Annotated in this window: 148 protein-coding genes and 1 pseudogene (1 of these 149 only partly in view); 95 read left to right on the top strand and 54 right to left on the bottom strand. The window is 63.8% G+C overall.

Annotated elements, in window-relative coordinates:
• Window positions 1-90: 90 nt before the first annotated feature.
• Together Q8O96_RS21535 and Q8O96_RS21530 are read right to left on the bottom strand one after the other, a co-directional pair.
• Window positions 91-1,584 (bottom strand): CoA-acylating methylmalonate-semialdehyde dehydrogenase, encoded by a 1,494-nt coding sequence (locus tag Q8O96_RS21535; RefSeq protein ID WP_102863050.1) that lies wholly within the window; start codon window positions 1,582-1,584, stop codon window positions 91-93.
• Between the two features lie 74 nt (window positions 1,585-1,658).
• A complete protein-coding gene (locus tag Q8O96_RS21530) occupies window positions 1,659-3,008 on the bottom strand; it encodes an aspartate aminotransferase family protein (RefSeq protein ID WP_207167025.1) in 1,350 nt (449 codons plus the stop codon).
• Window positions 3,009-3,132: 124 nt separating this feature from the next.
• On the opposite strand from Q8O96_RS21530, the gene Q8O96_RS21525 reads away from it, so the two are divergent.
• From Q8O96_RS21525 to Q8O96_RS21500, 6 genes are all read left to right on the top strand, one after another.
• Window positions 3,133-4,053 (top strand): LysR family transcriptional regulator, encoded by a 921-nt coding sequence (locus tag Q8O96_RS21525; protein WP_102863048.1) that lies wholly within the window; start codon window positions 3,133-3,135, stop codon window positions 4,051-4,053.
• A gap of 377 nt (window positions 4,054-4,430) precedes the next feature.
• Window positions 4,431-5,099: a TetR/AcrR family transcriptional regulator gene (locus Q8O96_RS21520; RefSeq protein ID WP_102863047.1), complete on the top strand. Its 669-nt coding sequence runs from the start codon at window positions 4,431-4,433 to the stop codon at window positions 5,097-5,099.
• Between the two features lie 5 nt (window positions 5,100-5,104).
• The gene (locus tag Q8O96_RS21515) at window positions 5,105-5,686 is read left to right on the top strand and encodes a YigZ family protein (RefSeq protein WP_102863046.1); all 582 of its coding nucleotides are present in this window, start codon (window positions 5,105-5,107) and stop codon (window positions 5,684-5,686) included.
• 531 nt (window positions 5,687-6,217) lie between these two features.
• Entirely contained in the window at window positions 6,218-7,783 is a 1,566-nt protein-coding gene (locus tag Q8O96_RS21510; protein WP_305949358.1) for an ABC transporter ATP-binding protein, read from the top strand.
• 11 nt (window positions 7,784-7,794) lie between these two features.
• Complete coding sequence (locus Q8O96_RS21505; RefSeq protein WP_305949357.1) at window positions 7,795-8,901, top strand: ABC transporter permease; 1,107 nt, start codon at window positions 7,795-7,797, stop codon at window positions 8,899-8,901.
• Window positions 8,901-9,827: an ABC transporter permease gene (locus Q8O96_RS21500; protein ID WP_207167023.1), complete on the top strand. Its 927-nt coding sequence runs from the start codon at window positions 8,901-8,903 to the stop codon at window positions 9,825-9,827. The genes Q8O96_RS21505 and Q8O96_RS21500 overlap by 1 nt, the downstream gene beginning before the upstream one ends.
• Here Q8O96_RS21500 and Q8O96_RS21495 read toward each other — a convergent pair.
• Complete coding sequence (locus Q8O96_RS21495) at window positions 9,824-10,261, bottom strand: hypothetical protein (protein ID WP_305949356.1); 438 nt, start codon at window positions 10,259-10,261, stop codon at window positions 9,824-9,826. The genes Q8O96_RS21500 and Q8O96_RS21495 overlap by 4 nt on opposite strands.
• 185 nt (window positions 10,262-10,446) lie before the next feature.
• Here Q8O96_RS21495 and Q8O96_RS21490 point away from each other — a divergent pair, with 185 nt between their 5' ends.
• The 3 genes from Q8O96_RS21490 (at window position 10,447) to Q8O96_RS21480 (ending at window position 13,812) form a co-directional block, all read left to right on the top strand.
• Entirely contained in the window at window positions 10,447-11,130 is a 684-nt protein-coding gene (locus tag Q8O96_RS21490; protein ID WP_102863041.1) for an SDR family oxidoreductase, read from the top strand.
• A gap of 204 nt (window positions 11,131-11,334) precedes the next feature.
• Window positions 11,335-12,693 (top strand): 8-oxoguanine deaminase, encoded by a 1,359-nt coding sequence (locus Q8O96_RS21485; protein WP_207167022.1) that lies wholly within the window; start codon window positions 11,335-11,337, stop codon window positions 12,691-12,693.
• A gap of 111 nt (window positions 12,694-12,804) precedes the next feature.
• Window positions 12,805-13,812 carry an SUMF1/EgtB/PvdO family nonheme iron enzyme gene (locus Q8O96_RS21480; protein WP_305949355.1) on the top strand — a complete coding sequence of 336 codons (1,008 nt, stop codon included), beginning with the start codon at window positions 12,805-12,807 and terminating at the stop codon, window positions 13,810-13,812.
• Here Q8O96_RS21480 and Q8O96_RS21475 read toward each other — a convergent pair.
• Entirely contained in the window at window positions 13,809-14,897 is a 1,089-nt protein-coding gene (locus Q8O96_RS21475; protein ID WP_102863038.1) for a calcium:proton antiporter, read from the bottom strand. The genes Q8O96_RS21480 and Q8O96_RS21475 overlap by 4 nt on opposite strands.
• A gap of 326 nt (window positions 14,898-15,223) precedes the next feature.
• Between Q8O96_RS21475 and Q8O96_RS21470 the strand changes: the two genes are divergently transcribed.
• The 3 genes from Q8O96_RS21470 to Q8O96_RS21460 all read left to right on the top strand — a co-directional run bounded on the left by Q8O96_RS21470 (window position 15,224) and on the right by Q8O96_RS21460 (window position 18,469).
• Entirely contained in the window at window positions 15,224-16,306 is a 1,083-nt protein-coding gene (locus Q8O96_RS21470; protein WP_305949354.1) for a BMP family ABC transporter substrate-binding protein, read from the top strand.
• Between the two features lie 65 nt (window positions 16,307-16,371).
• Complete coding sequence (locus Q8O96_RS21465) at window positions 16,372-17,337, top strand: 2-oxoglutarate and iron-dependent oxygenase domain-containing protein (protein WP_305949353.1); 966 nt, start codon at window positions 16,372-16,374, stop codon at window positions 17,335-17,337.
• Between the two features lie 178 nt (window positions 17,338-17,515).
• Window positions 17,516-18,469 (top strand): adenosine deaminase, encoded by a 954-nt coding sequence (locus Q8O96_RS21460; RefSeq protein WP_016966700.1) that lies wholly within the window; start codon window positions 17,516-17,518, stop codon window positions 18,467-18,469.
• A gap of 61 nt (window positions 18,470-18,530) precedes the next feature.
• Here the strand turns inward: Q8O96_RS21460 and Q8O96_RS21455 are convergent, their stop codons facing one another.
• Window positions 18,531-19,907, bottom strand: coding sequence for an MFS transporter (locus Q8O96_RS21455; RefSeq protein ID WP_305949352.1), 1,377 nt, complete (start codon window positions 19,905-19,907; stop codon window positions 18,531-18,533).
• A gap of 136 nt (window positions 19,908-20,043) precedes the next feature.
• Window positions 20,044-20,952, bottom strand: a complete 909-nt coding sequence (locus Q8O96_RS21450) for a LysR family transcriptional regulator (RefSeq protein WP_102863034.1) — start codon at window positions 20,950-20,952, stop codon at window positions 20,044-20,046.
• A 118-nt stretch (window positions 20,953-21,070) separates the two neighbouring features.
• Here Q8O96_RS21450 and Q8O96_RS21445 point away from each other — a divergent pair, with 118 nt between their 5' ends.
• The 3 genes from Q8O96_RS21445 (at window position 21,071) to Q8O96_RS21435 (ending at window position 22,729) form a co-directional block, all read left to right on the top strand.
• Window positions 21,071-21,364, top strand: a complete 294-nt coding sequence (locus tag Q8O96_RS21445) for a putative quinol monooxygenase (RefSeq protein ID WP_102863033.1) — start codon at window positions 21,071-21,073, stop codon at window positions 21,362-21,364.
• A gap of 30 nt (window positions 21,365-21,394) precedes the next feature.
• Entirely contained in the window at window positions 21,395-22,408 is a 1,014-nt protein-coding gene (locus Q8O96_RS21440; RefSeq protein WP_102863032.1) for a zinc-binding alcohol dehydrogenase family protein, read from the top strand.
• Window positions 22,409-22,552: 144 nt separating this feature from the next.
• Window positions 22,553-22,729 (top strand): hypothetical protein, encoded by a 177-nt coding sequence (locus tag Q8O96_RS21435; RefSeq protein ID WP_162884107.1) that lies wholly within the window; start codon window positions 22,553-22,555, stop codon window positions 22,727-22,729.
• A gap of 1 nt (window position 22,730) precedes the next feature.
• On the opposite strand, the gene Q8O96_RS21430 is transcribed toward Q8O96_RS21435, so the two are convergent.
• Both Q8O96_RS21430 and Q8O96_RS21425 read right to left on the bottom strand, forming a co-directional pair.
• Window positions 22,731-23,927: a multidrug effflux MFS transporter gene (locus Q8O96_RS21430; protein ID WP_305949351.1), complete on the bottom strand. Its 1,197-nt coding sequence runs from the start codon at window positions 23,925-23,927 to the stop codon at window positions 22,731-22,733.
• 92 nt (window positions 23,928-24,019) lie between these two features.
• A complete protein-coding gene (locus Q8O96_RS21425; RefSeq protein ID WP_102863030.1) occupies window positions 24,020-24,217 on the bottom strand; it encodes a heavy-metal-associated domain-containing protein in 198 nt (65 codons plus the stop codon).
• Window positions 24,218-24,362: 145 nt separating this feature from the next.
• On the opposite strand from Q8O96_RS21425, the gene Q8O96_RS21420 reads away from it, so the two are divergent.
• The 3 genes from Q8O96_RS21420 (at window position 24,363) to cueR (ending at window position 27,695) form a co-directional block, all read left to right on the top strand.
• Window positions 24,363-24,746: a hypothetical protein gene (locus Q8O96_RS21420; RefSeq protein ID WP_102863029.1), complete on the top strand. Its 384-nt coding sequence runs from the start codon at window positions 24,363-24,365 to the stop codon at window positions 24,744-24,746.
• A gap of 151 nt (window positions 24,747-24,897) precedes the next feature.
• Window positions 24,898-27,294 carry a heavy metal translocating P-type ATPase gene (locus tag Q8O96_RS21415; protein WP_305949350.1) on the top strand — a complete coding sequence of 799 codons (2,397 nt, stop codon included), beginning with the start codon at window positions 24,898-24,900 and terminating at the stop codon, window positions 27,292-27,294.
• A complete protein-coding gene (gene cueR, locus Q8O96_RS21410; protein ID WP_060837378.1) occupies window positions 27,291-27,695 on the top strand; it encodes a Cu(I)-responsive transcriptional regulator in 405 nt (134 codons plus the stop codon). Before Q8O96_RS21415 ends, cueR begins: the two co-directional genes overlap by 4 nt.
• Before the next feature lie 239 nt (window positions 27,696-27,934).
• Here the strand turns inward: cueR and Q8O96_RS21405 are convergent, their stop codons facing one another.
• The gene (locus Q8O96_RS21405) at window positions 27,935-28,831 is read right to left on the bottom strand and encodes a PA4780 family RIO1-like protein kinase (protein WP_102863027.1); all 897 of its coding nucleotides are present in this window, start codon (window positions 28,829-28,831) and stop codon (window positions 27,935-27,937) included.
• 456 nt (window positions 28,832-29,287) lie between these two features.
• Here Q8O96_RS21405 and Q8O96_RS31345 point away from each other — a divergent pair.
• Both Q8O96_RS31345 and Q8O96_RS31340 read left to right on the top strand, forming a co-directional pair.
• A pseudogene (locus Q8O96_RS31345) lies at window positions 29,288-30,376 on the top strand (sensor histidine kinase); the annotation flags it as partial.
• Window positions 30,377-30,466: 90 nt separating this feature from the next.
• The gene (locus Q8O96_RS31340; RefSeq protein ID WP_371826197.1) at window positions 30,467-31,234 is read left to right on the top strand and encodes a methyl-accepting chemotaxis protein; all 768 of its coding nucleotides are present in this window, start codon (window positions 30,467-30,469) and stop codon (window positions 31,232-31,234) included.
• Window positions 31,235-31,318: 84 nt separating this feature from the next.
• Here Q8O96_RS31340 and Q8O96_RS21395 read toward each other — a convergent pair whose 3' ends face one another.
• The gene (locus Q8O96_RS21395; protein ID WP_305949349.1) at window positions 31,319-32,596 is read right to left on the bottom strand and encodes an acetyl-CoA C-acetyltransferase; all 1,278 of its coding nucleotides are present in this window, start codon (window positions 32,594-32,596) and stop codon (window positions 31,319-31,321) included.
• A 133-nt stretch (window positions 32,597-32,729) separates the two neighbouring features.
• Between Q8O96_RS21395 and Q8O96_RS21390 the strand changes: the two genes are divergently transcribed.
• Both Q8O96_RS21390 and Q8O96_RS21385 read left to right on the top strand, forming a co-directional pair.
• On the top strand, window positions 32,730-34,082 hold the full coding sequence (locus Q8O96_RS21390) for a 3-oxoacyl-ACP reductase (protein WP_305949348.1): 1,353 nt from the start codon (window positions 32,730-32,732) through the stop codon (window positions 34,080-34,082).
• Between the two features lie 2 nt (window positions 34,083-34,084).
• On the top strand, window positions 34,085-34,939 hold the full coding sequence (locus Q8O96_RS21385) for a MaoC family dehydratase (RefSeq protein ID WP_102863023.1): 855 nt from the start codon (window positions 34,085-34,087) through the stop codon (window positions 34,937-34,939).
• Window positions 34,940-34,946: 7 nt separating this feature from the next.
• On the opposite strand, the gene Q8O96_RS21380 is transcribed toward Q8O96_RS21385, so the two are convergent.
• Entirely contained in the window at window positions 34,947-35,396 is a 450-nt protein-coding gene (locus tag Q8O96_RS21380; protein ID WP_102863022.1) for a DMT family transporter, read from the bottom strand.
• Between the two features lie 420 nt (window positions 35,397-35,816).
• Between Q8O96_RS21380 and Q8O96_RS21375 the strand changes: the two genes are divergently transcribed.
• Window positions 35,817-37,316: a collagen-like triple helix repeat-containing protein gene (locus tag Q8O96_RS21375; protein WP_305949347.1), complete on the top strand. Its 1,500-nt coding sequence runs from the start codon at window positions 35,817-35,819 to the stop codon at window positions 37,314-37,316.
• A 192-nt stretch (window positions 37,317-37,508) separates the two neighbouring features.
• Window positions 37,509-39,185 carry a ShlB/FhaC/HecB family hemolysin secretion/activation protein gene (locus tag Q8O96_RS21370; RefSeq protein ID WP_102863020.1) on the top strand — a complete coding sequence of 559 codons (1,677 nt, stop codon included), beginning with the start codon at window positions 37,509-37,511 and terminating at the stop codon, window positions 39,183-39,185.
• A gap of 75 nt (window positions 39,186-39,260) precedes the next feature.
• On the opposite strand, the gene Q8O96_RS21365 is transcribed toward Q8O96_RS21370, so the two are convergent.
• Both Q8O96_RS21365 and Q8O96_RS21360 read right to left on the bottom strand, forming a co-directional pair.
• Window positions 39,261-39,674, bottom strand: a complete 414-nt coding sequence (locus Q8O96_RS21365; RefSeq protein ID WP_102863019.1) for a response regulator — start codon at window positions 39,672-39,674, stop codon at window positions 39,261-39,263.
• A gap of 187 nt (window positions 39,675-39,861) precedes the next feature.
• Window positions 39,862-40,068 carry a Flp family type IVb pilin gene (locus tag Q8O96_RS21360; RefSeq protein WP_102863018.1) on the bottom strand — a complete coding sequence of 69 codons (207 nt, stop codon included), beginning with the start codon at window positions 40,066-40,068 and terminating at the stop codon, window positions 39,862-39,864.
• A gap of 329 nt (window positions 40,069-40,397) precedes the next feature.
• On the opposite strand from Q8O96_RS21360, the gene cpaB reads away from it, so the two are divergent.
• From cpaB to Q8O96_RS21320, 8 genes are read left to right on the top strand one after another with little or no spacing between them, the layout of a single operon-like run.
• Window positions 40,398-41,333, top strand: a complete 936-nt coding sequence (gene cpaB / locus Q8O96_RS21355; RefSeq protein WP_305949346.1) for a Flp pilus assembly protein CpaB — start codon at window positions 40,398-40,400, stop codon at window positions 41,331-41,333.
• Between the two features lie 19 nt (window positions 41,334-41,352).
• Window positions 41,353-42,606: a type II and III secretion system protein family protein gene (locus Q8O96_RS21350; RefSeq protein ID WP_102863016.1), complete on the top strand. Its 1,254-nt coding sequence runs from the start codon at window positions 41,353-41,355 to the stop codon at window positions 42,604-42,606.
• Window positions 42,603-43,790 carry a pilus assembly protein gene (locus tag Q8O96_RS21345; protein ID WP_102863015.1) on the top strand — a complete coding sequence of 396 codons (1,188 nt, stop codon included), beginning with the start codon at window positions 42,603-42,605 and terminating at the stop codon, window positions 43,788-43,790. Before Q8O96_RS21350 ends, Q8O96_RS21345 begins: the two co-directional genes overlap by 4 nt.
• A complete protein-coding gene (locus Q8O96_RS21340; protein ID WP_102863014.1) occupies window positions 43,787-45,067 on the top strand; it encodes a CpaF family protein in 1,281 nt (426 codons plus the stop codon). Before Q8O96_RS21345 ends, Q8O96_RS21340 begins: the two co-directional genes overlap by 4 nt.
• 16 nt (window positions 45,068-45,083) lie before the next feature.
• Window positions 45,084-45,965 carry a type II secretion system F family protein gene (locus Q8O96_RS21335; protein ID WP_102863013.1) on the top strand — a complete coding sequence of 294 codons (882 nt, stop codon included), beginning with the start codon at window positions 45,084-45,086 and terminating at the stop codon, window positions 45,963-45,965.
• 1 nt (window position 45,966) lies between these two features.
• Window positions 45,967-46,851, top strand: coding sequence for a type II secretion system F family protein (locus Q8O96_RS21330; protein ID WP_305949345.1), 885 nt, complete (start codon window positions 45,967-45,969; stop codon window positions 46,849-46,851).
• Window positions 46,852-46,861: 10 nt separating this feature from the next.
• Entirely contained in the window at window positions 46,862-47,596 is a 735-nt protein-coding gene (locus Q8O96_RS21325) for a tetratricopeptide repeat protein (RefSeq protein ID WP_102863011.1), read from the top strand.
• 1 nt (window position 47,597) lies between these two features.
• On the top strand, window positions 47,598-47,864 hold the full coding sequence (locus Q8O96_RS21320; RefSeq protein ID WP_102881936.1) for a DUF3613 domain-containing protein: 267 nt from the start codon (window positions 47,598-47,600) through the stop codon (window positions 47,862-47,864).
• A 56-nt stretch (window positions 47,865-47,920) separates the two neighbouring features.
• Here Q8O96_RS21320 and Q8O96_RS21315 read toward each other — a convergent pair whose 3' ends face one another.
• Together Q8O96_RS21315 and Q8O96_RS21310 are read right to left on the bottom strand one after the other, a co-directional pair.
• Complete coding sequence (locus Q8O96_RS21315; RefSeq protein ID WP_102863009.1) at window positions 47,921-48,709, bottom strand: response regulator transcription factor; 789 nt, start codon at window positions 48,707-48,709, stop codon at window positions 47,921-47,923.
• 126 nt (window positions 48,710-48,835) lie between these two features.
• Window positions 48,836-49,306 (bottom strand): prepilin peptidase, encoded by a 471-nt coding sequence (locus Q8O96_RS21310; RefSeq protein ID WP_102863008.1) that lies wholly within the window; start codon window positions 49,304-49,306, stop codon window positions 48,836-48,838.
• A 74-nt stretch (window positions 49,307-49,380) separates the two neighbouring features.
• Here Q8O96_RS21310 and Q8O96_RS21305 point away from each other — a divergent pair, with 74 nt between their 5' ends.
• Window positions 49,381-49,818, top strand: a complete 438-nt coding sequence (locus Q8O96_RS21305) for a TadE/TadG family type IV pilus assembly protein (protein WP_115581522.1) — start codon at window positions 49,381-49,383, stop codon at window positions 49,816-49,818.
• Window positions 49,815-52,577, top strand: a complete 2,763-nt coding sequence (locus Q8O96_RS21300; protein WP_305949344.1) for an ATP-binding protein — start codon at window positions 49,815-49,817, stop codon at window positions 52,575-52,577. Before Q8O96_RS21305 ends, Q8O96_RS21300 begins: the two co-directional genes overlap by 4 nt.
• Here the strand turns inward: Q8O96_RS21300 and Q8O96_RS21295 are convergent.
• The 5 genes from Q8O96_RS21295 to Q8O96_RS21275 all read right to left on the bottom strand — a co-directional run bounded on the left by Q8O96_RS21295 (window position 52,562) and on the right by Q8O96_RS21275 (window position 57,028).
• Entirely contained in the window at window positions 52,562-54,580 is a 2,019-nt protein-coding gene (locus Q8O96_RS21295; RefSeq protein ID WP_305949343.1) for a pilus assembly protein TadG-related protein, read from the bottom strand. The genes Q8O96_RS21300 and Q8O96_RS21295 overlap by 16 nt on opposite strands.
• Before the next feature lie 177 nt (window positions 54,581-54,757).
• Window positions 54,758-55,315 (bottom strand): DUF4136 domain-containing protein, encoded by a 558-nt coding sequence (locus Q8O96_RS21290; protein ID WP_102881942.1) that lies wholly within the window; start codon window positions 55,313-55,315, stop codon window positions 54,758-54,760.
• Window positions 55,316-55,356: 41 nt separating this feature from the next.
• A complete protein-coding gene (locus Q8O96_RS21285) occupies window positions 55,357-55,965 on the bottom strand; it encodes a DUF4136 domain-containing protein (RefSeq protein WP_305949342.1) in 609 nt (202 codons plus the stop codon).
• A gap of 11 nt (window positions 55,966-55,976) precedes the next feature.
• Window positions 55,977-56,726: a methyltransferase gene (locus Q8O96_RS21280; RefSeq protein ID WP_305949341.1), complete on the bottom strand. Its 750-nt coding sequence runs from the start codon at window positions 56,724-56,726 to the stop codon at window positions 55,977-55,979.
• Window positions 56,723-57,028, bottom strand: a complete 306-nt coding sequence (locus tag Q8O96_RS21275; RefSeq protein WP_102863001.1) for a MazG-like family protein — start codon at window positions 57,026-57,028, stop codon at window positions 56,723-56,725. The genes Q8O96_RS21280 and Q8O96_RS21275 overlap by 4 nt, the downstream gene beginning before the upstream one ends.
• 189 nt (window positions 57,029-57,217) lie before the next feature.
• Between Q8O96_RS21275 and Q8O96_RS21270 the strand changes: the two genes are divergently transcribed.
• Window positions 57,218-57,511 carry a hypothetical protein gene (locus Q8O96_RS21270; protein WP_102863000.1) on the top strand — a complete coding sequence of 98 codons (294 nt, stop codon included), beginning with the start codon at window positions 57,218-57,220 and terminating at the stop codon, window positions 57,509-57,511.
• Between the two features lie 67 nt (window positions 57,512-57,578).
• Window positions 57,579-58,925: an MATE family efflux transporter gene (locus tag Q8O96_RS21265; protein WP_305949340.1), complete on the top strand. Its 1,347-nt coding sequence runs from the start codon at window positions 57,579-57,581 to the stop codon at window positions 58,923-58,925.
• On the opposite strand, the gene Q8O96_RS21260 is transcribed toward Q8O96_RS21265, so the two are convergent.
• From Q8O96_RS21260 to Q8O96_RS21240, 5 genes are all read right to left on the bottom strand, one after another.
• A complete protein-coding gene (locus tag Q8O96_RS21260) occupies window positions 58,919-59,794 on the bottom strand; it encodes an alpha/beta hydrolase (RefSeq protein ID WP_102862998.1) in 876 nt (291 codons plus the stop codon). The genes Q8O96_RS21265 and Q8O96_RS21260 overlap by 7 nt on opposite strands.
• A 174-nt stretch (window positions 59,795-59,968) precedes the next feature.
• Window positions 59,969-61,882, bottom strand: coding sequence for an arginine decarboxylase (speA, locus tag Q8O96_RS21255; RefSeq protein WP_305949339.1), 1,914 nt, complete (start codon window positions 61,880-61,882; stop codon window positions 59,969-59,971).
• A 222-nt stretch (window positions 61,883-62,104) separates the two neighbouring features.
• Entirely contained in the window at window positions 62,105-62,476 is a 372-nt protein-coding gene (locus tag Q8O96_RS21250; protein WP_015634001.1) for a translation initiation factor Sui1, read from the bottom strand.
• A 201-nt stretch (window positions 62,477-62,677) separates the two neighbouring features.
• On the bottom strand, window positions 62,678-63,214 hold the full coding sequence (locus Q8O96_RS21245) for an NUDIX hydrolase (RefSeq protein ID WP_092319250.1): 537 nt from the start codon (window positions 63,212-63,214) through the stop codon (window positions 62,678-62,680).
• A gap of 3 nt (window positions 63,215-63,217) precedes the next feature.
• On the bottom strand, window positions 63,218-64,285 hold the full coding sequence (locus Q8O96_RS21240; RefSeq protein ID WP_102862996.1) for a DUF2333 family protein: 1,068 nt from the start codon (window positions 64,283-64,285) through the stop codon (window positions 63,218-63,220).
• A gap of 288 nt (window positions 64,286-64,573) precedes the next feature.
• On the opposite strand from Q8O96_RS21240, the gene Q8O96_RS21235 reads away from it, so the two are divergent.
• From Q8O96_RS21235 to Q8O96_RS21160, 16 genes are all read left to right on the top strand, one after another.
• Entirely contained in the window at window positions 64,574-66,244 is a 1,671-nt protein-coding gene (locus Q8O96_RS21235; protein ID WP_115581517.1) for a PleD family two-component system response regulator, read from the top strand.
• Between the two features lie 53 nt (window positions 66,245-66,297).
• A complete protein-coding gene (locus Q8O96_RS21230; RefSeq protein WP_207167012.1) occupies window positions 66,298-68,259 on the top strand; it encodes a methyl-accepting chemotaxis protein in 1,962 nt (653 codons plus the stop codon).
• A gap of 235 nt (window positions 68,260-68,494) precedes the next feature.
• The gene (gene aroQ / locus Q8O96_RS21225) at window positions 68,495-68,950 is read left to right on the top strand and encodes a type II 3-dehydroquinate dehydratase (protein ID WP_025130565.1); all 456 of its coding nucleotides are present in this window, start codon (window positions 68,495-68,497) and stop codon (window positions 68,948-68,950) included.
• 24 nt (window positions 68,951-68,974) lie between these two features.
• On the top strand, window positions 68,975-69,436 hold the full coding sequence (accB, locus tag Q8O96_RS21220; RefSeq protein ID WP_015633997.1) for an acetyl-CoA carboxylase biotin carboxyl carrier protein: 462 nt from the start codon (window positions 68,975-68,977) through the stop codon (window positions 69,434-69,436).
• 17 nt (window positions 69,437-69,453) lie between these two features.
• A complete protein-coding gene (gene accC, locus Q8O96_RS21215; protein ID WP_015633996.1) occupies window positions 69,454-70,815 on the top strand; it encodes an acetyl-CoA carboxylase biotin carboxylase subunit in 1,362 nt (453 codons plus the stop codon).
• Window positions 70,816-71,053: 238 nt separating this feature from the next.
• Window positions 71,054-71,932 carry a 50S ribosomal protein L11 methyltransferase gene (prmA, locus tag Q8O96_RS21210; RefSeq protein ID WP_102862993.1) on the top strand — a complete coding sequence of 293 codons (879 nt, stop codon included), beginning with the start codon at window positions 71,054-71,056 and terminating at the stop codon, window positions 71,930-71,932.
• A 30-nt stretch (window positions 71,933-71,962) separates the two neighbouring features.
• Window positions 71,963-73,261, top strand: a complete 1,299-nt coding sequence (locus tag Q8O96_RS21205; RefSeq protein WP_305949338.1) for a DUF3426 domain-containing protein — start codon at window positions 71,963-71,965, stop codon at window positions 73,259-73,261.
• A gap of 196 nt (window positions 73,262-73,457) precedes the next feature.
• Window positions 73,458-74,471 (top strand): tRNA dihydrouridine synthase DusB, encoded by a 1,014-nt coding sequence (gene dusB / locus Q8O96_RS21200; RefSeq protein ID WP_016968220.1) that lies wholly within the window; start codon window positions 73,458-73,460, stop codon window positions 74,469-74,471.
• Window positions 74,468-74,788 carry a DNA-binding transcriptional regulator Fis gene (fis, locus tag Q8O96_RS21195; RefSeq protein WP_007921650.1) on the top strand — a complete coding sequence of 107 codons (321 nt, stop codon included), beginning with the start codon at window positions 74,468-74,470 and terminating at the stop codon, window positions 74,786-74,788. The genes dusB and fis overlap by 4 nt, the downstream gene beginning before the upstream one ends.
• Before the next feature lie 82 nt (window positions 74,789-74,870).
• The gene (gene purH / locus Q8O96_RS21190) at window positions 74,871-76,478 is read left to right on the top strand and encodes a bifunctional phosphoribosylaminoimidazolecarboxamide formyltransferase/IMP cyclohydrolase (RefSeq protein ID WP_102862991.1); all 1,608 of its coding nucleotides are present in this window, start codon (window positions 74,871-74,873) and stop codon (window positions 76,476-76,478) included.
• Between the two features lie 189 nt (window positions 76,479-76,667).
• The gene (purD, locus tag Q8O96_RS21185; RefSeq protein WP_102862990.1) at window positions 76,668-77,957 is read left to right on the top strand and encodes a phosphoribosylamine--glycine ligase; all 1,290 of its coding nucleotides are present in this window, start codon (window positions 76,668-76,670) and stop codon (window positions 77,955-77,957) included.
• 100 nt (window positions 77,958-78,057) lie between these two features.
• A complete protein-coding gene (locus tag Q8O96_RS21180) occupies window positions 78,058-80,844 on the top strand; it encodes a hybrid sensor histidine kinase/response regulator (RefSeq protein WP_102862989.1) in 2,787 nt (928 codons plus the stop codon).
• Window positions 80,845-80,907: 63 nt separating this feature from the next.
• Window positions 80,908-81,504: a MarC family protein gene (locus tag Q8O96_RS21175; RefSeq protein WP_102862988.1), complete on the top strand. Its 597-nt coding sequence runs from the start codon at window positions 80,908-80,910 to the stop codon at window positions 81,502-81,504.
• Window positions 81,505-81,537: 33 nt separating this feature from the next.
• The gene (locus Q8O96_RS21170) at window positions 81,538-81,990 is read left to right on the top strand and encodes a hypothetical protein (RefSeq protein ID WP_305949337.1); all 453 of its coding nucleotides are present in this window, start codon (window positions 81,538-81,540) and stop codon (window positions 81,988-81,990) included.
• On the top strand, window positions 81,987-82,559 hold the full coding sequence (locus tag Q8O96_RS21165) for a CPCC family cysteine-rich protein (RefSeq protein ID WP_305949336.1): 573 nt from the start codon (window positions 81,987-81,989) through the stop codon (window positions 82,557-82,559). Before Q8O96_RS21170 ends, Q8O96_RS21165 begins: the two co-directional genes overlap by 4 nt.
• Window positions 82,556-83,008, top strand: coding sequence for an SMI1/KNR4 family protein (locus Q8O96_RS21160; protein WP_305949335.1), 453 nt, complete (start codon window positions 82,556-82,558; stop codon window positions 83,006-83,008). The genes Q8O96_RS21165 and Q8O96_RS21160 overlap by 4 nt, the downstream gene beginning before the upstream one ends.
• 67 nt (window positions 83,009-83,075) lie before the next feature.
• Here the strand turns inward: Q8O96_RS21160 and cobJ are convergent, their stop codons facing one another.
• From cobJ to cobG, 4 genes are read right to left on the bottom strand one after another with little or no spacing between them, the layout of a single operon-like run.
• On the bottom strand, window positions 83,076-84,797 hold the full coding sequence (gene cobJ / locus Q8O96_RS21155; protein ID WP_207167007.1) for a precorrin-3B C(17)-methyltransferase: 1,722 nt from the start codon (window positions 84,795-84,797) through the stop codon (window positions 83,076-83,078).
• Window positions 84,797-85,528: a precorrin-2 C(20)-methyltransferase gene (locus Q8O96_RS21150; RefSeq protein WP_305949362.1), complete on the bottom strand. Its 732-nt coding sequence runs from the start codon at window positions 85,526-85,528 to the stop codon at window positions 84,797-84,799. Before Q8O96_RS21150 ends, cobJ begins: the two co-directional genes overlap by 1 nt.
• The gene (locus Q8O96_RS21145; protein WP_102862983.1) at window positions 85,528-86,154 is read right to left on the bottom strand and encodes a precorrin-8X methylmutase; all 627 of its coding nucleotides are present in this window, start codon (window positions 86,152-86,154) and stop codon (window positions 85,528-85,530) included. The genes Q8O96_RS21150 and Q8O96_RS21145 overlap by 1 nt, the downstream gene beginning before the upstream one ends.
• Complete coding sequence (gene cobG / locus Q8O96_RS21140) at window positions 86,147-87,460, bottom strand: precorrin-3B synthase (RefSeq protein WP_102862982.1); 1,314 nt, start codon at window positions 87,458-87,460, stop codon at window positions 86,147-86,149. Before cobG ends, Q8O96_RS21145 begins: the two co-directional genes overlap by 8 nt.
• Before the next feature lie 131 nt (window positions 87,461-87,591).
• Here cobG and cbiE point away from each other — a divergent pair, with 131 nt between their 5' ends.
• The 27 genes from cbiE to Q8O96_RS21005 all read left to right on the top strand — a co-directional run bounded on the left by cbiE (window position 87,592) and on the right by Q8O96_RS21005 (window position 113,872).
• Window positions 87,592-88,806 carry a precorrin-6y C5,15-methyltransferase (decarboxylating) subunit CbiE gene (gene cbiE, locus Q8O96_RS21135; RefSeq protein WP_115581508.1) on the top strand — a complete coding sequence of 405 codons (1,215 nt, stop codon included), beginning with the start codon at window positions 87,592-87,594 and terminating at the stop codon, window positions 88,804-88,806.
• Between the two features lie 93 nt (window positions 88,807-88,899).
• Window positions 88,900-89,997 (top strand): cobalt-precorrin-5B (C(1))-methyltransferase, encoded by a 1,098-nt coding sequence (locus tag Q8O96_RS21130; protein ID WP_305949334.1) that lies wholly within the window; start codon window positions 88,900-88,902, stop codon window positions 89,995-89,997.
• The gene (locus tag Q8O96_RS21125) at window positions 89,994-90,722 is read left to right on the top strand and encodes a cobalt-precorrin-6A reductase (RefSeq protein ID WP_102862979.1); all 729 of its coding nucleotides are present in this window, start codon (window positions 89,994-89,996) and stop codon (window positions 90,720-90,722) included. The genes Q8O96_RS21130 and Q8O96_RS21125 overlap by 4 nt, the downstream gene beginning before the upstream one ends.
• Before the next feature lie 173 nt (window positions 90,723-90,895).
• Window positions 90,896-91,198: a type II toxin-antitoxin system RelE/ParE family toxin gene (locus Q8O96_RS21120; protein ID WP_060837327.1), complete on the top strand. Its 303-nt coding sequence runs from the start codon at window positions 90,896-90,898 to the stop codon at window positions 91,196-91,198.
• A 3-nt stretch (window positions 91,199-91,201) separates the two neighbouring features.
• Window positions 91,202-91,492 (top strand): addiction module antidote protein, encoded by a 291-nt coding sequence (locus Q8O96_RS21115; protein ID WP_060842360.1) that lies wholly within the window; start codon window positions 91,202-91,204, stop codon window positions 91,490-91,492.
• Window positions 91,493-91,591: 99 nt separating this feature from the next.
• A complete protein-coding gene (locus Q8O96_RS21110) occupies window positions 91,592-91,990 on the top strand; it encodes a DUF2946 domain-containing protein (protein WP_305949333.1) in 399 nt (132 codons plus the stop codon).
• Between the two features lie 49 nt (window positions 91,991-92,039).
• Window positions 92,040-92,534 carry a copper chaperone PCu(A)C gene (locus tag Q8O96_RS21105; protein ID WP_371826191.1) on the top strand — a complete coding sequence of 165 codons (495 nt, stop codon included), beginning with the start codon at window positions 92,040-92,042 and terminating at the stop codon, window positions 92,532-92,534.
• Between the two features lie 78 nt (window positions 92,535-92,612).
• Complete coding sequence (locus Q8O96_RS21100) at window positions 92,613-92,999, top strand: DUF2946 domain-containing protein (RefSeq protein WP_305949332.1); 387 nt, start codon at window positions 92,613-92,615, stop codon at window positions 92,997-92,999.
• An 88-nt stretch (window positions 93,000-93,087) separates the two neighbouring features.
• Window positions 93,088-95,220, top strand: coding sequence for a TonB-dependent copper receptor (locus Q8O96_RS21095; protein ID WP_305949331.1), 2,133 nt, complete (start codon window positions 93,088-93,090; stop codon window positions 95,218-95,220).
• Between the two features lie 99 nt (window positions 95,221-95,319).
• Window positions 95,320-96,702, top strand: coding sequence for a PepSY domain-containing protein (locus Q8O96_RS21090; protein WP_305949330.1), 1,383 nt, complete (start codon window positions 95,320-95,322; stop codon window positions 96,700-96,702).
• Between the two features lie 154 nt (window positions 96,703-96,856).
• Complete coding sequence (locus tag Q8O96_RS21085; protein WP_305949329.1) at window positions 96,857-98,992, top strand: TonB-dependent siderophore receptor; 2,136 nt, start codon at window positions 96,857-96,859, stop codon at window positions 98,990-98,992.
• A 41-nt stretch (window positions 98,993-99,033) separates the two neighbouring features.
• A complete protein-coding gene (locus Q8O96_RS21080) occupies window positions 99,034-99,822 on the top strand; it encodes an ABC transporter ATP-binding protein (RefSeq protein WP_102862971.1) in 789 nt (262 codons plus the stop codon).
• Window positions 99,819-100,778 carry an ABC transporter substrate-binding protein gene (locus Q8O96_RS21075; RefSeq protein ID WP_207166999.1) on the top strand — a complete coding sequence of 320 codons (960 nt, stop codon included), beginning with the start codon at window positions 99,819-99,821 and terminating at the stop codon, window positions 100,776-100,778. Before Q8O96_RS21080 ends, Q8O96_RS21075 begins: the two co-directional genes overlap by 4 nt.
• Complete coding sequence (locus Q8O96_RS21070; protein ID WP_305949328.1) at window positions 100,775-101,803, top strand: iron ABC transporter permease; 1,029 nt, start codon at window positions 100,775-100,777, stop codon at window positions 101,801-101,803. The genes Q8O96_RS21075 and Q8O96_RS21070 overlap by 4 nt, the downstream gene beginning before the upstream one ends.
• A gap of 152 nt (window positions 101,804-101,955) precedes the next feature.
• Window positions 101,956-102,255, top strand: coding sequence for a hypothetical protein (locus Q8O96_RS21065; protein WP_102862968.1), 300 nt, complete (start codon window positions 101,956-101,958; stop codon window positions 102,253-102,255).
• A gap of 268 nt (window positions 102,256-102,523) precedes the next feature.
• Window positions 102,524-103,789 carry an urea ABC transporter substrate-binding protein gene (gene urtA / locus Q8O96_RS21060; RefSeq protein ID WP_102862967.1) on the top strand — a complete coding sequence of 422 codons (1,266 nt, stop codon included), beginning with the start codon at window positions 102,524-102,526 and terminating at the stop codon, window positions 103,787-103,789.
• Window positions 103,790-103,959: 170 nt separating this feature from the next.
• Window positions 103,960-105,462 (top strand): urea ABC transporter permease subunit UrtB, encoded by a 1,503-nt coding sequence (gene urtB / locus Q8O96_RS21055; RefSeq protein WP_207166998.1) that lies wholly within the window; start codon window positions 103,960-103,962, stop codon window positions 105,460-105,462.
• Window positions 105,462-106,541 carry an urea ABC transporter permease subunit UrtC gene (gene urtC, locus Q8O96_RS21050; protein ID WP_102862965.1) on the top strand — a complete coding sequence of 360 codons (1,080 nt, stop codon included), beginning with the start codon at window positions 105,462-105,464 and terminating at the stop codon, window positions 106,539-106,541. Before urtB ends, urtC begins: the two co-directional genes overlap by 1 nt.
• Entirely contained in the window at window positions 106,538-107,398 is an 861-nt protein-coding gene (gene urtD, locus Q8O96_RS21045) for an urea ABC transporter ATP-binding protein UrtD (protein WP_102881972.1), read from the top strand. Before urtC ends, urtD begins: the two co-directional genes overlap by 4 nt.
• A 138-nt stretch (window positions 107,399-107,536) precedes the next feature.
• The gene (gene urtE, locus Q8O96_RS21040; protein WP_207166996.1) at window positions 107,537-108,235 is read left to right on the top strand and encodes an urea ABC transporter ATP-binding subunit UrtE; all 699 of its coding nucleotides are present in this window, start codon (window positions 107,537-107,539) and stop codon (window positions 108,233-108,235) included.
• 30 nt (window positions 108,236-108,265) lie between these two features.
• Window positions 108,266-109,105 (top strand): urease accessory protein UreD, encoded by an 840-nt coding sequence (locus Q8O96_RS21035; RefSeq protein WP_305949327.1) that lies wholly within the window; start codon window positions 108,266-108,268, stop codon window positions 109,103-109,105.
• A 43-nt stretch (window positions 109,106-109,148) separates the two neighbouring features.
• The gene (locus tag Q8O96_RS21030) at window positions 109,149-109,451 is read left to right on the top strand and encodes an urease subunit gamma (RefSeq protein ID WP_060837311.1); all 303 of its coding nucleotides are present in this window, start codon (window positions 109,149-109,151) and stop codon (window positions 109,449-109,451) included.
• Window positions 109,452-109,460: 9 nt separating this feature from the next.
• Window positions 109,461-109,994, top strand: a complete 534-nt coding sequence (locus Q8O96_RS21025) for a GNAT family N-acetyltransferase (RefSeq protein ID WP_115581497.1) — start codon at window positions 109,461-109,463, stop codon at window positions 109,992-109,994.
• A gap of 7 nt (window positions 109,995-110,001) precedes the next feature.
• Entirely contained in the window at window positions 110,002-110,535 is a 534-nt protein-coding gene (locus Q8O96_RS21020) for a GNAT family N-acetyltransferase (RefSeq protein ID WP_102862960.1), read from the top strand.
• Complete coding sequence (locus Q8O96_RS21015; RefSeq protein ID WP_102862959.1) at window positions 110,532-110,837, top strand: urease subunit beta; 306 nt, start codon at window positions 110,532-110,534, stop codon at window positions 110,835-110,837. The genes Q8O96_RS21020 and Q8O96_RS21015 overlap by 4 nt, the downstream gene beginning before the upstream one ends.
• Before the next feature lie 107 nt (window positions 110,838-110,944).
• The gene (ureC, locus tag Q8O96_RS21010) at window positions 110,945-112,645 is read left to right on the top strand and encodes an urease subunit alpha (RefSeq protein ID WP_102862958.1); all 1,701 of its coding nucleotides are present in this window, start codon (window positions 110,945-110,947) and stop codon (window positions 112,643-112,645) included.
• Window positions 112,646-112,744: 99 nt separating this feature from the next.
• Complete coding sequence (locus Q8O96_RS21005; protein WP_102862957.1) at window positions 112,745-113,872, top strand: sensor histidine kinase KdpD; 1,128 nt, start codon at window positions 112,745-112,747, stop codon at window positions 113,870-113,872.
• Between the two features lie 220 nt (window positions 113,873-114,092).
• On the opposite strand, the gene Q8O96_RS21000 is transcribed toward Q8O96_RS21005, so the two are convergent.
• Complete coding sequence (locus tag Q8O96_RS21000; protein WP_102862956.1) at window positions 114,093-114,395, bottom strand: chaperone modulator CbpM; 303 nt, start codon at window positions 114,393-114,395, stop codon at window positions 114,093-114,095.
• A gap of 23 nt (window positions 114,396-114,418) precedes the next feature.
• Entirely contained in the window at window positions 114,419-115,357 is a 939-nt protein-coding gene (locus Q8O96_RS20995) for a DnaJ C-terminal domain-containing protein (protein WP_102863062.1), read from the bottom strand.
• Between the two features lie 297 nt (window positions 115,358-115,654).
• Between Q8O96_RS20995 and Q8O96_RS20990 the strand changes: the two genes are divergently transcribed.
• Window positions 115,655-116,920: an Hsp70 family protein gene (locus Q8O96_RS20990; RefSeq protein ID WP_102862955.1), complete on the top strand. Its 1,266-nt coding sequence runs from the start codon at window positions 115,655-115,657 to the stop codon at window positions 116,918-116,920.
• A 66-nt stretch (window positions 116,921-116,986) separates the two neighbouring features.
• Here Q8O96_RS20990 and Q8O96_RS20985 read toward each other — a convergent pair whose 3' ends face one another.
• The 6 genes from Q8O96_RS20985 to Q8O96_RS20960 all read right to left on the bottom strand — a co-directional run bounded on the left by Q8O96_RS20985 (window position 116,987) and on the right by Q8O96_RS20960 (window position 131,737).
• The gene (locus Q8O96_RS20985) at window positions 116,987-117,997 is read right to left on the bottom strand and encodes an AI-2E family transporter (protein WP_102862954.1); all 1,011 of its coding nucleotides are present in this window, start codon (window positions 117,995-117,997) and stop codon (window positions 116,987-116,989) included.
• Between the two features lie 125 nt (window positions 117,998-118,122).
• On the bottom strand, window positions 118,123-118,974 hold the full coding sequence (locus Q8O96_RS20980) for a hypothetical protein (protein ID WP_305949326.1): 852 nt from the start codon (window positions 118,972-118,974) through the stop codon (window positions 118,123-118,125).
• Entirely contained in the window at window positions 118,971-128,594 is a 9,624-nt protein-coding gene (locus Q8O96_RS20975; RefSeq protein ID WP_305949325.1) for a hemagglutinin repeat-containing protein, read from the bottom strand. Before Q8O96_RS20975 ends, Q8O96_RS20980 begins: the two co-directional genes overlap by 4 nt.
• A 35-nt stretch (window positions 128,595-128,629) precedes the next feature.
• The gene (locus tag Q8O96_RS20970) at window positions 128,630-130,333 is read right to left on the bottom strand and encodes a ShlB/FhaC/HecB family hemolysin secretion/activation protein (RefSeq protein ID WP_102862951.1); all 1,704 of its coding nucleotides are present in this window, start codon (window positions 130,331-130,333) and stop codon (window positions 128,630-128,632) included.
• A 244-nt stretch (window positions 130,334-130,577) separates the two neighbouring features.
• On the bottom strand, window positions 130,578-130,877 hold the full coding sequence (locus tag Q8O96_RS20965; protein ID WP_102862950.1) for a PsiF family protein: 300 nt from the start codon (window positions 130,875-130,877) through the stop codon (window positions 130,578-130,580).
• Between the two features lie 71 nt (window positions 130,878-130,948).
• Window positions 130,949-131,737, bottom strand: coding sequence for a helix-turn-helix transcriptional regulator (locus Q8O96_RS20960; RefSeq protein ID WP_102862949.1), 789 nt, complete (start codon window positions 131,735-131,737; stop codon window positions 130,949-130,951).
• A 96-nt stretch (window positions 131,738-131,833) separates the two neighbouring features.
• On the opposite strand from Q8O96_RS20960, the gene Q8O96_RS20955 reads away from it, so the two are divergent.
• The gene (locus Q8O96_RS20955; protein WP_102862948.1) at window positions 131,834-132,739 is read left to right on the top strand and encodes a DMT family transporter; all 906 of its coding nucleotides are present in this window, start codon (window positions 131,834-131,836) and stop codon (window positions 132,737-132,739) included.
• Window positions 132,740-132,742: 3 nt separating this feature from the next.
• On the opposite strand, the gene Q8O96_RS20950 is transcribed toward Q8O96_RS20955, so the two are convergent.
• The 3 genes from Q8O96_RS20950 to Q8O96_RS20940 form a co-directional block, all read right to left on the bottom strand.
• Window positions 132,743-133,633 (bottom strand): triacylglycerol lipase, encoded by an 891-nt coding sequence (locus Q8O96_RS20950; RefSeq protein WP_102862947.1) that lies wholly within the window; start codon window positions 133,631-133,633, stop codon window positions 132,743-132,745.
• Window positions 133,634-133,751: 118 nt separating this feature from the next.
• Window positions 133,752-134,057 (bottom strand): multidrug efflux SMR transporter, encoded by a 306-nt coding sequence (locus tag Q8O96_RS20945; protein ID WP_102862946.1) that lies wholly within the window; start codon window positions 134,055-134,057, stop codon window positions 133,752-133,754.
• 12 nt (window positions 134,058-134,069) lie between these two features.
• Entirely contained in the window at window positions 134,070-134,708 is a 639-nt protein-coding gene (locus Q8O96_RS20940; RefSeq protein ID WP_115581491.1) for an FMN-dependent NADH-azoreductase, read from the bottom strand.
• Between the two features lie 125 nt (window positions 134,709-134,833).
• Here Q8O96_RS20940 and Q8O96_RS20935 point away from each other — a divergent pair, with 125 nt between their 5' ends.
• Together Q8O96_RS20935 and Q8O96_RS20930 are read left to right on the top strand one after the other, a co-directional pair.
• Window positions 134,834-135,826 (top strand): LysR substrate-binding domain-containing protein, encoded by a 993-nt coding sequence (locus Q8O96_RS20935; protein WP_305949360.1) that lies wholly within the window; start codon window positions 134,834-134,836, stop codon window positions 135,824-135,826.
• Between the two features lie 52 nt (window positions 135,827-135,878).
• Window positions 135,879-136,409 (top strand): bacterioferritin, encoded by a 531-nt coding sequence (locus Q8O96_RS20930; protein ID WP_102881989.1) that lies wholly within the window; start codon window positions 135,879-135,881, stop codon window positions 136,407-136,409.
• 66 nt (window positions 136,410-136,475) lie between these two features.
• Here Q8O96_RS20930 and Q8O96_RS20925 read toward each other — a convergent pair whose 3' ends face one another.
• On the bottom strand, window positions 136,476-138,551 hold the full coding sequence (locus Q8O96_RS20925; RefSeq protein WP_305949324.1) for an AsmA family protein: 2,076 nt from the start codon (window positions 138,549-138,551) through the stop codon (window positions 136,476-136,478).
• 384 nt (window positions 138,552-138,935) lie between these two features.
• Between Q8O96_RS20925 and Q8O96_RS20920 the strand changes: the two genes are divergently transcribed.
• The 7 genes from Q8O96_RS20920 to Q8O96_RS20890 all read left to right on the top strand — a co-directional run bounded on the left by Q8O96_RS20920 (window position 138,936) and on the right by Q8O96_RS20890 (window position 144,120).
• The gene (locus Q8O96_RS20920) at window positions 138,936-139,361 is read left to right on the top strand and encodes a hypothetical protein (RefSeq protein WP_102862941.1); all 426 of its coding nucleotides are present in this window, start codon (window positions 138,936-138,938) and stop codon (window positions 139,359-139,361) included.
• A gap of 168 nt (window positions 139,362-139,529) precedes the next feature.
• Window positions 139,530-140,162, top strand: a complete 633-nt coding sequence (locus Q8O96_RS20915; protein ID WP_102862940.1) for a TetR family transcriptional regulator — start codon at window positions 139,530-139,532, stop codon at window positions 140,160-140,162.
• A gap of 282 nt (window positions 140,163-140,444) precedes the next feature.
• Window positions 140,445-140,945, top strand: coding sequence for an urease accessory protein UreE (ureE, locus tag Q8O96_RS20910; protein WP_102862939.1), 501 nt, complete (start codon window positions 140,445-140,447; stop codon window positions 140,943-140,945).
• Window positions 140,942-141,616: an urease accessory protein UreF gene (locus Q8O96_RS20905; protein ID WP_305949323.1), complete on the top strand. Its 675-nt coding sequence runs from the start codon at window positions 140,942-140,944 to the stop codon at window positions 141,614-141,616. The genes ureE and Q8O96_RS20905 overlap by 4 nt, the downstream gene beginning before the upstream one ends.
• Before the next feature lie 9 nt (window positions 141,617-141,625).
• A complete protein-coding gene (gene ureG, locus Q8O96_RS20900; protein ID WP_047301379.1) occupies window positions 141,626-142,240 on the top strand; it encodes an urease accessory protein UreG in 615 nt (204 codons plus the stop codon).
• 37 nt (window positions 142,241-142,277) lie between these two features.
• Window positions 142,278-142,850, top strand: a complete 573-nt coding sequence (locus tag Q8O96_RS20895) for a HupE/UreJ family protein (RefSeq protein ID WP_305949322.1) — start codon at window positions 142,278-142,280, stop codon at window positions 142,848-142,850.
• A gap of 130 nt (window positions 142,851-142,980) precedes the next feature.
• Window positions 142,981-144,120, top strand: coding sequence for an AGE family epimerase/isomerase (locus Q8O96_RS20890; RefSeq protein ID WP_305949321.1), 1,140 nt, complete (start codon window positions 142,981-142,983; stop codon window positions 144,118-144,120).
• Window positions 144,121-144,193: 73 nt separating this feature from the next.
• On the opposite strand, the gene Q8O96_RS20885 is transcribed toward Q8O96_RS20890, so the two are convergent.
• From Q8O96_RS20885 to Q8O96_RS20845, 9 genes are all read right to left on the bottom strand, one after another.
• Window positions 144,194-145,099 (bottom strand): cation diffusion facilitator family transporter, encoded by a 906-nt coding sequence (locus Q8O96_RS20885; protein ID WP_102862935.1) that lies wholly within the window; start codon window positions 145,097-145,099, stop codon window positions 144,194-144,196.
• Between the two features lie 234 nt (window positions 145,100-145,333).
• Window positions 145,334-146,095, bottom strand: a complete 762-nt coding sequence (locus Q8O96_RS20880) for an SDR family oxidoreductase (RefSeq protein ID WP_102881995.1) — start codon at window positions 146,093-146,095, stop codon at window positions 145,334-145,336.
• 895 nt (window positions 146,096-146,990) lie between these two features.
• On the bottom strand, window positions 146,991-147,707 hold the full coding sequence (locus tag Q8O96_RS20875) for an ABC transporter ATP-binding protein (protein WP_016967871.1): 717 nt from the start codon (window positions 147,705-147,707) through the stop codon (window positions 146,991-146,993).
• Complete coding sequence (locus Q8O96_RS20870) at window positions 147,704-148,576, bottom strand: ATP-binding cassette domain-containing protein (protein WP_102862933.1); 873 nt, start codon at window positions 148,574-148,576, stop codon at window positions 147,704-147,706. Before Q8O96_RS20870 ends, Q8O96_RS20875 begins: the two co-directional genes overlap by 4 nt.
• Window positions 148,573-149,868 (bottom strand): high-affinity branched-chain amino acid ABC transporter permease LivM, encoded by a 1,296-nt coding sequence (gene livM / locus Q8O96_RS20865; protein ID WP_305949320.1) that lies wholly within the window; start codon window positions 149,866-149,868, stop codon window positions 148,573-148,575. The genes Q8O96_RS20870 and livM overlap by 4 nt, the downstream gene beginning before the upstream one ends.
• Before the next feature lie 2 nt (window positions 149,869-149,870).
• Window positions 149,871-150,785 (bottom strand): branched-chain amino acid ABC transporter permease LivH, encoded by a 915-nt coding sequence (locus Q8O96_RS20860; protein ID WP_102862931.1) that lies wholly within the window; start codon window positions 150,783-150,785, stop codon window positions 149,871-149,873.
• Between the two features lie 161 nt (window positions 150,786-150,946).
• The gene (locus Q8O96_RS20855; RefSeq protein ID WP_102881998.1) at window positions 150,947-152,083 is read right to left on the bottom strand and encodes a branched-chain amino acid ABC transporter substrate-binding protein; all 1,137 of its coding nucleotides are present in this window, start codon (window positions 152,081-152,083) and stop codon (window positions 150,947-150,949) included.
• A 364-nt stretch (window positions 152,084-152,447) separates the two neighbouring features.
• A complete protein-coding gene (locus Q8O96_RS20850; protein ID WP_115581485.1) occupies window positions 152,448-153,731 on the bottom strand; it encodes an FAD-binding oxidoreductase in 1,284 nt (427 codons plus the stop codon).
• A 114-nt stretch (window positions 153,732-153,845) separates the two neighbouring features.
• Complete coding sequence (locus Q8O96_RS20845; protein WP_305949319.1) at window positions 153,846-155,336, bottom strand: aldehyde dehydrogenase family protein; 1,491 nt, start codon at window positions 155,334-155,336, stop codon at window positions 153,846-153,848.
• Between the two features lie 172 nt (window positions 155,337-155,508).
• On the opposite strand from Q8O96_RS20845, the gene Q8O96_RS20840 reads away from it, so the two are divergent.
• The 3 genes from Q8O96_RS20840 to nadE all read left to right on the top strand — a co-directional run bounded on the left by Q8O96_RS20840 (window position 155,509) and on the right by nadE (window position 158,650).
• Window positions 155,509-156,411, top strand: coding sequence for a LysR family transcriptional regulator (locus tag Q8O96_RS20840; protein ID WP_102862927.1), 903 nt, complete (start codon window positions 155,509-155,511; stop codon window positions 156,409-156,411).
• A 193-nt stretch (window positions 156,412-156,604) separates the two neighbouring features.
• Window positions 156,605-157,819, top strand: a complete 1,215-nt coding sequence (pncB, locus tag Q8O96_RS20835) for a nicotinate phosphoribosyltransferase (protein WP_102862926.1) — start codon at window positions 156,605-156,607, stop codon at window positions 157,817-157,819.
• Window positions 157,820-157,822: 3 nt separating this feature from the next.
• Window positions 157,823-158,650, top strand: coding sequence for an ammonia-dependent NAD(+) synthetase (gene nadE, locus Q8O96_RS20830; protein WP_102862925.1), 828 nt, complete (start codon window positions 157,823-157,825; stop codon window positions 158,648-158,650).
• Window positions 158,651-158,816: 166 nt separating this feature from the next.
• On the opposite strand, the gene azu is transcribed toward nadE, so the two are convergent.
• Window positions 158,817-159,263: an azurin gene (gene azu, locus Q8O96_RS20825; protein WP_102862924.1), complete on the bottom strand. Its 447-nt coding sequence runs from the start codon at window positions 159,261-159,263 to the stop codon at window positions 158,817-158,819.
• A gap of 352 nt (window positions 159,264-159,615) precedes the next feature.
• Between azu and Q8O96_RS20820 the strand changes: the two genes are divergently transcribed.
• A complete protein-coding gene (locus Q8O96_RS20820) occupies window positions 159,616-160,203 on the top strand; it encodes a TIGR00730 family Rossman fold protein (protein ID WP_102862923.1) in 588 nt (195 codons plus the stop codon).
• A gap of 68 nt (window positions 160,204-160,271) precedes the next feature.
• Window positions 160,272-160,448, top strand: a complete 177-nt coding sequence (locus Q8O96_RS20815; protein ID WP_162884106.1) for a hypothetical protein — start codon at window positions 160,272-160,274, stop codon at window positions 160,446-160,448.
• Between the two features lie 101 nt (window positions 160,449-160,549).
• Here the strand turns inward: Q8O96_RS20815 and Q8O96_RS20810 are convergent, their stop codons facing one another.
• From Q8O96_RS20810 to Q8O96_RS20800, 3 genes are all read right to left on the bottom strand, one after another.
• A complete protein-coding gene (locus tag Q8O96_RS20810; RefSeq protein ID WP_102862922.1) occupies window positions 160,550-161,440 on the bottom strand; it encodes a transglutaminase family protein in 891 nt (296 codons plus the stop codon).
• The gene (locus Q8O96_RS20805) at window positions 161,440-163,926 is read right to left on the bottom strand and encodes a circularly permuted type 2 ATP-grasp protein (protein ID WP_102862921.1); all 2,487 of its coding nucleotides are present in this window, start codon (window positions 163,924-163,926) and stop codon (window positions 161,440-161,442) included. The genes Q8O96_RS20810 and Q8O96_RS20805 overlap by 1 nt, the downstream gene beginning before the upstream one ends.
• An 87-nt stretch (window positions 163,927-164,013) precedes the next feature.
• Window positions 164,014-164,836: the 3' end of a DUF2126 domain-containing protein gene (locus tag Q8O96_RS20800; RefSeq protein ID WP_305949318.1), read on the bottom strand. 2,453 nt of this gene lie beyond the right edge of the window; the window shows 823 of its 3,276 coding nt (coding positions 2,454-3,276); the start codon falls outside the window, past its right edge; its stop codon occupies window positions 164,014-164,016.

The raw sequence follows: 164,836 nt of genomic DNA, 5'->3' as shown, positions 1-164,836 counted from the left end.
TTTTCATAAATCTGTCATATCGATCAGAAAAGCCCATAAAAGCAAAAGCCGGCCCATCAGGGCCGGCCTTTGTTGTCTCGCTCCTTACACTTACAAGCTAGGGAAGGCGAACTGCGACGCTTCATGGCTGGCACGTTGCGGCCAACGCTGGGTAATAGCCTTGCGGCGGGTATAGAAACGCACGCCATCAGGACCATAAGCATGCAGGTCGCCGAACAGCGAACGCTTCCAGCCACCAAAGCTGTGATAAGCCACTGGCACTGGCAGCGGTACGTTGACGCCCACCATGCCCACTTCAATCTCGTCACAGAACAGACGCGCCGCTTCACCGTCACGGGTAAAGATGCAGGTACCGTTGCCATACTCATGATCGTTGATCAGTTGCATAGCCTCTTCCAGGCTATTGACCCGAACGATGCACAGCACCGGACCAAAGATCTCTTCTTTATAGATGCGCATCTCAGGTGTGACGCGATCGAACAGGCAGCCACCCAGGAAGAAGCCCTCTTCATGACCGGCAACGCTCAGGCCACGGCCGTCCACCACCAGTTGCGCACCGGCAGCGACGCCCTCCTCTACATAACCACTGACCTTATCGCGAGCCTGGGCAGTCACCAGCGGCCCCATGTCCAGGCCACAGGAAGTGCCGGCACCAATCTTCAGCGCCTTGATCTGCGGAACCAACTTGGTCACAAGAGCATCCGCCACTTGATCACCCACGCACACAGCTACCGAAATCGCCATGCAACGCTCGCCACAGGAACCATAGGCTGCGCCCATCAAAGCACTGACGGCATTATCCAGATCGGCATCAGGCATCAGCACCGCATGGTTCTTCGCCCCGCCCAATGCCTGAACCCGCTTGCCGCGCTTGGTGCCTTCGGCATAGATGTACTCGGCAATGGGAGTCGACCCTACAAAACTCAGCGCCTTGACTTCCGGCGCCTCGATCAGCGCATCCACCGCAGCCTTGTCACCATGCACCACGTTCAGCACGCCCTTGGGCAGACCGGCCTCATGCAGCAGCTCGGCAATCAACAGGGTGGAGCTTGGATCGCGCTCGGACGGCTTGAGGATAAAGCAGTTACCGCAAACGATCGCCAGCGGGTACATCCACAGCGGAACCATGGCCGGGAAGTTGAACGGGGTGATACCGGCCACCACGCCCAACGGCTGGAAGTCGGACCAGGCATCGATGTTCGGGCCGACATTACGACTGTATTCGCCCTTGAGGATTTCCGGCGCGGCACAGGCATATTCGACGTTCTCGATACCGCGCTTCAATTCACCAGCCGCGTCCTCCAGCGTCTTGCCGTGTTCTTCACTGATCAGCTGGGCAATGCGTGCCTCGTTCTGCTCCAGCAGTTGTTTGAAGCGAAACATAACCTGGGCGCGCTTGGCCGGTGGCGTATTACGCCAGGCCGGGAACGCGGATTTGGCAGAGTCAATGGCTTGCTGGATGGTTTCACGGCTGGCCAACGGCACTTTATGAATCGCCTTGCCAGTGGAAGGGTTGAATACGTCGCTGCTACGACCGTTGTCGCTGACCAGTTCGCCGTGGATCAGGTGTTGAATCAAACTCATGCGGGGACTCCTGAAAAGGGGGAAGGCGCAGGCACGAAACGCTTCATGCCTGCCTCTATATAAGAAGGATCGAATCAGTCGAGCTTGTTCAGCACTTCGCCAACCGCATCGAACAGACGATCGAGGTCTTGCGGCTTGCTATTGAAGGTTGGGCCGAACTGCAGGGTGTCGCCGCCGAAGCGCACATAGAAGCCAGCTTTCCACAGGGCCATGCCGGCCTCGAACGGACGCACAATCGCATCACCATCACGGGCCGCGATCTGGATCGCACCGGCCAGGCCGAAGTTACGGATGTCGATCACGTTCTTCGCGCCCTTGATGCCGTGCAGCGCATTCTCAAAATGCGGAGCAACTTCAGCCACGCTCTGCACCAGGTTTTCCTTCTGCAGCAGATCCAGTGCCGCCAGACCCGCAGCGCACGCCACCGGGTGCGCCGAATAGGTGTAGCCGTGGGGGAATTCCACGGCGTACTCGGGCGTCGCCTGGTTCATGAAGGTCTGATAGATCTCGGAGCTGGCAATCACCGCGCCCATGGGAATGGCGCCGTTGGTGACCTGCTTGGCCACACACATCAGATCCGGGGTTACGCCGAAGCTGTCGGCGCCGAACATCGCCCCCGTACGACCGAAGCCTGTGATCACTTCGTCGAACACCAGCAGGATGTTGTGCTGATCACAGATTTCTCGCAGACGCTTGAGATAACCCTGTGGCGGCACCAGTACGCCAGCCGAGCCAGCCATCGGCTCGACGAAGACCGCAGCGATATTGGAAGCATCGTGCAGTTCGATCAGCTTCAGCAGCTCATCGGCCAGGGCAATACCGCCCTGCTCCGGCATGCCACGGGAAAACGCGTTACTGGCCAGCAGAGTGTGCGGCAGGTGGTCCACATCCATCATTGCCTGGCCGAACAGTTTACGGTTGCCGTTGACCCCGCCCAGACTGGTGCCGGCGATGTTCACACCGTGATAGCCACGGGCACGGCCAATCATCTTGGTCTTGGTCGACTGGCCTTTCAGGCGCCAGTAGGCACGCACCATCTTCACTGCGGTATCAGCGCACTCGGAGCCGGAGTCGGTGAAGAACACATGGTTCAGGTTGCCCGGAGTCAGGTCGGTGATTTTTTCCGCCAGTTGAAACGACAGCGGGTGACCGTATTGGAAGCCTGGGGAGTAATCCAGGGTGCCCAGTTGCTTGGATACCGCTTCCTGGATCTCTTTGCGCGAGTGACCGGCGCCGCAGGTCCACAGACCGGACAGCGAGTCATAGACCTTGCGGCCCTTGTCATCCACCAGCCAGCTGCCTTCGGCGCCGACGATCAGGCGCGGGTCGCGTTGGAAGTTGCGATTGGCGGTGTAGGGCATCCAGTGAGCGTCAAGCTTGAGCTGACTGGCCAAAGATGGAATCGCGGTTTCCGGCATGTTCATGAGCAAAACCTCGCAAGGCAATGAAGCGGCGTAGGAATAAAAGCGTTGTTGCGACTAAGTTGCCACGGCTATAAAGTCGGTGAAATCCAACTTTAATAACCTTCAGTCTGGCATCCACTAAACTATGAGCAGCCGTCGCGCCGACCCGCTGGCGCAAGTCAGCGATTTTGATATCCGCCTGCTGCGGATCTTTCGCAGTGTTGTGGAATGCGGTGGTTTCTCCGCCGCAGAGACCGTGCTCGGCATTGGCCGCTCGGCCATCAGCCAACAGATGAGTGATCTGGAGCAACGGGTCGGCCTGCGCCTGTGCCAACGTGGACGCGCCGGCTTTTCCCTCACAGAAGAAGGCCGCGAGGTCTATCAGTCGAGCCTGCAACTGCTCAGCGCCCTGGAGAGTTTCCGCACCGAGGTCAACGGCCTGCACCGCCACCTGCGGGGCGAGTTGATCATCGGCCTCACCGACAACCTGGTGACCCTGCCCCACATGCGCATCACCCACGCCCTGGCGCAATTGAAGGAGCGCGGCCCGGACGTGCAGATCCAGATCCGCATGATCGCCCCCAACGAAGTCGAGCAAGGGGTACTCGACGGTCGCCTGCACGTCGGCGTGGTGCCCCAGGCCAGTGCCCTGTCTGGATTGGAGTATCAGCCGCTGTATGACGAACGTTCGTTGCTGTACTGCGCGGTGGGCCATCCCCTGTTCTACGTGGACGACAAGCAACTGGACGATCAGCGTCTCAATGACCAGGACGCCATTGCCCCGACCTTCCGCCTGCCCGCGGAAATCCAGGCCCACTATCAAGCATTGAACTGCACCGCCAGCGCATCCGACCGCGAAGGCATGGCCTTCCTGATCCTCACCGGACGCTATATCGGCTACCTCCCTGACCACTACGCCACCCTCTGGGTGCAGCAAGGCCGGTTGCGCGCGCTCAAGCCCAAGTCGCGCTTCTATGACCTGAGCCTGGCATCGGTCACACGCAAGGGCCGGCGCCCCCACCTGGTGCTGGAAAGCTTCCTGGAGAGCCTGGCGGCGACCCGCTGAAAACCGGCAAAGCCCGCGCAAAGCCCCGTACTCGCAAGGCCGCATCGACAACCAGAGAAAATGGCCTGAGCACCTGGACAGCTTTTTTGCAAAGACCTCGGCACCTAGCACCTTCAGCCCGAGCTCCACGCCCTTCAGCCAGATGCTTCCCGCTGCAGTGAACTGATCCACGGACTCAACGACCGCCGCAACCCCTGGCAGCCCTGCTGATGCGCCTGCTGCCGGACGGTAAAAGCCTGCCAAACGACATAAATCCGGCGCCGGAAAATCACTGCCTGAAGGCCCGCTGAAGCTTTTGTCGCGCCAAGGCTTGTCTGATCAACCTGGGTGCGCTATCAACGCACAGGTTGCACCCACAGACTTGCTCGGAAACCTCCATGACCTTTGAAGTCCCCGCCCACAGCACTCCTCACCCAGGCAAACCCGCCAGCCGCATTCGGCAGAAGAATGAAGAGGCCATCATCCAGGCCGCCGAGGACGAGTTCGCCCGTCACGGCTTCAAAGGCACCAGCATGAACACCATCGCGCAGAAGGCCGGCCTGCCCAAAGCCAACCTGCACTACTACTTCACCAACAAACTGGGGCTGTACATCGCGGTGCTGAGCAACATCCTCGAACTCTGGGACAGCACCTTCAACACCCTCACCGCCGAGGATGACCCGGCCGAGGCCCTGACCCGCTACATCCGCGCCAAGATGGAATTTTCCCGTCGCCAGCCACAGGCCTCGCGGATCTTCGCCATGGAAATCATCAGTGGCGGCGAATGCCTGAGCGAATACTTCAGCCAGGACTACCGCGCCTGGTTCCAAGGCCGGGCCAATGTGTTCCAGGCCTGGATCGACGCCGGCAAGATGGACCCGGTTGACCCAGTGCACCTGATCTTCCTGCTCTGGGGCAGCACCCAGCACTACGCCGACTTCGCCACCCAGATCTGCCGCGTCACCGGCCGCAGCCGCCTGACCAAGCAGGATTTCGAAGAGGCCGGCACCAACCTGATCCGCATCATCCTCAAAGGCTGTGGCCTGACTCCCGCCCAGAAAGACTGACGCTCATGCCCTTTACCCTGGCCGGCCTTTGCGAGTACCGCGAAGAGATTCGCAAAAGCCGCTTCATCACCTTTGCCGCGCCCATCACCAGCGCGGTCGAAGCCCAAGCCTTCATCCAGCAATACAGTGACCTCAACGCCTCCCACAATTGCTGGGCGTGGAAGCTGGCCGATCAGTACCGCAGCAACGACGACGGCGAACCCGGCGGCACCGCCGGACGGCCGATCCTCGCGGCCATCGAGGCCCAGGATTGCGATCAGGTAGCCGTGCTGGTGATCCGCTGGTACGGCGGCATCCAGCTGGGCACTGGTGGCCTGGCCCGGGCCTACGGCGGCGGTGCCAACAAATGCCTGCAAGGCGCCGAACGCATCGCCCTGGTCAACCGCGTACCGCTGCGCTGCGCCTGCAGTTTCAGCGAGCTGGCCCTGGTCAAGTTGCGGATCGCCGAACTGGGCGGGTTGCTGGTAGAGGAAGACTTCACCGCCAATGGCGTGGAGTTGCAACTGGCCCTGGGCGAAGAGCAGATCGATACCCTGCAACAGCAGTTGGCCGACCTCAGCCGCGGACGCATCCTCTTGCAGCGCTGAGCGCACCAACCCGGCCCGAGTACCTTGTGCATAACCCGGCAGAGCCTCCCGCAGTTGCCCACATCTGCTGTGCACCCGACTGTGGATAACCTGAGCACATAACGCTGTAACCCTTCTGTAACGTGGCTTTGCGGGCTTTGTTCATTTTTTGCCCAAAGTTCCTCCAGTGGACTTTTTTGCAACGTAAAACAGTAAGTTAGAGTGGTTTATCGCGGTTGGAAGGCAAGGCTGCCGGGCTTATGCCCAAGTTCCAGGCTTGCACACAAATACTGTGGAGCAAGCTGTGGATAACCCGTGCAAGGCTGCTCCAGCCGCTGACTGCACAGGGCCTGCAGGCCACTGGTCATTTTTTGCTCAGTTTGCCGCGGACAAAAACAGAGCCCTTTCAAACACTTTGCCCCGAAGTGGTGCCCGGTATCCGCCTCCTCCAACAGTTCAAGGGGCACTCCAGGGCGGCGCCTGAGCTTTCCTGACCTACTGGCCAGGAAATTGCTTTATCCACAGCAACAACTCCAATCCCCCGAGCCCGTCATGCCAAATTCCGCTGTGCCCATCGCACAAACTCCGCGCCTGCAACTGCGCCAGATCAGCAAGCGCTATCCCGGTTGCCTGGCCAACGACGCCATCGACCTGAGCATCGCTCCAGGTGAAATCCAGGCCCTGCTCGGCGAGAACGGCGCCGGCAAAAGCACCTTGATGAAGATCATCTACGGGGTGATCCAGGCCGACTCGGGGGAGTTGATCTGGCAAGGCCGGCGTCAGCTCATCAGCAGCCCGGCCCAGGCTCGCGGCCTGGGAATCGGCATGGTGTTCCAGCATTTCTCATTGTTCGAAACCCTCAGCGTCGCGCAAAACATTGCCCTGGCCATGGGCGCGGCGGCCGGCACGCCGGGCCAGCTGGAAGGCAAGATCCGCGAAGTGTCCCAGCGTTATGGCATGCCCCTGGAACCCCAGCGCCTGGTGCACAGCCTGTCCATCGGCGAGCGTCAACGAGTGGAGATCGTGCGCTGCCTGATGCAGGACATCCGCCTGTTGATCCTCGACGAACCCACCTCAGTGCTGACCCCGCAAGAGGCCGAAGAGCTGTTCATCACCCTGCGCCGGCTGGCCGCCGAGGGCTGCAGCATCCTGTTCATCAGCCACAAGCTCGCCGAAGTCCGCGCGCTGTGCCACAGCGCCACAGTACTGCGGGGCGGCCGGGTGGCCGGTCACTGTCGGCCGGCCGAATGCTCGAACCAGGAACTGGCGCGACTGATGGTGGGTGACACGGCGGCCCTGCTCGCCGACTACCCCAAGGTCAGCGGCGCTACCGAATTCCTGCACATCCGCGAGTTGAGCTGGCACAACCCCGATCCCTTCGGCTGCTCCCTCAAGGCCATCGACCTGAGCCTGCGCAGTGGCGAAATCATCGGTATCGCCGGGGTCGCCGGCAATGGCCAGGACGAACTGCTGGCCCTGCTCAGCGGCGAGCAACGCCTGGCTCCCGGTGAGGCCCAACGCATCTGCCTGGCCGGCCAGGCCGTCGGCCATCTCTACCCCGATGCAAGACGCCGAAAGGGGCTGGCCTTCGTCCCCGCCGAACGCCTGGGGCAAGGTGCAGTACCGGAACTGAGCCTGGAAGACAACGCGCTGCTCAGCGCCTTTCAACAGGGACTGGTCCGCAATGGCCTGATTCAAAGAGCCAAGGTCCGCGCCCTGGCCGAGACAATCATCCAGCGCTTCGGGGTCAAGACCGGTGATGCCCAGAGCCCGGCCCGCAGCCTGTCCGGCGGCAATCTGCAGAAATTCATCCTCGGCCGCGAGATCCTCCAGCAACCGCGCTTGCTGATCGCCGCGCACCCGACCTGGGGCGTCGACGTGGGTGCCGCTGCCACCATTCACCGGGCACTGATCGCCCTGCGCGATGCCGGCGCGGCGATCCTGGTGATCTCCGAAGACCTGGATGAACTGCTGCAGATCAGCGATCGCATTGCCGCCCTGTGCGGTGGTCGTCTCTCGACGCCCAAAGCCTGCGCCGACACCTCATTGGTCGAAGTCGGCGCCTGGATGGCCGGCCACTTCGAAGCCGTCCCCTACACCCCCGCCCCGGCGGTTTAACGGAGTCGTCCATGCTGCTTTCACTCGAACCTCGCGGCCGCCAGTCGCGCCTGATGCTCTGGTGTTCCCCTCTTCTGGCCGCGCTGCTGACCCTGAGCTGTGGTGCCCTGCTGTTCATGGCCCTGGGGCATGAACCGCTGCTGACCCTGCACACCCTGCTGATCGCCCCGGTCAGCGACCTGTACGGCGTCTCGGAACTGCTGGTCAAGGCGCTGCCGATCCTGCTCTGCGCCCTGGGTCTGGCAGTGGCCTACCGGGCCCGCATCTGGAACATCGGCGCTGAAGGCCAACTGCTGCTCGGGGCCCTGGCCGGCAGTGCCCTGGCGGTCAACCTCATCGAATTGCAAAGTCGCTGGGCGCTGGTACTGATCCTGCTCACCGGCACCCTCGCCGGCGCCGCCTGGGCCGGGCTCACCGCCTGGTTGCGCACACGCTTCAACGCCAATGAAATCCTCACCAGCATCATGCTCAATTACATCGCCCTGAACCTGTTGCTGTATTGCGTACACGGCCCATTGAAGGACCCCGCCGGGTTCAATTTCCCCGAGTCGGCGATGTTCGGCGACGCCAGCCGCTTGCCACAGTTGATGGAAGACGGTCGGGTCCACGCCGGGGTGTATTTCGCCCTGCTGGCCCTGGTGGCAGTCTGGGTACTGCTGCAAAAAAGCTTCGTCGGTTTCCAGATCAAGGTCCTCGGGCTGGACCGGCGCGCCGCGGGTTTCGTCGGCTTTCGCCAGCAGCGCCTGATCTGGCTGGCGCTATTGATCAGCGGCGCCCTGGCTGGGTTGGCCGGGGTCTGTGAAGTCACCGGGCCCATCGGCCAACTGGTGCCGCAGGTCTCCCCCGGCTACGGCTATGCGGCGATCACCGTGGCCTTTCTCGGGCGCCTGAACCCCATTGGCATCCTGTTCTCCAGCCTGCTCATGGCCCTGCTGTACATCGGTGGCGAAAGCGCGCAGATGAGCCTCAACCTGCCCCAGGCCATTACCCAGTTGTTCCAGGGCATGATGCTGTTCTTCCTCCTGGCCTGTGACGTACTGATTCTCTATCGGCCGCGCCTGAACCTGCGCTGGGCACGCCGCGACACGCCCCTCAGCGCAACCGCCGGAGCCCTGTAATGGATATCGATCTGCTGAGCAATATTCTCTACGCCATGGTGCGCTGCGGCACGCCCTTGCTGCTGGTGGCCCTGGGGGAACTGATCTGTGAAAAGAGCGGCGTCCTCAACCTCGGCCAGGAAGGCATGATGCTGTTCGGCGCGGTGATAGGTTTTATCGTCGCCCTCAACAGCGGCCATTTGTGGCTTGGCGTGCTGCTGGCAATGGCGGCGGGAATGCTGCTCTCGGCGCTGTTTGCCCTGGTGGCCCTGGCGTTCAATGCCAATCAGGTGGCTACCGGGCTGGCGTTGACTATCTTCGGGGTCGGCTTGTCGAGCTTTGTCGGCGCGGCCTGGGTCGGCAAGCCACTGGCCGGGTTCGAACCGCTGGCACTGCCATTGCTCAGCGACATCCCGCTGATCGGCCGCATGCTGTTTGCCCAGGATCTGCTGGTGTACTTGTCCTTCGCGCTGTTCGCCTTGGTGGCCTGGGTGCTCCTCAAGAGCCGGGTTGGCCTGATCATCCAGGCCGTCGGCGAAAACCCCGACGCCGCCAGTGCCATGGGCCTGCCGGTGCTGCGGGTGCGCACGCTCGCGGTGCTGTTCGGCGGTGCCATGGCCGGGTTGGCCGGGGCCTACCTGTCCCTGGCCTACACCCCGATGTGGGCCGAGAACATGAGCGCCGGCCGCGGCTGGATTGCCCTGGCCCTGGTGGTGTTCGCCAGTTGGCGCGTGTGGCGACTGTTGCTCGGCGCCTACCTGTTCGGCCTGGCGAGCATCCTGCATCTGGTGGCCCAGGGCCTGGGGCTGGCGATACCCTCCAACCTGCTGGCGATGCTGCCCTATGCCGCCACCATCCTGGTGCTGGTGCTGCTATCGCGCGACGCCTTGCGCACCCGTTTGTACGCACCGGTTTCCCTGGGGCAGCCGTGGCAGGCGGGGCATTAAATGACCGGCGCACGCCCGGCTGGAGCCAGCTTGCCAACGTCGCCTTTGACCGGCAGCAACTGCGCCACGCACCAGGCCAGTTCGAAAACCAGGAACACCGCGATCAATGCGGTGGCGCCGTGCATCAGGGCGTACCCCTGCCAAGTGGCAAACAGGAGGCGCCCCACCGCGTCATAACGGCCAAACGCCTGCTGCGGATCACGAATCCGCAGCACCGACCATACGCAGACAATCGACCCCATGAGGTTGGCCATCAGCAGGTGCATCGGCTCGAACGGAGGCAGGCTACCGGGCAGATTGAAGGCCTGGACCGCGCCCTGCAGCAACTCGTGCAAGGCCATGAAACTCCAGGGGGTGACAAAGGCCAGCGTCACCAGCAAGTCGTACCAGCCGCTGGCGCGGACCAATTTTCGGTAGTGTTCGGTCGTCCACATAGGAAGTGCTCCATCAACTCAAGGAGCGCGCAGGCTAAAGCCTGGAGTATGCTCCAGGGTCAAGCCCTTTCGAGCCCCATGCATGTGCATCGGAGAACTGGGCCAGTTGCGCCACGAGCTGCAACTGCGGCTGGGACAAGCCTGTCCATTGAATCCGTGATCCTCATTTATCAAGGAACCTCATCATGTCCACGGCAAAAACCGCACTGATCATCGGCGCCTCCCGGGGCCTGGGCCTCGGCCTGGTACAACGCCTGCTGGAAGACGGCTGGCAAGTCACCGCCACCGTGCGCAACCCGCACAAGGCCGAAGCCCTGCAGGCACTGGGCAAGGTGCAGATCGAACAACTGGACATGGACGATCAGCAAGCGGTGATCGCCCTGAGCCAGAAACTCAAGGACCAGGTGTTCGACCTACTGTTCGTCAACGCCGGGGTCAAGGGCCCGGACAACCAGTTGCCGGGCCACGCGACCCTGGCCGAAGTCGGCCAGCTGTTCTTCACCAACGCCGTGGCGCCGATCAACCTGGCCCAGCGCTTTGTCGGGCAGATCCGCAAGGACAGCGGCGTGCTGGCGTTCATGAGTTCGGTGCTGGGCAGCGTGACCATGCCGGATGCTCCGGAACTGGCGCTGTACAAGGCCAGCAAGGCGGCGCTGAACTCCATGACCAACAGCTTCGTCACCCAGCTGCAACAGAAGCTGACCGTGCTCTCGCTGCACCCGGGCTGGGTGAAGACCGACATGGGCGGCGAAGGCGCCGACATCGACGTGCAAACCAGCACCCGTGGGCTGATCGCCCAGATCAACGCCTACACCGGCAAGGGCGGCCATCACTTCGTCAACTACAAGGGCGAAACCATCCCCTGGTAAGCCCGCAATCTCTGTAACCGATGCCCCTGGCAGCGCTTGCACAGCGCTGCCAAGGCTCTGCAACGGGGGGCAAACCGCAAGTTTTGTCCCCCGGCACATCTTTCGCTAGACTGCGCACCTCGCCCCTTGCGGCGACCCTGGATCAGCAGACAGGGCAACACTGAGCTGGCTAACCTGAACCCACTTTCAGAGGAGCCGGCCACCATGCCTGCGACCCGTACCTGGTTAAAAAATCCCCTGGCCATCTTCACCGGCAATGCCCTCGACGCCCGTGGCGGCCTGGTCGTGCAAGACGGTCTGATCGTTGAAGTCCTGGGCCTGGGCCAACAGCCTGCGAGCCCTTGCCAACAGGTCTTCGATGCCCGCGAGCACGTGTTGCTGCCGGGCCTGATCAACACCCACCATCACTTCTACCAAACCCTGACCCGAGCCTGGGCGCCGGTGGTCAACCAGCCGCTGTTCCCCTGGCTCAAGACCCTGTATCCGGTCTGGGCCCGGCTGACCCCGGAAAAACTCGCCCTGGCCACCAAAGTGGCGCTGGCCGAGCTGCTGCTCTCCGGTTGCACCACCGCCGCCGACCATCACTACCTGTTTCCCGACGGCCTGGAAAACGCCATCGACGTGCAAGTCGAAAGCGTGCGTGAACTGGGCATGCGCGCCATGCTCACCCGCGGTTCCATGAGCCTGGGCGAAAAGGACGGCGGCCTGCCACCGCAACAGACCGTGCAGGAAGGCCAGGTGATTCTCGACGACAGTCAGCGCCTGATTCGCCAATACCACGAGCGTGGCGACGGCGCGCAGATCCAGATCGCCCTGGCGCCGTGCTCGCCGTTCTCGGTAACCCCGGAAATCATGTCGGCCAGCGCCGAACTGGCCAACGGACTCGATGTGCGTCTGCACACTCACCTCGCCGAAACCCTCGACGAAGAAGACTTCTGCCTGCAGCGCTTCGGCCTGCGCACCGTGGATTACCTGGACAGCGTCGGCTGGCTCGGTCCGCGTACCTGGCTGGCCCACGGCATCCACTTCAACCCGGATGAAATCGCCCGCCTGGGCGCTGCCGGCACCGGCATCTGCCATTGCCCGAGTTCGAACATGCGCCTGGCCTCCGGCATCTGCCCCAGTATCGAACTGACCGACGCTGGCGCGCCCCTGGGCTTGGGCGTGGACGGTTCGGCGTCCAACGATGCGTCGAACATGATTCTCGAAGCGCGGCAGGCGCTGTACATCCAGCGCCTGCGCTACGGCGCCGAGAAGATCACCCCGGAGCGCGTATTGGGCTGGGCGACCCAGGGTTCGGCAAGCCTGTTGGGCCGCACCGACATCGGCGAGCTGGCGGTGGGCAAGCAGGCGGACCTGGCGTTGTTCAAGCTCGATGAGCTGCGTTTCTCGGGCAGCCATGATCCGGTTTCGGCGCTGCTGTTGTGCGGCGCGGATCGAGCGGACCGGGTCATGATTGGTGGCCAGTGGCGGGTGATTGATGGCCAGGTCGAAGGGCTGGACCTGAAAAACCTGATCGCCGATCACAGCCAGGCGGCCCGGCAACTGATCGCCGGTAGCTGATCGTTGAGTCCAACGGCGAGGGACCCGATCCCTCGCCTGCGCCTTAAGCGGAATCGGATTGAGGAAACATGTTAGTTTCCGCCCTCGAACGAACCGCTATAGGGACATTACGTGAAACAAAAGTACGGACTGGCGCTCTGCGTCGCGCTGCTGATTGCAGGCTGCGAGAAACCGGAGGTTGCTGGCCCGCCCAGCAAAGCGCTGTCAGCTGAAAAAGTGGCAGAAATTGCTTCGACCATCAGCCGCAAATACCCAGATCTGTCCCCACAAAACCGCGAGGCCGTACTCAACACAGTGATCCGCTCCCTGGACAACATGGTGTTGATCGAAGGGGGCGAATTCCAGATGGGCGATTTCGGTTGGCCCCATGGCTTCGACCCACTTGCCTTGTGCCAATGGCCCTGCGGCGTGGACCCGGCAAAAATGGAGCGGATCAGTCTCGACGTCGATGACGATTTCGTTCACCCGGTCAAATTGAGCAGCTATTACCTGTCCTCGCTGCAAACCACCCTGGGCGATTTTGATCTGTTCTTCCTGGCCCAAGGCAAGCCGCCATTCGACGCTGAACTTCGTAAACGCGAAGACATGAAGCAACTCTACCTTGAAAACCTGCCCGCCCCGGCCTCTCGATCATGGCAAGAGGCCAAGGATTACTGTGGCTGGCTGGCAGACCTCAGCGGCTATCGCGTCGATCTGCCGACCGAGGCGCAATGGGAATATGCGGCGCGCAACCGCGGCCAGCCGGTGATGTTCGCCACCGACAACGGCAATCTGGATTACGGCCGCAACTTCCCGGCCCCTGACGACAACGAAACCTTCGCCGTGGACAGGTTTGTGCCCAATCCGCTAGGCCTCTACAACCTCACCGGCAACGCCAGTGAATGGGTCAACGATTGGTACGATAAACACTACTATCGCGAGTCTCCCGTGGAGAACCCGCAAGGGCCTGAAACAGGCATCTATCGGGCACAACGCGGCGCCAACAACAAGTTTGCCAACGACCCGACCTTTTCTCCTTCGGCCAGCACCGTGCGCCGTTGGCGTTGGGGGGCACTGGCGGCCTGGAATGCCCCCGGTGTCAGCTTTCGCTGCGCCATCCAATCAGCCCAGCCGCTTTAAAGGCCCAGCAGCGACAGCATGATGAAGGTGGCAAACAGCACGAAGTGAGTCATGCCTTCTATGGCATTGGTTTCACCGTCGTTGAGGTTGATCGCGCTGACGATCAGGGTGATGAACACCATCACTGTCTGCACAGGAGTCATGGCCATCTGGAACGGCTGGCCGGTGTACAGGGCCATGGCCTCCATCACCGGCACCGTGAGGATCACCGTCGACAGGGAGGCGCCCAGGGCCACGTTGACCACCGACTGCATGCGGTTGGCCAGGGCCGCGCGCAGGGCGGTGAGAATCTCCGGCGCCGCGGAAATCGCCGCCACCAGGATCGCCGTGATCACCGGCGGCGCGCCCGTGCCTTCCAGGCCCAGGTCCAGGGTCTTGGACATCACCTCGGCCAGGGCGCCGATCACCACCACGCCGAACACCAGGATGCCGATGCTCCAGGCCAGGTTGACGGCATGGGGCTGTTCCTGGGCCTCTTTAGCACGGCGCTTTTCCGGGTAGCTATAGCTGAAGAAGTAACTGTGCGGCCCGACCTGCATGCGCAGGAACAGGGTATAGAGCACCACCATCGCGCCAATGGTGAAGGCCGAATACACCTTCCAGTCGGCCTCGGGGATGAACTCCGGCACCACCATCGACACGCCCATGGCGGTGAGGATCATCACGCTGTAGGTGCGCGCCGAATCGTCGTTATAAGGCTGCTCGCCATGCTTGATGCCGCCCATCAGCGCGGCCAGGCCGAGGATGCCGTTGATGTCCAGCATCACCGCCGAATAGATGGTGTCGCGCACCAGGGTCGGCGAGGCTTCGTTGCTCATCATGATGGCCAGGATCACCACCTCCACCAGCACCGCGGCCAGGGTCAGGATCATGGTGCCGTAGGGGTCGCCGACCTTTTCCGCCAGCCGTTCGGCGTGGTGGGCAACACGCATCGAGGCGATGACGATAAAGCCGATCAGCACCAGCCCGGCCATCAGGGCAATGCCTTGGCCACTATTGAGCAACAGGTGTTCCAGGGGATAGGCGGCCACGGCCGCCAGCAGCGCAAGCAGCAAAAACTGTTCTTGCTTGAGGGAAGTGAACATTGCAGTCCTTTGACGGAAATAAAAACGAGTACAGGAGATGAGTAAAAGACTGCTTCGGGTCACTAACGTTTCGTTACATGTTAGTGCACCAGCCTCAGGCACCGCGCACCGGGTTGGATCTTGAAAGCCCTTCGCCGGCAAGCCGGCTCCTAGATTCCAGCCCCGTAGGAGCTGGCTTGCCAGCGAAAAGTGCGCCCCACAGCCCACGTAGAAACCGCCTCGCCGGCGCAACCGCCATCTTTGTTGTCCTGTTGGTCAGCTATTTGCATTGCCCTTAAGCGCTTGCCGACCCAGTCCTCCCCCACAACAAGATGGAGCTCCAATTCATGCATACACGCCCGTTGCACAAGCTGCTCTGCGCCCTGGCCGCTGCCGTCGGCCTGAGTGCCAGTCTCGCCGCCAGCGCTGCCGATCCGCTGAAGGTCGGCTTCGTCTACATCGGTCCCATCGGTGACCACGGCTGGACCTATCAGCATGAACAAGGACGCAAGGCACTGGCGGAAAAGTTCGGCGAGCAGATCAAGACCAACTACGTCGAGAACGTGGCCGAAGGCGCCGATGCCGAGCGGGTGATCCGCAACATGGCCAAGGACAACTACGACCTGATCTTCACCACCTCCTTCGGCTACATGAACCCCACCCTGAAAGTCGCCAAGCAGTTCCCCAAGGTGACCTTCGAACACGCCACCGGCTACAAGCAGGACAAGAACCTTGGCACCTACCTGGCGCGCACCTACGAGGGACGCTACGTCGGCGGCTTTCTCGCGGCGAAGATGACCAAGAGCAAGAAGATCGGCTACGTCGCCTCGTTCCCGATCCCGGAGGTGATCCGCGACATCAACGCCATCCAGCTGGCCCTGAACAAGTACAACCCGGGCACCGAGATCAAGGTGGTGTGGGTCAACTCCTGGTTCGACCCGGGCAAGGAAGCCGACGCCGCCAACGCCCTGATCGACCAGGGCGCCGACGTGATCTTCCAGCACACCGACAGCCCGGCGCCGATCCAGGCCGCAGAACGCCGCGGCGTGTATGCGGTGGGCTACGCCTCGGACATGGCCCACTTCGGCCCCAAGGCGGTGCTGACCTCCATCGTCAACAACTGGGCCCCGCACTACATCCAGGCCACCCAAGGGGTGCTGAACCACAGCTGGACATCCCAGGACTACTGGGGCGGTCTGAAAGAGGGTACGGTTGAGCTGCCCCTCAGCGACCTGCTGCCGGCCCCGGTGAAAACCGAGGCCGAGCAGATCATCGCCAGCATCAAGAGCGGCGAGTTCCACCCGTTCACCGGCCCGATCAAGGACCAGGCCGGGGTCGAGAAAATCGCCGCGGGGGTCAGCGCCAGCAATGCCGAACTGGCCTCGATGAACTACTACGTCGAGGGCCTGAAGGCAGACCTCCCCAAATAAGCTGGTCGTCGCTGCCGGAGCACCCGCCAGCGACGACGGACCGCCAACCGGATGGGAGCCTTTTCATGCATCAACTGCCGATCATCGATATCAGCCCGCTGTATCAGGAGGCCCAGCCAGGCTGGGACAGTGTCGCCAGACAGATCGACCGCGCCTGTCGCGAATGGGGCTTCTTCTATATCAAGGGCCACCCGATCAGTGCACAACGCATCGAGCAATTGCTGGCCACGGCCAAGCACTTCTTCGCCCTGCCCAGCGCCGAGAAACTCAAGATCGACATCACCCAGAGCCGCCACCATCGCGGCTACGGCGCCATCGCCACCGAGCAACTGGACCCGAGCAAGCCCAGCGACCTCAAGGAAACCTTCGACATGGGCCTGCACCTGCCGGCCGAGCATCCCGAAGTGCTGGCGGACAAGCCCCTGCGCGGCCCCAACCGCCACCCGGACCTGCCCGGCTGGAAAGACCTGATGGAGCAGCACTACCAGGACATGCAAGCCCTGGCCCAGACCCTGCTGCGGGCCATGACCCTGGCCCTGGGCATCGAACGCGACTTCTTCGACCGCCGCTTCCAGGACCCGGTCAGCGTGCTGCGGCTGATCCACTACCCCCCGCGACACACCGCCAGCAGCACCGAGCAGCAAGGCGCGGGAGCCCATACCGACTATGGCTGCATCACCCTGCTCTACCAGGACTCCGCCGGTGGCTTGCAAGTGCGCAACGTCCAGGGGCAGTGGATCGATGCGCCGCCCATCGAAGGCAGCTTCGTGGTCAACCTCGGCGACATGATGGCGCGCTGGAGCAACGACCGTTACCTGTCGACTCCGCACCGGGTCATCAGCCCGCTGGGGGTGGACCGCTACTCGATGCCGTTCTTCGCCGAACCGCACCCGGACACCCGCATCGAATGCCTGCCCGGCTGCCAGGACGCGGAGCACCCGGCCAAGTACCCGGTGACCACCTGCGCCGAATTCCTGCTCTCGCGTTTTGCCGATACCTACGCCTATCGCCGGGAGCTGGAGCAGGCCTGATCGCCCATTCGGTCAGGTTTTACCGAACAATCGCGCCGCCAGATGTAGAATGGCGGCTTTTTCGGGCCCGGTGAAAACCTGGCGATAGCCGCAACCGCCGCCAGTTCCCCAGAGAAGGGCACGGCCCCGGCAGCGCATCACTCTCGCAGCGCCCGCCTGCACCTGATGAGACAACACCATGTATGACTGGCTGAACGCCTTGCCCAAGGCCGAGTTGCACCTGCACCTGGAAGGTTCCCTGGAACCGGAACTGCTGTTCGCCCTGGCCGAACGCAACAAGATCGCCCTGCCCTGGAGCGACGTCGAAACCCTGCGCAAGGCCTACGCCTTCAACAACCTGCAGGAGTTCCTCGACCTGTATTACCAGGGCGCCGATGTGCTGCGCACCTCCCAGGATTTCTACGACCTGACCTGGGCCTACCTGCTGCGCTGCAAAGAGCAGAACGTGATCCACACCGAGCCGTTCTTCGATCCGCAGACCCACACCGACCGCGGCATCCCGTTCGAAGTGGTGCTCAACGGCATCGCCGCCGCACTCAAGGACGGCGAGCAGCAACTGGGCATCACCAGCGGCCTGATCCTCAGCTTCCTGCGCCACTTGAGCGAAGAAGAAGCACAGAAAACCCTCGACCAGGCGCTGCCGTTCCGCGATGCCTTCGTTGCCGTGGGCCTGGACAGTTCGGAAATGGGTCACCCGCCAAGCAAGTTCCAGCGGGTCTTCGACCGCGCCCGCAGCGAAGGCTTCCTGACCGTCGCCCACGCCGGCGAGGAAGGCCCGCCCGAGTACATCTGGGAAGCCCTGGACCTGTTGAAGATCCAGCGCATCGACCACGGCGTGCGCGCTTTCGAGGACGAGCGGCTGATGCAGCGCATCATCGACGAACAGATCCCGCTGACCGTGTGCCCGCTGTCCAACACCAAGCTCTGCGTGTTCGACCACATGTCCCAGCACAACATCCTGCAAATGCTCGAGCGCGGGGTGAAGGTCACGGTCAACTCCGATGACCCGGCGTACTTCGGCGGCTACGTCACCGAGAACTTCCACGCCTTGTACACCGACCTGGGCATGACCCAGGACCAGGCCCGGCGCCTGGCGCAGAACAGCCTGGATGCGCGGCTGGTCAAGCCGTAACGGTCTTCGCCGGCCAGCCGGCTCCTACAGGTTCGTGTAGGAGCCGGCTGGCCGGCGAAACTCAAGCGCCCGCCTCGCTCAACGCCTCCAGCGTCTTGCCCCGGGTCTCCATCCCGAACCGCCAGACCACTCCCGCCGCCACCACAAAGCACGCCGCCCCCAGGGCAAACACCCCGCCCTGCCCAGTGATGGGAAACACCAGTCCGGTCACCAAAGGCCCCAGCAACGAACCGATCCGGCCAACGGCCGAAGCGAAGCCCGAACCCGTGGCCCGGGCAGACGTCGGGTACAGCTCGGGCGTGTAGGTGTAGAGCACCGCCCACATGCCGAACAGGAAAAACTGCATCAGCAGGCCGGTGCCGATCAACAGGCTGACGTTGCCGCCAAACACCGCGCTCTGGCCGTAGAAGAAGGCCATGATCCCGCCGCCGAGCAAGGTGACGATGCACACCGGCTTGCGCCCCCAGCGCTCCACCAGCCAGGCGGCCATGAGGAACCCGGGAATCCCGCCCAGGGAAATCAGCACCGTGTAGTACACCGACTGGGTCACGGCAAAACCGGACTGTTGCAGCAAGGCGCTGAGCCAGGACGTCAGCCCGTAGAACCCCAGCAATGCGAAGAACCACAGGCTCCAGATCATCATCGTGCGTTGCCGATACAGGGGCGACCAGATCTGTTTCAGCGCAGAAAAGAAGTACCCCGGCGCCTGCTCGACTCGCGGCAGGCGCACCGGTTCCGGCAACGGGGCGCCACCCAGGGCAGCCCGCACCTTGTCCTCGATGCCCAACAGCACCCGGTCGGCCTCGGCATGGCGCCCAGCCTGCTCCAGCCAGCGCGGCGACTCGGGAATGAAGAAGCGGATCACCAGCACGAACACTGCCGGAATCGCCAGCACCAGGAAGATGTCGCGCCAGCCGATCAGCGGCAGGAGGAAGTACGACAGCGCACCGGCCGCCACAAAACCCAAGGGCCAGAAGCCGTCCATCAAGGCGATGTAGCGCCCGCGTCGTTGCGCCGGAATCATCTCCGAGAGCATCGATTGGGCGATGGGAAACTCCATGCCCATGCCGATGCCCAGGAGCACCCGGAACAGGGTCAGGCTGTCCACGCTCTGGGCGGTGGAACACAGGTAACTGGCCACGCCCCAGAGCACGATGCTCCATTGGAACACCGGCTTGCGCCCGAAGCGGTCGGCGAGCATGCCCGACAGCGAGGCGCCGAGCACCATGCCGAAGAAGCTGGAGCTGGCCAGCAGGCCGGCCTGGGCCGAGCTCAGGCCGAACTCGGTTTTGATCGACCCCAGCAGGAAGGTCATCATCGCCAAATCCATGGAGTCGAAGAAAAACGCCAGGGCAATGATGATGAAGATCACCCGGTGATAACCGCTGATAGGTAAGCGCTCCAGGCGCTCTGCGGCGCTGTATCCCTGTATGCCCATGCCCTGTTCCCCCGATTGAATGCACGACCCGTCGAGTGTGCGGGATCGAAGCGGGGGGTGATGGCTGAGGGCGACCTGTTCGCGTCCGGCAGCGACGCCGAGGGCGCGGCACCTGGGTTCGCCGGCACCCCGGCTCTTACGGGCGGCGGGCGCTGATCTGGGCGCAGCGCTCCTGGAGCATGTCCCGCAACAGCTTGACCGGTTTGCTCAAGTGCGCGCGATGGGTGCACAGCAGGTTCAGCGACGCGCCTTCGCAACGCAACTCCGGCAACAGCACCTGCAAGCGGCCGGCCAGCACGTCGGCGGCCACATCCAGCCAGGACTTGTAGGCAATCCCTTCGCCGGCCACCGCCCAGCGCCGCACTACATCGGCATCGTCACTCAGGCGGTCGCCGCTGACGGTCAGGCTCACCTCGCGCTTGCCGTCATAAAAACTCCAAAGGTCGTGGGCCCGGCTGTCGAGCATGTACAGCAGGCAGTTGTGCTGGGCCAGTTGCTCCAGCTGGCGCGGCTCGCCGTGCCGGGCCAGGTAGCTGGGGGCCGCACACAGGACCCGGAGATTGTCCGGGGCTATCGGCAGCGCCACCAGGCTGGAGTCTTCCGGCTCGCCGTAGCGCAGGGCAATGTCCACCGGCTGGCGGAACAGATCGGCAATCCGGTCCCCCAGCAGCAGGCGCACGCTGAGCTTGGGATGCTCGCGCTGGAACTCGTCGAGCCAGGGCAGCAGCAGGTTGCGACCAAAGTCAGAGGGCGCGGAAAGCTGCAACACGCCGCTGACCTGATCCTGTCCACTAGCCAGCAAGCGCCGCCCTTCATCCAGGTTGCTCAAGGCGGCGCGAGCGTATTCAAGAAAGCCCTCGCCCTCGGCCGTCAGACGCAGGCTGCGGGTGGAACGGGCCAGCAAACGCGCCCCCAAGTGTTCTTCGATGCGCTTGAGGGCGGCGCTGGCCACCGCCGGCGACAGGTCCATGACCCGGGCCGCCGCCGACAGGCTGCCCAGGTCCGCGGCCCGCACGAACAGTTGCAGGTCATCGAATCGCAGCATGGATCTACCCCTGGATTATCAAAGAAATATTGAAAGAGACTGCTCTTTTAGCCGGTTTTATCTTCGGGAGAAATAGCCAATTATCTGCCCATCACCTGACAGCCCAAAGGTAAACACCATGTCCCAAGCCTTTACCGCCATCGCGACCCTGATCGCCAAGCCTGACCAGCACAACGTCCTCAAGCACGAACTCAGTGCCCTGGTACACCCCAGCCGTGCCGAGACCGGCTGCCAGTATTACCAATTGCATCAGGACGCCGAACAGCCGGGCACCTTCTACGTTCTGGAACGCTGGGACGATGAGGCCGCCCTGGAGTTTCACAACAACACCCCGCACTTCCAGCATTTCCTCGACCAGACCCGCGAGGCGATCGAGCACTTCGAACTCAAGCGCCTGCAACTGATCGTCTGATCCTCACTCTGCACTCAACAGGAATTCACCATGAAAGCCATCGCCTACTACGCATCCCTACCAATCGACGACCCCAAGTCCCTGCAAGACATCGAACTGCCCGAGCCGGTCGCCGGCCCTCGCGACCTGCTGGTGGAGGTCAAGGCCATCTCGGTCAACCCGGTGGACACCAAGGTCCGCCAGAACGTCCAGCCCGAAGGCGGCGCCGCCAAGGTGCTGGGTTGGGACGTGGCCGGCGTGGTCAAGGCCGTGGGCAGCGAGGTCAGCCTGTTCAAGGTTGGCGACCGGGTGTTCTACGCCGGCTCCATCGCCCGGGCCGGAGGCAACAGCGAGCTGCACACCGTGGATGAACGGATCGTCGGCCACATGCCCAAGAGCCTGGGTTTTGCCGAAGCCGCGGCCCTGCCGCTGACCGCGATCACGGCCTGGGAACTGCTGTTCGAACGCCTGCAAATCAGCCAGGACCGCAGCGACCAGGGCCAGAGCCTGCTGATTGTCGGCGCCGCCGGCGGGGTCGGTTCGATCCTCACCCAACTGGCCCGGCAACTAACCGGCCTCAAGGTGATCGGCAGCGCCTCCCGGGAGCAGACCCAAGCCTGGGTCCGCGAGCTGGGCGCGCACGGCGTGGTGGATCACCGTCAGCCACTGAGCGCAGAGCTCAAGCGCATCGGCATCAATCAGGTGACCCACGTCGCCAGCCTGACCCAGACCGACACCCACCTTGATGAGTTGGTGGAAGCCCTGGTGCCCCAGGGCAAACTGGCCCTGATCGACGATCCGAAAAGCCTCGACGTGACCAAGCTCAAGCGCAAGAGCCTGTCCCTGCACTGGGAGTTCATGTACACCCGCTCGCTGTTCGAGACCACCGACATGCAGGAACAGCACGTGCTGCTCAACAAGGTCGCCGAGCTGATCGACGCCGGCACCTTGAAGACCACAGTGGGCGAGCATTTCGGCCAGATCAACGCGGCCAACCTGCGCCGCGCCCACGCCTTGCTGGAGAGCGGCACGGCCAAGGGCAAGATCGTCCTGGAAGGTTTCTAAGGGCTGAACGCACGGCGGCCATCGCGCACAAAAGCCCGATGGCCGCCGTCAGTCCGAGAGTTGATTTCGGTCATATTTGTGACCGTATTCGGGTCTACACTGGCAGCCCTTGCATCGCACTCTTTTACCGTTAGGAGGTCAGCAATGAAGATCCTGATAAAAGAATTGGCAAACCCTCAAGGCTCCCAATGGCAGGTCCGTCTCGACCAGCACGCGGTGACTTTCCGCAGTGAAGCCGAGGCCCGGGCTTTCACCCAGACCCTGCAAGCACGCCTGCAAGCCCCCCACCCGATTCCCCAGAGTCAGCGCGCCGTCGGCTGACTCAGAGCTCGGCGGTTTTCAAGGCCCGGGCATTCTGCAAACGCCGGGTCATGACCGCCATGCTCACCGCCAGAACACCACACAGGCTGATGACCATGGCCATCGGCATGGCACTGCCATCGTGCAACACACCCACCAGATAGGCAGCGCCCGCAGCGACGCTGAACTGCAGGCAACCGAGCATGGCCGAGGCGCTGCCGGCCCGCGCGCCCTGGCCGTTCATGGCGCAGGCCGCCGCGTTGGGAATGATGCAGCCCAGGCTGGCGATGCACACGAACAAGGGCAGCAACAGCGGCCAGAGCTCACTCGTATGCAGGGCGCTGACTGCCAGCAAGGTCAACCCGGCCGCCAGGTAGATCCACACGGTACGGGCCAGCAGGAAAGCCGGACCGCGCTTGGCCAACAGCCGCGCATTGATCTGCGCCACCAGGATGAAACCGCCGGCATTGATCCCGAAGAACCAGCCGAAATGCTCCGCCGGCACGCCGTAGAGCTTGATAAAGACAAAGGGCGAGCCGGCGATATAGGAAAACATCCCGGCGATGGCGATGCCGCCGGTCAGGGCGTGACCGAGAAAGACCCGGTCCGCCAGCAACAGGCCGTACTGGCGCAACGCGCCGGACAACGGTAGGCGCGGGCGCGTGGCCGGCATGCTTTCCGGCAGGCCCAGGGCCACCGCCAATCCCGACAGGGCGCTGAACACCGTGAGCATGATGAAGATCGATTGCCAACCGTAGAGATTGACCAGCAGGCCGCCGAGCATCGGCGCCAGGATCGGCGCCAGGCCCATCACCAGCATCAACTGGGAGAACACCTTGGCCGAACCCACGGCATCGCACTTGTCGCTGACCACCGCGCGGGATATCACCATCCCGGCGCAACCGCCCAGGGCCTGGACGAAACGCGCGCCAATCAGCCACTCCAGGTTGGGCGCATAGGCGCAGGCCAGTGAGGCAAGGGTGAACAGCCCCACTCCCACCAGCAACGGCAGGCGCCGACCAAAACGGTCGGCCACAGGACCATAGGCCAGCTGCCCAATGGACAATCCAAGGAAATAGGCGGCCAGGGTCAGTTGGACGTGTTTTTCATCGGTGCCGAAAGCCAGGGCCATCGAGGGAAAGGCCGGCAGATAAAAGTCGATGGCCAAAGGGCCAAAAGCGCTCAAGGCGCCGAGAATCAGGATTGTGCGCAGGTTCATGGCATCCAAGCGAGCGTTGGTCAGCGGTCGCACAGTCTAGCTGCGCTTGGACGCCTTGAACATTCCGATAGGTCGCTAACGATTAAAAAGACTCAAGCAACCTGGACGGCGTAGCCTTCCTCGCTGATCAGATTGATCACCTCTTCGCTGGACAGGCGACTCTCGACCCCCACTTCCTTGGCCGCCAGATCCACCCGCACGGTGGCCGCCGGGTCCTTGCTCTGCAGCGCCTGAGTGATGGCCCGCACGCAGTGGCCGCAGGACATGCCTTGAACATTGAATACTTGCATCGCGCTTCTCCTGTATTGGGATGCACGCAGTCTTGTCCTTGCCACCGTGGCAAGGTCAAGTTCCGGATTGAACTGCCGGGCTGGAAATCGGCGCCGCGCTCCGCCAAGCTGCACGTCTTATGACATCACAGCAGGAGATTCAGCCATGCGCTGGTCAACTTTCAGCCTCGTCGGCCTCCTTGGTCTGTTGGCGGCAACGCCACCGGCACTGGCCGCCGGAGAAGACTACGGCGTACTGATCATTTCCCGGGAGCGGCTGGAAGTCGCCACCTCCTGCGAGATCGGCCTGTACATCCAGGACCAGCTCGCCGGTCGGCTGTTCCAGGAACAGAGCGCCTCCTTCAACCTGCCGCCGGGCAAAGTGTCCCTGCGCCTGAAACTGCTGCCGGGCCAGGCGCCGGGCTGCAACCCTGGCCTGCTCGCCCCGGGTTCCCAGGACATCAGCGTGCGGGCCGGCGACGTGCTGAAGTTCCGCATCGCCAGCAACGCCTCGGGCATGTACCTCAAGCCCACCGCCCTGGACTACTGACGCTCCGCCCTCCACACGCCTTGCGTCCTGCAGCGCAAGGCGTGCTCCTGCTCCCCCCTGGGACAAAATGAAGCACCCTGGCAATGCCCGCTTGACCTTGCCTGCATGGCAAGGTTGATCCTGTGGGCAACATTTACAGGGAGTGTCAGCCATGCCTGAATCAACCACCTTCGACCTGCCGATTGCCGGCATGACCTGCGCCAGTTGCGCCGGTCGTGTGGAGCGTGCCTTGGCCAAGGTCGCCGGTATACGCGCGGTCAGCGTCAACCTCGCCACGGAACAGGCCCGGGTCGAAGCCCCCGGGGACAGTCTGCCGGCCCTGCTGGAAGCCGTGGAAAATGCCGGTTACAGCGTACCGGTGCAGTCCATTGAATTGACCATCGGCGGCATGACCTGCGCCACCTGTGCCGGACGTGTAGAACGCGCCTTGAACAAGGTTCAAGGCGTGCGCAGCGCCAGCGTCAACCTGGCCACGGAACGGGCTCACCTCGAGCTGCTGGGCCAGGTCGACCCGGCGCAACTGATCAACGCCGTGACCCAGGCCGGCTACTCAGCCAGCCTGTGGCAGGCTGAGCAGAAGCAAGGCAACGACCAGCAGCAGAACCTGCGCCGCGAACGCTGGAGCCTGGTCCTGGCGATCCTCCTGGCCCTGCCCCTGGTGCTGCCGATGCTGGTGCAACCCTTTGGCCTGCACTGGATGCTCCCGGCCTGGGCCCAGTTCGCCCTGGCCACTCCGGTGCAGTTCATCTTCGGCGCACGCTTTTATGTCGCCGCCTGGAAAGCCGTGCGCGCCGGCAGCGGCAACATGGACCTGCTGGTGGCCCTGGGCACCAGCGCCGGCTATGGCCTGAGCCTGTATGAATGGGCCACGGCCGCCGCCGGCAGCATGCCGCACCTGTACTTCGAAGCCTCGGCGGTGGTGATCGCCCTGGTGCTGCTGGGCAAGTACCTGGAAAGCCGCGCCAAGCGCCAGACCGCCAGCGCCATCCGCGCCCTGGAAGCCCTGCGCCCCGAGCGGGCAATCCAGGTCATCGATGGGCGCGAGCAGGAAGTCGCCATCAGCGCCCTGCGCCTGAACGACCTGGTGCTGGTCAAACCCGGCGAGCGCTTTCCGGTGGACGGCGAAGTCATCGAAGGCCAGAGCCATGCCGACGAAGCGCTGATCAGCGGTGAAAGCCTGCCGGTGCCCAAGCAGCCTGGGGATAAAGTCACCGGCGGCGCCATCAACGGCGAAGGCCGCCTGCTGGTACGCACCCTGGCCCTCGGCGCGGAAACCGTGCTGGCACGGATCATTCGCCTGGTGGAAGACGCCCAGGCCGGCAAGGCACCGATCCAGAAGCTGGTGGACAAGGTCAGCCAGGTGTTCGTACCCACCGTGCTGGTGCTGGCGCTGATCACCCTGGTGGGCTGGTGGCTGTATGGCGCGCCCCTGGAAACCGCAGTGATCAACGCCGTCGCCGTGCTGGTGATCGCCTGCCCTTGCGCCCTGGGCCTGGCCACCCCCACCGCGATCATGGCCGGCACCGGCGTGGCCGCCCGCCACGGCATCCTGATCAAGGACGCCGAAGCCCTGGAACGAGCCCACGAAGTCAGCTCGGTGGTTTTCGACAAGACCGGCACCCTGACTTCCGGTACGCCACGCATCGCCCATATGCAGGCCCTGGAAGGCGACGACAATAGCGTGCTGCAACTGGCCGGTGCCCTGCAGCGCGGCAGTGAGCATCCCCTGGCCAAAGCGGTGCTGGACCTGTGCCAGGAACGCCAACTGCCGGTGGCCGATGTCAGCGCCAGCCAGTCCCTGACCGGGCGCGGCATCGCCGGCACCCTGGACGGCCGCCAACTGGCCCTGGGCAACCGCCGCCTGCTGGAAGAAAGCGGCCTGACCCCGGGCAGCCTGGCCCAGGCAGCCAAAGACTGGGAACACGAGGGCCGGACCCTGTCCTGGCTGATCGAGCAGAGCCCGCAATCCCGGGTGCTGGGCCTGTTCGCCTTTGGCGACACCCTCAAGCCCGGCGCCTTGCAGGCGGTGCAGCAACTGCGCGCGCGGCATATCAGCAGCCACCTGCTGACCGGCGACAACCGTGGCAGCGCCAAGGTCGTGGCCGATGCCCTGGGCATCGACGATGTGCACGCCGAAGTACTGCCGGCGGACAAGGCCGCCACGGTGACGGCACTGAAAAAGACCGGCGTGGTGGCCATGGTCGGCGACGGCATCAACGACGCCCCGGCCCTGGCGGCGGCAGACATCGGCATTGCCATGGGCGGCGGCACCGACGTGGCCATGCACGCGGCGGGCATCACCCTGATGCGCGGCGATCCACGACTGATACCCGCGGCCCTGGAGATCAGCCGCAAGACCTACGCGAAAATCCGCCAGAACCTGTTCTGGGCCTTCGTCTACAACCTGATCGGCATCCCGCTGGCGGCCTTCGGCCTGCTTAACCCGGTGCTGGCCGGGGCGGCCATGGCCCTGTCCAGCGTCAGCGTGGTGAGCAATGCGCTACTGTTGAAAACCTGGAAACCCAAAGACCTGGAGAACGCCGAATGAACATCGGCCAAGCGGCGCGCAAGAGCGGCCTGAGCGCCAAGATGATCCGTTACTACGAGTCCATCGGCCTGCTCAAGCCGGCCCATCGCAGCGACAGCGGCTATCGCCTGTACGGCGACGAAGACCTGCACAGCCTGGCCTTCATCAAGCGCTCTCGCGATCTGGGCTTTTCCCTGGAAGAAGTGGGCAAGCTGCTGACCCTGTGGCAGGACCGGCAGCGAGCCAGCGCCGATGTAAAGGCCCTGGCGCGCCAGCACATCGATGAACTCAACCAGAAGATCCGCGAACTGGCCGGGCTGCGCGACACCCTGCAGGACCTGGTGGAGCACTGCCACGGCGACCATCGCCCGGACTGCCCGATCCTCAAGGAACTGGCTTCGGGCAGTTGTTGCGGGTCCTGAGCATTTGCAAGAAGCGCTCTCTGTAGCCGCTGCCGAGCCCTGGCGAGGCTGCGAAAAGGTCCGCAGGGCCTTGCTTGGCGATCCCTTGCAAAACCTCAGCGCCCTCAAGATCCTCGCGTCCCTTCGGGCCGTGCGCAGCCTGCGGCAGCGGCTACAAGGTGCCAAGGTGCCAAGGTGCCAAGGTGCCAGGTAGTTTGCAGGAATAAAAAATCCGGCCAAGGCCGGATTTTTTTTATCCATCACTGCATCCAGGGCGGAGGCGGTGGTTCTTCGGATTTGCCTGGCGGCGCATCGTCCGCCGCCCGCACGGCCTGCCGGCGTTCCTCGTCGAGACGTGCCGCTTCGATCTCGCGGATCACGCTGCCAACATCCGCCAGTTCTTCGGGGTCGTCGAACTCGCCGGTCAGCACACTGCCCGGATGCAAGGTGCCAGCCTCGTACAAGGCCCACATTTCCTTGGCATAACGGGTGTGCTTGAGCTCCGGGGCAAAACGCCCGAAGTAGGACGCCATGTTGCCCACGTCCCGCTCCAGCATGCTGAACGCATGGTTGTTGCCTGCGGCATCCACCGCCTGGGGCAGGTCGATGATCACCGGACCGTCCGGCGTCAGCAGCACGTTGAACTCGGACAGGTCACCGTGCACCAGACCGGTACACAGCATCAGGACAATCTGGGAAATCAGGAAGGCGTGATACTCACGGGCCTGATCCGGTTCCAGCACCACATCGTTGAGACGCGGCGCCGCGTCGCCGTACTCGTCGGCCACCAGCTCCATCAGCAACACGCCCTCGAGAAAGTCGAATGGCTTGGGCACCCGCACCCCGGCATTGGCCAGACGGAACAAGGCCGCCACTTCGGCGTTCTGCCAGGCGTCCTCGGTTTCCTTGCGACCGAACTTGGAGCCCTTGGCCATGGCCCGCGCCTGTCGGCTGTTGCGAACCTTGCGCCCCTCCTGATATTCCGCCGCCTGACGGAAACTGCGTTTGTTCGCCTCCTTGTAGACCTTGGCGCAACGTAGCTCGTTGCCGCAGCGCACCACATACACAGCTGCCTCTTTACCACTCATGAGTGGGCGCAGCACCTCGTCTACCAGACCGTCTTCGATCAGGGGTTCAATGCGTTTTGGAGTCTTCATCAGCTTTTATTGTGGGTCCCTTGTTACCAAACACGCGAAAGTCACTCGTTATACGGCAATCCTCCCACCACGGGAAAGGGCTGCCGAGCGCCGGACGACAGCAATGCACTCAATGTGCCAGATCCCTGAAGCGCTGCCGCCGAGGATCATAGCCGAGTGGCCAGCGAACAACGTCCGCCATGGCGTGAGAGATTGCCGCCATCCGTCGCACGCCCTTGGCGTCTTCAAGGAGGTTTTTTCTCTGCGCGACTCAATTTTCCGCCGTCCCAGCCGAAGTCATCAGAGACAAAGGGATTTTGTCCGACAATCCAATAAAGACGTCAGCCGCCGGCCAAGGTTCGATCGCTGCCTGCTCGACTTCTGCCTCAGGGACTGCAATCAGCGCCATCTTTCAAGCTGCCAATAATCCGCGAGTCGCCTGCACTTCGTGGTCATACAAGAAAATCTGGAGCGCGGATGAATATCAAACAGAAACTCACCTGGGCCTTCGCCGCCATTGCCTGCCTGCCCGTGGTGCTGGTGGCCACGCTGGTGGTGATCAACCTGCGCAGCGAAGCGCAAAACACCTTTGTCGACGGCAGCGGCCGCGAGATCCGCCAAGTGGCCAATGCCATGCAGCTGTTCTTCGAAGGCATCAGCCAGAACATCGACTACCTGGCAGCCCAACCCTTGCTGACCCAGGCCGGCGGCGACCTCAAGACCTGGATGAGCGCCGATGCCGCCAAGGTTCCGGAAGGCGAGCAGGACAAACGCATCTTCGAACTGTTCGCCGCCATGGCCGCCAGCCACCCCGCCTATGCCTATGTGTCCTATGGCGTGAGCAACGGCGGTTACGTCTCCTGGCCCGCCGACCTGAAGCTGGCCAACTACGATCCCCGCGTGCGCCCCTGGTACAAGGCCGCGCTGGCCAGCCCGGGCAAGACCCTGCGCACCGATGCGTACTACTGGGCCCCGGACGATGCGGTGCTGGTCAGCACCGTGCGCTCCCTGGCCAACCAGCTAGGGCCCCAGGGCGGCGTGGTCGCGGTCGACGTGTCGCTCAAGCAGCTCACCGAAATCGTCAAGCAGATCAAGCTGGGCGAGTCCGGCTACCTGATGCTGATGGAAAACAACGGCACGGTGCTGGTGGACCCCAAGCAGCCGGAGCATAACTTCAAGGCCCTGGACAGCCTCGGCGAGGGTTACGCGCAACTGGCCAAGACCGGCAAGGGCCTGGTGCAAGTGGAACTGGGCGGCGAGCACTACATGGCCAACGTCTGGCCTTCCGAACAACTGGGCTGGACCTTCATCGGCCTGATCAAGCAGAACGAAGTCATGGGCTCGGCCACCCAGCTGACCTGGATCATCGCCGTGATCGCCGGGGTCCTGGCCGTGTTGTTCGCGGTATTCGGAGCCAGCTTCGCCAGCCTCATCGTGCGGCCGATCCGCAGTGTCGCCAGTGGCCTGGAAGGCATCGCCCAGGGTGAAGGCGACCTGACCCGCAACCTGAATATCCGTGGCAGCGATGAAACCGCGCAACTGGCCAACTGGTTCAACCAGTTCCTCGCGGCGATCCGCAGCCTGATCCAGCACATCGGCCAGGCGGCACAGAAGATTCTCGCCACCTCCCATTCCTCGACCCAGGTTTCCAACGACATGGCCGAAGCCGCCGGACGCCAGCGCGAAGCGGTGGACATGGTGTCCACGGCCTTCCACGAAATGGTGGCCACGGCCAACGAAGTGGCTCGCTCCTGCAGCCAGGCCGCCGAATCGGCAGACAGTGGCCAGCGTCAGGCCCAGGAAGGCCAGCAGCAGATCGACGACGCGGTGCACAGCGTCGACCGCCTGAGCCAGGAGATCGAGCAATCGGCGCAATCGATGCAGCAACTGGAACGCGACAGCAACGACATCCAGTCGATCCTCGGCACCATCCGCTCCATCGCCGAACAGACCAACCTGCTGGCCCTCAACGCCGCCATTGAGGCTGCCCGGGCCGGAGAGCAGGGACGCGGTTTTGCCGTGGTGGCCGACGAAGTCCGCGCCCTGGCCAAGCGCACCGCCGACTCCACCGCCGAGATCGACGGGCTGCTGGGCAACCTGGCCAAGCGCACCAGCGCCGTGACCCAGCAGATGCACGCCAGCCTGGAAGTATCCCAACAGTCGGTGAACCGCATCGGCCTGGCGCGCAACAGCTTCGGACAGATCCGCGAGTCGGTGGACGTGATCCGCGACATGAACACTCAGATCGCCACCGCCGCCGAGGAGCAGCATCAAGTGGCGGAAGACATCAACCGGCACATCAGCCAGATCCATGGCGATGCGCAACGGGTGGCGGAACTGGCCAACGCGGCACGCCTGGACTCCCAGAACTTGGCGGGGCTGTCCAATGAGCTGGACAGCCTGGTGCGGCGCTTCAAGACTTGAGGCCCTTTTCACCGGCAAGCCGGCTCCTACGGATTTGGAGGCACTTCTCTGTAGGAACCGGCTTGCCGGCGAGCGCCACGAACCTCAGCGTTCGATGATCGCCGTCACACCCTGTCCGCCCGCCGCACAGATCGAAATCAGCCCACGCCCCTGCCCCGCCACACTCAGCAACTTCGCCAGGTTGGCGACAATGCGCCCGCCGGTGGCGGCAAACGGGTGCCCCGCCGCCAGGGAGCTGCCTTTGACGTTAAGCCGGGCGCGATCGATGCGGCCCAGAGGCGCGTCGAGGCCCAGGCGGGTCTTGCAGTAATCCGCGTCCTCCCAGGCCTTGAGGGTGCACAACACCTGGGCGGCAAAGGCTTCGTGGATCTCGTAATAATCAAAGTCCTGCAGGCTCAGCCCGTTGCGCGCCAGCAAGCGCGGCACGGCATACACCGGGGCCATCAGCAGACCTTCGGTGCCTTTGACGAAGTCCACCGCGCCAGCCTCGCCATCGCGCAGGTAGGCGAGGATCGGCAGGCCGCGCTCCTGGGCCCATTGTTCACTGCCCAGCAACACCAGGGAGGCGCCATCGGTCAGCGGCGTGGAATTGCCGGCGGTGAGGGTGCCCGCGGCACTGCGATCGAAGGCCGGCTTGAGGCTGGCGAGCTTTTCCAGAGTCAGGTCCGGGCGCAGGTTGTTGTCCCGGGTCAGGCCGAGGAAGGGGGTGAGCAGGTCGTCGTGCCAGCCTTCGGCATAGGCGGCGGCCATCTTCTGGTGGCTTTCCAGGGCCAGTTGGTCCTGTTCGCCACGGGGAATGTTCCAGGTCTTGGCCATCTGTTCGCAGTGTTCGCCCATGGACAGGCCGGTGCGCGGCTCACCGTTGCGCGGCAGTTCCGGCTTGAGGTGATGGGGCCGCAACTGCAGCAGGATCTTCAGCTTGTCGCCGGTAGTCTTGGCCCGATTGGCCTGCAACAGGATCTGCCGCAGCCCCTCGTTGACCCCGATCGGCGCATCCGAGGTGGTGTCGACGCCACCGGCGATGCCGCAGTCGATCTGCCCCAGGGCAATCTTGTTGGCCACCAGCAAGGCCGCTTCCAGGCCGGTGCCACAGGCTTGCTGGATGTCGTAGGCCGGGGTGGTGGGCGATAGCCGCGAACCCAGTACGCACTCCCGGGTCAGGTTGAAGTCCCGCGAGTGCTTGAGCACCGCCCCCGCCGCCACTTCGCCAAGGCGCAGGCCGTGGAGCTGGTAACGCTCGATCAGGCCCTCCAGGGCGGCCGTGAGCATGGCCTGGTTGCTGGCCGTGGCATACGGGCCGTTGGAGCGGGCGAAGGGAATGCGGTTACCGCCGATAATCGCGACGCGACGCAGCTGTGTCATGGAAAGCTCCCTATTCTATGAGTGCGACTTCGGTGAGTACCTCTCCCACTAGCGTAGGAGGCTTCTCGCAGATCGAACGACTCGGGGCCATTCGTGGTCCACACTTTGAACCCCAGCCTGCGGAGTGCGTTCCATGTCCGACCGTTATATCGACTTCGCCAATTCGTCCATCGGCCAGCGCCTGGTCGGGGCCCTTGGCCTGCCGTCACCGGTACGTCTGGAGCGCTGGCAGGCCGGCCGCCTGCGGCCCATCGAAGGCGCTCTGTTGATCGGTGGCGGCGCCATGGCCCAACAGGTGAGCGCCCTGGCACCGCGCCTGACCGATTCGGTCTACAGCTACGGCACCGACCCAACCCTGGCCACGCCCTGGATTCCCGGCCATGGGCCCAAGCTCAAGGCCGTGGTCTTCGATGCCAGCGAACTGCGGCATACCGATCAGCTCAAGCAACTGCGGGAGTTCTTCCAGCCGCTGCTGCGCAGCCTTGAATCCAGCGCCCATCTGCTGATCCTCGGACGTGCCCCGCACCCCCTGGCAGAGCCCTTTGCCGCCAGCGCCCAGCATGCCCTGGAAGGCTTCAGTCGCTCCCTGGCCAAGGAGCTGCGCAACGGCGCCACCCTGCAACTGCTGTACGTGGCCGAGGGCGCCGAAGAGCAGTTGGAAGGCGCCCTGCGATTCTTTCTCTCGCCCAAGAGCGCCTATGTTTCCGGGCAGGTGATCCACTTGCAGCCCTGCGCCAGTCAGGTCCAGGACTGGAGCCGCCCGCTGGCCGGGCGCAAGGCCCTGGTCACCGGCGCGGCCCGGGGCATTGGCGCGGCCATCGCCGAAACCCTGGCCCGGGACGGGGCCCAGGTGCTGTTGCTGGATGTGCCCCAGGCCAAGGCCGACCTGGACGCTCTGGCGGCCCGTCTCGGCGCACGCGCCATCGGCCTGGATATCTGCGCCGAGGACGCCCCGGCCCAGTTGCTCGAACAACTGCCCGAGGGCATCGACATTCTGGTGCACAACGCCGGGATCACCCGGGACAAGACCCTGGCCAACATGACCGCCGAGTTCTGGGACGCCGTGCTGGCGGTGAACCTCAACGCCCCGCAGGTACTGACCCAGGCCCTGCTCGACAGCGGCCGGCTGCACGATCACGGACGCGTGATCCTGTTGGCCTCCATCAGCGGCATTGCCGGCAACCGCGGACAGACCAACTACGCCGCCAGCAAGGCCGGGCTGATCGGCCTGGCCCAGGCCTGGGCACCGCTGCTCAAGGCCCGGGACATCAGCATCAACGCCGTGGCGCCAGGCTTCATCGAGACCCAGATGACCGCCAAGGTGCCCTTCGCCTTGCGCGAAGCCGGACGCCGCATGAGTTCCCTGGGCCAGGGCGGCCTGCCTCAGGACGTCGCCGAGGCCGTGGCCTGGCTCGGCCAGCCGGGCAGTGGCGCGGTCAGCGGGCAAGCCTTGCGGGTGTGTGGCCAAAGTGTCCTGGGAGCCTGAAGATGACAACGCACTGGCATGAACTGAACCTGCCTGCGCTCTTGCCGCCGCTGTTTCTCAAGGCGGCGCTGAGACGGCGGAGCAATGGCATCGAGTTGCCCGAAGATGGCCTGCGCTGCTGGATCAGCCTGGAGCCCAAACAGCTGGCGGCCTATCGTAAGGTCTGCGGTTTTGCCGACAACGGCCTGCTTCCCGCTACCTATCCCCATGTGCTGGCCTTCGCCCTGCAGATGCAGCTGCTCACTGCCCAGAACTTCCCCTTCCCGTTGCTGGGGCTGGTTCATCTGGCCAACCGGATTCGAGTGTTGCGCCCCATGGGCAACGTCAGCAGCGTGCGCATCGGTGTCCGGGTAGACAACCTGCAACCTCACGCCAAGGGGGCGGTGTTCGATCTGCTGACCACCGTGGACGATCTGCTGGGGCCACTCTGGGAAGCCGAAAGCCAGATGCTCTGTCGCACCGTCAAGGTGCCCGGAGAACCTGTCGCGCCGCTCCCACCATTGGGCGAAGGCCTGAACGAGGTGAGCCGCTGGCAGGCCGAAAGCAATATCGGCCGGCGCTACGCCAGGGTCTCTGGTGACTACAACCCTATCCACCTCAGCGCCTGGAGTGCCCGCCTGTTTGGCTTTCCCCAGGCCATAGCCCACGGTCTGTGGAACAAGGCCATGACCCTGGCGGCACTGAGCGAGCACCTGCCGGCCGCGAATATCGAAGTGTCGGTGCATTTCATCAAGCCCGTGCTGCTGCCCGGAACCGTCCGCCTGCTGGCCAGCGCAGCAGGGTCCAGTGGCGAACTCCAGCTACTGGGCAATGGCGATCTGCAACATATGCAGGGTCGCTGGCAGCCCATCGCCTGAGCCCTCATCACCCCCGGCGAATAAGCACTACACCGGCGACGATCAGCAGCAATCCGGCAATCTTGCCGAGGCTCACCGGCGCCTCGCGAAAGCCCACCCAACCAAAGTGGTCCAGGGCCAGGGCCATGCTCAACTGACCCGCCAGCACCAGAGCCATGAACAGCAAGGCGCCGATCCGTGGCCCGGCAAAAGCTGCGGTGGTGATGAAAAAGACCCCCAGCAGGCCGCCACACCAGTGCCACCAGGTCAGGCCCTTGAGGGCACTCAACGAGGGCATCTCACGCTGCATCAACACCAGGATCAACAGGGCTGCAGTACCGACAAAAAAGGAAATCAGTGCTGCGGCCAGCACACCGCCGACCTGCTTGGCCAACTGACCATTGATTCCGGCTTGCAGGGCCAGAAAGGCACCAGCGAAAAACGGCAGGCACAACAGCCACCAGATTGGACTAGGCATCACAGGCTCCAACAGCAATTCGGCCGCGCAGTATAGGCCAGCGCAGATTTGAAAGTCCTCGACAGCCACTAATAAAATCTTAGAAAACTGCCGTTCTCTCGAGCAGAAAACAAAATAAAACCCATTAATTGTATATATATAACTTTCGTTTATAGCTCACGAGCAGCCGCGCCACCCATAGATACAAGACATTGATTAATAACAACTTAAAATACACAAACCTCACAAACAATACTTTCAAACTAGTCACTTTTAAAGCAGTAAAAAACCAAGAATAAAACTCATTAATACCAAGTTCATAATTGTTCAAAAAGTCTCTCGCGCCTTTTATGTAGACAACGGACGACGGTATCTCCAGCAATAGAACTGGAGAGCTATCGAAAACAACGAACGTTGTAATAGGTGCAAGGGATACCTCTCATGAAAACTCAATTCGGATGGAAAGCGTGTACAGCACTGGCGATGATCCTGACCCTCAGCCTGGCGGGCTGCAGCGGCGGCGGTGGTGGTCATAAGAGTGGCTCGAGCAGTTCTCCTGCCAGCTCAGGTGGTGGTGGCACCGATGGCGGAACCGGTGGCACGCCCAGCACCCTGGTGACCGCCGACGTGGCGTCCGGCGTGGGTACTACCGTGAGCGGTGTCGGCGACGGCATCAGCGCCCTGGGCGATTCTCTGGCAACGGTTCCAGTGGTCGGCGGCCTGGCCCGCAGTGCCGTCAACACTACCGGTAATGTGGTGGACAGCGTTGGTGAGGGCTTGACCAACGGCCTTGGCAAACTGGGCAGCGATCCCAAGGCCCTGAGCAAGACCACGGCCACCGTCGGCAACGTGGTCGGCGATGTGGGCACCGGAGTCAAGGATCTTGGCGGGCAACTGGCGACAACCACCCAAAGCGTTCCGGTCGTCGGTGGCGTGGTGACCAGGGTGGCCCCGGTACTCAGCGGTGTCGGCACCCGGGTGACCATGCTGGGCAACACCTTGAGTACCGTCACCAGTAGCGGCCCAGTAGGCACCCTGACCGATGGTGTGGGTGACAAGGTACTGGTACCGGTAGTGAGCATGGCAGAAGGCCTGACCGACAAGGTGGGCAGCACCACCGGCCTGGGCGCCCCCGTCAAGGGACTGATCAAAGGCGTGAGCGATGCTGTGGATGATACCGGCGAGAAGGTCAGCGATACCGGTGATGGCAACCCTGTGACCGATCTGTTGGGCAATGCCCTGAGCAACGCCAGCGGCGCGGTAAACAGCGCAGGAGGCTACGTCGGCAAGTCCGGGAGCGGCACCGGAAGCGGTGGCAGCAACGGTGGCGGTACTGGCCTGGGCGGCACCGGCATGCTGGAAGTCGTAGGCGGTGCAGTGGCCAATCTCGGCAACGGCATCAACACCGGCAACACCAATGGCGCTGTCAGCGCAGGGAGTGCCGCCGCCGGTGCGGTGGGCGGCCTGATCGCCTCGGTGGGCGGAGCCCTGGGCGGCCCAGGTACTCCCAACCTGGTGGTCACCGCGCCCCTGGCCAGTGTCGGCGTAAACCTGGGTTCGGCGTTGAATCCGGTCACCAGCTCCGTCACCGGCCTGACCCAGCAAGTGGGCGCAGCCAGCGGCCTGGGTGGCGCGGTCAGCGGTCTGCTGGGCCAAGCGGGCGGGGCTGTGAGCAATGTGGGTACCACTGTTGCCGGTGGCATAGGCGGCAATCAGGTCGGCGGCGCCCTGGGCGGCACCCTCGGCGCAGTGGGCAGCACCGTGGCCTCGGTCGGCGGTCTGGTCAACGGCGGCACTGCCCCCGGCGGCGGTCTGCTCGGTGGGGCCGGGCTCGGCGTCGGAGCCAGCGCCAACGGCAGCGCTTCTGCAGGAGCAGGTCTCAACGGTGGCCTGGGTGGTGCGCTGGGTGGTTTGACCGGCGCCCTGGGCGGCAGGAAATAATTTGCACCTGGCCGATTCGACGGCCTCACCTACAGCGCCTACGCTTGGTTGAGGGCGAGAGGTTCAGATGAATCTCTCGCCTTTTTGTTTATCCAGAGCATCACCCTCCAGCACCTGATCAGGGCTCAGACCTTGAACGGTGCATGGAATGAGGACTTTTAGCATCGCTGCGGCTTGACCATGGAGTGTCCTATGCGCACGTTGGCCAGTTTGTTGTTGATTGGATGCTGTACCTCCGCTTACGCCGACTCCCTTCCCCGCTTTCTCAACAGTAACGACAGCATTACCAACCTGCCCCAACCCAACCTGCCGGTGGACGCCTACCGCCCGGCTACACCGCAGTTGCAAATGCCTGAGCAACCCGTCGCCCCCCAAGGGCAGCAGCCGCTGATGATGGGCACCAAGGTTACGGTGCGTCAGGTCCAGATCGAGGGTGGCACGGTCTACCCTCTTGAGCAGTTGGCGGCGATCTACCAGCCATTGATCGGCCATGAAACCAGCTTCGCTCAACTGATCGAAGCCACTCGTGAGATCACCCGACGCTACCAGAACGACGGCTACCTGCTGTCCTACGCCTTCATGCCGCAGCAGAACTTCAACCAGGGTGTCCTGCGGGTGGTGCTGGTGGAGGGCTACATCAGGGACTACCAGCTGCAGGGCGACATCGGTCCGGTGTCCGCCTATCTGGACAAGCTGGTGAGCAAGCTAAAGGCCGAACGCCCGCTGACCCGCAAGACCTTCGAGCGCTATACCACTCTGATGAGCCGGGTACCGGGCGTGACCCTGCAAGCGGTGGTGCCCCCACCGGGAACCACCGACGGTGCGACCCAATTGGTCGCCGTGGCCAGCCGCAAGTCCATCAGCACCACCCTCAACAGCACCGACGACAATCGCAACGGTCTGCAGGCCCTGGTGGGTATTACCAGCAGCTCGCAAACGGCCTGGGGCGAACAGCTGAGCCTCAGCGGACTGTTTCCCCCGGGCAAGGACAAGGAACACTACTACCGCCTGGACTACAGCCAGTTGCTGGGTTCCGAGGGCACGCAGTTGAGCCTCTACGGTGCGCGCTACCGCAGTGATCCGCGAAGCAACGTGCAATTGGGCAATGGCCTGGAGCTTGAGCCCCATCGCGCAAACGACCGTTTCTCCATCGGCGTCAGCCACCCCTTCATCGCCTCGCCCAATGAGATGCTCACCGCCGGTACACGCCTGTATGCAGTGAACGACAAGACCCGCTATCGGCTGAACAACGCCCCCCTGACCCTGGAAGAGAAAACCGATATCCGCGCCCTGGCGCTGGAGAGCGACTGGAGCAAATCCGATCCGCGCCAACTGCGAATCCTCAGCGCCGGTCTCTACCAGGGCCTGGACAGCATGGGAGCCAAGACCAACAACGCACTCTACGATCTGGATTTCTTCCGCCTGCGTGTGGCGGGGGTACAGAGCGACCGTTTCTTCGACAATTGGCAGGGGGTGCTTTCCGCAGCCCTGTACTGGAGCGACGACAATCTGCCAGACAGTGAACGGGCCAGTTTTGGCGGACAGAACTTCGCGCGGGGTTATCCCGATGACCAGGCCACCGGTGACAAGGGTTGGGGCGTGGCTTATGAGGTGAACTACAGCTTCCGTCGCGAGGGACCCTGGGTCCGGGTACTGCAACCCTATGTCGTGCTGGACCGCTCCAAGACCTGGTTCAACCAGTTGCCGGTCAAGGGCAGCAACCTGTCATCGGCGGCTGTGGGCCTGCGCTTCGGCGACACCAAGCACTACAACATCGCCCTGGAGGCCGCCAAGCCCATGTCCGATGAAGCCCTGGACACCTACAACCGCCGTCCTCGCTATACCTTGAGTTTCAGCTATCAACTCTGAACAGTTGGGTGATTTTGACCTGCTCCCCAGCAGGTCTTTTTTTGCCGATAAAAAAAGACCGAGCAAGCCTGAAGGTCAGGGACCGACGACATGCAGCCGGGGTTGGGGAAACAGATTATTGAGGGTTTCCAGCAGGCGCACGTAATAGATCGGCTTGCGGAACAGATCCAGGACCTGCAGGCGCAACAGGTCACTGACGTCATCCATGTCGGCGTGCCCCGACATGACGATCACCGGCAAGTGCTGGCGCGAGGTGTGCTCGCGCAGACGCTTGATCAGCGACAGGCCACTCTCTTCCGGCATGCGCAGGTCCGTGATCACCAAAGCAATATCTGGATGCTGGGTGAGGTGTTCCAGAGCACATTTCACCGAGGTGGCGGTAAAGCAGCAGAAACCCTCGCCTTCCAGCAGCTCGGCGAGTTCCATCAGCGCATCTTCTTCGTCGTCCACCAGCAGCAATTGCTGACGTGTGGGTTGAGGGAAGGTCATGGACAGTACCCTGGAGTGAGCGTCACGCCCGTGGTTGAACGCAGCCATCGAACATCAGGCCACCCGTGACGCAACCGCTAGCAGGCCTTCGGTTCTGGAAAACCGAAGGCCTGCACGGAACCGGGGGTAGCTTGAAGGTCTGTCGAAAGCGCTGCCCAGCGGCTGCTCACCTGGGCCACTCCGCTGATCAAGGGTCAGGCCGGGTGACGGCGTCGCCTCCAAGGCTGGTCAGGATGTTGTTGAAGATGGCCAGTACACGATCACCCAGAGGGGTCACGAACGCTACGACCACCACTGCCACCATCGCTACGACAATCGCGTACTCGATCGCGGATGCGCCTTCGGTGCGGTCAAAAAACAGGCGCGCCCTGAGCAACAAATATTGAAGAATCATCCTAGCTCTCCTTTGCGCCAGACGGCGCCACTGGAACAGCACTGGGCAAAATTCCCCGGTGCCACCTGAGCATTGTCAACAAAGCCCGGCCCAGCAACTGTAAGAACTGATTAATCACAAAGTATTAATCGGATGGTGGGCGCCAAAAAACTCGCCCCGTTGAATCAACTCATACTTTTGTTAGCTATTTTTCGACGACTTAATGGCATTTCGTCCTAGCTCTACTACCTTCACATAGCGAAATAGTTGCATGTTCATAGCTGCCTGATTGCGAAATTAACTCGTTTGGAATCACGGGCTGGTGGTGCAGCAGGATAGGGAGAGCCTTCATGAACAGTCGCGTCACCATGGGTCTGGCTGGACTACTGCTGCTCGGAGCGGTGTTTTTCGGTTACTGGGGCCTGGTCCTCAGCCGTCAACCCGAACCGGCACCACCGGCTCAACCGGTGGCCCCCCGTGTCGTCGAACAAGTCACCAGCAATGCCGAAGACCAGACCCGCCAACCCGTGGTGGTACTGGTGCGCGATGTGCCACCTTTCGTTCCACTCACCGCCGCGGATCTGGCGCTGGAAAAACTGCGCACCGCACCTGCCGGCAGCCTCAGTGCCATTGATCAGGCGGTGGGCCGTACGCCCTGGCGACAACTCAGTGCCGGCACCTGGCTCAACGCCCAGAGCTTCGAGACCGGTGGCACCCTGGCACGAATGATCCGCAGCGATGAGCGAGCCCTGGCGGTAGCGGTGGATGAAGTCATCGGCGCCGCCGGGCAACTGAGCCCCGGGGACTATGTCGACGTGCTGTTGTTCCTGCGTCAGGACACGACCAATCCACAGCAATCGGCACAGATCGCCGTGCCCGCCATGCGGGTACTGGCAGTGGGCGAGCAACTGGGACTGACCAATGACGGACAGCCCGCCGCCCCAGCGGTGACCCGCGAGGAGAAGCTCAAGCAGGACCAGCGCCGGATCGCCGCCCGCACGGTGGTTCTGGCCGTACCCGAGCAGCTCTTGAGCCGGTTGATGCTCGCCACCCAGGTCGGCGTGCTGCGACTGGCCGTGCGCAGCAGCGAGGAGCAGCGCCTGGCCCACTACTGGGCCGGCAACGAGGACGCCATTGGCCACCTCGATGCAGCCAACAGCAACCTGTTCCAGTTCACTCAACTGGCCCTCGGCAAAGCTCCCCGTAGCCCGCTCGCCCAAGGTGGCGGACCACGCCCGGCGGTGGAGGTCATCCGGGGCAACCAGGTCTCTCAACAAACCCCCTGATCGAGCAAGGATGCATGACATGCGCAGTCGTTCCATGCCGCTGTTCACCACACTGCTGACGCTGAGTCTGGGCCAATGGCTCTGGAACCCGGCCATGGCCGCGCCAATGTCGGGCTGCTCGAGCCTGGCGCCGTTGCCGGCCGTGCTGGAAGTCGGCGAAGGTTTGCAACAGGAGCTGCAGTCCCCGGTGGTCATCACTCGCTTGGCAGTAGGCGATCCAAAAGTTGCCGATGTCCACGCCAACGGCAACAAGGCCTTTCTGCTCACTGGCATGGCTCCCGGCGCCACCAGCCTGATGGTCTGGACCTCCTGCTCCAGCACTCCACGCCAGAGCATGGTGTTCGTCCGCGGCCGGGCCACTGCCGACATGACCGCCAGCGGCTTGCCAATCAGCGATGATCCGTTGCTGCCCAGCCAGGTACAGACCGATATCCGCTTCGTCGAGGTCAGCCGCACCAAGCTCAAGGAAGCCAGTGCCTCGATCTTCGGCCGCGGAAACAACTTCCTGTTCGGCTCCCCTGGAACCGCTCCCGTCACCACCGGCACCGCCGGCAGCGTCACCCCGACCTTCGGTGGTCGGCGGACCAACATCCCCCTGGACAACGGCACCTTCAATATCGGCTTCGGCAACGGCCGAGTGCTGACCCTGATCAACGCCCTGGAAGGCAGCGGCTTCGCCTACACCCTGGCCCGGCCATCCCTGGTGGCCCTCAGCGGCCAGAGCGCAAGCTTCCTGGCCGGTGGCGAAATCCCTATTCCGGTGCCCAGCACCGCTAGCAACAGCGTGACCATCGAATACAAGGAATTCGGTATCCGCCTGACCCTGACCCCCACCATTGTCGACAGCGGTCGCATTTCGCTGAAAGTGGCCCCGGAGGTCAGCGAGCTGGACTACAGCAACGGCGTGACCATCGCCGGGACCGTGGTACCGGCGCTGACCGTACGACGCACGGACACCAGCATCTCCCTGGCCGATGGCGAGAGCTTCGTCATCAGCGGCCTGATCAGCACCCGCAACAGTTCCCTGGTGAACAAGTTTCCCGGGTTGGGGGACATCCCGGTACTGGGGGCCTTTTTCCGCGACTCGACGATCAATCGCGAAGAGCGCGAGCTGCTGATGGTGGTCACTCCGCATTTGGTCCAGCCCCTGGCCGCCGATGCCAAGCTGCCGGCCTTGCCCGGTGAACGCCTGCGCAGCTACGACCCGAACTTCTATCGCATGTTCTTCCTCGAGAACGGCAACTTCGACAAGCGCAGCGGGCTATCGCAATGAGCCAGAACATGAGCCAGACGTTCCTGGCCATCACCCGCAACAGCACCGATCTTGAGTGGCTGCAAGGCGCCCTGGCGCCCCTGGGCCAGGTGGTAGGGGCCGATGGCAGCCTCGACGAGTTGCTGGCGCTGGTGGACGTGACTTTCGCCAACCTGGTATTCGTCGGCCTCGACCGCGAGCATGTGGTGGCCCAGGCCGCACTGATCGAAGGGGCCCTGGAAGCCAAGCCGATGCTGGCGATCGTCGCCCTCGGCGATGGCATGGACAACCAGTTGGTCCTCAACGCCATGCGTGCCGGCGCCCGGGACTTCGTCGCGTACGGCTCGCGTTCCAGCGAAGTTGCCGGTCTGGTCAGACGTTTGAGCAAACGCCTGCCGGCAGTGACGCCCAACACCCAGATGGGCGGCCTGACCGTGCTCTACGGCGTGCAAGCCGATAGCGACGGCGCACTCCTGTCCGGGCACCTGGCCCTGGTGGTGCAAAAGAGTGGCCAGCAAACCCTGCTGCTGGACCTCGGCCTGCCCCGTGGCGACAGCCTGGCACTATTGGGGCTGGAAAGTTCGTTCCACTTCGGCGATGCCCTGCGCCACCTGCGGCGCCTGGATACCACCCTGATCGACAGCGCCTTCACCAGCACTGAAGCCGGCTTGCGCATCCTCGCCTACGCCAGTCACGACGAGCCCCTGGAACACACCAGCGCAGCCGAGCTGTACATGTTGCTCAGCGCCTTGCGCCAGCACTTCCAGCACATCGTGGTGAACCTCGTTGGCCAGCCCGACAGCGAGGCTCTGCGGACCTTCGTCAGTCATTGCGACAAGCTGATCTGGTGCACCGACCAGAATGTCCTCGACTGCCGGCGCAACCTGGCGGTCCTCAATCACTGGCGCGAAAAGGGCATGAAACTGGAGCACGCCCGCTTGCTGGTGGACCGCTACCTGCGCGCCGTCACTCCGGATTCCGAAACCCTGGGCAAGACTTTCGGCCTGGAAGTGATCGCGGTGCTGGCCTACAGCCCGGAGGTGCGCCTGAACGCCAAGAACCAGGGAGTCACCCTGTTTGAAATGGCCCCCCGGGAGAGCCTGACCCAAAGCATTCGCACCTTGGGCGAACGCCTGGCCAAGCGCTCCGAAGGCTTGCCCAAGCCCAAGGCCGGATGGCTCAACAGAATCATGGGGGGCAGATGAGCGGCGAAAAACTCTTTGGCGCCCCGGCTCGTCCGGCACCGGGCAATAGCGATCACGAAGGCCTGAAGCTGGTGCTGCATCGCTACATCATCGATGCCATCGAAGACTCGGGGAAAAACCTGCTGGAAAGCTCACGGCAGAACCTCTCGCAGTTCGTCACCGACAAAGTGGCGGAGTACATCGCGCGCATGCACCTGGCGATTTCCCGCTATGAAATGGAACGGCTGGCGGAGGAAATCGTCGATGAGCTGACCGGCTTCGGCCCCCTGGAAGTGCTGCTGCGCGATCCGGCGGTGACCGAGATCCTGGTCAACGGCCCGCACCGGGTATTCGTCGAGCGCGACGGCGTGCTGCACCAGAGCGACCTGCGTTTCATCGACGCCCACCACGTTGAGCGGGTCATGCAACGGATCCTTGCCCCCTTGGGGCGACGCCTCGACGAGTCCTCGCCGATGGTCGATGCGCGCCTGCCGGACGGCAGCCGGGTCAACGCCATCATTCCTCCCATCGCCCTGGACGGCCCCTGCCTGTCGATTCGTAAATTTCGCAAGGACATGCTCAAGAGCAGCGACCTGATCGCCATGCAGACCATCGACCTGGCGATCTTCGAGTTCCTCCAGGAGGCCGTGGGCAAACGCTGCAACATCCTCATCAGCGGCGGCACCGGTACCGGCAAGACCACCCTGCTGAACATCCTCAGCCAGTTGATCAATCCCCACGAACGGCTGGTGACCATCGAAGACGTGGCCGAACTGCAACTGGGGCACCCCCATGTGGTGCGTCTGGAAACCCGCCCGCCCAATGCCGAGGGCCATGGCGAGGTCAAGGCCAGCGACCTGATCCGCAACGCCCTGCGGATGCGCCCGGATCGGATCATCCTCGGTGAGATCCGCGGCGTGGAAGTACTGGATGTACTGACCGCGATGAACACCGGCCACGATGGTTCCATGAGTACGGTACACGCCAACAACGCTCAGGATGCCCTGTTGCGCCTGGAGACCCTGGTGGGCCTGACCGGTCGCCAGATCGCCGAACGCACCTTGCGGCAGATGATCTGCGCGGCCCTGGATGTGGTGATCCAGTTGACCCGCCTGCCCGATGGCCGGCGCTGCGTCAGCGAAGTGGTGGAGGTGGTGGGCATTCGCGATGACATCTATGTCACCAACACCCTGTTCCGCCTGGATCGCCGCAGCGGCTTTGGCTTCGGTTTCCTGCGCGAGGCGCTGCACCCGGCGGGTGACAAACTGCGCCGCGAGAGCGGGCTGAGCGTCAATTGAACCGGCGAGGTAGCCCATGATCGGCCTGCTGCTTACCTTGATCTGCCTGATTCTGCTGGGGCTTTCCGGCTGGCTGTTCTACCACGGTGTGCGCAAGACCGAGCGTGAGCGAGTGCTCAACCGGCTGGCCGAAGGGCAACCCGAGCTGAGCCCGCAACGCAGTCCATGGATCGGCCTGGAGCGCGCCTTTGCCCGCGCCGGCCTGGGCCAGCCCAGTGAGCGCCTGGGCCTGTGGCTGGTGGTGTGGGCAGTGCTGATGTTGTTGGGCTACCTGCTGGGGGACTGGCTCGGACTGCTGGGCTGCCTCTTCGGCCCACCGCTGCTGTTGCGGCTGTATATCGCCTGGCTGTACCAGCGCCGGCTCAAACGCATGATCGAACAACTGCCGCCCTTGCTGGATCACAGCGTGCGCAGCCTGAAGTCCGGACGCACCCTGGCAGACGCCGTGCTGGGAGCCATCGAGGCCAGTAACGATCCGCTGAAACAAGCCATGGGGCGTATCCAGCGCAACGTGCAACTGGGGGTCAATCTGCCGGACGCGGTCAACGATTTCGCCGAGTTCTACGAGCAGGACGAGTTACGCATGTTTGCCCTGGGCCTTAAGGTCAATCACCGATATGGCGGCAACGCCAGCGAGCTGCTGGAGAACCTGATCAAGCTGATTCGCGAGCGGGAACAAGGGGCCCGACAACTGAGCGCGATGACCGGCGAAACCCGCATGACCGCCTGGGTCCTGGGAACCCTGCCGCTGCTGCTGGTGGGCTACTTCATGCTCACCAACCCGGGCTACATGCTGGGCATGTGGCACGACCCTTCCGGACAGAAAATGCTGATCACTGCCGTGTGCTTGCAGATCTTCGGCTGCCTGGCCCTGTGGCGCATGTTGAGGAGTATCTGAAATGCTTCTGCTGGCCGCTGCGATGCTGTTTTTAGGTGCCTTGCTGCTGCTTGGCAACGGCGTGCTGGAGCAACGCCGGCGCGAGCGCCAGGTTGCCCAGCGCCTGCAAGGCAACCTGACCCGTGACAACCGCCTGGGCAGTTGGCTGCGACAGTTGGGCGACAGCCGCTTCGGCCAGCGCGCCGTCAGCATGGACAGCGAGACCCAGACCCTGCTCAACCGTCTGGGCTGGCGTCGCGCCAGCCAGCGCTCGCTGTTCGCCGCCAGCCAGATCGCGACCCCGGTGCTGGCGGTGTGCCTGGTGATCTTTGTCCAGGAAGTGGCATTCCCCAACGCACAAAGCAAATGGCTGGTACCGATGCTGGCGGCCGGGGCCGGTTATCTGCTGCCCAAGCGCGCCCTGGCCTACGCCGCTCATCGCCGGCAGAAGCAGATCGCCCTGGAGATTTCGACCTTCATTCCCTTGCTGCGCATTCTGTTCGAGTCGGGCATGGCCGTGGAACAGGCCCTGCGGGTCCTGAGCAACGAAGCCGGGAAGCTGCTGCCGGAACTGACCCACGAGTTGCGCCTGATCCTGGCACGGGTCGATTCGGGCCTGGAGCTGGGCCAGGAGCTCAGCCAGACCGCGACCCTGCTGGCGGTGGACGAATTCACCGACACCTGTGTGATTCTCCAGCAACTGGTACTGCAAGGCGGCGGGGCGATGAAATCCCTGCAGGCCCTCAAGCAGTTGCTCGACGACCGGCGCCTGACTCGCCTGCAGGAATACATATCGAAAATGTCGGCCAAAATGTCGGTGGTGATGATGCTGTTTCTCTTCCCCGCCTTGTTGATCGTGCTGGCCGGGCCGGGCTTCACCGCCATCGCCCGGGCCTTTGCTTCCTAGAGGGAATCTGATGAAAGCCATGATTGTCGCCACCAGTTTGTTGCTGCTCGGCGGATGCGCCAGCAACGGCCAGGTGCCGTGGGCAGCCCTGACCCACTCCGCCAGTTGCGCCAAGCTCAGCTCCGAGCAGGAACTGGCGGTGAACCTCGCCGATGAGATGGCCAACGACGGCAAGCTGCACGCCAGCCTGGCCAACCTGCAGAACCTGCCGGACAACCTCGCCGAAGTGCGGGTGCGCAAGGCCCGGGTCTACCGCCTGCTGGGCCGTAATGAGGCCGAGCCACTGTACCGCAGCCTTCTGGGCTCCTGCCTGGCCGCCGAGGGCGAGCATGGCCTGGGCCAATTGGCGGCGGCCCGGGGGGACAACGGCCAGGCTCAGGCTCACCTGCAAAGGGCGGCGCGACTGGCACCGACCAATGAAAAAATCCGCAACGACCTGGGGGTCGTCTACCTCAACCAGTTGCGCATCGAAGATGCACGCTTCGAATTCCTCACTGCCATCGAGCTCAAGCAGTCCGAGCCTCTGGCGGCCATCAACCTGGTGACCCTGTTGCTTTATCAGGACAACTGGAAGCAGGCCGCCGAAGTGGTCAGCCAGGCCAACCTGAATCCCCAGCAGTTTTCCCAGGCCCAGGCCCGCGCCGAGGCGCTGGGGAAACCCGCGACAACCACGGCCTCCGTGCCCCAGGTGGCGAAGGGTTCCACGACCCTGCAGCCCGAGGCCACGCCGTCCAAGGAGCGCTGAAATGAAACTGCCCATGCTCTGCTGCACCGCCCTGCTGACGATGCCTCTGGCTGCCCAAGCCATCGATGCAGGCCCCGCCTCGCCCCAGCAGCAGGAGACCGAAGGCTGGCTGCTGTTGCAAAGCCGCAACCTGGCCGCCTCGCCACAGCCACAGTCGGCGACCCCCACGGAACGTGAGCTGGCGTTGCAACGCTGGTTGAAAAAATACCACTACGAAATTCCGGACCTGTACGACCCGGATGCCGGTGGCAAGGTGGAAACCAAGTAGCCAGGAGGCAATCAAGCGGCGGCAAGCTCATCACCGCCGCCATGCACTGCTCGTTATCAGTGGGCGGTGACCCGCTGGCGCAGCCCCGAATTGCTCGGTGACAAGGCCAGGGCCAGTTGCGTGCGGTTGTGCATGTGGGTCAGCCGCAGGACCTGGGAAACGTAGAGTTTTACGGTGTTTTCGGTGATCCCCAGTTCACAGGCGATCTGGTAGTTGGTCTGCCCCTTGCCCACCAGTCGCGCCACGTCCAGTTGTCGTGGCGACAGCTGGTTGAAGATGGCCGGAATCTCGATGGCATCCCCGTCTGCGCTGTCGCCCTGAGACTCCTCGCTGCGACTGGCGGCGGGGGTACGCCGGACCTTGTCCAGGTCCTGGTAGAGATCGTCTATGGACTCCGAAAGAAACTGCAGCTTCTGGTTCAGGTGCCCCAGGTGCAGGTTCTTCTGCCGCTCCTGCAAGGCGACTTCCTGACGCTGCAGACCTTCGAGGAGTTCGTCCAGGTCGATGGGTTTCTGGTAGTAATCGGCAATGCCGGCGCGCAGGGCCTTGATCACGTCCTGTTTGTCCGCCTGCCCGGTGAGCATGATGGCTTCGAACACCCGATGCTTGCCGGCCAGGCGCTGCAGTTCCTGCACCAGCTGGATACCGTCCATATCGGGCATGTGCAGATCGCAGAGCACCAGGGAGATTTCCGGGTCCTTGTTGAAGCACTCCATCGCCTGGAGGCTGGACTCGCAAGGAACACAACGGTAACCACTGCTTTCAAGAAACTCGCAAAGTTCTTCGACAATCAGTGGCTGATCATCGACCACGAGCACTTTCATCTGTGAGGTGAGCTTGTTCACGTGCTACTCCGTGCGGGCCATTCGTCGACTGACCACTCCTGTCCTGCCTCGCATGATCCAGGCAGCTACACATAAAAACCTAGACCCACTTTCCGACTATGTACATCGCATTAATCAGTCCGGCGACTAATGGATCACGCTCACAGTTAAGACCATTCCAGCCAGTACAAACGGAGCAAATGGGTATTTTTTTGACAAGCGCCTGCCGGTCCCTCCCTCTTGGGGCTCAAGCCCTTGTTTCTGCTGAAACCAGAGCCTGGGCGCGATCAGCAACCACACCAGGCTGCACAGCCCAGCGCCGATAAAGGCCCCCAGTAAGTGCTCCGGATCGCAGAGCAGCCCCAGGGCCGCCATCAACTTGACGTCCCCCGCCCCCATCCGCCCCATGGCATACCCGGGCAAAGTGAACAGCAGGGCCAGCAACAATGCCCAACCACCCTGTGCGGCACTGGCCCCCAGCCAGGTACTGCCGGTCCACAACAGGTATAGGCCGGCCAGCAGCGCGACGCCCAGAGTCAAGCTGTTGGCGATCTGCCGCTGACGCAGATCCTGCAGCGCACAGATTGCCAACCAGATCCACAAAACCCAGAAATGCATCGCCTAAGAGGGTTCCTTTTGCCGGATTGATCCTATGCTCAATGGACATAGTGGTTGTCAGGGTAGACGCACTCATGAAACCGGGCCTCCCTAGAAAGCAGAAAGGTGCTGTGGCGATCGAGTTCGCCGCCGTGTTCGTGATCTTCTTCGCGGTGTTTTACGGCCTGGTCAGCTACAGCCTGCCGCTGCTGATGATGCAATCCTTCAACCAGGCGACCGCTGAAGCGGTGCGCCGGGCCGTGGCGGTCGACCCCAATACTGACGACTACGCCACCACAGTGCAGGACCTGGCCAACACGGTGGTGCAGAACCAGACCAACTGGATTCCGCCGGCCTTCAACTTCGCCGCCACCGACCACAGCGCGGTGTACGCCAACGGCGTACTCACAGTACGGATCGACTACCCCACCCAGAAACTCACCCAGGTACTGCCGCGCCTGGTATTACCGGTGGTCGGCCCGGTGCCCAACCTGCCCACCAACCTGAGCGCCATCTCGAGTGTGCAATTTTGACCTCTGGTGACAAGCTGCTTGGACGCTTGCTGGGGCGTCAGCCACTCCCCGCCGACGAGTCCCGGGTCCCGCCCCAGGCTGTTGGCCTGCAACTGGTACTCGACCCCCAGGGCCGGGTCCTCACCAGCAGCGGGCCATTGCGTCATGGGCTGGCCCAGTTGCCCCCCAGCGCCGAACCATCGCACCTGCTGGACTACATCCTGCCCGGCAGCACCCTGGCCCTCGAAGGCCGTCCCGCCGACTGGAGCGGACAAGTGCTGGACCTGGACCTGCGCGGGCTGGGTGGCAAGACCTTGCACCTGCGCGGCTGGCTCCAGCCCTGGGGCTCGCAATGGTTGCTGCATCTGCTGGACATCGGCGACCTGATCCAGCAACGCCAACAGGCCCTGAGCCGTGAGCAATGCCAGATCTTCGCCGCGCAGATCAGCGAACAGATCCGCCTGTGCAACCTGACCCGCCTGCCGGACGTGCTGCACGACCAACTCGCCGACCTGGCCCGCTACTGGCACATCCCCTGCCTGGGCCTGGCCTTGCTCGACGAACAGGAACAAAGCTGGGTCATCCACAGTTGCTACAGTGCCCATGACTCGCCCCGGTTGTGGCATGACGACCAGGACCTGGGGACTGGCCTGGATAGCCTGAGCGGCAATACACCGCTGCATCTGAATCAAATCCAGGGCCTGAATGAACACCCGCGATTGCAGGGCATCTTCGGTCATCGCGAAGGTTTTCTGGTGCCCTACCGGGACGACCATGGCGTCGCGGCCTGGCTGCTGTGCGGCTGTTACGCCGTACAGCAACACGCGCCCAACCTGCTGGACCGCGACTGGCTGATGCTCACTGCGGCCCTGGCCGGACCACTGCTCAGCCGCCGGCGGGAACAGCGTCATCACCTGCACCTGGAGCGCCTGGAAGCCCTGCAAGGGCTGCTGGGCACCGGTTGGTGGGAACTGCGCGCCGACACGGCCGAAGTGTTGCTGGCCAAGCCTCTGGCCGCCAGCCTGCAACTGCCCGCCGACAGCAACAGACTCAGCGTCCAGGAGTGGCTGGAACTGATTCATCCCGCCGACCGCGCCGAACTCAACAGCCGCCTGCAGGCCCTGAAGCTGGGCAAGCCGCTGCTGCTGTGCGTACGCCTGCACGAAGCTGACCCGAGCGCAGCAACGCGCTGGTACCGTTTGCAGGGCCAGGCCCTGGGACGAGGCGAACAGCAACGGCTGGTGGGGTTCATGCTGGATATCAGCGATATCAAGAACCAACAGCAACAAGCCGCTGCCGCCCATGCCCGCCTGGACAACCTGATCGCCAGCTCGCCGGCGGTGATCTATGTCCAGCGCTACCTGGAAGGCGCTCTGCAACCGAGTTTTTTCAGCGCCAGCCTGCAACCGCTGCTGGGCTGGAGCCTGGAAGACTGCAACGAAGGCGCCGTGGCGGACTGGGTCCATCCCGAGGACCGCGACCTGTACTTCCAGCGCTGTCGCCAACTGCTGCGTGAGGGCAATGTCCATGCCCGCTACCGACTCCGGGATCGCCAGGGGAACTTTCACTGGGTACTGGACGAAGCCCGGCTGCTGCGCGATGACCTGGGCCTGCCGGTGGAAGCTGTTGGCCTGTGGCTGGACGTCACCGAAGCCACCCTGGCCGCCGAGCACGTGCGCCAGAGCGAAGAGCGCTACCGGATTCTGGTGGAAGACTCACCGGCGATGATCTGCCGCTACCGCCCGGACCTGACCCTGACCTTCGGCAACCGGCCGCTGGCGGCCTACCTGGAGTGCGCCGCCGAAGATCTGCCGGGGAGCAATCTCGGACAGTGGCTGTCCGCCGAGCAGCGCGAGGGTTTTGAACGGCGGCTCACGTTGCTGAGCCCGGAGTTTCCGGTCAGCACCGCCGAGATCAACCTGCAACTGCCAGGGCGTGAACACGCCTGGTGGGTCTGGTCGGATCGTGGGGTATTCGATGAACAGGGGCAGTTGCTGGAAATCCAGGCCGTGGGCCGCGACAACACCGAAGTGCGGCGTTCCCAACAGCAACTGACGCAAAGCGCGAAAATGGCCACCCTGGGGGAAATGGCCACCGGCCTGGCCCATGAAATCAACCAGCCGCTCAACGTGATGCGCATGGCCATCGTCAATGTGCTCAAGCGCCTGAACAGTGGCGATATCCAGGTCGACTACCTGACCGAAAAACTCCATCGCATCGACGCTCAGGTCCAGCGGGCCGCTCGAGTGGTGGATCACATGCGGGTATTCGGCCGGCGCTCGGAGGTGGAGCAACAGCCCTTCAATCCGGCCCAGGCCATCGAGGGGACCCTGTCGCTGCTGGCCGAGGGCATGCGTGGCAAGGGGCTGGAACTGCGTATCAGCGAGCTGGGTTTCGAGGTTCAGGTGCTGGGCTTTGTCGACCAGTTGGAACAGGTGCTGATCAACCTTTTGGTGAATGCCCGGGACGCCCTGCTGGGCAAGCAAGGGCAGCAGAAGGATTTCAAACCCTGGATTGCCGTACATGGCCAGCGCGACGAACAGTGGGTGCGCCTGTGGGTCGAGGACAACGCCGGCGGCATCGACCCGCGGCTGCTGGAACGGATTTTCGAACCCTTCTTCACCACCAAGCCGGTGGGCGTCGGCACCGGGCTCGGTCTGTCGGTGAGCTACGGCATAGTCCAGAACATGGGCGGTCGCCTGAGTGTCAGCAACGGTCAGGACGGCGCGCGCTTTTGCATCGAACTGCCAATTGTCCAGGCGGATCAGATCACCAGATAGGCCCTGCCCGTCTGCCCGCAGGTGAGGTTGGCACCGACCTGGACGTCCATCAGGCTGACCCCCAATGCCGCCAGCAGGTTGTTCAACAGCGGATCGAGCAAGGGGCTCAGCAGATTGCTGATCAACGGCATGATCAGGCTGGTGACACCATTGATCAGCCCTCCCGCGCCCGCCACCACCGAACCCAGGAGGTTGGCGCTGACCGGCTGGTAAACCTGCAGGCTGATCCCGGAGATAGTGCCCGACAGGCTGTTGACGAGGTTGTTGGTCGGGGCAGCGTTCTGGTAGCTCGGCGCCTGGTTGACGTTCGGGGGGACGGAAAAATCCGGCGCACCGCTTGAGTAAGTCAGGTCCCGCCCCAGGTTCGGCCCGGTCTGGCTGCGCCCCAGCGAAGCGTCGACCTTGATGCCGATGCCCCCGGCGGCGAAGGCTGTGCGTGCTGGCCCGCAACTGCCGATCCCGAGAATCTTGCGACAGGTCCAGATGCCCAGGTCGATGATCGGCAGCGGCGTCACCACAGGTTGCGTCGAGGAAGAGAACGTCGTGTTGGGATCAATCTGCCCGACCTTGATGTCGGCCAGGGACGATTCGCTGTGCGCCGTGAGGCTTTTGCTTCCGGTGTTGCCCGTCGGACAGCTGAAGTTGGTGACGTAGGCCTTGGCGCCCCCCAACTCCAGGTTGATGTCGATTCGCGGAGAAGGCAGCACTTGCGGGTCGACTTGCTGGCAGCCGGCGCCCAGCAGGCAGCCCACGGAGTTGATGGTGGCCGCCAGGTTCAGGCTCAGGACACTGTTGAGGGTCGGTGTCAGCGAACCCACCAGCCCCAGCACGGCATTGGCCAGGCCGGTCACCCCGGACAGGCCCGTGAGGTTGACCGAAACCAGCGTCCGTACCTGGGCTGTGCTCACATAGATGCGATTGGCTCCCAACGGATCGAGGATGGCCAGCCGAGGGTCACCGACCGCCGAGAACTGCGGTGGCTCGATGACCTTGACCCTGACCGTCACACTGGCCAGGCCCAGCAGGTTGGCCGGTATTACCGCCGCCACCGCGCTCTTGCTGTTGGCCAGTTGAACCATCGCTTGCAGCAGTTGGAACAGCTGCACGTTGGCATCCAGCGCGGTGGACACGGCACCGGTCTGCAGTTTCAGGATGTCCGCCAGTTCCAGCTCCGGTATCTGAGCACTCACCGCCGCCTGCAGGCTCCCCAGGGCCGCCAGTATGTCGGCGGTCGCGCCATTGGCCTGGACCACGGTGGCGGCAGTCTGGATCAGTTGAGTCAGGCTCGCCTGGGTGTTGAGCAACTGGGTGTAGTTGCCGGCGGCGACGCCCAGGTCGATGGCCAGTTGGTCGAGGTAGCTCAGCAAATTGATATCGCTGTTGAGCAGGCCATTCCAGCCCACGGCACTGATGTTCACGCTGCCGCCGAGCATGTTGCCCACCAGGGCATTGAGCAACGCTGAGTTGGCGCTGTTGACGGTGGCGATGGTGCTGCGAATGCTCAGTTGCGCCAGCGGTGGCGTGGGTGCAGCCGCAACGGCTGTGGCCGTGAGCTGCGTGGTGAGGTTGATCGGACCTGGCGAGAACAGCGCAGCAACACCCGAGGCCACACTGATGGGGACGGTGTTAGTGGCGATTACCTGCACAGCCGCCGACTGCGCCGGGTTGGCATTGAAGGTACGCAAACCGTCGGCTCCGGTGCTCAGGAAGCCGCAGTTGGTGGTCAGGGTATTGCCGGCGGCGACGACGAAGCCATTGCGCACTGCACTCTGCCCAACATAGGTGGCGGCCGTCAGGCCGGCCAGGCAATTGCCGCCACGGCTGACGGCTTCCAGCGCAGCGTTGTCCGCTACCCGCTGCAACTTGCGCTGCTCCATGTAGAGCCGGCCGCTGTCCACCACCAGCAGCATCAGCAAGAGCGCCAGGCCCAGGGTCGTTGCCGCCATCAGGCCAATGGCGCCACGTTGACGGGCCGGGCCGGTAAACCGCTTCAGAGGAGACATCGGGGCACTCCTTTACCGGCTCGCAGCCGAGCGCACTCTCCATCGATGCACAGCAGTGTAGTCAAAGGCCCGGGCCTGCGCTGGCAGGCTGCCAGCTCGCCTGACTGTCGGCGCAAAGGCGCGCCACAGGCTGTCTGCGGCGCTTGCCAAAGCCGGTGCTCCTGCCTGGTAAAGGCCTCAGTGCGGCGGGTAGTTCTGCAGGATTCGCATCACCGTAGTACGCACCGCAGTCGTGCGGTCGGCGGGATTGGGCGAGCTGCTGAGCATTTGTTCATCACTGCCACGCCACACCAGCCTGCCGTCCTTACCGTCCAGCAAGTCGATCTGAAGGGTCGCCACCTTGTAGGTGATGTTACGGGTCTCGTTGTACATCGGGCCGCCCCAGTAGCCATTCCATGGGCCACCCCAGCCTCCACCATAGTGGGTGGTGACCTGTTGCTGACGGTCCTCGACGATCAGATACGCCTGGACATTCAGGTCCGCCCGGCTCCCGCCCTGGGCCGGGCGCAGACCCCGCTGGTCCAATTGCTCGGCCACCGCCTGACGGATGCGCTGCTCGGTCAGGTCACTCTTGATGCGCGGATCGTCGGGGCGATATTGCAGGGCGGGTTCTTTCCAGCTCCAGCTGCGGTAGGCGCCAAAGTCCCGGCTGGCGTCAAAGTCATGATTGATCTGGTCAGCAGCGCAAGCACTGAGCAAGGCGGCACACACCAGTAACGCGATTCGATGGAACATGCTGTTTCTCCGCGTGAAGAGCAAAAACGGGCATCGTTCAACTAACTGGGAGGATAGGCGGCCATGGCCTTTTGCACTGCCTCACGCAGCGAATCGGCACGTTCACTCAGGCTGCCCCTGCTGCTGGTCTCGGCACTGGCGCTCCACACCGGCTGGCCGCTGGCGCCGTCAAACAGATTGACCCGGACCACCACGACCTCCACCTCGTAGGTGCGCACCACCGGCACGCTGCCGTACATGCCGTAACCCGGCCCGTAGCGGTTGTACCCCCCGTACCCACCATAACCATAATCGTCCCGGACCTGGCGCAGGCGCTTCTCCAGGTGCAGGTCGGCGCTGACCCACAGGTCCGCCGGACGCAGGTCTTGCACCGGTCGCAAACCCTGCTGATCCAGGGCATTGCTGACCGCCTCGGCGATCTGCGCCGAGTCGGCCCAGGCCGAGCCGTTGGGCAGGCGCCCATTGAGCCAGGCCCAGTTGCGGTAGCGCCCATAGTCCCGTTGCGGAGCCGGATAGGCGCTGCGGTCGAAGGTGTTGGCCGCTTGCGGCGGCGCCGGTGGCAGGGGCTTGCTACTGGCGACGTAAGGATTGCTGCCCTGACAGGCGACAAGCCCGGAACACAGGAAGATCAGACCCAGGCGGCGTTTCATTGCGCACTCCGTTAGACCGGCCGGCACAGCCAATGCAGATAACGCCCAAGCCCGGCAAAACCTGGGTGTCGGCGGTGAGCCAATTCCATCTCCAGCAGATCCGTCAGCTCGGCGCGAGCCTGGAATTCCACCGGCATGTAATCGTGGAAAACCCGCACTCCGCTCTGGGTTTCGACTCGCCACAAGCCCTCAAGTTGCGCCGCCAGCTCGCGCGGATCAAGCGGTTGTTGTGGGGTCAGGCTCTGCTTCTCGCCGGCCATGTCGTTCTTGCGCAGCTTGCGGAAGTGGCCCTTGAGCAGATTGCGATAAACCAGGGCATCGCGGTTATAGAAGGCCAGGGACAGCCAGCCGTCGGCGCGGGTCAGTTGGTGCAGCACCGGCAGGATCGCGTGGGGTTCGGCCAGCCATTCCAACACCGCATGGCAGAGCACCAGGTCGTAGGGCTCGGTGAGCTGCCCCAACAACTCCTGCCAAGGCGCCTGGATGAAGGTCGCCTGCTGCCCGGCCTCGGCAAAACGCTGGCGGGCGCCTTCGAGCATCGGCGCGGCGGGCTCGGCCAGCGTCACCTGGTGCCCGTGCTGGGCCAGCCACAGTGACATGTGCCCAAGGCCGGCACCGATATCCAGCACCCGCAGCGGCCGCTCGGGCAGGCTTTCCTTGAGGTCGGCCTGGAGCACCGCAAGGCGGATCGCGCCTTTGGCGCCGCCATAGATCTTCTCGGCGAAACGAGTGGCCAGTTGGTCGAAATGCCGATCGCTCATGAGCAGAACCGCCGTTCGCTGTCCGCCAGCTTGCTGCGCACCACCTGGTCCATGTCCAGTCCCAGTTCACTGCATAGCAACAGCAGGTAGAGGACGATATCGCCTACCTCCTGTCCGGCGTGAGCCAGCTTGTCCGCGGGCAGTTGTCGCGACTGCTCCTCGGTCAGCCACTGGAAGATTTCCACCAGCTCCGCCATCTCGACACTGGCGGCCATGGCCAGGTTCTTCGGGCTGTGAAATTGCCGCCAATCGTTGTGGTCACGAATGGCGTGCAGGCGTTGGGTCAGTTGCTCTAGATTCATCGGGGTCTCCTGAAGGCGTATAGCTTCCGGGGGATAGCCGTGGGACGCAAGAGTGCTTTCGCCGGCCGGTCGGCTCCTACAGAATGAGCGGCCCCGGCAGCTTCTATGCTTAACAGGGAACTCGCTGCGGGCATTCATGGCCCAAGGTTGAGCTCGGGCACCCGCCCCCTCTTTCATCAGGACGCACACATGCAGGTAGAAAGTTTCTTCGAGTGGCTTGGCCAGGCCATAGGTTCGGTCATCCGGTTTATCGTCGACCTGCTCAGCGGGTTGTTCAATACCCTGACCCACGCCGGTGGCAACTTCGTCGACGGACTGTCCCGGGCCCTGGGAATGGACACCTCCATTGTCAGCATCATTGGCCTGATCATCGGCCTGATGTTCCTCTACTCGGCGATCCGCGCCTTCATGCGCGCCTCGATCATCCTCGGCATCATCTGGCTGGTGCTCGGTCTCTGGCTGCTGAGCTGGATCATCCACTGATTCCCTTCTGAAACCTCGGCGCCTCTCGTCGCCGAGGCTACAATGCCGGCTCTCGCAAGGAGCCCGCATGTCCCCCCTGATCACCGATTGGCATCATCGCCCCACCCATCGCCGCGTCTGGGCCCTGGCCGCGCCGATGATCCTGTCGAATATTTCCGTGCCCCTGGTGGCCCTGGTGGACAGCACCGTGATCGGTCACCTGCCCCACGCCCATCAGTTGGGGGCCGTGGCAGTAGGCGCCAGCCTCTATACCTTCCTGGCCTGGGCCATGGGTTTTCTGCGCATGGGGGCCACCGGGTTTGCCGCCCAGGCCGCCGGCCGTGGCGACGGGGCTGCCCTGCGCCAGATCCTCCTCCAGGGCCTGTTGCTGGCCCTGGGCCTGGCACTGTTGCTTGGGGCCATCGGCGTGCCGCTGAGCGGCGCGGCCTTGCACCTGATGCAACCCTCGGCGGACCTGGACCAGATGACCCGGGCATTTTTCCACACCCGATTGCTGGGCCTGCCAGCGGCCCTGGCCAGCTTCGCCCTGGTGGGCTGGTTCCTCGGCACCCAGAATGCCCGGGCACCGCTGGCCATCCTGCTCAGTACCAACCTGGTAAACATCGCACTCAACCTGTGGTTCGTCCTGAGCCTGGACTGGGGCGTGGTGGGCTCGGCCCGGGCCTCGGTGATCGCCGAATGGACCGGGGCATTGATCGGCCTGGCCATGACCCGGCCGGCCCTGCGCGCCTATCCGGGACGGATCGTCTGGGCCGCGCTGCGCCGCTGGCAAAGCTGGCGCCCGCTGCTGGCAGTGAACCGCGACATCTTCATCCGCAGCCTGGCCCTGCAATCGGTGTTTTTCCTGATCACCGTACAAGGCGCCCGCCTCGGGGATGCCACGGTGGCAGCCAACGCTCTGCTGCTCAACGGTCTGTTGCTCACCGCCCATGCCCTGGACGGACTGGCCCACGCGGTGGAAGCCCTGTGCGGCCACGCCATCGGCGCCCACGATCGCCAGGCCCTGCGCCGTTCGCTGGTGGTGGCCGGTGGCTGGTCATTGCTGGCCAGCCTGGGATTCGCACTGATGTTCTTGCTAGGCGGCCACCTGTTCATCGAGATGCAGACCAACATTCTCGAGGTCCGCCAGACCGCCTTCACCTATTTGCCCTACCTTGCCGTACTGCCCCTGATCGCCGTCTGGAGCTACCTGCTGGACGGCCTGTTCATCGGTGCCACCCGAGCCCGGGAAATGCGCAACGGCATGCTCCTCACCGTGCTCCTGCTACTGCCCTTCGCCTGGGGCCTGCAAGGCTTCGGCAACCACGGCCTGTGGCTGACCTTTCTGCTGTTCATGCTCCTGCGCAGCCTGACCCTGGCAGCCTTCGCCTGGCACCTGGAACGACGCGATGGCTGGTTTGCCGGGGCTCACTGAGTCGGCGTCGACTCGACAAAGCCACTGACCCGATCCAGTACCGGCGCCAGCCCACGCAAGGGGCGAGACAGGGCGGCCACCAGCGTGGCGTGGCCAGTGCGGGAGAAATAGAACTCCTGCACCGGTACTCCTGCCGCTCGCAGCTTGCTGGCCAGGCCACCGGTATTACGCTGTGGGTTGACCAGCGAATCATCATCGGACGCTATCAGCAGCGCCGGCGGCGCGCCGCGGCTGACGTGGTTGATCGGCTGCGAGTCCGGCGGCGAATCAGGGTAGAAAAACACCGGGCGCACCTCAGGGTTGCGGATCGGCAGAAAGTCATAGGGCCCGGCCAGGCCGATCCAGCCCTTGATGATCTGCGGCGTCAGCCCGACTTGCCCCAGCAAGCGCGAGTCCAGGGCGAGCATGGCCGCGTTGTAGGCGCCAGAACTGTGCCCCATCAGATACAACCGCCGCGGGTCGGCGCCAAACTCGCCGATATGTTCATGGGTCCAGGCCACGGCGCGGGCCGCGTCTTCAAGAAAAGCCGGATAGCGCACCTGTGGATACAGCCGGTAGTCCGCCAGGACCGCCACCATGCCCCGCGAGGCCAGGGCCTCGCCGACAAAGTCGTAGTCGTTGCGCGAGCCGCTGTTCCAACTGCCACCGTAAAAGAACACCACCACCGGTGCACCGGGAACCACCTGCCGGGGCTGATAGACATCCAGCTTCTGCCGTGGATCGCTGCCATAGGCAATGTCCCGGGTCTTGATAAAGGTGCTGTCGGGGGTCAGGGAATTAAGCGCCTTGAGCGGTGAACAGGCCGCCAGCAGGCTGAGCACCAGGGTGCCGAACAGCAGACGCCAGGCGCCTTTCGATGTATTGAGCATCAGCAAGCCTCGTTGCGCCCACCATGGACGCCTCTTTGCAGGCTAGCTGAAATGAAACGGTGCCCCCTCTTCCGTGGCGAACCTGGAAACCGTTCAAAAAAAAGCCGCGCCCTCCATCGCAGGGCGCGGCTTTGTGCCGTGACGGAACAGGCATCGCTGGGGATGCCCGGGCCTTCAGGACGACAGGTAGGACGAGCGGGTCAGGCCCAGGCGCAAGGCGTCGAGGAACTGGGTGCGCTCGGCGGCGCTGATCTTGGCGCTGGCCACTTTATCGCGGTAATGAGTCATCAACTCCTCCGGCGACAAGTGCACGTAACGCAGCATGTCTTCGATGGTGTCGTGGGTCTCGATCCCGGCGTGGTACACGCTGCCATTGGGCCGCTGGTAGATGTTCACCGAGTCGGTGTCACCGAACAGGTTGTGCATGTCGCCGAGGATTTCCTGGTAGGCGCCCACCAGGAAGATCCCCAGCAGGTAGTCCTCGCCCTCGTTGAGACCATGAACCGGCAGGCTGGTCTCGATGCTCTGCTCATCGACGTACTGCTTGATCTTGCCGTCGGAGTCGCAGGTCAGGTCTTGCAGCACCGCGCGACGCAGCGGCTCTTCGTCCAGACGGTGCAACGGCAGGATCGGCAGCACCTGGCCGATGGCCCAGGTGTCCGGCAGGCTCTGGAACACCGAGAAGTTGCAGATGTACTTGTCCGCCAGCTTGTCATTGAGTTCGTCCAGCACCTGGCGGTGGGAACGCTGACGTGCCTTGAGGGAGTTGTGCAGGCGACGGCACACGGCGAAGTAGCACTGCTCGGCCAGGGCTTTTTCGGCCAGGGTCAGCTTGCCGTCGGCATACTGGGCCGCCACGTCGCTCATGTAGTGCGTGGCGCGCCAGTAGGTTTCGGTGACCATCTCGATGTCGGTCGGACCCAGCAGGTCCACCAGCCATTGCACGGTTTCCGGCAGCTCTTCCTTGTTTTCGATCTTCGGCACGTCGTCGTTGTGTTTCTCGACGTCGGTCACCTGCACCACCAGCATGGCGTGGTGGGCGGTCAGGGAACGGCCGCTCTCGGAGAAGATGTGCGGGTGCGGCAGGCTCTGCGCGTCGCAGAACTCCTTGAGCATGCCCACCACCACGCCGGCGTAGTCGTCCATGTCGTAGTTGATCGAGCTGGCGTTGCGCGAGTGGGTGCCGTCGTAGTCCACGCCCAGGCCGCCGCCCACGTCGATGTGATCCACCGGCAAGCCGAGGTTGCGCAGCTCGCCGTAGTAGCGGATGGCTTCCTTGAAACCGTGCTGGTAGTCCGCCAGGTTGGCGATCTGCGAGCCCATGTGGAAGTGCAGCAGGCGGATGCCCTGGTCCAGGCCGGCGGCGCGGAAGCGCTCCACCACCGACAGCAGCTGCGCCGCCGACAGGCCAAACTTGGATTTCTCGCCGCCGGTGTCGGCCCACTTGCTCGACGCCAGGGACGACAGACGCACCCGCAGGCCCACCTGTGGCTTGACCTTGAGGGAGGCCGCTTCCTCGATCACCAGGCCCACTTCGGACTCTTTCTCGATGACGATGAACACGTTGTGGCCAAGCTTCTGGCCCATCAGTGCCAGGCGAATGAACTCACGGTCCTTGTACCCGTTGCAGACGATGGTGCCGCCCTTGGGCGCCAGGGCCAGGACCGCCAGCAGTTCCGGCTTGGAGCCGGCTTCCAGGCCGATGGAGACGTTCTGGGTGGCGATGATGTTCTCGATCACCGCTTCTTGCTGGTTGACCTTGATCGGGTACAGGGCGGTGTACTTGCTCTGGTATTCCAGGCGCGCGATGTTGGCGTCGAAAGCGCCGGTCAGCTGGCGTACACGGTCCTGGAGGATGTCCGGGAAGCGCACCAGCAAAGGCAGGGACAAGCCGCTCTTGCGCAGCTCCTCGACCTGCTCGAACAGATCGATGGGCAAACTGCTCGGGCCATTCGGGCGAACTTCGACGCGACCGGCGTCATTGATCGCGAAATACCCGGCCCCCCAATGGCGAATCCCGTAGACACTGCGGCTGTCCGCAACGGTCCATTGGCTGCCATCGTCTTTACGTGTGCGTCGTACGGACATCGAAGTCCCCTATAAAGAAGTCATAGAGCGCCGCCCCAATCCGGGGTCGGCGCAGTCTAAAGAATGAAAATGACGATTAGCCTGCAAGCGCAATAGACCGCGCCTGCCGTGCTGAGTTTAGAAACCGTTCATGAACAGGCTCTGTGAAAACCATGGAGACGACACCTGCGTCCTGAGCCAATCAAGACAGCGTCCAGTCAGAGGTGGTTTTCACAGAGGCTGCTAGCCGCCGGACTTCTTCGCCTTGAAACCGTGCTTGACCAGTTCCGCCAAGAGTAGCTCGACATGGTCACCCTGGATTTCAATGACGCCGTCCTTCAAGGCGCCACCGGTGCCACAGCGTTTCTTCAACGTGGTAGCAAGCTCCTTGAGGGCGTCTTCGGCCAGAGGCACGCCGGTGATGGTGGTCACCGTCTTGCCGCCACGGCCCTTGCTCTCGCGACGCACGCGGGCAATGCCGTCGCCGGCCGGAATCACGGTTTGTTTGCAGATACAGGCGGCCACCGGCTGGCTACAGTCCGGGCAATGTCGACCTGCGTCGGTGGAAAACACCAGGCCACCAAGGGCGGCGAAGGATGCGGCTTTTTTGGCCACCGGCAATCCTCTTGGGAGGACAAAGACTGGTCGAAGCACATGGCGGTGCCATCGACCGCGAAGCCCCACTCAGGCAGGGGCAGCGCTACTGAGCCGGGCGCCCTTGTTTAAGAAGCAGCATCGGTTCAGCTTGAAAAGTCGCGCAGTGTAACGGCAAAAAGCCCGGTTGCTAAGAGCCAATCAGCGTCAATTTATGCAACTTTAACGACGTCGGGCCAGATAACGTTGCAAGGCGGCCAGGGAGTCCGGGCAATAGGGCTTTTCGTGGATTTCCCGCAGCACCTGATCCAGGGGAATGAAGTGCGCTTCCAGGACTTCTTCCGGCTGCAAACGCAGCGGACCGTCCCACACGGCAGAGAACGCCGAACACCAGAGACGGTTGCCGGTGTCCTCGAAAAAGAAGTGATCATGGGCAGTCAGTTCGACGCCGCTCACCCCCAGTTCCTCTTCCAGTTCCCGGGCGGCGGATTCGGCATAGCTTTCAGTCGCCAGGACCATGCCACCGGCGGCAACATCCCAATAGCCCGGGTAGATGGCCTTGCTCAGGGTGCGCCGGTGCACGCACAGCTCACCGGCAGAATTGAACAGCATGATGTAGGTGCCACGCCCGATCAGGCCGCGCTCGCGCAGCTCCGAGCGGACCATGGCCCCCAGCAGTTGGTCTTCGCCATCGACCCAGGCTATTTCTTCAGCATCGGAGGCGGCGCGATGGGCCGCCTCATTGGTGGTCGCAACCATGGATCAGCCTTGATTGAGCAGTTGGCGCAAGTCGATGACCGCTGCGTTGGCTCGGGAAATATAGTTGGCCATGACCAACGAGTGGTTGGCCAGGACGCCGAAGCCGCTGCCATTGAGAATCATCGGGCTCCAGACCGGCTCCTGGGAGGCCTCCAGTTCGCGGATGATCTGACGCACGCTGACCGTAGCGTTCTTTTTCGCCAGCACGTCGGCGAAGTCCACTTCAATCGCACGCAGCAGGTGCGACAGCGCCCAGGCCTGGCCACGGGCCTCGTAGAAGACGTTATCGATCTGCATCCATGGGGTTTCCACCACTTCTTCATCCACCTGCGGGCCCTGGCCCGGGGCCGGCACTTCGGTTTTCAGTGCGGTGTTGAGCTTGACCCGGCCCACACTGGCCGACAGCCGTTGCGACAGCGAGCCCAGGCGCGTCCCTACATCACCCAGCCAGTTGTTGAGGTTGTCGGCACGGGCATAGAACTGCGCGGTTTTCTGGTTTGGATCGGAGAGGCGAGCCTGGTAGCGGCTAAGGGAATTGATGCCGTCCTGGTACTCGGACTCGCTGGACGGCAGCACCCAGCTCTTGTTGTCGAAGTTGAAGCGCGGTTCGGCCTTGGCCAGGTCGGAGTCTTCAGCGGACTGCGACTGGGAGCGGGCGAAGTCCTTGCGCAAGGCGCGGGTCAGGTCGCGGACCTGGACCAGCACGCCATATTCCCAGCTTGGCATGTTGTCCATCCACAGGCCCGGTGGAAAACGGTCGTTGGAGATATAGCCACCCGGCTTGTCCAGCAAGGTACCGACCACGGTCTTCAGGGTTTCCACGGTGGTGTAGCCCACCACCATCTGCCGGCCTTCCTTCTCGGCAGCGATCTGGGCGTTCTGCTGGACCGGGAACAGCGCAGGTTCCTGACTCCAGTACCAGCCCAGGCCGCCCGTGACCAACAGGTACAGGCCCAGCAAGGTGGCCAGGGCACGACTGAACAGCAGGCCACCGAAATAGCTGCGTGTCGCCGACTTGGGTTCGGCAGCACGATCCGGCGCGCTACCTGCGCGATTCTTCCAATCCAGCATGGCTATGTCCTTTCAATCACTTGGGTTCATCGGTTCGACCACAACCCTACTCCATCGTGCCTTGCCTTGACGGGATATATCTTCCGGCAAATGCGCGCCGCGCAATGATTGCGAATCAGGCGGTCACTATAAATGAAGCACACTCCAGAGCCTATGCGACCAGTGGGTCAGGAACTGAATAACCCCGCCTTGCACATTATTGACGTACGACACTCATGGGACACAAAAGTGGTGCTAGCATAGAGCCACCAGTCGACCTCAGCATGCACCCTACCTAGTAGTCAGGATATGACCGAGCCAGAAGACCCCAGCCGTGAGCGCCTCAAGCACCACTTTGCCCAGCGGGTAATTCATCAGGCACGTCAGATTCTTGAGATATGGCAGCGTCTGCAACGCAGCGAATGGTCCACCACCGACATGTCGGAACTGTGCGAAGCCAACCTGCGCCTGCTGCGTTTCGCTGAACGCTTCGAGCAACCCGAACATACCCAACTGGCCCGCAGCATCAGCCAATCGCTGGAGGCTGTCGATGCCAATCGCGGTCGCCTGAGCAGCAACCTGATCACCGACCTCAATCGCTTGATGCAGCGTTTGTCGCGCACCGGCCTGCGCCACGGCGACCAGTTGGAACAGACCTTCCTGCCGCCGTTGCGCAAACCCATCTACGTGATGTTGCAGGATCACGACCGGGCCGAGCGCCTGGCCAAGCAACTGGAGTTCTTTGGCCTCACAGCCCAGTCCCTGGACAGCATCGCCGCCTTTCGTTCGTCCATGGTCGAGCGTTTGCCCGCGGCCATCGTCATTGATGTGGACTTCTGCGGCCCCGGCATGGGCCTGACCCTGGCAGCCGAAGCCCAGGTCGGCCTGGAGCAGAAACTGCCGCTGCTGTTCTTCAGCCTGCATGAAACCGACACCCCGACTCGCCTGGCGGCAGTACGCGCCGGCGGCCAGGAGTTCCTGACTGGCACCCTGGAAGCTTCCAGCCTGCTGGAAAAGATCGAAGTGCTGACCTGCGTGGCCCAGTACGAGCCTTATAAAGTGCTGATCATCGACGACTCCCGGGCCCAGGCACTGCATACCGAGCGCCTGCTCAACAGCGCCGGGATCGTCACCCGCACCCTGATCGAACCGATCCAGGCCATGGCCGAGCTGGCGGACTTCCAGCCGGACCTGATCATCCTCGACATGTACATGCCGGCCTGCACCGGCACCGAGCTGGCCAAGGTGATCCGCCACAACGACCGTTATGTCAGCGTGCCGATCATCTACCTGTCCGCCGAGGACGACCTGGACAAGCAACTGGACGCCATGAGCGAAGGCGGCGATGACTTCCTCACCAAGCCCATCAAGCCGCGGCACCTGATCACCACCGTGCGCAACCGCGCCGCCCGGGCGCGCAACCTCAAGGCACGGATGGTCCGCGACAGCCTCACCGGCCTGTACAACCACACCCACATTCTGCAACTGCTGGAAGACTGCAGCTTCCGCGCCCGCCGCGAGGGCAAGCCGCTGAGCTTCGCCATGCTCGACATCGACCACTTCAAGCGGGTCAACGACAGCCACGGCCACCCCATGGGCGACCGGGTGATCAAGAGCCTGGCGCTGTTTCTCAAGCAGCGCCTGCGCAAGACCGACTTCATCGGCCGCTACGGCGGCGAAGAGTTTGCCATCGTCATGCCCGACACCGATCAGGACGCCGCCTGCAAGGTTCTGGACGAAATCCGCCAGCGCTTTGCCGAGATCCATTACCCGGCCCAGCCTCAAGACCTGTGGTGCACCTTCAGCGCCGGCGTGGTGGAGATGCAAGAAGACTCCGACAGCCTGCTGATGGCCAGCCAGGCGGACGAGGCGCTGTACCGCGCCAAGCACGGCGGTCGCAACCGAGTGCAGGCCGCACGGCAATCAAGTCAAAGTGCCATCTTTTCATCCGAATCCACAGATTCGGTCATAACCTTGTAATGCAAACGCAATAAATTCAGGCGCTTACCATTTTTGCCGTTGGTAGAGCCCTGATGCGCCTGAAGCTGCTGACCAATCTCAATACTCTGCTGTTAGTTGCCGTCTGCCTGGCCCTGGGGGCCACGCTCTGGTGGTCACAACGAGCCCTGGAGCGCCCCTATCTGCTGATGGAGCGCTACCTGGGACTGTCCCAGCAGTTTCAAAATCAGGTAGCGCGCAATATCGAAGACTACCTGGCCAGCGGCGACGCCCTGCGCCTGAGTAGCGCAGCCCAGGCCATCGAGGCCGTGCAAGGCGAACTGACCGAGCTGCCGCCGCAACTCGCGCAAAGCTTGCGCCCGAGCCTGGCCAGCCTCGATGACTTCAGCAAGACCGACCTGCTGGCCGCGGGCAAGCTGGCCGGCGATCCCCAGGCCCTGCTGTTGCAAGCCGAGCGGGAGCTGGGGGCCAACCTGGAACAGCTCAGCCAGTACGCCAGCGGGACCAAGACCGCAGAAGGCGCCACTTACCTGCCCTTGCTGCTCACCGCTGCGCAGCACCTGGGCAAACTGTCCCTGGCCCGGGACAAGTTGGTGAGCAGCGGCCGCAGCGAACTGGCCGCCGATGTCGAACGCGAAGTCAACAACATCAAGGCCCAGGCCGACCGGCTCGAAGCCCTGCCTTTATTAGGGGTGGCCGCCAGCAGCGAATCGGGCACCGATGACTTTGCCGCCCTGATGGGCCTGGAAAACACCCAGAAGGCCACTGCCGAAGACGCCGGCATCGGCCTCAAGCGCGAACTCCACAGCCTGCTCAACCGCTACCCGGCGGAACTGCAGCGCACCCGCGAGCAGATCCAGAAACGCGCCGACCTGAGTGCCGCGACCCTGCTGAAGATCACCGCCGTGCGCCAGGCCATCGCCGAGCTGGAACCGGCGGTGCGGGCCCAGCACGGTCAGATCCAGGGCGAGGTACGGCTGATCCAGGGGCTGATGATCGGCCTGATCCTGCTGATCGCCCTGGTCATCGACACCTTGCAGCGCAAGCTGGCCCGGGTCCTGACCAACCTGGCCCCGGCGCTGTCGACCTGGGCCGAAGGCGACTTCAGCCGACCGATCCAACTGGGCAAGACCAACCGCGAACTGCACGCCATCGAAGAATCCCTCAACCGCCTGCGGGCCTACCTGGTGGATCTGGTGGGCACCATTCGCCAGAACGCCGAGCAAGTGGCCGGCAGCAGCCGCGCCCTGGCTGACCTCAGCAGCGGCCTGCACAGCGGGGCCGAGCGCCAGGCCGGCGATACCGCGCAAATCCGCGATGCCCTGGGGGAGCTGGAAGCCACCATCCAGCAGGTTGCCGGTGACGCCAGCCAGGCCGCCGATGCCAGCCGCAGCGCTGGCCTTGCGGTGCAACAGGGGCAGAAAGTCATAGGCCTGAGCCTGACCGGGCTGCACGCCCTGGTGGGTGAGGTACAGGGCAACGCGCAGATGATCGAGCACCTGGCCCAGGAGTCCGCCACCATTGGCGGCGTACTGACCGTGATCCGCTCCATTGCCGAACAGACCAACCTGCTGGCCCTCAACGCCGCCATCGAAGCCGCTCGCGCCGGGGAAATGGGCCGCGGCTTTGCCGTGGTCGCCGAAGAAGTGCGCTCCCTGGCCCAGCGTACCGCCGGCGCTACGGCAGAGATCCAGACCCTGATCGCTGGCCTGCAGGCCGCCGCGCAACAATCGGTGCAAGGCATGCGTGCCCAGGTGGAACACGCCGAAGCCACCGCCAGCCAGGCCCAGGCCGCCGACGGTGCCCTGGACGAAATCGTCGGGGCGATCCAGACCATCGCCGACACCGCCGTGCGCATCGCCGATGTCACCGCCCAGCAAAGCGGCGCGGTCAGCGAGATCCGCGACCACAGCGAGCGCATCCATCAGTTGGGCGGCGACAACCTGCTGCGCATTGGCGAAGGCCGGGCCCAGGGCGAGAACTTGCTGGACCTCGGGGGACAATTGCATACGGCGGTGCAAGCCTTCCGCGTCTAAGCTCTGCCTGCGCCCCGGTTTTCCCTGACAAACGCCCCATCATCGGCGAAACGGCTGGCCGGGAGTGCAGCGCTCTCACCCTGCAGGCAAATGACCGGATTTAAGTGCTTGGTCACATATTTTGCGCAAACATCGGTCATCGTGCTGGCTATTGCAGAGAACTGGACAGTCATAAAGTCTTTCCGGCATAGTCGCCGGGTTCTGACAACAGCACCCCGATAACAAGGAACAACCGATGGCCACCCTACTGGTGCTTCACGGCCCCAACCTGAACCTGCTCGGCACCCGTGAACCGGGGGTCTACGGTGCAACCACCCTGGCCCAGATCAACCAGGACCTGGAGCAGCGGGCCCGTGATGCCGGGCACCATCTGCAGTATCTGCAGAGCAATGCCGAGTACGAATTGATCGAACGTATCCATGCCGCCCGCGATGAAGGCGTGGACTTCATTTTGATCAATCCAGCAGCTTTTACACATACAAGCGTCGCATTACGTGACGCGCTGCTGGCAGTGAGCATCCCATTCATCGAAGTGCATTTGTCCAACGTGCACAAACGCGAACCTTTCCGCCATCACTCCTACTTCTCCGACGTTGCGGTGGGAGTGATCTGCGGCCTTGGCGCCAGCGGTTACCGACTGGCCCTGGAGGCCGCACTAGAGCAGCTTGAACAACAAGCTAAACGCCCCTGACCGACCCTTGGGAGTTGATGATTCATGGATATCCGTAAAGTTAAGAAACTGATCGAACTGCTGGAAGAGTCCGGCATCGACGAGTTGGAGATCAAGGAAGGCGAAGAGTCCGTGCGCATCAGCCGCCACAGCAAGACTCCAGCCCAGCAGTACTACGCACCGGCTCCGGTTGCCGCCCCCGTAGCTGCACCTGCCGCTGCCGCCCCGGCCGCCGCCGCTGCTCCTGCCGCCCCCGCCGCACCTGCGCTGAACGGCACCGTGGCCCGCTCGCCAATGGTCGGTACTTTCTACCGCAAGTCTTCGCCTACCTCGCCAGCCTTCGTTGAAGTCGGCCAGAGCGTGAAGAAGGGCGACACCCTGTGCATCGTCGAAGCGATGAAGATGATGAACCACATCGAAGCTGAAACCAGCGGTGTGATCGAATCCATTCTTGTCGAAGACGGCCAGCCGGTTGAGTACGACCAACCGCTGTTCACCATCGTTTGAACCGCGGAGAGTCTTTGATGTTGAAGCCTGCGAAGTTGGAAAAAGTCCTGATCGCCAACCGCGGCGAAATCGCCCTGCGGATCCTGCGTGCCTGCAAGGAAATGGGGATCAAGACCGTCGCCGTCTACTCCAAGGCCGACAAGGAGCTGATGCACCTGGGCCTGGCGGACGAATCCGTCTGCATCGGGCCTGCGCAAGCCGCGCAGTCCTACCTGCACATTCCGGCCATCATCGCGGCCGCTGAAGTCACTGGCGCTACGGCAATCCACCCTGGCTACGGCTTCCTGGCGGAAAACGCCGACTTCGCCGAACAGGTGGAAAACTCCGGTTTCGCCTTCATCGGCCCGAAAGCTGAAACCATCCGCCTGATGGGCGACAAGGTTTCCGCCAAGCACGCCATGATCGCGGCGGGTGTTCCTACGGTTCCAGGTTCCGACGGCCCACTGCCGGAAGACGAAGAAACCGCCCTGCGCATTGGCCGTGAAGTCGGCTACCCGGTGATCATCAAGGCCGCTGGCGGCGGCGGTGGTCGCGGCATGCGCGTGGTGCACAAGGAAGAAGACCTGATCGCCTCGGCGAAGCTGACCCGTTCCGAAGCCGGCGCGGCGTTTGGCAACCCGATGGTCTACCTGGAGAAGTTCCTGACCAACCCACGTCACGTGGAAGTCCAGGTGCTGTCCGACGGCCAGGGCAACGCCATCCACCTGGGCGACCGCGACTGCTCGCTGCAGCGTCGTCACCAGAAAGTCCTCGAAGAAGCACCGGCACCGGGCATCGACGAGACTGCGCGCCAAGAAGTCTTCGCCCGCTGCGTCAAGGCGTGCATCGACATCGGCTACCGCGGTGCCGGTACGTTCGAGTTCCTTTACGAGAACGGCCGCTTCTACTTCATCGAGATGAACACTCGCGTGCAGGTAGAGCACCCGGTTTCGGAAATGGTCACTGGTATCGACATCGTCAAGGAGATGCTCAGCATCGCCGCCGGCAACAAGCTGTCGTTCACCCAGGATGACGTGGTCATTCGCGGTCACGCCCTGGAATGCCGGATCAACGCCGAAGACCCGAAAACCTTCATGCCAAGCCCAGGCACGGTCAAGCATTTCCATGCTCCGGGCGGCAACGGCGTGCGCGTCGACTCGCACCTGTACAGCGGTTACGCGGTTCCACCGAACTACGATTCGTTGATCGGCAAGCTGATCACCTACGGGGCGACCCGTGACGAAGCCATGGCGCGCATGCGCAATGCGCTGGACGAAATCGTCGTCGACGGAATCAAGACCAACATCCCGCTGCACCGCGATCTGACCCGTGACGAAGGCTTCTGCAAAGGGGGCGTGAACATTCACTACCTCGAGCACAAGCTGGCCGAGCAACACTGATCGGCACTCGCCACACCGACAAGGCCGCTTTCGAGCGGCCTTGTCGTATCTGTCATTTGCCCCTGCGCGCGCCTTTGCCCGCCAACCGCACAGCGGCCATTGCATGCACTCCCCGATCAACGGCCAACGCGAGCAAGAACTAGGCGTCCCCCTCGCTCCTGCGGGTCGTCTCGCGTAAACTTGCGCGCTTCTCGCGGCCCGCTAGGCTGCACATCACATATTTTCAAAGGTGCCCGCCATGCCTTGGCTGCAAGTCCGTCTCGCCATCAGCCCAGAACAAGCCGAAACCTATGAAGACGCTTTTCTTGAAGTCGGTGCCGTCTCGGTCACCTTCATGGACGCCGAGGATCAGCCGATCTTCGAACCCGAACTCAATACCACGCCACTGTGGTCCCACACTCACTTGCTGGCTCTGTTCGAAGGCGGCACTGAAGCCGCCAGCGTGCTCGCTCATCTGGAACTGCTGACCGGCAGCCCGTTGCCCGAGCACCACAGCGAAGTCATCGAGGACCAGGACTGGGAACGCAGCTGGATGGACAACTTCCAGCCGATGCGTTTCGGCCAGCGCCTGTGGATCGTTCCAAGCTGGCACGCCGCACCGGAGCCTGACGCGGTCAACCTGCTGCTGGACCCGGGCCTGGCCTTCGGCACCGGCACCCACCCGACCACCGCGCTGTGCCTGGAGTGGCTGGACGGCCAGGACCTCAAGGACTGCAATGTGCTGGACTTTGGTTGCGGCTCGGGAATCCTCGCCATCGCTGCCCTGCTGCTGGGCGCCAAGCAAGCGGTCGGCACCGATATCGATGTCCAGGCACTGGAAGCCTCCCGCGACAACGCCGGGCGCAACGGTATTGCCGACGAACTGTTCCCGCTGTACCTGCCCGAGCAACTGCCACAAGTACAGGCCGATGTGCTGGTGGCCAATATCCTGGCCGGCCCGCTGGTCTCCCTGGCCCCGCAACTGTCCGGCCTGGTGAAGTCCGGAGGACGCCTGGCACTCTCCGGCATCCTCGCCGAACAAGGCGAAGAGGTGGCTGCGGCCTATGCCCAGGACTTCGATCTGGATCCGATCGCCACCCTCGATGGCTGGGTGCGCATCACCGGCCGTCGGCGCTAGAATGGCCGCCTGCATAATCCGGATGGCCGCATGACCGACAGTTTCGTCACCCAGTGCCCGCATTGCCAAACCAGGTTCCGTGTCAGCCATGCTCAGTTGAGCGTGGCCCGCGGGGTGGTTCGCTGTGGCTCCTGCCTGCAGGTGTTCAACGCCGCGCGGCAGTTGCTTGAGCAGCGCGCCGCCAAGGAAAACGCAACGTCCAGGCCGGCGGCGAAACCGGCACCCGCACCCGCTGCGCCGCCTAAACCCGAGCAGCCGCCCGCCCCCGCGCCAACGCCGGCGGCGCCTCCCCAGCGCGCCATCAGCCAGAAACAATGGTCGGCCGCCGAGATGGACCTGGATCACCTGGACCTCGACGAGGAATTGGCCAAGCTCGAGCAACGGGAGATCCAGCCGGCCAAGGCCTTTGGCCAGGAACGCGAACACCAGGAAGACAGCCTCAGTGCCCGTCGCGACCCTCAGGGCGCCGACGAAGCCCACTGGCCCGACGGCCTGTTCGGCAGCGCCAGTGAACACGACGAGTCCGAGCCCCCCGCCCTCAAGGCCCAGACGCATCAGGACGACAGCGCCCCCGAGCCGGCCCGCCCCAGTCGCACCGAGCCTTCGCTGTCCTTCAACCTGGCGGATCTGGATGACGAGCCAAAGACGCCGAAACTGCGCCATGACGACGACCTGGAACCCTTCGAGGCCCAGGTGTCCACAGACGCCGACGAACACGACGAACCATCGCCAGCAGCCTCCCCCGGCAAGAAACGCCGCGAACGCAGCGAGCCCGGAGTCAAGGAGGATGTACTGCTGGACCTGGTGGACGATCCGATCCACCTCGATTGGCAGAAACGCCGCTCCCCCTGGGGCCGGCGCCTGCTCTGGCTGCTGCTGATCCTGCTGGCCGCCGGCGGCTTGGTCGGCCAATACGTCGCGTATCACTTCGACGAGCTCGCACGCCAGGACCAGTACCGGCCGTGGTTCCAGGAGTTGTGCCCGGAGCTCGGCTGTACGGTGCCATCCCGGGTGGATATCGCCCGAATCAAGAGCAGCAACCTGGTGGTGCGCAGCCACCCGGAATTCAGCGGGGCGCTGGTGGTGGACGCCATCATCTATAACCGCGCACCCTTCTCCCAACCCTTCCCTCTGCTGGAGCTGCGCTTCGCCGACCTCAACGGCCACCTGATTGCCAGCCGCAGTTTCAAACCCGGGGAGTACCTGGGCGGCGAGATGCAGGATGTGGCGGAAATGCCACCGCAGACGCCGATTCACATCGCCCTGGATATTCTCGACCCAGGACCGAAAGCGGTGAACTACAGTCTGAGTTTCCACTCGCCCGAGTGAATCGGCTGATCAGACTAACGGACAACTCTGGATTGACGACAGATTTATGACTGTATCGCTCAGATTGATCACCGGGCGATAACGGAAGAACTGTTCAGATTTTATCCAATTCAGCCTTTATCCGGTCATCGAGAGCGGGTATCATGCCAACCCTTTTTCGAACTCTCATGATCCGGCCCCACAACAGGGAAGTCCTATGTCGGCGGTACGCATCGGCCCATATACATTGCACAACGGCTTGATTCTCGCCCCGATGGCGGGGGTCACCGACCAGCCCTTTCGTCAGCTTTGCAAGCAGTTGGGCGCGGGCCTTGTAGTCTCGGAAATGGTCACCAGCGACATGAGCTTGTGGAACAGCCGCAAATCGCGGTTGCGCATGATCCACGAAGGCGATCCCGAGCCACGCTCGGTACAGATTGCCGGTGGCGATGCACAGATGCTGGCAGACGCCGCCCGCGCCAACGTCGAGTTGGGCGCACAGATTATTGATATCAACATGGGTTGTCCGGCGAAGAAGGTCTGCAACAAGGCTGCCGGTTCCGCGTTGCTGAAAGACGAAGCCCTGGTCAACGAGATTCTCCAGGCGGTGGTGGCCGCAGTGGATGTACCGGTCACCCTGAAGATCCGCACCGGCTGGGACCGGCAGAACAAGAACGGCCTGACGGTGGCGAAGATCGCCGAGCAGGCGGGCATCACGGCACTGGCGGTCCACGGTCGGACCCGGGCCGACCTGTACACCGGTGAAGCCGAGTACGACACCATTGCCGCGATCAAGCAGGCGGTGTCGATTCCGGTCTTTGCCAACGGCGATATCGACTCGCCCGAGAAGGCCCGGCAGGTATTGCACGCCACCGGGGCCGACGGGTTGTTGATCGGCCGGGCCGCCCAGGGGCGGCCATGGATTTTTCGTGAAATCGAACACTTCCTGCGTACCGGTGAAACCCTCCCGGCACCGGAGCTGTTCGAGGTGGAACGTATTCTGCTAGAGCACCTGGCCGCGCTGCATGCCTTCTATGGGGAGGTCATGGGCGTCCGCATTGCGCGCAAGCATGTGGGCTGGTATCTCGCAACCCTGCCGGGCGCCAGGGAGTTTCGCGCCCACTTCAATCGTTTGGAAGATACGGAAGCACAATGCGCCAACGTTCGTGAGTTCTTTGCCGGACGTTACAAGAGCCTGGAAACAGGGGACGGAGAGGGGGTGGCCGCATGACGATGATGACCGAGACTTTAGTGAGTGGAACTGCACCCGTGAGCGACAACGTGAATTTGAAACAGCACCTCAATACCCCCAGCGAAGAAGGCCAGACCCTTCGCGGGAGTGTCGAGAAGGCGCTGCACAATTATTTCGCCCACCTTGAGGGCGCTGCCGTCACGGACGTGTACAACCTGGTGCTCTCCGAAGTCGAGGCTCCGTTGCTCGAAAGCGTGATGAACTACGTCAAGGGCAACCAGACCAAGGCCAGCGAACTCCTGGGTCTGAACCGCGGCACCCTGCGCAAGAAACTCAAGCAGTACGATTTGTTGTAAGCATTCAATCAAACCAGAAAGGCGCCCGCGTAAAAAACGGTCGCCTTTTTTGCTGACTCCTTTGCTTTTGATGGAAATTGAGATGACCGACCAGACTACCCGCCTGCCGATCCGCCGCGCCTTGATCAGTGTTTCCGACAAGACCGGGATCCTCGAATTCGCCAAGGAGCTGGAAGCCCTCGGTGTGGAGATCCTCTCCACCGGCGGGACCTTCAAACTGCTGCAGGACAACGGCGTGGCCGCAGTAGAAGTCGCGGATTACACCGGTTTCGCGGAAATGATGGACGGCCGGGTCAAGACCCTGCACCCGAAAATCCACGGCGGTATCCTCGGTCGTCGCGGTATCGACGACGCCATCATGAACGAGCACGGGATCAAGCCCATCGATCTGGTGGCGGTCAACCTCTACCCCTTCGAAGCCACCATTTCCAAGCCCGGCTGCGACCTGCCGACCGCCATCGAGAACATCGACATCGGCGGCCCGACCATGGTCCGCTCGGCGGCCAAGAACCATAAGGACGTGGCCATCGTGGTCAATGCCAGCGACTACGCCGGCGTCCTGGAAAGCCTCAAGGCCGGCGGCCTGACCTACGCCCAGCGTTTCGACCTGATGCTCAAGGCCTTCGAACACACCGCTGCCTACGACGGCATGATCGCCAACTACATGGGCACCGTGAACCAGGCCGCCGAGACCCTCTCGACATCCGGCCGCAGCGAATTCCCGCGGACCTTCAACAGCCAGTTCATCAAGGCCCAGGAAATGCGCTACGGCGAGAACCCGCACCAGAGCGCGGCGTTCTACGTGGAAGCCAAGCCTGCCGAAGTCGGCATCGCCACCGCCACCCAGCTGCAAGGCAAGGAGCTGTCCTACAACAACGTAGCCGACACCGACGCCGCCCTGGAATGCGTGAAGAGCTTCGTCAAGCCGGCCTGCGTCATCGTCAAGCACGCCAACCCGTGCGGCGTGGCGGTCAGCCCGGACGCTGAAGGCGGCATCCGCCAGGCCTACGAACTGGCCTACGCCACCGACACCGAATCGGCCTTCGGCGGCATCATCGCCTTCAACCGCGAACTGGATGCCGAAACCGCCAAGGCCATCGTCGAGCGTCAGTTCGTCGAAGTGATCATCGCCCCGAGCGTCAGCGAAGAAGCCCGCGCCATTGTCGCCGCCAAAGCCAACGTGCGCCTGCTGGCCTGTGGCCAGTGGTCGGCAGACCGCGTACCGGCCTGGGACTACAAGCGCGTCAACGGTGGCCTGCTGGTGCAGAGCCGCGATATCGGCATGATCAGCGCCGATGACCTGAAAGTCGTGACCAAACGCGCCCCGACCGAGCAAGAGATCCACGACCTGATCTTCGCTTGGAAAGTCGCCAAATACGTCAAATCAAACGCCATCGTCTACGCCAAGAACCGCCAGACCATCGGTGTCGGCGCTGGCCAGATGAGCCGCGTGAACTCGGCGCGGATCGCTGCGATCAAAGCCGAACACGCCGGCCTGCAAGTGCAGGGCGCAGTGATGGCTTCCGACGCCTTCTTCCCGTTCCGTGACGGCATCGACAACGCGGCCAAGGTCGGCATCACTGCAGTGATCCAGCCAGGCGGCTCGATGCGTGACAACGAAGTGATTGCCGCAGCTGACGAGGCTGGCATTGCGATGGTGTTCACCGGCATGCGCCACTTCCGTCACTGATACGACAACGGTCGCACTGACACCGGCATCTGCTGCGTTGGAGCCCACCCCGATGACGCTCATTGCCAACAGGCAACTGCGCTCATCGAGGTGGGCTCCGCCTTGCATCTACCTCTGTCATTGCAACCTCCTGAGGCGTGCAGCGCTTCAGGTTCCAAAACAGAATTAGCGTCATCCGAGGTTTTTGAAATGAATGTACTGATCATTGGTAGCGGCGGTCGCGAACACGCCCTGGCCTGGAAAGTCGCTCAGGACCCACGGGTCGAAAAAGTATTCGTTGCCCCCGGCAACGCCGGTACCGCCATCGAAGCCAAGTGCGAGAACGTCGCCATCGACGTCCTGGCCCTGGAGCAGTTGGCGGATTTCGCTGAGAAGAACGTCTCTCTGACCATCGTCGGTCCGGAAGTGCCGCTGGTGGCGGGCGTGGTCGACCTGTTCCGCTCCCGCGGCCTGGACTGCTTCGGTCCGACTGCCGGCGCCGCGCAGCTGGAAGGCTCGAAAGCCTTCACCAAGGACTTCCTCGCGCGCCACAAGATCCCGACCGCCGACTACCAGAACTTCACCGAGATCGAGCCGGCCCTGGCCTACCTGCGGGAAAAAGGCGCGCCGATCGTGATCAAGGCCGACGGCCTGGCCGCCGGTAAAGGCGTGATCGTCGCCATGACCCTGGCCGAAGCCGAGGAAGCCGTGCGTGACATGCTGGCCGGCAATGCCTTCGGTGATGCCGGTTCCCGCGTGGTCATCGAGGAGTTCCTCGACGGCGAGGAAGCCAGCTTCATCGTCATGGTCGACGGCAAGAACGTGCTGCCCATGGCCACCAGCCAGGACCACAAACGCGTCGGCGACGGCGACACTGGCCCCAATACCGGTGGCATGGGCGCTTACTCGCCAGCACCGGTGGTCACTTCAGAAGTGCACCAGCGGGTGATGGATCTGGTGATCTGGCCCACCGTTCGCGGCATGGCCGAGGAAGGCAACGTCTACACCGGCTTCCTCTATGCCGGTCTGATGATCGACAAAGCCGGCAACCCGAAAGTCATCGAGTTCAACTGCCGCTTCGGCGACCCGGAAACCCAACCGGTGATGCTGCGCCTGCAATCGAGCCTGGTACTGCTGGTGGAAGCCGCCCTGGCCCAGGCCCTGGACAAGGTCGAAGCCCAGTGGGACCCACGTCCAAGCCTGGGCATCGTCCTCGCCGCCGGCGGCTATCCTGGCGACTATGCCAAGGGCGCGGCCATCACTGGCCTGGACGCCGCCGCTGCACTGGAAGGCAAAGTGTTCCACGCCGGCACCGCACTCAAGGACGGTCAGGTCGTGACCTCCGGCGGCCGGGTGCTCTGCGCCACCGCCATGGGTGACAGCGTCGATGCCGCCCAGCAACAAGCCTACCGCCTGGCGGCCAAGATCGACTGGCAGGGCTGCTTCTACCGCAACGACATCGGCTACCGTGCCATTGCTCGTGAGCGCGGCCAGGAGTAAAGCTGCCAGCGCCCCCCGGCAAGGGCCTCGCGCCCTTGCCGTGCGGTGATCACGCCGCGCATAGTTATAATCAGGCATCAACCAATGAAGGGATTTCGCCGTGCGCTGGCTCAGGACCGCCCTAGGCTTCACCGTCACATTGCTGACCTTGCTCTGCTTGAATCCGGCCCTGGCCGCTCAAGGCAGTGGCTGGGCGGTTTTGCTCGACGAACAGGCCGACCTGCAGCTCAGTGATATCCGCTCCCCGCGCTACACCAACCAATTCAGCCCCATCGAACTGGACAAACTGACCGCAGCCGAACCCGACGGCGCCCTGTGGTTGCGCTTCAAGCTCCAACCGGGAACCCACGAGCAGATCCTGCGGATCTTCGCCCCCGACCTGTCCCACCTGAATCTCTACGTGCTCGACGGCGACAAGCTGATCGAACAAGTGAACACCGGCGCCAGCCAGTCGCAAGCCCAAAAGCCTTTGCCCAGCAGCGACTTCATGCTGCCACTGCCGCAAAGTGCCAAGCCGCTGGACGTCTATCTGCGCCTGGTGTCCGAACATGAACTGCGTCCCTACATCACCCTGCAATCGGCAGTGATGAGCGCCGCCGACCAGAGCCAGACACTGATCTACGGCCTGTTGTTCGGCTGCCTGGCGATGCTGATCCTGCACAACCTCACCCGCTTCGCCTACACCCGCTCACGCAGCAGCCTGTGGCTGGCAGCCTGTGAAGGCCTGCTGACCCTCAGCCTGTTGATGCTGCTGAACCTGCTCGGTCCCTGGTTACCGGACTGGCAAGCGTTGCAGACACCGGGCGCCTACGTGGCCCTGCTGCTGACCGCGCCCTGCGGGATGATGTTCGCCTACCGCTTCTTCGCTCCACTGGGCCCGCACCCGCTGAACCGCTTGCTGCTGGGCAATATTCTGCTGATCGGCCTGTTCGGTCTGTTGCTGCTGTTCGTCAACACCCTGCCGCTGAACATCATCACCTACGGCCTGGTGGCCCTGGCCGGCCTGAGCATGCTGTTCGTTGGCGCCTACCACTGGCACCAGGGCTATCGTCCGGCCCGGCTGTTCGTCACCGCCATGGTGATTTTCAACCTCGGCACCCTGGTGATTCTCCCGGCGCTGCTGGGCCTGACCCTGGTAGCGCCGCAAGGGTTGATCGTCACCCTGCTGAGCGTGGTGTGCATCGCCGGGTTGCTGATGAGCATTGCCTTGGGCGAGCGCCAGCGCAACATCACCGAGAACCGCTTCAGTGTCAGTCGCGACCTGGCCGCCAGCACCGCCGAGATCAATGCCAAGGCCGAGTTCCTGGCCAAGATCAGCCACGAGATCCGTACGCCGATGAACGGCGTGCTGGGCATGACCGAGTTACTGCTGGGCACCCCACTGTCGGTCAAGCAGCGTGATTACGTGCAGACCATTCACAGTGCCGGCAACGAGCTGCTGACCCTGATCAACGAGATCCTCGACATCTCCAAGCTGGAGTCCGGGCAGATCGAACTGGACGACGTGCAGTTCGACCTCAACGCCCTGATCGAGGATTGCCTGAGTATCTTCCGGGCCAAGGCCGAACAGCAGAACGTCGAGCTGATCAGTTTCATCCAGCCCCAGGTGCCGCGGGTCATCAGCGGCGATCCGACGCGCCTGCGCCAGGCCCTGCTGAGCCTGTTGGAAAACGCCCTGAAGAAGACCGACGAAGGCGAAGTGCTGATCGTCGTCGCCCTCGACGAGCGCAGCAGCAAACCGCGCCTGCGCATTGCCGTACAAGACAGCGGCCAGCCCATGGATACCGAGGAGCGCGAAGCGCTGCTGCACACCGAACTGCACAGCAAGAACTTCCTCGCCACCACCCGCCTGGGGGGCAACCTGGGGCTGGTGATCGCCCGCCAGTTGATCCTGCTGATGCACGGCGAATTCGGCATCAAGAGCGGCACCAACCAGGGCAGCACCCTGTGGCTGACCCTGCCCCTGGACGCCGAGCGCCTGGAACATCCCACCGCCGACCTCGACGGCCCCTTGCAGGGCGCTCGGGTGCTGGTGGTGGACGATAACGACACCTGCCGCAAGGTGCTGGTGCAGCAATGCAGCGCCTGGGGCCTGAACGTCAGCGCCGTGCCTTCGGGCAAGGAAGCCCTGGCCCTGCTGCGGACCAAGGCGCACCTGCGGGACTATTTCGATGTGGTGCTGCTGGACCAGAACATGCCCGGCATGACCGGCATGCAGCTGGCAGCGAAGATCAAGGAAGACCCGAGCCTGAACCACGACATCCTGCTGATCATGCTCACCGGCATCAGCAACGCGCCGAGCAAGGTGATTGCGCGCAATGCCGGGATCAAGCGCATCCTCGCCAAGCCGGTGGCCGGCTACACCCTCAAGACCACTCTGGCCGACGAGCTCAGCCAACGCGACAAGGCCCCCACCGCGCCCTACAACATGCCCCTGAACCCGGCACCGGGTCCGGCGCCGATCACCGTTCCCAGCGACTTCAGCATCCTGGTGGCCGAAGACAACAGCATCTCCACCAAGGTCATCCGCGGCATGCTGGGCAAGCTCAATCTGCAGCCCGACACCGCCAGCAACGGCGAAGAGGCCTTGCAGGCCATGAAGGCCAAGCGCTACGACCTGGTGCTCATGGACTGCGAAATGCCGGTGCTCGACGGTTTCTCCGCCACCCAGCAGTTGCGGGCCTGGGAAGTCGGCAACCAACGGGTGCGCACCCCGGTGGTGGCGCTGACCGCGCACATCCTCGCCGAGCACAAGGAGCGCGCGCGCCAGGCCGGCATGGACGGGCACATGGCCAAGCCGGTGGAGTTGTCGCAACTGCGCGAGCTGGTGGAGCACTGGGTCACCCAGCGCGACCTGCGCGAGCGCAGCACCGCGCACACCAGTTGAGCCGACAGCCTGCGCGGCGCCTGTTAAACTCTGGCTCGCCCTCCCTAGTCGTGAGCTCCCGCCATGCTCCACGTGCTGTTCAGCGTTTACCTGAAGATGCTGGTGCTCTATAGCCCGTTCTTCGTCCTCTCATGCTTCATCAGCCTGACCCGCGGCTACTCCTCCAAGGAGCGCCGACGCCTGGCCTGGAAAGTCGCCCTGGCTACCCTGATCTCCAGCGTCTTGCTGTACCTGTTCGGGCGGGTGATCTTCAGCGTGTTCGGCATCACCGTGGACGCCTTCCGCATCGGTGCCGGCAGCGTGCTGTTCATCTCGGCCCTGGGCATGGCCCAGGGCAAGTCGGCGGTACAGACCGACAACGTGCAACAGGACGTGACCATCGTGCCGCTGACCATTCCCCTGACCGTGGGCCCGGGCACCATCGGCGCCCTGCTGGTGATGGGGGTCAGCCAGCCCCACTGGGACGACAAGCTCACCGCCATTCTCAGCATCGCCCTGGCCAGCCTCACCGTGGGCGTGGTGCTGTACCTGTCCAACCGCATCGAGCGCATCCTTGGCGACCAGGGCCTGCAGATCGTCAGCCGGCTGATGGGACTGTTCGTCTGCGCCCTGGCGGCGCAGATCATCTTCACCGGGGTCAAAGGCTATCTGGTGCCCTAACAGCGGCACGACCCAGCGGACAAGGAATGTCACATGCCCGGCCATGAAGATCGCCAGCTCATCCAGCAACGATGGCAGGACGAACGCTACCCCAGGGATAACTCACTCGCCCTGGGCTCGGGCTTCTACTGCCTGTTCGAGCTGCCCCATGAGCATCCCCGACTGATCAACAAGGTGTGGCTGCCGGCCTCGGACTGCGACGCTCATCAGGACGGCGAGGGCCTCGCGACCCTGGCGCTGTGCGTCGCCGGCAACGGCGCCTTGCAGGCCCGGGCCGGCGAGTGTGTCGCGCATGGCGGGGATGGTTTCCTGGCATTGCAGGAGAAAGATTCTGAGGCCCTGATCTGGCTGCTGGTCCTGAGGGACACCAATCCCTTCAACCGGGTCGAGATCCAGGACCGACACCTCTATGCCGAGTCGACCTCCGGTGTCAGCGTGCAGATCCCTCTGGAGCGCCCCGATCAGTTGACCCTGGCCTGGCCATGACCCTTGCACTGCCACCGAGCCCGATGAAAAAACTGACCGCCACCGCCGCCATCGACCTCCTCAGCCGCCAGCGGTTGCCCGGCCTCGACGCCGCCGCCCGCGCCTCCCACCTCCTGAACTGGTGGGGAATAGACAGCGACGACCTTGAGTTCGCCGCACTCCCAGCCAGCCTGCAACAACAGCTCAGGGCGCAGCCGGAGCCCCCGGAAGACCCGCAGGCCCCGCGCTACGACGCCCTGCTGCTGATCGCCCTGCGCGCCGAATACCGCGGCGTGACCCACCACTACCTGATGCGCTGCCTGCGCGAAGCCGGGCTGGGCGACTACGCCGTCAGCGCGGACATCGAGTACCTGGAGGCCTGCCCCTGCTGCGGATATCGAACCCTCTCGGCGCGGGGCGACTACCAGATCTGCGACCTCTGCCATTGGGAGGACGACGGCAGCCAGGCGCTGGATGTGCTGAGCGGACCCAACCACAAAACCCTAGGCCAGGCCCGGGAACACTTTGCCCGGCAGCAGGGCCGCCTGCCCTTGGACAAGTGGCCACACATCAGCAAGGACACCCCATGATTCCCCAGCAGTTGGTCAGCCTGATCGAAGCCCAGCCCCGCTTCCGCCCGCGCCCCGACACCGCCGAGGTCACCCGAGCGTTGGCAACATTGGGGATTGCCCTGGACAGCGAGTTCGCCCAGATCTACCTGGCCTATCACCCCGCCGACTTCGAAAGCCGGGCGAGCTACGAAGTGCTGATGGATATCGACGGGCCCAGTGATGAAATCCTGATGTGCACCGAGTTCATTCATGAAGTCTGGGAGTTGCCAGAGAACTTCGTCGCCTTCACCTCGTTGCAAGGTGAAGGCGGCTACCTGCTGGACAAGGACAGCGGCGGCGTCTGGGATTTCGACCTGGGCGATCGGGAGGCTTTCGTTGCCGGCCGCCTCCCCGCCCGCTGGGCCGGCTTCTTCGAATTCATCACCTGGCTGCTGACCGCCAAGGACAAGGACCAGGATGATGAGTGACCCTGCACGCTAGAAGCCGCTGCCGGCGATGGCGATCTTGTGAGCGCCTTCGCCGGCAAGCCGGCTCCTACAAGGGTTTATTGCCGTACCAGCGCGGCGTGTAGACCCACTCGCCACCCTCGGCCCGGGGGAAGACGCAGGTGGTGGAAGAGCCCACCAGCACCATGGTGCGCATGTCCACCTGCTCCGGGGTCAGCTCGCCCAGGGTGATGACCCGCAGGGTCTGCCCCGGACGACCGATATCCCGTCCCAGCACCACCGGGGTTTGCGGCGTGCGGTGCTGGCGCACGATCTCCAGGGCCCGGCCCAGTTGCCAGGGCCGCGAGCGGGAGATCGGGTTGTAGAAGGCCAGGGCCAGATCGGCCTGGGAGGCGAGGTCCAGGCGCTTCTCGATGATGTCCCAGGGCTTGAGGTTGTCGGACAGCGACAGCACGCAGAAGTCATGACCCAGCGGTGCGCCGGCCTGGGCGGCGGTGGCCAGTGAGGCGGAGACGCCCGGGAGGATCTCCAGGTCGACACGATGCCAGGCCGGATCGCTGGATTCGTGCAGGGCTTCCAGGACCGCCGCGGCCATGGCAAACACCCCCGGATCACCGGACGACACCACCACCACCGAACGGCCCTGGGCCGCCAGTTCGAAGGCGTGCCGGGCGCGCTGCATTTCTTCGCGGTTGTCAGTGCAGTGCATCACCTGATCGGCGCGGAACGGGCCGGCCATACGCACGTAGGTTTCATAACCGAGGATGTCGTTGGCTCGGGCCAGTTCGGCTTTCACCGCCGGCACCATGAGTTCGGCTGCCCCCGGGCCAAGACCGATCACCGCCAGGCGCCCACGGGGCCGGCCGATCTGTTCGAGGTCCAGGGGCTGGCTGGCCACGGCGATGGCGATGTCCTCCCCCACCTTCAGCGGCGGCAGCAATTGCGGCACGGCTTGCTGTGCCAGTTCGACGACACTGCCGGCGGCCGGCAGGAAACGCAGCGGCACACCCAGTTGCGCAGCCGCCTGATGCAGGGCGCGGTCAGCCATGTCACTGTCGGCCGCCAGCAGGCAGGCGACGGACTGCACGGCGATTCGCGCCTGATGCAGGGCCTGACGGATGTGGGTAGCGAGGCTGGTATCGCTTTCGCCAGCAAGCTGGCCGCTACGGCAAGCGACCAGGACGCTGCGGGGGTAGATCAGCAGCTCATTGGCCGCAGGCTCGCGCTCGGCAGAGCCGACCCGGATGGTCAGGCGGGCCTGATCGTTCTCGGGCAGCTTGGCCGCGGCCAGCCAGGGCGCGGCGCCTTCGATGCGCACGCTTTCGCCACCCAGCAGGTCGGAGACAAAGCGCTTGCCCAGCTCCAGGTCGCCCAGGGCATAACCGCTGGGCGGGTTGAGCAGGCAGGTGCCAAAGCGCAGTTCGCCACTGGTGGTAATGGCCGCAGCCACGCCAAGGCCCGCGGCGATTTCCCGGGCCATGACGTTGACGCCGCCCAGGCCACCCAGCAGCGGCACCACGGCGCTGCCGTCTTCGGCCACTGCCAGCACCGGCGGTTCGGCGCCTTTTTCCAGCAGCAGCGGGGCCAGGGTGCGGATCACGATACCCGCCGCACACAGGGCGATGATGGGCCTGTCCTGTTGATACAGCTGGCGCAGGGTGGCGCCGAATTCGTGGTAGATCCGATCAGCGCCTTCGACCCGTTCCGCCAGACCGTGGATCAACGAATCGGGATACAGCCGCTGGATCTGCCGTGCGGTGTCGAGACTGCCTTGGCCAAGGATGACGATGGCCGGAATTGAACGGGCCATCAGCCTTGCCACCTTTCGCCGGGCACGATGATCAGCGAGAAGTACGGCGAGGACATCGGCTCCACGTCATCCAGCGGCACGATCTTCTGGTTGGCCATGGTGGCGCGCTCGACATACAGCGCACGCTGCGCCAGCCCCAACTCTTCCAGGACCTGGCGCACCTTGGGGAAATTGCGCCCCAGCTTCATCACCACCGCCGCGTCGGCGTCCGCCAGACGCCGCTTGAGCTCCTCGTGGGGCAATACCCCCGAAAGCACCGACAGGCTCTGGTTGCGATACACCAGCGGCGCGCCCAGCACCGACGCGCCGCCCAGCATCGAGCACACCCCGGGCACCACTTCGGCCTGGTAACGCTCGGCCAGACGATCGTGCAGGTACATGTAGGAACCGTAGAAGAACGGGTCGCCTTCGCAGATCACCGCCACATCCCGACCGGCATCCAGATGCAGCGCCAGCTCCTGGCTGGCGCTGTCGTAGAAATCGCTGATCACTTGCTCGTAGGACAGCGGCGCCGGCAGCACTTCGGTGGTCACCGGGTACACCAGCGGCAGCAGGGTCTGGGCCTGTTGCAGGTGCCCTTCGATGATGCCGAAGGCGTTGCCTTTCTTGCCCTTGGCCACGAAGTAGGCCACCACCGGCGACTCGCGCAGCAGGCGCAGGGCCTTCAGGGTAATCAGCTCCGGATCACCAGGACCCACGCCAAGGCCGATCAAACGTCCAGGTTGCTGCATCATTCGATCTCCGTGGCCAGGGCGTTGACGGCGGCGGCGGCCATGGCGCTACCGCCCAGGCGACCCTGCATGATCACAAAGGGCACGCCGCGGCTGTCGGCGGCGAGCATCGCCTTGGATTCGGCGGCGCCGACGAAGCCCACCGGGAAGCCGAGGATCAGCGCCGGTTTCGGCGCGCCGGCGTCGAGCATTTCCAGAAGGTAGAACAGGGCGGTGGGCGCATTGCCGATCACCACCACGCTGCCTTCCAGGTGCGGACGCCAGAGCTCCAGAGCCGCCGCCGAGCGGGTGTTGCCCAGCTCTCGGGCCAACTCCGGGACGCTGTCATCGCGCAGGGTGCAGATCACTTTGTTGTTGGCCGGCAAGCGTGCCCGGGTAATGCCTTCAGAGACCATCCGCGCATCGCAGAGGATCGGTGCCCCGGCGGCCAGGGCATCACGCCCGGCCTTGCCGGCGCCCGCGGAGAATTGCAGGCCGTCGATGGCCTCGACCATGCCGCAGGCGTGGATCACCCGTACCGCGAGTTTTTCCAGGTCGGCGGGAATGCGATCCAGCTTGGCTTCTTCGCGGATGATCGCGAAGGAGTTGCGATAGATCTCCTGACCGTCGCGGATGTAATCAATCATCTAGGTGGCTCCGTGGGCGGGCATCAAGCAGTGCCTCTGCCGCTTCAATAGAAAGGTTGCGTGCGTGCAGCGCGCCGAAACCCGGCTGCGCTGCATCGCGTAGATACAAGTCGTAACGCCCTGGGGCCGTCGCCAGCAGGGTGGCCGGCGCCACATGGGCGGCGGCGCAGGAACGGGAGCAGGCCGACAAATGCACCGCCTGCTGACGGCCATGGCCCTGGAGCAGGGCTGCCAACTTCAACGCATCGCCCTTGGTGTCGGCCAGGGCTTTGCCGCAGCCACTGGAGCCGGTACAGGCAATCAGGTGGGCCAGGGACTGTTCAGGGCTGCACAACAGGCCCAGTTGGCCCAGACGTGCCGTGACCCGGGGAGCATCCGCCGGGGCAATGCCGGGCAGCAGCAGGCTCTGCCAGGGTGTGAAGCGCAGGCTGGCGTCGCCGTACTGTTCGGCCAGTTGCGCAGCGCCCTTGAGCATGACGGGATCAAGGCGCCCCAGGGGCGCAACCGCACCGACATAGACCTGTCCGCGTTCACGCTGTGGATAAGTTCCCAGGTGCAGCCCAGCGACCGAGGCCGGACGCTGCCAGCCGTCGATACTCAACAAGGGCCGGCTCAGGCGCAGGTTCAGTTGGGCAAGAAAATCCGCCACCGGCACCTGCGCCAACAGGTGCCGCATCCGCGTCTGCTCGGGCGTGGCCAGTTCGAGAAACAGCTCCAGCACCGCCACCAGCAGTTCATGGCCCAGTTCCTGGGGCACTGCCGCCAAGGGTTTATCCACAGGGCTGCCCGCCAGGCCAAAGGCCAACAGCAACTGCCCCTCCCGCACCAAGGCGGCCAGCCACAGGTCGTGATGATGTTCGAGCATGGCCAGGGCTTCGCCGCCATCGAGCTGCACGGCGAACTTGGCCGACAGTTCATGGAAGCGCGAGTGGCTCTGCAAGGTCTCGAGGATCTGCCCGGCCAGGGGCCGGGTGTCCATCAGCAACTGCCGGTCGATGCCGGCGCTGGGGCTGAGCATCAGGTTGCGCACATCGTCGCCGGCGGCGGTGGTCGGTCCCAGGCCGGCCGCCAGCAGTTTGTCGATCAGTGCCTGGTGCTCGGCGCCGATCCCGCGAATCTGCAGGTTGGCGCGGTTGGTGGCCTCGATCACACCGCCGGCATAAGCCTGCGCCGCCTCGGCCACCGCCGCTGCCTGAGCTGCACTGATGACGCCGCCCGCCAGCTTGATCCGGCAGATGCCGCCGTCCAGCGCCGGGACAATGCGCAGCAACCCCGGGCAGGCCGAGGGGCGGATGGCGGTGGACATAGGACGTTCGTTCAAAGGGGCGACCGGCAGTGTGGGAAAAGCGCTTCGTCAGCGAAGGCGCGGTATTATGCCTGCTTTGTCCGAAGGCATGAAAAGCCTGCCGGTCGGAACCTTAGGTTTGAGGAATATAGATGTCGCCCTGGCTGACAGTAGTGGGAATCGGTGAAGACGGCTTCAAGGGCCTGGGCAGGAACGCCCGCCATGCCCTGCTGGGCGCTTCGCGGATCGTCGGCGGCCAGCGCCAGCTGGATCTGCTGCCGGCGTGCATCCGTGGCGAACGCCAGTTGTGGCCCAGTCCGTTCTCCCTGGAGCCGGTGCTGAGCCAACGCGGCACGCCCGTCTGTGTGCTGGCCAGCGGCGATCCGATGCTGTTCGGCGTAGGGGCCAGCCTGGCCCGGCAACTGCCGGCCGATGAGCTGCAGGTACTGCCCTTTCCTTCCTCCTATTCCCTGGCCGCCGCCCGCCTGGGCTGGGCCCTGCAGGAGGTGGTCACGCTGTCGGTGGTGGCACGGCCGATTGCCGCGCTCAACGCCCAACTGTTCAGCGGCGTGCGCCTGCTGGTGCTGAGCAATGACCGCCACAGCCCGGCAGCCATCGCCGGACTGCTGCGCGAGCGCGGCTTCGGCCCGAGCCGGATCACGGTACTGGAGCACTTGGGCGGGCCCTTGGAGCGACGCCTGGACAGCACTGCCAATCAATGGAGCGATCCATCGATCGCCGACCTCAACCTGCTGGCCATCGAATGCCGGGCGGCGGCCGATACGCCGCCACTGTCCCGTCTGGCCGGCCTGCCGGACTCGGCCTTCCGTCATGACGGCCAGTTGACCAAGCGGGACGTGCGCGCCATCACTCTGGCCCGTCTGGCCCCGGTACCCGGTGAACTGCTCTGGGATGTGGGGGCCGGCAGCGGTTCCATCGGTATTGAATGGATGCGGGCCCACCCCAGTTGTAGGGCCCTGGCCATCGAAGCCGATGACGGCCGCCAGCAGTTGATCGAACACAACCGCGACGTGCTCGGGGTGCCCGGGCTGCAACTGATTCGCGGCAGCGCGCCCCAGGCCCTGGCCGGACTGGAGCGTCCGGATGCGGTGTTCATCGGTGGTGGGGTGACCCGCGAAGGCGTATTGCAGACTTGCTGGGAGCAGCTCAAGCCCGGTGGGCGCCTGGTGGCCAACGCGGTGACCCTGCAAAGTGAAATGACCCTGATGCACTGGCGCGAGCAGTACGGCGGGGAACTGACCCGCATCCATATCGCCCAGGCCCAGCCCCTGGGGGAGTTCGATACCTGGCGCCAGGCCCTGCCGATCACCCTGTTGGACCTGCACAAACCCCGGGACCTGCCATGAACCTTGCAGGAATGGGCTTGCCCGCAAAAGCGTCCAGCAAAGAGACCGCAGCGTGCCCTTGGCGAGCAAGCTCGCTCCTACGGGAGCAAGGGCATGCGTGAGGAAACAGCGGAACAGCCCGCGCCCCTGCGCAGCGGCCTGACCACCGGAAGCTGCGCCACGGCCACCAGCCTGGCCGCCGCTCGCCTGCTCTTGGGGGGCGTCAATGCGGACGCGGTGGATATCGTCCTGCCCAAGGGTAAACAGGTACAGATGCGCCTGGAGTTCTGTCGCCGCACCCACGACGGCGCCGAGGCCGGAACCCTCAAGGATGCCGGCGACGACCCGGACGTGACCCACGGCGCCCTGCTCTACTCCCAGGTGCGCCTGACTCCCGAGCCGGGAATCCGCTTTATCGCCGGCCAGGGCGTGGGCACCGTGACCCGCCCCGGGCTGGTTCTGGCGGTGGGCGAGCCGGCGATCAATCCCGTACCGCGCCGGATGATCAGCGACCACCTGCAACGGCTCGCCGAGGAACAGGCCTACCCCGGCGGCTTCGAAGTCACGGTGAACGTCGAGGGCGGAGCGGAACTGGCCCTGAAAACCATGAACCCGCGCCTGGGGATTCTCGGCGGGCTGTCGATCCTGGGCACCAGCGGCATTGTCCGGCCCTTCTCCTGCGCGGCCTATATCGCCTCGATCCACCAGGGCATCGACGTGGCCAAGACCAATGGCTACCTGCACATCGCCGCCTGCACCGGCAACGCCAGCGAAGACACCATGCGCCGGGTCTACGAACTGCCGGAAATCGCCCTGATCGAAATGGGCGACTTCGTCGGCGCAGTGCTCAAGCACCTGCGCAAAGTGCCTGTGGATAAACTCAGCCTGTGCGGCGGCTTCGGCAAGATCAGCAAACTGGCCGCCGGGCACATGGACCTGCACAGCCGCCATTCCAGCATCGACCTGCCACAACTGGCGCGCTGGGCCGCCGCGGTGGGTGCCGACCCGGCGCTGCAACAGGCCATCCGCGAGGCCAATACCAGCCAGCAGGCCCTGGCCATGGCCAGCGCCGCCGGGATCGCCCTGGGCGACGCGGTGTGCCAGCACGCCCTGGACTTCGCCCGCAGCATGGTGCCGGCCCAGGTACAGGTGGAAGTCTTCGCCATCGATCGCCAGGGCGGCATCGTTGGCCATGCCGGAGTCTTGTCATGACCCGTATTCTGCTGCTGGGCGGGGTCACCGAAGCCCTGGCCATCGCCCGCACCCTGGGCCCTGAACATATCTACAGCCTGGCCGGGGTCGGTCGGGTGCCCACCGACCTGAACTGCCAGGTACGGGTCGGCGGCTATGGCGGTGCCGAGGGCCTGGCGCGCTTTATCCGCGAACAACGCATTGGCCTCCTGCTGGATGCCACCCACCCATACGCGGCGCAGATCAGCGCCAATGCCGTGGCTGCGGCACAGCACGCAGCCGTGCCTTGCTGGGCGTTGCGGCGCCCGGCCTGGCAGCCGCAACCGGGCGATGACTGGCGCGAGATCGCCGGCTGGGAGGCATTGGTCGAGGCCCTGCGGCCCTTCAAGCGGCCGCTGTTCACCCTGGGCCGCGAGCCGTTGCAGCATTTGAACGAGATTCCTGCGGGGCAGTTCTGGACCCTGCGCGCCCTGGAAACCTGCCCCGGCAACGAGCGTTGCGAAGTCATCGGTGCCCGTGGGCCTTTCCTGATCGAAGACGAGCGCCAACTGTTCGCACGTCGGGACATCGATGTGCTGATCAGCAAGAACAGCGGCAGCAGCGCCACCGAGCCCAAGTTGGAGGTGGCACGTGAGCGGGGCATACCGGTGCTGGTGCTCAAGCGCCCAAAGCTCCCCGAGGCCGACCGCCACTTTGCCAGCGTGGCCGAGTTGCTGCAGGCCCTGCACTCGCCGGACAAAACCTGACAGGCAAAACCGCCGCGCCCCACAAACACTTGGGAAGCCCCTGGCAGCGCGCTACCAACCCCATGCTTTAGCCTCCTTGGACAGTCTCAATGGCGCCGGCTCCGCTCGTCGCCCAGTTGAGCTCTAGGCGGGCAAATGGGTTGCCACGCTGTATCCCAAGGAATACATTCGTCATGTACGTCTTCGAGCAGACCCTGGAGTTCAGCCGCTGGCTCCTGCACCTGAAGGATCCGCAAGGCAAAACCCGTGTACTGGCCAGGATCCGCGCCGCCCAACTGGGCCGATTCGGCGACTGCGAAGCACTGGGTGGAGGTGTCTATGAAATGCGCATCCATCGCGGCCCCGGCTATCGGGTGTACTTCTCGCGCCGGGGCACGGTGATCTACCTGTTGTTGATCGGCGGTGACAAGAACACCCAGAGACGCGATATCCAACGCGCCAGGCAACTGGCCCACGACCTCAAGAGCGAGGGTTGAAACATGCACACCCCAGTCACCCGCTTCGACGCGGCGGAGTACCTCAAGACCCCTGAAGACATGGTGGCCTACCTCGACGCCTGCTTCGAGGAAGACACCGGCGATGGCAAGCTGATCCGCGCCGCCCTCAACGATATCGCCCGCGCCCGCGGCATGACCCAGATCGCCCGCGATACCGGCCTGGGCCGCGAGAGCCTGTACAAGGCCCTGGGCAGCCAGGGCAATCCCGAGTTCGCAACTATCATCAAGGTCATGAAGGCACTGGGACTCAAGCTCCACGTCAGCCCGGCCTGAACTGGCACTGCGACACCACACCGCATACGCTGCTTTTTTACTTATCCACAGCGATCAGGCTAAATACCCGCCTGATCGCTCAACCGACGGATCGTCCCCATGTCCCGACAACGGCTCGCATTTGCCTGGATCGCCTGCTTCGCAGTGCTGTTCAACATGCTTGCCATGCCGCTTTCCGGGGCCATGCAACGCAACGATTCGGGGCTGGACGAACAACTGCTGTGGGGCAGCTTCTGCTCTTCCAGCGGCACCAAAATGGTGGCCATTTCCCTGGGCAAGCTTGAACAGAAAGCCCCGCAGAACGACGAGCACTCGAACATGCAGCACTGCTGGTGCTGCTCAGCCTCGGCGCCGCTGGTGGCCCTGCCCGGTCATGTACCCCAGCTGAATTTCATTCGTTTCGCCGTCCAGCCGGGCGCGCCGCAACCGAAGATCGCAGTGCTCACCCTGCGCCAGCAATGGCCCAGCCTGAACCCCGGTGCCCCGCCTCTGGCATGATTCCCTTTCGCAAGTGATCTGCGTTTTTGAATCGTTCTGGAGAACCGTCATGTCCAAACCGTCCCTGATCAAGCAATCCCTGCTCGTTGCCGCACTGCTGCTGCCTGCCTGTTTCGCCACCGCTCACGACTACAAGGCCGGTGAGTTGAAGATCGCCCATCCCTGGTCGCAGGAGCTGCCGCCGAACGCGCCGACCGTCGCGGCTTACTTCGTGGTGCACAACCCAGGCAAGAACGCCGACACCCTGCTCAGTGTCGACTCGCCGATCTCTGGCCGGGCCGAACTGCATGAACACGTCATGCAAGGCGACATGATGAAAATGCAGCAAGTGGCCAAGGTTGCGGTGCCCGCCGGCGGTGAGGTGACCTTCGCCCCCATGGGCTACCACGTGATGCTGATGGAGCTCAAAGACCGCAGCCTGCTCAGCGACGGCAAGCGCTTCCCGCTGACCCTGCACTTTGAAAAGGCCGGCGACGTCACCGTCGAAGTGGCCGTACAGAAGCAGCCACCGGCCGCCATGCACGAGTCCAAGCACGCTCACTAAGCTGACCGGCTCGTTACCGTGAACACCCCGCACGCGCCTGGCCGCAGGCGGTCCGCGCCGCGTCGCAACTCCCCGGGAGTGCGCCGCGGCAGCTGGATCAGCCTGTTCGCCATGCTAATGATCTTTATCGGCCCGCTGATTTCTCAGTCGATGCCGATGGATCACGCGATGCCGATGAACATGTCCGTCTCCATGGACATGGGCGACGGCGCGCCCGGCTGTCACGGTGAAAGCCCGCATCACGCCCAACAGGGCAAGTCCCAGGGCGAACAACACGTACTCTGGGAAAAATGCGGCTATTGCAGCCTGCTGTTCAATTGCCCGGCGCTGCCTTCGGGGCTGTCGTTCGCCGCCCTGTCCGCGCCGCCCACACAGCATTTCCTGATCCCCGCCACGCGCCTGGGCCACGCCCGGCAGACCGTGTTCCCCGGCGCCCTGACCCGCGCCCCACCGATCCTCGTCTGAGTCCCCTGCTCATCTCACACGGCCGACTGTCATTGCGACAGCCGCGTAGTTGCGGCCGTGTCATTCAAGACCGATCGATGGAACATCTATGTTTTCTGCTGACACTTGCCTGGGCGCTGCCCAGCCATCCAAGCCCTTTGCCCTGAACCCGTCGCGCCTGCGTTTCAACCATGCCCTGGCGGTGCTTTGCGGCGTGCTGCTGACCCCCTTGGCCCTGGCCGACGAGGCCCCGACGGATCACTCCCGACACGGCACGCAATTGAGCCCGACGGTGATCACCGCCATCGCCCCCAGCTCGCCGCTGACCGTGGTCACCAATCCCAAGGACCCGCGCCAACCGGTCCCGGCCAGTGACGGCGGCGACTACCTGAAGACCATTCCCGGCTTCGCCCTGGTACGCAATGGCGGCACCAACGGTGACCCGGTACTGCGGGGCATGTTCGGCTCGCGCCTGAACATCCTCACCAACGGCGGCATGATGCTCGGCGCCTGCCCCGGCCGCATGGATGCACCGACCTCCTACATCTCCCCGGAAACCTATGATCGCCTGACCGTGATCAAGGGCCCGCAAACCGTGCTCTGGGGCCCGGGCGCCTCGGCCGGCACGGTGCTGTTCGAGCGTGAGCCGGAACACTTCGGCGAACTCGGCACGCGGGTCAACGCCAGCCTGTTGGCGGGCTCCAACGGCCGCTTCGACAAGACCCTGGATGCTGCCGCCGGCGGCCCCCTGGGGTATGTGCGGGTGATCGGCAACACCGCCCATGCCGACGACTACAAGGATGGCAACAACGACACCGTGGCCTCGCGCTACGACAAGTGGAACGGTGACGTGGCCCTGGGCTGGACCCCGGACGCCGACACCCTGCTGGAGCTCACCGCCGGCAAGGGCGACGGCGAAGCCCGCTACGCCGGCCGCGGCATGGACGGTTCGCAGTTCAAGCGCGAAAGCCTGGGCCTGCGTTTCGAAAAATCCAACATCGGCGAGGTCCTGGACAAGGTCGAGGCCCAGGTCTACTACAACTACGCCGACCACGTGATGGACAACTACAGCCTGCGCACCCCGTCCGGCACCGGCATGATGGCCGGCCCCATGGCCTCCAATGTCGACCGTCGCACCCTCGGTGCGCGGATCAAGGCCACCTGGCGCTGGGCCGACCTGCAGTTGATTGGCGGCCTGGATGCCCAGACCAACGAACACCGCAATCGGGCCAGCAACGGCGTGGATACCTACAAGCAACTGCCCCGCACCAAGGACGCCGACTTCCATAACTACGGCGCCTTCGGCGAGCTGACCTGGTACGCCGCCGAGCGTGATCGCCTGATCACCGGCGCGCGCCTGGACCGCGCCTCGGCCAAGGACTATCGCGAGCGCATCGGCTCGGGAATGATGAGCCGCGCCAACCCCACCGCCGGCGACACCCGCGCCGATACCCTGCCCAGCGGCTTCGTGCGCTACGAGCATGACCTGGCCGACAGCCCGACCACGCTCTACGTCGGCCTTGGCCACACTCAGCGCTTCCCCGACTACTGGGAGCTGTTCTCGCCGAAAATGGGCCCGGCGGGCTCAGTGAACGCCTTCGATTCGATCAAGCCGGAAAAGACCACCCAACTGGACTTCGGCCTGCAATACCAGAGCGAGGATCTGGAAGCCTGGGCCTCGGGCTATATCGGCCAGGTGCGCGACTACATCCTCTTCGACTACAACTCGAAAATGATGGGCATGAGCACCTCTCGGGCCGAGAACATCGACGCCCGGATCATGGGCGGCGAACTGGGTGCGGCCTACAAGCTGACCTCCAACTGGAAAGCCGATGCGACCCTGGCCTACGCCTGGGGCAAGAACAGCAGCGACGGCAAGGCCCTGCCGCAGATGCCGCCGCTGGACGCGCGCTTCGGCCTGACCTACAGCGAGGACGACTGGAGCGCCGGGGCCTTGTGGTGGGTGGTGGCGGCGCAAAACCGCGTCGACCTGAACAAGGGCAACGTGGTCGGCAAGGACTTCGGCAAGAGCGGTGGCTTCGGCGTGTTCTCCCTCAACGGCGCCTACCGGGTCACCAAGAACCTCAAGCTCAGCACCGGGGTCGACAACCTGTTCGGCAAGGCCTACGCCGAACACCTGAACCTGGCGGGCAACGCCGGCTTCGGCTACCCGGCCAGTGATCCCCAGGCGATCAAGGAGCCGGGGCGCACCCTCTGGACCAAGGTCGACCTGAGCTTCTGATCCGCCTTCGCCGGCACGCCGGCTCCTCACCGCAGGAGCTGGGGTGCCAGCGAACAGCCCCTATAAGAAAAGATTCACTGCCCTGCGGAGCGTTCCCCGATGAACCGACCCCAAGTGTCTTTCTACAACCTGGCCTGGCGCTGGCATTTCTACGCCGGGCTGTTCGTGGCCCCTTTCATGGTGATGCTGGCCCTGACCGGCATCATCTACCTGTTCAAGCCACAACTGGACCCGTTGATGTACCCCAGCCTGCTCAAGGTGCCCGCCGGTCATCACCTGCTGAGTGCCGACGACTTGCTGCAAAGGGTGCAATCGGCCTACCCCCAGGGCCATATCAAGCAGTACCTGCCACCGATTGATGCCGAGCGCAGCGCGCAGTTCGTGGTGCAGGACAAGGGTCAGGAGCTGAATGTCTTCATCGACCCCTACCACGGCGATGTGCTCGGCGAGCAGGATGCCAAGGCCAACCTGCAGGCCGTGGCCCGGGCCATTCACGGTGAGCTGATGATCGGCACCGTCGGTGACCGGCTGGTGGAACTGGCCGCTGGCTGGGGCATCGTCCTGGTGGTGTCCGGCCTGTACCTGTGGTGGCCACGGGGCAAGTCGTCGGCGGGCGTGCTGTGGCCGCGTTTCAGCGTCCGCGGCAGGCCATTCTGGCGCGACCTGCACAGTGTGCTGGGCTTCTGGGGCGCGGCATTCCTGCTGCTGATGCTACTCAGCGGCATGACCTGGACCGGCTTCTGGGGCAAGCAGTACGCCGACCTGTGGAACCGCTTCCCGGCGGCCATGTGGAACGACGTGCCGACCTCCGACCAGCAGGCCCGGGAGCTCAACAGTGCCACGCGCCAGACCGTGCCCTGGGCAGTGGAAAACACCCCGATGCCGATGTCCGGCGACCACGCCGAGCACATGGCCCACAACGCCGCGGACACGGCGCCGGCAGCCCCGTCCATCAGCCTGCAAGCGGTGCAGGACATCGCCCGCCAGCGCCAGGTCGAACCGGGCTACAGCATCACCTTGCCGAAGACCGCCACCGGCGTGTTCACCATCGCCGTGTTCGCCGACGATCCGCGCAACGATGCCACCCTGCATGTCGACCAATACAGCGGCAAGGTCATGGCCGACGTGCGCTGGCAGCAGTACAGCAACGTGGCCCGGGCCACGGAGGTTGGGGTGATGCTGCATGAAGGCAAGATGTTCGGCCGCGTCAACCAGATCCTGGTGCTGGTGGTGTGCCTGATGATCCTGCTCAGCGCCGTGAGCGGCATGGTCATGTGGTGGCAGCGTCGTCCCCAGGGCCGACTCGGCGTGCCTCCGCTGCGCCACGACCTGCCGAAATGGAAAACCGCGATGCTGATCATGGCGCTGCTGGCCTTGGCATTTCCTTTGGTTGGAGCCTCGCTGATTGGGGTGTGGCTGCTCGATCGCCTGCTGCTTTCACGCTTCAATCGCGGGCCTGAATCTGCTTCATCTTCAACATGAATCAGCTGAGATGCGCGTTCCAGAGGGCTCTGTAGAATCTCGGCGCTTTAGCCATGCACAGTTATAATGTTACTTTATAACACTAAAGTGTAAGATCCCTGCCCGCAGTTCCCCACTGCGGGCAACCCCCTCGAAGAAGTGATTCACCGTCCCGATGAACAAGTACTTGCTGCCCAGCCTTTGCCTGATGGCCTTGCCTTCCCTGGCTCAGGCGGATGATTCCGCCGCCTCCCTGACCCTGCCCACCGGCACCATTTCGGCTCCGGCCAGCGCGGCCGACGACAGCGTCAGCCTGAAGACCCCCACCAGCGCCGGCTCGCGCCTGGGCCTCAGCGCCCTGGAAACCCCGGCCAGCACTGACAGCCTGAGCGGCGAACGGATTCGCGCCCGGGGTGACCGCAGCATTCAGGACGCGGTCTCCCGCAGCGCCGGCATCAGCCGCACCGGCACCCCAGGCGACGGTGGCACTTCCTTGTCGGCACGGGGTTTCACCGGGCAGAGTTCGGTGATGCAGCTGTATGACGGCAACCGCATGTACACCGGCATGGGCACCGTGACCTTCCCGGTGGACAGCTGGGCGGTGGAGCGGGTCGACGTGCTGCGCGGCCCGGCCTCGGTGCTGTATGGCGAAGGTGCCACCGGCGCGGTGATCAACACCCTCCCGAAAAAGCCCTTCAGCGGCGCAATCGAAAACCACCTGCGCCTGGGCTACGGCTCCTTCGATCGCCAGCAGCAGGCCCTGGACAGCGGTGGCTCCCTGAGCGACACCTTGAGCTATCGGCTCAACCTCAACCGCGAGCGCAGCAACGGCTGGATCGACCGTGGCGACTCCTCCGGCGATTTCGTCAGTGCCGCCCTGAGCTGGCAGGCTCGCGACGACCTGGCCTTTACCCTGGCCCACGACTACGGCGACCAGAACCCGATGAACGACTTCGGCACGCCGCTGATCAACGGGCGCTTCCACAAAAGCCTGCGAAACAAGAACTACAACGTCCGCAATGACCAGCAGCACTACAACGACCAGTGGACCCGCCTGACCAGCGAATGGCAGATTTCCGACCAGGTCAGTGCCAGCAACGAGCTGTATTACCTCAAGGCCCAGCGTCGTTGGCAGAACGCCGAGAACTACAACTTCAACCCGACCACCGGCCAACTGAGCCGCAGCGGTTACTACGCTATCGGCCACCAGCAGGAACAGGTCGGCGACCGCCAGACCTTTACCTTCAAGCACTCGCTGCTGGGCCTCGACAGCCAGACCCTGACCGGGGTGGACTACAACCGCATTCGCTTTCACCTGAAGAGCAATTCGCCCTTCACCGACAGTTTTACCAACGGTCAACCGCTGGACCTGTATCACCCGGCCGCGGGCGACTTCGCCAGCAACAGCCCCTACCGCGATCAATTCAAGACCACCACCAAACAGCTGTCGGTGTTCGCCGAAAACCGCCTGCAACTCAGCGAGCGCTGGTCCCTGGTGACCGGTGTGCGCCGCGACTATGCGCACATTGATCGGGATGACTTGAAGGACGACAGCCGCAGCGACAAGACCCTGACCGGTAACAACTGGAAGGCCGGGCTGGTGTTTGCCGTAACCCCGGACACCTCCCTTTACGGGCAGTACTCCACCAGCACCGACGGCGTTGGCGGGCTGATTTCCCTGAGCAAGAGCCAGCAGCAATTCGACCTGTCCAGCGCCCGGCAGAGCGAGATCGGCCTCAAGCAGGCGTTCTGGGACCAGCGTGGCGAATGGACCCTGGCGGCCTACCACATCGTCAAGAAGAAGCTGCTGACCGATGTGCCCGGCGAGCCGAACCGCAAACAGCAAGTGGGCCAGCAATCCTCCAACGGCCTGGAAGCCAGCCTGGAGCTGCAACTGCCCGACGCCTGGCAATTGCAGGCCAACGCCGCCATCGTTCGTGCCCAGTACGACGACTTCCAGCAGGACGTCAACGGCGTGCAAGTCTCCCGCGACGGCAAGCGCCCGGTGGACGTGCCGCGCCGCACCGCCAACCTGTGGCTGAGCAAGGCCCTCAACGATGACCTGCGGGCCGGCGCCGGAGTGCGCTACGTGGATGCGCGCTACGCCGATATGGCCAACCGCAACGAACTGCCCAGCTACACCGTGGTCGATGCCAACCTGTCGTGGAAAGCCCTGCCCAATACCACCCTGGGCCTGCAATTGAACAACCTGTTTGACCGCCAGTACGCACAAAGCCAATACAATGACGGCCAGCAATGGATACTCGGCGAGCCACGCTCGTTCTTCGTCACCGCTGACTACACCTTTTAACCCCACCTGGCGCTACGGCACGGGGATCACACGGACACCGCATGACCTCGCTGAACCTCACCAACCTGGCCTGGACACCCCTGGGCCAGGGCCACTGCCATCACCAGTTCCAACTGCGTGAGGCCAGCCTGCAAGTGGCGGCCGGCGAGTTCGTCGGCCTGATCGGGCCCAACGGCAGCGGCAAGACCAGCCTGCTGCGCTGCGCCTATCGCTTCAGCAAGCCGCAGCAGGGCGAGGTGCAACTGGCCCATCACAACGTGTGGAAGCAATCGCCACGCTGGTGCGCGCAACGCATCGCCGTGGTGCTCCAGGAGTTCCCCGACGCCTTCGGCCTGACGGTGGAGGAAGTGGTCGCCATGGGCCGCACGCCGCACAAGGGCCTGTTCGACGGCGACACCGAACAAGACCGGCGCATCGCCCGCGAGGCCCTGGAATCGGTGGGCCTGCTGGGCTTCGAGGACCATGCTTTCGCCACCTTGTCCGGGGGCGAGAAACAACGGGTGATCCTGGCCCGGGCCCTGGCCCAGCGCCCGCAACTGCTGATCCTCGATGAACCGACCAACCACCTAGATCCGCGCTACCAGCTGGAGCTGTTGCAACGGGTCAAGCGCCTGGGCATCGGCACCCTGGCGAGCATCCATGACCTGAACCTGGCCGCGGCCTTCTGCGACCGGCTGTATGTCCTCGATCACGGACGCATCGTCGCCAGCGGCACTCCCACCGAAGTGCTCACAGTCGATCTGCTGCGCAACGTGTTCGGCGTCGAGGCGCTGATCGACGCCCACCCCCTGTCCGGCTACCCACGAATCACCTGGATCACTCAACCATGACCTTGCGCTCCCTGCTCCGCTCCGGCCTCGCCCTGACCCTGTTCCTGGGCACCGCCCAAGCCTTCGCCGAAGCGACCCACTACCCGCTGACCATCACCAGCTGCAACCGTGAAGTGACCTTCAAGCAAGCGCCGCAGCACGCCCTCAGCCATGACATCAACATGACCCAGATGATGCTCGCCCTGGGGCTCAAGTCGCGGATGGTGGGCTACAGCGGCGTCAGTGGCTGGAAGGCCGTGACCCCGCAAATGAGCACCTTGCTCGACGGTCTGCCAGAGCTGGCGGCCAAGTACCCGTCGGTGGAAACCCTGCTCAACGCCAACGTCGACTTTTTCTTCGCCGGCTGGGACTACGGCATGCGCATCGGCGGCGACCTCACGCCGCAGACCCTGGCGCCACTGGGGATCAACGTCTACGAGCTGACCGAGTCCTGCGCCTTCGTGATGAAGCGCCCGGCGGCCAGCCTCGACGACACCTACAACGACCTGCGCAACCTGGGGCGGATCTTCGACGTGCAGGACCGGGCCAACGCGCTGATCGCGCAGATGCAGGAGCAGGTCGCCGAGGTACAGAAGGACCTGCCCAAGGACAAGCCCCGGGTGTTCCTCTACGACAGCGGCGAAGACCGGGCCATGACCTCGGGCCGCCTGGGCATGCCCCAGGCCCTGATCGATGCCGCTGGCGGGCGCAACATTCTCGATGACGTCGAAGCCAGTTGGACCCGAATCAACTGGGAGACGGTGGTCGAGCGCAACCCGCAAGTGATCGTCATCGTCGACTACAGCGAAGTCACCGCCGAGCAGAAGCAGCAGTTCCTGCTGAACAACCAGGCCCTGCAAGGAGTCGACGCGATCAAGAACCAGCGCTTCATCGTCATTCCCTATGTGCAAGCCACCCCGGGCATCGACAACGTGCTGGCGGTGGAAACCCTGGCCAAGGGTTTCCACGGCGAATGATCAAGGGTCGTTATGCCTGCCTGTTACTGACCCTCGGCGCCCTGCTGCTGGCGTCCTGTGTGCTGTCCCTGGGTTTCGGTCCGGCGCGGGTGCCGGCGGAGGTGGTCTGGCGGATTCTCCTGCACAAGGCCCTGGGCCTGGGTACGGTGGACTGGAGCCCGGGCCAGGAGCATATCGTCTGGCTGATCCGCGTCCCGCGCATGCTCCTCGGTGCTTTGGTCGGCGCCGGGCTGGCACTGATCGGCGCGGTGCTGCAGGCCGTGACCCGCAATCCCCTGGCCGACCCGCACCTGCTGGGGGTGACCTCCGGCGCCACCCTCGGCGCGGTGATCGTGGTGCTGCACCTGGGGCAGGTCATCGGCCTCTTGACCCTGCCCCTGGCGGCCTTTATCGGCGCCCTGGCGAGCATGCTCCTGGTGCTGGGCATCGCCGCGCGCAACGGGCGCCTGGACAGCGACCGCCTGCTGCTGTGCGGGGTGGCGGTGTCCTTCGTGATGATGGCGGTGGCCAACCTGCTGCTGTTCATGGGTGATCACCGGGCCAGCTCGGCGGTGATGTTCTGGATGCTCGGCGGCCTGGGCCTGGCGCGCTGGGAACTGCTGGCGATTCCTGCCGCCAGCGTGCTGCTGGGGCTGGGGTTGCTGCTGGGGCTGGGGTTGCTGCTGGGCATGGCACGGCCGCTGAATGCCTTGATGGCCGGGGAACAGACTGCCGTGACCCTGGGCCTGAACGCACGCAACGTGCGCCTGAAGGTGTTCCTGATCGCCTCGCTGATGACCGGGGTGCTGGTGTCCATCAGCGGCTCCATCGGCTTTGTCGGGCTGATGGTGCCGCACATCGCCCGGCGCCTGGTGGGTGCCGAGCACCGTCGGCTGCTGCCGGCGTGCGTGCTGCTGGGCAGCCTGTTCCTGGTCTGGGTCGACGTCGCCGCGCGTACCCTGATCGCCCCTGAGGACCTGCCCATCGGCGTGGCCACCGCGGCCATTGGCGGGCTGTTCTTCATTGGCCTGATGCGCCGCCGCTGACGGTGCCCGTCTCCCCTGTAGGCGCCGGCTTGCCGGCGAAGGCGCCCCTGAGCCTTGTGCCAGGTTCGAGGACCTCTTCGCCGGCAAGCCAGCTCCTACAATCGTCGCCCTTGCTTTAAGATCGCGCGCTTGGATCTCTCAGGATGAGTCTCATGTTCAGAACCGCATTCTTGGCCTTGCTGCTCGGCACCACCCTTGGTGCCCAGGCCGGCACCTCGGTCGACGTCTCGAAAATCTACGGCAACATCCAGATCGTCAACAGCTTCCCCGACTACAAGGTCAAGGTGGTGAACTCCTTTCCCGATCTGAAGGTCAAGCAGGTCAACTCCTTTGCCGACGCGCCGGGCAAGTGGAAGATCGTCAACAGCTTTCCCGATTACAAGATCCAGATCGTCGACTCCTTTCCCGATTTCACCATCAAATACGTCGACTCCTTCCCTGGGGTTAACTGAAGCCCCTGGCTGACCCAGGCTGCCGCTCTGCGGCAGCACCACAATGACGCATCCCTGCGCACCATCCTCTGCGCAAAGCCTCCTCTTGGGGCATCACCTAGCCGCTCACTGCCGCTAAGACCGACGTTTTCATGCCCTAGGGCGACTCGGCACATCCCTTGCAAAACAGCCCTTCAGCACAGGCGGAGTGAAAACTACTGCGTTTTCACTGCGCCCGAGAAGTCGCATCTACCACCTGAAAAAATCAAGAGTTCATGGAGATCGCACAATGAAGCGTCGTAGTTTGCTCAAGGCTTTCACCCTCTCGGCAAGCATTGCCGCGATGGGCATGACCTGGACCGTCCAGGCCGCCGAGACCATCAAGGTCGGTATCCTGCACTCCCTGTCGGGGACCATGGCGATCTCTGAAACCTCGCTCAAAGACATGGCGCTGATGACCATTGACGAGATCAACGCCAAGGGCGGGGTCAACGGCAAGCTGCTGGAACCGGTGGTGGTGGACCCGGCCTCCAACTGGCCGCTGTTCGCCGAAAAGGGTCGGCAGTTGCTGACCCAGGACAAGGTGGCGGTGGTGTTCGGCTGCTGGACATCGGTGTCGCGCAAATCGGTGCTGCCAGTGTTCGAAGAACTCAACGGCCTGCTGTTCTACCCGGTGCAGTACGAAGGCGAAGAAATGTCGCCCAACGTCTTCTACACCGGCGCCGCGCCGAACCAGCAGGCGATCCCGGCGGTGGAATACCTGATGAGCGAAGACGGTGGCAGTGCCAAGCGCTTCTTCCTGCTGGGCACCGACTACGTCTACCCGCGCACCACCAACAAGATTTTGCGTTCGTTCCTGCACGCCAAGGGCGTGGCCGACAAGGACATCGAAGAGGTCTACACCCCCTTCGGCCACAGCGACTATCAAACCATCGTCGCCAACATCAAGAAGTTCTCCGCCGGCGGCAAGACCGCGGTGATCTCCACGGTCAACGGCGATTCCAACGTGCCCTTCTACAAGGAACTGGCCAACCAGGGCCTGAAGGCCACCGACGTGCCGGTGGTGGCGTTCTCGGTGGGCGAGGAAGAACTGCGCGGCATCGACACCAAGCCGCTGGTGGGCAACCTCGCGGCATGGAACTACTTCGAATCGGTGGATAACCCGGTGAACCAGAAGTTCGTCGCCGCCTGGAAGGCCTACGCCAAGGCCAAGAACCTGCCGGGGGCAGACAAGGCGGTGACCAACGACCCGATGGAAGCTACCTACGTCGGCATTCACATGTGGGCCCAGGCGGTGGAGAAAGCCAAGTCCACCGATGTCGACAAGGTCCGCGAAGCCCTGGCCGGGCAGACCTTCGCCGCGCCCTCGGGCTACACCCTGACCATGGACAAGACCAACCACCACCTGCACAAGCCGGTGATGATCGGCGAGATCCAGCCGGACGGTCAGTTCAACGTGGTGTGGCAGACCGAAGGGCCGATCCGCGCCCAGCCCTGGAGCCCATACATCCCGGGCAACGACAAGAAGCCGGACTACGCGGTCAAGAGCAACTGATCGCCGGATGGACGCCAAGCCTTCAGGCCCGGCACACCCCCTGTAGCCGCTGCCGTAGGCTGCGATCGGCCTCGAAGAGCACGTGCTCTTGAGGCCTTTGAAGGTCCTGCGGACCTTATCGCAGCCTGCGGCAGCGGCCACAGAACCACGCTACGCGCAAGGCCACTGATATGCCCACTGCCCTCTACCGTTTGATCCTCGCCTGCCTGTTGCTGCTGCCCATGGCCGCCCAGGCCGGCGACGCCGAAGACTTCGTCGCCGGCAACTCCAGCGAACAGGCCCGGCTTCTGGAAAGCTGGGCCGCGCAGCCCGACCCGGCGCGCCTGGAACTGCTCACGGCCCTGCAACAAGGCCAACTGAGCATGGCCGGCGAAACCAAGCCCTTGCGCCTGAACAACCGCTTGCGGGGCCTGATCGACAGCGCCCTGGCCAGCCATCAGTTGCTTGCCAGCGAGGCCAGCACCCGGCTCGACGCCGCCCGGCAGCTGCAGAAAAGCGCCAAGCCGGCGCAATTGAAATTCCTCGATGCCCAGCTCGCCGCCGAGCAAGACCCCGGCGTGCGCGCCGCCCTGAGCCTGGCCCTGGCCAACCTGCAACTGGTGGACAGCGACCCGGCGGTGCGTCTGGCCGCCGTGCGCCTTTTGGGGGAAACCGGCGACCCTCTGGCCCGCACCCGCCTCGAAGGCCTGCTGCAACCCGGGGTCGAGGCCGATGCCAATGTGCGCACCGCCGCCGAAACCAGCCTGGCCCAGGTCAAGCGCAAGCTGCTGGTGGGTGAAGTCCTCGGCCAGGCCTTCAGCGGCTTGTCCCTGGGCTCGATCCTGCTGCTGGCGGCCCTGGGCCTGGCCATCACCTTCGGCCTGCTGGGGGTGATCAACATGGCCCACGGCGAGATGCTGATGCTCGGCGCCTACGCCACCTACGTGGTGCAGCTGCTGTTCCAGCGCTACGCCCCACACGCCATCGAGTACTACCCGCTGCTGGCACTGCCGGTGGCGTTCTTCGTCACCGCCGGGATCGGCATGGCCCTGGAGCGCACGGTGATCCGTCATCTCTATGGCCGGCCCCTGGAAACCCTGCTGGCCACCTGGGGCATCAGCCTGATGCTGATCCAACTGGTGCGCCTGCTGTTCGGCGCGCAGAACGTCGAGGTGGCGAACCCGGCCTGGCTCTCCGGCGGCATCCAGGTATTGCCCAATCTGGTACTGCCCTACAACCGCATCGTGATCATCGCCTTCGCGCTGTTCGTTGTCGTGCTCACCTGGCTGCTGCTGAACAGGACCCGCCTGGGCCTGAACGTGCGAGCAGTGACCCAGAACCGCAACATGGCCGCGTGCTGCGGCGTGCCCACCGGCCGCGTGGACATGCTCGCCTTCGGCCTCGGCTCGGGCATCGCCGGCCTGGGTGGCGTGGCCCTGAGCCAGGTCGGCAACGTTGGCCCGGACCTGGGCCAGAGCTACATCATCGACTCGTTCCTGGTGGTGGTGCTCGGCGGCGTCGGGCAACTGGCCGGCAGCGTGCTGGCGGCCTTTGGCCTGGGGGTGGCGAACAAGATCCTCGAACCGCAGATCGGCGCCGTACTGGGCAAGATCCTCATCCTGGCGCTGATCATTCTGTTCATCCAGAAACGCCCGCAAGGACTCTTCGCACTCAAAGGACGGGTGATCGACTGATGAATCAACCACTGCTCATTACCGCCAGCCAGAAAGCCGGGCCCAAGGTCACGATCGCCGTCGGCGCGCTGCTGCTCCTGGTGCTGCTGGCCTTGCCGCTGTTGTCACTGCTGCCGGCGGACAACCCGCTGCAGGTCTCGGCCTACACCCTGACCCTGGTGGGCAAGATCCTCTGCTACGCCATTGTCGCTCTGGCCCTGGACCTGGTCTGGGGCTACGCCGGGCTGCTGTCCCTGGGCCACGGCCTGTTCTTCGCCCTGGGCGGCTACGCCATGGGCATGTACCTGATGCGCCAGGCCGCCGGAGACGGCCTGCCAGCGTTCATGACCTTCCTTTCGTGGAGCGAACTGCCCTGGTACTGGACCGGCACCAGCCACTTCCTCTGGGCCCTGTGCCTGGTGGTGCTGGCGCCGGGTCTCTTGGCCCTGGTGTTCGGTTTCTTCGCCTTCCGCTCGCGGATCAAGGGCGTGTATTTCTCGATCATGACCCAGGCCCTGACGTTTGCCGGGATGCTGCTGTTCTTCCGTAACGAGACCGGTTTTGGCGGCAACAACGGCTTCACCAATTTCCGCAGCATCCTGGGTTTTGGCATCACCGAACCGGGCACTCGCGCGGTGCTGTTCCTGGCCACGGTGCTGCTGCTGGTGGCCAGCCTGTACCTGGGCTGGCGCCTGGCCCGGAGCAAGTTCGGCCGGGTGCTGACCGCCCTGCGCGATGCCGAGAACCGCCTGATGTTCTGCGGCTACGACCCCCGTGGCTTCAAGCTGTTCGTCTGGGTCTTGAGCGCGGTGCTCTGTGGCTTGGCCGGGGCCCTGTATGTGCCCCAGGTGGGCATCATCAACCCCAGCGAGATGTCCCCCACCAACTCCATCGAGGCTGCCGTGTGGGTAGCCCTGGGCGGACGCGGCACGCTGATCGGGCCGCTGCTGGGCGCCGGGCTGGTGAACGGCATGAAGAGCTGGTTCACCGTGGCCTTCCCCGAATACTGGCTGTTCTGCCTCGGTGCCCTGTTCATCGTGGTGACCCTGTACCTGCCCAAGGGCGTGATCGGCCTGCTGAAGAAACGAGGTGAACAATGAGAGTCACTGCGACCGCGGACTTCATGCTCGAACCCATTCTCGACGCCAACAAGGACGCCGGCGCCAGCCGCGACGCCATCGGCCTCGGGCACGCCGCCGGCAAGGGCCTCAACACCCGCCACGGCACCCTCCTGACCCTGGAAGACATCAGCGTCAGCTTCGACGGTTTCAAGGCCCTCAACGACCTCAACCTGTACATCGGCGTCGGCGAGCTGCGCTGCATCATCGGCCCCAACGGCGCCGGCAAGACCACCCTGATGGACGTGATCACCGGCAAGACCCGCCCCACCCAGGGCAAGGCCTGGTTCGGCGAAACCCTGGACCTGACCCGGATGAGCGAAGTGCAGATCGCCCAGGCCGGGATCGGCCGCAAGTTCCAGAAGCCCACGGTGTTCGAGGCCCTGAGCGTGTTCGAGAACCTGGAGCTGGCGCAGAAGACCGACAAGTCGGTGTGGGCCAGCCTCGGGGCGCGCCTGAGCGGCGAACAGAAAGACCGCATCGCCCAGGTGCTGGAGACCATTCGCCTGAGCCCTTCGGCCCAGCGCCAGGCCGGCTTGCTGTCCCACGGTCAGAAGCAGTTCCTGGAGATCGGCATGCTGCTGATGCAAGACCCGCAACTGCTGTTGCTGGACGAGCCGGTGGCAGGCATGACCGACGCCGAGACCGAGTTCACCGCCGAGCTGTTCAAGACCCTGGCGGGCAAGCATTCGCTGATGGTGGTGGAGCACGACATGGGCTTTGTCGGCTCGATTGCCGACCACGTCACCGTGCTGCACCAGGGCAGCGTGCTGGCCGAAGGGTCGCTGGAGCAGGTGCAGGAAAACGAGCGGGTGATCGAGGTGTACCTCGGCCGCTGACCCAACCAACCACCTTTGTCGCCGCTGCCGCAGGCTGCGATCGGCCTTGAAGAGGACGTGCTCTGCAAGGCCCATGAAGGTCCTGTGGACCTTGTCGCAGCTGCGGCAGCGGCTACAGGTTTTTGAAGGAATCCGAACATGCTGCAAGTCGACCAGCTGCACCAGTACTACGGCGGTAGCCACATCCTGCGCGGCCTGAGTTTCGAAGCCCGGATCGGCGAAGTCACCTGCCTGCTGGGACGCAACGGCGTGGGCAAGACCACCCTGCTCAAATGCCTGATGGGCCTGCTGCCGGTCAAGGAAGGCGCGGTCAACTGGGAAGGCCGGACCATCACCGGCTACAAGCCCCACCAGAGGGTCAGCGCCGGGATCGCCTACGTGCCCCAGGGCCGGGAAATCTTCGGCCGCCTGAGCGTGGAGGAAAACCTGCTGATGGGCCTGTCCCGCTTCCCCGGCTCCCAGGCCAGGGAAGTCCCGGCCTTCATCTACGAACTGTTCCCAGTGCTGTTGCAGATGAAGCAGCGCCGTGGCGGCGACCTCTCCGGCGGCCAGCAGCAACAGCTGGCCATCGGTCGCGCCCTGGCCAGCCGCCCCCGGCTGCTGATCCTCGATGAGCCCACCGAAGGCATCCAGCCCTCGGTGATCAAGGAGATCGGCGCGGTGATCAAGCAACTCGCGGCCCGGGGCGATATGGCCATTGTGCTGGTGGAACAGTTCTACGACTTTGCCGCCGAACTGGCGGACCAGTACCTGGTGATGTCCCGGGGCGAAATCGTCCAGCAGGGCCGAGGGGAAAATATGCAGGCAGAAGGTGTACGCGGCCTGGTTACGATCTAATCTGTAGCTTCCTAACGATAACGACCCAGCATGAACTCACCTGCCGCCACCGCCCTGTTCACCCCCAGCTGGCACGCCGAGCTGGAACTGGCCTATGCCCGTTTCGGCGCCACCACGCGCCCGGTGCTGCGTCGCCACCTGGGCCCGCTGCGGGTGCAGAAGCACCTGTATGCCGAAGGCCCCGAGGTCTGCCAGCACATCATCGTCCACCCACCCGGCGGCATCGCCGGCGGCGACCGGCTGGCCATCAGTGCCCGGGTCGAGCGCGACGCCTGGGCCCAGCTGACCAGCCCCGGTGCCGCCAAGTGGTACCGCGCCACCGGCCCTGCCAGCCAGCCCCTGAGGCTGCAAGTGGCGCCGGGGGCGACCCTGGAATGGCTGCCCCAGGAAACCATTGTCTTCAGCGCCGCCCAGGCCGAACTGACCACCCTGATCGAACTGCAAGGCGATGCCCGGCTGTTCTACTGGGACGTCGTGGCCCTGGGACGCCCGGCCAGTGGCGAGCGCTTCGAGCAAGGGCACTTCCAGGCTCACCTGGATATCCAGCGCGACGGCCGACCGCTCTGGCATGAGCGCCAGCGCATCAAAGGTGGCGACGGCCTGCTGGATTCCCCCATCGGCCTGGACGGCCAGCCAGTGTTCGCCACCTTGCTGGTGACCGGTGAAATCGACAGCCAACTGCTGGAGCGCTGCCGCGCCCTGGAACACCCGGTACGTGGCGACCTGAGCCAACTGCCGGGCCTGCTGGTGGCCCGCTGCCTGGCCAGTGAAGCCCTGCAGGCCCGGGCCTGGCTGATCGACCTGTGGCGCCTGCTGCGCCCGGCGTTGCTGGGCCGCGAGGCCGTGCCGCCGAGGATCTGGAACACATGAAACACCTGCCCTTTTCAAACTGCCCAACGACGGATCGATCACGATGGACCTGACCCCACGCGAAAAAGACAAGCTGCTGATCTTCACCGCCGGCCTGGTGGCCGAACGGCGACTGGCCCGCGGCCTCAAGCTCAACTACCCGGAAGCCATGGCCTATATTTCCGCCGCGCTGCTCGAAGGTGCCCGGGACGGCCAGAGCGTGGCCGATCTGATGCACTACGGCACCACCCTGCTGAGCCGTGAACAGGTGATGGAAGGCATCCCGGAGATGATCCCGGAGATCCAGGTCGAGGCCACCTTCCCCGACGGCACCAAGCTGGTCACCGTCCACCAACCCATCGCCTGAGGCCGCGCCATGACCTATCGCATCCGCGACGCATTGCACGCCGACCTGCCGGCAATCCGCGACATCTACAACGACGCGGTGGTCAATACCACGGCGATCTGGAACGACGCCCCGGTCGACCTGGGCAACCGTCAGGCCTGGTTCAGCGCGCGCCAGAGCCAGGGCTATCCGATCCTGGTGGTGGTCAACGCCGAGGAGCAGGTGCTCGGCTACGCTTCCTTCGGCGACTGGCGACCCTTCGACGGCTTTCGCCACACCGTGGAACATTCGGTCTATGTCCGTCGCGACCAGCGCGGCAACGGGCTGGGTCCACAGCTGATGGCGGTGCTGCTGGAACGCGCCCGTGGCTGTGACAAGCACGTGATGGTGGCCGCCATCGAAAGCGCCAACGCCGCCTCGATCCGTCTGCATGAGCGCCTGGGTTTCATCAGCACCGGGCAGATGCCCCAGGTGGGCACCAAGTTCGGCCGCTGGCTGGACCTGACCTTCATGCAGCTGATTCTCAACCCTGGGGCACAACCGCCCGCCCCTCACCAGGAGTGACCTCTCGATGAACGCCGCCCAACTGCGCCGAGTCCATGGAGAAAGCTTTGCCCATTACCGTCAAGGATTGATCGACCTGCTGCTGGATTCGGTGCACCACGGCGCGTCCATCGGCTTCATGGCCGATCTGGACGACAGCCAGGCCCGGGACTACCTCGGCAGCGTGCAGGCAGGCGTCGAGGACGGCAGCCTGATGCTGTGGGTGGTGGTTCACGATGAGAAGGTCCTGGCCAGCGTGCAGCTGGCGCTGTGCATGAAGGCCAATGGGCGCAATCGCGCCGAGGTGCAAAAGCTCCAGGTGCTGCACAGCGCCCGGCGCCGTGGCCTGGGCCAGCAACTGATGAACGCCCTGGAGCAGGCCGCCCGCCAGCACAAGCGCGGGCTGCTGTACCTGGACACCGAGGCTGGGTCGGCGGCCGAGGACTTCTACCGTTCCCTGGGCTACACCCGGGTCGGCGAACTGCCTAACTACTGCCAGAGCCCGGACGGCACCTACACCGCCACCGCCATCTACTTCAAGACCCTGGGACAACCCCTATGATTCCTGGCCAATACCAGATCCAGCCCGGCGAGATCGAACTCAATGCTGGGCGCCGCACCTTGACCCTCAGCGTGGCCAACAGTGGCGACCGGCCGATCCAGGTCGGCTCCCACTATCACTTTTTCGAAACCAACGACGCCCTGACCTTCGACCGCGCCGCCAGCCGCGGCATGCGCCTGAACATCGCCGCCGGCACCGCGGTGCGCTTCGAACCGGGACAGACCCGGGAAGTGGAACTGGTGGATCTGGCCGGCAAGCGCCGGGTGTTCGGCTTTGCCGGACGCATCATGGGCGACCTCTGAGCCCTCGACCCTACGCACATAGGAGCCAGCTTGGTGGCGAATGCGGTCTTCGGGCCCCTTCGCCGGCAAGCCGGCTCCTACAAGACCTGTTTCTGTAAGGAGCTGCGATGAAGATTTCCCGTGAGGCCTACGCCGACATGTTCGGCCCTACCGTGGGCGACAAGGTACGGCTGGCCGACACCGAGCTGTGGATCGAAGTCGAGCAGGACTTCACCACCTACGGTGAAGAAGTGAAGTTCGGTGGCGGCAAGGTGATCCGCGATGGCATGGGCCAGAGCCAACTGCTGGCCTGCGATGTGGTGGACACCCTGATCACCAACGCGCTGATCATCGATCACTGGGGCATCGTCAAGGCCGACGTCGGTTTGAAGGACGGGCGCATCGCCGCCATCGGCAAGGCCGGCAACCCGGATATCCAGCCCGATGTGACCATCGCCATCGGCGCCAGCACCGAGGTCATCGCCGGTGAAGGCATGATCCTCACCGCCGGCGGCATCGACACCCATATCCACTTCATCTGCCCGCAACAGATCGAAGAGGCACTGATGAGCGGCGTCACCACCATGATCGGCGGCGGCACCGGGCCGGCCACCGGGACCAACGCCACCACCTGCACCTCCGGGCCTTGGCACATGGCGCGCATGCTCCAGGCCGCGGACGCCTTCCCGATGAACATCGGTTTTACCGGCAAGGGCAACGCCAGCCTGCCGGAGCCCTTGATCGAGCAGGTCAAGGCGGGGGCCATCGGCCTCAAGCTGCACGAGGACTGGGGCAGCACCCCGGCCAGTATCGACAACTGCCTGAGCGTGGCCGATGAGTACGACGTGCAGGTGGCGATCCACACCGACACGCTGAACGAATCCGGCTTCGTCGAAACCACCCTCGGCGCCTTCAAGGGCCGGACCATCCACACCTACCACACCGAAGGTGCCGGCGGCGGCCATGCCCCGGACATCATCAAGGCCTGTGGCTTCGCCAATGTGCTGCCCAGCTCCACCAACCCGACCCGGCCCTTCACCCGCAACACCATCGACGAACACCTGGACATGCTCATGGTCTGCCACCACCTGGACCCGAGCATCGCCGAGGACGTGGCTTTTGCCGAGAGCCGCATCCGCCGCGAGACCATCGCCGCCGAAGACATCCTCCATGACCTGGGGGCGTTCTCGATGATCAGCTCCGACAGCCAGGCCATGGGCCGGGTCGGCGAAGTGGTGACCCGCACCTGGCAGACCGCCGACAAGATGCACCGCCAGCGCGGTCCGCTGCCGGGCGACGGCCCGGGCAACAGCAACTTCCGGGTCAAGCGCTACATCGCCAAGTACACCATCAACCCGGCCATCACCCACGGCATCAGCCATGAGGTGGGCTCTATCGAAGTAGGCAAATGGGCCGACCTGGTGCTCTGGCGCCCGGCCTTTTTCGGGGTCAAGCCGACCCTGATCCTCAAGGGCGGGGCCATTGCCGCGAGCCTGATGGGTGACGCCAATGCCTCGATCCCGACCCCGCAACCGGTGCACTACCGGCCGATGTTCGCAAGCTTTGGCGGCAGCCGCCACGCCACCAGCCTGACCTTTATCAGCCAGGCCGCACTGGACGCCGGCGTACCGGAGCAACTGGGGCTGAAGAAGCGCATCGCCGTGGTCAAGGGCTGTCGCACCGTGCAAAAGAGCGACCTGATCCACAATGACTACCTGCCGAACATCGAGGTCGACCCGCAGACCTATCAGGTCAAGGCCGACGGTGTACTGCTGTGGTGTGAACCGGCGGATGTGCTGCCCATGGCCCAGCGTTACTTCCTGTTCTGAGGCGTGTCCGGCCACTGGGCAGGCACGATGTTGAAGCCGTGGATAAGGCGCTAAGATGCGTGTCGGTTTTCCACTCTCTGCCCAATAAGGTGCCCGGCTATGCGCCTGTCCGATTTCATCGTGCAGCACGTTGATCGAATCGTTGATGAATGGGAACAATTTGCCAGGACCCTGGCCGCGGACACTCTGACCCGCAGCGACCTGCGGGATCACGCCACCTCGATCCTGCTGGCGGCCGCCCGGGACATGCGCATCACCCAGAGCCCGGGTGAACAGCTGGCCAAGGCCAGGGGCGAAGGCCCGGAGAAATCCCCGAGCCTGGATGCGGCCGCCGCCAGCCATGGCGAACTGCGCCATCACGTGGGTTTCGATCTGGTGCAGATGACGTCCGAGTTCCGCCACCTGCGGGCCTGTGTGATCCGTCTGTGGGTCGCCAGCCTGGTAACCCCGGACCTGGAACACCTGCAGGACATGATCCGTTTCAACGAGGCCATCGACGAAGCCCTGGCCGAGTCCACCTGTGCCTATGCCGAGCAGGTCAGCCGCTCACGGGACATCTTCCTGGCGATTCTCGGCCACGACCTGCGGGCACCGTTGCAGGCGGTGAGCATGTCCACCGAGATGCTGGCGCGCAAAGTGCCGCTGGATGGCGACGCCCAGGCCTTTGTCTCACGCATCAAGACCGGCACTCGACACATGGGCGCCATGGTCAGCGATTTGCTGGAGTTCGTCCGCAGTCGCCTGGGCAACGGCCTGCCCATCGACCCCGCGCCCATGGACCTGGCCAGCGCCGCCAAGGCCGCCATGGACGAAGCCTGCGCCGGACAGCCCGATTGCACGCCGTTACTGAGCTTCGAAGGTGACAGCCATGGCATCTGGGACCGGGGACGTATCGAACAGATGCTGCAGAACCTGATCGGCAACGCCCTGCAGCACGGCAGCAACCGCCGTACCGTGACCGTGACCATTACCGGCGGTGCGGAACAGGTGCTGTTGACCGTGCACAATTACGGCACGCCGATTCCCAAGGAAGCCCTGGGCACCCTGTTCGATCCTTTGGTGCGCAGTGCCGATGAGGAACTGGGCAGCACCAGCACCAGCCTTGGCCTGGGGTTGTTCATCGTCAAGGAAGTGGTGACCGCGCACCAAGGCAGCATCGAGGTCAGCTCCAACGAAAGCGACGGCACCACCTTCACCGTCACCCTGCCGCGGGTCTCCCGCGCCTGAGGCACGCTATAACTGCTGCTGCCCTCTGTAGCCGCTGCTGAGCGCCAGCGAAGCTGCGAACGAGGACGCAGTCCTCGCAACCTGCTTTTCCTGACACGCCGCAGCTGCCTGTTTTTACGGCCGCTGCGCGCCCGGTCGCAGCCTCGCTGGCGCTCGGCAGCGGCTACAGGCCGTCAGGCCGTCAGGCCGTCAGGCCGTCAGGCCGTCAGGCCATGGGACATCAGTCCAGCAGCAGGCGGCCCAGGCGCTGCTTGAGCATCTGGTTCTCCGCCCGCAGTTGCCGCACCTCGTCCAGCAGGTCCAACGCCAGGGCGACGCCCTCCCACTCCAGGTCCAGGTCGCGGCGCAACTTCGCCGCGCGCTTGGCCAGGGCCAGTTCGACATCATTGAAGCGCCAGTCCTTGGGCGCCGTCCCCTGGGGTTCGAGGATGCCGTGTTCGACGATTTCGATCACGTAGGCCGCCGACAGGTCGGCCACTTCACAGAACTCTTCCATGTCCAGCTGAACGATCAGGGTGCTCATGATCAGCGCCTCCTAGTGTCGAATCAGAAATTTTCCCGGGGGTCGAACGCCGCCTTCTTCGCCAGTTCCTGCCACAACGCCTTGACGTCGTCGCCGGTGTGCTTGGGCATCACCGCCTTGAGCTGGACGAACAGGTAGCCACGCTGGCCGGCCTTGTTCAGCAGACCGTGCCCCTTGGCGCGCATGCGCTGGCCGTTCTGGCTGCCGGCCGGGACCTTGAGATTGATCTTGCCGGTCAGGGTCGGGACCGCCACCTCGGTGCCCAACGCCAGCTCCCAAGGGGCCAGCGGCAGGGTGATGATCAGGTTTTCACCTTCGACATCGAATTTCGGATGGGGCGCAAAACGAATGGTCAGGTACAGGTCGCCATTGGCCCCGCCGCCCACGCCCGGCGCGCCCTGGCCCTTGAGGCGGATGCGCTCGCCGTCGGTGACCCCGGCCGGAATCTTCACGTTCAGGCTTTTGCTGGTGTTGCTGACGTGCTGCCCGTTGGCGTTGTATTGCGGCACCTGGAAGCTGATCTTCTTCGACTCGTTCGACAGGGTTTCTTCAAGAAAGATCGGCAGTTCCATTTCCACATCCTGTCCACGACGACCGCTGCTGCGGCGCTGCTCCGGGCCGCCGAATCCTGGCCCCCGGTTGCCAAAGATCGAACTGAAGAAGTCCGAGAAGTCCCCACCGTCACCGCCACCAAAGCCGCCACGGCTCTGCCAGCCCGGTGGCCCCTGGAACGGCTGGCCGTGCTGGCCGTACTTGCGCAGGTCGTCGTACTCGGCGCGCTTGTCGGCGCTTTTCAGCGCTTCATAGGCTTCCGAGGCATCCTTGAACTTGGCCTCGGCATCCTTTTCCTTACTGACGTCGGGGTGGTATTTGCGCGCCAGCTTGCGATAGGCGGCCTTGATCGCCTTGTCGTCCGCCGTCGGCTCCACGCCGAGAATCTTGTAATAGTCTTTGAAGTCCATCGAGGGAATCACCATCCGTTATCAAAGTCGCGCGGCGTGCAGCACAGCATGCTCGGTCTGGCAGCATGAGAATTGATCAATCTCAATCCTCTGACTGAACGGCGCATCAGAAGTTTATCGGCAGCCGCGGGCGGATCTTGTGATCCCTGGTGGCTGCTCGGCCCATGCCTGCAAGTTTGGGGGTCAAGGATAGTCTTTCAAGGCACGACAGGGGGTGATTTAGCAGATAGTCGGCCTTTGCAACGCGCGAGGACTGGCGTACGCTTCGCGGCCGTTTTTTTCACCGGATCCAAAGACATGAACAACGCCACCCCGGCCCGTGCCTGCGGCATTGACTTCGGTACCTCCAACTCCACCGTCGGCTGGCTGCGCCCCGGCGAGGAGACGCTGATCGCCCTGGAGGACGACAAGATCACCCTGCCTTCGGTGGTGTTCTTCAATATCGAGGAGCGCCGTCCGGTGTACGGCCGCCTGGCGTTGCACGAATACCTGGAAGGCTACGAAGGCCGGCTGATGCGCTCGCTGAAGAGCCTGCTGGGCTCCAAGCTGATCAAGCACGACACCAGCGTGCTGGGCACCGCGATGCCGTTCAAGGACCTCTTGGGGCTGTTCATCGGCCAGCTGAAAAGCCGCGCCGAAGCCACCGCCGGTCGGGAATTCGAGCAAGTGGTACTGGGCCGCCCGGTGTTCTTCGTCGATGACGATGCCGCCGCCGACCAGGAAGCCGAAGACACCCTGGTGGAAGTGGCGCGCAAGATCGGCTTCAAGGAAGTGTCCTTCCAGTACGAACCCATCGCCGCGGCCTTCGACTACGAATCCACCATCGAACGCGAAGAGCTGGTACTGATCGTCGACATCGGCGGTGGTACTTCGGACTTTTCCCTGGTGCGCCTGTCCCCCGAGCGCCGTGGCGTCGACAACCGTCACGACGACATCCTCGCCACTGGCGGCGTGCACGTCGGCGGTACCGACTTCGACAAGCAACTGAGCCTGCAGGGCGTGATGCCGCTGTTCGGCTACGGCAGCCGGATGAAGAGCGGCGCCTACATGCCCACCAGCCACCACATGAACCTGGCGACCTGGCACACCATCAACTCGGTGTACTCGCAAAAGTCCCAGCTGGCCTTGGGCAGCATGCGCTACGACATCGAGGACACCGGCGGCATCGACCGTCTGTTCAAGCTGATCGAACAGCGCGCCGGGCACTGGCTGGCCATGGAAGTGGAAGAAACCAAGATCCAGCTGACCCACGCCGAGAACCGCCTGGTGGCCCTGGACCGCATCGAGCGCGACCTCAGCGTCGACCTGAGCCGGGCCCTGTTCGAATCCTCCATCGACGGTTTGCTGGAGCGCATCCGCACCAGCGTCACCCAACTGCTGAGCGATGCCAATGTTGGTGTGGCCCAGGTCGACACGGTGTTCTTCACCGGCGGTTCCAGCGGTATTCCGGCGCTGCGCCAGAGCGTGGCAGCCATGCTGCCCAACGCCCGGCATGTGGAAGGCAATATCTTCGGCAGCATCGGCAGCGGTCTGGCCATCGAAGCCAAGAAGCGCTACGGCTGAAACCGCCTCGCCGGCCAGCCGGCTCCTACAGACCGTTGTAGGAGCCGGCTGGCCGGCGAACAAGATTCAAACCAGTCCCGCCAGCTTCAACTCGCTCTTCAAGTACGCGTAATAGATCGGCCCCGCCACCACCCCGGGCAGGCCGAAGGCGGCCTCGAACACCAGCATCGCCAGAAGCAGTTCCCAGGACTTGGCACTGATCTGCCCGCCGACAATCCGCGCGTTGAGGAAGTATTCCAGCTTGTGGATAAAGATCAGGTAGCCCAGCGCCGCTACCGCCACCCAGATCGACAGCGACAGACCGACGATGGTGATCAGGGTGTTGGAGATCAGGTTGCCGATCACCGGCAGCAGGCCCAGCAGGAAGGTCAGCACGATCAGGGTCTTGGTCAGCGGCAGCTTGACCCCGAACAGCGGCAGGATCAGCGCCAGGAAGATCCCGGTGAAGAAGGTGTTGAGCAGGGAGATCTTGATCTGGGCGAAGACGATGTTGCGAAACGCCTGGACCAGCAGGTGCAGGCGGTCGAACAGCGCCGCTGCCAGGGGCTTGCGCTTGGTCAGGTCGGGGATGCGCTGCAGGGCGATGATCGCCCCCAGGACCATGCCGATCAGCAGGGTCACGAACATGTGCGCCGCGTCCTTGCCCACCAGCTGCAACTCGCTCAAGTGCTTGCTGGCCCAGGCGCCGATGGCCGCCTGGAACTCCGCGGCGCTGGCCGGCAGGTAGGCGTCGAGGAACGGCGGCAACTGGCCGCGGGCCTTGTCCACCACCACCATGAACTTGCCCAGCGAAGCCCCGGGATTCTCCGCTTCATGCAAGAGGAAGCTGATGGCTCCGGCGAACAGCAGGGTCAGCAGACTGACCACCAGGGTGCCCAGCAGGGCCACCGCCAGCCAGCGCGCGCGCCGGCCCTCGATCAGCCGCTGCAATTGCGGGGTGAGCATGTTGACCAGCTCGAACACCAAGAGACCGGCCAGCAGGCTGGGCAACAGACGCATGGGCAAGGCCAGCAACAGGCCACCGAAGATGATGATCCAACTGATGAACAACAGATGACGCTGTGAAAACGCTGGCATAAAGCCTCAAGACAAACAGCGGGAAAAGACCGGCAGTCTGCCAGCCTTCACCCCGGAGGAATAGTGGCAGGCGCCCCAAGGGCATGGGCTTACATGGGTACTTGAGTCTTGTGACAGGCGAAGGTTCAGTCGCTTTTGGCCTGGGGCAGCGGGGCTGAAAGGTCGGGCAGCGGCACGTTGTAACCGCAGTAGTGCAGGTGTGTCAGGGTCAGGCGCTTGTCCGGATAGTCGCTGCCCCAGGCACTTCCCCGGTCATAACGAGCCTTGCCGCGGGCACAAACAGCCTGGAGCCGGCTTTGTACCTGAGCCAGAGCCGAAGGTGCCAGACGCTTGATCTGCAAGCTGTCAAAGAACGGCAGGATAAAGGTCCGATCCAGATCGTAACCCTTGGCGCCCAAAGCCAGACGTTGCCCGGCATGTACATAGAACGGTTGAGTAAGGCCGCTTTCCCCTTCCCAGCACCAATACCTGACCTCATCCTCCCAGAGCCCCACAGCAGGCCCCTGCCAGTGCTCATAGAAACGCAGGCACTGGTAGCTGCCCCGGGTGACCCAATCCACTTCACGGGGTTTGGCACCACTGCCGGGCAAAGCCAATGCAGCCAGCTTGCCCTGGAGAAAGGCGTCGTGGGGATACATCAGCCCATAACCCTCACCGTCGAGAAAACTGCTGACCTTCATGTACAGCGAGGACGCCGATACCTGAACATCGCCATAGGCGAAGGTCCCCTCAGTAGCGACAGACAGGCTGTCGCTGATTCTGTCGTAGTAGAAACCGCCCATGAGCGTACCGCATTCTGTGTGCCGGAACGGTTCAGGCAGGTCGAAAGAGAAACGCTGGGGCAAGGTCACTCGCTTGGCCCCTTCGCTACACAACATGCGCTGTTCGGTGCGTCGCTCCTGCGGCTTGGCGGGGAGGTTCAGGCATCCCCCGAGCAGCAATGCCAGCCCCACCACCACACTTGGACTACCCCTCATCTGCGGATAGTGTCCTTGCCATTGGCATCGATGAACGTAGGTTCAATGTACCGGGGATTCTTCTTGAACTGGTCCTGCAGCGCATTGGGCGCATCACCGCACATGCCCTTGGCAACACACAGGTAGTTCGAGTGCGGGCTATCCACTCCCATCAACGAGGTGCTGGTCGCCAGCGAACCGAAGAAACGAGCCACCGGGTCGGACGAGTGCGTGAAGTTCTGCCCCAGCAGATCCGACACGGTATCGGTGACCGGCAACATGCCGAAAAAGGTCTTCGACCCCGGACGGTTGACCTGGAAGAAGGCGCCGTTGCCGATATCGAATCCGGCGGCATCGGCGGCTTCAAAGAAGCTCTTGGAACCCACTGGGGCGCCGGACAACTGGATGCTCCCGACCTGGCCATTGAGGTTGAAATCCAGGCCGGAAATAGCCCGGTAGGTCAACAGACCGCCCTGGCTGTGGCCGGCAACGTCCAGCTTGTACTCATCCTTGATCCCGGCCTGGAAGAAATCGTGCAACTGCTGGGCGTTACCAGAGCGCACCGTCCCGCCCAGCGCCACATCCCACAGCGACTCGACCAAGTCGCCGAGAATCCCGTGCTCGGGGTTGTAGGCCTGCATGAAGGAATCGGAGCCGGTCTGCATCGCACCGTTGACCAATGCCGCCATCAGCGAGTTCTGGATGCCGTTGGTGAACACTGCACCATCACCATCGGGACGCTCGATCTCCATCAGCTTCTGCACGTTCTCGATCATCGGTTTGCCGGACACCGGGTCCACCTTGATGGTCTTGCCGTCGGACTCGTACTGGTACTTGGTCTCAACCCGGTAGAAGCGCATGTCACCCGTGATCAAGGCCGGCACCTGGGTGATCAGGCCACCATGGTTCTCGACGCCGGGCATGACGCCACCGGTGTACTTGCCAGCCTTGTCGAGCACGGTTTCCAGGAGCCCGGGAATCCAGGCCAGCGGCAGCAACGACGGGTTGTCGGCCACCACCTGGTCCGCCGCCTTACTCAGGTCACCAAACTGGGTGAAGATACCCGAGGCATTCTTGCCATAGTTCTTCATCCCCTCCTTCCACTGGTTCAGGGTCTGAATCGGGTGGTTCACCGACTCCAGGGACGACTGCGAGACATACAGGTCGGTACGCTTTTCCTTGTCCTTGGTGATTTCATAGGCCTGGGACACATCGCGGTTCAGGCCCGCCGTGGAGTCGGCGCCGGTCTTGGCGTCGTTGCGCACGGTGATGGTGCCCGCGCCCACGGTGGCCCGGACCTCTTGCTCACGCTCCTTGCGGTAGTCATAGCCGCTGACACTCCAGCCCGAAGCCCCGGTCTTGCCCTTGCCTTCCTGGCTCTTGTCATTGGTGAAGGCCACCTCCTTGCCGCCGGTGGACTTGGCGCCGTCGCCGCCGCCCCAGCCAAAGGTGCCGCCCGCGTTGACGTAGTAGCTGTGCTCCTTGTCCTGGCCGGAGATATCGCGGAAGCCCAGGGTGCCGGTGTCCAGCTTGAGGTTGCCGTTGTCGGCGGCGACCAGCGCGCCATCGAGCTGGGTGTGCTTCTCGGTGCGGATGTCGACACCGTTCTTGCCGGTGATGCTGGTCTGCTCCTGGACCCAGTTGGTCTTGCCGGTGGTCTTGCCCACGCCCAGGGAGCCACTGACGCTGCCACCGCCGCCCAGGCCGATGCTCACGGTGACGCTGGCATCCAGTTCCTTGCCGCTGACCTTGCCGGTGTCCGGCACCGAGGACACGGTCAGGTCGCCGCCCACCCGGCCGATGACCTCTCCGCCGCGCAGGGTGGCGCCGGCAATGGTGGTGTCCTTGCCGCTGCTGAAACGCAGCTGGTCGCCGGCCACCAGGTTGGCGTTCTGTTGCCGCTGGTTGTCCCGGTCCAGTTGGCCCTTGCCCATGTCGACGCTGGCATAGACCGAGATGAAGTCCTTGCCACCCACCGCCAGGCCCACTTCGCCTCCACCGCTGTGACGGCTGGACTCGCTGCTGGAATCGTTCTGCGCAGCGCGGATGGTCAGGTCGTTGCCGGCCCCCAGGTCGATATCGCGCCCGGCCTGGACCTGGGTTCCGATCAGGGTCAGGTTGTTGCGCGCCTCAAGGCTGACGTCGCGCCCGGCGAGGAACACCGACGGGGTGTTGGTGCCCTGGCTCATCTGCTCGCTGGCCACACCGTTGCTGCCACCGATACCGGCACGGGCACTGCCGCCGCCGCTCTGGCCGTTGATCCCGCCCTGGCTGCGGGCGCTCTTGCTCTCTTCGGAAATCGAGCCGCGGGCCACATCCACATTGATGTCGCGCCCCACCAGGGTGATGTCGCGCCCGGCGTCGAACTGACCGCCACGAATGTTGATGTCATTGCCGGCCACGGCGCTGATGTCCCGTCCGGCACCGAGGCTGGCAGGGCTGTTGCTGTGCACTTCCTGGCGCGAGCTGCTGGACTGGCTGGCCGTGCCGAAGTGGGTCGCGGTGGTCGGGCCCGAGGTGAACTGGTTGATCGCATCCACGGTGCTCAGCACGCTGGAGGCCTTGCTGGTGTTGTCCTCGCCTTTGCCGGTGCCCTTGATCGCATCCATGGTGTTGCCGTAGTTGTGGCTGACGTTGACCGTCAGGCCATTGCGATCACGGCTCTTGCTGCGTTCCTCGATCGAGGTTTGCTTGCCGGCATCGATGCTGATATCGCGCCCGGCCTGCAGGTTGATATCGCGCCCGGCATCCACCCGCGAGCCTTCCAGGGTCAGGTCACGCCCGGCCTTGATGGTTGCATCCTGCCCGGCCAGCAACTGGCTCGGCGCCACTGTCTGCTCGGCATTGCGCGACTTCTGCTTGAGGGCTTCGCTGCCCAGGAACGCGGTGACGCCGTTGCGATCGCTCTCCAGGGACAGCCCCACATGCTTCTCGGATTTCCAGTTGCTCTGGTCCGAACTGTTGCTGCCAGCCAGCACGTTGACGTCGCGGCCCGCCCCCACGTTGAGGTTGCGCTCGGCCGCCGCCGTGCTGCCGATCATATTGACGTCGCGGGCCGCCTGCAGGGTGGTGTCACGCCCGCCGCTGACCACGCTGCCAACGCTCTGGGACTGGGTGTTTTCCTGCCCCGACTTCTTCGCCGAGGCAATCGAAGTGAAGCTGCCGGAACTGGAAAGCCCCACCTTGCTCTTGTACTTCTCGCTCTGGCTGCTGGAGGTGTTGGCTGCATCCATCAGGTTGATGTCGCCATTCTTGTCGATCAGCCCGGCGCGCACTTCGGCATCGCGCTTGGCCTCGATGGAGCTGGCCGAAAGATTGACGTTGGTGCCGGCGATCACCACCGCGTCGTTACCGGCGCTGAGCTCGCTGCCCACCTGGGTGGTGCTGCTGGAAGTGCGGCTGTTGCCGCTCTTGTTCAGGCCGAAGCTGCCTTTCTTCTTCTGGCTGTAGGAGCTGTCCTGCTGCTCCTGGGCCGAGACCAGGCTCACGTCACGGGTGGCCCCCACCAGCAGGTCGTTGCCGGCCTTGAGCTGGCTACCGACTACAGTCACGTCGCGCCCGCCATTGAGGCTGATGCGCCCGTCCTTGTCCTGGCTGACGTTGACCATCAGGTCGTGCCCGGCGCTGATTTCGGACGCCACGTTGGTGGTCGAGGAGTCGGCGCTCTGAGTGGTCTTGCTCTTGCCCCAGGAACCTTTCTTCTTCTGGTAGGAGGTCGAGGACTGCTCGTCCTGGGCCGAGGCGATGACGATGTCGCGCTTGGCGTTGAGGGACAGGTCATGGCCGGCATCAACCTTGCTCGCCACCACCGCCAGGTCGCGCCCGGCATTGAGTTGCAGGTTGCCGCCGGTGGTCACGCTGGAGCCCAGGGTCTGCACTGTGTCGTGGGTCACCAGGCCGCGACGGATCGCGCTCTGGGTGAATGTATGGTCCTGCACCGCCAGTAAATCGATGTCACGACCAGCGCTGAGCTTGGCATCCCCGGCGCTGGCGAGCTGGCCGAGGTTGCTCAGGTCGCGACCGGCGCTGAGGTCGAGCTGCTGGCGCGCGGTGATCTGGCTGCCCTGGTCAAGGATGGTCCGACTGCCCGAGCCGTAGCCGACGGCCACCGCGGTGCGGTCGTTGATGATGTCGCCCTTGATCGAGGTGACGCTGACCTGGTTGCCGCGGATCTCCCCGGCCAGGGCGTTGCGCACGCTGTCCTGGGCCATCAGGCTGACCCGCTCGTTGGCTTCGATCAGGCCACCCTGGTACAGGCTGCCGCCGGCATTCACGCTCAGGTCGTTGCTGGCCCGCAGGGTGCCAACGTTGCTCAGGTCGCCACCGGCGATCAGGGTCATGTCGCGCCCCTGCACCAGGCTGCCGCCGCGCAGGTTGCGGGTTTCTGCCTGAGCCAGGTACAGCACCGGCACCAGCACCTTCTCGCCCTGCACTTCGCGGGTTTCCATCCACACGATGTCGTGGGTCAGCGAGGCCACCTGGGCCGGGGTCAGGGACACGCCGACGCTGAGCTGCAACTGGTCCTTGGAAGCGATGGCGTTGTCCATCAGATAGCGATACTGGTCGTAATCACTGGTCAGCCCTGCCGCGAGGAAGCGCTGCCCGGTCTGGGCCAGCACCGCATCGCGGATCAAGCGGGTTTCATACAGGCCGTCGCCCAGGCGGCGCCAGGTCTGGTCGGTGTTGTAGTTGAGGTGGCCGAGCATATAGTCCGAACTCATGAAGCGCGACAGGTCGGTGAAGGTCGGGTTGGTCTCGATCAGGTAGCGGCCCTGGGGATTCTGGCTCTTGACGAACAGGCCGTACTCGCCCTGGGGTACGCGGAAACTCGACAGAGAGGTCGGGTCCACGGCAGCGAACGGTACGCCGGAGAAGTCCACCGGCACGAAGCTGACTTGGGTGGTGCCGTCGGCGGCGACCTTTTCGATGCGCTGCACATCCTTGGCCACCTGATTGGCAGCGGCGGAGCTTTGCGCGTTGACTGTAATCACCTGGCCGCCCACCTGGGCCAGGTTGTTCTGGAGCGTCTGCCCAGTGAGCTGGGCGCGGCTCTGTTCGGTCTGCACGCCGTTCTCGATAGTGCCGCTGACCTGCAGGTGCAGGCGCTGGCCGGCCTGCAGGGTGGAAGCGTAGGCAGTCTGGGTGCCCGGAGTGATCACCGTGTGGCTGGCGGGTTCGTAGATCGGGTACTGGGTCACCTCTGTCGGCAACGGGTCCTGCTGGCCCGGCGCGCGATTGGCGTTGGCAGCGTTCCAGGCGATGGTCGCCCGCTCCGCGGCGCGGAACGCGCCCTGGGAAACCCCATGCAGGAAATAGCTGATGCTGTCGACCCGCTTGTCCAGGGTCAGGCCGCGGTTGTAGAGATTGTTGGCCGTAATGGAAACATCGCGGTTGGCGGCGATCAGGCTCTGGTCGTTCTCCACTGTGTCGGCATTGATGGTCAGGTCACGGTTGGACACCAGGCGGGCACCGGCGGAGTGCTCGCCCATGGTGCCTTCATAGGTGGTGTTAACGATGTAAGTGGCGGTGTGGTGATCGCCGGAACAGTCGGTGCAATTGATCACGATGTTGCGCTGGGTGATGGTTTCGCCGACCTGGTACTTGTCCATGGCGTTTTGCAGCAACGCCACGTTGAGGTTCATGTCGCCCTCGCTTTCGATGGTCCCGGAGCGGTTGCTCAGCAGGGCCGCGCGGCCACCGTCGAGGGCGGCAAAACTGAGGTTGCCGGCGCTGTAGAGATCGCCATAGCTGTTGCTCAGAGTATTGCCCCGCAGGAGCATGTCGCCGCCGCTGTAGATCAGGGTGTCGGCCGAGGTGGTGATGCCGTTGCCGGAGCGCAGTTGCATCTGCCCCAGGGCCCCGAGGGTGCCGCGGTTGTTGATCTGCGCCGCGGACACATAGAGATTCTGGCTGGCGATCAGGCGCCCCAGGTTGTCCAGGGTGCCGCGCAGGTTCAGTTCGCTGTCGCCGCCACTGGCGATGCGACCGCCGTACTGGTTGAGGTCGCCGGCCCCTACCGTGAGCTTGCCCCGGGACGACAGCAGGCCGCTGTTGTTCAGGTTGCCCCCCAGGTCCAGGGTCAGGTAACCGTCACTGGCCAGCTCCCCGGCGTTGTTCAGGGTCGCCGCGCCCACTCGCAGGCCGCTGGCGCTAGCGATGCGGTCGCCGGCACTCAGGTTGAGGTCGCCCCCGGTGCTCAGGTCCAGCGTACCGTTGAGTTGCATCAGACCGCTGCGATCCACCGCAGCCACATCCCAGTCGCCATGGCCCAGGCCGGTGATCCGTCCCTGGAAGCCGGACAGCGCCCCCAGGTCCAGTTTGAACAAGCCGCCGCCGGCGTGCTCGATGCTGCCGCCGATGTTGTTCAGCTGCCCGGCATTCAGGGCAAAGGCGCTGGAGCCCAGGGCCAGGGTGCCGCCCTGGTTGTTCAGCACGCCGCCCAGGGTGATACGGCTTTGCTCGCCAGCCAGCGCCCGTACCCGGCCCCCGGCGCTATTGTCCAGGTTGCCGCCCACCAGCAGCAGTGAGCTGCCCGACTCCACCAGCCCGCCCTGGTTGTAGAGGTTGGCCGCCACGTTCAAGTCCAACTGCCGGGCGCTGACTTCGCCGCCAAAGCGGTTGTCCAGGGTCTGCCCGGTGCTGCTGAGCAGGCCATTGGCGTAGAGTTTGCCCGCCTGGTTGGTGAGGCGATCGACCACCAGCTTGAGCGCTCCGGCCTGGCTGCTGATCAGTCCGGCCTTGCCGTTCAGGGCACTGTTATCCACAGCCCCGGCAGTGACTCCCAGGGTCGCGCCCTGCAGGGTGCCTCCACGGTTGTCCAGAGTGCCTTGGCCCAGCGCCACTTCGCCGTGGCCGTCCTTGACCAGGATCATCCCTTGGGCGTTGTTCAGGCCGCCGGCCACCAGGTTCAAACCGTCGCTGCCGGCCAGCAGTTGTCCCTGGCGGTTATCCAGGGCTGCGCCCTCGACCTCAAGGCGCTTGCCCTTGAGGGTGCCGCCCTGGTTGTCCAATTGCCCGCCCTGGGTCACCCGCAGCGCCTGTTCACCGGCGTCGATGACCCCGGCGTTGTTGTTCAGTGTGCCGTGGTTGAGCTTCAGATCCAGCGCCCCCTGACTGGCCACCACCGCGCCCTTGGCGCTGTTGTCGAGGCCGGAGGTATCAAGCCCGACACTGCGGCCCAGCAGCACACCGCCACTGTTGTTCAGTTGACCGCCGTTGATCTGCAGGTGCCCGTCGCTTTGCAGGCGCCCCTGGCTGTTGAGCAGTTGCCCCGGTGCCGCGCCGTCAGCCGTCAAGGTCAACTGCAGGCCATCGCTGCCGGCCGCCAGCAGGCCCGACGCCTGGTTGTCCAGACGCTGGGTGCTGACGGTCAACTGATCACCGGCCAATTGCCCACCACGGTTATCCAGCAGGCCGGTGTTGGTCAGCAGCAAGTGATTGCCCACCACCACACCGCCCTGGTTGTTCAGGCTGCCCGAGACGATCTGCACGTCACCGGTCTTGGCCTGCAGGTGGCCCAGGGCATTGTTCAGGTGCTGCTTGACCGTCAGCGTGAGCTTGCCGGTCTCGGCGCTCAACACCCCGGCCTGGTTCTGGCTGAGGCTGTCGAGGTTGGCGCTCAGCACGTCGGCGATGACCTGGCCCTGGTTGTTCGCCAGGTCCCGGGCGTCCAGCAGCAGGTTGTCCTTGCCCTGCAGCAGGCCGCCCTGGTTGTCGATGTCCGCGGTGTGCAGCTCCAGCGCGTCGGCGGTGAGGGTGCCGCCCTGGTTGCCGAGCTTGCCGCTGCTGTTGAGGGTCAGTTGCGGGGCGATCAGGGTACCGCCGCGGTTGTCCACACTGCCGGCCTTGAGGTTCAGCAGCGAAGTGGCCTGCAACTTGCCATCGGCATTGACCAGGTCCTGATCGAGGTTCACTTGCAATGCGCCCTTCTCGGCGCTGACCAGGCCCTTCTGGCTGTTGTCCAGGCGCTTGCCGGTCACCTTGATCTGGTCGGCCAGCAGCTTGCCGCCCTGATTGAGCAACTCCCCACCCTGGGTTTCCAGCAGGGTCTGGGCCTGGAGCCGGCCGCCATTGTTGTTCAACTGCTCGCTGGTCTTGAACGTGGCGCTGCCCTGGCTGGCCCCGATCAGGCCCTGCTGGTTGTCCAGCCGCTGGGCGCTGATCGCAACCTGGTCGGCGACCATCGAACCCTTCTGGTTACTGACCTCACGGGCGTTGAGGGTCAGGTCGGCACCCGCCACTTCCAGGCGTCCGCCGTTGTTGTTCAGGCTGTCGAGGGTCAGGGTTGCCGCCTGCCGGTCGCCAAAGCGGATCAGGCCTTCCAGGTTGGCAATGGCCGGGGTGGTGAGCACCAGCTCATTGTGCGCCAGCACTCGGGCCTGCCCGCCCTGGTTGACCAGGCGTGCGGCCTTGACCTCGACCTTGGGCCCCTGGATCACACCGTTCTGGTTGCTCAGGGTCTGCCGCGCGGTCAGTTGCAGAGAGCGGCTGGCCAGCACATCGCCGCGGTTTTCCAGGTTGTCGGCGTTCAGCTTGACCACGCCTTGATCGTTGCGGCTGTTGTCGCTGTTGACCCCGGCCTCGATGATGCCGTGGTTGACCAGTTGCCCGGCGTCCACCACCCGCACCTGATCCCGGGCCGCCAGACTGGTGCCCACCTCGATCTGCTCCTTGGCCTGCAGGGTCGCTTCGGTCCCGGCATAGGCCTTGCCCTTGAGGTCGATGCTCTGGGCCTTGATCGCGATCGCCTGGTTGGCGCCCATGCCGGCCACCGTGACCTTGCCGTTGGCGTCGATCTGGATGTCACCGGTGCTGGCCGCCATCTCCCCCGACATGTTCACACCCACGCCCTTCTCCGTGCCCACCAGACGGATGGCCCCGGCGTACATGCCTCCCAGGGCCGCACTGTCGATGGCCAGTTCCGGCTTGGCACTGGCATCGGCGTCCCGGGCGGTGACGCTCAGGTCATCGGCCTTGACGTCGTTGCGCCCGGTGATGACGTTGAGGTTCTTGGCATACAGGTTGGCGTTGAGCTTGGTGCTGCGGGTGATCAGGTCGAACTGATCGATATTGCTGGCGTTGAGGCCGGCACCTTCAATGCTGATATCGCCGCCATCGACCTGGAAGCGATCGAGCTTCTGACCCTCGATAATCGGCTTGCCGGTGGTCAGGGTGGCGCGCGGGGTGTTGATGAAGCCGCAACCGTTGCAGGTAATGCCATGGGGGTTGGCGACGATCACCCGGGCAGCCTGTCCGGCCACCTCGGTGTACCCCGCCAGCTTGCTGCGGTTGCTGCCGGTGACTTCGTTGAGGATGACCTGCGCCGCCTGCCCCTTGAGGTTGGGGTTGCCGATGATATAGCCGCCCAGCTGGGTGCTCTGGGTCGAGCCGGTGGCGTTGTTGAGGATCAGGCCGTTACTGCCGACGTTGTATTCGCTGAACTTGTTGTGGGACAAGCCGCTGCCATTGGCCGCATTGATGTTGACGATGGGGACGCCGTTGCCCGCCGCGCCGATGGTGGCATTGCCCCCGGCGGCCGGATCCAGGACCAGGCCGGCGGCGACGCTGACGATCGGATTGAGAAACAGGATCCCCGACAACGACAGGGCAATGCATTGGGCAAAGGGCTTGCGTACGTCCATATACGAATCATCCATCCACTAGCGTTTGGGTCGGGTCAGAAGAACAGGTCTACTCGCACGTACACCGGATGCTCTCGTCTCTCGATAATGTCCGGTCGCTCCAGGGAGCGCGCGAAGCTGACTGACGCGGCCAGGTACTGGCCACGGGCGTTGAGTTCGATGGCGTTGCCACTCATTCGGCCCTTGGCGTCATGGTTGTAGCGATCGCCCTTGATCACCCCGACGTCATAAGCAAAGGCCAGGCCGTATTCCTGGACAAAGGGTTGCAGCGCCTGCCAGGTCACGGCACGGCGCCAGCGCAGCTGGTTGCGCCAGTAGCCGCCGCTGTTGCCGGAGAGGGTCTGGTCCTGGAAGCCGCGCACCGAATTGAGCCCGCCGAGGCTGATGCGCTGAGGGCTGAAGAGCACGTCCTCGCTACGCTGGCCGGTGGCCAGGCTGTCGAAACTGAAGTTCTCGTTCCACAGGCGAAAGGGCTGCAGGTAGCTCAGGGTCAGGCTGTACTTGTTGTAGCGCGAAACCGGCTCGCTGCCGTGAGGGTTGCCGCTGCCCTGGGCGTCCAGCGCGCCGATGCCCTGCTGCCAGCCGATGTCGGCGTTGACCAGGGCATTGCCGATGCGCCGCCCGTGGTTGAAGCCCAACTGGCTTTCGGTGATGCGATTGCTGGAGACGTCGATCAGGTTGTCGTCGATGTAGTTGCGCGTGCGCAGCTGGCTCAGCCCCAGGCTCATCCCGGTCTTGCTCAGGTTGTCGCGGTGCAACACACGCTCGGCGCGCAACTGCTGGTTCTTGCTTTCGCCGTCCATGGTGAAGTCGAAGCCGGTGCTGTCATTGCGAGTGCGGTAGTAGCTCTGGCTGTAGGCGTAGCTGAAAGTCCACCAGCCCCAGGGCAGGCTGTAGAACAGACTCTGGTTGTCGGAATGGCGCCAGCGATCGCTGACTGCGTCCTGGTTGGCCCGCAGGCTCAATTGATCCGCCAGCCCCAGGGGGCTGTCCCAGTCCAGGCCGAGGCCCATTTGCTGCTCACCGGTGCTTTTGTCGCCACTGTTGTTGCGGGTGGCCGAGACGCGCCAGGGTTTCAGACGCTGGCCCTTGAGCCCGACATGGCTGTCCCCCAGTTTCTCCCCCGGTGACAGTTCCAGCTCGACCTGGCGCGAAGGCAGGCGGCTGAGCTGGTCCACCAACTGCTCCAGTTCCCGCAGGTTCAGCACCTGGCCGGTGGTGCCGGGAAAGGCCATGGCCAGCTCCCGGGAACTGGCCAGGGCCGAGCTGTCCAGGCTTTCCAGGCGACCTTCGACGATGACGATGATCAATTGCCCCGACGCCAGCTCCTGGGCAGGCAGGTAGGCGCGGGTGGTGACATAGCCCTGTTGCAGGTAGTGGTGGGTAATGGCCTTGAGCAGGGTGTTGATCTGCGCCACCGACAGGCACTGGTCGCGATAGGGCGCCACCAGGCGCTCCTGATCCGCTGCCGAGAGGTGTTCGGCGCCTTTGAGGACGACGGTCTTGATGGTGAAACAGCGCTGCTCGCCAGGTTGCGGAGCAGGCTCGGGGGGCAGGGTCTTGCCGGGCAGTTGCTGCAGTTCGTCGAGGCGCTTTTGCTGCTCTTGCAGCAACTGCTGCTGGCGATCACGGATCAGATCGCGGTCACCCGGCGTCTGCAGCGGGGCGGCGGTGAGGGCAAACGAGCCGAACAAAGCACAAAACGCTACGACAGGCCTGAAACAGCCAAAACGCGACATGCCTTCCATTCCCTTGAGTCGCAGACGCCGGTACTAGAGCGGCCGCGCGGTGCATCCCGGCACCTGTTTTCGAAGGGGATAAAGTCTAAATGTAAAATTTATTACATAAAAAAAAAGCGACGAGCGGTATCTTTCTGATTTATCTCATTGAAATAAAAGATTTTTTATGATTCTGAAATCGTAAACCTCGATGCGAACCAAGGCCCTGTGCCAGCCCGGTGACCTTGGTCCCATCGATTCAGGCTCACTTTTTCTTCAGGCAATCACTCATGAACGCCTTGCGCGCATCGCCCTTGAGGGCCTGGGCGGTGGCGGTGGCGTTGCACGATTTCATTCTTTCCTGGGGCGTGGAAGGTGTCGCCGCAGCCGCCGGAGCCGCCTTGAGGCAGGTGCTCATGAAGGCCTTGCGCTCGTCGCCCTTGAGGGCCTTGGCGGTGGCCTCGGCATTACAGGTGGTCATCTTGTTTTGCTGGGCAGTGGCGGCAAAACCTTGGGAGCAAAGCAGCAGGCCCACCATCAACAAAGGGATACGCAACATCTTCATGGAGTTTTCTCCTGGTCACCGCACCGATGGGCACGGCCTCCTGCGCAGTGTAGACAAAGCCTGTTACACCTTCACCTGTTCTGCAGGCTGGCCCGGCGGTACTGCTCGGGGGTGCAGCCGGCCTGGCGCTGGAACATCGCGATAAACGCCGAGGCGCTGCTGTAGCCCATGTCGAAGGCGATTTCCTGGACGCTGCGGGTGCTTTCCAGGGCCTCGATGGCGGCGAGGAAGCGCTGGCGCTGGCGCCATTCGCCGAAACTCATGCCCAGCTCGCGGACGAACTGCCGGGCCAGAGTCCGTTCACTGACATGGGCCTGCTGCGCCCAGTGGGCCAGGGGCTGGTGGTTGCCCGGTTCGGCCTGCAGGGCCTGGAGTACCCGCAGCAGCTCGGGGTTGCGGGCATAGGGCAGGTAACAGTCTTGCACCGGGGCCTGGCGCAACTGGTCCAGCGCCACCTGGGCCAGACGCTGGTCGGCCTCGCCCTCGGGGATCTGTACATCCCGGGCGGCGAAGTCCTTGAGGATCGCCTTGAGAATCTCGCTGATGGCCAGGGTGCTGCCCTGCTTCGGCAAGTCCGTGCACAGTTCCGGCGCCAGCAGCACCGCTCGGTAGTTGATCGGTTGCGGAGTGTAGAAACTGTGGGGCGTCTGCGGCGGCACCCAGACCGCGTACTGTGGCGGCGACATGAAGCGCCGGCCGGCGATGTCCATGCGCATCACACCATGGGCCGAATACTCCAGGCAGCCCCAGGGGTGCCGGTGCTCCAGGGCGTGGCTGTCGGCGGCGAAGTCGGCATAGCGGAAGTACACCGGCGCGGGCAGGCCGTGGAAATCCAGGAGATCGATGTGTTTTTTGCTCATGCTGTCCGGATGTCGGGGCAGGTTGTCCGGTTCGAAGTATAGGCATTAATCCGGACAGGAGGATAATCAGCCCTCATCAACTGTCTGGCTGTTTCCATGCAATACGCTTATCCACTGCTGGCCATCTTTATCTGGGCCGGCAATACCGTGATCAACAAACTCGCAGTGGGTGCGATCTTCCCGGCAGAGATCGGCTTCTACCGCTGGCTGCTGGCGGGCCTGCTATTCACTCCGTTCATGCTCAAGCCGGTGCTGCGGCACTGGCCGGTGATCCGCCCCAACCTGGGCCGGATCTTCATCCTCGGGGTGTTGGGCATGGCCGTGTATCAGAGCCTGGCCTACTTCGCCGCGACCCTGACCTCGGCCACCAACATGGGCATCATTCTTTCCCTGATGCCGCTGATGTCCCTGGCCATGGCCATTGCCGCCCTGGGCCAGCGCCTGACCGCCGGGGCTCTGGTGGGGGCGGTGCTGTCCTTTGCCGGGGTGCTGGTGGTGGTGTCTTCCGGCAGCCTTGCCGCGCTGCTGCAACACGGGGTCAACCTAGGTGACGCGATGATGCTGATCGCCACCCTGGCCTATGCGATCTACAGCACCTTGCTGAAGAAGTGGCAACTGCGCCTGCCGCCGCTGGTGCTGCTGTACCTGCAGGTGCTGGTGGCGGTGCTGGTGCTGCTGCCGTTGTTCCTGGCCTCACCCAAGGTCGGCCCGACCCTGCAGAACATTCCGCTGGTGCTCTATGCCTGCCTGCTGGCTTCGATGCTCGCGCCCCTGGCCTGGATGCAGGCAGTGGTGCGCCTGGGACCAAGCCGGACCACGCTGTTTTTCAATCTGCTGCCGTTGATCACGGCGCTGATTGCCGCGGTGGTGCTGCATGAGCAACTGGCCTGGTTCCATTTGGTGGGGGGCTTGTTGACCTTGGGCGGGGTGGTTCTTTCCGAACGCTGGACCAGGGTGCTGGGGCCGGTCGCCGGCAAGCCGGCGGCTACAGGGCCACAGTGAGGGTCAGAGGTTGGCGGCCTTGAGGCGCCGGGCATGTTCGACGAACAGGCGGATCGGTTCGGCGCCCTTGCCCACCAGCCCCAGGGATTGGTTGACGATATCGAAGTGGTCCAGGGGGTAGTCGTCGCCGATGACCTGCCCCAAATGCGAGCTGTAGCGCCCGACCATGCCGTCGCACTGGCCGGCCTCGCGGACGAAGGTGCGGGCGAACAGGCGGCAACTGCGGTTGGTGCCGTCGAACAGGTTGCGTCCGCGATTGGTCTTGCCCGGCTGCAAAATGCCGGACCAGGAGTAGTAGCGCACGCCGCCGACCTCTTCCGCGCCCTGGCCGCCCCAGGTGGACGGCAACCCTTGAGGGTATTGGCGGTTGAACAGGGCCACGCCCTCGGTGGTCAGCGACTGATGCGAAGCGTGGATATCCACCGGCAGTTTCGGCCCGCGATAGCCGGTTTCCAGCAGCGTCATCAAGGCCGCGACGCCCCGCAACAGCCAGCTCAGGACACGCCCCTTGAGGCTGTGGGCCGGGGAATGCCGAGCCAGGTAATCCGCCAGTTCGGAACCGTGGTTGGGGCCTGCTACCGAAGTCACCGAGGCGACCCAGTCAGGGCGTTTGGCCGCCGCGTAACGGGCGGTAAGCGCGCCCTGGCTGTGGCCGATCAGGTTGACTCGGGGCGCACCAGTCTCGGCCATGATCCGCTGGACCTGGGCCAGCAGTTGTTCACCGCGCACCTCGCTGGAGTTGAGCGGCGACACCTGTATCGCAAACACCTGGGCCCCACCCTGGCGCAAGGCCGGGATGATGCCGTACCAGTAGGGATACAGCAGCAGGCGGACAAAACCGAGCATGCCGGGCACCAGTACCAGGGGGTAACGCGTGGCAAGCTCTTGGGACATGCGGGGACATCCTTGTGCGAAGGCAGGGGGGCTGGCTGAAAGCTAGACCATAACCAAGGCCGTCGTCAGCCCCCGTGACGCTTTGGCGACAAACCAATGACAACCCGGCCCCGAGTTGCTATTTCAGCCCCACCACCCCGACCACGATCAGCCCCACCGACACCAGCTTGACCGGCGTCAGGCTTTCCCCCAGCAGCATGAAGCCCAGCAGCACCGTGCCCAGGGAACCGATGGCGGTCCAGATCGGGTAGGCCACGCTCACCGGCAACTCGCGCATGGCCAGGCTCAGGAAGTAGATCCCGCCCAGCGCCGCGACCACTGTCAGCAGCGACGGCCAGGGCCGGGTAAAGCCCTGGGCATACTTCATGCCCATGGCGAACGTGACCTCGAAGGCCGCTGCCAGCAGCAGGAACATCCAGGCCATGACGCCGCCTCCTCAGAAGGTCTGCGCCAGGGCCAACAGGCGCTGCCGGGCTTCGCCACAGGACTGCGCGAAACGCTCGGGCGCCGACTCCTCGCCTTCCGCCGCAACCACCGTCACATCCTCGATCCCAATGAATCCCAGGGCCGTGCGCAACCATGGATCGGCGTGATTCATCGCTTCATGCTCCCCCCCGGGCCCAAATCCACCGCCGCCGCGGCTGGTGACGATCAACACCTTCTTGCCCTGCACCAAGGGCTGGTACTGGGCCACGCCGTTGTCCAGCTGGGTGTTGAAGGTCAGCCCCAGGCGCACGATGTGATCGACCCAGGCCTTGATCCCGCTGGGCACGCTGAAGTTGTGCATCGGCGCCGAGATCACCAGGCGCTGATGGCCGAGCAACTCACCGACCAGCTCGTCACTCAAGGCCAGGTCAGCCTGCATCAACAGCGGCCGCGCTTCGGGCTGTGGATAAAACGCCGCGGCGATAAAGGCTTCGCTGACATGGGGCAAGGAACCCCGCCCGACTTCGCGCCGGGTCAGGATGGCCCCGGGATTGGCCTGTTGCCAGGCTTGTAGAAAGTCATCGGTCAGACGCCGACTGTGGGAGCGCTCGCCTCGGGGGCTGCCGTGAATCGCAAGAATTGTGCTCATCTGCTTTCTCGTGTACGGATTGACTGTAACGGCCTTGAAGCCGGCCCTGTTCCGCGTTAAAGCTAGAGCTACCGCGACTCACCCACAAATGAGTAAACATTCACTTGGATGAACTCAACTCATCCATGGAGCCCGTCATGTTCGCCCACCTGCCCCTGACCGCCCTGCGTACCTTCGAGTCCGCCGCGCGCCTGCTGAGCTTCAAGGCCGCTGCCGAGGACCTGTCGGTGACACCCACCGCGGTGTCCCACCAGATCCGCAGCCTGGAACACTGGCTGGGGGTGCCACTGTTCGAACGCCTGCCCCGCCAGGTACGCCTGACGGAGGCTGGCCGCCGCCTGTTCCACAGCCTGCATGGCGCCCTGCTGGATGTGGCCCAGAGCGTCGACACCCTGCGCCCCAGTCCCTGCGCCGCGCAGTTGACCGTTTCCACCACTGCGGCCTTCGCCGCCCTGTGGCTGGTGCCGCGCCTGGGGCGCTTTTACGCCCGGCACCCTGGCATCAACCTGCGCCTGGATACTCAGTGCGAGGTGGTGGACCTGCACCAGGACGCCAGCATCGACGTCGCGATCCGCTACAGCCAGGACGGCTACCTGAATCTCCATGGCCTGTGCCTGTTCGACGAGCGCTTTGCGGTCTATGGCGCGCCGCAGCAGGTGGCCCTGGCCCGGCAGCAGCCACCGTCCCTGATCAGCGTGCATTGGCGCAATTCCAGGTTGTATGCCGATGGCTGGCAGGCCTGGTGTGCCCAGGCCGGGGAAAACTGGCTCGACGCTCGGTTGCCGATCCGTTCCTACGACGAGGAGCAGTACGCCCTGCAAGCTGCCATTGCCGGCCAGGGCCTGGTACTGGCGAGCAACATCCTGGTGTCCCAGAGCGTGGCCAACGGCCTGCTGCAAGCCTATCGGCCGGAGGTCCAGGTGGACGGCGCGGGCTATAGCGCCCTGTGCGTGCCGGGGCGAGAGCGGCACCCTCCGGTGCGGGCCTTCCTCCAGTGGCTGCAACAGGAAGCGCTGCTGGCCGGACATCCGCCCCTGGCCCGCAGTTGCCCCCGGCGCAGACCACCGGGCACATCCGATAAAACTTTTTGCCGCGCCCGGGACTCACAACTCAGGTAGTGATCAGGCCGAGAGAGCCTGGCGCAAAACGGATTAGCCCCAGGAGATCGAAATGAGCGACAAGCATTTATCCGATGTGAACACCCTGCGCGAACGGGCCCGTCAACACGTGGAGAACGGAGCCGTGACCGAGGGCTACAACGCCGACCGCGAGCAGGTGCTGCGGCTGCTCAACGAATCGCTGGCCACCGAACTGGTGTGTGTCTTGCGCTACAAGCGCCACTACTTCATGGCCAACGGCCTCAAGGCCAGCGTGGCGGCCGACGAGTTCCTCGAACACGCGACCCAGGAAGCCGAGCACGCCGACAAACTGGCGGAACGCATCGTCCAGCTCGGCGGCGAACCGGAGTTCAACCCGGACCTGTTGTCCAAGCACTCCCACGCCCAGTACGTGGCCGGCAACACCCTGAAGGAAATGGTCTACGAGGATCTGGTGGCCGAACGCATCGCCATCGACAGCTACCGCGAGATCATCCAGTACATCGGCGACAAGGACCCCACCACCCGCCGCCTGTTCGAAGAGATCCTGGCCCAGGAAGAGGAACACGCCGACGACATGGCGGACATCCTCAACGACCTGTAATCCCCTCCTCCAAGCCCGCCCCTGCCTACCGTAGGAGCGGGCTTTTCCGCGAAGCCCCAGTCCTTGCTACTGGCTCGGCTTGACCGTCACCGGCGCCTTGCCCGAGCGCATCTGCTGCAGCAGCGGCGCGCACTGATTGGGCTCGTCACCGCTGGGCGCCACCAGCGCCAGCAAGCCTGCCGCCGGCCCGGCGATCAACCCCAGCGCCACCATCCCGGCACCGCGCAGCACCAGCGGCACCGCCTTGACCCCGGTACTGGGCTTGATGAACTTGCCCTGCACATAAAGCGGTGAACGCAGAGAGAACAGGCGCAGCCCCTTGGACTCCGGCGTGATGGTCAAGTCCAGTTGCTCAGAGGCCATATTGGCGGTGCCATCGATGTAGATGATGGCGTTCTCGGTATCGAAGACGAACAGCCGAGACGTAGCCAGACCGCTCTTGATGCCAAAGTCGGCGGCGGCGCAATTGATCTTCACTTCCTTGTCGCCAAACATCTTGCCGACCACATAGTTGCCGACGTTGAGCCCGGCGATTTCCATGAGGCTGCGGCTGATGGCGCCATCGTTGATCAACATCTTCAGGTCGCCGTTGGCGCTGCCCAGCAAGGCCGCCACCGAGTTGCCGCGTCCGGTGATATCGGCATCGCCATTGAGCTCGCCGAAGCTGGTCTTCATCGGCTCGAAGGTCGGAAACAACTGCTTGAGCTTGAAGTTGCGCGCCGTCAGCCTGGCCCGGCCTTCCAGCGGCGTGGTGTGACCATTGAGGCGCACCTGGGCGTCCAGCTTGCCCCCGGCCACGCCGAAGCGCAGGGGCTCCAGGCTGAGCTGGCCGTCGTTGAGCACCAGGTGCGTGTAGAGATCGGTGAACGGCAACTCGGCGCTGTGGACAATGCGCTTGCCGGTGAACTCCACATCGGCGTCCATGTCACCCCAGCGCTCGGTACGGAACTCCTCCACCGGCAGCACCTTGTCCGCCGGCTGCTTGCTCTCGCCGCCCCGGGCCTTCTGCTTGGCGTTGGAGTCGGCACCAATCAGCGGCGCCAGGTCGCTCATCAGCAACTGGTTGGAGACCAATGCACCGCTGAGCTTGGGTCGCGGCTGACTGGCGACGTAGGTCAGGTTGCCGTGGATATCGCTGTCGCCGATCTTGCCGTTGAAATCCTGGTAGCTGAAGGTCGCACCCGCCGGGTCGCGGAGCTTGGCGGTCAGATGGCCGTCGGTGGCATAGGGCGGCGAGTCCGGCAGGGTCACCCCGGTCAGCGGATAGAGATTGCCCAGGCTGGTGCCGGCCAATTTCAGGCGCAGGTCCAGGGCGCCCAGATTCAGCGGGTCGGTGAGGCTGCCCCGCAGCTCCACCTTGGTGTCGCCGATCTGCGCCTGGGCCTGCAGTGGAAACGGCTTGCGCCCGTCCTGCAGGGCCAGCAAGCCGCCGATCTTGCCGGTACCGGCGAGCTTCTGCCCGTGGTACTGGCCCTTGACCTTGAGGGCGAAGGCATAGGCTTGGGCCGCGGCGCCTTTTTCACTGATTTTCTTCGCTTCGCTCTCACCGACTATGTCGCTGAAGGGAATGGGTTTGCCGAGCAGCTCTACCTGCAGGTCAAGTTGGGTTTTCAGGCTCTGGTCGTCCAGGGTCACATGGCCCTTGTCGAAACCGATGGCGCCGATGTCCACCGTCCAGTTGGAAGGCTCGGCCTCGGGGTCCTTCGGGTCGAACTTGAAGGTCCAGTTGGCGCGACCGTCCGCCAGCCGCTGCAGCGCAGCATCGGGCTCGGTCAGATCGATACGCGGGATGCTGACCCGCTGGGCCAACAGGGCCAGGGGCGAGATGCGCAACTCGACCCGTTTGAGGCTGACCATCTGCGGCGCCTTGGACCACTCCGGGTTGCCCAGGGTCAGGTCCTGGGCCACTACGTGAGGCCAGGGCACCCAGGCCCGCCAGCCACCCTCGTCGGGCTCGCGCTGCCAGGCCACGGACAAGTCGCCATTGATCGCGAAGGGCCGATGCAACTCCTCGGACACCTTGGCGTTGAGGGTCGGCTTGATGCGGTTCCAGTCGAAGAATGCGATCACCAGCACCAGCACGGCCAGTAGCAGGATCAGGCTGGCGACGGACCAGGCGAGGATTTTACGAGTGCGCGTCATTGCACGAGGCTCCTGAAGACAACTGAGCGCCAAACTGCGACGCATCGATGAAATGCCGATGGAAAATCACCGGCCATGAAAACTACGACTGACAAAGCCCACGCAGGTTTAATCCGGCGGCTCGATGCGGCGAAAAAACCTGAATTGCTGATCGCTTGGACAGCTTTGTGTTACCTCGAACCGCCCCTCCCTGAAGCGGGAGTGGGTCGAAAATACCCACCCTGGTGCAAAAGCCATCGGCGCTAAAGCCCGAGCTAGAGCCTTCGAGGCAAACAATCAATTCCGTTGATTATTACCATTGTGTTTATGAACTTTTATATCGATTTTGCGGCGGTAACATTAGCTCCGTACCCACTTTATCGCCCTACCAAGGAGCAACCCATCATGAAACGCCACCTCTTACTGAGCCTGACCTTATCCGTTCTGGCTGCCAACGCCTTCGCCCTGCCAGCCGCTGAACAAGCCACTCCACAGGTCAAGGCCAGCCACAGCGTGTTCACCCAGACCCTGGCCGAAGGCGGTTCGGACCGTCTGATCGAACGCAACAAAGTCGCTGCCGACGGTTACGAACGCACTCCACAAGGCCAGAGCGTTGCCGAAGACGGCTATGATCGCACCCCACAAGGCCAGAGCGTTGCTGAAGATGGCTACGACCGTACCCCACAAGGCCAGAACGTAGCTGAAGGCGGCCGTGATCGCCTGGAAGAGAAAGGCCTGGTTGAAGACGGCTACAGCCGCACGCCTCAAGGTCAGACCGTTGCCGAAGGCGGCGCTGATCGCCTGGCTGAACGTCATCAAGCAGCGAGCTGAGGCCATGCTGGCCCTTAAAAAAAGCCCGATCCCTGGATCGGGCTTTGGCTTTTATGGCCCCGGCATTTTAGCCCTGACCTTCGCCGCTCTCGCCTGACTCCAGTTCGACTCCGGCAAAGTTGATTTGCTAGAGTGCGCCGCTCCCATTGAGCAAAGAACGCCCCGCCGATGCTGCCCCGCGCCGAACAGAAGCAACAGACCCGCAACGCCCTGATGGATGCTGCCCGGCATCTGATGGAGTGTGGTCGTGGTTTCGGCAGCCTGAGCCTGCGCGAAGTGGCCAAAGCCGCCGGCATCGTGCCCACCGGCTTCTATCGGCACTTCAGCGACATGGACCAACTGGGGCTGGAACTGGTCAGCGAGGTCGGCCAGACCTTCCGTGAAACCATCCGCCTGGTGCGCCACAACGAATTCGTCATGGGCGGCATCATCGACGCCTCGGTGCGCATCTTCCTTGATGTCGTGGAAGCCAAGCGCGCGCAATTCCTGTTTCTGGCCCGTGAGCAATACGGCGGCTCGCTGCCGGTGCGCCAGGCCATCGCCACCCTGCGCGAGAACATCAGCTCGGACCTGGCTGCCGACCTGACCCTGATGCCCAAGCTGCAGCATCTGAATGCCGCCGACCTGAGCGTCATGGCCGACCTGATCGTCAAGAGCGTGTTCGCCACCCTGCCGGACATCATCGATCCCCCGGCCCAGGCCCTGCCTGAACACCTGACGCCGCAGGCGAAGATCACCCAACAACTGCGCTTCATCTTCATCGGCCTGAAGCACTGGCAAGGCCTGGGCAGCACCGAGTAATACAGCCTGCCCCTCTCCCCCTTTCAATCGGCGTGCCCCGCTCTGGGTAGCGCGTTTGCGCCTGCTCGTCGGCCCGGCACCGGATTGCAGCAAAAATATTTCCAGCGCACCAACTCAGTGCTATAAATCAGCTCAGCGCGCCATTTTGTAACAAGATAAAACAAGGTTTTGCCCCTTTTTCAGGCGCAGTTCCGGTGTCGACAAAGGGTTTTTCCTCTCCCTCGGGCGATTGGCAAGGCCCTTGCTCTGGCTTGTGTATCGCTCATAGCTGGAAGCTTTCCGATGCTGGTGATCCACCGCAGAACCGAACCCCAAGCCACCTGGTCCGCCGAACTGCACCTGACCTATGAGGCTCGCAGCAAAAGCCGCCTGCGCTGTTTCAGTGCCACAGGCGAAGACGTCGGCCTGTTTCTGGAGCGCGGCCAGCCGCCGCTGCACGACGGTGAGTTCCTGGTGGCCGAGGACGGACGCATCGTCAAGGTCTGCGCCCGCCCGGAAACCCTGCTCCATGTCACCTGCCGCAATGCCTTCGAACTGACCCGCGCCGCCTATCACCTGGGCAACCGCCACGTGGCCCTGCAGGTGGGCGACGGCTGGCTGCGCCTGCTCGATGACTACGTGCTCAAGGCCATGCTCGAACAACTGGGCGCCAGCACTGAAACCATCGAGGCGCCGTTCCAGCCCGAACACGGTGCCTACGGCGGCGGCCACCATCATTCGCGCCACGGCGATGAAGACTTCAATTACCCGCCGCGCCTGCACCAGTTCGGCGTGCGTCAATGAACCCAGCCTGGGCCCTGCTGCGCCTGGCCAGCCCACAGCTGCCGATCGGTGGCTACAGCTATTCACAGGGACTGGAAATGGCAGTGGAGCAACAACGGGTGAAGGACCCGGACAGTGCCAGGCGCTGGATCAGCGATCAGTTGCTGTTCAACCTGGCGCGCTTCGAGGCTCCGCTGCTGCTCGCCCACTGCCAGGCCGCCGCAGATCAGGACTGGGCCAGGCTGCAGCAACTCTGCGAAGAACATCGGGCCAGCCGTGAAACCCGCGAGCTGTACCAGGAAAGCCGGCAGATGGGCTATTCCCTCAAGCAATTGCTCGAAGGCCTGCCGGAACTGGACGGCGGCGCCCGGGAGCTGCTGGCGCACCAGGACGAACCACACCTGGCCCTGGGCTGGGCCCTGGCCGCCCGCGCCTGGCACATCAACCCCGAAGACGCCCTGGCGGCCTGGCTCTGGAGCTGGCTGGAAAACCAGCTGGCGGTGCTGATGAAAACCCTGCCCCTGGGCCAGCAGGCGGCCCAGCGCCTGACCAGCGAGCTGCTGCCGCTGCTGCAAGAGGCCCAGCGCCACGCCACCCACCTTGACCCCAACCACCTGGGCAGCGCCGCTTTCGGCCTGTCCCTGGCGAGCATGGCCCACGAGCGCCAGTACAGCCGCCTGTTCCGTTCCTAGGAGAAACTCATGAACGCACAACCTCTGCGTGTCGGCATCGGCGGCCCGGTGGGCTCCGGAAAAACCGCCCTGACCCTGGCCCTGTGCCTGGCCCTGCGCGAGCGCTACAACCTGGCAGTGGTGACCAACGACATCTACACCCGCGAAGACGCCGACTTCCTGGTCCGCAATGAAGCCCTGGCGCCGGAGCGGATCATCGGCGTGGAAACCGGCGGCTGCCCGCACACCGCGATACGCGAAGACGCCTCGATCAACCTGGAGGCCGTGGACCAGCTGAACCGGCGCTTCCCGGGGCTCGATCTGATTCTGGTGGAGTCCGGCGGCGACAACCTTTCAGCCACCTTCAGCCCGGAACTGTCGGACCTGACGATCTATGTGATCGACGTTTCCGCTGGCGACAAGCTGCCGCGCAAGGGGGGCCCGGGCATCTGCAAATCCGACTTGCTGGTGATCAACAAGATCGACCTGGCGCCGCTGGTGGGCGCCTCCCTGGAGATGATGAACAGCGACACCCAGCGCATGCGCGGCGGCAAGCCGTTTGTCTTCAGCAACCAGAAGACCGGCCAGGGCCTGGAAGACATCATCGCCTTCATCGAACGCCAGGGCCTGCTGACCGCGGCCTGAAACCGAACCTGAAAAACGCTCAACAAGGAAGCCACTCATGCCCCTGAAATCACTCTTCGGCGCACTGGCGCTGCTGCTGACCCCGGCCCTGGCCTTCGCTCACCCGGGCCACGGCGACAACGGCCTGATGGCTGGTATCAGTCACCCCATCGGTGGCCTCGACCACTTGCTGGCCATGCTTGCGGTCGGCCTGTGGGCCGCCCAGCAACAAGGCGCGGCGCGCTGGGCACTGCCCTGCACCTTTGTCGGCACCATGCTGATTGGCGGCCTGCTGGGCTTTGAAGGGCTGAACCTGCCGGCCCTGGAAAGCGGGATTGCCGCGTCGGTACTGGCCCTGGGCCTGGCCGTGGCCCTGGCGGTGCGCCCGCCACTGAGCCTGGCGCTCGCCGCCACTGCGCTGTTTGCCCTGTTCCATGGCGTGGCCCATGGCCTGGAACTGCCAGACATGTCCAGCCCCTGGGCCTATGCCGCCGGTTTTGTCGCAGCCACCGCGGCCCTGCATGCCGCCGGTTATGCCGTGGTGCGGGTACTGCCTCAGGCGGCGGCGCCGCTGGTGCGCGTGGCCGGTGCGGCCTCGGCTGCGACGGGCGTGTGGTTGCTGGCAGGCTGATCCCTGCCCTCTTCTGTAAGAGCCGGCTGGCCGGCTCCTACCCGTATCTCGTGCTTGGCGGGCAAGCCGCCTGGCGGGGCTTCTCTGGTAACATGTCGCGCACTCAAACCTGCCGTGACGACGCCAGCCAATGCCCGATGTATCCCGCTCCGCCACCTCGCCTGAATCGAGCGCTCTGTTCAACGCCATGCAGCAGCATTTCCAAAAGGTGATAGTGCCGCTGTGGCAAGGTCCGGGCTGGAATCCGCAGTTGGCACTGCCCTATGAGGCGCTGGACGCCGAACAGCGGCCATTGCCGCCGCAGCGCTATCGAGCCATGGCCTGTGCCCGGCAGCTGTACCTGTTCTCCCAATTGATCGGTGATGCCGCCGCCCCCTTTGCCCAAGAGCGGGCCGCCGCGCTGTTCCGCTCGCTGCAGCGGCACTTCCACGATGCCGAGCACGGTGGCTGGTTCTACAGCATCGATGCCGACGGCGCGCCGCTGGATCGGCGCAAGGACCTCTACACCCACGCCTTTATCCTCTTCGCCTGCGCTCATTACTGGGCCAAGGTCCGCGAGCCGCTGGTGGAGTCGGTGCTCAATGCCGCCCTGGAAGTGGTAGCCCTGCGCTTTGCCCGGGGCGATGGACTCTACGAAGCCAGCCTCGCCGAGGACTGGTCCGTACTGGGTTCGGGGCCCCTGCAGAATCCGCTGATGCACCTGGCCGAAGCCTTTCTCGCAATCCTGGCAGTGCGCGAAGACGCCGCGGTACAAACCGCACTGCTGGAGCTGTGCCAGGCCATGCAGCAGCAGTTCATCGACCCGCAGCACGGAGTGATGCTGGAGAAGCCACTGGGGGCTGTGGATAACTGGTTCGAGCCAGGGCATCAGTTCGAGTGGTTCTTCCTCCTCGACTCTTCGCCCTTGCTGCGCAGCAACCCGCTGCACGCCTCATTGAGTCGTGCCTTCGCGTTTGCCGAGCAGCTTGGTGTCGACCCGCAGAGCGGCGCGGTGTGCGCCATGCTCGACCTGCAACCGGGTGCCCCCATCAAGGACGCCACCCAGCGCATCTGGGCCCAGGCCGAGTACGTGCGTGCACTGACCTTGCGTGCGGACAGCCAGGCGCCCCTGCTGCGTCAGCTCAAGGCGCTGCACGCGCATTTCCTGCATGCAGGGGGCTGGAATGAATGCCTGGATGCCAGTGGCGCGGTCAGCCGGCGGGATATGCCATCGACCACGCCTTATCACCTGGCGACCTGTTATCGCGGGCTGGCGGAATATTTTGCCTAAAGCCTCTGCCGGCCAGCCGGCTCCTGCAAGCCCCCTGTAGGAGAAGGCTGGTCGGCGAAAAGCGCACCGCCCATCAAACGATCCACTTGCGATCCCCGGTAAAGCTGATGGTCAGCCAGCGCGCTGCGTCGGCCTCTCCCAACTCACTGGAAATCTCCTCGCGCAAGCGGTCCAGAGTCGCCACATCCTGCAGCGGATAGTCCGCCGGCAGCACGATATGGATCTCGATGAAACGCGCCCGGCCGTGCTTCTGCACGTAGGAAATGTATTCCTGGAAGCCATAGGCAACCATGGCCTCTTCCATCACGCTGCGCACCTTTTCATCCAGTTGGTCCGGAGCGATGCCCAGCACATCACGCAACGCCGGCCGCAGGATCTTCAAGGCTGGCGGCAGCATGCTCAGGGCCAGCAGGATCAGGATCGCCGGGTCGACATACACCGCCCACTGGCCATGCCCGTACTGCTTGAGCAGCAAGGCAATGATGAAACTCACCAGCAGCCCCACCGAGAGCATTGCGTCCACCAGCCAGCTGATGTTGTCGAACTGGATCAGCGACGATTTGAGCTTGCGGTTACGCCGGCGCACATAGAAGAAGTAGGCAAACTCCGTTACCGCAAAGAACCCGGCGTAGAAGATCACCATCCCCAGCTCGACCTCCCGGCCGCCATTGATGATGCCGAACACACCGTTAAGAAAGGCGTAGATGGCGATCAACAGCAGGAAGCTGCCTTCGATCAGCAGCACCATGGGTTCCAGGTGCCAGAAGCCGAACTGGAAACGGTGGTTGCTTTCCTTGGCAATCAGCTTGGCAGTGATCAGCATCAGGACCTTGATGAAGGTCGCGATCAGGGAAAAAAACCCATCGAACAAAATGGATTGGGCGCCAGAAACAAAACCCGTGACGATACCGGCGATCGCCACGGCGAACATCAGTACAGTCGATTGTTTGAGCAGAACCTGCTCACCTCGGTTACTCACAACTCCTCCTATCGAACTTCAAAAACACCGCCTTGAGTGAGGCGGCAGCGAAATTTCGAGGCGGAATTCTACCCTGCCAAGGCTGACCTTCAGCTGAAACGAATCAGCTTATGTGTTTCCAAGTACAACTGTAGTCACTGCCGAGCTATGGCGAGGCTGCGACACCTGCGCAGCAGGCGCAGGTCTTGCAACCGTTGGAGGGCCTGACGGCCCTGTCGCAGCCTGCGGCAGCGGCTACACCTTGCGCTCGATGGCGAAGCCGGCCCAGGTCTGGCTCACCGGCATCAGCTCCAGGCTATTGATGTTGACGTGGGCAGGCGTGTTGAGAACCCAGAAGATGGTATCGGCAATGTCCTCGGGCTGGATCGGCTCGGCCCCGGCGTAGGTGGCGTCGTAGCGCGCCTGATCGCCGGCGAAACGCACCAGGGAGAACTCGCTTTCGCACAGGCCCGGTTCAATGTTGGTGACCCGCACGCCGGTGCCCTGCAGGTCGCAGCGCAGGTTCAGGGAGAACTGTTTGACGAAGGCCTTGCTCGCGCCATAAACGTGACTGCCCGGGTACGGGTAGTTGCCGGCAATGGAGCCCAGGTTGACGATCCCGGCGCCCCGGCCATGGGCGATCAGCCGCGGCAGCAGCAGACGGGTGCTGTACATCAAGCCCTTGATGTTGGTGTCGACCATGGTGTCCCAGTCATCCAGGTCGCACTTGGGCGCCGGGTCGACGCCCAGGGCCAGGCCGGCATTGTTGATCAGGCCGCGCAACTTGCTGAAGGACGGCGGCAGGTTGGTGATGGCCGCTTCCATGGCCTTGCGGTCCCGCACATCGAGTACCAGGCCGTGCACTTCGGTCTGCTTGGAGAGCTCTGCGCACAGCGCGTTGAGGCGCTCCTCGCGGCGGCCGGTGAGCACCAGCGACCAGCCGGCCTCGGCAAAACGCCGGGCGCAGGCTTCGCCAAAACCGGACGTCGCGCCCGTAATAAACAGTGTGGAAGTCATGGTGTTCTCCTTGCTGGGTGGCGAGCCGCCGTTACGATAAAAAAGCGTTTCGCAGCATGCCCGGCCCGGCTCTGGGCGGCAACAGAAGCGCTGGATATCCGGCATCACTGTACAAAAAACGCTCACATGGCTGAAAGCCATGGTCGGCAAGGCCTGCAGCCACATGCCCGCACCTTATCCACAGGCCGGTCCACAGTCTTTGGGGGCAAGTGCAAATCGCGCAAAGCCGCTGTACACAGGGCTTGCAGCGGATCATGGGAAGTTTTTTGCTTGACCCGCAGAGGCTGTCCATGCAGGTGACCGCAAAAAAGATGACCGAGCGGTCAAAGTGTATAAGGCCAGAGGCCAGTAACTACGCCGCCCAGAGCAGTCTTTCCAGAGTTTAGTCACAGACTTATCCACAGGCTTATCCAGGGTCTTTTGCGGGTACGGCTGCGACAATAAAAAGGTTGACAAGCGCGTCTTCGAGTTGCTCAAAAAGCCATGATCAAAAAACAATCAATTGCTTGCAGGCCACGTAAACAAAGGCTTCCAGCCAGCTACTCCCACGTTACCCACAGCCCGCTCCACAGCAAACGGGGACAAGTCAAAACGGTGGAAAAACAACTGTTTGCAGCGTCTTTATGCCGCGCTTTGCCAGCTTGAGAATAATGTTTTCCACAATTGTCGGACGCCGCCTGCCCTTCTGCGCACGCGCGATTGCCAATGCCCGCACTCAGCCCGCAGGAACCAGCTTGCCGGCAAATCCCGGACGCACAACGGAATCTGAACAGCTGCCGTAGGCAGGGGTCGTTTCGCTGGCAAGCCAGCGCCTAAGGGGCGGGTGAGAACTGTGGATAAAAAATGCCCCGGCGGCGTGAACCGACGGGGCATGGTTTATCCACAGACCGGACCGTCAGTGACCGCCCAGGTAAGCGTTGCGCACCTCCTCGTTGACCAGCAGCTCCTTGCCGGTGCCGCTCAGGCGGATCTCGCCGTTGACCATCACATAGGCACGGTCCGACAGCTTCAGCGCATGGTTGGCATTTTGCTCCACCAGGAAGATGGTCATGCCGGTGGCCGCCAGCTCCCGCAGGGTGGCGAAGATCTGTTTCACCACGATCGGCGCCAGCCCCAGGCTCGGTTCATCAAGCAACAGCAACTTGGGCCGGCTCATCAGCGCCCGGGCGATGGCCAGCATCTGCTGCTCACCGCCGGACATGGTCATGGCCCGCTGGGTGCGCCGTTCCTTGAGCCGTGGAAACAGCTCGAACATGCGTTGCATGTCCTCATTGGCGTACTTGTCGCCAATCGGGATGGTGCCCATCAGCAGGTTCTCTTCCACGGTCATGTCGGGAAACACCCGGCGCCCTTCCGGCGACTGGGCGATGCCGTTGGAGGCAATGTAGTGGGACGACTTGTGGGTGATGTCCACGCCGCGATAGAGGATCTGCCCGGACTCCGCCCGGGGCTGGCCGAAGATCGACATCAGCAGGGTCGACTTGCCGGCACCGTTGGAGCCGATCAGGCTCACGGTTTCCCCTTCGTTGATGTGCAGCGAGACTTTCTTCAGGGCCTGGATCGGGCCGTAGTACACGTCCAGATCCTTGAGTTCGAGTATGGGTTGACTCATACCAGCTCCTCTTCGTCGGCACCCAGGTAGGCGGCGATCACCTTCGGATCGTTGCGGATCGCCTCCGGCCCGCCTTCGGCGATCACGTTGCCGTGGTCGAGCACCACGATGTGGTCGGAAATACTCATCACCATGCCCATGTCGTGTTCAATCAGCACCACGGTCAGATCGTGCTCGTCGCGCAGCAGCCGGATCATCGCGCTCAGCGCTTCGGTTTCCTGGGGGTTGAGGCCGGCGGCCGGTTCGTCGAGGCAGATGATCTGCGGCCGGGTGCACATGGCCCGGGCGATCTCCAGGCGCCGCTGCTGGCCGTAGGACAGCTCGCCGGCCAGGCGGTTGGCGCAGTCCACCAGGTCCACCACTTCCAGCCAGTAGAAAGCGTGGTCCAGGGCGGCGCTTTCCGCCTGGCGGTAGCCCTTGGTGTTGAGGATGCCCGCCAGCAGGTTGCGGTTGACCCACATGTGCTGGGCCACCAGCAGGTTTTCCACCACGGACATTTCCTTGAACAGGCGAATGTTCTGGAAGGTCCGCGCCAACCCGGCGCGGTTCACCAGGTGGGTGCCGCCAAACATCTTGTAGTACAGGCGACTGGCGAAGCTTTTCGGCGACACCAAATCGGTGGCGCGAAATGGCTCGCCCAAGAGCTTGATGACGTTGGTCTGCTGGCCCCGGGTATTGAGCTCGATGCGCCCGCCGGAGGCCTTGTAGAAGCCGGTCAGGCAGTTGAACACCGTGGTCTTGCCGGCGCCATTGGGGCCGATCAGGGCGAAGATCGAGTTGCGCTTGACCTTGAGGCTGACGTCGCTGAGGGCCTTGATGCCGCCGAAGTGCATCATCAGGTTCTCGACCGAAAGAATGTATTCGCTCATGGCGCGTTCCCCTCAGTCAGAGCACCTTTGCGTGGCGTCACCCCGGTACGGCTGATGCGGATCAGCCCCCGCGGTCGCCAGATCATCATCAACACCATGAGGATGCCGAACAGCAGCACCCGGTACTCGGAGAAGCTGCGCAGCAGCTCCGGCGCCACGGTCAGGACGAAGGCCGCGATCACCACGCCCACCGTGGAGCCCATGCCCCCCAGCACCACGATGGCGAGGATCAGCGCCGACTCGAAGAAGGTGAACGAGGACGGGTTGACGAAGCCCTGATAGCTGGCGAAGAACACCCCGGCCAGACCGGCGGTGGAGGCACCGATGGTGAAGGCCGAGAGTTTCACCAGCACGTGGTTCAAGCCCATGGCGCGGCAGGCGATCTCGTCTTCACGCAGGGCTTCCCAAGCCCGGCCCACCGGCATGCGGGTCAACCGGTGCTTGATGTAGAGCACCAGCAACACCACCAGGAACAGCACGATGTAGATGAACAGGAACTTCAGGTTGGGGTTGTATTCCAGGCCGAAGAACTCGTGGAACGGCACCCCACCGTCCTTGGCCCTGCGACCGAACTCCAGGCCCAGGAGCGTCGGCGATGGCACCGGCATGCCGTTGGGGCCGCCAGTGAAGGACAGCCAGTTGTTAAGCACCAGGCGGATGATCTCGCCGAAGCCCAGGGTCACGATGGCCAGGTAGTCGCCATGCATTCGCAGCACCGGGAAGCCCAATATGCACCCCGCCAGCGCGGCGGCAATCGCCGCCAGGGGCAGCACGCTCCAGAAGCCCAGGCCCAGGTACTGGTAACCCAGGGCCAGGCCGTAGGCGCCGATGGCGTAGAACGCCACGTAGCCCAGGTCCAGCAGCCCCGCCAGGCCCACCACAATGTTCAGCCCCAGGCCCAGCAGCACGTAGATCAGTCCGAGGATGACCACGGTCAGCAGGTACTTGTTGGCGAAGAACGGGAACACGATGGCGATCACGATCAGCGCCGGAATGATCCAGCGCAACCGCGACTTGTAGTCCGGCGCCAGCACATGCACCCCGGAGCCTGTGGTCTCGAAGCCCTGGAGAATCTTCAGGCCCTTGGGGGTTTGCAGGAACAGGCTCAGGGCCAGGCGGCCGGCCATGACGATCGCCACCAGCCAGGCGACCCGGGTCGGTTCCAGGTTGAAGCTGTAGCCATCCAGGACCACGCCCACGATGGGGCCGAACACGATCAGCGAGATCAGCCCGGCCAGTACAGCGTCGATGACGCTCTTCTTGATATCAATCGGTTTATTGGCAGCAGACATACTTATACCTTCGCCACGAGTGGGCGACCCAGCAGGCCTTGGGGACGGAAAATCAGGATCAGCACCAGCAGCGAGAAACTGAACACGTCTTTGTAGTCGGAGTTGATCAAGCCGGAGAACAGCGACTCGGAGATCCCGAGGATGATCCCGCCGAGCATCGCTCCGGGCAGCGAGCCAATGCCGCCGAGCACGGCTGCGGTGAACGCCTTGATGCCGATGACGAAGCCGGCATAGAAGTCGAAGGTGCCGTAGTTCATGGTGATCAGCACACCGGCCAGGGCCGCCATGGCCGCGCCGATGACGAACACGTAGGAGATCACCCGATCAGTGTTGATGCCGAGGATCGAGGCCATCTTGCGGTCTTGCTGGGTGGCCCGGCACATGCGCCCCAGCTTGGTGTACTTGATGATGTAGGTGAGCAGCGCCATGCCGGCGAACGCCGCCACCAGGATGAAGATCTTGGTGTAGGTGAGCTGCACGAAGCCGGTGCCGATATCGACTTTCCAGGCCCCGGCCAACAGGGTCGGAACCCCTTGCTGCTTGGCGCCCTGGCTGATCTGCGCGTAGTTCTGCAGGATCAGCGAGATACCGATGGCGCTGATCAGCGGTGCCAGGCGGGTGGAGTTGCGCAGGGGTTTGTAGGCCACGCGCTCGATGACCCAGCCATAGATCCCCGTCACCACCACGGTGAAGACCAGGGTGCCGAGAATGAGTAGCGGGAAGGATTCGATGCCGAAGTAGGCCAGCAGAGCCAGACTGATTGCCGCGAGGTAAGCGGAAATCATGTAAACCTCGCCGTGGGCGAAGTTGATCATGCCGATGATGCCATAGACCATTGTGTAGCCGATGGCGATCAGACCATAGACAGACCCGAGGGTCAGTCCATTGATCAGTTGCTGCAGGAAAATACCATCCATAACGCAATCTCACGGACTTGAGAGACGGCACAGGGCGTCAGCGACGGACAGGGATCACCGGTCCGCGCAACACGTCCGTTGTGCAGCTCTACGAGAAAAGGCAAGTACTGCACGAGTACGAACCGGTACCAGGGGGTAGTACCGGTTCGTTCGGACTCATGTCACTTCTGTTTTTCCAGCTGGTGGTACTTGCCGTCCTTGTCCCACTGATAGACCACGTAGTCGGAGATCTTCAGGTCGCCCTTGCCATCCCAGGACTTCTCGCCCATCACGGTTTTCACCGGGTTGGCCTTGAGCCACTTGGCGGCGTCTTCGCCTTTGTTGGATTTGGCGCCATTGAAGCCGGCGGCCAGGGCCTGGACCGACGCGTAGGCGTACAGGGTGTAGCCTTCAGGCTCGGTGCCGGCCTTGCGGAAGGCATCCACCACCGCCTTGCTGTCAGGCAGCAGGCGTGGGTCGGCGCCGAAGGTCATGTACACACCGTCGACGTATTGCGGGCCACCGGCGGTGGTCACCAGCTCGTCGGTCACGATGCCGTCGTCGGACATGAACTTGACGTCCTTCAGGCCCTGCTCGCGCAGCTGGCGGACCAGCGGACCGGCTTCCGGGTGCAGGCCGCCGAAGTACACCACGTCGGCACCGGCAGCGCGGATCTTGGTCACCACGGCGCTGAAGTCCTTCTCGCCACGGGTCAGGCCCTCGTACAGCACCGGGGTCACGCCGCGCTTGGTCAGCTGTGCCTTGGTGGCATCCGCCAGGCCCTGGCCGTAGGTGTCCTTGTCGTGCAGCACCACGACTTTCTTGCCCTTGAGCACGTCAACGATGTAGTCGCCGGCGACGATGCCCTGCTGGTCGTCACGCCCGCACATACGGAACATCGCGGACAGGCCACGCTCGGTGACCTGGGGGTTGGTGGAGCCCGGGGTGATGGCAATCACACCGGCGTCGCTGTACACCTCGGAAGCCGGAATGGTCGACGAGGAGCAGAAGTGCCCCACGACGCCCGCCACCTTGTCCTGGTCCACCAGGCGGTTGGCCACGGCCACGGCCTGCTTCGGTTCGCAGGCGTCGTCGCCCTTGACCAGGACGATCTTCTCGCCGTTGACACCGCCCTTGGCGTTGATCTCGTCAGCCGCTGCCTGTGCACCCTTCATGTACTGCTCGCCAAATGCCGCATTGGCGCCTGTCATGGGACCCGCTACGCCGATCTTCAGGTCGGCTTGAGCAAACGCAGAAACACCCAGCGCAGTTGCCACTGCGAGGGCCAGAAAGCCTTTCTTGTAAAACGTCTGGGACATGAGGTGGTGCTCCAAGGTTTTTTTAGTTGGCACTGCGACTTCACTAGAATTGCTCAGAGCAAGCGCCGTGCCAGTGGTTTTTTATTCTGAAAAAAGTCGCTGTCTTATTGTTATTTCGACTGTTTCGAGCCCATTTTTATTGGGCGTGCAACCGTCTAAACCGCGGAAGGTAAAACCCTGCTTTTTAATGGGCGCAACCCATGCGTGCCATCATTGCAACCGCGACACAATTCAACGTGCAACCCTGCTGTAACAGCCCGCGTCACCGAACTGCACACTGCTGGTGCGAGACTGCTACGAGCCGCACCATTACAGGCTAGTCGCTGCATCGAAAAGCGTCGTCCCCGACTGTTTATTTCCTTGTTCAGATGACGATCCGCAGGCACTGGCCCGCGTGGTAGAGGGAAAATCCGGCCTCGTACAGACAACTGCGCAACCCCACTCCGACCAGGGGCTGCATGGGGGCAAAAGGAATCGGCAGGGCCTGGGGATTGCCGTTACACAGGTAGTCGGCGAACGCCTTGCCGACCACGGTGCCGGTGGTAACGCCACGGCCGTTGTAACCGGTGACCGCCACCAGGCCGGGCGCCGGTTCAAACAGGCGCATCAGGTGATCGGGGGTAAAGGCAATGCAGCCGGTCCAGGTGGATTCCCACTCCACCGGTTTGAGGTAGGGGAAGTAATGCTGCTGCACCCGATCGGCCCAGGCCTTGAGAAACCACAGGGGTTTCTGGTTGCCGTTGCCCAGGCTGCCCAACAACAAGCGGCCATCGGCATCCCGGCGAATGCTGCTCAGCACCTGACGGGTATCCCAGGAACCCTGGCCTCCGGGCAGGATCTGCCGGGCGGCCTCTTCGGTGAGCGGCGCCGAGGCCACCTGATAGTAGTAGCCGGGGAAGAAGTTGCGCCGCAGCTCGGTCCAGTCGCCTTCGGTGTAGGCGTTGGAGGCGATCACCACCTGCTCGGCCAGCACCGAACCCTGGTCGGTCTGCACCGACCAACGCTGACCCTGGCGTTCCAGGCGAGTGACGGGGGAGTGATCGAACAACTGGCCGCCGAGCTTGATCGCGGCCTTGGCCAGCCCGGTGGTGTAGGCCATCGGGTTGAGGGTGCCGGCGCGCCGGTCGAGCAAGGCGGCGGCGATCTTGCGGGTGCCGGTTGCCTGTTCGCAGGCGGTGCCGGTCAACAGTTCCACCGGTGCACCACGGCGCTTCCATTGCTCCTCGCGACTGCGCAGGTCAGCCTCGCCCCGAGCGTTGTGGGCCATGTGCAACGTGCCTTCGCGGCGTAACTGGCAATCGATCTGGTATTTGTCCACCAGGCTGAACACCAGGGACGGCGCGGCCCCGAGCATGCGGTTGAGCTGGCTGCCCACCTGCTCGCCGAAACCGGCCTCGATCTCGTCCGGGGGAATCCACAGGCCGGCGTTGACCAGCCCGACGTTGCGCCCCGAACCGCCCTGCCCGGCGCGGTGGGCCTCGACGACACAGACCCGCTTGCCTTGCTCCAGCAGATGCACGGCCGCCGATAAACCGGTGAAGCCGGCGCCGATGATGCACACATCCGCCGTCAGCTCGCCCTTGAGCGGCGCATTGTCAGGTCTTTGAGGGGTCAGCTTTTCCCATAGACATTGTTCTTGTAGCGCCATTGCCAGACTCCGAAATAAACCAACCACAGATGCTCAAACGCATGTGCCGCTGTTCGCCGACAAGCGGGCTCCTACAGGAACGTTCTGCAGGAGCCCGCTTGCCGGTCATAGAACTCAATCGAAGGTAATGCCCTGGGCCAATGGCAGCTCCTGGGAGTAGTTGACGGTGTTGGTCTGACGCCGCATGTAGCCACGCCAGGCATCGGAGCCGGACTCGCGACCGCCGCCGGTTTCCTTCTCGCCACCAAAGGCGCCGCCAATCTCCGCGCCACTCGGGCCGATGTTGACGTTGGCAATCCCACAGTCGCTGCCCACCGCCGACATGAACTGCTCAGCTTCACGCACATCAGTGGTGAAGATGCACGACGACAGGCCCTGGGGCACGGCGTTGTTCAAGCGCAGGGCCTCTTCAAAGTCGTTGTAGCCAATGACATAGAGGATAGGGGCGAAGGTTTCGCTGCACACCACATCACTCTGCTCCGGCATTTCGACAATCGCCGGCGACACGTAATAGGCATTGGGGAACTGTTCCTGCAACTGGCGTTGGCCACCGAACACCCGGCCGCCCTCGCTCAGGGCCTGCTCCAGGGCGTCCTGCATGGCGTCGAAGCTGTGCTTGTCGATCAGCGGGCCGATCAGGTTGCCCTGCAGGGGGTGGCCGATGCGCACCTTGGAGTAGGCCGCCTTGAGACGGGTGACGATTTCCTCTTTCACCGATTCGTGGGCAATCAACCGGCGCAAGGTGGTGCAACGCTGGCCGGCGGTGCCGACGGCGCTGAACAGGATGGCGCGCACGGCCATGTCCAGGTCGGCGCTCGGGCCGAGGATCATGGCGTTGTTGCCACCCAGTTCGAGAATGCTGCGAGCAAAGCGTGCGGCCACTTTCGGCGCCACTTCACGGCCCATGCGGGTGCTGCCGGTGGCGCTGATCAGGGCCACGCGTGGATCGTCCACCAGGGCGGCGCCAGCGTCGCGACCACCGATGATCACCTGGCTCAGGTACTCGGGAGCGTCCTGGAAATTCTTCAGCACGCGCTCCAGCAAGGCCTGGCACGCCAGGGCGGTGAGCGGGGTCTTCTCCGAAGGTTTCCAGATCACCGGGTTGCCGCAGACCAGCGCCAGAGCGGTGTTCCAGGCCCAGACCGCCACCGGGAAGTTGAAGGCACTGATCACCCCGACCACGCCCAGGGGATGCCAGGTTTCACGCATGTGGTGGCCGGGGCGCTCGGAGGCGATGGTCAGGCCGTAGAGCTGGCGCGACAGGCCGACGGCGAAGTCGCAGATGTCGATCATCTCCTGCACTTCCCCCAGCCCTTCCTGGGTGATCTTGCCGGCTTCCCAGGAAACCAGTTCGCCCAGATCGGCCTTGTACTCGCGCAGCACCTCACCAAATTGCCGCACCAGCTCGCCACGGCGGGGAGCCGGTACTTTGCGCCACAGGGCGAATGCATGCTCTGCGCGACTGACCTGCTGCTCCACTTCGGCGGCGCCCTGCCAGTTCACGGCGGCGATCCGGCTGCCGTCGATCGGCGAATGCACAGGCTGGGAGCCCGACTGGTACAGGGCCGGGTTCACACCCAGACGATCAAGCAATGCGGCAACCATGGGGGTCACTCCTTACAGGTGAAAAGCGAAAAATCCCGACCGCTGCGACGGCCATCAAGGCCTGTAGTTGTAGCTGGCCCGAGACTTGCCAACAAACGACCTTTAAGCGAGATATCATTCCGTTTATTCATGCTGAGCCGGCATCCAGCACCGATAAGAACAAGGACCACCCATGCTCAACAAACGCTACCTGCCATCAATCACTGCCCTGCAGTGCTTCGAGGCCGTGACCCGGCACCTGAGCTTCACCCGCGCCGCCGAGGAACTCAATCTGACCCAGAGCGCGGTCAGCAAGCAGGTGGCGCAGCTGGAAGAGCTGCTGCAACACCTGTTGTTCCGTCGGGTCCGCCGCCGCCTGCAACTGACCCCGGCCGGCGACCTGTACCTGGTGGAAGTGCGCAAGATCCTGACCCAGGTGGAGATGTCCACCCACTACCTGCGCTCCTACGGCGGCGAGACCGAAGTGCTGCGGGTGTCCACGCCCTACACCTTCGGCGCCCGCTGGCTGGTGCCGCGCCTCAAGGGCTGGCGCCTGCGCCATCCGCATATCCACCTGGACCTGTGCAACGAGCAGGAGCCGGACGAACTGCTCCAGGGGCACGCCGACCTGGCGTTCTACTTTGGCCAGGGTTCGCGCCCCGGCACCGAGAGCCTGAAACTGTTCAGCGAAGAACTGGTGGCGGTCTGCGCCCCGGATAGCCTGCCCGCCGAACCCTTGACCGACCCCAGGCAACTGACCGATCTGGTCCTGCTGCAAAACGCCTCGCGCCCCCAAGGCTGGCACGAATGGTTCGAACAGCAGGGTTATCAGACCGAACACAGCTATCACGGCCCGCGCTTCGAAACCTTCTATATGTGCATCCGCGCCGCCCAGGTCGGTTGTGGCGTGGCGCTGCTGCCACGCTTCCTGGTGGAAGAGGAACTGGCCGAGGGCAAGCTGGTGATCGCCTGGAAGTACGCCATGCCCAGCCAGGATGCCTACTACCTGGCCTACCCCGAACACTCGGCGGAAGTGCCCAAGGTCCGCGACTTCGTGCGCTGGATGCTCGAACACAACGACGCTCCCCTCGCGTAGGAGCCGGCTTGCCGGCGAATGGAGCCCAGGCACGGCCCAAGCCCCATTCGCTGGCCAGCCAGCGCCTATCGCAGGAGAATGGCCCGCCGCAAAAATCGCTGGTCAAGCGCAGGACGTCTATGCGCCACTAGCGCCTTCATTGAAAGAGCTGAAGCCGCCGCTGTCCGTCGCGGCCAGCATGGAGATTCCCGTTATGAGCGAGAGTGTGTTTGCCGATCGCATCGTGCAGAACCTGCTCGACACCGACTTCTACAAACTGACCATGATGCAGGCGGTGCTGCACAACTACCCCAACGTGGAAGTGGAATGGGAGTTTCGTTGCCGTAACAGCGAGGATCTGCAGCCGTACCTGGCGGAGATCCGCTATCAGTTCGAGCGCCTGGCGGAACTGAGCCTGAGCGCCGACCAACTGGGCTTTCTCGAACGCATCAGCTTCCTCAAGCCGGACTTCCTGCGCTTTCTCGGGCTGTTTCGCTTCAACCTGCGCTACGTGCACACCGGCATCGAGAACGGCGAGCTGTTCATCCGCCTGCGCGGTCCCTGGCTGCATGTGATTCTGTTCGAAGTGCCGATGCTGGCCATCATCAGTGAAGTGCGTAACCGCTACCGCTACCGCGAGATCCAGCTGGTGCAGGCCCGGGAGCAGCTGTACCGCAAGTTCGACTGGCTCAGCGCCAACGCCAGCAGCGAAGAGTTGTCCGAACTGCAAGTGGCGGATTTCGGCACCCGCCGACGCTTTTCCTACCGGGTCCAGGAAGAAGTGGTGAACGTGCTCAAGCATGATTTCCCCGGGCGTTTTGTCGGCACCAGCAACGTGCACCTGTCCCGGGAGCTGAACATGAAACCCCTGGGCACCATGGCCCACGAATGGATCATGGCCCACCAGCAGTTGGGCCCCCGGTTGATCGACAGCCAGATCGCCGCCCTCGACTGCTGGGTCCGCGAATACCGCGGCCTGTTGGGCATTGCCCTGACCGACTGCATCACCACCGACGCCTTCCTCGGTGACTTCGATCTGTTCTTCGCCAAGCTGTTCGACGGCCTGCGCCACGACTCCGGGGACCCGATCCTCTGGGCGGAGAAAGCCATCGCCCATTACCACAAGCTGGGCATCGACCCGATGAGCAAGACCCTGGTGTTCTCCGACAGCCTGACCCTGCCGCGCTCCCTGGAAATATTCCGTGCGCTGCGGGGGCGGATCAACGTCAGCTTTGGCATCGGCACCAACCTGACCTGTGATATTCCCGGTGTCGAGCCGATGAGCATCGTGCTTAAAATGGCCGCCTGCAATGGCCAGCCCGTCGCCAAGATCTCCGATGAAGCGGGCAAGACCCATTGCAAGGATCCCAACTTCGTCGCTTACTTGCGCCACGTTTTCCAAGTACCTGTCCAACCTGGCAAGGAGTGAATCATGCAAGCCGCACAGCGTGAGATTGCGCAGCAGCTGAAGGTCCAAGCACCTTTTCCCGACCAAGCGGCCCTGGAGGCGGAAATCGCCCGGCGCGTCCGTTTCATCCAGGACTGCCTGGTCAATTCCGGTCTCAAGTCCCTGGTCCTGGGTATCAGCGGCGGTGTCGACTCGCTGACCGCCGGCCTGCTGGCCCAACGCGCCATGCGTGAGCTGCGCGAGCGCAGCGGTGACGACAGCTACCGCTTCATCGCCGTGCGCCTGCCCTACGAGACCCAGTTCGACGAACACGACGCCCAGGCTTCGGTGGACTTCATCAACCCCGACGAACGCCACACCGTGAACATCGGCCCGGCGGTCAAGGCCCTGGCCAATGAAGTCGCGGCCTTTGAGGGGCAGCACGCGGTGTCCCGGGACTTTGTCCTCGGCAACACCAAGGCGCGGATGCGCATGGTGGCCCAGTACACCATCGCCGGCGCCGCCCAGGGCCTGGTGATCGGCACCGACCACGCCGCCGAAGCGGTGATGGGTTTCTTCACCAAGTTCGGTGATGGCGCCTGCGACCTGGCGCCACTGAGCGGCCTGGTGAAGAATCAGGTGCGCTCGATTGCCCGCTACTTCGGCGCTCCGGAATCCCTGGTAGAGAAGGTGCCCACCGCCGACCTCGAGGACCTGTCCCCGGGCAAGCCGGATGAAGCCTCACATGGCGTCACCTACACCGAGATCGACGCCTTCCTGCATGGCCAGCCGGTGCGCGAGGAAGCCTTCAAGATCATCTGCGACACCTACCGCAAGACCCATCACAAACGCGTCATGCCCTTCGCCCCGTGACCCACCACGTTCTGTAGGAGCCGGCTTGCCGGCGAAAGGGCCGCGTGATGCTGCACCAGGTTCAAGGGCCTTTTCGCGGACAGGCCCGCTCCGACCAGAGGGTGAAACGTCAGGCACAAAAAAAGCGCCCCGCGGGGCGCTTTCTTGTTGCAGCCGGACCTGATGCTTACTTCAGGATCACAGCGCCTTTCATCATCGAGTTGTGGCCTGGGAACGAGCAGAAGAACTGGTAGCTTTCGCCAGCAGTCAGCTTCGATACGTCGAAGGTCACCGAGTCTTTCTCGCCAGCACCGATGATCTTGGTGTGGGCGATGACGCGGGTGTCGCCTTCTTTCAGGTAGCTCTTGTCGATGCCAGCGGCCATGCCGTCGGCGGCGATGCCAGCCATGTCTGCGGTTTTGCTCAGGACCCAGTTATGACCCATGACGTTCTTCGGCAGGCTGCCGGAGTGAGTCAGGTTCACGGTGAAGGTCTTGCAGCTCTTGTCGATGGTGATTTCCTTAGTGTTGAAGGACATCTGGTCGGTAGAGTCGACATCGACCTTGCATTCGGCAGCCATCAGTTGGCTGCTGGCCAGTGTCAACAGGGATACCGCAACGAGTTTGGCAAACATGGTGAATCTCCAAGGCAGGGTTAACAAAATCCATCTGAATCCATGGGACCGAAGACTGCCTGAATTTCTGCCAAGTTCCTATGATTTGCATCAAAAAACTGTATACAACTCTCTGCTATCGGGCCGATCAAGACAATCAAACAGCCCCCTGCGAAACCGCCCTCTAAGATCTGCCCATCAACATCTTTTCGGAGCCTTGGTCATGCCTCTCAACAGCCTGTTTCGCAGCTTGCTCGCCGCCTACGCCTGCGGTGCCAGCGGTACCCATGAAACCCCGCAACGCGAGGTTTAATGCTTGGAGCCAGATCTTTCAGCCTTTACTCTGAGGCCATCAATGACCTCGGAGTAAGGCATGTCGTTAACTTCTGTCTGTGTATTTTGTGGCGCCAGTACCGGCAGCCATCCCCTCTATCGTGAAGCAGCCCAGGCCCTGGGCCGCGCCCTGGCCGAGCGCAAGCTGACCCTGGTCTATGGCGGCGGCGCGGTGGGCCTGATGGGCATAGTGGCCGACGCGGCCCTGGCAGCCGGCGGTGAAGTCATCGGGATCATCCCGCAAAGCCTGAAAGACAAGGAAATCGGCCACAACGGCCTGACCCGCCTGGAAGTGGTGGACGGCATGCACGCGCGCAAGGCGCGCATGGCTGAACTCAGCGATGCCTTCATTGCCCTGCCTGGGGGCCTGGGCACCCTGGAAGAATTGTTCGAAGTCTGGACCTGGGGCCAACTGGGCTATCACCACAAGCCTCTGGGCCTGCTGGAAGTGAACGGCTTCTACGAAAAACTCAGTGGATTTCTCGACCATATCGTCGGCGAAGGCTTCGTCCGGGCCCCGCACCGTGACATGCTGCAAATGAGCGAATCGCCAGCCAGCCTGCTGGATGCCCTGGACGCCTGGAAGCCTTCGGTAGCGGACAAGTGGTCCGAGAGCAAACCCAGTTAACCGTCAGCACCCGATAACAGGCAGAATACGCGCCGCTCAACCTCACCTTCGACCCCAGAGGATCGCCCATGGCTAAACCCAACTACTCCTTCGCCAAACGTCAACGAGACTTGGCCAAGGAACAGAAGAAAGAGGAAAAGCTGCAACGCAAGAAAGCTGCTGCAGAAGAAGCCAGCACACTGACCCCGGATACTGAAGGTGAAGTGAGCGTCGATGACGCCGAGCCTCAAGCCCCCCAGGCCTGAAACACCCGACCTGGCACAGTAGAAGCCGGCTAGCCAGCGAAGGCTCCCCCAAGCCCCACGCAGCATCCGCCGGCCTCTTCGCCGGCAAGCCGGCTCCTGCTTTATTCCAGAGGCATGACGGTGACCCGGACCTCCGGGTCATGGCTGCCCCCGCCAAGAATCACTCCACGCAACGGCGACACATCGGAAAAATCACGGCCCCAGGCCAGGGTGATGTGTTCCAGTGCCGGCTGCACGTTGTTGGTCGGATCGAAATCCACCCAGCCCAGCACCGGACAAAACACCGATACCCAGGCATGGGAAGCGTCGGCACCGATCAGCCGCGGCTGCCCCGGCGGTGGCTGGGTCAGCAGGTAGCCGCTGATGTAGCGCGCCGCCAACCCTCGCGAACGTAGGCACGCCAGCATCAGGTGGGCAAAGTCCTGGCACACGCCCCGCCGACGCTCCAGGACTTCCACCAAAGGTGTCGCCACTTGGGTCGCTTCGGCATCGAAGGTGAACTCGCTGAAGATCTTCTCCATCAAGGCCTGGACGCCCTGCAGCAGAGGCCGTCCCGGAGCAAAGCAGCTTGCGGAAAACTCGACGAAACGCTGCTTGAGATGCACATAAGGTGATTCGAAGCGATAGCGGCTGGCCTCCAGCAACGCCACCGGCAACGGCCGACCGCTGTAGGTCAGGGCTCCCCGGGCGACATCCCACGCCATGGACGCGGCAAAGTCCAAACGCGGCCGATCCAGCACCTCGACGCTAAGCTGGGCGTTGACCTGCAATTCATCATGGGGCCGCTCGAAGGCCAGACGGGTCAAAGGGTTACCAAACACATCCTGCTCGTCACGGCGGGAGGTGGGCTCGGGACTGATCAGCAACTGCCGCTCGCTGCACTGTTGCCAGGCGCAAACCCGGGGCCACAGGTGCGCCAGCTGCTGGGCCAGGGACACCGGGCTGTCGTAGCGATAATGGGTGTCATGGAAAATCTGGTAGCGCGCGCTCATTACACCGACACCGTTTGCTGGCTGACATCATCCACGTGGGCGAAATGCCGCAAGGCCAGGCGATCGGACACCTGGCCGCTGACCTCGGCGATCTCTTGCAACAGGTCCGCCAGCCCGGCCACGGCGGCTCTCACGCTGGCCTCACCAAACAGGGAGTTCTCCAGGCAGCCCAGGTCGACATGGGCCAGGCGCTCCACCAGCCTCGGCAACGCCACCTCACGGGGCACGCCGAAGTCATCGTTGAGGCGCTTGAGGGTTCGGGTCACCAGCTTGAGCTGGAACAGCACCGCATGGGGGTTCTGCTCATCCAGCAGCAACAGGTCGAGGACCGGGATCAACTGCGCCACCGCCAGGTAGCGGGAGCGATAGGTGATGCTGCTGTTGCCCAGCTCCAGCAGCCACTCCAGGCCCGCCTGATCGAACACCGCAGTGCCCCGCAGGAAGGCGGCCAGGCTGCTGCTAAGAAATTGCAGGCGCTCGATGCGTCGGCCAATCATCAGGAAGCGCCATCCTTCGTCGCGGGTCATGTCGTCCAGGGCGAATCCCGAGAGCGCTGCCAGGGACATCACCAGACGGTTGAGAAAATCCAGCAGCTCGCCGAAGTCCGGCTCTGCGGTGTCCAGCTCCTGGGCTTCGCGCTGCAACTCCACCAGGGCCTGCCAGTTTTCCCGGGACAGCTTGCCGCGCACCTGGGAGGCGGCCCACTGCAGGCGCTGCAAGTTGGAGCGCAGGCTGAACGACCAGTCCTCCCCCAACAGGGCCGCCAGCAGACGCTCGGGCAACTCGCCCTCATCCGGCAGCAGCATCAGGCTTTCCCCAAGGTCGACCGCGGCCAGCAAGGCTCGCGGATCGTCGCCATCGACGTAACGGGCCAGCATGATCCGCAACAGCCGTGCGCTGTCGTCACAGCGCTCACAATAACGACCGAACCAGAACAGATTCTCCACCACCCGCGACGGCAAGTAGGGATCACGACGGACCAGGTCATAAACACCAATGGTGCGCTGGGCTTTCCATTGCTCGCCGCTGGGCGCGCGCTCCCCCAGCACCCAAGTGTCCTTGCTGGCGCCACCGCGCTGCATCGACACCACTTCGGCGTCGGCATCGGCGGCGACCCGGGTCAGGCCGCCGGGCAGCACCCGATAGCCGTCGTCGCTGGCCACCGCGTACACCCGCATGCCGATGGCCCGTGGCTGCAAGCGACCGTCCTCGGCCTGCCAGACCGGCGCCTGGGACAGTTGCGGCAACTCCTGGGCCACATAGGCATAGGGCCGCGCACGCATACGCTCGGCGAGGCTGGCGCGCTGTTCGGGACTCAGGTCGCGCCCCAGCACCGGGGTGAAACTCTGGGATGGAAACGCCGGCTTGATCAGCAGCTCTGGGAGTTTCTCCAGGGCCTGTTGCAGCACGGGCGCCTCGCCACACCACCAGGTGGCGATGGAAGGCAGGAGCAATGGCTCCCCCAACAGGAACTGGCTGATTTTCGGCAAGAAGCCCAGCAGCCCTGGAGACTCCAGCACCCCGCTGCCCAGGGCATTGGCCACCAGCACCCGGCCCTGACGCACCGCATCCAGCAGACCGGGCACCCCCAGAGCGGAATCGGTGCGCAGCTCCAGAGGATCACAGAAATCATCATCCAGGCGACGCATGATGGCGTGCACCCGACGCAGGCCGCTGAGGGTCTTGAGATAGACCGTGGCATCGCGCACCGTCAGGTCGCCGCCCTCCACCAGCGGGTAACCCAGCTGACGCGCCAGGTACAGATGCTCGAAGTAACTCTCGTTGAAACGCCCCGGAGTCAGCAGCACGATCAGCGGCGCTTCGGCATCCCGGGGCGCCTGCCGGGCCAGGGTTTCCTGCAGGGCACGGAAGAAGCCGGCCAGATGCTGCACGTGCAGGTCGCGGTACAGATCCGGAAAGGCCCGGGACACGATCATGCGATTTTCCAGGGCATAGCCGGCCCCGGACGGCGCCTGGGTACGATCGGCAGTGACCCACCAGCGACCATCGGGGGTGCGCGCCAGGTCCACTGCATAGAGGTGCAGAAAGGTCTGCTCGGGCGGCTGGATGCCCTGGCATGGCCAGAGAAAGTTGTTGTGCCCGAACACCAGTTCAGCAGGCAACAGCCCTTCGCTGATCAGTCGCTGCGGGCCGTACAGGTCCGCCAGTACGGCATTGAGCAGGCGCGCCCGCTGGGCGATCCCGGCGGACAACAGTTGCCACTCCTCCACCGGGATCACATGGGGCAGCAAATCCAGCTCCCAGGGCCGGTCCGCGCCCTTGGGGTCGGCATAGACGTTGTAGGTGACACCGTTCTCGTGGATCTGCCGGGTCAGCAGCGCCTGGCGCTGGGCCAGTTGTGCGGGGCTGCTGCGTTGCAGTTGTTCAAGCAGGCGCTGCCAGTGCGCCCGGACCGCACCCTGGTCATCCAGCAGCTCGTGGTAGGTACCCGCCGTCAGCGGGTAACGGTCTAGCAAGTCAGGCATGGAACACTCGGCAGACGGCAGGGAAAGTCAGATTAACCCACAGCCCCGACGCCCGGATATGGCTAGATCGCGGGCGTCGCAGGTGGATTAGAAGCGTCGCAAATCCAGGGTCATGGGCAGCTCGTCATTGATGATCAAAGGCGGCACCGCGAGGCTCCCGGGGCTGTGTCCGAGGCGAAAGAAACGCGCCATGCGCCGGCTTTCCGCTTCATTGGCATTGACCGGCAGACTGTCGTAGTTGCGTCCCCCAGGATGGGCCACATGGTATTGGCAGCCCCCCAGGGAGCGCTGCATCCAGCTGTCCAGCAGATCGAACACCAGCGGTGCGTGTACCGGGATGCCGGGTTGCAGGCAGTTGGCCGGCTGCCAGGCGCGATAGCGCACCCCGGCGACAAACTCCCCTACCCGCCCGGTGGGCTGCAAGGGGACCGCCACACCGTTGCAGGTCAGCACATGGCGCTGCGGCGTCAGCCCACTGATCTTGACCTGCAGACGCTCCACAGAGGAGTCGACATAGCGCACCGTGCCCCCGGCCCCGCCCTCTTCCCCCAGCACATGCCAGGGCTCCAGGGCCTGACGCAACTCCAGCTCGATACCGCTGACCGCGTAATCGCCGACCTTGGGAAAGCGAAACTCCAAGTGCGCGGCAAACCACTCGGCCCGCAGCGGATATCCGGCGGCATTGAGCTCCACCAGCACATCGGCAAAATCCTGCTCGATGAAATGCGGCAGCAGGAAACGATCGTGCAGCTCGGTGCCCCAACGCGCCAGCTTGGCCGGGGCATAAGGTTCGCGCCAGAACCGCGCCACCAGCGCCCGCAGCAGCAACTGCTGGACCAGGCTCATGCGCCCATGGGGCGGCATTTCAAAGGCCCGCAGTTCCAGCAGGCCGAGACGCCCGGTGGCGCCG

This window comes from Pseudomonas sp. LPH60 (genome assembly GCF_030718165.1).
Lineage (GTDB): Bacteria > Pseudomonadota > Gammaproteobacteria > Pseudomonadales > Pseudomonadaceae > Aquipseudomonas > Aquipseudomonas danubii.
Note: the sequence above shows the minus strand (reverse complement) of the source record. Positions and strands in the feature narration are given on the sequence as shown.

What these genes read in the sequence shown, in the direction of transcription:
- Q8O96_RS21535 (WP_102863050.1), bottom strand. Translation starts at nt 1,584, where the DNA reads ATGAGTTTGATTCAACACCTGATCCACGGCGAACTGGTCAGCGACAAC.
- Q8O96_RS21530 (WP_207167025.1), bottom strand. Translation starts at nt 3,008, where the DNA reads ATGAACATGCCGGAAACCGCGATTCCATCTTTGGCCAGTCAGCTCAAG.
- Q8O96_RS21525 (WP_102863048.1), top strand. Translation starts at nt 3,133, where the DNA reads ATGAGCAGCCGTCGCGCCGACCCGCTGGCGCAAGTCAGCGATTTTGAT.
- Q8O96_RS21520 (WP_102863047.1), top strand. Translation starts at nt 4,431, where the DNA reads ATGACCTTTGAAGTCCCCGCCCACAGCACTCCTCACCCAGGCAAACCC.
- Q8O96_RS21515 (WP_102863046.1), top strand. Translation starts at nt 5,105, where the DNA reads ATGCCCTTTACCCTGGCCGGCCTTTGCGAGTACCGCGAAGAGATTCGC.
- Q8O96_RS21510 (WP_305949358.1), top strand. Translation starts at nt 6,218, where the DNA reads ATGCCAAATTCCGCTGTGCCCATCGCACAAACTCCGCGCCTGCAACTG.
- Q8O96_RS21505 (WP_305949357.1), top strand. Translation starts at nt 7,795, where the DNA reads ATGCTGCTTTCACTCGAACCTCGCGGCCGCCAGTCGCGCCTGATGCTC.
- Q8O96_RS21500 (WP_207167023.1), top strand. Translation starts at nt 8,901, where the DNA reads ATGGATATCGATCTGCTGAGCAATATTCTCTACGCCATGGTGCGCTGC.
- Q8O96_RS21495 (WP_305949356.1), bottom strand. Translation starts at nt 10,261, where the DNA reads ATGTGGACGACCGAACACTACCGAAAATTGGTCCGCGCCAGCGGCTGG.
- Q8O96_RS21490 (WP_102863041.1), top strand. Translation starts at nt 10,447, where the DNA reads ATGTCCACGGCAAAAACCGCACTGATCATCGGCGCCTCCCGGGGCCTG.
- Q8O96_RS21485 (WP_207167022.1), top strand. Translation starts at nt 11,335, where the DNA reads ATGCCTGCGACCCGTACCTGGTTAAAAAATCCCCTGGCCATCTTCACC.
- Q8O96_RS21475 (WP_102863038.1), bottom strand. Translation starts at nt 14,897, where the DNA reads ATGTTCACTTCCCTCAAGCAAGAACAGTTTTTGCTGCTTGCGCTGCTG.
- Q8O96_RS21470 (WP_305949354.1), top strand. Translation starts at nt 15,224, where the DNA reads ATGCATACACGCCCGTTGCACAAGCTGCTCTGCGCCCTGGCCGCTGCC.
- Q8O96_RS21465 (WP_305949353.1), top strand. Translation starts at nt 16,372, where the DNA reads ATGCATCAACTGCCGATCATCGATATCAGCCCGCTGTATCAGGAGGCC.
- Q8O96_RS21460 (WP_016966700.1), top strand. Translation starts at nt 17,516, where the DNA reads ATGTATGACTGGCTGAACGCCTTGCCCAAGGCCGAGTTGCACCTGCAC.
- Q8O96_RS21455 (WP_305949352.1), bottom strand. Translation starts at nt 19,907, where the DNA reads ATGGGCATACAGGGATACAGCGCCGCAGAGCGCCTGGAGCGCTTACCT.
- Q8O96_RS21450 (WP_102863034.1), bottom strand. Translation starts at nt 20,952, where the DNA reads ATGCTGCGATTCGATGACCTGCAACTGTTCGTGCGGGCCGCGGACCTG.
- Q8O96_RS21445 (WP_102863033.1), top strand. Translation starts at nt 21,071, where the DNA reads ATGTCCCAAGCCTTTACCGCCATCGCGACCCTGATCGCCAAGCCTGAC.
- Q8O96_RS21440 (WP_102863032.1), top strand. Translation starts at nt 21,395, where the DNA reads ATGAAAGCCATCGCCTACTACGCATCCCTACCAATCGACGACCCCAAG.
- Q8O96_RS21435 (WP_162884107.1), top strand. Translation starts at nt 22,553, where the DNA reads ATGAAGATCCTGATAAAAGAATTGGCAAACCCTCAAGGCTCCCAATGG.
- Q8O96_RS21430 (WP_305949351.1), bottom strand. Translation starts at nt 23,927, where the DNA reads ATGAACCTGCGCACAATCCTGATTCTCGGCGCCTTGAGCGCTTTTGGC.
- Q8O96_RS21425 (WP_102863030.1), bottom strand. Translation starts at nt 24,217, where the DNA reads ATGCAAGTATTCAATGTTCAAGGCATGTCCTGCGGCCACTGCGTGCGG.
- Q8O96_RS21420 (WP_102863029.1), top strand. Translation starts at nt 24,363, where the DNA reads ATGCGCTGGTCAACTTTCAGCCTCGTCGGCCTCCTTGGTCTGTTGGCG.
- Q8O96_RS21415 (WP_305949350.1), top strand. Translation starts at nt 24,898, where the DNA reads ATGCCTGAATCAACCACCTTCGACCTGCCGATTGCCGGCATGACCTGC.
- cueR (WP_060837378.1), top strand. Translation starts at nt 27,291, where the DNA reads ATGAACATCGGCCAAGCGGCGCGCAAGAGCGGCCTGAGCGCCAAGATG.
- Q8O96_RS21405 (WP_102863027.1), bottom strand. Translation starts at nt 28,831, where the DNA reads ATGAAGACTCCAAAACGCATTGAACCCCTGATCGAAGACGGTCTGGTA.
- Q8O96_RS31340 (WP_371826197.1), top strand. Translation starts at nt 30,467, where the DNA reads ATGGCCGAAGCCGCCGGACGCCAGCGCGAAGCGGTGGACATGGTGTCC.
- Q8O96_RS21395 (WP_305949349.1), bottom strand. Translation starts at nt 32,596, where the DNA reads ATGACACAGCTGCGTCGCGTCGCGATTATCGGCGGTAACCGCATTCCC.
- Q8O96_RS21390 (WP_305949348.1), top strand. Translation starts at nt 32,730, where the DNA reads ATGTCCGACCGTTATATCGACTTCGCCAATTCGTCCATCGGCCAGCGC.
- Q8O96_RS21385 (WP_102863023.1), top strand. Translation starts at nt 34,085, where the DNA reads ATGACAACGCACTGGCATGAACTGAACCTGCCTGCGCTCTTGCCGCCG.
- Q8O96_RS21380 (WP_102863022.1), bottom strand. Translation starts at nt 35,396, where the DNA reads ATGCCTAGTCCAATCTGGTGGCTGTTGTGCCTGCCGTTTTTCGCTGGT.
- Q8O96_RS21375 (WP_305949347.1), top strand. Translation starts at nt 35,817, where the DNA reads ATGAAAACTCAATTCGGATGGAAAGCGTGTACAGCACTGGCGATGATC.
- Q8O96_RS21370 (WP_102863020.1), top strand. Translation starts at nt 37,509, where the DNA reads ATGCGCACGTTGGCCAGTTTGTTGTTGATTGGATGCTGTACCTCCGCT.
- Q8O96_RS21365 (WP_102863019.1), bottom strand. Translation starts at nt 39,674, where the DNA reads ATGACCTTCCCTCAACCCACACGTCAGCAATTGCTGCTGGTGGACGAC.
- Q8O96_RS21360 (WP_102863018.1), bottom strand. Translation starts at nt 40,068, where the DNA reads ATGATTCTTCAATATTTGTTGCTCAGGGCGCGCCTGTTTTTTGACCGC.
- cpaB (WP_305949346.1), top strand. Translation starts at nt 40,398, where the DNA reads ATGAACAGTCGCGTCACCATGGGTCTGGCTGGACTACTGCTGCTCGGA.
- Q8O96_RS21350 (WP_102863016.1), top strand. Translation starts at nt 41,353, where the DNA reads ATGCGCAGTCGTTCCATGCCGCTGTTCACCACACTGCTGACGCTGAGT.
- Q8O96_RS21345 (WP_102863015.1), top strand. Translation starts at nt 42,603, where the DNA reads ATGAGCCAGAACATGAGCCAGACGTTCCTGGCCATCACCCGCAACAGC.
- Q8O96_RS21340 (WP_102863014.1), top strand. Translation starts at nt 43,787, where the DNA reads ATGAGCGGCGAAAAACTCTTTGGCGCCCCGGCTCGTCCGGCACCGGGC.
- Q8O96_RS21335 (WP_102863013.1), top strand. Translation starts at nt 45,084, where the DNA reads ATGATCGGCCTGCTGCTTACCTTGATCTGCCTGATTCTGCTGGGGCTT.
- Q8O96_RS21330 (WP_305949345.1), top strand. Translation starts at nt 45,967, where the DNA reads ATGCTTCTGCTGGCCGCTGCGATGCTGTTTTTAGGTGCCTTGCTGCTG.
- Q8O96_RS21325 (WP_102863011.1), top strand. Translation starts at nt 46,862, where the DNA reads ATGAAAGCCATGATTGTCGCCACCAGTTTGTTGCTGCTCGGCGGATGC.
- Q8O96_RS21320 (WP_102881936.1), top strand. Translation starts at nt 47,598, where the DNA reads ATGAAACTGCCCATGCTCTGCTGCACCGCCCTGCTGACGATGCCTCTG.
- Q8O96_RS21310 (WP_102863008.1), bottom strand. Translation starts at nt 49,306, where the DNA reads ATGCATTTCTGGGTTTTGTGGATCTGGTTGGCAATCTGTGCGCTGCAG.
- Q8O96_RS21305 (WP_115581522.1), top strand. Translation starts at nt 49,381, where the DNA reads ATGAAACCGGGCCTCCCTAGAAAGCAGAAAGGTGCTGTGGCGATCGAG.
- Q8O96_RS21295 (WP_305949343.1), bottom strand. Translation starts at nt 54,580, where the DNA reads ATGTCTCCTCTGAAGCGGTTTACCGGCCCGGCCCGTCAACGTGGCGCC.
- Q8O96_RS21290 (WP_102881942.1), bottom strand. Translation starts at nt 55,315, where the DNA reads ATGTTCCATCGAATCGCGTTACTGGTGTGTGCCGCCTTGCTCAGTGCT.
- Q8O96_RS21285 (WP_305949342.1), bottom strand. Translation starts at nt 55,965, where the DNA reads ATGAAACGCCGCCTGGGTCTGATCTTCCTGTGTTCCGGGCTTGTCGCC.
- Q8O96_RS21280 (WP_305949341.1), bottom strand. Translation starts at nt 56,726, where the DNA reads ATGAGCGATCGGCATTTCGACCAACTGGCCACTCGTTTCGCCGAGAAG.
- Q8O96_RS21275 (WP_102863001.1), bottom strand. Translation starts at nt 57,028, where the DNA reads ATGAATCTAGAGCAACTGACCCAACGCCTGCACGCCATTCGTGACCAC.
- Q8O96_RS21270 (WP_102863000.1), top strand. Translation starts at nt 57,218, where the DNA reads ATGCAGGTAGAAAGTTTCTTCGAGTGGCTTGGCCAGGCCATAGGTTCG.
- Q8O96_RS21265 (WP_305949340.1), top strand. Translation starts at nt 57,579, where the DNA reads ATGTCCCCCCTGATCACCGATTGGCATCATCGCCCCACCCATCGCCGC.
- Q8O96_RS21260 (WP_102862998.1), bottom strand. Translation starts at nt 59,794, where the DNA reads ATGCTCAATACATCGAAAGGCGCCTGGCGTCTGCTGTTCGGCACCCTG.
- speA (WP_305949339.1), bottom strand. Translation starts at nt 61,882, where the DNA reads ATGTCCGTACGACGCACACGTAAAGACGATGGCAGCCAATGGACCGTT.
- Q8O96_RS21245 (WP_092319250.1), bottom strand. Translation starts at nt 63,214, where the DNA reads ATGGTTGCGACCACCAATGAGGCGGCCCATCGCGCCGCCTCCGATGCT.
- Q8O96_RS21240 (WP_102862996.1), bottom strand. Translation starts at nt 64,285, where the DNA reads ATGCTGGATTGGAAGAATCGCGCAGGTAGCGCGCCGGATCGTGCTGCC.
- Q8O96_RS21235 (WP_115581517.1), top strand. Translation starts at nt 64,574, where the DNA reads ATGACCGAGCCAGAAGACCCCAGCCGTGAGCGCCTCAAGCACCACTTT.
- Q8O96_RS21230 (WP_207167012.1), top strand. Translation starts at nt 66,298, where the DNA reads ATGCGCCTGAAGCTGCTGACCAATCTCAATACTCTGCTGTTAGTTGCC.
- aroQ (WP_025130565.1), top strand. Translation starts at nt 68,495, where the DNA reads ATGGCCACCCTACTGGTGCTTCACGGCCCCAACCTGAACCTGCTCGGC.
- accB (WP_015633997.1), top strand. Translation starts at nt 68,975, where the DNA reads ATGGATATCCGTAAAGTTAAGAAACTGATCGAACTGCTGGAAGAGTCC.
- accC (WP_015633996.1), top strand. Translation starts at nt 69,454, where the DNA reads ATGTTGAAGCCTGCGAAGTTGGAAAAAGTCCTGATCGCCAACCGCGGC.
- prmA (WP_102862993.1), top strand. Translation starts at nt 71,054, where the DNA reads ATGCCTTGGCTGCAAGTCCGTCTCGCCATCAGCCCAGAACAAGCCGAA.
- Q8O96_RS21205 (WP_305949338.1), top strand. Translation starts at nt 71,963, where the DNA reads ATGACCGACAGTTTCGTCACCCAGTGCCCGCATTGCCAAACCAGGTTC.
- dusB (WP_016968220.1), top strand. Translation starts at nt 73,458, where the DNA reads ATGTCGGCGGTACGCATCGGCCCATATACATTGCACAACGGCTTGATT.
- fis (WP_007921650.1), top strand. Translation starts at nt 74,468, where the DNA reads ATGACGATGATGACCGAGACTTTAGTGAGTGGAACTGCACCCGTGAGC.
- purH (WP_102862991.1), top strand. Translation starts at nt 74,871, where the DNA reads ATGACCGACCAGACTACCCGCCTGCCGATCCGCCGCGCCTTGATCAGT.
- purD (WP_102862990.1), top strand. Translation starts at nt 76,668, where the DNA reads ATGAATGTACTGATCATTGGTAGCGGCGGTCGCGAACACGCCCTGGCC.
- Q8O96_RS21175 (WP_102862988.1), top strand. Translation starts at nt 80,908, where the DNA reads ATGCTCCACGTGCTGTTCAGCGTTTACCTGAAGATGCTGGTGCTCTAT.
- Q8O96_RS21170 (WP_305949337.1), top strand. Translation starts at nt 81,538, where the DNA reads ATGCCCGGCCATGAAGATCGCCAGCTCATCCAGCAACGATGGCAGGAC.
- Q8O96_RS21165 (WP_305949336.1), top strand. Translation starts at nt 81,987, where the DNA reads ATGACCCTTGCACTGCCACCGAGCCCGATGAAAAAACTGACCGCCACC.
- Q8O96_RS21160 (WP_305949335.1), top strand. Translation starts at nt 82,556, where the DNA reads ATGATTCCCCAGCAGTTGGTCAGCCTGATCGAAGCCCAGCCCCGCTTC.
- cobJ (WP_207167007.1), bottom strand. Translation starts at nt 84,797, where the DNA reads ATGGCCCGTTCAATTCCGGCCATCGTCATCCTTGGCCAAGGCAGTCTC.
- Q8O96_RS21150 (WP_305949362.1), bottom strand. Translation starts at nt 85,528, where the DNA reads ATGCAGCAACCTGGACGTTTGATCGGCCTTGGCGTGGGTCCTGGTGAT.
- Q8O96_RS21145 (WP_102862983.1), bottom strand. Translation starts at nt 86,154, where the DNA reads ATGATTGATTACATCCGCGACGGTCAGGAGATCTATCGCAACTCCTTC.
- cobG (WP_102862982.1), bottom strand. Translation starts at nt 87,460, where the DNA reads ATGTCCACCGCCATCCGCCCCTCGGCCTGCCCGGGGTTGCTGCGCATT.
- cbiE (WP_115581508.1), top strand. Translation starts at nt 87,592, where the DNA reads ATGTCGCCCTGGCTGACAGTAGTGGGAATCGGTGAAGACGGCTTCAAG.
- Q8O96_RS21130 (WP_305949334.1), top strand. Translation starts at nt 88,900, where the DNA reads ATGCGTGAGGAAACAGCGGAACAGCCCGCGCCCCTGCGCAGCGGCCTG.
- Q8O96_RS21125 (WP_102862979.1), top strand. Translation starts at nt 89,994, where the DNA reads ATGACCCGTATTCTGCTGCTGGGCGGGGTCACCGAAGCCCTGGCCATC.
- Q8O96_RS21120 (WP_060837327.1), top strand. Translation starts at nt 90,896, where the DNA reads ATGTACGTCTTCGAGCAGACCCTGGAGTTCAGCCGCTGGCTCCTGCAC.
- Q8O96_RS21115 (WP_060842360.1), top strand. Translation starts at nt 91,202, where the DNA reads ATGCACACCCCAGTCACCCGCTTCGACGCGGCGGAGTACCTCAAGACC.
- Q8O96_RS21110 (WP_305949333.1), top strand. Translation starts at nt 91,592, where the DNA reads ATGTCCCGACAACGGCTCGCATTTGCCTGGATCGCCTGCTTCGCAGTG.
- Q8O96_RS21105 (WP_371826191.1), top strand. Translation starts at nt 92,040, where the DNA reads ATGTCCAAACCGTCCCTGATCAAGCAATCCCTGCTCGTTGCCGCACTG.
- Q8O96_RS21095 (WP_305949331.1), top strand. Translation starts at nt 93,088, where the DNA reads ATGTTTTCTGCTGACACTTGCCTGGGCGCTGCCCAGCCATCCAAGCCC.
- Q8O96_RS21090 (WP_305949330.1), top strand. Translation starts at nt 95,320, where the DNA reads ATGAACCGACCCCAAGTGTCTTTCTACAACCTGGCCTGGCGCTGGCAT.
- Q8O96_RS21085 (WP_305949329.1), top strand. Translation starts at nt 96,857, where the DNA reads ATGAACAAGTACTTGCTGCCCAGCCTTTGCCTGATGGCCTTGCCTTCC.
- Q8O96_RS21080 (WP_102862971.1), top strand. Translation starts at nt 99,034, where the DNA reads ATGACCTCGCTGAACCTCACCAACCTGGCCTGGACACCCCTGGGCCAG.
- Q8O96_RS21075 (WP_207166999.1), top strand. Translation starts at nt 99,819, where the DNA reads ATGACCTTGCGCTCCCTGCTCCGCTCCGGCCTCGCCCTGACCCTGTTC.
- Q8O96_RS21070 (WP_305949328.1), top strand. Translation starts at nt 100,775, where the DNA reads ATGATCAAGGGTCGTTATGCCTGCCTGTTACTGACCCTCGGCGCCCTG.
- Q8O96_RS21065 (WP_102862968.1), top strand. Translation starts at nt 101,956, where the DNA reads ATGTTCAGAACCGCATTCTTGGCCTTGCTGCTCGGCACCACCCTTGGT.
- urtA (WP_102862967.1), top strand. Translation starts at nt 102,524, where the DNA reads ATGAAGCGTCGTAGTTTGCTCAAGGCTTTCACCCTCTCGGCAAGCATT.
- urtB (WP_207166998.1), top strand. Translation starts at nt 103,960, where the DNA reads ATGCCCACTGCCCTCTACCGTTTGATCCTCGCCTGCCTGTTGCTGCTG.
- urtC (WP_102862965.1), top strand. Translation starts at nt 105,462, where the DNA reads ATGAATCAACCACTGCTCATTACCGCCAGCCAGAAAGCCGGGCCCAAG.
- urtD (WP_102881972.1), top strand. Translation starts at nt 106,538, where the DNA reads ATGAGAGTCACTGCGACCGCGGACTTCATGCTCGAACCCATTCTCGAC.
- urtE (WP_207166996.1), top strand. Translation starts at nt 107,537, where the DNA reads ATGCTGCAAGTCGACCAGCTGCACCAGTACTACGGCGGTAGCCACATC.
- Q8O96_RS21035 (WP_305949327.1), top strand. Translation starts at nt 108,266, where the DNA reads ATGAACTCACCTGCCGCCACCGCCCTGTTCACCCCCAGCTGGCACGCC.
- Q8O96_RS21030 (WP_060837311.1), top strand. Translation starts at nt 109,149, where the DNA reads ATGGACCTGACCCCACGCGAAAAAGACAAGCTGCTGATCTTCACCGCC.
- Q8O96_RS21025 (WP_115581497.1), top strand. Translation starts at nt 109,461, where the DNA reads ATGACCTATCGCATCCGCGACGCATTGCACGCCGACCTGCCGGCAATC.
- Q8O96_RS21020 (WP_102862960.1), top strand. Translation starts at nt 110,002, where the DNA reads ATGAACGCCGCCCAACTGCGCCGAGTCCATGGAGAAAGCTTTGCCCAT.
- Q8O96_RS21015 (WP_102862959.1), top strand. Translation starts at nt 110,532, where the DNA reads ATGATTCCTGGCCAATACCAGATCCAGCCCGGCGAGATCGAACTCAAT.
- ureC (WP_102862958.1), top strand. Translation starts at nt 110,945, where the DNA reads ATGAAGATTTCCCGTGAGGCCTACGCCGACATGTTCGGCCCTACCGTG.
- Q8O96_RS21005 (WP_102862957.1), top strand. Translation starts at nt 112,745, where the DNA reads ATGCGCCTGTCCGATTTCATCGTGCAGCACGTTGATCGAATCGTTGAT.
- Q8O96_RS21000 (WP_102862956.1), bottom strand. Translation starts at nt 114,395, where the DNA reads ATGAGCACCCTGATCGTTCAGCTGGACATGGAAGAGTTCTGTGAAGTG.
- Q8O96_RS20995 (WP_102863062.1), bottom strand. Translation starts at nt 115,357, where the DNA reads ATGGACTTCAAAGACTATTACAAGATTCTCGGCGTGGAGCCGACGGCG.
- Q8O96_RS20990 (WP_102862955.1), top strand. Translation starts at nt 115,655, where the DNA reads ATGAACAACGCCACCCCGGCCCGTGCCTGCGGCATTGACTTCGGTACC.
- Q8O96_RS20985 (WP_102862954.1), bottom strand. Translation starts at nt 117,997, where the DNA reads ATGCCAGCGTTTTCACAGCGTCATCTGTTGTTCATCAGTTGGATCATC.
- Q8O96_RS20980 (WP_305949326.1), bottom strand. Translation starts at nt 118,974, where the DNA reads ATGAGGGGTAGTCCAAGTGTGGTGGTGGGGCTGGCATTGCTGCTCGGG.
- Q8O96_RS20975 (WP_305949325.1), bottom strand. Translation starts at nt 128,594, where the DNA reads ATGGACGTACGCAAGCCCTTTGCCCAATGCATTGCCCTGTCGTTGTCG.
- Q8O96_RS20970 (WP_102862951.1), bottom strand. Translation starts at nt 130,333, where the DNA reads ATGTCGCGTTTTGGCTGTTTCAGGCCTGTCGTAGCGTTTTGTGCTTTG.
- Q8O96_RS20965 (WP_102862950.1), bottom strand. Translation starts at nt 130,877, where the DNA reads ATGAAGATGTTGCGTATCCCTTTGTTGATGGTGGGCCTGCTGCTTTGC.
- Q8O96_RS20960 (WP_102862949.1), bottom strand. Translation starts at nt 131,737, where the DNA reads ATGAGCAAAAAACACATCGATCTCCTGGATTTCCACGGCCTGCCCGCG.
- Q8O96_RS20955 (WP_102862948.1), top strand. Translation starts at nt 131,834, where the DNA reads ATGCAATACGCTTATCCACTGCTGGCCATCTTTATCTGGGCCGGCAAT.
- Q8O96_RS20950 (WP_102862947.1), bottom strand. Translation starts at nt 133,633, where the DNA reads ATGTCCCAAGAGCTTGCCACGCGTTACCCCCTGGTACTGGTGCCCGGC.
- Q8O96_RS20945 (WP_102862946.1), bottom strand. Translation starts at nt 134,057, where the DNA reads ATGGCCTGGATGTTCCTGCTGCTGGCAGCGGCCTTCGAGGTCACGTTC.
- Q8O96_RS20940 (WP_115581491.1), bottom strand. Translation starts at nt 134,708, where the DNA reads ATGAGCACAATTCTTGCGATTCACGGCAGCCCCCGAGGCGAGCGCTCC.
- Q8O96_RS20935 (WP_305949360.1), top strand. Translation starts at nt 134,834, where the DNA reads ATGGAGCCCGTCATGTTCGCCCACCTGCCCCTGACCGCCCTGCGTACC.
- Q8O96_RS20930 (WP_102881989.1), top strand. Translation starts at nt 135,879, where the DNA reads ATGAGCGACAAGCATTTATCCGATGTGAACACCCTGCGCGAACGGGCC.
- Q8O96_RS20925 (WP_305949324.1), bottom strand. Translation starts at nt 138,551, where the DNA reads ATGACGCGCACTCGTAAAATCCTCGCCTGGTCCGTCGCCAGCCTGATC.
- Q8O96_RS20920 (WP_102862941.1), top strand. Translation starts at nt 138,936, where the DNA reads ATGAAACGCCACCTCTTACTGAGCCTGACCTTATCCGTTCTGGCTGCC.
- Q8O96_RS20915 (WP_102862940.1), top strand. Translation starts at nt 139,530, where the DNA reads ATGCTGCCCCGCGCCGAACAGAAGCAACAGACCCGCAACGCCCTGATG.
- ureE (WP_102862939.1), top strand. Translation starts at nt 140,445, where the DNA reads ATGCTGGTGATCCACCGCAGAACCGAACCCCAAGCCACCTGGTCCGCC.
- Q8O96_RS20905 (WP_305949323.1), top strand. Translation starts at nt 140,942, where the DNA reads ATGAACCCAGCCTGGGCCCTGCTGCGCCTGGCCAGCCCACAGCTGCCG.
- ureG (WP_047301379.1), top strand. Translation starts at nt 141,626, where the DNA reads ATGAACGCACAACCTCTGCGTGTCGGCATCGGCGGCCCGGTGGGCTCC.
- Q8O96_RS20895 (WP_305949322.1), top strand. Translation starts at nt 142,278, where the DNA reads ATGCCCCTGAAATCACTCTTCGGCGCACTGGCGCTGCTGCTGACCCCG.
- Q8O96_RS20890 (WP_305949321.1), top strand. Translation starts at nt 142,981, where the DNA reads ATGCCCGATGTATCCCGCTCCGCCACCTCGCCTGAATCGAGCGCTCTG.
- Q8O96_RS20880 (WP_102881995.1), bottom strand. Translation starts at nt 146,095, where the DNA reads ATGACTTCCACACTGTTTATTACGGGCGCGACGTCCGGTTTTGGCGAA.
- Q8O96_RS20875 (WP_016967871.1), bottom strand. Translation starts at nt 147,707, where the DNA reads ATGAGTCAACCCATACTCGAACTCAAGGATCTGGACGTGTACTACGGC.
- Q8O96_RS20870 (WP_102862933.1), bottom strand. Translation starts at nt 148,576, where the DNA reads ATGAGCGAATACATTCTTTCGGTCGAGAACCTGATGATGCACTTCGGC.
- livM (WP_305949320.1), bottom strand. Translation starts at nt 149,868, where the DNA reads ATGTCTGCTGCCAATAAACCGATTGATATCAAGAAGAGCGTCATCGAC.
- Q8O96_RS20860 (WP_102862931.1), bottom strand. Translation starts at nt 150,785, where the DNA reads ATGGATGGTATTTTCCTGCAGCAACTGATCAATGGACTGACCCTCGGG.
- Q8O96_RS20855 (WP_102881998.1), bottom strand. Translation starts at nt 152,083, where the DNA reads ATGTCCCAGACGTTTTACAAGAAAGGCTTTCTGGCCCTCGCAGTGGCA.
- Q8O96_RS20850 (WP_115581485.1), bottom strand. Translation starts at nt 153,731, where the DNA reads ATGGCGCTACAAGAACAATGTCTATGGGAAAAGCTGACCCCTCAAAGA.
- Q8O96_RS20845 (WP_305949319.1), bottom strand. Translation starts at nt 155,336, where the DNA reads ATGGTTGCCGCATTGCTTGATCGTCTGGGTGTGAACCCGGCCCTGTAC.
- Q8O96_RS20840 (WP_102862927.1), top strand. Translation starts at nt 155,509, where the DNA reads ATGCTCAACAAACGCTACCTGCCATCAATCACTGCCCTGCAGTGCTTC.
- pncB (WP_102862926.1), top strand. Translation starts at nt 156,605, where the DNA reads ATGAGCGAGAGTGTGTTTGCCGATCGCATCGTGCAGAACCTGCTCGAC.
- nadE (WP_102862925.1), top strand. Translation starts at nt 157,823, where the DNA reads ATGCAAGCCGCACAGCGTGAGATTGCGCAGCAGCTGAAGGTCCAAGCA.
- azu (WP_102862924.1), bottom strand. Translation starts at nt 159,263, where the DNA reads ATGTTTGCCAAACTCGTTGCGGTATCCCTGTTGACACTGGCCAGCAGC.
- Q8O96_RS20820 (WP_102862923.1), top strand. Translation starts at nt 159,616, where the DNA reads ATGTCGTTAACTTCTGTCTGTGTATTTTGTGGCGCCAGTACCGGCAGC.
- Q8O96_RS20815 (WP_162884106.1), top strand. Translation starts at nt 160,272, where the DNA reads ATGGCTAAACCCAACTACTCCTTCGCCAAACGTCAACGAGACTTGGCC.
- Q8O96_RS20810 (WP_102862922.1), bottom strand. Translation starts at nt 161,440, where the DNA reads ATGAGCGCGCGCTACCAGATTTTCCATGACACCCATTATCGCTACGAC.
- Q8O96_RS20805 (WP_102862921.1), bottom strand. Translation starts at nt 163,926, where the DNA reads ATGCCTGACTTGCTAGACCGTTACCCGCTGACGGCGGGTACCTACCAC.